Raw genomic sequence first — 230686 nt, 5'->3', positions numbered from 1 at the left:
GCCGGGCCAGCAGCTCGGGCGGCTCGACCGCGGTGAGGATGCGGGTACCCGCGTCCTGGATCGCGAACTGCTCGGCACTGAACAGCAGGAACGTGCAGTCCACGACCATGTCCGCGGCCTTGAGCGCGTCCACGGCCAGCGGGATGTTGCCCAGGCCGGAATCGCCGACCGCCCAGGTGCCGCCCGCGCTCGCCGGCGACGGCAGCCGCATGTGGTAGCCGGTCGCACCCAGCTTCTGGATCGCCCAGAGGAAGGCGTCGGCGTACTCGGTCCGTTCCGCGCCCCGGGTGAGGACGACGACCGTCTCCCCCTCGTGCACGCCCGACAGCGTCAGCTGCTGCAGGCAGATGTCGTTGAACAGGTTCTGGTCCATCGCGCACCTCCGTGTCTCGTCCGATTAATCCGAGCACGTACTATCCGAATACGCAATACCTTGCGACGAGCGGAAACGGCACCGTCACACGGGACGGATCAGCCGGGGGCGCCGTCGCAGACGGACTTCAGCGACCGCCCGAGGGCGTTGCGGTGGACCTCGTCGAGCCCACGGGCCTGCTCGACCGCGGTCTGGGCCAGGATCGACGGGCACTCCTCGTTCGCCCGGGCCGGAGCGGCCGGCTTCAGCGCGGCCACCAGCTCGTCGCCGATCCGGTCCAGCTGCGGCCGCACCCGGGCCAGCTCGGGCCGCTGCGCGGGACGGGTGTCGGGCCGGTCGGCCCACTGCCGGATCAGGTCGTTCTGCACCTGGGTGCTCGCCGCGATCTGGTCGGCGACGATCCGGGCCGCCCAGTCGGGGTCGACGCCGTCGCGGGTCGCGTCGGCCCGGGTCTCGGCGACGACGGCCGCCTCCCGTGCCGGGTCGGTGAGGGCCGTTCCGGTGCCGAACTTCGCCGCGGCCACCTGGTCCGAGATCCGGGCGCGCTGCGCGGACAGCTCCACGATCCGGATGAGCCCGTCGGCCGGGGACGCGCCGGGCGGGCCCTCGGTCAGCGGGAGGGGCTGGTCGCCGCACCCGGCCAGCAGTCCCAGGGCCAGGACGGCCCCGGCCAGTGCGGTACCGCGTCTGCCGATCACAGCGGCGAGCCTACGACCGCAGCGGTCGCGCCCCCCGCCGCCCGCGACATTGAGCCTTTTTCAACCTGCCGTTCCGGCAGCTCAGGGGCCTGGTTGTGTGGGTGCAGACGCCGAGCTAGCGAGCCGGTGACCTGTGCAGCTGTGGTCAGAGCAGTTGCGCTGCAACCTTCGCGATCTCCTGACGCAGAAGCTCGCTGGTCAGGTTGAAAAAGGCTCATTCCCGGAATCCGACCCTCCGGTGATCTTTTCGCCACGACACACCGCGGGGATGCGTTTCCGGTCTCCCGGACACGCACCCCCGCGGCAAATGCGGCGACGCCGGCCGTCGCCCGGTCCGCGGGTTTCCGCGGCGGGCCGGCCGGCCCGGTCAGAACCAGGCCTTGCGCCCTCCCACCGGACGTCCGATCGCCCCCAGGATCAGCAGGACCACACCGACGATCACCAGCAGGCCGCCGAGGTAGTAGAGAATGGGGATACCGGTGAAATAGCCCACCAGCAGCAGGATCAGACCAAGAATGATCATTTCGCGTCCCCTCCCAGGAATGTGAGGGGAAAGTACTCACGCCCGGATGGTTCCGCAGCGCGGGAATCGATTCCGATGCCCGATTCGTGACCTGCCGTGCGCCGGGCGGTACGCGGGGACCGTCACACGCCGGAACGGTTCGGCCCGGCGCCGGAGAGGGAACACGGCTCTCGCACCCGAGCGCGAGGAGGACGACATGGGCCGCACCGTGGCCGACCAGATGATCGAGCTGCTGCACCAGGCCGGCGTCGAACGGATCTACGGCCTGGTGGGCGACAGCCTCAACCCGATCGCGGACGCGATCCGCCGCGACGGCCGCATCCGGTGGGTGCACGTGCACAACGAGGAGGCCGCGGCGCTCGCGGCCGCGGCGGAGGCCCAGCTCACCGGGCGGCTCGCGGTCTGCGCCGGCAGCTGCGGCCCCGGCAACACGCATCTGATCCAGGGTCTGATGGACGCCCACCGCACCGGTGCACCGGTGCTGGCGATCGCCTCGCACATCCCGTCGGTCCAGATCGGCACCGGCTACTTCCAGGAGACCCACCCGGAACGGCTGTTCACCGAGTGCTCGGCGTACTGCGAGCTGATCTCGCGGCCCGAGCAGATGCCGCGGATGCAGCGGATCGCGATGCAGACCGCGCTCGCCGAGTCCGACGTCTCGGTGCTGGTCCTGCCGGGCGACGTCAGCGCGCTCGACGCCCCGAACGACACCGGCTCCTCGCACCTGTCCCCGCCCACCGGCGTCGTGCGACCGTCCGAGGAGCAGGTGGCCGAGCTGGCCCGGCTCGTCGACGCCGCGGACACCGTGACGCTGTTCGTCGGGGCCGGCATCGAGCGCGCCCGCGAGCAGGTGCTCGCACTCGCCGACAGGGTGAAGGCACCGATCGGCCACTCGCTGCGCGGCAAGGAGTGGATCCAGTACGACAACCCCTACGACGTGGGCATGTCCGGACTCCTCGGCTACGGCGCCTGCTACGAGGCGACGCACGAGGCCGACCTGCTGATCCTGATCGGCACCGACTTCCCCTACGACTCGTTCCTGCCCCAGCGCGGCACCGTGCAGATCGACGTCGACCCCGCACGCCTCGGGCGTCGCACCCTGCTGGAGCTGGGCGTGCACGGCGACGCCGCGTCCACCCTGGACGCGCTGCTGCCGCGGATCGCGGAGAAGACCGACCGCTCCTTCCTCGACCGGATGCTGCGCAAGCACGCGGAGGCGCTGGAGAAGGTCGTCGGCGCCTACACCCGTAAGGTCTCCGACCTGCGCCCGATCCACCCCGAGCACGTCGCGGCGGTCCTCGACGAGGAGATGGCCGAGGACGCGATCGCCACCGTTGACACCGGCATGTGCAACGTGTGGGCGGCGCGCTACCTGTCCCCCAACGGCCGGCGCCGGATCATCGGCTCCTACCGGCACGGGACGATGGCCAACGCCCTGCCGCACGCGATCGGTGCGCAGTTCGCGTACCCGGACCGCCAGGTCGTGTCCCTGTCCGGCGACGGCGGGCTGACCATGCTGCTCGGCGAGCTGCTGACCGCGGCCGAGCACGACCTGCCGCTGACCGTCGTCGCGTTCAACAACGGGTCGCTGGGCATGATCCGGCTGGAGATGATGGTCGCGGGCTACCCGTCGTTCCAGACCGACCACGGCCCGGCCGACCTGGCCGGGATCGCCCGCGCCGCCGGCCTGTACGCCGAGGCCGTCGACGACCCGTCGGACGTGCGCGCCGCGCTGCGCCGGGCGCTGGACCACCGCGGCCCGGCGCTGGTCGACGTGCGCACCGACCCGAACGCGCTGTCCATCCCGCCGCACATCACCGCCGCGCAGGTCCGCGGGTTCGCCCTCGCCGCGACCCGCACGGTGCTCGACGGCGGCGTCGGGAGGATGGTCGAGCTGGCGCGCAGCAACCTGCGGTCGATCCCGCGCCCCTGAGCGGGGCGCGTCAGCCGGCGCGGGCGGCGAGCCCGGGGGCCGAGACCGCGTGGTCCAGCGCGATCGCGGCGGCGCCCCGGAGCACGCCGTCCTCGCCGTGCGCGTCGTCGTGCACCCGCGGCGCGAGGGCGCGACGGAAGGCCATCAGCCCGTCGTCGTAGGCGACGGCGAACGCCTCGGGCGCCGCGGCCCGCAGCGCGGGGCCGAGCCCGGCCAGCACGACGACCTCCGGGTCGTGCGCGTTGACCAGCCCGGCGGTCCCACGGGCCAGCGACGCCGACGCGCTCGTCACCGCGGCCGCCGGGCCGGGCTCGCCGGCCGCGGCGCGGTCGAGCACGGCGCGGGCGTAGCTGTACGGGGCGTCCGGCTCGGGCTCGCCCAGCATCCTGGCCAGCGCACGGCCGTCGACGCCGGTGGTCCAGCAGCCCCGCGCGCCGCAGGCGCAGCGGGCCGCCGGGTCGCCGAAGGGCAGGTGTCCCAGCTCCCCCGCCGCGCCCCGGGCACCGGCCTGGGCGCGCCCGTCGAGCAGCAGCGCGCCGCCGATGCCCACCTCGACGGTCAGAAACAGCGCCGTGCCCGCACCGGCCGCGGCACCGTCGCGGACCTCGGCGATGCCCGCGAGGTTGGCGTCGTTACCGACCAGCACGGGCAGGCCCGGCCCGGCGCCGATCCGGCGCACGTCCAGCGGGCTCCAGCCCTGGCCGCCACCGGTCTCGGCGAAGTGCTCGTCGACGACCGTCGCGGCCACCCCGACCCCGACCGCCACCACCGGTCCGGGTGCCTGCGCGACCAGCTCACCGACCATCCCGTCCAGCTCCGTGGCGACGGAGTCCGGATCGCGACGCCGGTGCGGGCCCGACCGCACCGCGAACGGCACGCCGTCCAGCCCGGCGAGTCCGGCCCGCCATCCCTCGAACCGCACGTCGACGGCGACGACGCCCGGCCCGGCCGGGTTGGGTGTCAGGGTGGTGGTCGGCCGACCGCGCCCACCGCAGGGGGCGCGCTCCTCGGTGACCCAGCCAAGGTCACGCAGCCGGGCCGCGATCTCGGTGGCCGAACCGCTGGCCAGGCGCAGCCGCCGGGCGAGCTCGACACGGGTCAGGCCGGGCTCGCGCCGGACCTCGGCCAGCACCTCGGCGGTGGCACGCCAGCGGTCGGTCTCGGCCCGTCCGGGGCGTTCGCCCGGATCGGCGGCGGGCCCGGAACGTGAACCCGCCGACATCGCGGTCATCGTCGTTGACACCTCCGGCCTGCCACGATTTATCCTCGCGGCACGATGAAAAAGGCTCTCACCTCGCCCCAGTCTCCCACCACCGGGCTCGCGCTCGCCGCGATGGCCCTCGGCGGCCTGGCCATCGGCACCACCGAGTTCGCCTCGATGGGTCTCCTGCCCGCCTTCGCCGCCGACCTCGGCGCCACCGTGCCGCAGGCCGGAACCGCCATCAGTGCCTACGCGATCGGCGTCGTCGTCGGCGCGCCGGTCCTCGCCGTGCTCGGCGCACGGTGGCCGCGCAAGCACCTGCTCCTCGCCCTGGCGGGCGCGCTGGCGGTGGCCAACGTGGCGTCGGCCTTCGCCCCGACCTTCGGCACCTCCGTCGTGACCCGGTTCCTGGCCGGACTGCCGCACGGCGCCTACTTCGGCACCGCGTCGGTGCTCGCGGCCTCGCTGGTGCCGCGCGAGCGGCGCCCGCGCGCCATCGCCACCGTCATGAGCGGACTGATGATCGCCAACATCGTCGGCGTGCCCGGGGCGACCTGGCTCGGACAGGCGGCGGGCTGGCCGGCCGCCTACCTGACCGTCGGCGTCGTCGCGGTGGTCACGATGCTGGCCGTGTGGCGCCTGGTCCCCGACGTCCGCGAGGAGCGCCGGGGCTCGATCCTCGGCGAGCTCTCCGCGCTGCGCCGCGGCCAGGTGTGGATCACCATGGCGGTCATCGCGACCGGGTTCGGCGGGTCGTTCGCGGTGTACAGCTACATCACCCCGGTGCTCACCGAGGTGTCCGGCCTGGCCGCCGCGGCCGTGCCGCTCGCGCTCGCCGTGTTCGGCCTCGGCATGACGCTGGGCAACCAGGTCGGCGGCCGGCTCGCCGAGGCGGCGCCGGTGCGCACGATCGCGGCCGGCCTCGGCGCCGCCACGGTGTCGATGGCCCTGTTCGCGCTCACCGCGTCCTCGCCGGTGTTCGCGCTGCTGGCGCTGTTCTCCCTGGCCTTCACCACCACCGCGACCACCCCGGCGCTCGCGACCCGGCTGATGGACGCCGGCCGGGAGGGCCCGACGCTGGGCGCGGCGCTGCACCACGCGGCGTTCAACGTTGCGAACGCCCTCGGTGCCGCACTGGGCGGACTCGTCCTGGCCGCCGGGTGGGGCTGGACCTCGCCCGCCGCCGTCGCGACGGTGCTGCCGCTGCTGGGCCTGGTCGCCCTGTGGCAGGCGGTGCGGATGGAGCGCGCCGAGCGGCGCGCGGAGCTCGCCCTGGCCGCCTGAGCACTCCCGTGTAAACGAGAGGTGTCGATCGGATCACCTCTGGGAAGCCTGCCCCCGAGTTGATCGTTTCGTTGAACAACGATCCCGACGGGAGGAGACCCGCGATGACCACCGGTCTGCACGAGGACGTCCTGGACGGCGCTGTCCCGGACGGCGGGGGCCTGTACAGCGACGTCGAGGAGCTGCTCGACGCCTCGCCGCCGACCGCGACCGCGAGGCGCTGGTGCACCGCGACCGCCGGATCCGCGCCGGCGAGCTGGGGGACACGGTGCACAGGCTCGCCCACGTCCTCGACGAGCGGGTCGAGCGGGGATCGGTCGTCGCGCTGCTGGCGGGCAACACCCCCGAGGCCGTCGTCGCGCGGCTCGCGGTGACCCTGCTCGGTGCCGGGATCACCCAGCCGCACGAGGGTCTGTCGGCCGCCGCCACGGCCCGGATCGTCGCCGACGTCGAGGCGCCGCTGATACTCGCCGACGCCGACGCCGCCGCGTCCGCCGAGGCGGTCCTGGCGCTCGTCGACGGCGTCGAGGTCCTCTGGCTGGGTGCCCACGACGGCGGCACCGACCTGCTGGAGCTCGCCGCGGCCGCGTGGGCCGAGCCGGTCCGGGGCCGGGCCCGCCCGCACGACGTCGAGCAGATCCGCCACACCGGCGGCACCACCGGGCACCCGAAGGGCATCACCTACACCTTCGACCACCACCGGCGCGGCGCCGAGATGCGCCGCCGGGCCGGCAACTTCGGCGCGGGCGCCACCGGCGGGCGGCTGCTCGTCGCCACCCCGGTCGCCCACGTCGGCGGCTCGATGGCCGACCGCACGCTGGCCGAGGGCGGCACCGTCGTGCTGCAGGACTCCTTCGAGCCGGGTGCGTTCCTCGCCGCGATCGAGCGGGAGCGGATCACCCACACCTTCCTGCTGCCGCCGCTGATCCACCGCCTCCTCGACCACCTCGACCTGGACCGGACCGACCTGTCGTCGCTGCGGTCGCTGGTCTACGGCGGTGCCCCCGCCAACCCGCGCCGCATCGCCGAGGCGCTGCGCCGGATCGGCCCGGTGTTCACCCAGTTCTACGGCCAGACCGAGGCCGGCGGGATCAGCGTGCTCACCGCCGAGGAGCACCGGAACCCCGACCTGCTCGGTACCGTCGGGCGGCCGATAACCACCACCACGATCGCCATCACCGACGCCGACGGCCGGCCCGTCGCCCCGGGCGAACGCGGCGAGCTGTGGGTGCACACCGGCATGGAGATGGACGGCTACTGGAAGCAGCCGGAGCTGAGCGCCGCGACGGTCGTCGACGGCTGGGTCCGCACCGGTGACGTCGCCCGCCAGGACGCCGACGGCTACCTGCACCTGCTCGACCGGGTGAAGGACATGATCGTCGTCGTGGGCGGGCACGTGTACACCTCCGAGCTGGAGGACCTGCTCATGGAGCACCCGGCCGTCCGGCACGCCGCGGTCTTCGGCGTGCCCGACGACGACGGCACCGAGACCGTGCACGCCGCCGTCGTCACCGACTCCCCGTCCCCGAGCGCGGACGAGCTGACCGACCTGGTCGCCGACCGCGCCGGTGCGATGTACGTGCCGAGCACCGTGGAGTTCGTCGAGCGGATCCCGCTGACCGGGATCGGCAAGACCGACAAGAAGCGGCTGCGCGCCGAGCTCGCCGGTCAGCCGCGCTGACGGACCGCCTCGTAGAGCACCACGGCCGCGGCGATCGAGGCGTTGAGCGAGTTGACCCGCCCCCGCATCGGGATGACCACCGTGGCGTCGGCCCGGTCGAGCCACGCGTCGGTCACCCCGGTCGCCTCGGTCCCGATGACCAGCGCGCTCGGCCCCGTCAGGTCGGTGGCGGCGAGCCCGGTCGTCCCCGCCGGGGTGGTGACGAGGGTGGCGATGCCGCGCCGGTCGAGCCAGTGGAGGACCTCGGGGGTCGACGCGGATGCGACCGGCACCGCGAACACCGTCCCCTTGGACGCGCGCACCACGTTGGGGTTGGCGAAGTCGGTGCCGCCCCGCTCGGGCGTCGCGATGACCACAGCGTCCGCCCCGCACGCCTCGGCGGTGCGCAGCATCGCCCCGACGTTGCCGGGCTTCTCGACGCCCTCGGCGACCAGCACGAGCGGGTCCGGCCCGAGGTCCAGCTCGTCGAGCGGGCGGCCGGGGGCCGGTGCGACGGCGAGCCAGCCGTCCGGGGACTCGCGGTAGGCGATCCGGGCGAACACCTCCCGGCTCACCGAGAACACCCGCGCCGACGGCATCCGGGCCAGCAGCGAGTCGGACCGCACCAGGTCCGGCGCCCAGTACAGCTCGCTCGGCTCGACGCCGGCGTCGAGCGCGAGCGCCAGCTCGTCGTGCCCCTCGATCACGGTGACGCCCGCCGCGTCGCGGTGGCGACGGGTGCGCAGCCGGACCAGGTTCTTGACGCGCGGGTTGGCGGTGCTGGTCAGGTCGGGCACCGGACGAGCCTAGGACACCGCCGTCCTACTCCGGGGTAACCTCCCGGTGACCGGGCTGGACACGTGGAGGGTGGGACCGATGGGCGAGCCGACGGGGATCGCGGTCGAGGTGACGGACGGGGTCGCGCGGCTGCGCCTGGACCGCCCGAAGGCGGCGAACGCGCTGCACGAGCCGATGTGGTTCGGGCTGCGTGACGCGGTGCGCGAGCTGGACGCCGACCCCGCGGTGCGGGTCGTGGTGATCAGCGGCAACGGGCGGCACTTCTGTTCGGGCATCGACGTGTCGATGCTGGGCGGGCTGCGCGAGAAGGCCTCGGGTGACTCGGTGGGTCACGGCGCCGACGCGCTGCGCCGCACGATCCTCGACCTGCAGGACTGCCTGACCGCGATCGAGCGCTGCCGCACACCGGTGATCGCCGCGATCCACGGCGTCTGCCTCGGGGCTGGTCTGGACCTGGCCGTCGCCTGCGACCTGCGCTACGCGACCGCCGACGCGTCGTTCGTGCTGAAGGAGGTCGACATGGGCCTGGCCGCCGACGTCGGCGTCCTGCAGCGGCTGCCGCGCATCGTCGGCGAGGGCGTTACCCGCGAGCTGGCCTACACCTGCCGTCCGGTGTCCGGCACCGAGGCGAAGGAGCTGCGCCTGGTCAACGGCGTGTACGACGACGCCGAGGCGCTGGAGAACGGTGTCGCCGAGCTCGCCGCGTCGCTGGCGGCGAAGTCCCCGCTGGCGCTGCGCGGCACGAAGTACGCGATCACCTACGCCCGCGACCACTCCGTCGCCGACGGGCTCGACCAGATCGCCACCTGGAACGGCGGGCAGCTCGTGTCGGCCGACCTGACCGAGGCCGTCACCGCGTTCATGGAGAAGCGCCAGGGCGTCTACCGGGACTGATCCGCCCTACCGTCGCGGGACGACCTCACCGACGACCGCGTACATCCCGGCGGGGCCGGCGGGCGACCGCCCGGCCTCGGCCCGCCAGTCGGCGACGTCGACCATGCCCGGCTCCAGCAGCTCCAGCCGGTGCCCGGGCCGGTCGACGAGCAGCCTGCGCAGCAGGGCCCGGTCCCGGGACCGGGCCGGCTGCGCGGTGTCCTGGGTGAACCGCTCGACCGTGCGCATCCGTTCGGCGATGCGCGGGTCGTCGACATCGGTGCTGCCGTGCGAGACGACGAGCATGCTGCCGGGGCCGAACGCCGTCGCGTAGCGGTCGAACAGGGCGCCGAGCAGGTCGTCGTCGCCGACGAAGTGCAGCACCGAGACCGCGAGCACGGCGACCGGCTCGGCCGGGTCGAGCAGGCCCGCCACGCCCGGGGCGGCGAGCACGGCCTCGACGTCGGTGAGGTCGGCCGCGGTGATCGAGGCACCCTCCACACCGGTCAGGAGCTGGCGGCTCATCGCGACCGACACCGGCTCGACGTCGACGTAGGCGACGCGTGCCGTCGGGTCGGCACGGTGGGCGATCTCGTGCACCGGCTCGGCGGTGGGGATGCCGGAGCCGAGGTCGAGGAACTGGCGCACCCCCCGGTCGAGACAGGCACGCACGGCCCGGCCGAGGAAGGCCCGGTTGGCGAGCGCGAGCTCCCGCGTGTCGGGCAGCGCGACGAGCAGGCGCTCGGCGAACTCCCGGTCGGTGGCGAAGTTGTGGCCGCCGCCGAGCATGTAGTCGTAGATCCGCGCCGGGTTGGGCAGCGTCAGGTCGATCTCGTCCACCGGGACGGGTGCGGGTTCCGGGACGGTCATGGACCTCACCCTCCCGCCGGTGTCTCCCTGGCCGCAAGTCCCGACAGGACCTCGTGCAGCTCCGCCGCCGTGGCGGGGGTCGTTCCCGGGAGGCCCACCAGCGCGAGCAGCCGCGCGACGGCCGGTGCCCAGGCCGGGCCGAGCCGGGCGTCCGCGAGCAACGCGGCGTCGCCGAGGATCTCGGCCGCCGGACCGCGCCGCACCCGCCCCCGCGCGACGACGGCGACGTCGTCGGCCCAGCGGTGGGCGAGGTCGACGTCGTGGGTGGACAGCACGACCGCGGTCCCGGCGCACTGCAGGTCCTGCAGCACGACGACGAGCTCCTCCACCCCGGCCGGGTCCAGGCCCGCGGTCGGCTCGTCGAGCACCAGCACCCGGGGCCGGACGGCGAGGGCACCGGCGATCGCAACCCGCTTGCGCTGTCCGAACGACAGCCGGTGCGTCGGCCGGTCGGCGAGGTCGGCGATGCCGACGGCGGCCAGCGCGTCGTGCACCCGGGCGTCGACCTCGGCCCCGTCGAGACCGAGGTTGAGCGGCCCGAACGACACGTCCTGCGCGACGTCGGCGGAGAACAGCTGGTCGTCGGGGTCCTGCAGGACGAGCTGGGCGGACTCGCGCAGCCGAACCAACCCGCGGCGGGTGCGCCGGACCGGCTCACCGTCGAGCAGGACCTCCCCGGCCGCCGGGGCGAGCAGCCCGAGCAGCAGCCGGAACAGGGTGGTCTTGCCGCCGCCGTTGGGTCCGAGCACGGCGAGCCGGCGCCCCGGGTCGACGGCGAGGTCCGCCCCGTCGAGCACGACCGGCCCGTCCGGGTAGGCGAAGACCAGTCCGCGGGCCTCCAGGACCGCGGTCACGGGAGGACCACCAGTGCCGTCAGCGGGACGGCGACGAGCAGCGCCGCGCTCGCCGCGACGAAGGCGGGCGAGACGATGCGGGCAGGCACCCGGACACGCAGCGATCCGTCGTAGCCGCGGGAGGCGAGGCCCGCCTCGAGGCGGCGGGCACGGTCGAAGGCCCGGACGAACACCGCGCTCCCCTGCGCGGCCAGCGACCGGAAGGTGGTCCGCCGCGTCCGGAACCCCATCCGGAGGGACTGGGCCTCCCGGACCGCGGTCAGCGAGTCCAGCAGCAGGAACAGCATCCGGTAGACGAGCAGGGTGATCTCCAGGACGGCAGGTGGCACCCACCGCAGCCGCGGCAGGGTGTCCGCGAGCGGCGTCGTCGCGGCGAAGAGGATCAGGCAGGCCACCGCAGCCAGCGAGCGTCCGACGAGCGCGGCCGCCCGGGCCGGGCCGCCCGGTGCGAGTGCGAGCCACGGGTCCCCGCCCACGGTCACCAGCAGCGGCAGCGCCCCCACGACGACGAACCCGAGCGGCAGGGCGAGCAGCCGCAGCGCGGTCCGCCACGGCACCCGGGCCCCACCCAGGAGCAGCGCCAGCGCCGCGCCACCGGTCAGCACGGCACCGGGCCACGGCGGGAGGACGACCGCGAGCAGCAGGAGCCCCAGGGCGAGGAACGCCTTCTCCCCCGGGTGCCGGGACCGCCAGCGGTTGGCGTGGGCGGTCTCGTCGATCAGCAGCATCAGGTCTGCCGGGCGGCCTTCTCCCGGCTGCGCGTGCGGGCGACGCCGATGCAGTAGCCGAGCACGCCCGCGCCGGCCGCGGCCTGCATCGCGAAGATCCCGGACTCGATCTCGCCCGACGGCGGCTCCCACACCGGGCTGAACCACGGCTGGTAGCCGGTGGCCTCGATGGCCTCACCCGCCTGGCCGTCGGACCCGGCGTACTCGCCGGGCACGAACAGCACCGGCACCGCGAACAACGCGACGACGGCGACGACCAGCAGGATGTTCACGACGGTCGAGCGACTCACGCCGACGCCTCCTTCTCCGGGCCCTGCGCGGTCGCGGCCGGGGCGGCGCCACCGGTGTCGGTGGTCGTGCTCGTCGTCGTGGCCGTGCTCGTGGCCGGACGCAGCACGCCGAGGCGGCGCAGCTCGTCCGGGGTGATGCGCACGAGCAGCCGTACGACGAGCACGGTCAGCAGCCCCTCGGCCACGGCCAGCGGGATCTGCGTGATCGAGAAGATCGAGGCGAAGGTGACGAAGGCTCCGCCGAACCCGGAGGTGGGGTCGGGGAACGCGAGCGCCAGCTGCGCGCTGGTGATCGTGTAGGTGCCGAGGTCACCGAGGAAGGCCGCGGCGAACACCGCGGGCCCCAGCGACCCCCCGAACCTGCGGACCACGACGTAGGCGCCGTAGGCGATCCACGGCCCGGCGATCGCCATGGAGAACGCGTTGGCGCCGAGCGTGGTCAGCCCGCCGTGGGCGAGCAGGACGGCCTGGAAGAACAGCACCACAGTCCCGAGCAGCGCCATCACCGGTGGTCGGAACAGCGCCGCGCCCAGCCCGGTGCCGGTCGGGTGCGACGACGACCCGGTCACCGACGGTGATCTTGAGCGCGGACAGGACGAAGGTGAACGCGCCGGCCGCGGCGAGCAGCAGCTTGGTGTCCGGATCCTCGCGCACGCGCTGTACCACGGCCCGGGCGCCGTGCACGACGAACGGCGCGGCGACGACGGTCCAGGCCGCCGCGTGCAGCGGCGGGAGATAGCCCTCGGCGATGTGCACGGACGAACGCTACGGCCCCACCGTTAGCTCGTGCAAGCCTGAACATCCGGACAGGTGTGCAGTGCCTGACATTCGTCGACGCCCGGACCCGGCCGGGTCCGGGCGTCGCCGGTGCCGCGGTGTGCGGTGGTCAGACGCGCGCACCGTTGGTGTGGTGCACCTCGGCGGGGCGCTCGGCGGTGGCCTTGTGCTCGGCCGCGGCGGCGAGCCGGCCGGCCGCCTGCTCGGCCTCACGACGGCGCTGCTCCCGCTCGGCGGGCGTGGTCTCGGGCGTACCGACACCGCTGCCCGGCTGCCCGGCGACGACCCGCTCCTTCGCCAGCTTCCGGGCCTTCTTCTCCGCCTTCGCGGCAGCGTCGCGCTGGGCGACCTTCTCCAGCCGCGCGGCCTTCGCCTTCGCGGCGGCCTTCTTCTCGGCAGCCGCCGCCTTCTTCTGCGCAGCACGCGCGGCCTTCGCCTGCTTGCGGGCCTTCTTCTCGGCCTTGCGGGCGGCGCGGACGGCCTTCTCGGCGTCCTTCTCCTCCGCGCGGCGGGCCTTCTTCGTCTCGGCCTTCGCGGCCTCGACGGCCTCCCGGCCGCTCTTCTTGCCCTTCTTGCTCTTCGTGCCCTTCTCGGTCACGGACTTCTTCTCCTGCACGGCCATACCCGGGTCCTCTCCTGTCCTCGCGACCGACGGCACGACGCGGGACCGGCCGATGGGGACACCGGCCGGGCGCCGAGGTGCGGGCGAGGGTCTCGCCCACATCGTCGGATGCGCAACACCGCGACCCGGTGAACGGGCGGCGGCGTACGCGGAACACGACAGGCTACCCCCGGAGACCGGTGGGGAACCGCCCAGGTGACGGCGATGTGATGCCGACCGGACCGGCTACCCCGGTCGGACCTTCACGGACACCTGATCGTCGTAGCGGAACGGCGGTCAGCCCGCCTCGGGAACCCCGTCGTGCTGGTCCTGGTCGTCGGCGAGGTGACCGCGCAGGGTCACCAGGGCCCGGGCGAGCAGCCGCGACACGTGCATCTGCGACAGCCCCACCTGGGCGGCGATCTGGGTCTGGGTCTGGTTGCCGAAGAACCGCAGCATGAGGATGGTCCGTTCCCGCTCGGGGAGCTTGCGCAGGGCCGGGCGCAGCGACTCGCGGGCCTCGACCGCGTCCATCCCGGCGTCGATGCCCCCGACGATCTCGCCGAGCGGGTTGTCGGTGTCGCCGACGAGCTTGTCGAGCGAGTCCGACCGGTAGGAGTCCTGGGCCTGCAGCCCCTCGATGACCTCCTCCCGGCTGATGTCGAGGTGCTCGGCGAGCTCGGAGACCTTCGGGGCGCAGCCGTGCCGCGAGGCCAGCTCCTCCTGGGCGCGCGTCATGCGGCTCTGGATGTCCTTGAGCCGCCGCGGCACCCGCATCGACCAGGTGCGGTCGCGGAAGTATCGGCGGATCTCCCCGGTGATCGTGGGGACGGCGTAGGCCAGGAACGGGGTGCCCTGCTCCGGGTCGAACCGGTCCAGCGCGTTGAGCAGACCGATCGCGCCGACCTGCTCCAGGTCCTCGACGGGCTCGCCGCGGTGCCGGTAGCGCCCGGCGATGTGCCGGACCACCGGGTGGTAGCCCTGTGCCAGCTCGGAGCGCAGCCGCTCCCGTTCCGGATCCCCGGGGCCGGCGGCCGCGAAGGCACGGAGAGGCTCGACGAGGTGGGTGTACTCGTCGGGGCGGGTGTCCGCGTCCGTACTCGGCTCAGCCATGCCGTCTCCGCGGCCGGCAACGATCGACTGCCATCACCGATCGACGGTAGGCCGCGGGCCGCGGGCCCGCACGTCGAACTTCGCGTGACCTGGTCGGTTCTTTCGATCGGCGGTCACTCCGATGAGTTGCACGGCGACCTGGTGGGTACTGCTGCCCCATGCCCCCGACTTTGTGTGTCGAGCTGCCCGTCGAACCCGCGTCGGCAGGTCGCTCCCGCCGGGAGACCCGCAGGTGGCTCGCGTCGCTGTGCGGGACCGACGAGCAGTGCCCGACCGTGCAGGACCTCGTCCTCGCGGTGAACGAGGCCGTGTCCAACTGCATCGAGCACGCCTACGGGGCCGCCGGCTCGGAGGCCGCCGCGACGGTCCTGCTGCACGGCGAGGCCGAGGGATACCGGGTGCGGATGGAGGTCAGCGACCGCGGGTGCTGGCGCGACCCGCCCACCGACCCCGGCCACCGTGGACGGGGCATCGGGATGATCGAGGCGGTCGCGGAGGACGTGCGGGTGGAGCCGGGTCCGGACGGGACCACCGTCACGTTCCGGGGCCGGATCGGCCGCTGCCCGGGGCTGTGCACCCCCGCGTCCTGAGACGCCCGGGCCCACGACGGGCCCCGCAACGACAGGGTCGCCGCACCCCACGCCCGAGGGCGGGTGACGGCGACCGGTTCTCATCGGGCCCGATCCGTCGCGGACCGGGCGGTGGGGTCAGGTCAGTCCCACATGACGGTCGACGGGTCGTCGGACCGGTGGCCGCGGTGGCCCCCGCGGGCGACCGGGGTGTAGCGCCCGTCGTGCCGGGCCTGCTCGCTCTCGGGGTGGGGCCAGGTCTCGTTCGCGTGCTGCGTGCTGCTCTCACTCATGGTCACAGGGTGCCCACCGGACGTTCCGGGCAAGCGGAGCGCAGGAGTCGGCTCGGTAACACCTGCGCCCCGCCCGGGTGAAGACCCCCGACGGTCAGCCCGTCCTCGCGAGGCTCTTGATCGAGGCGAGGATGTCCTGCACGCGCTCCTTGGCGTCGCCGAACAGCATCTGGGTGTTGTCCCGGAAGAAGAGCGGGTTCTGGACGCCCGCGTAGCCGGTGGCCATCGACCGCTTGAAGACGATCACGTCCTTGGCGTCCCACACCCGCAGCACCGGCATCCCGGCGATCGGGGATCCCGGGTCCTCCGACGCGGCCGGGTTGACCGTGTCGTTGGCGCCGATCACCAGCACGACGTCGGTCTCGGCGAGGTCGTCGTTGATCTCGTCCATCTCCAGGACGATGTCGTAGGGCACCTGGGCCTCGGCGAGCAGCACGTTCATGTGGCCGGGGAGCCGTCCCGCGACCGGGTGGACACCGAAGCGCACCTTCACGCCGGCGTCGCGCAGTGACCGGGTCAGCTCCGCCACCGGGTACTGGGCCTGGGCGACCGCCATGCCGTAGCCGGGGGTGATCACGACGCTCCCGGCGTTCGCGAGCAGCTCGGCGACGCCGTCGGCGTCGATCTCGCGGTGCTCGCCCTCCACCGCGGCGGCCGCCGAGGAGGTGGCCCCGAAGCCGCCGGCGATGACCGAGATGAACGACCGGTTCATCGCCTTGCACATGATGTAGGACAGGTAGGCACCGGAGGACCCGACGAGCGCGCCGGTGATGATCAGCAGGTCGTTGCCGAGCAGGAAGCCCGCCGCCGCGGCGGCCCATCCGGAGTAGGAGTTCAGCATCGACACCACGACCGGCATGTCACCGCCGCCGATCGAGGCGACCAGGTGCAGGCCGAGCAGCAGCGCCAGCACCGTGAGCACGGCCAGGATCCACATCTGCGGCGTGATGACGAAGAACACCGTCAGCACCGCGAACGCGACGAGCGCGCCGAGGTTGAGGACGTTCTTGCCGGGCAGCATCAGCGGCGCCGACTTGATCTTCGCCGACAGCTTCAGGTAGGCGATCACCGAGCCGGTGAAGGTCACCGCACCGATGAAGACCCCGACCGCGACCTCGGCGTGGTGAATCCCCAGCAGCGGTCCCTCCAGCACCAGGTGCCCGGCCTCGACTTCCAGGAAGCCGTTCCAGCCGACCAGCACCGCGGCGAGACCGACGAAGCTGTGCATGAGCGCGATGAGCTCGGGCATGCCCGTCATCTCGACGACGCGTGCCCGCCAGAGCCCGATCGCCGCACCGATGACGACGGCCGCGAGCAGCAGCGCGACGCCGAGCCCGGACGCCTGCCCCAGCGCGACGACGGCGGTGGCGACCAGGGCGATGGTCATGCCGGTGATGCCGAACAGCACACCGGACTTGGCGGTCTCGTGCCTCGACAGCCCGGCGAGGCTGATCACGAACAGGATCGCGGCGATCAGGTACGCCGCAGTGGTCCACGTCTGCACGGCTCAGCTCCTCGTGAACATCTGCAGCATGCGGCGCGTCACCGCGAAGCCACCGACGATGTTGATGGCGGCGAGCAGCACCGCGACCGCGGCGAGCCCGATGACAAGGGCGTCGCCGCCGGTGCCGATCTGCAGGATCGCGCCGACGACGATGATCCCGGAGATCGCGTTCGTGACCGACATCAGCGGCGTGTGCAGCGCGTGGTGCACGTTGCCGATGACGTAGAAGCCGATGACGATCGCCAGCACGAACACCGTGAGGTGCCCTGCGAGCTCGGCCGGGGCCAGTGCCGTGACCGCGAACAGCGCCACCGCGCCGACGACGCCGGCGGCGAGCCCCGCGTAGGGGGACCGTGGCTTCTCCGGCTCCGTCGCCACGGGCTCGGCGGCCGGTTGGGCCGCGGGCGCCGCACTCACCTTCACCTGGGGCGGGGGCCAGAGCGTTTCCCCCGCGTGCGCGATCGTGATGCCACGGACCACCGTGTCGTCCAGGTCGAGCGCAAGCCGCCCGTCCTTCTCCGGGGTCATCAGCTTGAGCAGGTTCAGCACGTTCGTGCCGTAGAGCTGCGACGCCTGCGCGGGCAACCGGGCGGCGAGGTCGGTGTAGCCGATGATCGTCACGCCGTGGTCGGTGACGACGGCCTCGCCGGCCACCGACCCCTCCACGTTCCCGCCCTGGGAGGCCGCCATGTCGACGACCACGCTGCCCGGGCGCATCGACGCCACGTCAGAGGCGGTGATCAGCTTCGGCGCGGGCCGCCCCGGGATGAGCGCGGTGGTGATGATGATGTCGCAGTCCGCGGCCTGCTCGGAGTAGATCTCGGCCGCACGCTTGTCGTAGTCCGCCGAGGTCGCCTTGGCGTAGCCGTCGGTGGACGCCTCCTGCTCCACCTCGACGGCCAGGTACTCCCCGCCGAGCGACCGCACCTGGTCGGCGACCTCGGAGCGCGGGTCGGTCGCCCGAACCACCGCGCCCAGGCTGTTGGCGGCGGCGATGGCGGCGAGCCCGGCGACGCCCGCCCCGGCCACGAGCACCTTCGCCGGCGGGACCTTGCCCGCGGCGGTGACCTGACCGGTGAAGAACCGGCCGAACACGTGGGCCGCCTCGATCACCGCGCGGTAGCCCGCGATGTTCGCCATCGACGACAGCACGTCCATCGACTGGGCCCGCGAGATCCGGGGCACCGCGTCCATCGACAGGGCGGTGACGCCCTGGGCGGCGAGCGCGGCCGTGCGTTCCTCCTCGAAGCGCGGCGCGAGCATCGCGATCAGCACGGAGCCCTCGCGCAGCTTGCCGATCTCGTCGGGCTGCGGGGCGTTGATGCGCACCACGACGTCGGCGTCCCAGACGGGACCGTCGGCGACGTCGGCGCCCGCCTCGGCGTAGGCCTCGTCGGTGAACCCGGCCCGGGCACCGGCCCCGGACTCGACGGTGACGGCGTAGCCGAGACCGACCACCTTCGCGACGGTCTCGGGGCTCATCGCCACGCGCGTCTCGGGCTCGGACTCCGCGGCCACACCGATCCGCATCACCGGTCCCGACGGCTCAGGGCTGTCGCTCATGCACTCTCCTCGATCTTGCGCGTGCCTCGTCGCTCGCGCTGGTCGCGGGCCTTTCGGAAGGTAATGCCGGAAGCGGGCGCGTGCAGTCACGACTACGTCACAGGCCGGACCGGTACCCCGGCGAGGCACGGCTGACGTGGGCGGCAGCGTAGCGCCGGGGAGAAGCTCGCAGCCCCTCCGATGTGCTGGGCGGGGGAACGCGGACCCGGTCCCGGCGCCGCCGGCGCGCGACCACGGTGCGGGCGGCACCGGGCCGGCGCGGGCCCGCGCCGGGGCGAGCGGTCAGCGCTGACGGGCGGGCCGCACCACGATCTCGTTGACGTCGACGTCCTCGGGCTGGGCGAGGGCGAAGGACACCGAGCGGGCGATGGCATCGGGGTCGATCGCGTGGGCGCGGTAGGTGCGCATCCCGCCCGCTGCGTCCGGATCGGAGATCGAGTCCGCGAGCTCGGACGTGACCACGCCGGGGGTCAGGGTGGTCACGCGGATCGAGGGGTCGCTCTCCAGGCGGAGGCCCTCGGTGATCGCCCACGCCGCGTACTTCGTGCCCGAGTACACCGCCGCCGTCGGGACGACCTGGTGCGCGCCGATGCTCGCGGTCGTGACGAAGTGCCCGCCACCCTGCTCGGTGAACACCGGCAGAGCCGCGGCGATGCCGTGCAGCAGACCGCGCAGGTTCACGTCGACCATCCGATCCCACTCGTCGACGAGCAGGGCGTCGAGCCGGGACAGCGGCATCACGCCCGCGTTGTTCACCAGGACGTCCACCCGGCCGTGCCGTTCCCGGGCGGAGTCGACGAACGCCCGGACGTCGTCGCGGTCGGTCACGTCGACGCGCACGGCCTCCACAACGCCCCCCGCGCTGTCGGCCAGCGCGGCGAGCCGGTCCGTACGGCGCGCCCCGGCCACGACGACGTGCCCCTCGCCCGCGAGCCGGCGCACCACCGCCTCCCCGATCCCGCTGCTGGCCCCCGTCACCAAGATGATCTTCTGTGTGGTCATGGGCCCACCGTCGCCGGTGCACGCCCGCACCGGGAGGCCCCGGTCGTCCGTGGGTGTGCCGCCCCCACCCACGGCTGCGCCGGACGTCCTACCGTGTGCGGCATGGCTTCGGAGCTCGGCGCGTACCTCGCCACCCGGCGCGCCCGGATCACCCCGGCCGCGGTCGGTCTGCCCTCGGCGGGGTTACGCCGGGTCCCGGGGCTGCGCCGGGAGGAGGTCGCGACGCTCGCCGGGATGAGCGTGGACTACTACGTCCGTCTGGAGCAGGGGCGCGAGCGACGCCCGTCGGCGGAGGTCCTCGAGTCGCTGTCGACGGTCCTGCAACTCGACGCCGACGAGCGCTTGCACCTGTTCGCCCTGGCGGGGGCCACACCCAGGACGGCGACAGCCGTCGCGACGGACCGGGTGGACCCGGCACTGGCGCAGCTGATGGACGCGTGGCCGGACAACCCGGCGCTGGTCCACAACCGGGCCTTCGACGTCCTGGCGACCAACGAGATCGCCGATGCCCTGTTCGGGGGCTGGTCGTTCTCGCGGAACCTCATGGAGATCGTGTTCTGCGATCCGGCCGCCCGCAGCCTCTACGTCGACCGGGACGCCGTCGCGGCGAACACCGTCGCGGGGTTCCGACTCCACCACGGCCGCAACCCGGAGGACCCGCGGATCAGGGCGGTCCTGCACCGGCTGCTCTCGAGCGGCCCGGAGTTCGAGGCGCTGTGGGCGGCGCACGACGCGCGGGGCAAGTCGCTGGAGCGCAAGCGCCTCCGGCATCCCCGGGTGGGGCCGCTGACCCTGACCGTGCAGACCTTCGACGTCCGCTCAGCCCCCGGCCAGCAGCTCGTCGTCTACCACGGTGAGCCGGGCGCCTCCGGCGACGCCCTGCGGCTGCTCGGCTCGCTGGCCGCCACGGACCGGGCACGGGGCTGAGGCGGCTCCCCGCTCGACGTGTCCCCCGGCCCCGGCGGGCCCGCTGTTCCGCCCGTGACGGCCGACCCCGACCGTCGCAGGAGGGGACACCGACCGGCCCGTCGAGGCCGAGCCGCCCCGACCGCAGGCGGGCGCCGGGCCGGTCGGCCCGGGTCAGGTCCGGGGCGGGGCCACCGGAACGTCCCCGCCGGCCGGAGCGGAGTAGAACTGCCGGGCCCACCGCCGGTAGCGGCCGACGGGCCCGTCACCGGGGGCGAGCTTCGGGTACTCGACGTAGATCTGGTGGTTCCACACCGGGAAGTCGGGAGCGGCGTCCCGGAGGGTGATGTGGTGCGCCAGGCGGCTGAACAGCTGCGAGAGCGGGTCGGTGATCAGCCGGCCCAGGACGTCGGGCACGAACGGGACCTTCTCCAGCGCCACGGTGGCGCCCAGGCGCAGGTGGAGCCTGCCCGGCGCCGTGGGGGTCGCGTGCAGCAGGACGTACATGTCACCGAGCGGGCCGAGCCGCGCCACGGCCGCCAACGTCGAGAGGCCGACGACGGTCAGCTCGTAGGACGCGCTGGGGACCAACGCCCGCCCGCCCGCGGTCACCGGGATCGTGCAGGTGGGCTCCCCGATCACCGGATCGGCGTCGATGGTGAGCCCGCTCAGGCCGTGCAGCTGGGTGAGGTGCCCGAAGTCGAACGCGTTCTCGACGATCATCTGCGGATGGCCCGCGAGGTCGACCGTGGTGTGCCGGAAGACGCTGGGCCGCGGGCCGTGCAGGGCGGGCACCTCCCAGGTCGGCGGCTCTCCCAGCGCATGCCGCCACACGTAGACGGAGCTGTTCACCTCGCACACGTCGTACCGCGTCAGCGCGGCCTTCGGCGGCTGCAGCCCGTAGCCGGTCGCCACGCAGGTCCCGCCCGTGTCGAAGGCGAACCGGTGGAACGGGCAGACGATGTTCTCGCCCTCGACCGCGCCGCCCGCCCCCAGATGTGCTCCCAGGTGCGGGCAGTAGGGGCGCACGGCCCGCAGCACTCCCCCGCGGGTGCGGTAGAGCACCACCTCCTCCCCCATCAGCGTGCGGGTGAGGACGCCACCGGGCGGGAGCTCGTCGGAGAAAGCGAGGCAGAACCAGCCGTCGGGATAGGGCAGCGCGGTGCCGGTCCCGGTCGCGGTCAGCGCATCGGCGCGGGCGGGACCGAAGTCGTCGTGGATGTAGCGGGTGAGACCGGACATCGCAGGTCCTCCGTGGTGGTGGGGGTGCTCACGGGCGGGGCCGCCGGCCCCAGGCGGAGATCAGCAGGAACGGCAGGTCGGCATGCCCGGGGTCGTCGAGCAGGGCGAGGCAGTCGGAGATGTCGTCGTCGGAGACGAGATCGTGCTCGCGCAGCAGCGGGCCGAACTGCTCCAGCGAGACACGGACGAGGCTGGTGGCGTTGCCGGTCGACCCCACGACGCCCGGGGTGCAGAGCACACCGACCTCCACCAGCCCGGCTTCGGCGAGCATCAGCGGCAGGCCGGTGGCCCACCCGATGTCGGCGCCCATCCGGCCGGACGCGAGCCGGGAGAGCCCCTCCAGGCAGCGGTGGAAGGCGGTGCGGCTGCCGCCGGGCGGGGTGATGCGGAGTGTGGCGTCGACGCAGACCCACCCGCCCGGCGCGGTCCACCCCACCATCCTGGCCAGCGCGGCGGCCCGGTCGGGCAGGTGCTCCAGCAGGGCGCGGGCGTGCACGAGGTCGAACGAGGCGGCCGGGAAGTCGTCGTGCAGGACGTCGTGCCGCAACGGCGTCAGGTTCCCGACGTCGGTCGGGAGCAGGGTGGTGTCGAGATCGGTGACCACCACCTCGCCCGGCGCACAGCGCCGGGCCAGCCAGCGCCCCACCGACCCGGTCCCCCCGCCGAGCTCCAGGCACCGCCAGCCGGGCATCGGGTCCAGTCCGTCGAGGGCCCGTCGGGAACCTGCGTCGGCGAACTCCTCGTGGGCCCGGAGTCTGCGCAGCTCCAGCGGCTCGTCGTGGTCGAGGTGACCCGCTCCGTAGCCCGCCGTCATGCCTGGCACCCGGCCCCTGCCGAGGGCTCGCCGACCGCCGGTGCGGCGGCCCGTGCCACGACCCGCAGGGTCAGGCCGCGTGCGGTGATGGTGGCCTCCGCCGAAGGCCGGAACGGCTCCGGTGAGAGCGGCTCGACGCGCCAGCGCCGGAGGACCGCGTGCAGCGCGGTGACCATCTCGGTCAGTGCGAAGCGGTCGCCGATGCACTTGCGGGCGCCGGCGCCGAAGGGGAGGTAGGCACTGCGGTCGGGAGCCCGGTCGACCCACCGGCCGGGATCGAACCGATCGGGGTCGCGGTAGAGGTCACCGCGGCGCTGGATCAGGTACGGGCTGACGGCCACCACGGTCCCGCGCGGCAGCTCGACCCCGCCCAGCTCGGTGTCCGCGGTCAGGGTGCGGGTGAACAGCCACGCGGGCGGGAACAGCCGCAGGGTCTCGGTGAGGACCCGGCCGGTGACACCGTCGAGCGGCGGCGGCCGGACTCCGTCCGCTGCCCGTGCCTCCGCCGTGACCTGCTCCTGCACGTCGGGGTGGGTGGCCAGCAGGTGCAGCGCCCACGCGAGCGTGTTCGCGGCGGTCTCGGTGCCGCCGATGAAGAACGTGAGCACCTGGTCGGCCAGCTCGGAATCGGTGAGGGTCGCGCCGTCGTCCACCGCCCCCAGCAGCGAGGACATGAGGTCGCCGTGATCGGTGGGGTCGGCGCGGCGGTTCGCCACGATCGTCGCGACGACGTCGAGGAGCCGCGCGCGGGCCTCGTCGAACCGGCGGTTGAACGGGATGGGCAGCCGGCTCAGCAGCGGCGGCGTGAGCATCCGCCGGAACACACCCCGTACGAGCGTCGTCGTGTCGTCGATGCTCCGGTCGACCACATCCGCGGGCAGCTCACCACTGAAGATCGTCTCCATGGTCGCGCGGGCGGTGAGAGTCATCATCTCGCGGGTGACGTCGAGGTGCTGCCCGGTGTGCCACGCGCTGCTGCTCGCCTCGGCCGTCGCGGCGAACACCTCGGCGTAGCCGGGGAACCGGTCGTTCTGGAACGAGGGCTGGCACAACCGCCGCTGCCGGCGGTGGCTGCTGTGCGGGCAGGTCGACAGGCCGTTGCCGGCGACCTCGCGGATCCGCTCGATCACCGGGCCCTCCTTGTCGTAGGTGCGGTCGTCGAGCAGGACCTTGCGGGTCACGTCCGGGTCGCAGGCCATCACGACCGAGAAGGGGCCCAGACGGATCCGCGCCAGCGGCCCGAGCGCGGGCAGCGACGAGGTGAACGCGAGCGCGTCCCGCAGCAGCGGCACCGCGTGGCCCAGCACCGGCAGCGCGCCGGGTGCGAGCGGGATCGACGGGGGGGCGGGGCATGGTCACCTCGTTGTCTCGGAGGGTCCGGTCACCACGTGACGGGCAGGTCGTGGACGCCGTAGATCAGGCCGTCGTGCTTGAACCGCACCTCGGACGCCTCGACGGCGAGGCGCAGGGTGGGGATGCGGCGGTAGAGCGTGCCGTAGACGACCTGCAGCTCGACCCGCACGAGCGGCTGCCCCAGGCACTGGTGCGGGCCGAAGCCGAACGCGACGTGGTGCCGGGCGTCGCGGCGGATGTCGAGCCGCTCGGCGTCGGGGAAGGCCTCGGGGTCGCGGTTGCCGACGTCGTTGGGCAGCACGATGCCGTCGCCGGCGCGGACCGTGGTCCCGTCGGGGAGCTCGATGTCGGCCAGCGCCACCCGGCGCCGCGCGGAGTGCACGATGGGCAGGTACCGCAGGAGCTCCTCGGTCGCGCCCACCACCAGCGCGGGGTCCTCGGTGGTGCGCAACGCCGCGAGCTGCTCGGGGTGGCCGAGCAGCGCGAGCGTGCCCAGCGCGATCATGTTGGCCGTGGTCTCGTGACCGGCGACGAGGATCAGCAGGAGCATCGACGCCAGCTCGGACGAGGTCAGCTCCCCAGTGGCGACGTGCCGGGCCGCCATCCGCGACAGGATGTCCTCGGCCGGGTCGGTGAGCCGCCGCGCGATCAGGTCCTCCAGGTACCCCACCAGCCCGCGCTGCGCCGCGAGCACCTGATCCACCGTCGAGTACCGGTGGATGAGCACGTGGCTCGACCGCTGGAAGAACTCGTGGTCGGCGTAGGGCACCCCGAGCAACTCGCAGATCACCATCGTCGGCACGGGCAGTGCGAAGGCCGTGACGAGGTCGACGGGACGCGGTCCGTCGAGGATCGCGTCGATCCGCTCGTCGACGATCCGCCGGATCGTGGGCCGGAGGGCCTCGACCCGCCGTACGGCGAACGGGCTTGTCAGCATCCGGCGCAGCCGCCGGTGCTCCGGATCGTCCATGGTGATGAAGGAGCGCGCGTCGGCGTGGCGTGCCTTGATCCCTGCCGTGACGTGCGGATAGCCGTCGTGGGTGGGGTCGGCGCTGACCCGCGGGTCGCTGAGCAGCTCGCGCTGCAGCGCGTGTCCGGTGACGAACCACGGCGTGCTGCCGTCCCAGATGCGGACCCGGCCGACCGGTCCGCGCGCATGCAGTCCGAGCAGCTCCGGCGGCGGGTCGAACGGGCAGCCGGCCGCACGCGGCAGGGGGAACTCGGGGATCGGGGCGGTCATGCCGCGGTCCGTCCGGGGACGGGCGCGGTGATCTCCAGGACCGCGACGGTCCAGCGGAACCCGAGCCCGAAGCTCACCACGAGCACGCGGTCGCCGGGCACGACCGTCCCGCCGCGGAGCAGCCGGTCGAGGGCCAGCAGCAGGTCGCACGGTCCGGCATGGGCGACGTGGCGTCCGAACGTCCAGCTCGTGTCGGCCGCACGGGCGTGCAACGGTGGCCCCGACAGCAGGACGTCCAGCACCGCCGACCCGATCGCGACGACGGCGATGTGCGCGACGTCCGCCGGTCCGAGACCGGCCTCGTCCAGCACCTGCTCGACGCAGGAGCGCGTGGCCTCCTGCAGGGAGGTGACGTGCGGGGCGAGCCCCGTCTCCTCGACCGCCATGCGCCGGCCCGTCGCCCCGCCCGCCACGCCGGCCGCGGCCCTGCTCATCTCCTCCAGACGGGGCACCGCGGCGTGTGCGGTCGCCACCAGCCGGGCCCGGCCCGGCGCGCGGGTGAGCACCGCGGCCCCGCCCGCGTCACCGGCGAGGTAGCCGATCTCGTGGACGAAGTCCCAGCGTTCGGCGGGGAAGCGGGACCCCGCGGTGACCATCGCCGCCCGTGCGTCCGGACGTGCGGTGAGGTGCTCGGCCGCCGTGACCAGCGCGGCTGCACCGCCGTCACTCGCGGCGCCGATCTCCATCCCCGTCGCCACCGTGGTGCCCAGGGCACGCAGCAGGTAGGGCGAGGGGGTGTAGTGGTCGACGTCCTGGAAGCTCGCGTGCACGAGCAGGCTCAGGTCGGAGCCGACGGCGCCGGCGTGCCGCAGGGCCTTCAGCGCCGCGCGTGCCGCCATCCCGACGGCTGTGTCGCCCGTGGCCACGGCGGCGGAGCCGAACCCGTTGGCGTCGGCCGCCGAGGGGGTGTCCGGCCGGGCACCTGCCCGCGGCCGGATGGGCGGGATCCACGACCCGCTGCCCGCGATGTTCACGTCGGACCAGAGCACGAGTGCCTCCTCAGGCGGGGACGGGCCGGTGGTCGTCGGCCCCCGGACGGACCAGGCGCCCCGGTTCGCTGCTCGAGAAGGCGGTGACGCCGCGGACCCGGACCAGCACCCGGTCGTCGGCGGCCGCGGTGAGCACTCCGGACGCGGTGTCGTGGCCGAGCCGGACGACCGGGTGGCGAGCGGCGAGGTCGCAGTCGTTGCCGGCACACCCCAGATCGACCTCGGCGATACCGGCGAGGGGGCCCGGCACCGGTGGTTCGCCCTCGGCCCCGTCCCGCGGCACGAGCAGCAGGTGAGCGAGCGCGTCGATCAGGATCGAGGGCACAGTCGTCCCGCCGAGCTCGGCCGAGAACCCCGCGTGGTCGAACGAGAACAGTGCACTCGTCCCGCCCGGCCCGTGGGCGTGGGCCGAGGTCCCGGCGAACGGCCCGCTCAGCGCCAGTACGGGATGTCCGTCGTAGATCGGCATCCGGAACCCCGGGACGGGGGTGTGCGCCCGCAGGTCCGGCGCCGGGCCGAGGTGGGGGCGGACCGGGGCGAGCAGGACGTCCGCCTCGTAGCAGAGGTCGCCGAACCGGAGCACCTTCCCGGTCGAGCTGATCCGGTTCGTCGTGACCCGGACCGACACCCGGGCCCCGGCGGGATCCTCGGTCGTCACCCGCGCGGAGACCGTGACGGTGCGGGGAGGACCGTCGGGCCGTACCGTCACCGAGGCGTGGCAGGCGAGGTCACGGAAACCGGTGACTACCATGTCCGGCCGAAGCCGGGACGCGGCGGCCGCGGCGGCCTCGAGCGCGAAAGTGCCGGGGAGCACGACGGCGCCGTTGACCCGGTGGTGACGCATCCACCGCCCGTCCCGCTCGTCGAGCGTGCGGGGGTCCCACGTCTTCGTCGCGACCACCCAGGACCGGCCCTCCATCGTGATGCCGTCGAGGAGCGGCGAGGCCGGTTCCGGACCCGGTACGGCGGGGGGCGGGACGTCGGGGGGCGGCATCGGCGGGGCGTCCGGTCCGATGCCCCGGCGGGCGAGCATGGCCCGTTCCGGCCCGCGCAGGAAGAACGTCAGTCCGTTCGCCGGCGGGTGGGCCAGCGACGAGAGGAACTGCGCGCACCCCTGGGCCGGCGTGATGTAGGCGTCCATGTTGTTGCGCCGCAGCGTCTCCTCCATGGCGACGCCGCTGGCCACACCGACGTCCTTCCAGCCGCTCCAGAGGATCGCGATCTCCCGGTGCCCCGTGGGCAGGTCCCGGTCGGCGGCGGCCGTGGCGTACTCGAGGTAGGAGTTCACCGCGCAGTAGTCGACGTCGCCGGGCGCCGGCGCGACCGTGGCGAGGGTGCTGAAGGTGGCGAGGATCGTCGGTGGTCGTCCGGCGAGGGCGTGCTTCAGGTTGCGGTAGCCGGTGGCCTTCGTGGCCCGCACGGCCCGGAAGTCGGCGAGCGCCTTGGCGTGCAGCGCGCGGGGACGCAGGTCGAGCACGGCGTTCACCACGAGGTCGACGCGGCCGTGCCGGTCGTGGATCTCGTCGAGGACGGCGGTGGTGGCCTCGCCGTCGAGCACGTCGCAGACGCGGTGGTGCACGCGGTCGGGACCGCAGACCTCGGCGAGCCGCCGCAGTGTCGCCCGTACCTCCCGGGCGGCGTCGAGACGGTCGTACCGCGCCTTGAGCTCGCGCAGGCTCAGCTCGGGATGCAGGCGTCGCTGCTCGGCGATGAACTCCGCCTGGGGTGCCGGCTCGGTGGGCGGGCCGTCCGGGACCGGGGTGCGGCCGATCAGGTAGACGTGCGGCCGCTCGACGCGGACGGCGAGCGCGTGCAGCAGCTCCGGCGTGATCCCGCGTGCGCCGCCGAACGCGACGACGACTGAGCCCGGGGCCAGCGAGGTCCCGCCCGGGCCGGCGGGCACGCCGTCCGGGCAGACGTCCATCCGGGCCCAGCTCCCGTCCCCGCGGGCCGCGACCGTGTGCAGCGGACCGGCGTCGCCGCTCGCGCGGGCCAGCTGGTGCAGCGCGGTCAGCGCGTCGGGCGCCGCGGTGAGCAGCGCGGCTCCCCCGCACTGGGTGATCTCGGCCCGGACCGAGCGGACGAACCCGGTGAACAGACCGGCGAGCGGGTGCGGACGGTCGCCGGGCAGGGCGTCGAGCAGCGCGGCGCCGACGGTTCCGCCGTTGCGCAGGGCCGGGAGCAGGGCCTGGGCCGTGGTCAGGAGCAGGTCCTGCAGCGTCTCGGCGCGCAGGGCGTCGGTGGGGGCGTCACCGCGGTCGGTGAACCGCGTCAGTACCCGCACGTGGGCCGGGACGAACGGGAGCTCCGCGAGCGCGCCGGCCGCGTCCTCCGCGGCGACGGCGTCGGTCGTCCACACGGCGACGTCGACGCAGCCCTCCAGCGCGGCCACGACGTCCGTGGAGTCGGTGACGACGACGGTGCCCGGCGGGACCGGGTGCGGCGGGGTCGCCCCGGTCGGGACGGGCATGTCGACGAGGTCCACCGTGCCCCGGGTACCGATGTCGGGTTCCGGTGCGTCGGCGGGCCGTACGCCGGTGAAGCGCAGGCCCGGTGTGGCCGGGTCGCTCGCGCCGACGGTCGTCTCGCGGCCGGTGACGACACCGTGCAGCAGCGCGAACAGCGCGTCGACGGCGAGGTAGGTGCGATCGGGCGCCGGGGGCGCGGGCGGCACCGCCGCCGGGCCGGCCGTCGCGACCGTTCCCAGGATCGGCAGACCGTGGTGCTCGGCGGTCGAGCGCCGGGCCAGTGCCACGACGGCGGCGCCCTCCGCGATCGTCGCCCCGTCCGTTACGAGCGGACCGAGATGTCCGTCCCAGCCCCGGACCGGTGCCACACTCACGGCCCCCACCAGCGCCAGCTCGCAGGCCCCGTGGCGGAGCTGACGCATCGCGAGGTCGAGTGCGGCGGTGCCGGAGTCCCGGTGGTCGTAGACGGCGACGCCGAATCCCTGCAGGTCGTCGTAGTTGGTCACCCGGCCGGCCGCGATGCAGGAGACGGCACCGGTGAAGTCGTCCTCGCTGATGTCGGGAGCGGACGCGTCGACGGCGGCGGCGAGCCGCTCACGCAGCGTCGCGACCATGTCGGGGTCGGGCAGCAGGCCGAGCGCGTCGGCGCACTCGGCGGCGTGCACCCGCACGGCCATCCGGGTGGCGTGCCTGCTGGGCAGCGCCGACCCGATCAGCAGCGCGGTGTCGGGACGCAGGTCCGCGGCCGCGTCGCCCAGCTGCGCCAGCAGCGGGTCCACCGCCTGCAGCATCATCAGGTGGCTCGGGTCCATGTGCGCGGTGGTGCGCGGCGGGATCCGCACCTCGCGCGGCGACGGGACGGGGTACGGGTCGCCGAACCCCGCCGAGGGACCGGGCCCGGTACCCGCCAGCCAGGCAGCGGTCGCGTCGCGGTCGGAGCCGGGCAGGTGTGTGTTCCAGCCGACGACGACGAGGTCCTCCGGGATCGCCCTGGCGGGCCGCGGGGTCGGGACGCGGTCGGCCAGCACGACGTGCGCGTCGGCGCCACCGAGCCCGAACGACGAGACGCCGACTACACGTGGCCGGTCCGAGGGCCGCCAGTCGACCTCGGTGACGGGCACCCCGAGCCGTTCCTCCCCGTCCAGCAGCGCGTGCGGGACGATCCGGTCCGTCTGGGCCGGGATCGCCCCGTGCTCGATCGCGGTGAGCGCGTGCGCCACCGAGACGAGCCCCGCGAGCACACCGGTGTGGCCGAAGACCTGCTTGTTGGAGGTGAGCAGGCAGGTGCGCGGGCCCTGCCCGAGCCGCGCCAGCAGGGCTCGGACCTCGACCTCGTCACCGGTCGGTGTGCCGGTGCCGTGGGCCACGACCCAGTCGAGGTCGTCGGCTCCGACACCGGCGTCGGACCAGGCGCGGGAAATCGCCAGTTCCTGACCGCGTTCGGCCGGGGCATGGATGCCCTTGCCCCGGCCGTCGGCGGCCAGGCCGGTGCCGAGCACCAGCCCCAGGATCTCGTTGCCGTCCGCGACGGCCCTAGCGTGGGTCTTCAGCACGAGCGCCACCGCACCCTCGGCGAGCAGCGTCCCGTCCGCGTCCCGGTCGAACGGGCGCACCCGGCCGCTGGGGGTGATGCCCTGGGCCTTGCAGAACAGGGTCAGCAGGGTCGGCTCGGCCACCGAGGTGCCGCCGGCGAGCGCCACGTCGCAGGAGCCCTCCCGCAGTGCCTTCACGGCGGCGTCGAGCACGTAGAGGCCGCTGGCGCAGGCTGCATCGAGCGTGAGGTGGCGGGCGTCGTCGGGCACGAGCCCGCCGAGTGCCACCCGAGAGACGGACGCGGGCTGGTGCATAAGCGGGTCGGCACCGCTGCCGGAGTAGTGGGCGAGCACCGCGTGCTCGGCCATCTCACCGAGCCAGTCACCGTCCGGGTCGGCTGCCGTCGCCCCGCGGAGCATGCTCGCGTACTGCGTCCCCAGCACCGGGGCCCGGTCGCCGAGCCCGATGTGGTCGTGCGCTCCCGTGGTGACGGCGAGCCACCGGTCACCCGCTCCGCGGCGCACGCCGTCGAGTGCCTGGACGGCGCAGTGCCGCAACCAGCGCGCGGTCGGTGCCACCCCGGGGTGGTCGCGCAGTCCGTGTGGCTCGCTGAGCGAGCGCGGATCCGGGACGAAGCCGGTGAGGTAGCCGGCCCGGCGGGCGTGGAAGCGGTCGGGCACCGTGGGGTCGGAGGCGTGGAAGTGCTCGAGCGCGAAGCCGGTCGGTTCGCTCGCCTGCAGCGTGGCCTCGCGCAGCCGGTCCCACAGCTCCCGCCGGTCGTTCGCGCCGGGCAGCGCCACCCCGATCCCGATGACGGCGACGGCGTCGTCGGCGGCAGCGACGGTGTCGGCACGGGGCTCCTCGGAGGGGGCCCCGGTCACGGTCTCCGCCGGCTCGGGGTCCCCGCTCGGCGGTCCGGCGGGTGTGGGCGACGCCGTCCCGCGGACGGGAGCGGCGTGCGCGGCGAGGTTGCTGTGCAGCTGGAGCGTCTGCATCCCGGTGAGGCCGATGCCGCCGTCGGCGACGAGGGTCTGCCCGGTGACGAACCCGGCGTGCGGGTGCAGGAAGTGGCAGATCAGGTCGGCCGCGTCCGGCGTCGAGATCGTGCGCCGGAGCAGCCGCTCGTCGTCGGCGCGGTCACCGATCGTGTCCGGGTCGGCGAGTGATCTCACGATGTCGCTCGCCACCGAGCCCAGCAGGACCGTGTTCACCCGGATCTCCCGCGGGGCCAGCTCCAGCGCCAGGTAGCGGACCAGCGACTCGGCGGCCGCCTTCGTCACGCCCCCGGGCCCGTAGCCGGGCACCGGAAGGTGGGAGCCCACGGCGGACAGGCACAGCACCGCCGCGCCCGGACGGCCGTCCATCAGCTCGGCCGCCCGCCGCGCGCAGTGGTATGGCCCCATGACGTTGGTGCGCCAGGCCCGTTCCCAGTAGACGTCGTCGACGTCGAGCAGCGGGAGGAAGGCGCCGGCCGCGGCGTTGTTCACCAGGATGTCGAGGCCACCGTGCCGCTCCCGGACGAGGTCGAACATCCGGTCCACCTCGGCGGTCTTGGCCACCGAGGCGCGGATGAACTCGCAGGAGCGGCCTGCGGCACTCAGCTCCGCCTCCAGCTCCCGGGCTGCCTCGACCGAGTGGAAGTAGTTGACGATCACGTGCGCGCCCCGGCGGGCCAGGCTCCGCACGATGTCGGCACCCAGACTGCGTGCCGCGCCGGTGACCAGCGCGATCCGCCCCGTCAAGTCGTCCGCGGAGCCCTCGTGCCCGTTCACGCAGCCTCGCCGACCGCTCCGCCGGCCACGACGGCGTCCGCGATGAGCCGCAGTGAGCCGAAACCCAGCAACGAGGCGTTCGAGCGCAGGTCGGGCAGGTTGAACAGGTCCGCGACCTGACCCAGCAGTGCGACCTGCTTGAGGGACTCGACGCCGAGGTCGGCCTCCAGGCTGTCGTCCTCACCGAGGAGGTCCGGCGGGTAACCGAGGTAGCCGCCGTAGAGGTCACGCAACTGCGCCATGACGACGTCGTAGTCGCGGGCCCCGGCGGAGGGGGCTCCGCCGGAGGGGGCCGGGGCGGAGGGGGCCGGGGCGGAGGGGGCCGCGGCGGGTTCGACCGGCTCGGGGCGCGCCGCCGGTGTGGCCACCGCGGCCGGCGGGTCCGTCGCGGGAGTGGGTGCGGCGACGGTCGGCTCGGGGCGCACGACGACCGGGGCACCCGGGTGCGCGCCGTTCCGTGACGGGGTGCCGGTCGTGAGCCCGGCCAGGACAGCGGAGGCGTCGCGCTCGGCCAACGGCACGGTGCACCGCACGCCCGGAACGCTCGCCTGGATCATCTTCGCGACGACCGCGCGTTCGCCGCACTCGACGAACACCTCCGCGCCGGAGGCGTGCAGCTCGCGGATCGCGTCCAGGATGCGCACGCGGGCGGTGAGGGCACCGGCCATGAGCTCCACGGGGTCGTCGTCGGCGACGTCACGGCCCAGCCACGGCGAGCACACCCGCACCCGGCCACCGCCGTAGGGCACACGGGGCGCACCGGCGCGGAGCTCCCTGGCCGACCGGGCCAGTGCGGGCGAGTGCGTGGGGTGGGGTACGTCGAGCCGGTTCGTGGGCCAGCCCGCCGCCGCGGCCACCCGTTCGATGTCGGCGGTGAGCGCGGTCGGGCCGCTCAGCACACTCTGGTGCGGCGCGTTCTCACAGGCCAGCACCAGATCGGGGTGTCCGAAGAGGCCGGCGAGGTGCTCGGCCCGGCGGCCGTCCACCCCGACGGCGATCATCGTGCCCTGCCAGTCCTGCCGGGTGAGGGCGCGGGACCGGGCCACCGCGAGCCGGACCGTGTCCTCGACCGAGATGTACCCGGCCGCGGCGAGCGCCCACAGCTCCCCCACGCTCTGGCCGACGAGGGCCGCCGGTTCGACGCCCGTCCCGACCAGCGCACGCTGGGTGGCGATGCTGACCGCGAAGATCTCCACGTACTGCAGGTCGGGGCCCCGCCCGGGAGCCACCTCGCCGCCCTCGACGAGCCGTGGCGACACCGCGGGGAGGTCCAGGCCGCGGGCGGCGGCGTCGATCCGGGCGAGTACCTCGCGTACGCCGTCGTGCCGGGCGTGCAGATCGTGCAGGATCCCGCCGCGCGGCGCGGGCACCGTTCCGGGCATGACGAGGACAGGGTTGGTGTTCACGCGTCGTCCCTCTCGGTTGGACAGGCCGAACACCTCCGATCGTCAAGGAGGACCGCCCGGACTTTCCTTAGTTATCACAAGAAGAAGCAGCCGGTCGCCGCCCCGTCCGATGTGGTGGCAGGGGCGGCCGACGGCGCACGGAGGGGCGGGCGGGCGTCCCCGGGCACGCCCGCCCCTCCCACTGCGCGGCCGGTCGCCGGTGCGGACCAGGTGGTCGCGGGCATGGTGTCGGCCCGCGGAGGTCGGTCCCTGCGCGCCGGACGGCTCAGGCCGGGGACGACCCGGTGGCCACCGTGATGGCGGCGGCCGGGCACCGGTCCGCGGCGTCGAGGACCGCGACGGCGCCCTCCTCGTCGACCGGTTCACCGGTGGGGCGGGCCCGGACCCCCACGAACTCGAAGTGGTCCGGCGCGGTCGCCAGGCACAGGCCCGCGGAGATGCAGCCCGTGACACGTCGATCCGCCACGCCGTCGGGTCGCCGTCGCGTCCGTTCTCGCCCCTGTAGTGCTCACCCATGCGGTGCTCCCGGTGCCTCGTCAGCCCGCGGCGCGGGAAGCAGGCCAGTGCACGCCCACGCTCTCCATGCCGGCCAACACGTCCATCTCGGGGTTCGCGACGAGGACCTCCTTGAACGTGGGGCTGCCGACGACGACCTCCTTGAACGAGCGGAGGAACTCGTCGATCTCCTTCGCCTCGCGCTCGGGGTGGCCGAACTCGGCGTAGGCGGGCATGACGATCTCGTCGAAGAGCGCGGTCCAGTACTCCTCCTCCTCCGTGACGCCCATCCCGCGGTGCGCGGTGGCCATGTCGCGGCCGGTGTAGGTGTGCGGGCCGCCCCAGGCTCCCCGAGGAACTCCACGAAGCTGGTGATCTCCCCCTGCACCTCGGACTGGGTCGTGTGGTTCCAGATGTGGCCGATGGTGGGGTTGAGCATGGCCCGCTGCACGAGCGTCTTGGCCAGGAAGGTGACGACCGGCAAGCCGCCCAGGCGGTCGTAGAGCGGCCGGTCGTCGGTGGTGGGGGTCGTGGTGGTGGGGTCTGCTGCGTCGGTCATGGCGGGACCCTCCGACCTCGACTCTCGATGCGTCAACGCGAGGCGATGCATTGACAAGACCTGTCACGCCGCTGCACCCCGACCGGCGCGCCCGGTGGTCCACTGGTCGGCGTGGAGGTCGACACCAGGGTCGTTCCCGCCCGCGAGCGACTGGAGTACTGGCACGAGTGCGTGTGCGACCGCTTCGTGCCGCTCCTGGTCGTCCCGGCGGGCCAGCAGGTGCAGGGGCGGATCCGGTTCCGCGAGATCGGCGACACCAGGGTCCGACGCATCGCCGGGACCGAGCACACGTTCCGGCGCCGGGACGGCGACATCCGGCGGGGCGGCGACCCCGAGGAGCTCAACCTCCTCTTCGTCAACCGCTGCACGACGGTCGTCGAGCAGGACGGGCGGACGGCGACGCTCACGCCCGGGGACTTCCTGCTCTACGACGGTGCTCGGCCCTTCGAGTTCCGCACCCGGGGCTCCCTCCACTACACGATCCTGCTCATGCCCAAGGGCCTCCTGGGACTGCCCGACGGAGTGGACACCACCCTGCACGGTCCGGCCCGGGTCCGCCCGCGACGGTCTGGCCGGGGCGGTGCGCCACCTCGTGGACTCCCTCGTCCTGCCCGACCGGACCTGGGCCGACCCGGAGGACGCCCTGGCCCTGCAGGAGCCGCTGCTGGCCGCGGTCTCCCGCCTGGCCCCCACCGGCCCGGCCGGCGAGCCCTCCCGGGTCCCCGTCGCCCTCGTCCGTGCCCTCGTCCGGCGTCGTTTCCGGGACCCGGACCTGTCCCCCGCGACGATCGCCGCGGCGTGCGGCTCTCCGTGAGCCACTTGCACCGGGTCTTCGCCGGTGAGGAGCACACGGTCGCCGCCCTCATGCGGGAGGAGCGATTGCAGGCGGGGGTGCGGGCGCTCACCTCCCGGGGAGTCGCCGCGAGTCCGTCGCCACGATCGGGCGCCGGTGCGGACTGCCCGATCCGGCGCACTTCAGCCGGGTGTTCCACCGGCGGTTCGGCGTCTCACCACACGAGTTCAGGAACCAGTGACCACCGGGACGACCGGCCCGCACCGGCCGCCCGAGGCCGGGAGGCCACGCCGCGCAGCACCGCTCACCGGACGAGACGGAAGAAGCCGCGCACCTGCTCGACGAACGACGCCGGCTGTTCCAGCGCCGCGAAGTGGCCGCCGTGCGGGAGCTCGGCGAACCAGCGCAGGTCGGTGAACCGCCGCTCGGCCTCCCGTCGCGAGGGGCGGGTGATGTCGTGCGGGTAGACCGACAGTCCGGACGGTGCGTGCACCGGGTCGCGGAACCGGGCGAAGCTCTCCCAGTACAACCGGGCCGACGAGGTCGCCGAGGCGGTGAACCAGTAGACCGAGATCTCGTCGAGCAGCGCCTGCGTCGACACCGCACTCGCCTCATCGGTCCAGGCCAGGTACTTCTCGGCGATCCAGGCGGCCTGCCCCGCGGGCGAATCGGTCAGGGCGTAGCCGATCGTCTGCGGACGGGTCGACTGCAACGCCGAGTAACCCCGCCCGGAGCGGGCGAACTCCTGCTCCGCCTCCGCGGCGGCGCGCTCCGCCGGCGTCGGATCGTCGAACCCACCCAGCGCGACCGAGCCGAGGTTGACGTGGACGCCGGCGACCCGGTCGGGCGCCACCTCGCCCAACGCGCCGGACACCGCCGATCCCCAGTCACCGCCCTGCGCGCCGTAGCGCGGATAGCCCAGCGACACCATCAGCGTGTCCCAGGCGCGCGCCGTCCGCTCGACACCCCAGCCGGTCGTCGAGGGCTTGTCGCTCCACCCGTAGCCGGGCAGCGACGGCGCGACGACGTGGAACGCCTCGGCCGGGTCCCCGCCGTGCGCGCGCGGGTCGGTCAGCGGGCCGAGCACCTCGAGGAACTCGAGCACCGATCCCGGCCATCCGTGCGTGAGGACCAGCGGGAACGCGGTCGGCTCGGGCGAACGGACGTGCAGGAAGTGGATGCCGAGGCCGTCGATCGCCGTGCGGAACTGTGGGAAGGCGTTCACCCGCTCGGCGAACCCGAAGTCGTAGTCCTCGGCCCAGCTGCGGCACAGCTCCTGCGCCTCGGCGAGCGGCAGGCCCTGCGACCGGTCCGCCACCGGCTCGCGCTCGGGCCAGCGCGTCCGTCGCAGCCGGTCGCGTAGATCGGCGATCTCGGCTTCGGCGACGGTCACCTCGAACCGTTCGACAGCCACGTCGCCCCCTTCCTGTGACACGCTAGAGCTGCTACGAGTGTCACGATAGAAGGCGCCGGGAGATACGTCGAATGCGGAATGCGAGTTACACCCCGGCCAGGGTGGCCACGGCGGTGGACCTGGCCAACACCTGGCGGCCGTTCCGTGGCGAGGACGATCTCGAGACCCTGCCGCAGCTGCGGACCTTCCTCGTCGACCATCTGCCGGCCGTTGAGCGCGACGTGTCGCCTCCGCTCACCGACGCCGATCTCACGGAGGTCCGGGCGGTGCGCGCGACGGTGCGCGCCGTGCTCGAGACGGCCGGCGCCGACGCCGACCGCGCCGCGGAGATCGTCAACGCCGGGCTGCGCCGCCACCGCGTCGTCCCCACGATCCGCCGGGACGAGGACGGGTGGTGGGCCGACGTCGTCGCCGACGCCGACCGCCCTGCGGCCCACCTGGCCGCCGTCACCCTCGGGGCGCTCGCGGCCGTGATCACCACGCTCGGCCCCGACCACCTGGGGGTCTGCGCCGGGGCGTCGTGCCGGGCCACGTTCGTGGACCTCTCACGCAACGGCTCGAAGCAGTACTGCACACGGACCTGCGCCCACCGCGCCAGCGTCGCCGCCTACCGGAGCCGCCGACGACCGGCGGTCGGTGGTCCCGGCGGCGACTCGGGCGGAGTGGTCACCGACTGACCCGCTGCCGGGTGACCACCGAGACACGTGCTCCGTACCGGACTGGACGCGCAGGTCGACCCACTGCCGGGCGATGTCCCGGCAGAGCCCGGGCCTTGCCCGGGGAGGGCACGGTGCACTGCGCCGTCGGCAGCCACGGTGCGGGGGCCGGCGGTGTCGCACGGAACACCCGTCCGACCGCTCGCGTCCGGCATGCTCATCGGTCCCGGACTGGCGGAGAGGAGTCGGACCGAGTCCCACCCCGGGATGGGCTCGACCATGGAAGCGATCTACCACGGCGTGCCGATGCTGACCCTGCCGCAGATGCCCGAACAGATCAGCGCCGTATCGTCGACGGCGCCGCATCATCGCGCTGAGCCCCAGCCAAGGACGCGCGGCGCCCAAGAACTACGACGACGTCGCGAGACCGCGCTCTCGCATCAGGACGACGACATCGGGAGACATGCCGTGTCCGACAGAAATGCATCGAGCAGGCCCGCTCCGCGGAGCATGGCGCGAGCCTGAGCGGTGAGCGCTCCACGCCGTTCGTCCAGGGCCGCCGACAGCGCGGCCGTGTCCCCGGCGGCGCGGAGCTCGTCGAGCAGCGGGGCGATGCGAGGGATCGGGTGCCCGCCGCGACGCAGCTCCCGGATCACGTGCCCGTCCCGAACGTCGGCTAGGTGATAGGTGCGGTGTCCCGCGCGGTCGCGCGCGGGTCGCAGCAGCCCGACAGACTCCCAGCGCCGCAAGGTCGCGGGCCGTACCTGGAGCCGGTGGGCGAGCGCGCCGATCGGGATCCCCGGCCCGGGCGGGACGTCGACATCGGTCAGCCCGGACAAGGTACGTCGCACACCGTCCAGCACCCTGCGTCGTTCCGTCAGGTCCGTGTGTGAGTGGTCGATGAGCTCCAGCGCGTCGGCGGTCCGCCCATCGACGGCGGCGACCATGATCGCCCGCGCGGTGCCGTGTCCGTGCCCTGGCACCAGCGCGAGGAACGCCCGCAGCGCGCGGGCGTGCTGCTCGGTGTAGGCCCGGTATCCCGAGGATGTGCGCCGCACCGCAGGCAGGATGCCGGCGGCCTCGTAGTTGCGCACGGCCTGCGTCGACAGACCGTGCTCACGGGCGAGGTCGATCGAACGCATACTATCGCTCCGCTTGAGGGTTTTGGGCAGTCTCCCAGTGCTGATAAGTGCAAAGTCCCCACAGAAGGTTCAAGGATACCGTTCAGGGACATGACCACGACACACGATTCGAACCCGGCCGCGCTCGTGTACCGCCTACTGACCGATCGCCGCGCGATGCCCCAGGTGCTCGGATTCGGCGAGCCGGTACACGGCATCGAGGCGTTCCCGAGGGTGCGCAACGAGGTGTTCGAGCACCTCGTCGAGCACGCCGGCTTCCGGACGATCGCACTGGAGAGCGATGCCTGGGCCGGTCGCCTCGTGGACGTCTGGGTCCGCCACACCCCGGGCTGCGAGGGGTTGACCGAGGACCAGGTCATGGCTCACGGGTTCAGTCACGGATTCGGTGATTCGCCGGCGAACCGGGACTTGGTGCGCTGGGCGCGCGAGCGAAACGCCGGTCTCCCGGCCGGCGACCAGGTGCGGGTCACCGGCTTCGACGGCCCGATGGAGATGGTCGCCACCCCGAGCCCGCGGGCCACGCTGCTGCATCTGTACGACTACCTGAGCGGCCGAGACCTGGACCGTGCTCTGCCGTGCGACCGCGACACGCTGACCCGGCTCCTCGGCGCGGACGAACCGTGGGCCGAGCCGATGGCGATGCTGGACCCGGACCGCTCGGTCGGCGGCGAGCAGCGGGTGCGCGAGGTGCGACTGCTCGCCGACGACCTCACCCGGACCCTGGAGGTCGAGGCACCGGCGTTGCGCCGCGCGGGCGACCCCGGCCTCGAGGACGCCGAGCTGGCCGCGCGCACCGCGACCGGTCTGCTCGCCCACCACACCGCGATGGCCCGCCCATCCGACGACCGCGCCGGGCTCCTGTGCGCACTGCGGGACACGATGATGGCCGACAACGTCGCGGCACTCGCCCGGCGCACACCGGTGCTGCTGTTCGCCCACCACCAACACCTGCGCACCGGGACGTCGACGATGGCCTGGGGCGGAGTCACGATCGCAGGCGTCCACGTCCCACCGACGATGCTGCGCTGGCAGCCCGCCGGAGCGCATCTGGCCGCCCGGCTCGGCGACGGGTACGCCGTGATCGCGACGACCGTCGGCCACGCCGGGGAACACAGCATCGGCGAGCCCGACCCGTCGACTGCGGAGGGTGCGCTCGCCGCGTTCCCTCCGGGCAGCCGGCTCGTCGCCGGGCAGGAGCTGCGCGACCTGCGCACCGGACGCCCAGCACGAGCGACGAGCCACCCCGGCTACTTCCCGATCGACGACGACCTGCTCGACGAACTCGACGCCGTCCTGTTCCTCCGCGACGCCGACTGACCCGACCCGACCCAGCAGCTTAGCATGGGTCGATCAGGACGGCAGCGCTATCGATCACGCCTCGACGACGGTGGCGTTCGGGCCTGTGCACGGAACGGTGGGTCCGGCCCGACAACCGGGCTGATGTCCGGTGGGATGGGCACTGTGAGTGATGACATCGGACTTTGTGGGTTCAGCCAAGGATGAGACGGGTTCATGGCGTCAGCTCTCCCCGGAGCAGGCCGCCGCGGCGGCGATGGTGACCGACGCGCGGGCGCGCGGGCTGGAGCTGACCGGCCCGGACGGGCTGTTGAAGCTGTTCACCAAGAACGTGCTGGAGACCGCGCTCGGCGAAGAGATGACCGAGCACCTCGGCCATGCCAAGAACCGGGCCGACCCGGACCGGGAATCGACGAACAACCGGAACGGTCACCGGTCGAAGACGGTCATCTCCGATGCTGTCGGCGAGGTCGAGATCGAGGTCCCGAGAGACCGCGACCCGACGTTCGAACCGCGGATCGTGCGGAAACGGCAACGGCGGTTGGGGATGTCGATGAGATCGTGTTGTCGCTGTACGCGAAGGGTGTGACGACCGAGGAGATCTCGGCGCATGTCTCGGAGATCTACGGGGCGCCGGTGTCGAAGGAGACCGTCTCACGGATCACCGACTCGGTGATCACCGAGATGCAGGACTGGGTGTCGCGGCCACTCGATGCGGTATACGTCGCCGTGTTCGTGGACGCCATCATGGTCAAGGTTCGCGACGGGCAGGTCGCCAACCGACCCGTCTACGCCGCGATCGGCGTCACCGTCGACGGCCGTAAGGACGTGCCGGGCCTGTGGGCCGGCAGTAGCGGGGAGGCTGCGGAGTTCTGGCTCGGGGTGCTGACCGATCTGCGTAACCGCGGTGTCCGCGATGTGTTCTTCCTGGTCTGCGACGGATCGAAGGGCCTGCCCGAAGTCGTGGAGAACGTGTGGCCGCAGGCCATCGTTCAGACATGCATCGTGCACCTGATCAGGAATTCGTTCCGGTTGACCTCGCGGCGCGACACCGATGCGATCGAACGCGGCATTCGCGCGATCTACACCGCACCCACCGCCGACACGGCGCTGGCCGCCCTCGACGACCTCGACGAGAAATGGGGTCGAACCTACCCGGCGATGATCCGGTTGTGGCGCAACGCCTGGCCCGAATTCGTGCCGTTCCTCGACTACCACACTGAGATCCGTGCCGTGTTGTGCTCGACGAACGCGATCGAATCACTCAACGCCCGATACCGCCGAGCGGTACGAGCGCGAGGGCATTTCCCCAGCGAGGCGGCCGCGTTGACATGCCTGTATCTTGTGACCCGCGGCCTCGACCCGACCGGGAAGGGGCGTGCACGGTGGACGATTCGCTGGAAGCCGGTGATCAACGCCTTCGCGATCACTTTCAGTGACCGCTGGCCGTCCGCCGAGCACTACTGACAAACAACGCCGGAGCCACCGTTCCTGTTACAGACCCGCGCGAGTGTCGGCGCGGCGGTCGTGGTGGGCTCGTCGAGCTCGCATCCTTGTGACGCTAGCGATCCTCCCGCCTACCGCACCGAGATCGAACGGCCGCTCCTCAGCGTTACCTGACGGAACCTGCACAGAGGCCCGGTCTGCGTGGTCGCGGTACCGGGAGGCTCGCGGCCGGGGTCACCCGCTCTCTCCCGGCTGCGGGAGCACCCGACGACGCAACGCCCTGGCGAGCTCGGCACGCCCTGGAATGTCGAGCTTGCGGTAGCAGCGCGTCAGGTGGAGTTCCACCGTGCGTCGGCTCACGCCCAGCGACGCGGCGACATCGCGGTTGCTTGCGCCCGCAGCCGCAAGTCGGGCCACCTCGAGTTCGGCCGGGGTGAGCGACACGCCACCGGACCGTCGTCTCCCCCGGCCCCCCGCCGCCGTCAGCTCGGTTCGGGCGCGTCTGCTGAGCACCCGCGCCCCGCACCCCTCGGCGAGGTCGACTCCCTCGCGCAGCAGCACTCGTGCCTGCGCCTCGTCTCCGATCTCCCGGACCATTACCCCGAGATCGACGGCGCACCGCGCCGAGTCGAGCACCCGCGGCGATCGGCCCAGTTCGACCGCGGCGTCCTGCAGTGACCTCAGCCCCCCACTGACGCCCTGCACCACGCCCAGCACGCGCAGCGCGGCGCCGACGTGGCCGTGGGTCCCCCATCGGCGGGCGAGCCCGAGGTGCTCCAGGGCCACGGCCCGGGCGGCGGCGTGCTCACCGAGCTCGTGGTGCAGCAACGCGGTCCGCCCCTGCCAGCCCAGCGCGGCCGGGTTCACGATGCCGACGTTGCGCAGGCGCCGTCCGGCCTCCTGCGCCTGCGCCAGTGCCTCTCGTGGGCGTCCCCGCGCCGCCAGTACGGCCGCGCGGGCGTCGAGCAGCCAGCTCCACCGCCACGACCGGTCCGACGTCCCCTCCAGGTTCGCCGGGTGCACCAGCGCCGCGGCCTCGTTCACCTCCCCGAGCTCGATGAGCGCGAGCACAGCACAGTGCAGGATCATCAGTCGGGTCTCGCCGCTGAGCTCCCCGGTGAGCACGTCCAGCGAGGCACGGGCGTCGGCGAGTGCTTCCGGTACCCGCCCGCACCGTAGGTGCAGCATCGAGCGGACCCCGCGCAGGGACGCGTGCAACTCGGGCCGCTGCTGCCTCCGGGCGTCGGCGAGGGCGCGTTCGTGCAGGGGCGCGAGTGTGTCGTCGGCCTCGGTCCACGCCAGGACACCGAGGGCACCCATCCGGATCGGCTGGAGTGCCTCGCTCTCGTCGAGCGCCCCGTCCAGGGCGCCGCGGGCCAGCACGGCCGACTCGGCCGCGTCGGTGCGCAGGAGGAGCGTCGAATAGAACACGTGCGCGCTCCGCAACGCACTCGCGCCCGCCCCACAGCCGAGCGTGTGCGGATCGGTCCGGTCGCCCCAGTCCCGCACCGCCGCCATCTGCGCGCTGTCCTCGGCCGAGGCGTAGAGGAGCAACGCCTCCAGACCCAGCCGCAGGTCCCGGTCACCGGGCGGTTCCGGACCCGACTCCGGTACGGCGGCGGCGAGGTCGCGCAGGCCGCGCTCCAGAAGCCCGACCAGACCTTCGGCGTCGGGCCCGGTGTGGAACGCGACGAGCAGGGTGATCACCCGGGCACGCTCGCGCGCGCACCCGCTGAGCGACAGGGCCCTGGTGAGGTGGCGGTGCGCGCGGCCGGGCGCGCTGTGCCGCTCGGTGATCCCGAGGTCGAGGAGCAGGGCCGCACGCGTCCGGTCCGGCACGTTCCCGCGCAGCGCGTGCACCAGGAACGACGCAGCGAGCTCGGGAGCGCCCCGCTGCCGCGCCCGGCAGGCCGCACCGTGCATCAGCTCGACCACGCCCCGGTCGGCCGGCGGCCCCGCGTCCAGGAACTGCACGGCCACGCGTTCCGGCGGGGCGCCCTCGGACTCCAGTACCCGCCCCGCCCACGCCCGCAGCCGGCACCGGCGATCGTCGGACAGGGTCCCGAGCACGGCCGTGCGGGCCGCCGCGTGCCGGAACCGTCGCCCGTCGCGGTCGAGGATCCCTAGCGCCGACAGGCGCGCGGCGGCGCGGTCCACGGCCACGTCGTCCAGCTCTGCGACCAGGGCGACGGCTCTGGGCGCCGTGTCCTCACCGAGGACGGCGACCGCGTGGGCCAGCGCGATCTCCTCGGGTGACAGGTCGCGCAGGACCGCGGACACGCCCTCCACCGCCAGCGCGGCGCCGATCCCGTGGATGCGGTCCGCGGCGTCGGTGACCGGCGCCGGGTGGGCGAGCCGTTGCACGACCCGGGCCACGAGGGCTGGGTTCCCGCCGGTCGCGCCGACGCACGCGTCGAGCACCTCGGGATGGGCCGGGACGACGGCTGCGGCGTGCAGCCAGGAACGGACGGCGTCGCGGGAGAGCGGGGCGGGGGCGAGGTGTCCGACGCCCGGCGCGGACGCCAGCTCGTCCAGCGCCCGGGCCGTGGGCCCGGCGCCCGGTGTGCTGTGCACCGACCCGACGACGAGCAGGGGCAGTCCGTCGGCGTGATGCGCCAGGTGCGCCAGCCACCGGACGGACTCCGGGTCGGCGCGGTCCAGGTCGTCGGCGAGCAGGACGACCGGCGACTCCGCGGTCAGGCCGGCGACCGACCGGACCAGACCGAGTATCGCCGCCACGTCCGTCCCGGCGGCCCCTTCGGTGCGTGCCCGGCGGGCGGCGTCGCGCAGCAGGGCCGCCGCGTCGGTAGTGGGCCCGGCGGCGCTGCGGCGCAACAGGTCACGTGCCAAGGCGAAGGGCGACCGGCCGGGATGCCGGGTACCACCCCCGGCGCGCAGGACCAGGGCGTCGTGGGCGGCGGCGAGCCCGTCGGCGACGTCGAGCAGCCGGGTCCTGCCCGACCCGGCGGGACCCGTGACGACGACGACCCGTGTCCGCCCGGCGCAGGCGTGGGCCACCGCTTCCCGCAGTGCGTCGACCTCGGCCCGCCGCTCCAGCAGCGGCGCCCCGTCCACGGGGCCGCGGCCCGGTTCAGGCGGAGAGATCGGACCCGTCCTCCCACATCCGGCCCAGGGCCGACCGGCCGGACACCCTCAGCTTCCGGTAGACCCCGGTGAGGTGCTTCTCCACCGCTCGCACGCTGACCCCGAGCACGTCGGAGATCTCCTGGTTGGTGCGCCCCTGCGCCGCCATCAGGGCGACCCGTTGTTCGGACCGGGTCAGGGCCCAGGTCGCCCCGGAGTGCCCGCCCCGTCGTCCGGCCGGTGACAGGTCGACCAGCACCGACGGGGTGAACCCGGCGGTCTGCACGGTCGTCGGACATGACCCGTCCGGTGGCGGATGCCCGACCCGGTCGGGCAGGGCGTGCAGTGACCGGAGCGCGTGGGCGAGCTCCCGGTCGTCGTTCGCGCTCCGCAGGACCTCGACCGCTTCGGTCAGCAACGGCTCGGCCCGGTCCCGCCCACAGAGCTCACCCAGCACCCGCAGTGCCCGGCCGAGCTGGAGCGGGGCTCCCCAGGCCCGGGTGCGTACCAGCTCCTCCTCGGCCAGTGCGCGCGCCTCGGACAGCTGGCCGAGACCTCGCCGGATCTCGATCGCCCAGGGGCGCCAGGCCACGGCGGCGCCGTCCCAGCCCGCACGTTCGAAGCGCCGGCCCGCGTCGAGGCAGTACTCCAGGGCCGCGTCCGGGTCCCCGGCGTCCAGGGCGACCCGCGCTCGCAGCATCTGCAGGCACGCCCCGAACCCTTCGGGCACCTCGGCCGCAGCCCCGTACCGGGCCAGAATGTGTTCCGCCGGGGCCCGGTCCTGCAGGCCGGGCAGGACCGCGGCGAGGATCAGGCCCGGCAGCAGCGCGTCCTCGTCGGCCTCCCCGAACAGCTCGAACGACAGCCGGACCTGTTCCTCCGCCTCGGGTATCCGGCCCGAGCAGACCAGCACGGCGGCGAGCTCGGCCCGTACGACGGCCTCGGTCGCCGTGGCCCCCTCGGCCCTGGCGTGGTCCAGGGCGACCCCCAGCCAGGCCGTCAGCTCCTCGGGCGCGTCCGCCATGCACAGGCTCCCCACCACGAGCCCGATCGTGCTGTGCACGTGCTGCGCCGACGGCTCGCGGGCCAGGATCGTCCGGCCGACCGCGGCCACCGCGGCCGCCGTCCGGCGGCCGCTCAACGCGGCAGCGTGGGTCAGGACGCAGGCCAGCTCCCGTTCCCCGGGAGTGTCCAGGGGAAGCCCCCCCGGCTGCCGCTCGAGCTCGTCGAGCCGGGCGACCGCAGCGGTCACGCCGGCCGGGCGGTGCCGGTCGGCGTACAGCACACGGGCCCGCAGCCGCAGCGCCAGCTCCCGGGTGGCAGGGTCGGGATCGGTGACGCCGTCCAGCTCCTCGGCCACGCCACGCAGCATCGCGAGCACCGAGGAGGCGGCGCCCTCGAGCGTGAGCGGCATCGCCCGGCACAGCGCGTCCGCCCGCGCCGTGAGCGGAGCCAGCAGCGGGACCGCCGCGACGACGCGGCGCAGGGCCAGGCCGGCGTCGACGGACCGTTCCAGGGAGGCCAGCTCCACCAGCACCTGGGCGCGGTCGGCCTCCGGTGCGTCGGCCAGCAGTGCGTGGCGGAGGTAGCGGATCGCGGTCCACGGTTCCCCGCGGCGGGTGGCCAGCACGGCCGCCTCACGCAACGCGCCGATCGCCCACCGGGGGTAGGAGCTGGTGACCGTCAGCAGGTGCGACGCGACCCGGTCGGGTCGGATGCCGTCGTTGTGCAGCAACGTGGCGGCACGCAGGTGGGTCTGCCGCCGTTCCTCGGCCGAGCCGGTCGTGGCCAGCGCATCGGCGACCACCCGGTGGCGCAACCGCGGGCGCCGGCCCGGGCGGATCAACCCGGCCTCACCGGCCACCCGCCGGGCGGCGTCGGCGTCGGCGTGGTCCAGCTCGGCCAGGCGGGCGAGCAGGACGTCGTCGGCCACGTCCCCGATCACGGCCAGCGCGGCGAGGTACCGCCGGGTCGGCTCGGGCAGCAGCCGGACCGCGGCCGCCATCCGGTCCCGCAGTCGCGCGGGCGTACAGGCGCGGACCTGGTGTCCGCTCACCCGGCGTCCGTCGGACGGCGCCGCCCGGAGCTCCTCCACGACCGCGTCGAGGAACAGCGGGTTGCCCTCGGAGACCTCGCCGAGGGCGGTGACGACCGCGTCGTCGGCCCTCGTCCCGAGCCGGGCCCGGGCCACGCCCGCGATCCCCTCGGGGGTCAGCGGGCGCAGCGGGCGGACGACGTCGGCGCGGGCGAGGAGCTCGCCGACCGCGGTGTCGCCGACCGGGACGTCGCCGTCGGGGACGGCGAGCACGACGGTCGCCCGGAGACCGGCCGAGCGCCGGCCCAGGTGGGCGAGCCACCGCAACGAGGCCGGGTCGGCCCGGGTCACGTCGTCGACGAGCAGCAGGCCGGGCCGGGCCGAGGTGAGGTCCCGCAGCACCTCCAGCAGAGCCTCGGACACGGCGTCCGAGGATCCGGCCGGCCCGGAACCGGGGTGCTCCGGCGCGGGGAACAGGTCCGGTGCGTCGCCGCCCAGGAGCTGGCGTACGACCCCGAACCCGTACCTGCGTTCGGCGGCGGCCCCGCGGGCCCGTCGGACCAGCACGTCGCGCTCCGCCGCCCGCCGCGCACATTCCGCGAGCAGGGCGGTGCGCCCGGCACCCAGCGGCCCGGTGACGACGACCAGCCCCCCGGTCCCGCCGAACGACCGGTCGACGATCCCCTCGACGGCGGCGATGTCATCGTCCCGCTCGTGCAGGACGGCCGGACCGGGGACCGGGCTCATCGGAGCGGCGTCAGCGTGCATGCGACCTCCGACTCGTCGGGTGTGGCTGTAACGATCGTGCCCCATTCGACGAGATCCCGACTCGGGAAAACACCGGAAGTCACCGCACGTCACCGGAAGTTTCCCGACCGGACCAGTCTGGATCACGATCGTGCGACCGATCGGATACTGGTGATGTCCGGGTTCGGTCCCCCGGAGACTCGCGTCGGCGCATGCGGCACGGCCGTGGGTGAGCACACGTCATCGCCCGGACCACGGGTGGACGCCGGCGGGGAACAGAGGGGTTCCGCCGCGCAGAGTCGGGAGGGGGGGCCGTGGAACCAGTTCCCGGGCTGTCGGTCAGGGTGTTCGACACGGGGTGGATGGAGATCTCCCGCCCGGACAGTGCGGACCGCCTGCTCTGCGACGAGATGGGCACGGCGATGTGGATCGTGCTCTGTCAGGAGTCGTGGCAGCTCGGTGACGCCGTCGCGTCGCTGGCCCGGACCTGGGACGCCGACCCCTGGTCGATCCGGGACCAGATGTGCGACTGGATCGCCGACCTCACCGACGCCGGCGTGCTCCAGCACTGACCCCCGGCGCGGCGGCGCCCGACGCGATGGGGCCCGGCGCAATGGGGTCCGAGGCGATGGAGCCCGCGGGACGCCGCCGCACCCGGTCCCCGGCCACGCGTCGGTCCGTCCGGGCTCCGCGGTGGCCCGGCCCGGCGACCGGGCGCGTGCCGCGCGGACCCTCGGGCACCGCACCACACCGTAGTGACCGCTGTCACACACCGAACCGCCCCCGTACCGAACTCCGTACCCCCCGCAGCCACAGTGTTAAGCGCTTACGCGCCGGCTTCGTTGACGCCCGTCGCTCCCCCTTCCTAACGTCGAAAACGTCTTCACATCAGGCTCCTGCCACGCGAACCTCCGGGGAGTAATACATGCGAGTCAGCACATCCGAGGGAATGACCGGGGAGCGCCTCTCCAGCGATTCCACGAGCGCCTGCATGGTCTCCTTGGACCGCAGCCTGCGCATCGTGGCGGCGAACCAGGAGATGTTTCGTAGATTTCACCGGACGGACACCGCGAGTATCTGCGGATCGTCATTCTGCACGCTCGTCCACCCGAGCATCCGGACCAGGCTCGGCAACCAGCTCGAGCGCCTGCTCGACGGTCAGCAGCCCCGCGTGTACGAACGCTCGGTCGCCCTGCTCGGTCCGGACTCGACGGTGTGGGGCGACCTGATGGCGACCGCAACCGCTCGGGACGCAGGCCGGGTCGAGGGCGTGATGGCCGTGCTTCGCCCCGTCGAGGGCGACGCCGGACCGATGGCCGGCAGAGGCGCACCGCGCAAGATCCTGTCCGACATGGACGCCCGCATCCTGGAGGGTGTCGCCTCCGGGGCCTCGACCGTCCAGCTGGCCTCGACTCTGTTCCTCAGCCGCGGCGGAGTGGAATACCACGTGACGGCGCTGCTCCGGAAGATGAAGGTGAAGAATCGCCCAGCCCTGATCTCGAAGGCTTACTCGATGGGCTTCTTCGAACTCGGCTCCTGGCCGCCTCAGGTGGTTCCCGACCACGTCAAGTGAGCCCGCTGTCCGGTTCGGCCGTGCAGGGATCGGCTTGCCGGCGCGACCGGACGGATTCGCACGACGGATCGCGTGGCGCCGAGTGCCGGCGACCGACCCGAGACGATGGGAACGATATGACTGCGACCAGCGACATCGACGCGGCGACGCAGGACCTGCGATCGCGGGTGGCCGAGCTGCACGCGACACGGCGGGAGGCCCGGCTGGGGCCGTCGCGTCAGGCGACGGAGCAGCAGCACGCCCGCGGCAAGCTCACCGTGCACGAACGACTCGACCTCCTCCTCGACCCGGGGTCGTTCCGCGAGATCGAGCAGTTCCGCCGCCACCGCGCCACCGGGTTCGGTCTGGAGGACCGGCGCCCGCACACCGACGGTGTGGTCACCGGCTGGGGTCGGATCGACGGGCGGACCGTCTTCGTCTACGCCCACGACTTCCGGATCTTCGGTGGTTCCCTCGGTGAGGCGCACGCCACGAAGATCCACAAGGTGATGGACCTCGCCGAGTCGGCCGGTGCGCCGTTGATCAGCCTCAGCGACGGGGCCGGGGCCCGGATCCAGGAGGGGGTCACCGCCCTGGCCGGTTACGGGGGAATCTTCCGCCGGAACGTGCGCGCCTCCGGCGTCGTCCCGCAGATCAGCGTGATGCTGGGCCCGTGCGCCGGGGGCGCCACCTACTCCCCCGCGCTGACCGACTACGTGTTCATGGTCCGCGACATCTCGCAGATGTACATCACCGGACCTGACGTGGTCTCCGCCGTCACCGGCGAGTCGATCACCCACGAGGAGCTCGGTGGCGCGCACGTGCACGCCACCGAGACCGGAGCGGCCGCCTTCGCCTACGACGACGAGGAGACCTGCTTCGCCGACGTGCGGCACCTGGTGTCGTTGCTGCCCTCCAACAACCGGGAGCTCCCGCCGGTGGTGGCCACCGACGACCCCCGGGACCGGATGACCGGCGCGCTGCTCGACATCGTCCCCGCCGACACCTCCCGCGCCTACGACATGCACGACGTGATCGCCGAGGTCGTCGACGACGGCGACCTGTTCGAGGTACACGCGACATGGGCCACCAACATCATCTGCGGGCTGGCCCGGCTGGACGGGCACACGGTCGGGATCGTCGCCAACCAGCCGTCGTCGATGGCGGGCGTGCTCGACATCCATGCCTCCGAGAAGGCGGCCCGGTTCGTGTCGACCTGCGACGCGTTCAGCATTCCGCTGGTCACCCTGGTCGACGTCCCGGGCTTCCTGCCCGGCGGCGACCAGGAGCACGGCGGGATCATCCGGCACGGAGCGAAGCTGCTCTACGCCTACTGCGCCGCCACGGTCCCCCGGGTGCAGGTCATCCTGCGCAAGGCCTACGGCGGCGCCTACATCGTGATGGACTCGCGCTCGATCGGCGCCGACATCTCGCTGGCGTGGCCGACGAACGAGATCGCCGTGATGGGGGCTGAGGCGGCGGCGAACGTGGTCTTCCGCCGTGAGATCGCCGCCGCACCGGACCCCGAGGAAGCCCGGTCCCAGCGGATCAAGCAGTACCGCCAGGAGCTGATGCACCCCTACTACGCCGCCGAGGCGGGTCTGGTCGACGACGTCATCGACCCCGCGGAGACCCGGGCGGCGCTGGTCGAGGCCCTCGCCGTGCTGCGCGCCAAGCGGACCGAGCTGCCCCAGCGCAAGCACGGGAACCCGCCGACGTGAGCGCCTCGGCCGACACCCGCGATCCGGGGTCGCGGATCCAGATCAGCGGCGGGTACCCGGACGAGACCGAGATCGCCGCGGTCACCCTCGCCGTGCTCGCGTCGGCCGGCGCGGCGCGGCCACGGCGGGACCCGCCGCGCCGGGTCGTCACCTGGCCCGGCCACGGAGGGTTCGCATCCCCGGCGAGCTGGGCCGGGGCGGCCTGATCCGGCTCAGCCCGCGCCGGGCAGCGCCGCCCGCCCGCTCACCCCGAGCTTGCGGTAGACGCTGGTCAAGCGCTTCTCGACGGCCCGCCGGCTGATACCGAGGTCGTCGGCGATCGCCTGGTTGGTCGCGCCCCCGACGGCCAGGCGGACCACCCGGCGTTCGGCCTCGGTCAGCGGATCAGGGCCCTCCGGCCCGGTGGGCCCGGCCGCCGCCTCCGTGGCGGGCTCGGCCGGTGGGGTCCCGCCCGCGGCCGGGGCCGGGGCCGGGTCGACCGTCGCGGCGGCGTCCGCCCCCAGCTCGGCGGTGCGCTGCCGGCCCCGACGCACCAGCTCGTCCCCGGCCGGATCGCCGGCCCGGGCGAGCCGCCCGCCGAGCGCGATCTCGGACCGGCCCAGCTCGCGCAGGTCGCCCGAACCGGCGAGGACGTCGACGGCAGCACGCAGCTGGGCGGTGCCGTCGGCGCCCTCGGCCAGGGAGCCTCGGATCCGCAGGGCGCGCCCCAGCGCGGCCGGTGCGCCCCACGCCTCGGCCAGGGTGAGCTGTTCGTCGGCGTAGGCGACCGCGGCGTCGTACTCGCCGCGCCGCCCGTACAGCCGCGCCGCCCAGCCCCGCCACGGGAACAGCGCCGGGTTGCGCCATCCCAGGTGGTCGAGGTGGCGGCCGCCGTCGAGGAAGCACTCCAGCGCGAGATCCGGCTCCTCGTGTGCGCAGGCCCTGGCCGCGCGCATCATCTGGTGCGTCACGTGGGCGAGCAGACCGACGCCGGGTGGCCGATCAGTGACGGCGCGTCCCGGCACCAGGACCCGCGAGTCGAGCGCGGCGGCCAGGAGCGCGGCGTGGAACGCCGTGGGGGGTCCGGCGGCCCGCAGGACGCCGGGCAACGCTGCCGCCGCCACCCGTCCCTGCGCGAGCTGCACCAGAGCGAGCTCGTCGGCCGATGCGACGGCCGGGTCCCGGTCCCCCTGACCGGCCAGCCACGCCTCGACGGGGGCCGGACGGTCGGCGGCGACCAGCGCCAGGACGAGCAGACCGCGTGGTCCGTCCCCGGGCGGCACGCCGGGCGGGGGTGGCAGCTGCCGGGCGGGTGTGATCCGCAACAGACGCTCGCCCAGGTGCGCGATGTCGCGAGCCGGAACGTGCCCGGTCAGCATCGCCGCGTGGAGCAGCACCCCGACCAGCTCCCGCCCCGCCGAGGTGCTCAGCATCGCGTCCGGAGCGCGGAGCACCTCGCGCAGCAGGTGGCACGACTCGGCCAGCCCCTCCGGGCGTTCCTCCGCCATCCGCCGGGCACGGGCCCGGATCCGCAGGGCGACGGTCCCGTCGGCGTCCCCCGTGTCCGCGCGGCGGATCGCCTCCTGCACCGAGTCCGGGGCATCGCGGCACATGGCCGGGTCGATCAGGGTGAGCGCCGCGGCGCGGTCCCGGGCCGAGTCGAGGAGCGGGAGGGCCTGCGCGACGTGCCGCACGGCGGTGCCCGGCTCGACGAAGCGCTCCACCGAGGCGAGCTCGACCAGCAGCACTCCCCGCTCGCGGCTGGTCGCCCCGCTGTCGAGCAACGCACGGCGCAGGCAACGGATGGCGGTGTCCACGGCGTCGGGGTCCGGTACGCCGGAGTGCCGAGCGTCGGGAACCGGCGTCGCGGCGGCCTGCTGCGCTGCCGCCCGCAGGACCTCGATGGCCCAGGTGGCCAGCGGTGCGGTCACGGCCAGCAGGTGGCCCGCGACCTCCAGGGCGGGATGGCCGAACTCGTGCAGGTACCGGGCGGCCCGGTGGTGCAGGTCCTCCCGTTCCGCCGGCTCGGTCGCGACCTCCTCCACCAGCGGGTGCACGACCCGGACGACCCCCTGTCCTGTCAGGAGACCCTGCTCGACGAGCGACGCCGGGACGGTGCGCAGGTCCGCCCGGTCCAGCTCGCCGAGCCGGCGCAGGACCTCCGGGTCCGGCCCCGCACCCAGCACCGCAACCGCGCGCAGGTAGCGCCGCGCCGACGGGTCCTGCCCGCGCACGCACCGGGCGAGCCGCTCCCGCAGTGCCACCGGCCGCGCCGCACGCACCGCCCCGGCCTGCGCGGCGTCCGGCCGGACACCGGCGGCCACGAGCTCGCCGAGCACGGTGTCGAGGATCAGCGGGTTGCCCGCGCAGGTCTCGTGACAGGCCAGGACGAACTCGGGGGCGGCCGCGGGCCAGAACCGCTCCGCGATCACGGCGTCGACCGCCTCGGGCGGGAGCCTGCGGGCCCGCAGCACGGCGGCGCTGCGGGCGAACGCGCGGACCGGCGGCCGCTGCGAGCAGGGGTCGCCGTCGAGTGCCGTGGCCACCAGGACGACCGGCAACCCGGTCACACGGACCGCGAGGTGATTCAGCCAGCGCTGCGACGGGCCGTCGGCCCACTGCAGGTCGTCCACGCACACGGCGACCGGGCCGCCGGCGGCCACCGCCTCCAGCAGGTCCTGCAGCTCCTGGATCCACCGGTGCGCCACCGTCGGGTCGTCGGCATCCGCGGGCACGTACGCCAACGCCTGCGGAACGTCGCGGCCTGCGAGCCAGCGCTCCCGGTCGCCGCGCGCGGCGGTGGCCAGCAACGGGTCGAAGAGCTGACGGGCGACGCCGTGGTCGAAGTCCTGCTCGACGACGTCGGCGGTGGCCCGCAGGACCCGCAGCCCGGCGGCGACGGCGATGTCGGCCGCGGCGTCCAGCAGGGCGGTGCGGCCGGTGCCGAGACCGCCGCCGAGCAGGATCGCACCGCCCCGGCCGTCCGCGGCGCGCAGGACGGCGTCGCGCAGCACACGCAGCTCCGGCTCACGGTCCCGCAACATGCGACAACTCCCGTCCCAGCGCCGCGACCGCGGCCCCCGCGACCGCGATCGGCCCCGGCGCGCCCCATCGGACGGCCAGCCGGTGCTCGTCCCGCGCGATCCGCAGCGCGGCCGCGTGCTCGTCGCAGGCCGCGAGAGCCGCCGCGGCCGCCGAGCGCCACGGCACGAGAGCAGGGTTGACCCGGCCCCGGTCCAGCAACAACCGCCCGCACCTCATGAACAGTTCGAATCCGGCCCGGGCCCCACCCCGGGCGGCGTGCACCCGCCCGAGGGCGTAGGCCAGGAGCGCGATGCCGGGCCGGTCGCCCCCGACCCCGTGCCTCGCCGACGCCACGACGGTCGCCTCGGCGAGGTCGCCCTCGGCGAGGTGCAGCAGGATCTGCACGGCCGCGACCAGCGGGTCGCCGCCGCCCGGCCGGGCCCGTCCCGCCGACGCGGCCCGGGCAGCACGCAGGTCGCGCCGGGCGCCGTCGAGGTCACCGGCGCGCAGGGCGACCAGCGCCGTCATGGCCAGGATCGCGGGCGGCACGCTCCGGTCGCCGGCGAGGTCGAGCAGCACCGGTTCCAGCGCGCGCAGCGCCTCGTGGGGGCAGCCCGCCACCTCCAACGTCATGGCGGCCATGACCCGGGGCATCACCGGTGTCCACCCGGCGTCCGGAGCCGCCAGTGCCTCGCGGGCGAGTCGGGTCGCCGCGGCCCGGTCCCGGCCCCGTACCGCCTCGGACCAGGCCAGGGACCCGCTCGCGGCGGCGGTGGACGCGGCGGGCGGGGGGTCCGTCCCCGGCCCGGCGGGCTCCGGTGCGCACGACGGTGCCGCCAGCAGGTCGTCGTAGCCCAGCTCGTCGGTCAGCCGGGACAGCGAGAGCAGGTCCCGGTGCGCGGTCGTGTCGCCCGCGCACCGACGCACGGTGATCGCGAGTGCGCGGCGCGCGGCACCGACGTCGCCGTCGGCCAGCAGCAGGTCGGCTGCCTGCGCCCCGTGCGGGCCGTCCGTGGGATCCGCCTCCTGCACGACCAGGGCGAGCATCCGGCGGGCCGCCACCGGCTCGGTCCACGACCTGGCCGTGGCCAGCTCGACCATCAGCGGCCCGGACAGCCCCGGCGGGACCGGTTCGAGCAGGGCACGTTCGGCGCACGCGGCGGCCGCGGCGTGGTTCCCGCGACCCCGGTGGCCGCAGGCGACCCGGTACAGCAGCTCCGCGCCCCAGGGCTCGCCGAGCGTCGGGGCCGCCAGCAGCGCGCGGGCCACACCGTCGTCCGGCAGCCCGGCGCGGACGGCGAGCGCCGCGGCCCGGGCGAACAGGCCCCGGCGCCGGTCGGGGTCGATCCCGGCCAGGACCACGTCGGTGACCACCTCGTCGCAGAGCAGCAGGCAGCCCGGCCCGCGGACCAGGCCGGTGGCGGCCAGCCTGGTCCGCACATCGGCCCCGGTGGACGGGCCGGGCCCACCGATCCGGTCGACCACCGGCCAGAGATCCGGGCCGCAGACGGCCGCCGCGCGCAGGGCCGTGACCAGGTCGGCCGGGATCCCGTCCAGTACCGCCCTGACCTGCTCGGCGCGCGCGAGTGCCGCGCACCGGCGCAGCTCGGGTACGGCCGGGGAGGTCGGGGTCACGGACCGGTCGAGCCGAGCCAGCGTCGCGGCGAGGACGGCCGGGTTCCCCCCGGTCGCACGCCGGGCCACGACAGAGAACGCGCGGTCCGGCGCGGCGCCGTAGGCCGCGGTGACGGCGGCGCGGACGGCCGCGAGCGGCAGCGGCCCGGTCCGGAGCGTGACGTTGGCGCGGATGGCCGGGGCCCCCGCCCACTCCGCTGCCTCGTGTGTCCCGTTCGCCGCCACCAGCACCCCGACGGGTGCCCCGTGCCGGTGTCGCAGCAGCATCTGCAGCCAGCGCTGCGACTCAGTGTCCGCCCAGTGCAGGTCGTCCACCACCAGCAGGACCGGTCGCCGGTGCGCGGCGTCGAGCACGAGTCGACACCACCGGTGCAGGAGCGCGGTGTCCGCCGGTGCGCCCGGGGCGCGCCGCAGCTCCGCCGACCCGTCGAGCGGCCGGAGCAGCCCGTGCACGACCCCCAGTGGGTACTCGCTCTCCGCGACCACCGCCCGGGCGGTCAGGACGCGCACACCCCTCGCGCGCGCCCCTGCCGCCGCCGTGTGCAGCAGGCGGGAGCGCCCGGTGCCGGGCTCGCCGGTGACGGTGACGACCGTCGAGGTCCCCGCCGCGAGCGAGTCCAGGGCACGACCGAGGGCCGCGGTCCCGCCGCCACGCACGCGGATCGTGGGTTCGCTCATCCCCGACGGACCCGGGCGCCGCTCACGATCTCGGCCAGACCGGCCCGGTCGGCGACCCCGAGCTTGCGGAACGCGCTGGTCAGATGCACCTCGACGGTCCGCAGTGTGATGAACAGGGCCTCCGCGATCTCCCGGTTGCGGGCACCGTCGACGGCCAGGGCCACCACCCGACGTTCCGCGCCGGTCAACGGGTCCAGCGGCGAGCCGGTGGGTCTGCGCATCCGGCCGCCCGCCCGGACGAGCAGCTCCCGCGCCGCGGTCGCCGCCCGCAGCGCGCCGCAGCGCGCCGCGAGGGTCGCTGCGTGACGCAGGTGCTCGCGCGCGGCCTCGGGGTACCCGAGCTCGAGCACGGCACGGCCGAGCCGGAGGTAGGCCAGGATGAGCTCCATCCGCGCCGGGGAGTTCTCCAGCACCGCGACCGCCTCGTCGAGCAGCTCCGGTCCCCCCGGCCCCGGAGTGATCACCCCGCGTGCGATCAGGGCCAGCCCGCGGCTGCGGGCGGTGCCCCACCGGGCGGCGCTCTGCTCACCCAGCTCGACCATCCCGCGCGCCGCCGCGGCCCGGCCGGTGTCGGCGAGCAGCACTGCGGCGTGGGCCCACCAGGGCGCCAGCATCGGGTTGGCGATGCCCGCGGCGTCCAGGCTCTGCCCGCAGCGGCGGTAGAGGGCGAGTGCCACCTCGACGTCGCCCGTGTCGGCACTCGCTCCGGCCCGCGTCATCAGGTAGAGGTGGTACTCCCAGGCGAAGTCCTCCAGCCGGGGCCGGCTCAACCCGTCCAGCAGGGCCAGCGCTTCCTCCGGGCTGCCCTGCAGGTGGCGCACACTCGCCAACGCGATCGTGGGCACCACGGTGTTGCCGCGCCACGCCTCCTGCTCGGCCACGTCGAGGGCGGCCTGGGCGTCGTCCTCGGCCCCGGCGAGGTCGCCGACGAGTAACTGGTTGGCCGAGCGGGTCCCGATCGCGAGGCTGTAGGTCCAGGCCGAGGCCTGCCGGCGGCTCTGGGTGACGAGCCGGTCCAGCACCGCCGTGGACTCCTCGACCTCGTCGGCCAGGCGGAGCACCAACGACGACGCCAGTACGGCCCACCCGCCCAGGGTGGCCTCGTCGACGAGCAGGACCCGCCGGGCCATCTCCACCGCGGCGTCGGCCCCGTCGCCCTCCATCGCCTTGGCGACGGTCATCATGGCGAGCTTCTGCCGCTCGGCCGGGGTCCGTCCGGCGGGGACCGACATCCGACGCAGCCGGGCGATCGTCTCGGCCACGGTGCTCTTCTCGTCCAGTCCCGCCACCAGCAGCGCCGCCTCGACGTGGGTGCGCAGCTCGGTCGCCTCCGGGCCGGAATCGGTGTCCGCCGCAGTGTCCAGGGCGTCCAGGACGTCCTGGAGGATCCGGGCCCCCTCCGGTGCCTGCTGCACCGCGAGCGAGGTCATCGCCAGCTGCACGGCCACCCTGGCCCGGGTCGGCAGGTCCGGCGCGAGGTCGAGGGCCTCGCGCAGCTGCCGGACCGCCTCGTCCGGCGCGGTCTGCCCGAGTGCTGCGGCCAGCCGCATCCGCACCCCGACGTCGTGCGGCCGGGCCTGGAGCACCGGGGCCAGGTACCGCGCGACGGCGGGCTGTGCGCCCCGGTGCCCGGCCGCGGTCGCGGCCTCGAGCAGCACGTCGGCCATCCAGGGCTCGGAGATCTCGGGCAGTGCCAGCAGGACGGCGGCGACCGACTCGGCCGGGCGTCCGGCGTCGCTGAGCACGCGCGCGCCGCGCCGCCGCAGCTCGGTCAGCCGGTCCTCGGGCAGCCGGCGGAGCACCGCCGAGCGCAGCAGGTCGTGCCGGAAGTCCGTGCGGCCCGGAGCGAACACGTCGGTCCGGACCAGGATGTCGACCGCGTCCTTCACGGAGCCGGCCGGTACGCCGGACAGCGAGGCGAGCACATCGGTGGCCTCGGCGCCGACGACGGCGACCGCCGAGGCCACGGCCGCGACGTCCGGCGCGACGACGTGCCGCTCGACCAGGCGGTCGAGCACCTCGCGCCCCAGCTCGTGCACACGTCCGGTCGCCTGCTCCCGGGTCACCGGGCCGAGCTCGGCGACCAGGCGTTCCACCAGCAACGGACTGCCGCCGGAGGCCTCGGCCAGCGCGTCGAGTAGGTCGGCGTGCAACGGCTCCGCGTCCAGCGGGCCACGGGCGACGGCGAGACGGGCGATGTCCGCGCGGCCCAGCGGGCGCACCTGTTTGACGTCCACGCCAATCTGTCCGCCGATACCGGCCAGCCGGGCCGGGAGCGTTCCCGTCTCGTCGGTGCGGGTGGCGAGCACGACCGCCAGCGGCAGACCGGCGCAGCGGCGCAGGAGGAAGGCCAGGAAGGCCAGGGACCCGTCGTCACACCACTGCAGGTCGTCGACGACCACGAGCAACGGGGCCTGCGTCGTGAGGTTGACCGTGAGCCAGTACAACCCGTGCAGCACCGGGTAGACGTTGTCCGGATCGGCGCCGGCGAAGTCCTCGGCCAGCGCGGACATGCTCCACCGCGCGCCGCCCTCGAGCAGCTCGGGGCTCCCCGCCCCGGAGCCGAGGCCGAGCGGACCGAACAGGTCCCGGACCACGGCGAAGGACACGTCGGCGGTCTGTTCGCGGCCGCGGGCCCGCAGCAGGCGCACGTCCGCACCGGGCGGCCGCGTGTCGCACAGCTGGTCGAGCAGCGCGGACTTGCCGATTCCGGCCCGGCCGACCAGCAGCCGCACGGCGGGCTCCCCGGCCGCAGCGGCGACGAGTGCCTCGGCCAGCCAGGCCGATTCGACGTCACGGCCGACGAGGCGCCTGCGACCGGGGCTGTGGTCGGACATCGATGGACAAACCTCCGGGATCGACCGGTCCGGTCGGCACACGCGCCCGGACCGGAAGATCATCAGTCTAGGCCAGTTCCGCGACATGCCGGGCGGAACGGACGAGTGGGGCCGGGAGAGGCCGCACACCCCGGTCGCCCGGCGACGGCGCGACCTGCCCCGTGCACCGCGCCCGCGGGGAACCACGGGTCCCCCCAGTTCTGAGGTGCTACGACCGGTTCGACAGGGCGCCCGCACCCTCGCATCGTGGCGGCGACCACCCGCGGCGCCCGCCGTCCCCGGCGGCCCGATCCATCCTGCAGGGAGTGCCCCATGACCCGCGCCAGGTCCGATGAACCGATCATCGAGGCGATCGGGATCGGCCGCATGTTCGGCTCGACCCCGGCGTTGGCCGGAGTGGACCTGACCGTCGGCCGGGGGACGGTGATGGGTCTGCTCGGACACAACGGCGCCGGGAAGACGACCCTGGTCAACATCCTGACCGCGATGGTGCCCCCCACGTCCGGAACCGCCAGGGTGGCCGGCTTCGACGTCAGCCGGGAACCCGGTGAGGTCCGCAAACGGATCGGGCTGACCGGGCAGTACGCCTCGGTCGACGAGAAGCTGTCCGCGATCGACAACCTGGTCCTGCTGGCCCGCCTGCTGGGGGCGTCGAAGACCCGCGCCCGCGCCCGCGCCGACGAGCTGATCGAGGCGTTCGGGCTGACCCACGCGGCGTCCCGGAAGGCGCGCACCTACTCCGGCGGGATGCGCCGCCGGCTCGACCTGGCCGCCTGCCTGGTCGGCAACCCCGAGGTGATCGTCCTCGACGAGCCGACGACCGGCCTGGACCCCAGCAGCCGCCGGGCGATGTGGGACATCGTCACCGGCCTGGTCGACGAGGGCACCTCGGTACTGCTGACGACCCAGTACCTCGACGAGGCCGACACCCTCGCCGACCGGATCACCGTCCTGTCCTCGGGCCGGGTGGTCGCCTCCGGCACCAGCGCCGAGCTCAAGAGCCAGGTCGGGCAGCGCACGGTCACCGTCACCCTCGCTCCCGGATCGGCCACCGGCACCGCACGGTCGGCGCTGGTCTCGGCCGGGACGGCCCCGGCCGTGCGCGACGACGGGACGATCGTCGTGCCGATCAGCGCGTCCCGCGAGACCGCCACGGTGATCCGGGCGCTCGACGAGGTCGGCATCGACGTCGCCGAGCTCGCGTTCGGCGAACCGACGCTCGACGACGTCTACCTCGCACTCGCCCACGGAACCCCGGAGTTCGCGGCATGAGCACCCCGGCCCTGCGTCCCGCGCCGACCGCCGAGCGCTGGCACGGCGCCCCCTTCGTCCGTCAGGTCACCATCCTCACCCGCCGGCAGCTGTACGCGATGGTGCACGACCCCGGGCTGGTCGTGTTCGGGCTGATCCAGCCGTGCGTCCTGCTCTTCCTGTTCACCCAGATCTTCAGCAACATCATCCAGACCTCTGTGCTGCCCGCCGGGACGTCCTACCTGGACTTCCTGATGCCGGCGGTGCTGGTGAACCATGTCGTGCAGTCCTCCACCCAGTCCGGGGTGGGCCTGGTGGAGGACCTGGACAACGGCATCGTGTCGCGGTTGCGCTCGCTGCCGATCCGACCGGTGTCGATGCTCCTGGCCCGCAGCCTCGCCGACCTGGTCCGCAACGTGGTCCAGATCGTGCTCCTGCTGCTCATCGCGTTGGCGCTGATGGGCTACGCCCCGCAGGGCGGGCTCAGCGGGATCCTGGTCTCCTGCGCGTTGACGCTGTTCCTCTGCTGGTCCCTGAGCTGGATCTTCCTGGCCATCGCGGCCAGCACCCGCAGCGCCGAGACGATGAACAGCATCAGTGTCCTGGCGGTGCTGCCGCTGATGTTCCTCTCCAGCGGGTTCGTGCCGTTGCAGGCGCTCTCGCCGTGGCTCGCGGCGATCGCCGGGGTCAACCCCCTCACCTACGTCATCGAGGCCAGCCGCAGCCTGGCCATCGGTTCCGACCCCGGAAACCTGGTCACGATCGCGCTGTTCACCTGCCTGGTGCTCGCCGCGGTGGGCATCGCCGGTGCCGTGCGCGGCTTCCGCGAGCCCGTCCTCACCTGACCCGACCTGACCCGACCTGACCGGGTCTGGGGATTCCCCGCGTCCGGACGTGGGACAACGGTCCGGGCATCCAGCGAAAGGTGATCTCGATGCAGCCGACCCGGCAGCCGATCGTGTTCGTCAGCCATCCGGAGAGCGGGCTGTTCAACCCGATGCTGGTGCTGGCCGAGGAGCTCTCCCGCCGCGGCGTGGCCGACCTGTACTTCGCCGCCGACTCCTACCGGCGCGCCGATGTCGAGGCCGCCGGGAGCCGCACCCCGATCACGTTCGTCCCGCTCGGCGACAGCGTTCCCGAGTGGACGGCCGCCACCTGGGACGACGAGACCTACCGGGCCGTGACACAGCGGTCCCGCTTCCGGGCGCACCGGGCGCTGATCGAGCACACCTTCCACCCCGAGGCCTCGATCGAGAAGTACCGGCTGCTCGAGGCCGCCGTGGAGCGGATCGGTCCGGCGCTGATGGTCATCGAGAGCATGTGCGCCTACGGCGTCGAGCTCGCCATCACCAAGAAGATCCGGTACGCGCTCAGCAACCCGTTCATGCCGAGCAACCTGCTCACCTCGCACGTGCCGCTCATGCGCTCCTACACCCCGCGGCGGTTCCCCGTCCCGCACTCCGGCCTGCCCTACGACATGACCCTCGCGCAGCGGATCACCAACGAGACGTTCAAGTGGCGCACGGTCGGCATGTCGCTGCAGAAGACGATGCGTGAGCTCCTGCGACGCGACCGGAAGGTCACCGCGGAACTCGGCATCGCGCCCGAGGCCAAGGGCTTCCTGTCCCGGGTCGACCACGCCGCGCTGATCCTGAGCTACACGGTCGCCGAGCTGGAGTACCCGATGTCCTACCCGGACACGATGCGACTGGTCGGCACCATGGTCCCGCCGTTGCCGCAGGCTCCCGACGACGGCGGGCTCGGTGCCTGGCTGGACTCCTGCGACTCGGTGGTCTATATGGGCTTCGGCACGGTGACCCGGCTGACCCGCGAGCACGTCGAATCCCTGCTCGAGGTGTGCCGGCGGCTCGGCGAGCAGGGGCACCACGTGCTCTGGAAGCTGCCCCCCGACCAGCAGACGATGCTGCCCCCGGCCGAGATGCGGCCCGACACCGTGCGCATCGAGAGCTGGGTGCCCTCGCAGCTCGACGTCCTGGCGCACGAGAAGGTGCGGGTCTTCCTGACCCACGCCGGCGGCAACGGGTTCCACGAGGGCCTCTACTTCGGCGTCCCGCTCGTGGTCCGCCCGCTCTGGATCGACTGCGACGACCAGGCCGTCCGCGGCAGCGACTTCGGGGTGAGCCTGACCCTGGACCGGCCGGAGACCGTCGACGTCGCCGACGTCATGGACAAGCTCGACCGGGTCCTGCGCGACCCGGCCTTCCGCGACCGCGCAGCGCACTACCAGCGGCTGCTGCGGCAGGCCGGCGGGCGGCGCACCGCGGCCGACGAACTGCTCGGACTGCTCACGCCCACCGCAACCCCCACCCAGCCGGCATGACCCCATCACCACCGAGACCGGGAGATCACCATGTCACCCCAGCTCAGCCGACTCCCCGCCGACGCCAGCGTCGATGAGGCGTCGGAGATCCTGGACCGCGACGGCGGTCTGATCGCCGAGAACCTGATCGACCGCGACACCCTCAAGGCGCTGTGGGCGGATCTGCGACCGGCACTGGCCGGGAACGAGTACGGCACCAACTCCTTCGCCGGGCAGAAGACCAAGCGACTCTCGTCGCTGTTCGCCCGGTCCAGGCAGATGGAGAAGCTCGCGCTGAACCCGCTGTTCCTGGGTGTCGCGCGGGCCCAGATCCAGCGTGCGTCGGCCGAGCAGTTCGGGTCCCAGCGCGTCGAGATCACGCCGAACATCCAGGTCAGCATCACCCAGGCGATCCAGATCTGGCCCGGGGAGAGCCAGCAGGTCGCGCACCGCGACGACGTCGCGCACCTGCTGCCCTGCCCCGGCCCGACCAACCGGGTCCAGATCATGCTCGCGATGAGCGAGTTCAGTGCCGAGAACGGTGGCACGGTCGTCTACCCGGGCAGCCACCGCTGGGAGGCCGACCGGTCCCCGACGCCCGAGGAGGCGGTGGCCACCGAGATGTCGCCGGGCTCCTGCCTGATCTGGGTGGGCGGCCTCTACCACCGGGGTGGACCGAACCGCTCCCCCGGCCCGCGCACCGGCCTGACGATGTCCTACGTCCGGGGGAACCTCCGCCAGGAGGAGAACCAGTACCTGGCCGTGCCGCGCGAGATCCTCCGGGAGTACCCGGAGGAGCTGCAGCGCCTGCTCGGCTACGACATCTGCCCGCCGAACCTGGGCTGGGTCGACAACGAGGACCCGCACCGGGTGCTGCGGGAGGACGCGACCGTGTCCTGACCACCCACCGGTCACACGACAACGGCCGCCCGCGGAGTCCGCGGGCGGCCGTTCTCGTGGTTGGAAGGTGTCCTCACCAGGTGACGGGCAGGTGGTTGAACCCTCCGGACAGCGACACCGAGTCGGCGTCGAGGTCCAGCAGGGGGGTGGTGGGTCGCAGCCCGGGCAGGCGCCCGAACAGCGTCACGAACGCCGACTGCAGCTCGACCCGGGCCAGCGGGGCGCCGACGCAGTGCCAGATCCCGTGCCCGAACGTCATGTGCGGGTTCGGGTGGCGCTCGACGTCGAACTCCTCGGGACGGTCGAACTCACGCGGGTCGAAGTTGGTCAGGGTGAAGTCGAGGAGCACCAGATCCCCCTCGCGGATGGTCACGCCACCGATCTCGATGTCGGCGTTGGCGTAGCGCGGCAGGCTCGAGTCGCCCGCCGAGGCGGTCCGCAGCACCTCCTCCACCGCGTGCTTGAGCACGGTGGGGTCCGCCTGCGCCGCGGCGCGCTGCTCCGGGTACTCGGCGAGCAGCACCACGCCGACGTCGATGTGGCTGACCACACTGTCCAGGCCGGCGAACAGGAGTCCGGCGCACCGGGTGGCGATCACCTGGTCGGACAACCCGGCCTCGATCAACCGGCTGATCACGTCGTCGCCCGGGTCGGACCGCTTCCCGGCGACGAGGTCGTTGAGGAAGGCCGACATCGCCAGCCCGGCATCTCGGGCGCTCTGCGGGTCCGTCAGCACCGCCATCGCGCCGAGGAGCTCGAACATCCGGCCGCGCTTGTCCGGGGCGACCCCGATCAGCCCGTAGAGCACGTTGAGCGCGAACGGCATCGAGAAGTCACGGTGCAGGTCCGCGGGAGGGCCGGCCGCCTCCATGGCGTCGACCAGCTCGTTCGCCGAGGCGTCCACCATCGGTCGCAGCGCGTTGATGCGTCGCAACGAGAACATCGGGCTCAGCGTGGAGCGCATGTCGGTGTGCTCGCGCATCCCGGTCTCGCCGTCACCCTCGATGATCAGCATGTCCATGAACGGGTTGTCCATGTAGCGCGGCGCCGACGCGGGGTCCTTGTGCGAACGTCCGACCCGCTTGTCCATCAGCAGTTGTTTCAGCTCGGCGTACCGGGTGACCAGCCACGCCTCGTCGCCGGCCGGGGTGCGCACCCGGTGCACCGGAGCCTGCTCCTGCAGCCGCGCCATCTCCGGGCTCGGGCGCAGGCGCTGCTTCGGCCCGGTGGCGACCGTCGGGATGTCGTTCGTGGTCATGACGGATCCTTCCTGTTCGGGATCGGGGCCGTGCTGTTCACCGGGTGGCCGCCTGCAGGCTGGTGAGCCACTCCTCCATCGCCTCGGCGGTCACACCGGAGTGCTCCTTGGCCATCGTCAGGTGGTCGGCGTCGATCGTGAGCACCGCGTCGGTGTCCAGCGGAGGCGCCTCCTGCGGGCCCTTCCCACCGGGCAGCGGGATCGACGCGCGGACCAGCAGGGTGGGGGCGGTCGTCTCGCCCACCGGGCGCAGCGCGGCCGCGCGGTTGTACCAGTGCACCATCGCGGTGAGCCGGGTGCTGGTGAGCGCGACCGCCGGTGAGTCGATGTCGGCGAGGTAGTAGCGGCCGACGCCCTCGTAGTCGGCGCCCTCCCCCTCGGCGTAGCGCAGGCTCATCGTGTCGAGCATGATCACCGCCTCCGGCTGCACCCCCCACCGCTCCTCCATCAACCCGGCCGCCTCGTAGGCCAGCGAACCGCCGGTGGAGTGCCCGACCAGCACGAACGGTGCTCCGTCCGCGGCCCGGAGCACGCTCTCGGCGACCGACTCGATCGCCGCCTCGCCGGTGGCCGGCAGCGTCTCACCGGGCTCGAACCCGACCAGCGGCAGCGCGAGCACCCGGCGGCGGCCACGGAAGTGCGCCGCCAGCCGCGCGTACTGGTGCACGCCGCCGGTCGCTCCCGGCGCGCTGACGAAGATCAGCTTCGGTGTGGTCGGCCCGTCGGCGAGCACCACCGGGGAGGCGGGCCGCTCCAGCTCCGAGGTCCGGCTGAACGTCGGACGCAGTGCGGCGACCGCGTCCAGCATCTGCATCGCCTCGACGCTCTTGTCCCGGCGCACCGCCGCGAGGAACAACCCGACCAGGGTCTCCTCCGAGTCGGTGTCCACCGCGACGGCGGCCGGCTGCCCGCCCTCGGTCGGTGCGTCCGCCGCGACCAGGTGCCCGGCGAGCTCCTCGTGCAACCAGGACGCGAGCCGGTCGGGGGTCTCGTTGTCGAAGACCACCGAGGCGGGCAGCGTCAGGTCGAGTTCGCCCGCCAGGTGGTTGCGCAGCTCGACCGCGACCAGCGAGTCGAACCCCAGGGAGAGAAACTCCTGGCGCGGGTCAATCGCCGTCGTGTCGGTGTGCCCGAGCACGGAAGCCGCACGGCTGATGACCAGCTCGCGCAGCAGCTCCTCCCGGGCGTCGGCGTCGAGGCCGCGGAGCCGGTCCAATGTGGTCTCGGTGGTCCGGCGCGTCGCCGCTCCCGAGCCGCGCAGCACCGACGGCACGGCGCCGGCCACGGCCGGCCCCCTGACGTCCGGCCGTACCGGCACCACGACCGGCTCGGCCGTGGTCAGCGCCGCGTCGAACAGGGCGAGTCCGCGCTCGACCGGCAGCGGCGGCATCCCGGATCCGCTCATCCGCGCACGGTCGGCGTCGGTGAGCCCGCCGACCATGCCGGCCTCGCTGTCCCAGGGGCCCCAGACCAGCGACGTCCCCACCCGTCCCAGTCCGCGGCGGTGCTCGGCGAGCGCGTCCAGGAACGTGTTCGCGGCGGAGTAGTTGCCCTGTCCGAGGCCACCGATCAGCCCGGAGATCGAGGAGAACAGGACGAACGCGGACAGGTCGGCCTCGGCCGTGAGCTCGTGCAGGTGCCAGGCGCCGTCGACCTTGGGCCGCAGGACCGCGTCCATCCGGTCGGGGTTCAGCGAGTCGAGCATGCCGTCGTCGAGGACACCGGCGGCGTGCACGACGGCGGTGAGCGGGTGCTCGTCGGGGATGGTGGACAGCAGCGCGGCCACCTCGTCGCGCTCGGCGACGTCGGCCGCCAGCACCGTGACGTCGGCGCCGTGCGCGGTCAGCTCGGCGCGCAGCTCCAGGGCCCCCGGGGCGTCCGGGCCGCGGCGCCCGGTCAGCAGCAGGTGCCGCACGCCGTGCTCGGAGACCAGGTGCCGGGCCAGCTCGGCGCCGAGACCACCGGTGCCCCCGGTGATCAGCACCGTGCCGTCGGGGTCGCGGGCCGGCGGCACGGTCAGCACCAGCTTGCCGACGTGGCGGGCGGCACTCATGTGCGTGAACGCGGCCCGGGCGCTGCGCACGTCCCAGGTGCGCACCGGCAACGGGGCCAGTACCCCGGATTCGAACAGTTCCAGCAGCGTCTGCCACATCGCCGCGATCCGGTCCGGGCCGGCTTCCATCAGGTCGAACGCCCGGTAGGCGACACCGGGCAGGGCGTCCGGGTCGCGGACGTCGGTCTTGCCCATCTCGACGAACCGGCCACCGTCGCCGAGCAGCCCGAGCGAGGCGTCGACGAACTCACCGGACAGCGCGTTGAGCACGACGTCGATGCCGGCGCCGGCCCAGGCCGACGCGAAGTCGGTCGTGCGCGAGGAGGCGATGTGGTCGTCGGCGACACCGAGGTCGCGGAGCACGTCCTGCTTGGCGTCGCTGGCGGTGGCGTAGACCTCGGCCCCGAGGTGGTGGGCGATCTGGATCGCGGCCATGCCCACCCCGCCGGCGCCGGCGTGCACCAGGACCTTCTCCCCCGCACGCAGGCCGGCCAGGTCGACCAGCGCGTACCAGGCGGTGAGGAACACCAGGGGCACCGACGCCGCCTGCGCCCAGGACCAGGGCTCCGGCACCCGCACCAGCAGACGCTCGTCCGTGACGCCGATCGGCCCGAACCCGCCGAAGACCAGGCCGGTCACGCGGTCGCCGGTGCGCAGACCGGTCACCTCCGGACCGGTCCCGGTGACCTCGCCCGCGGCCTCCCCGCCGAGCAGCCCGGCCTCCCCGGGATACATGCCCAGCGTGGTGAGGGCGTCGCGGAAGTTCATCCCGGCCGCCCGGACGCCGATCCGCACCTGGCGGCCGGTCAGCGGCTCGGTGACCTCCGGGCACTCCACGAGCTCGAGCCCGCTGATGCTGCCGGGCCGGGCGGGGTGCAGCCGCCAGACGGGTCCGGGCGGCACCAGGTCCGGCCCGGCGCTGAGGGGGGCCAGACGGGCCACCCGCACCGCGGCGTCGCGCACCGCGACCTGCTGCTCGTCGGCACCGAGCAGGGCGGGGAGCACCGACGCCGAGGCGAACGCGTCGTCCAGGTCGGCCAGCAGCAGCTTCGCGCCCAGGATCTCCACCTGGGCGGCGCGCACCAGGCCCCACACCGCCGCGGCGGCCGGGTCGCGCAGCGGCTCGGCGTCGACGGAGACGGCGCCGCAGGTGACGAACACCAGCCGGGTCGCCGCGAGCGCCGGGGTGGACTGCCACTCCTGCAGCAGCGCGAGCACCCGATGGGTCAGCGTGTGCGCGGTGGCCGGGACGTCGGCGTCGTCCTCCCCGGCGCCTGCGGTGCCCAGCGGGACCAGGAAGACGTCCGGCAGCGAGCCGTCCTCGCCGACCGCGCCGCCCAGGGTGTCGGCGTAGGCCGTCACGGCCTCCCCCGCCCGGTGCAGGGCGTAGCCGAGGTCGAGCTCGTCGCCACCGACGACGGCCCAGCGGGTCCCGGTGGCGGGCTCGGCCGCGGTACCCGGCACCCAGCGGATGCCGGACAGCTGACCGGCGGTCCCGGCGCCCGCGCCGGATGCGGCCCGCACGACCAGCGACGCCACCGACAGCACCGGGTCGCCCTCGGCGTCGGTGACGGCGATCTCGACGCCGTCGCCCGTGCCGGGACGCAGGCGGGCACGCAGCACCGAGGCCCCGCTGCGGTGCAGCGACACCCCGTTCCAGGCGAACGGGAGTGCGCCGCCGTCGCCCCGGCCGATGAACACGTTGGCGTGCAGGACGGCGTCGAGCAGTGCGGGGTGCAGCCCGTACCCGTTCGCCGTCGCGGCCGACTCCGGCGCGACGACCTCGGCGAACACCTCGTCCCCGCGGGTGTAGACCGACCGAAGACCCCGGAAGGCGGGCCCGTACTGCAGGCCGGTCTCGGCGTAGCGTTCGTAGAACCCCTCGAGCGAGACCTCGGTCGCGCCCGCCGGCGGCCACACGCCGCCGTCGAAGCCGAGGTCGACCGGGTCGCCGGCCAGGGAACCGACCGCGTGCACCATCCACTCGCCGCCGTCCGGGCGGGCGTGCACGGTGATCTCGCAGCGGTCGTGCCCGTCCGGTTCCCCGACACGGACCTGCACCGTCACCGCGTCACGGTCGGGCAGGACGACCGGCGCGACCAGCGTCAGGTCCTCGATCCGGTGCCGGCCGACCGCGTCGCCGGCCCGGTTCACCAGCTCGACGGTGGCCGCACCGGGCATGATGACGTGCCCGCCGACGACGTGGTCGGCCAGCCAGGGGTGCGAGCGCACCGACAGGTGCCCGGTCAGCACCGTCTCGCCGGTACCGGCGACCGGGACGGGCGGGCCGAGCAGCGGGTGTCCCGTCGTCGCCGGCCGTGGCCAGTAGCGCTCGTGGCGGAACGGGTAGGTCGGCAGATCCACCCACCGGGCCCCGGTGCCGGCGAACAGCGCCGGCCAGTCGACGGCGACGCCGACGGAGTGCATCCCGGCCAGCGCGGCGACCGCGGACTCCTCCTCGCTGCGGTCACGGCGCAGCAGCGGGACCACCGTGGCCGACGCCGGGAGCGACTGGGCGGCCGCCGCGGCGAGCACACCTCCGGGCCCGACCTCGACGAACGTGGTCACGCCCGCGGCGGACATCGCGCGGACGCCGTCGGCGAACCGGACGGTCTCCCGGACGTGGCGCACCCAGTAGTCGGCGCCGAGGTCGGTGGCCGGCTCGCCGGTGACGTCGGAGATCACCGGGATGGTGGGCTCGCCGAACACGATCGGGGACAGGGCGGCCCGGAAGTCCTCGAGCATCGGGTCCATCAGCGGGGAGTGGAACGCGTGGCTGACCGAGAGCCGCGTGCTGCGCCGCCCGCCCAGGCCGGCCAGCACCGCGTCGACGGCGTCCTCGGCGCCGGAGAGCACGACCGCGCCGGGGGTGTTCAGCGCGGCCACCGACACGACGCCCTCGAGCAGCGGCGTCACCTCGTCCTCGGTGGCGCGGACCGACACCATCACCCCGCCGGCCGGCAGGGCCTGCATCAACCGTCCGCGGGCGGCGACGAGCCGGGCCGCGTCGGGGAGCGAGAGGACCCCGGCGACGTGCGCGGCCGCGATCTCGCCGACCGAGTGCCCGGCGAGCATCCCCGGCCGCACGCCCCACGACTCGACCAGCCGGTAGAGCGCGACCTCGACGGCGAACAACGCGGGCTGGGCCCATCCGGTCTGCTGCAGCACCGACTCGTCGTCGCCCCACACGACCTCGCGCAACGGGCGGCCCAGGAGCGGGTCGAGCTCGGCGCAGACCGCGTCGAAGGCCTCGGCGAACACCGGGAAGCGGGCGGCGAGCTCCCGGCCCATCCCCAGCTGCTGCGAGCCCTGGCCGGAGAACAGGACGCCGACGCTGCCCGTTGCGTGCGCGGCGCTGCCACGTGCGAGCTCACGTACGTCGTCGGCGGTCGGCGCGAGCACCGCCCGGTGGTCGAACAGCGTCCGGCCGGTGGCGAGCGCGAAACCGACGTCGGTCGCCGAGGGGCCGCCGGGGGCGGCGAGCGCGCCGATCCGCACGATCTGGGCGTCCAGCTCGTCCGGGGTCCGGGCGGAGACGACCCACGGGACCAGGCCCGGGACGGGGGTGCCGGTGTCCGCCTCGGGGTCGGGGCCGGTCTGCGGTGCCTGTTCGACGATGACGTGGGCGTTGGTGCCACTGATCCCGAACGAGGACACCGCGGCCCGGCGCTCCCGGCCGGTCTCCGGCCAGGGCTGCGACTCGGTGGCCAGCTCGACGGCGCCCTGTGTCCAGTCCACGTGGGAGGACGGCCGGTCGACGTGCAGTGTCGCGGGCACGGTCCCGTGTCGGATCGCCTGCACCATCTTGATCAGCCCGGCGACGCCGGCCGCGGCCTGGGTGTGACCCAGGTTCGACTTCACCGAGCCCAGCAGCGCGGGTCGCTCGCGCTCGGCGCCGTAGGTGGCCAGTACCGCCTGGGCCTCGATCGGGTCGCCGAGGCGGGTTCCGGTGCCGTGGGCCTCGACGACGTCGACGTCGGCCGGGCCGAGACCGCCCGCGGCCAGGGCGTCCCGGATGACCCGCTGCTGGGAGGGGCCGTTCGGCGCGGTCAGGCCGTTCGAGGCGCCGTCCTGGTTCACCGCGCTGCCGCGGACCACGGCCAGTACCGGGTGCCCGAGCCGCTCGGCGTCGGCGAGCCGCTCCACCAGCAGCACCCCCACGCCCTCGGACCACGCGGTGCCGTCGGCGGCGTCGGCGAAGGTCTTGCAGCGCCCGTCCGGGGCGAGGCCGCCCTGGCGGCTGAATGAGCTGAAGTTCGCCGAGGTCGACATCACGGTCACGCCCCCGGCCAGTGCCAGCGAGCACTCTCCGTCGCGCAGCGAGCGCGCCGCGAGGTGCAGCGCCACCAGCGACGACGAGCAGGCGGTGTCCACGGTCAGTGCCGGGCCCTGCAGACCGAGCGCGAAGGACAACCGGCCGGACATCACGCTGGCGGCCAGGCCGGTCGAGGCGTGCCCCTCCATGTCGACGTCCGCGGCCAGTGCCAGGTGGATGTAGTCCTGCCCGGAGGTCCCGACGAACACCCCGGTGCGGCTGCCGCGCAGGCCACGCGGGTCGACCCCGGCCCGCTCGAGCGCCTCCCAGGAGACCTCCAGCAGCAGGCGCTGCTGGGGGTCCATCGCGACGGCCTCGCGCGGGGAGATGTCGAAGAACCCGGGATCGAAGTCGCCCGCGCCCTCCAGGAACCCGCCCTGGTCGGTGGCGCTGCGGCCGTCGCGGAGCGCGTCCATGTCCCAGCCGCGGTCGGCGGGGAAACCGGAGATGGCGTCACCCCCGGTGGAGACGAGCTCCCACAGGTCCTCGGGGGATCCGATCCCGCCGGGGAACCGGCACGCCATGCCCACGATGGCGACCGGCTCCTGCCGGCCGGCCTCGACCTCGGCCAGTCGTCGCCGCGCCTCGTGCAGATCGGCGGTGACCCACTTCAGGTAGTCGACGAGCTTCTCTTCGTCCGTCATCGCAGTGCACCTCTCCATCTCCGGTGTGGGGCGCGCCGCGGCCCGGTCGCCCATGTCGTGGCCGGTGCTCCGGTCGAGGCCGTCCTCGCATCCTGGCCACGACTGAAGCGCACGGACCGCCCGGAAATGCCTAGTCTTGGGGGTCGCGTGCCGCGCGGACCAGGAAGGACGGGTCCGGCGACCAGGTCACCTCGGCCGCCGCCGAGCACCCGTAGCCGGGGGAGTCGACGAGGTCACTCGCCGACTCCCCCGGGATCGCGCGCGCTGCGCGGAGCCGACGCGTCAGGTCGTCCCGAGCTGGCTGTCCAGCAGAGCGAACATGTCGTCGTCGGAGGCAGTGTCGAAGTCGAACTCCGCCGTGCCGGAGTCGGCCGGGGCCGCCTCGTCCGTGGTCGGGCGGATGCCCGCCCACCGCGAGCGCAACGCCTCCAGGCGGGCTCCGACACGCTCGTGCGCCGCCTCGTCGACCTCGACGGCACCGAACCGGCGCTCCAGCTCCGCCAGCTCGTCGAGCAGCGCGTCGGCCCCGTCCGCCCCGGCGGGTGTGACGAGCGTGCCGAGATGCCCCGCCAGCGCACCCGGTGTCGGGTGGTCGAACACCAGCGTTGCGGGCAGGGCCAGCCCGGTCGCGGCGCCGAGGCGGTTGCGGAACTCGACCGCGGTCAGCGAGTCGAACCCGAGCTCGCCGAACTCGTCGTCCGGGCCGATCCCGGACAGGTCCGTGTGCCCGAGCGTGCCCGCCACGTGCGTGGCGACGACGTCGAGCAGGACCTGCCTGCGGCCGTCCTCGTCCAGGCCGGCGAGCCGCCCCGCGAGGTCGGCGACGTCCGGTGCGCTCGCGGCGGCGCCGCGGGCAGGCGCCCTGACGAGACCGCGCAACAGGGACGGCACCTCAGCACGCTCGCGGAGCACCGCGAGGTCCAGGCGGACCGGCGTGAGCAGCGCGTCGTCCGCATCGAGGGCGGCGTCGAACAGGGCCAGTCCCTCTGCGGTGGACAGCGGCGGCATCCCGGCCCGCGCCATCCGGGCACGGTTGGCGTCGTCGAGCGCGGCCGCCATGCCGCCGTCGCCGTCCCAGGCGCCCCAGGCCAGCGACTGCCCGGCCAGGCCGCTCGCCCGGCGGTACCCGGCGAGCGCGTCCAGGAACGCGTTGCCGGCCGCGTAGTTCGCCTGTCCGGCCGACCCGGCGGTGCCGGCCACCGAGGAGAACAGGACGAAGCCCTGCAGGTCGGTCCCGCGGGTGGCCTCGTGCAGCGCCCACGCGGCGTCGACCTTGGGCCGCAGCACCCGCTCAACCCGCTGCGGGGTCAGGGCATCGACCACGCCGTCGTCGAGCACACCGGCGGTGTGCACCACGGCGACCAGCGGGTGCTCCGGGTCGACTCCGTCGACGAGGGCGGTGGCGGCCGCTGGGTCGGCGAGGTCGCAGGCCACGACACCCACCCGGGCGCCGTGCGCGGTGAGCTCCTCGACCAGTGCGTCGACGCCGTCGGCGGCCGGGCCGCGGCGGCTGGCGAGCAGCAGGTGCCGGGCACCCCGGTCGGTGACCAGGTGCCGGGCGACGGCCCGGCCCAGACCGCCGGTGCCACCGGTGACCAGGACGGTGCCGTCCGGGTCCCACCCGGTGGCGGCGTCGTCGCGGGCGGTGTCCGGGACCCGCGCGAGGCGCAGGGCGTACACCGTGCCGGAGCGGACGGCCAGGTCCGGTTCGGTGTCGAACGGCAGGCCGTCCGGTACCCCGGTGTCGGTGGCCGGGTCGAGGTCGAGCAGTCCGAACCGGACGGGGTGCTCGGCGCGGGCCGACCGCACCAGGCCACGGGCCGCCGCGGCGGCCGGGTCGGTGACGTCGCCGTCGGTGTCCCCGATCCCGGTGGCGACCGCTCCGCGGGTGAGCAGCACCAGCCGGGACCTGGCCAGACGCTCGTCGGCCAGCCAGGTCTGCACCGCGGCCAGCACCGTGGCGCTGAGCTCGTGCGCCGACGTGGGCACGTCCCCGGTGCCGTGCACGGGCAGCAGCACCGTCTCCGGCGCGGCGCTCCCGGCGTCCAGGCCGGCGCCGAGCTCGTCGAGCCCCGCCTCCAGCACGGTCACCGACCCGGTATGGGCGGGGGCGTCGGGCAGCGGCGCCCAGGTCGGGCGGAACAGCGCGTCCCGCGGCACGGCGCCGGTGTGCGCCTGCGCCGGGACGGCACGGACCTGCAGCGAGCCGACCGACACCACCGGTGCCCCGGCGGGATCGGTCGCGTCGATGGTGAGCCCGCCCCCGGCGTCACGGCCCAGGCAGACCCGCAACGCGGACGCCCCGGAGGCGTACAGCGCGGCGCCCTGCCAGGAGAACGGCAGGCCGGCGGCGTCGTCGTCACCGGTGTCGAGCATCGCGGCGTGCAGTGCGGCGTCGAGCAGGGCCGGGTGCAGCCCGAACCGGTCGGCGCCGGTGCCCTCGGGCAGGGCCACCTCGGCGAAGGTCGTCGTACCGTCGCTCCAGGCCGCGCGCAGCCCCCGGAAGGCGGGCCCGTAGCCGAAGCCGGCCTCGGCGAACCGGTCGTAGCACCCGTCGAGCCCGAGCGGGACGGCGCCGGCCGGCGGCCAGACGTCCGGGCTCCACCCGGCGGACGCGCCACCGGCCAGGACGCCGGTGGCGTGCCGGGTCCAGGTGCGGTCGCCCTCCCCGCGGGAGTGCACGTCGACGGTCCGGCGTCCGTCGCCGTCCGGCTCACCGACCACGACCTGCAGCTGCACCGCCCGGTCGTGGGGGATCTCGACGGGCGCGGCCAGGGTCAGGTCGTGCACGAGGTCGCAGCCGACCTCGTCCCCGGCCCGCACCACCATCTCGAGCAGCGCGGTGCCGGGCAGCAGCACCCGGCCGCCGACGGTATGGTCGGCCAGCCACGGCTGGGTGGCCGGTGAGAGCCGCCCGGTGAGCACGACGCCGTCGGCGTCGGCGCGGTCCATGACGGCGCCGAGCAACGGGTGCCCGGGGCGGGCCAGGCCGAGCGAGGTGGCGTCGCCGGAGCGTGCCGCGGACGCGGTCGGCCAGAACCGGGTGTGCCGGAACGCGTACGTCGGGAGTTCGACCCGGCGCGCGCCGGGCAGCTGCGCCGCCCAGTCGACGGTCCGCCCGCGGACGTGCACCGTGGCCACGGCCCGCAGCAGGGTCGCCGGTTCGGCCTCCCCGGCGCGCAGGGTGGGCACCGAGATCTGCTCACCGGTCAGGGCTTGCGCGGTGAGCGCGGTCAGGGTCGTGTCCGGGCCGATCTCGACGAGGGTGGTGACACCGTCCTCGTCCAGGGCGGTGACGGCGTCGGCGAACCGGACGGTCGCCGACACGTGCTCCACCCAGTACGACGGGTCGGTCATCTCCGCACCGGTCCGCCCGGCCACCGTGGACACGACCGGGATCTCCGGGGCGGCGAACTCCAGGCCCACCACCACCGCCCGGAACTCCTCCATCATCGGCGCCATCAGCGGCGAGTGGAACGCGTGCGAGGTCCGCAGCCGCTTCGTGCGCCGGTCGGCGAAGCGCGCTACCACCGCGTCGACCTCGGACTCGGCACCCGAGACCACCACCGACGACGGCCCGTTCACCGCAGCGATCGATACTCCCCCCGTCAGCAGCGGCGTGACCTCCTCCTCGGTGGCCGCGACCGCCACCATCACGCCACCGGCCGGCAGCGCACCCATCAACCGGGCACGCGCCGACACCAGGGTCGCCGCATCGGCCAGCGAGAACACCCCCGCCACGTGCGCGGCCGCGATCTCCCCGATCGAGTGCCCGACCAGGTGATCCGGGACCACACCCCACGACTCGACGAGCCGGAACAACGCCACCTCCAGCGCGAACAACGCCGGCTGGGCGATCGCGGTGTCGCGCAGGGCCTCGGCGTCGTCGGCCCACATCACCTCGCGCACGGCGGGGTCCAGCTGGGCGCAGGCCGCGTCGAACGCCTCGGCGAACACCGGGAACCGCGCGTGCAGCTCCCGGCCCATGCCGAGCCGCTGCGAGCCCTGGCCGGCGAACAGGAACGCCGTCCCGCCCGCGGCGGTGCGCCCGTCGACGACCCGCTCGTCCCGGTCCCCGCGCGCCAGCGCTTCCAACGCCGCGAGCGCCTCGTCGCGGCTCGTGGCCAGTACGACCGCCCGGTGCTCGAACGCACTGCGTGTGGTGGCCAGGGAGAACCCGACGTCGGCCCGCGGGCCGTCCGGTGCCGCGGTCCGCAGCGCGGCGGCCTGGGCCTGCAGGGCCTCCCGAGTACGTCCGGACAGGACCCACGGGACCAGGTCGCCCGGGTCGTCCTGGGCGGCTCCGGCCGGTGCGACCGGCGCGGCCGACGGCTCGGGGGCCTCGATCACCAGGTGGGCGTTGGTGCCGCTGATCCCGAACGACGACACACCCGCACGACGCGCACGCCCGTCGATGTCCCACGGCAGCGGCTCGGTGAGCAGCTCCACCTCACCCGCGTCCCAATCCACGTGCGACGACGGCGTCGACGCGTGCAACGTCGCCGGCAACACCCCGTGCCGCATCGCCTCCACCATCTTGATCACACCGGCCACCCCGGCCGCAGCCTGGGTGTGGCCGATGTTCGACTTCACCGAGCCCAGGTAGAGCGGGGTCTCCCGGTCCTGCCCGTAGGCGGCCAGCAGGGCCTGGGCCTCGATCGGGTCGCCCAGGGTGGTGCCGGTGCCGTGCGCCTCGACGACGTCGACGTCCGAGCTGCGCAGGCCGGCCGAGGCCAGCGCAGCCATGATCACCCGCTGCTGCGACGGGCCGTTCGGCGCGGTCAACCCGTTCGAGGCGCCGTCCTGGTTCACCGCACTGCCACGCAGCACCGCCAACACCTCGTGCCCGTTGCGCCGCGCGTCCGACAGGCGTTCCAGGACGACCATGCCGACACCCTCGGACCAGCCGACACCGTCGGCGTCGTCGGAGAACGCCCGGCACCGCCCGTCCGGGGACAGCCCGCGCTGGCGGGAGAAGTCGACGAACGTGCTGGGTGTGGACATCACCGTGACACCACCGGCCAGGGCCAGCGAGCACTCACCGGAACGCAACGCCTGCGCCGCCCAGTGCATCGCCACCAGCGACGACGAGCACGCGGTGTCGATCGTGACGGCCGGCCCCTCCAGGCCCAGGTTGTAGGCCACTCGGCCGGACGCGACGCTGGGCGCGCTGCCGTTGCCGCGGAACGCCTCGTGCTCCCCGCCGGGCAGCAGCGTGGAGTAGTCGTTGTACATCACGCCGGCGAACACGCCGGTCGCGCTGCCGCGCAACGACACCGGGTCGATCCCGGCCCGCTCGAACGCCTCCCACGAGCACTCCAGCAGCAGCCGCTGCTGGGCGTCGGTGCCCAACGCCTCGCGCGGGCTCATCCCGAAGAACTCGGCGTCGAACCCGCCGGCGCCGTGCAGGAACCCGCCGCCCACCGCGTGGGTGTGCTCCGGGCGATCGGGGTCCGGGTCGTAGAGCCCCTCCAGGTCCCAGCCGCGGTCGGTCGGGAACCCGGAGATCGCGTCGCCGCCGTCGGTGACCAGACGCCACAGGTCCTCCGGCGAGGACACCCCGCCCGGGTAGCGGCACGCCATCCCGACGATGACGACCGGGTCGTCGCGGTCCACCGCGGTCGGGGACCCGACCGGCGTCGCCGCGACGTGCCCGACCAGCTCGCCGAGCAGATGCGTGGCGAGCGCGCCGGCCGACGGGTGGTCGAACACCAGTGTGGACGGCAGCCGCAACCCGGTGACGGTCGTCAGCCGGTTGCGCAGCTCGACCGCGGTCAGCGAGTCGAACCCGAGGTCGGTGAACGCCCGCGCGGGGTCCACCGACGCCGCGGAGGCGTGTCCCAGCACCGCGGCGACCTCGTCCCGGACCAGGCCCAGCACGTGGTCGTGCCGGTCGGCCTCGCCCAGCGCCGCGAGCCGGTCACCGAGCGTGCCGGACGCGCCGGAGGAGCCGGCCGCGGCCGAGCGGCGGGCCGACGGCGCGCGCACCAGACCCCGGAGCATCGCGGGGATCTCCGGTCGTCCGCGCAGTGCGTCGAGGTCGAAGGGCACCGGCAGCAGCACCGGTGCTGTCTCTACCGGGGCGGCCTCTCCCAGAGCGGCGTCGAGCAGCTCGAGGCCGCGCGCGACGGGCATCGGGGGCAGGCCGCTGCGGGACATCCGGGCGCGGTCGGCGTCGGTGAGGGTGCCGGTCATGCCGCCCACCGGCTCCCACGGGCCCCAGGCCAGTGACAACGCAGGCCTGCCGGCCGCCCGGCGGACGGTGGCCAGCGCGTCCAGGAACGCGTTGGCGGCCGCGTAGTTGGCCTGCCCGGCGGCGCCGAGCGTCCCGGCGACCGAGGAGAACAGCACGAACCCCTCGATGTCGGCGGCGAGCTCGTGCAGGTTCCACGCCGCGTCGACCTTCGGGCGCAGCACGGTGCGCAGGCGCTGCGGGGTCAGCGAGGCGAGGACTCCGTCGTCGAGCACGCCCGCGGTGTGCACGACCGCGGTCAGCGGGTGCTCGGCGGGAATCGCGTCGAGCACGCGCGTCAGTGCCGCGCGGTCGGCCGCGTCGGCGGCGACCACGGTGACCCGGGCGCCGAGCTCCTCCAGCTCGGCGGTCAGATCGGCAGCGCCGGGCGCGTCCGGGCCGCGGCGGCTGAGCAGCAGCAGGTGCCTCACGTCGTGCCGGGCGGCCAGGTGCCGGGCGGTGAGCGCACCGAGCCCGCCGGTGCCACCGGTGATCAGGACCGTCCCGTCGCGGCGCCATCCGGTCCCCCCGGCGGTGCCGCCGGTGGCGTCGGTGCCATCGGTGGCGGTGCCGTCGGTGCCGTCGGTGCCGTCGGTGCCGTCGGTGGCGGTGACGTCGTGGCGCTGCAGGCGCGGGTCGAGGACGCGGCCGGCGCGGATCGCCCGCTGCGGCTCGTCCCCGGCCAGCGCGACCGGGATCGCTGCCGCCGACGCCGGGTCGGCGTCGAAGTCGAGGTCGAGGTCGAGCAGCCCGATACGGCCCGGGTACTCGGCCTGCGCGGCCCGGACCAGGCCGGACACGGCGGCCGCGGCCGGGTCGACGACACCGTCGCCGTCCTGCGCGGCGACCGCACCACGGGTGAGGACGACCAGCCGGGAGCCGGCGCTGCGCTCGTCGGCGGTCCAGCGGGTCAGCAGGTCCAGGACCCGCGAGGTCGCGTCGTGGGTGCGGGCGGCGAGGTCGCCGTCGCCCGTGGCGACCGGGACGAGCAGCACGTCGGGTGCCGCGTCGAGGGCCTCGGCGAGGTCGGCGTGGCGGGTGCCGCCCGGCACGTCGAGGACGGCGGTGTCCTCGGCGAGCACACCGATCGTTGTCTCCCCGGTGTCGGGGGTGTCGGTGGCAGGGATCCAGACCGGCCGGTACAGGTCACGCTCGGCGCGACCGGGGGCTCCCTCGGGGAGCGGACGCAGGGTGAGTGCGCCGACGGTGGCGACCGGGTCCCCGGCGCCGTCGGCGACCAGCACCGACAGGGTGTCCGGGGCGTCGGTGCGCAGGCGGACGCGCAGCGCGGTCGCGCCGGTCGCGTGCAGCGTGACATCGCCCCAGCCGAACGGCACCGACGCCGTCCCGCCCACGGTGCCCGCCGCGTGCAGGGCGGCGTCGAGCAGCGCGGGGTGCAGGCCGAACCCGTCGGCGGGCCCGGCGCCCTCGCCCAGCACGATCTCGGCGAACACGTCGCCGCCGCGGCGCCACGCCGCGCGCAGCCCGCGGAACGCAGGCCCGTAGGCGAGTCCGGTCTCGGCGAGGCGGTCGTAGCGGTCGGTGACGTCGAAGGGCTCCGCGCCCTGCGGCGGCCAGACGGTCAGGGTCTCCGGGGCGGCGGTCCCGCCGGTGCCCAGGAGGCCGGTCGCGTGCACCGTCCACGGGGCGGTCTCGCCCGCCCGGGAGTGGATCGAGACGGCGCGGTCGCCCGCGTCGTCCGGGGCGTCGAGCCAGACCTGCACGGTGACGCCGCCCTGCGGGATCTCCAGCGGCGCGGCGAGGGTGAGCTCGCGCACGACGTCGCAGCCGGCCTCGTCCCCGGCCCGCACCGCCATCTCCAGCAGGGCGGTGCCGGGCAGCAGTACCCGGCCGCCGACGACGTGGTCGGCCAGCCACGGCTGCGTCACGGTCGACAGCCGGCCGGTGAGCAGGACGCCGTCGGTGTCGGCGCGGGCGACGACCGCGCCGAGCAGCGGGTGCCCCGGCCCGGACAGGCCGAGGGATCCGGCGTCGCCGCGGTTCGCGGGTGCCGGTGCCGGCCAGTAGGTGTCGTGCTGGAAGGGGTAGGTGGGCAGGTCGACGGTCCGGCCGCCGTCGAGGGCGGTCTCCCAGCGGATGTCGGCGCCGGCGGTCCCGAGCCGGGCGAGCGCGGCGAACAGGGCGGTGACCTCGTCCCGGTCGCCGTCGGGTCCGGAGGTCCGCAGCGTGGGCACGGTGCGGGCGTCGGTCAGCTGCCCGGCCATCCCGGACAGGGTGGCGTCGGGCCCGATCTCGACGAGGGTGCCGTCCTCGTCCAGGGCGGCGACGGCGTCGGCGAAGCGCACCGTGGCGCGGACGTGCTCCACCCAGTAGGCGGGATCGGTGACGTCGTCGCCGGTGCGCCCGGCAACGGTGGAGATGATCGGGATCTGCGGCGCGGCGAACTCCAGGCCCGCCACCACCGCCCGGAACTCCTCCATCATCGGCGCCATCAACGGCGAGTGGAACGCATGCGAGGTCGCCAACCGCTTGGTCCGCCGGTCCGCGAACCGGCCCACCAGCGCGTCCACCTCGGACTCCGCACCCGAGACCACCACCGACGACGGCCCGTTCACCGCAGCGATCGATACTCCCCCCGTCAGCAGCGGCGTGACCTCCTCCTCGGTGGCCGCGACCGCCACCATCACGCCACCGGCCGGCAGCGCACCCATCAACCGGGCACGCGCCGACACCAGGGTCGCCGCATCGGCCAGCGAGAACACCCCCGCCACGTGCGCGGCCGCGATCTCCCCGATCGAGTGCCCGACCAGGTGATCCGGGACCACACCCCACGACTCGACCAGCCGGAACAACGCCACCTCCAGCGCGAACAACGCCAGCTGCGCCACACCGGTGTCGTTCAACGCACCGGCATCGTCACCCCACATCACCTCCCCCACCGCGGGATCCAGGTGCGCACACACCTCGTCGAAGGCTCGCGCGAACACCGGGAACCGCGCGTGCAGCTCACGCCCCATCCCGAGCCGCTGCGAGCCCTGACCGGCGAACAGGAACGCCGTCCCGCCGGCGGCCACGGTGCCCTCGACGACGGCCGGGTGCTGCTCGCCCGCGGCGAACGCGGCGAGTGCACGGCGGGCCGCCGCGGTGTCCTCGGCGAGGACGACGGCGCGGTGGCCGAACCGGGCGCGCCCGGTGGCCAGCGACCATCCGACGTCGAGGGCGTCGACGTCGGTCCGGTGTTCGAGCGACCCGGCGAGCCGCGCGGCCTGCGCGGCCAGCGCGGGGCCGGTACGGGCGGACAGCACCCAGGGCAGCGGCCCCGCCGTGTCCGGGCGCGCGACGGCCTCGGCCGGTTCCGGCGCCTCCAGGACGACGTGGGCGTTCGTGCCACTGATCCCGAACGAGGACACCCCGGCCCGGCGGGGACGGTCCGCGTTCCAGACACGGTTCGCGGTGAGCAGCTCCACGGCCCCGGCGCTCCAGTCCACGTGCGACGACGGCGTCGACGCGTGCAACGTCGCCGGCAACACCCCGTGCCGCATCGCCTCCACCATCTTGATCACACCGGCCACCCCGGCCGCAGCCTGGGTGTGGCCGATGTTCGACTTCACCGAGCCCAGGTAGAGCGGGGTCTCCCGGTCCTGCCCGTAGGCGGCCAGCAGGGCCTGGGCCTCGATCGGGTCGCCCAGGGTGGTGCCGGTGCCGTGCGCCTCGACGACGTCGACGTCCGAGCTGCGCAGGCCGGCCGAGGCCAGCGCAGCCATGATCACCCGCTGCTGCGACGGGCCGTTCGGCGCGGTCAACCCGTTCGAGGCGCCGTCCTGGTTCACCGCACTGCCACGCAGCACCGCCAACACCTCGTGCCCGTTGCGCCGCGCGTCCGACAGGCGTTCCAGGACGACCATGCCGACACCCTCGGACCAGCCGACACCGTCGGCGTCGTCGGAGAACGCCCGGCACCGCCCGTCCGGGGACAGCCCGCGCTGGCGGGAGAACTCGACGAACGTGGCCGGCGTGGCCATCACCGTGACGCCGCCGGCCAGGGCCAGCGAGCACTCACCGGAACGCAACGCCTGCGCGGCCAGGTGCATCCCGACCAGCGACGACGAGCACGCGGTGTCCACCGTGACGGCGGGGCCCTCCAGGCCGAAGGTGTAGGAGACCCGGCCGGACGCGATGCTGCCGGCACTGCCGTGGCCCTGGTACCCCTCGTGCTCCGGGGCGTGGAGCAGGTCGCCGTAGTCGTGGTACATGACGCCGGCGAACACGCCGGTCGCGCTGCCGCGCAACGACACCGGGTCGATCCCGGCCCGCTCGAACGCCTCCCACGAGCACTCCAGCAGGAGCCGCTGCTGGGCGTCGGTGGTCAGCGCCTCGCGGGGGCTCATCCCGAAGAACTCGGCGTCGAACCGGCCCGCCCCGTGCAGGAACCCGCCGTGGCGGGTGGTGGAGGTGCCGGGGTGGTCGGGGTCGGGGTCGTAGAGGTTCGCGAGGTCCCAGCCGCGGTCGGTCGGGAACTCCGAGATCGCGTCCCCGCCGTCGGTGACCAGGCGCCACAGGTCCTCGGGCGAGGACACCCCGCCCGGGTAGCGGCAGGCCATCCCGACGACGACGACCGGGTCGTCGCCGTCCGCCGGTCCGGTCGCCGTGGCCGTCACCGGCTCCGGCGCCGTGTCGGCACCGAACAGCTCGTCGTGCACGTGCACGGCGAGCGCGGCGGCGGTCGGGTGGTCGAACACCAGCGTCGCGGGGAGCCCGAGGCCGGTGGACGCGGCGAGCCGGTTGCGCAGCTCGACCGCGGTCAGCGAGTCGAACCCGAGGTCGAGGAACGCGCGATCCGGATCGATCCGGGACCCCTCGGCGTGCCCCAGGACGTGGGCGATCTCGTCCCGGACCAGTCCGCCGATCCGGGCCCGGCGCTCGGCGACGGGCCGTGCGGCCAGCTGCTCGCGCAGCCCGGACGGGATGACCGCGGTGGCCGCGGCACGGCGCACCGCGCCGACGATGCCGCGCAGCGCGGCCGGCACGTCGCCGCCCCGTGCCCGCAGGGCGGCGGGGTCCAGCGGGACCGGCGCGACAACCGGTTCCCCGGTGGCGACGGCGGAGTCGAACAGCGCCAGCGCGCGGCCCGGCTCGACCGGCGGCATCCCGGCCCGCGCCATGCGCTCGCGGGCGGCGTCGTCGAGGTCGCCCACCATCCCGCCGGCGCCGCTCCACGGCCCCCACGTCAGCGACGTCGCGGGCAGTCCCGCGGCGTGCCGGTGGACGGCGAGGCCGTCCAGGAACGCGTTCGCGGCGGCGTAGTTGGCCTGCCCCGCCGAGCCGAGCGTCCCGGCCAGCGAGGAGAACAGCACGAACGCCTCGACGTCCCCGGCCAGCTCGTGCAGGTTCTGGGCGGCGTCCACCTTGGGCCGCAGCACGGCCGCGAGCCGGTCGGGGGTGAGGCCTTCCAGCACGCCGTCGTCGACGACGCCCGCCGCGTGCACGACGGCGTCGACCGGACGCCGGGCCAACAGCGCGGCCAGTGCGTCGCGGTCGGCGGCGTCGCAGGCCACGACCTCGACCTGGGCCCCGGCCGCTGTGAGCTCGGCGGTCAGCTCCGCGGCCCCGGGCGCGGACGGGCCACGCCGCCCGGCCAGCAGCAGCGACCCGACACCGTGCGCGGTGACCAGGTGCCGGGCGACCTGCGCGCCGAGGCCGCCGGTGCCGCCGGTGACCAGGACCGTCATGTCCGGGCGCCACGGCACGGCGGGACGTTCCGCCGACGCGGGGTCGGCCGGCGGCTCCAGGCGGGTCAGGCGCAGGACCCGCAGCTCCGTGTCGTGCACGGCGAGCTGGGGTTCGTCGGTGCGGCCGAGTGCCGCGGCGAACGCCGCCGCGTCCAGGGCGTCGGCCCCGGTGTCGAGCGCGGTGTCGAGCGCGGTGAACCGCCCGGGGTGCTCGGTCGCGGCCGAGCGGACGAGACCGGCGACGGCGGCGGCCGCCGGGTCGGCGCCGTCGGTGGCGCCGCGGGTGAGTACGACGGTCCGGCGGGTCCCGGACGCCTCGGTCTGCAGCCTGGCCAGGACGGCCGTGGTACGGGCGTGCGCGGCGCCGTCGGGCGTCGCGGCGGTCCCGCCGGACCTGGCGTCGAGCAGCAGGACCTCGGCGGTGTCGGCGCCCCGGACGCCGGAGCGTTCGAGCAGCGCGGCCAGGTCGGGCCCGACCGGACCGCCGTCCACGGTCTCGGCGTGGACGGTCAGCCCGGACGGCACAGTCGCCGGGACCCGCTCCCAGCCCGGCCGGAACAACGCGTCACGGTCCGGTGCCGCGGTACGCGACGCGGTCAGTGCACGCAGCTCGAGCTGGTGGACCGCGGCCAGCGGTGCTCCCGCGGCGTCGGCGAGGTCGATCGAGACGGCCCCGGGCCCGACGCGGCGCAACCGTGCCCTGGCCGACGTGGCGCCGTCGGCGTACCGGGTGACACCGCGCCAGGCGAACGGGACGGCGCCGCGCTCGTCGTCAGGCTGGATCTCGGCGATCGGGTGCAGCACCGCGTCCAGCAGCGCCGGGTGCAGGCCGAACGGCTCCGGGTCGGTCCCGTCGGGCAGCGCGGCCTCGACGAACAGCTCGTCGCCGCGCCGCCACGCCGCGCGCAGGCCGCGGAACACCGGGCCGTAGTCGAAGCCGTCGTCGGCGAAGCGCTGGTAGCACCCGTCGACGTCGACCGGGACCGCCCCGGCCGGCGGCCACTGCTGCGCGAACGGGGAGAGCGGCGGGGTGTGCTTGCCGAGCAGCCCGGAGGCGTGCTCGGTCCAGGTCGGTGACGTCCAGGTGTGCGCCGCGTCCGGGCGGGAGTGCACCACGACGGTGCGCGGGCCGTCCGGAGTGGCGGCGCCGACGGTGACCCGCAGCGCGATGCCGCCCTGTTCGGGCAGCGCCAGCGGCGCGGTGAGCATCAGCTCCTCGACCCGGTCGTACCCGGTCTCCTCCCCGGCCCGCGCGGCCAGGTCGAGCAGTGCGCTGCCAGGCAGCAGCACGGTGCCGGAGACGGCGTGGTCGACGAGCCACGGGTGGGTGGTCCGGGAGATGCGTCCGGTGAGCAGCACGCCGTCGGTGGTCTCGATGACGCCGTCGAGCAGCCCGTGTCCGGCGGGGCGCAGCCCGACGGTGCCGGCGTCGGCGGCCCGCGGGACGGGCTCGGGCCAGAAGTACTCGTGCTGGAACGCGTAGGTGGGCAGGTCGACACGGCGACCGCCGGTCAGCACCGCGGCCCAGTCGACGTCGGCGCCCGCGCTCCAGCAGCGGGCCACCGCGGCCCGGACTGTGCCGGTCTCGTCGCGCTCGGGGTGCAGTGCCGGGACGGCCGTGGCCCCGGCCGGCGCGACGCCGGCGGCGAGTGCGGTCAGCGTCGCGTCCGGTCCGATCTCGACCGTGACGGTGTCGCCGAGGCCCGTGAGGGCGTCGGCGAACCGGACCGTGGCCGCCACGTGGTCCACCCAGTAGCCCGGCTCGGCCATCTCCGCGCCGGTGCGCCCGGCGACCGTGGAGACCACCGGGATCCGCGGCGCGGCGAAGCTCAGTCCCTCCACCACGGTGCGGAACTCGTCGAGCATCGGTGCCATCGACGGCGAGTGGAACGCGTGCGAGGTCGCCAGCCGCTTCGTGCGCCGGTCGGCGAACCGCGCCACCACGGCGTCGACCTCGGACTCCACACCCGACACCACGACCGACGACGGGCCGTTCACCGCCGCGATCGACACCCCGGCGGTCAGCAGCGGCGTCACCTCGTCCTCGGTGGCCGCGACCGCCACCATCGCACCACCGGCCGGCAGCGCACCCATCAGCCGGGCACGCGCCGAGACCAGTGTCCCGGCGTCGGGCAGGGACAGCACCCCGGCCACGTGCGCCGCGGCGATCTCCCCGATCGAGTGCCCGACCACCCGCTCCGGGGTCAGGCCCCAGGACTCCAGCAGCCGGGACAACGCCACCTCCAGCGCGAACAACGCCGGCTGGGCGATCGCGGTGTCGCGCAGGGCCTCGGCGTCGTCGGCCCACATCACCTCCCGCACGGCCGGGGCGAGGTGGGCGCAGGCCGCGTCGAAGGCGTCGGCGAAGACCCGGAACCGGTCGTACAGCTCACGACCCATGCCGAGGCGTTGGGCGCCCTGGCCGGCGAACAGGAACGTGACGCCGGTGCCGGTCCCGGCCCGCCCGGTGACGACGCGCTCGTCGGCGGTCCCGTCGGCGAGCGCACGCAACGCCTGCTCGGCGTCGGAGTGGTCGTGTGCCAGGACCACGGCACGGTGGGCGAACGTCGCCCGTGTGGTGGCCAGCGAGAACCCGATGTCGACGGGCCGCTCACGCAGGGCGGCGTCGGCCAGGCGTGCGGCCTGGGCGCACAGCGCGTCCGGGGTGTGTCCGGACAGCGGCCACGGCACGACGCCGCTCTCCTGGTCCGCGGCCTCGGCCACCGGGGCCGGGTCGGGTGCCTCGAGGATCAGGTGGGCGTTGGTCCCGCTGATCCCGAACGACGACACACCCGCACGACGCGCACGCCCGTCGATGTCCCACGGCAGCGGCTCGGTGAGCAGCTCCACCTCACCCGCGTCCCAATCCACGTGCGACGACGGCGTCGACGCGTGCAACGTCGCCGGCAACACCCCGTGCCGCATCGCCTCCACCATCTTGATCACACCGGCCACCCCGGCCGCAGCCTGGGTGTGGCCGATGTTCGACTTCACCGAGCCCAGGTAGAGCGGGGTCTCCCGGTCCTGCCCGTAGGCGGCCAGCAGGGCCTGGGCCTCGATCGGGTCGCCCAGGGTGGTGCCGGTGCCGTGCGCCTCGACGACGTCGACGTCCGAGCTGCGCAGGCCGGCCGAGGCCAGCGCAGCCATGATCACCCGCTGCTGCGACGGGCCGTTCGGCGCGGTCAACCCGTTCGAGGCGCCGTCCTGGTTCACCGCACTGCCACGCAGCACCGCCAACACCTCGTGCCCGTTGCGCCGCGCGTCCGACAGGCGTTCCAGGACGACCATGCCGACACCCTCGGACCAGCCGACACCGTCGGCGTCGTCGGAGAACGCCCGGCACCGCCCGTCCGGGGACAGCCCGCGCTGGCGGGAGAAGTCGACGAACGTGCTGGGTGTGGACATCACCGTGACACCACCGGCCAGGGCCAGCGAGCACTCACCGGAACGCAACGCCTGCGCCGCCCAGTGCATCGCCACCAGCGACGACGAGCACGCGGTGTCGATCGTGACGGCCGGCCCCTCCAGGCCCAGGTTGTAGGCCACTCGGCCGGACGCGACGCTGGGCGCGCTGCCGTTGCCGCGGAACGCCTCGTGCTCCCCGCCGGGCAGCAGCGTGGAGTAGTCGTTGTACATCACGCCGGCGAACACGCCGGTCGCGCTGCCGCGCAACGACACCGGGTCGATCCCGGCCCGCTCGAACGCCTCCCACGAGCACTCCAGCAGCAGCCGCTGCTGGGCGTCGGTGCCCAACGCCTCGCGCGGGCTCATCCCGAAGAACTCGGCGTCGAACCCGCCGGCGCCGTGCAGGAACCCGCCGCCCACCGCGTGGGTGTGCTCCGGGCGATCGGGGTCCGGGTCGTAGAGCCCCTCCAGGTCCCAGCCGCGGTCGGTCGGGAACCCGGAGATCGCGTCGCCGCCGTCGGTGACCAGACGCCACAGGTCCTCCGGCGAGGACACCCCGCCCGGGTAGCGGCACGCCATGCCCACGATCACCACCGGGTCCTCGGCGGTGGCGGGGAGCATCGGGACCGGGACCGGGGCCTCGGTCCCGCCGCCGAACAGCTCGTCACGCAGGTGCCCGGCCAGGGCCCGCGGCGTCGGGTGGTCAAACACCAGCGTCGCCGAGAGCCGCAGGCCGGTGACCCCGGAGAGCCGGTTGCGCAGCTCGACCGCGCTGAGCGAGTCGATGCCGAGCTCGGTGAACGGCCGGGTCGCCGGCACCTCCCCCGCCTCGGTGTGCCCGAGTACCCGGGCGACCTCCTCGCGGACCAGGTCGAACAACGCCTCGTCGCGTTCCGGTGCGCCGAGCGTGCCCAGCCTGCGGGCGAGTCCGTCGGCGACCTCGCCGCGGGCGGCGGCGCGGCGGCGCGGGAGCCGGACCAGTGCCCGCAGCACGTGCGGCACGTCGCCGCCCGCGCGCAGTGCGACCAGGTCCAGACGCACCGGCGCGACGGCCGGGCGCGGCTGGTCCAGCGCGGCGTCGAGCAGCGCCAGCCCGGCGTCGACGTCGATCTCGGGCATGCCGGACCGGGCGACGCGGGCGGCGTCGGCGTCGGACAGCGCGGCGGTCATCCCGACCGTGCGCGTCCACGGACCCCAGGCCAGCGACAACGCGGGCAGGCCCGCGGCGCGCCGGTGCGCGGCGAGGGCGTCGAGCGCGGCGTTGCCCGCGGCGTAGTTGCCCTGCCCGGGGCTGCCGACGACGGCCGCCACGGAGGAGAACAGCACGAACGCGTCGAGGTCGCCGGTCAGCTCGTGCAGGTGCCACGCCGCGTCCAGCTTCGGTCGCAGCACGGTGTCCAGCCGGTCCGGGGTCAGGGATCCGATCACCCCGTCGTCGACGACGCCCGCGGTGTGCACCACGGCGCGCACCGGGTGCTCGCGCGGCACGGCGTCCAGCACGCGGGCCAGGGCGTCCCGGTCGCCGACGTCCACGGCGACCGCGGTGGCCTCGGCGCCCAGCGTCCCCAGCTCGGCGACCAGCTCGGCCGCGCCGGGCGCGTCCGGTCCGCGCCGGCTGAGCAGCAGCAGCCGGGTCACGCCGCGCTCGGCGGCCAGGTGTCGGGCGGTGAGCGCGCCGAGGCCGCCGGTGCCCCCGGTGATCAGCACCGTGCCGTCCGGGCGCCAGCCGGGTGCGCCCGGGTCCGCCGTGCCGGGCAGGGCCCGGACCAGACGCGGGACGAGGACGCTCCCGCCGCGCACGGCGAGGTCCGGCTCGCCGCCGTGCAGGCCGGCCAGTGCCGCGGCCGCCGCGGTGGCCGGGGCGTCGGCGTCGCGCTCCAGGTCGAGCAGGCCGAACCGGCCGGGGTTCTCGGCCTGTGCGGAGCGGACCAGGCCGCGCACCGCGGCGCCGGCCGGGTCCACGTCGTCCCCGTCGGCGACGGCGGCGCCGCCGCAGGTGACGACGACCAGACGTGCCCCGTCGCCGCGCTCGTCAGCGAGCCAGCGCTGCAGGGCGGTGAGCACGGTCGCGGTGGCCTCGCGGACCGCGGAGGGCAGGTCCGCCCCGGAGGGCACGACCGGGAACAGCACCGTGCCGGACGGCCCGGCCGGGTCGTGGAGCAGCGTGTCGAGGTCGGGGTGCACGGCGACGTGGGCGCCGTCGAACCCGGCCGGCAGCGGCCCGGCGACGGCGACGGCCGTGGGCTCCGGGGTCGCCGCGGTGGGCGCCTGCGGGTGCCAGTCGATGGCGAAGAGCGGGTCCCGGCCCGCACCGGCGGCCCCGGCCGGGGACCCGGCGCCGGTCCGCCGCGAGACCAGGGAGCCGACGGTGGCGACCGCGCCGCCCGCGGTGTCGGCGATGGCGATCGACACCGAGTCGTCGCTCTGGCGGGTCAGCCGGACGCGCACGGTGGTGGCCCCGGCGGCGTGCAGCGTCACGCCCTCGTAGGTGAACGGGAGCCCGCCCTCGCTCAGCGGCCCCAGGTCGGCGTAGACGGCGGCGTGCTGGGCGGCGTCGAGCACGGCCGGGTGCAGCCCGAACCGGGCCGTGTCCGGGTCGTCGCCGGGCAGGGTGACCTCGGCGTAGACCTCGCCGTCGCGCAGCCACGCCGCGCGCAGCCCGCGGAACGTGGGCCCGTAGCGGAAGCCCAGGTCGGTGAGGCGCTCGTAGCAGCCGTCCAGGTCGACCGGCTCGGCCCCGGGCGGCGGCCAGGCCTCGGCGTCGAACGGCGCGGTCTCCCCGGCGTCCGGGTCGCCGCCGGTCAGGGTGCCCGCGGCGTGCCGGGTCCACGGCAGCTCGACCGCGCCCGCGGCGCGCGAGGACACCGTGAACGGGCGCCGGACGGGGCCTGCCGAGGTCCCCTCCGCCGCCCCGACGTGCACCTGGATCTGCACCGCGCCGGTCGGGGGCACCATCAGCGGGGCGGCCAGGGTCAGCTCCTCGACGCGCTCGCAGCCCACCTCGTCGCCGGCCCGCACCGCGAGCTCGACGAACGCGGTGCCCGGCAGCAGTGCCCGCCCGGCGACCTCGTGGTCGGCCAGCCACGGCTGGGTGGCGAGCGAGAGCCGTCCGGCGAGCACGACGCCGGCGGCGTCGGCGAGTGTGACCGCGGAGCGGAGCAGCGGGTGCTCGACGGCGTCCAGGCCGGCCGCGCCCGCGTCGGCCGCACGGGCGGGTGCGGGCCAGTAGCGGCGCCGCTGGAACGGGTAGGTCGGGAGGTCGACCCGACGCCCGCCGGGCAGCAGCGCGGTCCAGTCCACGTCCGCGCCGGTGGTCCAGACCCGGGCCAGCGCAGTGATCGCGGAGCGGTCCTCGTCGTGGTCGCGGTGCAGCAGCGGGACCACGGTCGCGGTCGGCAGCACCTGGCCCACGAGTGCGGACAGGGTCCCGTCCGCGCCCAGCTCCAGGGTGGTGCCGACGTCGCGGCGACCGAGCTCGGCGACGGCGTCGGCGAACCGGACGGTCGCGGACACGTGCTCCACCCAGTAGCCGGGGTCGGTGACGTCGTCACCGGTGCGCCCGGCGACGGTGGAGATGATCGGGATCCGCGGCGCGGCGAACGTCAGCCCCGCCACGACGGCGCGGAACTCCTCGATCATCGGTGCCATCAACGGGGAGTGGAAGGCGTGCGAGGTCGCGAGCCGCTTGGTCCGGCGGTCGGCGAACCGGCCCACCACGGCGTCGACCTCGGACTCCGCACCCGAGACGACCACCGACGACGGCCCGTTCACCGCGGCCAGCGACACCCCGGGCGTCAGGTGCGGGGTGACCTCGTCCTCGGTCGCCTCGACCGCGACCATCACCCCGCCGGCGGGCAGCGCGCTCATCAGCCGGGCCCGCGCCGACACCAGCTGCGCCGCGTCCGCCACCGACAGCACACCGGCGACGTGCGCCGCCGCGATCTCCCCGATCGAGTGCCCGACCAGGTAGTCCGGTGCCACCCCCCACGACTCCAGCAGGCGGAACGACGCGACCTGCACCGCGAACAGCGCCGGCTGCGCGGTTCCCGTGTCGTTCAGGGCACCGGCGTCGGTCCCCCACATCACCTCGCGCACCGAGGGGTCCAGGTGCGCACACACCTCGTCGAAGGCCTGCGCGAACACCGGGAAGCGCTCGTGGAGCGTCCGGCCCATCCCGAGTCGCTGCGACCCCTGTCCCGCGAACACCGTCGCGAGCAGCCCCTCGTCGGTGACGCCGCGCGCGACCTCGGCGTGGCCGGTCGGGCCGGGCAGCAGCACCGCACGGTGCTCGAACGCGGCGCGGCCGGTGGCTAGCGACCAGCCGACGTCCACGGCCGACCCGGCCGACCCGGCCGGGTCGCACAGGGCCCGCACCCGGTCGGACAGGGCGTCGTCGTCCCGGGCACCGACCGGCCACGGCACCGGCCACGCCGGTTCGGCGTCGCGGGCCGGGGTCTGCGCCCCGGACGGTGCCTCGGCCGGGGCCTGTTCCAGGATCACGTGCGCGTTGGTGCCGCTGATCCCGAACGACGACACCGCCGCGCGCCGCACCCGGCCGGTCTCCGGCCACGGCTGCGCGGTCACCGGCAGCTCCACGCCGCCGCCGTCCCAGTCCACGTTGGACGACGGCGCTTCCACGTGCAGCGTGGCCGGGACGGTGCCGTGCCGCATCGCCAGCACCATCTTGATCACACCGGCGACGCCGGCGGCGGCCTGGGTGTGTCCGATGTTCGACTTCAGCGACCCGAGCCACAGCGGCTGCCGGCGGTTCCGGCCGTAGGTGGCGATCAGCGCCTGGGCCTCGATCGGGTCGCCCAGCGTGGTGCCGGTGCCGTGTCCCTCGACCACGTCCACGTCCGTCGGTTCGAGGTCGGCGTTGCGCAGCGCGGCCCGGATCACCCGTTGCTGGGAGGGGCCGTTCGGCGCGGTGAGCCCGTTCGAGGCGCCGTCCTGGTTGATCGCCGAACCGCGCAGCACGGCCAGGACCGGGTGCCCGAGCCGGCGCGCGTCGGACACGCGCGCGAGCACCAGCACACCGGCGCCCTCACCCCAGCCGGTGCCGTCGGCGGCGTCGGCGAAGGGCTTGCAGCGCCCGTTCGCGGCCAGGCCGTTCTGGGCGGTGAACGCGGTGAACGCCAGCGGGGTCGCCATGATCGCCGCACCACCGGTCAGGGCCAGCGAGCACTCCCGCGCCCGCAGCGCCTGCATCGCCTGGTGCATCGCGACCAGCGAGGACGAGCACCCCGTGTCCACCGTGACGGCCGGGCCCTCGATGCCGAGGGTGTAGGACAGCCGCCCGGAGATCACGCTCGCCGCGTGCCCGGTGGTGGCGTAGACCTCCGCATCGTCGGCGGACCCGGCGAGCACCTCGCCGTAGTCCTGCCCGGTGGTGCCGATGAACACCCCGGCGTCGCTGCCCCGCAGCCTCGACGGGTCGATCCCGGCCCGTTCGAGGGCCTCCCACGTGACCTCCAGCAGCAGCCGCTGCTGCGGGTCCATCGCGACGGCCTCCCGCGGGGAGATCCCGAAGAACCCGGCGTCGAAACCGGAGACGTCGTCCAGGAAGCCGCCCTCGGTGGCCAGGCTGCGCCCCTCGCCGCCGTCGCCTCCCGCACTGCCGGCGGCGAGGGTCTCGAGGTCCCAGCCACGGTCGGTGGGGAACCCGGACACGGCGTCGCCGCCCCGGTCGAGCAGCTCCCAGAGATCCTCCGGGGACGCGACCCCGCCGGGGAAGCGACAGCCGATCCCGAGCACGGCGATCGGCTCCGCGGCGGCGGCCGTCAGGGCCTCGTTCTGCCGGCGCAGCCGCTCGTTCTCCTTGAGCGACGACCGCAGCGCCTCGACGTACTGGTTGCTGTCGGTGGTCATCGGTTCTCCAGGTTCGGTTCGTGGCCCACGGGTCAGTCGCCCACGGGTCAGTTCGAGGCCTCGGACACCAGGCGCAGGAGGCTTTCGCCGTCCATGTCGTCCAGTGAGGTGCCGTGCTCGTCCGACTGCTCGTGCGGGTCGTCCTCCGGGGCTCCCGCCAGGCGCAGCAGCTCGTCGAGCAGCCCGGCCCGGCGCAGCCGGTCCAGCGGGATCGACGCGAGCAGCTCGCGGGTGGGAGCGTCCGGGTCGGGCGGGCCGTCCGGGGCGGCGTCGCCGCCGAACGCGAGCGTGCCCAGATGTCGGGCCAGGTCGCGCGGGTTCGGGAAGTCGAAGACCAGCGAGGCGGGCAGGCGCAGCCCGGTCGCGCCGCGGAGCCGGTTGCGCAGCTCCACCGCGGTCACCGAGTCGAACCCGACGTCGCGGAACGCCCGCCCGGCCGGGACCGCCGCCGGATCGTCGTGGCCCAGGGTGGCGGAGGCCTCGGTGCGCACCGCCTCCAGCATCGCCCGGTCGCGCTCGGCGGGCGGGAGTCCCGCGAGCCGGCCGAGCAGTGGCGCCACGCCGTCGGCTGCGGCGTCCGGGACGGTGTCCACCACCTCCTGTGCCTCGGCCAGCTCCGCGAGCAGCGGGCTCGGCCGGACCGAGGTGAACCCGTCGGCGAACCGCGTCCAGTCCATCGCGGTGATCGCGGCCACCGCCGGGGCGTGGGCCAGCGTCGTGTCGAGCGCCTGCAGGGCGAGGTCGGGATCCATCGCCGTGACCCCCTGGCGTTCCAGGCGGGCGTGCGCGACGGGGTCGGTCGCCATCCCCGCCTGTGCCCACGCGCCCCACGCCACCGACGTCGCGACCCGGCCCTGTGCCTGCCGCCGCTCGGCCAGCGCGTCGAGCCAGGCATTCGCCGCCGCGTAGCCGGGCTGGCCGCCGCTGCCCCAGGCCGACGCGCCGGAGGAGAACAGGACGAACGCGTCCAGCTCCCGGTCCCCGACGAGCTCGTCCAGGTGCTGGGCGGCGGGCGCCTTCGGGTGCAGCAGCGCGCGCAGCTGCTCGCCGGTCAGGTCCGCGACCGGGGCGTCGCCGTCGGAGACCCCGGCGGCGTGGAACACCGAGCGCAGCCCGCCTGGCGTGTCGATCCCGTCCAGGACCTGGGCGAGCGCCGCCCGGTCGGCCGCGTCGCAGGCCACGACGGTGACCGTGGCCCCGCGCTCACGCAGGTCGGCGACGAGCTCCGCCGCGCCCGGCGCGTCCGGCCCGCGCCGGCTGGTCAGCACCAGGTGCCGGGCACCCCGGTCGACCAGCCAGCGGGCCACGAGCGCGCCCACCCCGCCCGTGCCGCCGGTGACCAGCGCGGCCCCGGACGTCGTCCACGGGCGGTCCGCGGCCGGGGTGGCGTGCAGCAGACGGCGCGCGGAGATCCCGGCGGAGCGGACCGCGACCTGGTCCTCCCCCGCCGGAGCGGCCAGGAACGCAGCCAGCGCCTCGGCGCTGCGCCGGTCGGGCTCAGCGGGCAGGTCGATCAGCCCGCCCCAGCGTGCGGGGTTCTCCAGGGCCACGACCCGGCCGAGGCCCCACACCGAGCCGGCGCCCGGGTCCACGACCGTGGTGTCGCCGGGCCCGGTGCGCACGGCGCCGCGGGTGACGCACCACAGCGGCGCCGCCGCCCCGATGTCACCGAGCGCCTGGACCAGGCCCAACGTCGCCGCCAGCGCCGTCGGGACCTCGCCGTCGTCGGACGGGGTGCCCGCGGCCAGCAGGAACACGACCAGGTCGGCGCCCACCGCGGCGTCGGCGAGTGCCGCGGCCGCGCGGGCTCGGTCGGCCGCGACGATCGGGTCCAGCTCGACCGTCGTCGTCCCCGGGCCGAACGCCTCGCGTACCGGTTCCAGGTCCGGCATCCCGGGCGGGCGGACGAGGAGGACCCGCCCGGCCGGGCGCCCGGCGCTCTGCGGGCGGATCCGGGTCCAGCCGATCCGGTAGCGCCAGCCGTCGGCGGTGTCGCGCCGGGCGGCCCGGTCCCACCAGGCCGACAGGGCCGGCAGCACCGCGTCCAGCGAGGACCGGGTGCCGTTCGACCCGACGCCCAGCTCGGCGGCCAGCGACTCCCCGTCACCGGAGGCGACGAGCTCCCAGAACCGCCCGCCCACGCCGTCGGTCGGTGCCGGTGCGGCCGGTGCGATCTCCTCGGGCCAGTACCGGCGGCGGCGGAACGCGTAGGTCGGCAGGTCCACCGGCCGGGCGTCGCGCCCGGCGAAGACCGCGGCGAAGTCGACCGCCACACCGTGGGTGTGTGCCTCGGCGACCGCGGTCAGGACCCGGTCCGGGCCGCCGTCGTCGCGGCGCAGGGTTCCCAGTGCGACGGCGGTGTCGGCTCCGTGCGCCTCCACCGTCTCCTCGATCGCCGTGCCCAGCACCGGGTGCGGGGAGATCTCCAGCAGGACCCGCCTGCCGTCGTCGAGCAGCGCCCGGGTCGCCGCCTCCATCCGCACCGGTTCGCGCAGGTTGGTGTACCAGTAGCCGGCGTCCAGCCCGGCCGTGTCGACCACGGCACCGTCGACCGTGGAGTAGAACGGGATCGGCGACGACACCGGGCGCACCCCGGCCAGCACGGCGGCCAGCTCGTCGCGCACGGCTTCCACGTGGGTGCCGTGCGAGGCGTAGTCGACGTCCACCCGCCGCGACCGGACCCCCTCGGCCGCGCAGTGCGCGGCCAGCTCGTCCAGGGCGGCGGCGTCCCCCGAGACGACCGTCGAGGACGGCCCGTTCACCGCGGCGACGGTGATCGCGTCCGACCAGGGTGCGATCAGCTCGGCAACCCGGTCCGGCCCGGCCGCGACCGAGGTCATGCCACCGGCGCCGGAGATCGTCAGCAACGCGCGGCTGCGCAGCGCGACGATCATCGCCGCGTCGTCCAGGGTGAGCGCGCCGGCGACGTGGGCGGCGGCGATCTCGCCCTGCGAGTGCCCGACGACCGCGGCCGGCTCGACCCCGTAGGCCCGCCACAGCGCCGCCAGGGCGACCATCGTCGCGAACAGCGCGGGCTGCACGACGTCGACCCGGGCGGACAGCGCCGGGTCGGCGTCACCGGCCAGTACCTCGGTGAGCGACCAGTCCACGTGCGGGGACAGCGCCCGCTCGCAGTCGGCGATCGTGGCCCGGAACACCGGCGAGGATGCCAGCAGCTCGCGCCCCATCCCCTGCCACTGGGAGCCCTGGCCGGGGAAGACGAACACCGGACGGCGGTCGCCCTCCGCCGCAGTGCCCCGCTGTACCCCGGGGGCGGTCTCCCCGGCGGCCACCGACTCCAGCCCGGCGAGCAGGGTGTCGAGGTCCTGGCCGAGCACGACCGCGCGGTGCTCGAAACCGGCCCGAAGCCGGGCCAGCGACCAGCCGACGTCGTCCGGGCGCCGCGCCGGATCCCCGGTGGGCTCGGCGCGGCCGGGGCCGTCGGGCCGGTGCCCGTCGAAGGACGCGCGCAGCCGCGCGGCCTGGGCGCACAACGCCTCCGCCGAACGCGCGGACAGCGGCCAGATCGTGGGCGTGTCGTGTACCGGGGCGTCGCCGCCCGGCGCCACGACGGTGGCCTCCGGTCCGGCGGCGACCGGCTCCGGCGGCGCCTGCTCCAGCACCGCGTGGGCGTTGGTGCCGCTGATCCCGAACGCGGACACCGCGGCGCGGCGGGGGCGCTCGGCCTGCGGCCACGGGGACGGCTCGTCGAGCAGCCGTACCGCGCCCGCCGACCAGTCGACCCGTGACGACGGGGTCCCCGCGTGCAGCGTCCGCGGCAGCTCGTCGTGCCCGAACGCCAGCACGGTCTTGATCACCCCGGCGATACCGGCGGCAGCCTGGGTGTGGCCGATGTTGGACTTCAGCGACCCGAGCAGCAGCGGCCGGTCGGGGTCGCGGTCGCGGCCGTAGGTCCCCAGGATCGCCTGCGCCTCGATCGGGTCGCCGAGCGCGGTCCCGGTGCCGTGGGCCTCGACGGCGTCCACGCCGTCCGGGGTGATCCCGGCATCGGCCAGCGCGGCGCGGATCACCCGTTGCTGGGACGGGCCGTTCGGCGCGGTCAGTCCGTTCGACGCGCCGTCGGAGTTGATCGCCGAGCCGCGCACCAGCGCCAGTACCCGGTGGCCGTGGCGCCGGGCGTCGGACAGGCGCTCGAGCAGCACCACGCCGACCCCCTCGGCCAGGCTCATCCCGTCCGCGCCGTCGGCGAACGCCTTGCACCGGCCGTCGGTGGCGAGCGCCCGCTGGCGGCTGAACCCGACGAACGGTTCCGGGGTGGGCATCACGGTGGCGCCGGCGGCCAGTGCCAGCGAGCTCTCCCCGCTGCGCAGCGACCGGCACGCCAGGTGCAGGGCCACCAGCGACGACGAGCACGCCGTGTCCACCGTGACCGAGGGGCCCTCCAGCCCGAACAGGTAGGAGATCCGCCCGGACAGCACGCTGGCCGCGGTGCCGGTCATCATGTGCGTCTCACCCGCGTCGCCGACGGCGTGCGGGTAGGGCTGCGCGCCGGCACCGACGAACGCCCCGGTGGCGGAGCCACGCAGCGCCGCCGGGTCGATCCCGGCCCGTTCGAAGACCTCCCACGTCGTCTCCAGCAGCAGCCGCTGCTGCGGGTCCATCGACAGCGCCTCCCGCGGGGAGATGCCGAAGAACCCCGCGTCGAACTCGGTGGCGTCGTGCAGGAAGCCGCCGACCGTGGAGTACGTCCGCCCGGGCGCGTCCGGGTCGGGATCACGCAGCGCGTCGGCGTCCCAGCCCCGGTCGTCGGGGAAGTCGGAGATCACGTCGAGCCCGTCGGCGACCAGGCACCACAGGTCCTCCGGGGACGCGACCCCACCCGGCAGCCGGCAGCTCATCGCGACGACCGCGATCGGGTCGTCGGACGCGGCGGCACCGGGCGCGGGAGCGGCGGGGGCGGTGCTCTCCCCGCCGAGGAGCTCCGTGCGCAGGTGGCGGGCCAGCGCGATCGGGGTCGGGTGGTCGAACACCATCGTCGCGGGCGGGTTCGCGCCGGTCGCCGCGGCCACCCGATTGCGCAGGTCGACCGCGGTCACCGAGTCGAAGCCGATGTCGCGGAACGCCCGCAGCTCGGGCACCTCGGCACCGGATCCGTGCCCGAGCACGGCGGCGACCTCGGCGCGGACCATCTCCAGCAGGAGCCGCTCCTGCTCGGCCGCCGGCAGCGGCCGCAACCGGCCGAGCAGTCGTCCGTCCCCGTGCTCGGACACCGCGGGTGCGCCGGCGTCCGCGGCGGTGTTCCGCAGCCGGACCTCCGGGATCTCGTCGAACAGGGTCGTCGGTCGCCCGGAGGTGAACACGTCGTGGTAGCGGGGCCAGTTCACCGCCATGAGGCCGATGACGTGCTCGTCGTGGTCGAGCACCCGGCGCAGACCCGCCATGGCGGTGTCGGGGTCGATCAGCTCCAGGCCCGTGCGCCGGACCCGGTGCGGGTCGGTGGCCTCCTCCGTCGAACCCACCGCGTCGGGCCACTTGCCCCAGTGCACCGCGGTGGCCGGCAGGCCGCGGGCGCGGCGGTGCTCGGCCAACGCGGACAGGTAGGCGTTGCCGGCGGCGTAGGCGGCGTGCCGCCCGCTGCCCCACATCCCGGCGGTGGAGGTGTAGAGCACGAACGTGTCCAGCGACCCGCCGTCGAGGAGCTCGTCCAGGTGGCGGGCACCGTCGACCTTGCCGCGCAGCACGTTCGCGACCTCGGCCGCGTCGGTGGCGTCGACGCTCTCCAGCTCCATCACCGCGACGGCGTGCACGACGTGCCGGACGACGTGACCCGCCTCGGCCAGCCCGGCCAGCAACGCGGCCACGGCGTCCCGGTCGCCGACGTCGCAGGCCTCCACGCGCACCGCGGTCCCGAGCCGGGCCAGCTCCTCGACCAGCTCGGCGGTTCCGGGGGCGTCCGGTCCGCGGCGGCCGACGAGCACCAGGTCCTCGGCGCCCTGGCGGGACAGCCACCGGGCCAGGTCCGGGGCGAGGGCGCCGCCGGCCCCGGTGACCAGGGTCGTCCCGTGGGGTGCCCACTCCCGCTCCGGGCCCCCGGTGGACGCCGCACCGGGCACGGTCCGCACGATCCGGCGGGTGTACAGCCCCGCCGGCCGGACGGCGAGCTGGTCCTCGCCCGGCGCACCGGACAGCGCGACGGCCAGGCGCGGCCCGGTGTGCGCGTCGAGGGCGCCCGGCGGCAGGTCCACCGTGCCGCCGATCCGGTCCGGGTGCTCCAGCGCCGCGGTCCAGGCCAGGCCGTGGACCAGCGCCTGGATCGGGTGGGTGAGACGGTCGGACGGACCGGTCCGCGCGGCGTCGCGGGTGAGGAACCACAGCGGCGCATGCACCCCGAGGTCGCCCAACGCCTGGACCAGGGCGAGCGTGCGGGACAGGCCCACGGTGGAGCCGGGGTGGTCCGGGTCCGCCCGCTCGTCGGCGGCCAGCAGCGAGACGACCCCGGCGGCCGAGGCGACGCCGGTGGCTGCGGCGAGCAGCTCGGCGGCGGCGGCACGGCCGTCGCACGCCCCGTCCAGGACGACCGGGTGCACGGCGGCACCGGCCGCGGTGAGGGCGGCGACGACGTCGTCCCCGGTGTCGGTGTCGTCGTCGGTGGTGACCACCAGCCAGTCCCCGGACAGGGTGGGTGTGCCGGCCGCGGGCACCGGTCGCCACTCGACCCGGTAGCTCCACGAGTCGAGGGTCGCCCGCTCCCGGTTCGTCCGCCGCCAGTCCGACAGCGCAGGGAGCACGGCCGCCAGGGAGTCGGCGTCGGCGTGCAGGCTCGAGGTCAGCGCCGCGACGTCGCCGTCCTCCACGGCCGCCCAGAACGCCTGCTCCTGCGGGTCCACGCCGGCCGGGTCGGCCGCCGCGCTCTCGGGTGTGGCCGGACCGGCCCAGAAGCGCCTGCGCCGGAACGGGTAGGTGGGCAGCGCGACCCGGCGCCCACCGGGGAACAACGACGCCCAGTCCACGTCGATCCCGCGGACGTGGGCCTCGGCGAACGAGGTGAGCAGCTGGGCGGGGCCGCCCCGGCCCCGGCGCAGTGTGCCGGTGACGAGCACGTCGGTCCCGCGCTCGCGCGCGGAGTCGGCCACCGCGCCGGACAGCACCGGGTGCGGTCCGACCTCGATGAACGCCCGGTGGCCCTGCTCGAGGAGCGTCTCGACCGCCGGCCCGAACCCGACGGTGCGGCGCAGGTTGCGGTACCAGTAGCCGGCGTCGAGCTCACCGCCGTCGAGCCACTCGCCGGTGACGGTGGACAGCATCGGCACGGCGGCCGGGCCGGGCGTGAGCCCGGCGAGGTCGTCGAGCAGACGCTGCTCGATCGCCTCCACGTGCGCCGAGTGCGACGCGTAGTCGACGGCGATCATGCGCGCCCGGACACCGTCGGCGACGAGCTCGGCGTGCAGGCCCTGCACCGTCTCCGCCGATCCGGACACCACGACCGCGCGCGGCCCGTTCTCCGCGGCGACCGACAGCGTGCTCCGGGAGCCGATCCGGGTGACGACCTCGTCGCGGCTCAGCGGGACCGAGAGCATCCCCCCGGCTCCGGCCAGGTGCTCGCCGATCGCCCTGGCCCGCAGGGCGACGACCCGCGCGCCGTCGTCCAGGCTCAGTGCCCCGGCCACCACGGCGGCGGCGATCTCGCCCTGCGAGTGGCCGAGCACGGCGTCCGGGTGCACACCGTGGTGCCGCCACACCGCGGCCAGCGCGACCATGACGGCGAAGCTCAGCGGCTGGACGACGTCGACGGCGTCCAGCCCGGGTGCGCCGGGCACCTGGCGGACGACGTCGTGCGGGGAGAACCCGACGTGGGGCCGCAGGGCGGCCGCCGCGGCGTCGAACGCCTCGGCGAACACGGGAGAGGTGTCGAGCAGCTCGGCTCCCATGCCCGCCCACTGGGCACCCTGACCGGGGAACACGAAGACCGTGCCGCCGTCGAGGTCGGCCCGTCCGGTCACCACCGCCGCGGACGGCTCGCCCGCGGCGACCGCGCGCGCCCCGGCGAGCAGCTCCTCCCGGTCGGAACCGATGACGACCGCACGGTCCTCGAGCGAGGCACGCGTGCGGGCCAGGGAGTAGGCCACGTCGTAGGGGTCGGAGTCGGTGAGCCGCGCCGCCAGCCCGGCGGCCTGCGCGCCGAGCGACTCGGGGCCGCGGGCGGAGAACGACCACGCGCACGTGGTCAGCGCGTCCGGCCGGTCGGAGGTGTCCTCCTGATCGGCGGCGGGAGGCTCCTCGATGATCGCGTGCGCGTTCGTGCCGGAGACCCCGAACGACGACACACCGGCCCGGCGGGGACGCTCCCCGGGCTCCCACGCGACCGGTTCGGTGAGCAGCCGCACCGCGCCCGCCGACCAGTCCACGCGTGACGACGGGGTCTCGGCGTGCAGCGTCGCGGGCAGCATGCCGCGCTGCAGCGCCATCACCATCTTGATCACTCCGCCGACGCCGGCGGCGGCCTGCGTGTGCCCGATGTTGGACTTGAGCGAGCCGAGCCACAACGGCTGCTCCCGGTCGCGCCCGTACGTGGCGAGCAGGGCCTGCGCCTCGATCGGGTCACCGAGCGAGGTGCCGGTGCCGTGGGCCTCCACGACGTCGACGTCGCCCGGGCGCAGCCCCGCGGCGGACAGTGCGGCACCGATCAACGCGCGCTGCGACGGCCCGTTCGGGGCGGTGAGCCCGTTCGAGGCGCCGTCCTGGTTGACCGCCGAGCCGCGCACGACCGCGAGCACCTCGTGCCCGTGCCGGCGGGCGTCGGAGAGGCGCTCCAGCACGAGGACGCCGGCCCCCTCGGCCCACCCGGTGCCGTCGGCCCCCTCACCGAACGCCCGGCAGCGCCCGTCCGGTGACAGCCCGCCCTGGCGGCTGAACTCCACGAACAGCGACGGGTCCGACATCACGGTCACGCCGCCGACCAGCGCCAGCGACGACTCGCCCGCACGCAGCGACCGCGCCGCGAGGTGCAGCGCGACCAGCGACGACGAGCACGCGGTGTCCACGGTCAGGGCCGGGCCGCGGAGCCCGAGGGTGTAGGAGATCCGGCCCGACGCCACGCTGGCCGCGGTGCCGGTGAGGGTGTGCCCGCCGAGGTCGACCTCCGGGTCGGCCGGGCCCTGGGAGTGCCCCCAGTGGTAGGAGCCGACGAACACCCCGGTCGCGCTGTCCCGCAGCGACGTCGGGGCGATCCCCGCCCGCTCCAGCGCCTCCCAGGACACCTCCAGCAGCAGCCGCTGCTGCGGGTCCATCGCCAGGGCCTCCCGCGGGGAGATGCCGAAGAACTCCGCGTCGAAGTCGCCGACGCCGTCGAGGAAGCCGCCGTCGGCGGTGGCACTGCTGCCCGCTCCGCCGCCGGCGAGCGCCTGCCGGTCCCAACCCCGGTCGGTCGGGAACCCGGTGATCGCGTCGGCGCCGGAGGCGACCAGGTCCCAGAGCTGCTCCGGGCTGCGGACCCCGCCCGGGTAGCGGCACGCCATGCCCACGACGGCCATCGGCTCGTTCTCGCGGGTCTCTATCTCGTCGAGGCGACGACGGGTGCGCCGCAGGTCGGTGGTGACCTTGCGCAGGTAGTCGACCACCTTGTCCTGGGGGGCCGTCGCGGCCCCGTCGTGCTGCTGGGTGCCGGCGTTCTGCTCTGCATCGGTCATGGTCCGTCCTCACGTACGGGGCGAAGAAGTGCTGTGCGCGGTCGGTTCGTCGAGCCGCGGTTCAGGCCACGCCGATCTCGGCATCGATGATGTCCATCAGCCGGTCCAGCGAGGCGTCGGCGATCTCGCTGTCGAGCGGGTCGTCCGGGGACCCGGGCTCCGGTCCGGGGCCGGGAGCGGGGTCGGGTACGGCGTCGGGGGCCGGACCGTCGTCGCGGGCGTCCAGCTCGTCGGCCAGGTGGCCGGCCAGCAGGTCCGGGGTCGGGTGGTCGAACACCAGGCCGGGTTGGAGGGCCAGCCCGGTGCGGGCCGCCATCCGGTTCACCAGCTCGGCGCCGGTCAACGACTCGAAGCCCTGCTCCTTGAACCGGGCCCGGCCGAGGACCTCGTCCGGACCGGACAGCCCCAGCACGTCGGCGGCCTCGGCCCGGACCAGCATGCGGAGCCCGCGCCTGCGGTGCGGCCCGGTGAGGGCCACCACGTCGACGCCGGTGGCGCCGGCGCCGGAGGCGCCCGGCAGCGCCGCGGCCCGGCGCACCGGGCGGGCGGGCCGGTCCGGCGCGTCGGGCACGGCGGACGGGACCGGGACCGTCCGGCCGCGGCCCAGCTCGATCGCGCCCACCGTCAGCACCGGGGCACCGGCCACGTCGACGGCCTCGAGCCTCAGCGTCGACCCGTCGGTGCGGGTGATCCGCACCCGCACCGCGCTCGCACCCTCGGCGTGCAGCGCCACGTCCCGCCACCGGGCCGGGACCTCCGAGCCGTCCCCCCGGCGACCGACGGCGCCCAGCGCGGCGGTGAGCAGAGCAGGGTGCAGCCCGAAACCGGCCCGGTCGACGTCCGGCGGCAGCGTCACCTCGACCCAGGTGTCGTCGTCGAGCTCCCAGCCCGCACCGACGAGCCCGGCCAGGTCCGGGCCGAACCCGGCCCCGTCGAGACGCTCGCCCAGCGCAGCCGGGGTCAGCGGCACGGCCCCGTCGGGCAGGTCGGAACCGTCCCCGCCCGCGGCGGGGGCCCCCCGGGACACCGTCGCCCGGGCACGCAGCTCCCAGCCGGACCCTTCGGCACCGGGCTGCCCCGTGCCGGCGGTCCGGCTGTGCACCGTGACCACGCGCCGGCCGGCGTTCGCCGCTCCGAGCCAGGTCTGCAGCTCGACCGTGCCGTGCTCGTCGACCGGCAACGGGTCGCCCGCGCGCAGGTCGTCGATCCGGTCGCACCCCACCTCGTCGGCGGCGCGCAGCACGAGCTCGACCAGCGCGGGGACCGGCAGCGTGGCGCCGCCGCCGCCCGGCCGGTGGTCCGCGATCCACGGGTGGGCCCGCGCCGGGACCCGGCCGCTGAACAGCAGCCCGCCCGCGCCCGCGAGGTCGTCGCGGGCGCCGAGCAGGGGATGCCCGGTGGCGCCGGTCCGGCCGCCGTCGCCGGGGGCCGGCCAGTAGGTCCGATGCTCGAACGGGTAGCCGGGCAGCTCGACCCGGCGACCGTCCCCGACCGCCGCCGTGAGGTCGACGGGGGTCCCGGCGACGTGCAGCCGGCCCAGCGCGGTCAGCACCGAGGTGACCTCGTCGCCGCCGCCGCGCAGCGTGGGCACCGTCGTGACCCGCTCGCCGAGCGCGGTGCGCACGGCAGCCGACGCGGTCGCGTCCGGCCCGATCTCCAGGAACGTCTCGACCCCGTCGGCGTGCAGCACCCGCGCCGCGGCCACCGGATCGGCCACCGGGCCCGGACGGGGGACCCAGCGGTCGGGGTCGGCCAGCTCGTCCGCCGTGGCGGCGCGTCCGGCCGCGCCGCACACGACCGGGATCCGGGGCGGTGCGAACCGCAGTCCCGCGAACGTGGCGCGGAACCGGTCCAGCTCCGGATCCGGCCCGGCCGCCCGGTCGGCCGGTCGCTCGCCGAGCAGGGCCCGGGCCTCCAGCAGGGCGGTCGCGTCGGCGAGCGACAGGACCCCGGCCACGTGTGCCGCGGCGACCTCCCCCACCGCCGATCCGGCCACCCGGCGGGGTGTGACGCCCCAGGACTCCCACAGCCGGTACAGCGCCACCTGCAACGCGAACGTCGCGGTCTCGTCGCCGCCGTCGGAGTGACGGTGCGCGTGGACGCCGTCGAGGGCGGTGGCGACGACCGGGAACCGCTCGGCCAGCTCCCGGCCGGCCCCGGCCGGTGCGGCCCGGCCACCGAACAGCAGCGCCGTCTCCCCGTCGCCCACGCGTCCGCGCGCGACCTCCACCGTCCCCTGCGGACCGGCCAGCAGCATCGCGCGGTGGTCGAACGTGGCGCGCCCGACCGCCAGCGTGTGGCCGACGTCGCGCCGGGATCGCCCGGCCGCCGCGCCCCGCAACTGTTCGACGGCGGTCTGCAGCGCGGTCGCCGTGCGCGCCGACACCGCCCACGGCACGAGCCGGTCGTCGTCGGGGGCCTGCGCCCCGTCCACCGGCCCGGGCCCGGCGGCCTGCTCCAGCACGACGTGGGCGTTCGTCCCGGAGACCCCGAACGACGAGACCCCCGCCCGGCGCGGCCGCCCGGTGTCCGGCCAGTCGGTGGTGCGGGCGAGCGGCTCGAGCAGCTCCCCGGACCAGTCGGCCCGGGTGGTGGGTGTCCCCAGCCGGCGCAGGCCCGGCAGCACCCCGGTACGGATCGCCAGCACCGTCGCGATCACCGAGATCACCCCGGCCGCGGCCTGCAGGTGGCCCACGTGCGACTTCACCGAGCCGAGCAGCAGCGGACGCTCGCGTCCCGCTCCGTAGGCCGCCCGCAGCGCGGTGACCTCCACCGGGTCGCCGACCCGGGTGCCGGTTCCGTGGGCCTCCACCACGTCCACGTCCGCGGGCCGCAGCCCCGCGTCGTCGAGTGCGCGGGCCACGACCCGTTCCTGGGCGGCCCCGCTGGGCACGGTCAGCCCGTCCGATGCGCCGTCCTGGTTGACCGCGGTACCCCGGACCACTGCCAGGACCGGGTGGCCGTGGCGGCGGGCGTCGGCCAGCCGCTCCAGGACCAGGAGCCCGACGCCCTCGCCCCATACCGTGCCGTCGGCGTCGTCGGAGAAGGGGACCGGGCGCCCGGACGGCGAGAGGCCGCCCTGGCGTCCGTAGCCGAGGAACCCGGACTCGGTCGACATCACGCTGGCACCGCCGGCCAGCGCCAGCGAGCACTCGCCGGAGCGCAGCGACCGCACCGCGTAGTGCAGCGCGACCAGCGACGACGAGGACGCGGTGTCCAGCGTGACCGCGGGTCCGCCGCAACCCAGCACGTAGGCCAGCCGGCCGGAGGCGACGGCGCCCGACATCCCGGTCATGGCGTGGCCGACGAGGTCGTCGCGCGAGCCGTGGGCGGCGACCGCGTAGTCCTGACCGTGCAGACCGACGAACACGCCGGCGTCGGTCCCGCGCAGCGTGCGCGGGTCGATCGCCGCCCGCTCCAGGGCCTCCCACGACACCTCCAGCAGCTGACGCTGCTGCGGGTCCATGGCCACCGCCTCGCGCGGGGAGATCCCGAAGAACCCGGCGTCGAAACCCGCGGCGTCGTCGAGGAAGCCGCCGCGCCCGTTCGCCACGGGCTGGTCACCGGACAGCGCGGAGAGGTCCCACCCCCGGTCGGTGGGGAACGCGGAGAACGCCTCGCCCCGGGACAGGGTCAGCTCGCGGAGGTCCTGCGGGCTGCGCACACCACCGGGTGCGCGGCAGGCCATGCCCACGATCGCCACCTGGTCGTCGACGGGCGTCGCCGGGGTCTGCGTCATATCCCATCACCTTCGAGACGTCGGTCGGGGCGCGACGGACATTAGGTGCGGGTCCACTGGTCAATTCCCCAGAAGCCGAGGGGACCGCCGGTGCGGGCGGGGGCAACGACTGGTGATTCACCGGTGCGCCGCGTGCGACAACTGACCCGATATCGCGTCCCGCGTGCTGCCCGCCTCCGGGCACGTGCACGTGCCCGACTGTGAGAGGTGTGAGCGGAATGGAACCGAACCCGAGCGAGCAGGGCCACCGCGCGGTCCCGGCCGGAGGGACACCGTGAGCCCGGCACCTCCCGCACTCCGGACCGCCGACCGGACGCTGCCCCGGAGGTTGGCCCGTTCGGCGCTGTGGGACGCCGCCGGTGCCGCGCGGGCACGGGAGTGGATCGCCGAGCGCAACGCCGCGCACCGGCACGACGTCCGACGGATCCCCTTCGACGAGCTCCGGAGCTGGGCGTTCGACCCGGCCACCGGCAACCTGCGACACGACACGGGGCGCTTCTTCAGCGTCGAGGGCCTGCAGGTGCACACCGACCACGGCCCGGTCCGGTCCTGGTCCCAGCCGATCATCAACCAGCCCGAGATCGGGATCCTCGGCATCCTGATGGCCGAGATCGACGGCGTGCTGCACTGCCTGCTGCAGGCCAAGACCGAGCCCGGCAATGTCAACGGTGTCCAGCTCAGCCCGACGGTGCAGGCGACGCGGAGCAACTACACCGGCGTCCACGCCGGCAACGCGGTGCCCTACCTCGAGTACTTCCGCAACCCGGGAGCCGGGCGCGTGCTCTCCGACGTGCTGCAGTCCGAACAGGGCTCCTGGTTCTACCGCAAGCGCAACCGGAACATGGTCGTCGAGGTCGAGGAGCCGTTCGAGGCACACGAGGACTTCCGCTGGATCCCGCTCGGCCAGGTGCACGAGCTGTGCGCCGTGGACAACATCGTCAACATGGACACCCGCACCGTCCTGGCCGGGATGCCCACCGGGTTCGAGGGGATGGCCGGCACCGGGTCCGGTGGGCTCGCCGACGCGCTGGCCCGGTCCTGCGTCGCGTCCAGCGGCGGGCTGCACACCGACGCCGAGGTGCTGAGCTGGATCACCGACCGGCAGTCCGGGCACGAGATCCGCACCGAGCTGATCCCGCTGCACGACGTGGCGCACTGGCGGCGCACCCCCGACCGCATCCGGCACGATCCGGAGAGCTTCTTCAGCGTCATCGCCGTCGCCGTCACCGCGACCAGCCGTGAGGTGGGCAGCTGGACCCAGCCCCTGCTGGAACCGCACGGCGTCGGGCGGGTCGCGCTGCTGGTGGCCCGCTTCGGCGGAGTCCTGCACGCGCTGATGCACGCCCGGGTCGAGCCCGGGTACCTGGAGGCGGTCGAGCTGGCCCCGACCGTCCAGTTCGCCCCCGAGACCTACCGGGGTCTGGGGCTCGCCGCACCCGCGTTCCTCGACGTCGTGGAGGAGGCGGGACCCGGCGAGCGCGTCCTGTTCGACGCGGAGCTGTCCGAGGAGGGTGGGCGCTTCCACCATGCCCGCAACCGCTACCAGATCATCGAGGTGGATCCCGTGCTCGACGACCGCACGACCCCCGACCACCGCTGGCTCACCGTCGCCCAGCTCAACGGCCTGCTCCTGCACAACAACTACGTCAACGTCCAGGCGCGCAGCCTGATCGCCTGCCTGCGGGGCCTCGCGTGACGCGGCCGCTGAGGCTCGGTGCGTTGGGCTGCTCGGAGATCGCCGACCGCAAGGCGCTGCCCGCGGCGACCTCGCTCGGCGAGATCGAGCTGGTCGCCGTGGCCAGCCGGACCCGGCAGCGCGCGGCCGAGTTCGCCGAGCGGCACGGCGGACGGCCCACCGGCTACCAGGAGTTGATCGACGCCCCGGACGTGGACGCCGTGTACGTCTCGACCCCCGCCGCGCTGCACCACCGGTGGACAGCCGCGGCGCTGCGGGCGGGCAAACACGTGCTCTGCGAGAAGCCGCTGACCGACAACCTCCCCGACACCGAGGAGCTGGCCGAGCTCGCCGAAGCACGCGACCTGGTGCTGCGCGAGAACTTCGCGTTCCTGCACCATCCCCAGCACACCGTGGTGGCGGACTTGCTGCGGGCCGGCCAGCTCGGGTCGTTGCGGACCTTCGCCGCGACGTTCGGCATCCCGGAGCTGCCCGCCGACGACATCCGGCACTCCCCCGAGCTGGGCGGCGGGGCACTGCTCGACGTCGGTGTGTACCCGGTACGGGCGGCCCAGCAACTGCTCGAGGGCCCGCTCACGGTCGTCGCGGCGACGAGCCAGGTCGACGACCGGTTCGGCGTCGACGTGTCCGGCCACGTCCTGCTGCACTCCGCCGACGGGGTCGTCGCCGATTTCGACTTCGGGTTCCGGCACCGCTACCGCAACCGGTACCGGCTCTGGACCTCCACCGCGTCGCTGGAGATCGACCGCTTCTTCACCCCGCCCCCGGACCACCGGTCGCTGCTGCGGATCGAGGAGCAGCACACCACCGACACGGTCGTGGTCGAACCGTGTGACCAGTTCCGGGAGTCGCTGCGGTCGTTCGCCCACGCCGCGACCGCGGGGCCGGACCACCGTGACGAGCAGGCCTGGACCGCCGCGGCCCGGGAGACCGCCCGTCTGCTGCAGGAGATCCGCCGGGTCGCGGTCCGACTCCCGGATCCGACGCGCTCCACCGTCGGCTGACGGCACGGGGGCGGGTGACCGTGGTCGCCCGCCCCCGTGCCGTTCCTGCCGTGCCGTTCCTGCTGTCTCGTTCTTGCCGTACGGTGCCGTCCGGGCCGCGCTAACGGGCGGCCAGCGCCTCCAGGTCCGCGACGACCTCGGCCGGGCTGGGCATGGCGGCGCACCGCTGGGCGAGGTCGCGGGCCGCGTCGGCGTAGGACGGCTGCCCGATCAGCTTCTCCAGGGCGCCGCCCAGCGTCGCGGCATCCGCGTCGAGGTTGTGCACGTGCAGGCCGGCCCCGGTCGCGCTCAGTCGCTCGGCGACCATCGGCTGGTCGAACCCGCAGGGCACCGACAGCTGCGGCACCCCCGCGGTCAGCGCGGTCATCACGGAACCGGCACCGGCGTAGTGCACCACCGCGTCGCAGCCCGGCAGCACCAGGCTCAGCGGGACCTCGTGGAACGGACGCACGCCGTCGGGGAGCGGGCCGGCGTCGCGGGCGTCCTCCGGCCGGGCCAGCAGCAGCACCTCGGCACCGAGGTCGGCGGCGGCCCGGACGGCTTGGGGCAGCCGGTTCACGACCGGTCCGAACGTCCTGGTCACCGACCGGCCCCAGATCACGCAGACCCGCGGCCGTCGCCCGTCCGGCTCGGGCAGGTCGAGCGGGGCAGCCCCGGGGCCGTTGTAGGGGACGTAACGGATGCCGGCGTCGCGCCCGGCCACGGCGGTCCGCAGCGGGGGCGGGCAGGGGTCGAGTACGTGGTCGGCGAGGTCGTGGCTGAGCGTCCCGGCGCCGTACCGGGTGAAGGCGTCGGAGAGGTCCTGCGGCAGACCCGCCTGCTCGCCACCCACCGGGGCGAACGCGTCGGCGGTGCCGGCAGGCCCCCACAGGTGCAGCACCGACGGCGCGCCCGTCACCGCGGAGACCAGCGGACCCTCCAGGCTCAGCTGGTCGTGCACGACCAGGTCCGGGGCCCAGGACCGGCCGAACGCGACGGCGGCGTCGGTACCGGCCCGCGACGACGCCACCATGGCGGGCATGTTCTCCGCGTGCCACGCCGCGATGTCGAACCCGGCCGGATCCATCGCCTCCCCGGTGTCGGGGTGGGGCGGCGGCTGCGGGTAGGGCCACGTCCCCTGCAGTAGGCTCATCACGTTGAGCAGCCGGGCGCCACGCAGCAGGTCGAGGCCGTCCAGCGCGGGCACCGGGATCAGTCCCGCCGCGGTCACGTCGGCCTGGTCGGAGGGACGGCAGAGCACGCGGACGTCGTGTCCGGCGGCCCGCATCGCCCAGGCCAGCGGGACCATCGGGAAGTAGTGGCCGGTCCACGAGGAGATGGCGAAGAGCACACGCACGGGAGATCCTTCGTCGGTCGGGAGTGGTCGGTCGGTGTGCAGCGGGCGGGGCCGGAGGGCGGGGCTCAGGCCGCTCCGGACACACTCGTCCGCAGCGGTTCCCACCAGTCGCGGCGGGTGCGGTACCAGTCGACGGTGGCGGCGAGGCCGTCGTCGAAACCGACCTGGGGCCGGTAGCCGAGCTCGTCGGAGATGCGGGTGATGTCGACGCAGTAGCGACGGTCGTGGCCCAGGCGGTCGGTCACCCGCCGGACGGCGGAGGAGTCCCTGCCGGTGGCCGCCAGCAGCCGGTCGGTCAGGTCGCGGTTGCTCAGCTCGGTGCCGCCGCCGATGTTGTACACCTCGCCGTCCCGGCCCCCGTTCGCGACCAGCGCGATCCCGCGGCAGTGGTCGTCGACGTGCAGCCAGTCGCGGACGTGGAGCCCGTCGCCGTAGAGCGGCACGGTCCGGCCCTCGATCAGGTTCGTGACGAACAGCGGGATGACCTTCTCCGGGAACTGGTAGGGCCCGTAGTTGTTCGAGCAGCGCGTCGTGGACACGGACAGGCCGTGCGTGCGGTGGAACGCACGCGCGAGCAGGTCCGACGACGCCTTCGACGCCGCGTACGGCGAGTTCGGCAGCAGCGGGTGGTCCTCGGCGGCGGCACCTTCGCCCACCGACCCGTACACCTCGTCGGTGGACACGTGCACGACACGCTCGACCCGCGCGGCCACCGCCGCCTGCAGCAGGACCTGGGTCCCGACCACGTTGGTGGTGACGAAGTCCGCGGAGCCCGCGATGGAGCGGTCCACATGCGACTCGGCGGCGAAGTGCACGACCAGGTCGGTGCCCGCCGTCTCGCGCGCGACCAGCTCCGGGTCGCAGACGTCGCCGATGACCAGCCGGAGCCGGTCGTCGTCGGACACCGGTGCCAGGTTCGCCCGGTTCCCGGCGTAGGTCAGCTTGTCCAGCACCACCAGCTCGTCCGGCTCGAGGCCGGGCAACGCACCGGTCAGCGCCATGCGGACGAAGTTCGAGCCGATGAACCCGGCGCCGCCGCTGACCAGGACCCGCCTCACGACCGCACCGCCTCGACGGTCTCCAGGACGTACCGCCCGTAGCCGGACCGCTCCAGCCGCTCGCCGAGGACGCGACACTGTTCGACGTCGATGAACCCCATCCGCAGGGCGATCTCCTCCAGGCAGGCGATGTGGGTGCCCTGCCGTTCCTCCAGCGTGCGCACGAACTGACCGGCGTCGAGCAGCGACGGGTAGGTGCCGGTGTCCAGCCAGGCGAACCCCCGCCCCAGGTTGATCATCCGGGCCCGTCCCCGCTCGAGGTAGACCCGGTTGACGTCGGTGATCTCCAGCTCCCCCCGCGCCGACGGCCGGACCGAACCGGCGATCTCGACGACGTCGTTGTCGTAGAGGTAGAGCCCGGTGACCGCCTGGTTCGAGCGCGGCGACGCCGGCTTCTCCTCGATCGAGACCAGCACGCCGTCGGCGTCGATCTCGCCGATCCCGTACCGGTGCGGGTCGGCGACCGGGTACCCGAACAGCACGGCGCCCTTCACCTCGTCGACCGTGCGCTGCAGCAGCGGTGCGAAGCCCGGGCCGTGGAAGATGTTGTCGCCCAGGATCAGCGCGACCGGGTCGTCGCCGATGTGGTCGGCACCGATCAGGAACGCCTCGGCCAGGCCGTTCGGCTCCGGCTGCTCGCCGTAGGTCAGCGAGAGTCCGAGGTGCGAGCCGTCGCCGAGCAGGGCCTGGAAGGCCGGGACGTCACGTGGGGTGGTGATGATCAGGATGTCCCGGATGCCGGCCAGCATCAGCACCGACAGGGGGTAGTAGATCATCGGCTTGTTGTAGACCGGCATCAGCTGCTTGGACACGGCCAGCGTCAGTGGGTGGAGCCGGCTGCCGGATCCGCCGGCCAGGACGATGCCTTTCACTGCGTGCTCCTCGGGGTCGGGAGAGATCGGACGAGGTCTACCAACGCCGGACTGGGAAGAACCCCGGAAGCAGCCGACCCGTGCCGCCGGCGCGACGATGTCTAGGGCAATCCCCTGACCTGCCCCGGAAGCCCCCGGCCGTGCGGATCCCCGCCCTAGCGTTGGGCCCGTCACACGACGAGCGAGCGGAGCGGAGCGGCACGATGGAGATCACCGAGACGGCGGTGCCGGGCGCGTTCCGGATCACCCCGACCCAGATCCCCGACCGGCGGGGCCTGTTCTACGAGGCGTGGCGGATCTCGGACGTCGAGGCCGCGCTCGGCAGGCCGTTCCGGGTCGCGCAGACCAACTTCTCCGTGTCCCACCGCAACACGTTGCGCGGCATCCACGGCACCACCCTGCCGCCCGGCCAGGCGAAGCTGGTGACCTGCGTCCGGGGCGCCGCGCTGGACGTGGTGGTGGACCTGCGGGTGGGCTCGCCGACGTTCGGGGCCGTGGACACCACCCTGCAGGAGGCCGGTTCCGGTGTCGGGGTCTACCTCGGGGACGGCCTGGGGCACGCATTCCTGGCACTCACCGACGACACGTGCATGAACTATCTGTGCGACACCGAGTACGTGCCCGGAACAATGATCGACATTCAGGCGCTCGACCCCGATCTGGCGATTCCCTGGAATCTCACCGAGGACCCGATCCGCTCGGACAAGGACGCGGCCGCGCCGACGCTGTCCGAGGCCGTCGAGCTGGGCCTGCTCACTGCCTACCGCGAGCCGGCCGGCACCTGACCCGGCCCGGACCGCGTTGTTCAGGGAATTCACCAGATCCGGTCGTCCTACAGTTTCGGTGACTGTGCGCCATCCCACCGAACTGCTGCGAAGGAGCAGGAAATGACGATCTCCCCACAGGTCGACGTGGTCGACGTGGCCGACGGACGGGTCACCGGCACCGACCGCTATCTGGATCTGATGAAGAAGGTTCTGACCAACGTCATCTATCCGGACGGGGCCTACGCCCACATCCGGCAGATCGACGATCCCGACTCCACCGAGATGCCCATTCCGGTCGAAGGTCTCGGTGAGCGGCTGCTCGAGTTCGACGCCGACGCCCGCGACGGGGGTCGGGACTGGCCGACGGTGGCCCACACGATGGTCGGGCGGCGGCGGCTGGACAACGTCCACGAGTGCCTCGAGCGGATCCTCGCCGACGACGTCCCCGGCGACGTCATCGAGACCGGCGTCTGGCGCGGCGGGGTGTGCATCTTCATGCGGGCCTTCCTCGTCGCCCACGGTTGTACCGACCGCACCGTGTGGGTGGCCGACTCGTTCGCCGGCCTGCCCCCCGCCGGGGATCGCGACCCCGACCCGGTCGCGGCGATGGGTCACGACGTCGCGACGGTCAACGAACGGATGTTGGCCGTCGACCTGGCGCAGGTGCAGGAGAACTTCGACCGTTACGGGCTGCTCGACGACCAGGTCCGGTTCCTGCCGGGGTGGTTCTCCGACACCCTGCCGACCGCGCCGATCGAGCGGCTGTCGCTGCTGCGCCTCGACGGCGACTGGTACGACTCGACGATGGACGCCCTGGTGAACCTCTACCCGCGGCTGTCCTCCGGCGGGTTCGTCATCATCGACGACTACTGCGTACCGGGCTGTGCCGACGCCGTCACCGACTACCGCGCGCAGCACGGGATCGACGCGGAGATCATCGACATCGACCGGATGGGCGTGTACTGGCGCAAGCCCTGACCGACGACACTCCGACGGGAACGGGCCGCGTCCACCAGGACGCGGCCCGTTCCGTGTCCCCCGGTCCGAGCCGGCGGCTCAGGGGGGCCGAGGCACCCCATGATCACCACCAGTGCAGGGATCGGTGCCGTTTCCGGCACCGATCGGCTCAGACGTGGCGATCATGGCCGGGCGGCCGGGCCGCGGCGCCGCCGGGTGGCGGGGGCGGGCCGGAGCGCGGCTCAGAACGTGTTGTGAAACCGGTGATCGTCCGGCGCGGCGGCGTTGGTGGTCCCACCGGAGTCACCCGGCTCATGACTCGTCGTCGACCAACAGGCAGTGGGCGGTAAGTGTGCTGGTCAGCGGTTGATGTCGGCGCGGTCGGCCGGCGAGCAGCTCCCCGAACCCCGCAGCGAGATCGAGAAGGAAGCCGCCCGCCGGATGTCAGAAGACCTCGGGACCTGACTCACGAGGTTTCACGACACGCTCTCAGGCGCCCGCCGAGCGGCCGAGCTCGTTGTCGATGAAGGAGAACAGGTCCGTGGTGCTGGCCCCGCTCAGCCGGTCACCCACACCGTCGGCGGGCGCGGTCTCCCAGCGGGCCAGCATCCGGCGCAGGCGCGCGGTGACGTCGGCGCGCTCGTCGGCGTCCGGGGCGGCGGCGCCCATGGCCGCCTCGAAGTTCGCGAGCCGGTCGAGCACCGATCCCCCGCCGTCGGGCGACCCGGGGCCGGTCGGCAGCAACTCCGCCAGGTGCTCGGCGACCGCGACCGGCGTCGGTTGGTCGAACACCAGGGTCGTCGGCAGGCGCAGCCCGGTGGCCGCGCCGACCCGGTTGCGCAGCTCGACGGCGGTCAGCGAGTCGACCCCGAGCAGGCGGAACTCCCGGTCGGCGTCGACGGCGTCCGGCGAGGCGTGCCCGAGCACGGCGGCCGCCGCGGTCCGGACCAGGTCGGTCAGCGCGGCGCGGCGGTCGGTCTCGGGGAGGTCGGCCAGTCGCGCGGCGAGGTCGGGGGCCGAGGCCGCCGACCCGGCGGCGGCGCTGCGCCGCCCGCCCCGGACCAGGTTGCGCAGGACCGGGGGCACCGGCCCGGACGGCGCGCCACCGCCCGAGGGCGGTGTGCCGAGCGGCAGGATCAACGCCTCGTCGGAGCCGAGCGCGGCGTCGAACAGGGCGAGTCCCCGCTCGACCGGCAGCGGTGGCATCCCGGCCGCGCCCAACCGGCGGGTCTGACGCTCGCCGAGCGTCGCCGTCATGCCGGCACCCTGTTCCCAGGGACCCCAGGCCAGCGACACCGCGGGCAGGCCGGTGGCGCGCCGGTGCGCGGCGAGCGCGTCCAGGCCGGCGTTCGCCGCCGCGTAGTTGGACTGCCCGGGGCTGCCGATCACCCCGGCGGTGGAGGAGTAGAGGACGAACGCCGCCAGGTCGAGGTGCTCGGTGGCCCGGTGCAGCTCCCAGGCGGCGTCGACCTTCGGGGCCAGGACGGTGTCCAGGCGCTTCGGGGTCATCGCCTCCAGGACGCCGTCGTCGAGGACGCCCGCGGCGTGCACGACGGCGGTCAGCGGGTGGTCGGGGTCGACGCCCGCGACGAGGTCCGCTGCGGCACCGGGTTCGGCGAGGTCGCAGGCCACCACCCGGGCGTCGGTGCCGTGGGCGGCGAGCTCGGCCGCCAGCTCGAGTGCGCCGGGGGTGTCCGGGCCGCGGCGGCCGGCCAGCAGCAGGCGGGACGCACCCCGCACGGACAGGTGGCGGGCGAGCTCGGCGCCGAGCCCGCCCAGACCACCGGTGATCAGCACGGTGCCCTGGGGGTCCTGCTCGCGCGGGACGCGCAGCACCACCGCGCCGGCGTGCCCGGCGCGGGTGACGAACCGGAACGCCTCCGGCGCCCGGCGCACGTCCCACGCGACGCGGGGCAGCGGGTCGAGTGTGCCGTCGGCGAGCAGTCCGAGCACGGTCTCGAGCATCGTGTGGATCCGGTCCGGGTCGACGGTGTCGAGGGCGGACGCGGCGTCGGTGGTGCCGGGCTGCCCGACGGGGTCGTCGGTCGGGCCGAGGTCCAGGACCTGCCCGCCCGGCACCGGCAGTCCGCGGGAGGCGTCGGCGAACCCGTCGGTCGGCGCGTGGAGGACGACGTCGATCCCGGCACCGGCGAGGCTCTCGGCGAACGTGGTGTCACGCGGGGAGGCAATGTGGTCGTCGGCGACACCGAGCCCGCGCAGGATGTCCTGCGTGCCGGGGCCCGCGGTGGCGTACACCTCGGCCCCGAGGTGGTGGGCCAGCTCGATGGCGGCCATCCCGACCGCACCGGCACCGTTGTGCACCAGCACCTTCTGGCCCGCCTGCACCCCGGCCAGGTCGACGAGTGCGTAGTAGGCGGTGAGGAACGCCGAGGGCACCGCGGCCGCCTCCTCGAACGACCACCGGTCCGGGATCCGGGCGAGGAGCCGCTCGTCGACGACGCCGACCGGGCCGAACCCGCCGGACAGCATCCCGGCGACCCGGTCACCCGGGCGCAGGTCGGTGACCAGCAGTCCGACGTCGGTGACGACACCGGCCGCCTCGGACCCGAGCCGCCGCGCGTCGCCACGGTGCGCCCCCAGCGCGGTGCGGACGTCCCGGGGGCCGAGGCCGGCCGCGTGCACCCGGACGCGGACGTCGCGTCCGGTCAGCGGCTCGGTCACCTCCGAGCAGGGCACCAGTGCGAGGCCGTCGGCGTTGCCGCCGCCGGTGGCGTCGAGCCGCCACGGGGTGCCGGCCGGCGGTACCAGTGCGGTGCTCGTGGTGAGCGGCGCGATCCGGGCCGGTCGGGGCACGCCGGCGCGGACGGCGACCTGCGGCTCCTCCGGGTCCAGTGCGGCGACGATCTCGGGCAGGCGCGCGGCGGACTCCGGAGCGGAGTCCAGGTCGACGAGCAGCACCCGGTCCGGGTGTTCGGCCTGTGCCGAGCGCGCGAGCCCCCAGACGGCCGCGGCGGCGGGGTCGGTGACGTCGTCGCCGGGGTCGGTCGCGACCGCGCCCCGGGTGACCAGGACGACCCGTCCGGCGCCGTCCCCGGAGACGAGGTCCTGCAACCGCCGGAGCGCGGCGGCGACCAGCGCGCGGGTGTCGCCCGATCCGGCGGGGCCCCCGGCGAGGGGCACGAGGACCGGACCCGTGTCCGCGGTCTCCGCGGCGTCGGCCGGCCCGGCGTCGGCCGAGTCGTCGCGGTGTGCGACGTGGTGGCCCGCGCCGGTCAGTGCCGGGACCAGGTCGAGCGGGTCCGGGCCGAGCACCGTCACCCGCGTCGGGGCGCGGCCGGGGACGGCCGCGCCGGTGACCCAGTCGAGGCGGAACAGCCCGGACAGGTCGTTTCGGCGCGCCGTCGCCGTCGCGGGGTCGGCGTGGCGCAGGGCCAGTGACTCCACCGAGATCACCGGACCGCCGTCGGGGTCGGCGGCGTCCAGGGTGACCTCGTCGCCGTCGCGGCGCCCGATCCGCACACGCAGCGCGGACGCGCCGGAGGCCGCCAGTGTCACCCCGGACCAGGAGGACGGCAGCAGCGCGGTGTCCTCGTCGTCGTGGGCGGAGCGGATGGCGTGCAGCGCGGCGTCGAACAGCGCGGGGTGCAGCCCGAACGCGCCGGCGTCGTCGACCTCGTCCGGGAGCGCGACGTCGGCGAACACGTCCTCGCCGCGGCGCCAGGCCGCGCGCAGCCCACGGAACACCGGGCCGTACTGCACGCCGGTGTCCGTGGCGTAGAGGTGGTCGATGTCGACCGCGGTGGCGCCCTCGGGCGGCCAGGTCCCGGACAGGTCCGGGTGCGCGGCGCCGCCCGCGGGCGCGCCGCCGGCGAGCGTTCCGGTGGCGTGCCGCACCCACTCGTCGGTGCCCCCGGCCCGGGAGTGGATCCCGATGTCGCGACGCCCGTCGTCGGCGGGGGCGCCGACGCGCAGCTGCAGGTGGGTCGCGGCCGCGCCGTGCAGGACGAGGGGCGCGGCCAGGGTGAGCTCCTCGACGCGCTCGCAGCCGACCTCGTCGGCGGCCCGGATCGCGAGCTCCAGGAAGCCGGTGCCGGGCAAGGCCACGGCCCCGCCGACGACGTGGTCGGCCAGCCACGGGTGGGTCGCGGTGGACAGGGCCGCGGTGAGCACGACGTCGCCGGTGCCGGCGACCGGCACGGTGGCCCCGAGCAGCGGGTGTCCGGCCGGGGTCAGCCCGAGACCGGCCGCGTCGGTCGCCGCGCTGCCGCCACGGGCCCAGAACCGCTCGTGCTCGAACGCGTAGGTGGGCAGGTCGACGGGGGTGGCGCCAGTGAAGAACCGTGCCCAGTCGACGGTGGCGCCTGCGGTGTCCAGGCGGGCGAGCGCGGTGACGACCGAGGTCTCCTCGCCCTGGTCGGGGTGCAGTGCCGGGACGGCGATGTCGGCTCCCGCCCCGGCGGCCAGCGCGGAGAGCGTGGTGTCCGGGCCGATCTCGAGCAGGGTGTGCACGCCCTCCTCGGTGAGGGTGGTGAGGGCGTCGGCGAAGCGCACCGTGGCGCGGACGTGCTCCACCCAGTAGGCGGGATCGGTGACGTCGTCGCCGGTGCGCCCGGCAACGGTGGAGATGATCGGGATCTGCGGCGCGGCGAACTCCAGGCCCGCCACCACCGCCCGGAACTCCTCCATCATCGGCGCCATCAACGGCGAGTGGAACGCATGCGAGGTCGCCAACCGCTTGGTCCGCCGGTCCGCGAACCGGCCCACCAGCGCGTCCACCTCGGACTCCGCACCCGAGACCACCACCGACGACGGCCCGTTCACCGCAGCGATCGATACTCCCCCCGTCAGCAGCGGCGTGACCTCCTCCTCGGTGGCCGCGACCGCCACCATCACGCCACCGGCCGGCAGCGCACCCATCAACCGGGCACGCGCCGACACCAGGGTCGCCGCATCGGCCAGCGAGAACACCCCCGCCACGTGCGCGGCCGCGATCTCCCCGATCGAGTGCCCGACCAGGTGATCCGGGACCACACCCCACGACTCGACCAGCCGGAACAACGCCACCTCCAGCGCGAACAACGCCAGCTGCGCCACACCGGTGTCGTTCAACGCACCGGCATCGTCACCCCACATCACCTCCCCCACCGCGGGATCCAGGTGCGCACACACCTCGTCGAAGGCTCGCGCGAACACCGGGAACCGCGCGTGCAGCTCACGCCCCATCCCGAGCCGCTGCGAGCCCTGACCGGCGAACAGGACGCCGAGCTGGGCGTCGCGGCGGGCGGTGCCCTGCGCCGCGGCCGGTGCGCCGTCGAGCCAGCCGGACAGGGCCCCGGCCAGCGCGGACGTGTCGTCGCCGACGACGGCGAGCCGGTGCGGGAACCGGGTGCGTGAGGTGGCGAGCGAGTACCCGACGTCCGACGCCGCGGCCGCTGCGCCGTCCAGGGCGCGGTGCAGGCGCCCGGCCTGGGCCCGCAGCCCCGACGCGGTCGGTGCGGACAGCAGCCACGGCACGGTGCGCGCCGGGCCGTCGGCCGGGTCGACCGCCGGGTCGCCGGCCGGGTCGAGGGCCGGTGCCTGTTCCAGGACGACGTGGCTGTTCGTGCCGCTCACACCGAACGAGGAGACCGCCGCGCGGCGCGCCCGTCCGGTCTCGGGCCACGGTTCGGCGTCGGTGAGCAGGCGGACGGCGCCGGAGTTCCAGTCCACGTGGGAGGAGGGCGTGTCCGCGTGCAGGGTCGCCGGCACGGTCCCCCGCCGCATCGCCTGCACCATCTTGATCACGCCGGCGACGCCCGCGGCGGCCTGGGTGTGGCCGATGTTGGACTTCACCGAGCCCAGCCGCAGCGGCTGCGCGGGGTCCCGGTCGCCGTAGGTGGCCAGCAACGCGCGGGCCTCGATCGGGTCGCCGAGCGGCGTCCCGGTGCCGTGCGCCTCCACCACATCGACGTCGGCCGCCCTCAGCCCGGCGGCGGCCAGTGCCGCGCGGATCACCCGCTGCTGGGCACGGCCGCTGGGGGCGGTGAACCCGTTCGACGCTCCGTCGGAGTTGACGGCGCTGCCGCGGACCACCGCCAGCACCGGGTGCCCGCGCCGGCGGGCCTCGGACAACCGCTCCAGCACCAGCACTCCGACGCCCTCGGCCCAGCCGGTGCCGTCGGCGTCGTCGGAGAACGCCTTGCAGCGCCCGTCCGCGGCGAGGCCGCCCTGACGGCTGAACTCCAGCAGCGAGCCGGGCGTGGACATCACGTTCACGCCGCCGGCCAGCGCCAGCGAGCACTCCCCCGCCCGCAGCGCGTGCGCGGCCAGGTGCAGCGCCACCAGCGACGACGAGCACGCCGTGTCCACGGTGACGGCCGGGCCCTCCAGCCCGAAGGTGTAGGACAGCCGTCCGGAGGTGGCGCTGGCGGCGATACCGGTGCCGACGTCGCCGTCCGCGTCGGCCAGGGAGCGGACCACCAGGTAGGCGTAGTCCTGGCCGTTCGTGCCGGTGTAGACGCCGGTCGGGGTGCCGCGCAGCGACGTCGGGTCGATCCCGGCCCGTTCGATCGCCTCCCACGACACCTCCAGCAGCAGCCGCTGCTGCGGGTCCATCGTGCGGGCCTCGCGGGGCGAGATGCCGAAGAAGCCCGGGTCGAAGTCGGCGACGCCGTCCAGGAAGCCGCCCTGTTGGCTGACGCTGGTGCCGCGCTCGTCGACGCCGCCGTCCTGCAGTGCCGACAGGTCCCAGCCGCGGTCGGTGGGGAACCCGGTGACCGCGTCCCGCCCGGACTCGACGAGGTCGGCGAGGTCCTCCGGGGAGTTCACCCCGCCCGGGTAGCGGCAGCCCATGCCGATCACCGCGATCGGTTCGGAGGCGGCCCCGGCGAGGCGCCGGTTCTCCCGGCGCAGACGCTCGCCCTCCTTCATTGAGGCGCGCAGGGCATCGGCCAGCTTGTCCTGGGACGTGGTCATCGTGCGCTCCGGTCCTCGTCGTGCTCGTTGTCCAGGGCAGCGCGGACGAGGTCGTCGATCGCCATGCCATCGATCGCCATGTCGTCGATCGCGCCGTCGTCGCCGTCCGGGCCGTGAGCGGCGGCGTGCCCGTTGCCGCCCGCGTGCCCGTTGCCGTTGCCGTTGGCGGCCGCGTGGCCGTTGCCGTTGCCGGCCGTGTGGCCGTCGGCGGCTGCGTGCCCGTTGCCGCCCGCGTGGCCGTGGGTGGGGCTGCCGGCGAGTGCGAGCACCGGGTCCAGCAACCCGGACTCACGCAACAGCTCCAGCGGCACGCTCGCCAGCAGTGCCCGGATCCCGGCCTCCTCGGCCTCCTGCGCGTCCGGCCCCGGGTCCGATCCGCTGTCGGGTCCGCTGCCGGACCCGCTTCCGAGCTCGGTGCCGATGTGGTCGGCGAGCTCACCGGGCGTCGCGTGGTCGAAGACCAGCGTCGCCGACAGGCTCAGCCCGGTCGCCGCGCCGAGCTGGTTGCGCAGCTCCACCGAGGCGAGGGAGTCGAAGCCCAGATCGCGGAACGCGCGGTCCGGCCCGATCTCGTCGGCACCGCCGTAGCCGAGGATGTCGGCGGTACGGCCGCACACGAGCTCCAGCAGCGTCCGCCGGCGCCGCGCCGGGGACAGTCCGGCCAGCTTCTCCCGCAGCGACGGGCCACTGTCGGTGCCCGCGGGCTCCGGTGTCGTGGCCGCCAGATCGGCGTAGCCGGGCAGCTCGCGCAGCAGCGGGCTCGGGCGGGCCGCGGTGAACGTTCGCACGAACCGCGCCAGGTCGACGTCGGACACGACCGCGGTGGCCTGATGTCCCCCGGCCAGCCGGCGCAGCGTCGCCACCGCGCGGTCCGGGTCCATCGGTGTGACGCCGGTGCGCCGCGACACCTCCTCGGCGTCGGCACCGGCCGCCATCCCGGCACCGCCCCAGGCCCCCCAGGAGATCGACGTCGCGGCCCGGCCGGTGGCGCGGCGACGCTCGGCCAGCGCGTCCAGCACGGCGTTGGCCGCGGCGTAGTTTGCCTGCCCGGCGTTGCCGACCGCGGCCGAGGCCGAGGCGAACAGGACGAACGCGTCCAGGTCGCCGGTCAGCTCGTCGAGCAGCAGCGCCGAGGTGACCTTCGACCGGAACACCGCGGCGAACCGTTCGGGGGTGAGGCCGTCGAGGACGCCGTCGTCGAGCACGCCCGCGGTGTGCACGACGGCGGTGAGCGGCCGCTCGTCACCGACACCGTCGAGCAGCGCGGTGAGCTGCGTGCGGTCGGCGACGTCGCACGCCGCGACCGTGACCTGTGCGCCGAGCCCGGTGAGCTCCGCGACCAGATCGTCCGCACCCGGTGCGTCCGGCCCGCGGCGCCCGGCGAGCAGCAGGTGCGGGGCCCGTCCGTCGTCGCTGCGGGTCGTGGCCAGGTGCCGCGCGACCTGCGCACCGAGTGCACCGGTGCCGCCGGTGATCAGCACGGTGCCGGTCGGCTCCCAGGCCGTGTCGTCGTCGCTGTCCCCGGCCGCGACGAGCCGGCGGCCGAACGCCGCCGACGCCCGGATCGCGACCTGGTCCTCGTGCTCGTGGCCGGCCAGGATCGCGGCCAGCCGCGCGGCGACGGCGTCGTCGATGTCACCCGCTGCCTCCGGGAGGTCGACCAGACCACCCCAGCGGTCCGGGTGCTCGAGCGCGGCCACCCGGCCCAGGCCCCACACCCCGGCCTGCTCCGGTCGCGCCGGTGCCTCGGTCGCGGCGACCGAGACGGCCCCGCGGGTGACCGCCCACAGTGGTGCGGGCAGCCCGGCGTCGCCGAGCGCCTGCACCAGCGTGGCGGTGGCCGTGGTGCCGGCCGGTACCACGGCGTCCGGCTCCGGGTCGGCCAGTGCCAGCAGGCTCAGCACGCCGGACACGGCGCCGACGTGCGGGCTCAGCTGCGCGGCCAGCTCGGCGCGCGGCGTACCGGCCCCGACCTCGAGCGGGACGACGCCGGTGCCGAGCGCGTCCAGCGTGGCGCGCACCCAGGCGTCGCCGGCCAGACCGGCGGGCAGCACGGCCAGCCAGGTCCCGGACGGCCGGGCCCGGGGCAGGTCGGTCAGCGGGGTCCAGGTGATGCGCTGGCGCCAGCCGTCGGTGACCGAACGTTCGCGGTGCCGGCGGCGCCATTCCCCCAGTGCGGGCAGCACCGCGGACAGCTCGCCGTGCTCGACGCCCAGCGTGCCGGCCAGCCCGGCGAGATCGCCGCGTTCGACGACGTCCCAGAAGGCCGAGTCGTCGCCGGCCGCGCCGGCCGGTGCCGCCGTGGCCGGGGCGACGGGCTCCGGCCAGAAGCGGGCGTGCTGGAAGGCGTAGGTCGGGAGCGCGACCCGTCGCGCCCCGGTACCGGCGAAGAACGCGGGCCAGTCCACGCCCGCCCCGCCCGCGGCCAGCGTCGCCAGCCCGGTGATCAGGGTGGTCTCCTCGTCGCGGTCGCGCCGCAGCAGCCCGGCGACGGTCGCGGTGTCGCCATCGGGGAGCGATTCCCGGGCCAGGGCGGCCAGCGTGCTGTCCGGGCCGAGCTCGCCGAACACGGTCACGCCGCGCCCGGCCAGGGTGGTCACCGCGTCGGCGAAGCGCACCGCGTGGCGGGCGTGGCGCACCCAGTACTCCGGGTCACCCAGCTCCCCGTCCTCGGCGATCCGGCCGGTCAGCGTGGACACCACCGGGATCGACGGCGCGTGGAAGGTCAGCGAGGCGCAGACCGCGCGGAAGTCCTCGGTGATCGGGTCCATCAGCGGCGAGTGGAACGCGTGGCTGACCGACAGTCGCCGGGTACGCCTGCCCTGCTCGCGCAGCGGCGCGACCACGGCCTCGACCTGGTCCGCGTCCCCGGACACGACGATCGAGGTGGGCCCGTTCACCGCGGCGATCGCCACCCCCGCGGTGAGCAGCGGCGTGACCTCCTCCTCGGTGGCCGAGACCGCGACCATCGCGCCGCCGGTCGGCAGCGCCTGCATCAGCCGGCCGCGCGCCGCGACCAGGGCGCACGCGTCGTCGAGCGACAGCACGCCCGCGACGTGCGCGGCGGCGATCTCACCGACCGAGTGCCCGGCCACGAACGCCGGCGTCACGCCCCACGACTCGAGCAGCCGGTAGAGCGCCACCTCGAGTGCGAACAACGCTGGCTGAGCATTGCCGGTGCGGTCGAGCGCGTCGGCGTCGGTGCCGTGGACGACCGCACGCACGTCCACGTCCGTGTGGCCGGCGAGCCGGTCGCAGACCTCGTCGAACGCGGCCGCGAACGCCGGGAGGCGCTCGTGGAGCTGCCGGCCCATCCCGAGGCGCTGCGAGCCCTGCCCGGCGAACAGGAACGCGGTCCTGCCCCGCCGCACGGCCCGGTCGTCGACGACGCCCGGTCCGCGACGGCCCTCGGCGAGTGCGGCCAGCCCGTCGAGCAGCTCGTCGTGGGTCGCGGCGACGACCGCGCCGCGGTGCTCGAAGGCGGCCCGGGTGGTGGCCGCGGAGAACGCGATGTCGGCGACGCCGTCGCCGGTGCGGGCGACGTGCTCGCGCAGCCGCTGTGCCTGTGCGCGCAGTGCCGCCGCGCTGCGGCCGGACACCGGTACCGGCACGACCGTCCGGGAGGTCCGCGGTGCCGCCGGTGCCTCGACGGCCGGTGCCTGCTCCAGGATCGCGTGGGCGTTGGTGCCGCTGGCGCCGAAGGAGGACACCGCGGCCCGGCGCGGTCGGCCGGTCTCCGGCCACGGCCGCGCCCGGGTCAGCAGCGACACCGAGCCGGCCGACCAGTCGACGTGCGAGGACGGCCGGTCCACGTGCAGGGTCGCCGGGAGGGTTCCGTGCTGCATCGCCAGCACCATCTTGATCACGCCGGCGACACCGGAGGCGGACTGGGTGTGGCCGATGTTGGACTTCACCGACCCGAGCAGCAGCGGCTCGGTCCGGTCCTGCCCGTAGGTCGCGAGCAGGGCCTGGGCCTCGATCGGGTCACCGAGCGTGGTGCCGGTGCCGTGTGCCTCCACGGCGTCGACCTCGGCCGGGGAGAGCCCCGCCACGGCGAGCCCGCGGCGGATGACGCGCTGCTGGGCGCCGCCGTTCGGCGCGGTGAGCCCGTTCGACGCCCCGTCCTGGTTGGTGGCCGAGCCGCGCAGCACCGCGAGTACCTCGTGGCCGCGCAGGCGGGCCTGCGACAGGCGCTCGACGACGAGCAGGCCGACACCCTCGGACCAGCCGGTGCCGTCGGCGGAGTCGGAGAACGCCTTGCACCGCCCGTCCGGGGACAGCGCGCCCATCTCGCCGAACTCGACGAGCCCGACGGGGGTGGACATCACCGTGACACCGCCGGCGAGGGCGATCGAGCACTCCCCCGCCCGCACCGCCTGCGCGGCCAGGTGCAGCGCCACCAGCGACGACGAGCAGGCCGTGTCCACGGTGACGGCCGGGCCCTGCAGCCCGAAGGTGTAGGACAGCCGGCCGGAGATCAGGCTGGCCGACTGTGCGGTGGCCGAGTGCCCCTCCTGGCCCGACGGCGGCCGGTAGTCACCGGTGCCGCCGCCGACGAACACGCCGGTGTCGCTGCCGCGCAGCGTGGACGGGTCGATCCCGGCCCGTTCGAACGCCTCCTGTGCGGCTTCGAGGACGATCCGCTGCTGCGGGTCCATCACCATCGCCTCGCGTGGTGAGATGCCGAAGAAGCCGGGGTCGAAGTCGGCGACGTCGTGCAGGAACCCGCCTGCGCGGGACACGCCCCGCCCGGCGGCGAGCCGGTCGAGGTCCCAGCCGCGGTCGACGGGCAGCCCGCCGACGGCGTCGGTCTCCTCGGTCAGCAGCCGCCACAGGTCCTCCGGGGAACGGACCCCGCCGGGGTAGCGGCAGCTCATCCCGACGATCACGACCGGATCGTCGGCGTCGGCCACGGTCACCGAGGTGTCGGCGACCGCGCTGCGCTGCCCGGTCAGCTCGCTGCGCAGCTGCTCCGCCAGCGCGTCCGGGGTCGGGTGGTCGAACACCAGGGTCGCCGGCAGCGTCAGCCCGGTCGCCGCGGTGAGCCGGTTGCGCAGGTCGACCGCGGTGAGCGAGTCGAACCCGAGGTCGGTGAACGGCAGGTCCGGTTCGACGGCCGCCGGGCCGTCGTGGCCCAGTACGTGGGCCGCCTCGGCCCGGACCAGGTCGAGCACCACCTCGGCGCCCTGCTCGGCGGTCAGGCCGGCCAGGCGGGCGGACAGCTCGGCGTCGCCCGCGGGGGCGGTGCTGGTGTCGGTGATCGCGCGCCGGGCCTCGGGCAGCTCGTCGAGTAGGGCCGCGATCCGCCCGGGGGCGAACGACGGCGCGAACGTCGCCCAGTCGACGTCGGCCACGGTGACCGACGTGCCCGCGGCCACCGCCGCGCCGAGCGCGGACAGTGCCCGGTCCGGGTCGAGGGTGGGCAGGCCGTTGAGCCGCAGGTGCGCGGCCATCGAGTTCTCGACCAGGCCGCTCCAGGCCGCGAAGGCCAGGGCCGTGCCGGACGCGCCGCGTGCGGCGCGGCGCTCGGCGATGGCGGTGTAGGCGGCGCCGGTCTCGGCGTCGGCGTCCTGCCCGCGCACGCCCCAGGTCGCGGCGATCGTGGTGCACAGGACGAACGCGTCCACGTCGGGCAGTGCCGCGTCCAGGGCGAGCGCCCCGTCGACGGCGCTGCGGCCAGCGGGTTCGGCGTGCACGACGGCCGTCGGGGTGTCGCCGTCGAAGGCGGGGGCGCGGTCGGCGGAGTAGTCGGCGGCGCGGGTGGCGACGACGGTCACTCCGATCTCCTCGTGCAACGTCACGGCCGCGGGGGTGTCCGGGCCGGCCGGGTCGAGCAGCAGCACGCGTTCCGCGCCGCGGGCGGCGACCCGGCGGGCGATCCGCCCGCCCAGACCGTCGGCGGGGCCGGTGACCAGCACCGTCCCGGTCGGCGTCCAGGGCCGGGTCGTGCCGTCCGCGCGGACCAGCCGGCGGGCCAGGACACGCCCGCCGCGGACCGCGATCTCGTCGCCGTGGTGGCCGGTCAGGGCCTCGGCGAGCGCCGCGGCATCCGTGGCGTCGAGGTCGGGGGTGAGGTCGAGGTCGATCATCCCGCCCCAGCGCTCGGGCGCGGTGCGGGCGGTGGTCCGGGCGGCACCCCAGCGGGCGGCCGCGTCCAGGTCGGTGGGCGCCTCGGTGTGGTCGACCGCGACGGCTCCGCGGGTGGCGCACCACAGCGGTGCGTCCACCCCGGCCCGGTCCAGGGCCGCGAGCAGCTCCGCCGGGGCGGTGTCGAGCAGCGAGAGCACGACGTCGACGTCGGTCTCCGCTCCGGTCAGGTCGCCGTCCGGGCCGACCTCGACCCGGATCGCGTCCAGGTGCTCCAGGTGATCATGGGAGCCGGTGCCGGACGGGACGAGCAGCAGCACCCGCGGTGCCTGCTCCGGCGTCGCCCGGTCGGTGATCTCGCGGTCGGTGATCTGCCGCCAGGTCGTGGCGTAGAGGAGCCCGTCGGCGGCGGTGCGCTCGCGACGGTCCCGGCGCCACGCCGAGAGCGCCGGCACCATCGCGGAGAGGGTGTCGTCGCCGACGTGCAGCGTGCCGGCCAGCGACTCCAGGTCCCCGCGTTCCACGGCGTCCCAGAACGCGGCGTCCACCGGGTCCGTGCCGGCGGCGTCTGCGGGTGCGGGCTCGGGCCAGAAGCGGGACCGCTGGAACGCGTAGGTCGGCAGGTCGACGCGGCGGGCGCCGGTGCCGTCGAACCAGCGCGCCCAGTCCACCGGCACCCCGGTGACGTGCAGCCGGGCCACCGCGGTGGTCAGGGTGGCGACCTCGTCGCGGTCACGGCGCAGTGCCGGCACGCAGACCACGTCCGGGTCGTCGATCATCGGCGCGGCCATCGCGGACAGCGGGCCGTCCGGGCCGATCTCCAGGTAGCCCGTGGCGCCGGCCGCGACGAGCCCGGCGACGGCGTCGGCGAAGCGCACCGGCTCCCGGACGTGGCGGACCCAGTAGTCGGGCCCGGCCATGTCCGCGCCGGTCGTGCCGGCCAGGGCGGTGATCACCGGCCGGGTGGGCTCCGCGAGTTCCAGACCCTGCACGACCCGGCGGAAGTCGTCGAGCATCGGGTCCATCAGCGGCGAGTGGAAGGCATGGCTCACCCGCAGGCGCGTGGTCCGGCGGTCGGCGAACCGCGCGACCACGGCCTCGACCTCGGCCTCGGTGCCGGAGACCACGACCGAGGTCGGGCCGTTCACCGCGGCGATCGCGACACCGCCGGTCAGGTGCGGGGTCACCTCGTCCTCGGAGGCACCCAGCGCCACCATCGCGCCGCCGGTGGGCAGCGCCTGCATCAGCCGGCCGCGCGCGGCGACCAGCGTGCACGCGTCGGCCAGCGAGAACACCCCGGCCACGTGCGCGGCCGCGATCTCGCCGACCGAGTGCCCGGCCAGCACGTCCGGGACGACGCCCCAGGACTCGAGCAGCCGGTGCAGCGCCACCTCGATCGCGAACAGCGCGGGCTGGGCGTAGCCGGTGTGGGTCAGCTCGCCGGGCTCCTCCCCCCAGACGACGTCGCGCAGCGGGCGGTCCAGCTCGGTGTCCAGGTGCGCGCAGACGGCGTCGAACGCGTCGGCGAACACCGGGAAGCGGGCGTACAGCTCCCGCCCCATGCCCGGGCGCTGCGAGCCCTGCCCGGTGAACAGCGCGGCCAGCCGGCCGCCCGTGGTGGCGGTGCCGCGGGCCACCTCGGTGGTGGTGTCGCCGTCGGTCAGCAGGACGGCCCGGTGCCGGAACGCGGTGCGGCCGGTCGCGAGCGACCATCCGACGTCCACCGGGGAGCCGGGGTGCCCGTCCAGGCGGGCGAGCTGGTCGTCGAGCGCGGCCCGGCCGGCGCCGGAGACGACCCACGGCACGTGCCCGACCGGTTCCGCGGCGGGGGCCTCGGCCTCGGCTTCGGCCGGGGCCTGCTCGACGATGACGTGCGCGTTGGTACCGCTGACACCGAACGCCGAGACGCCGGCCCGGCGGGGGCGGTCGCGCTCCGGCCACGGCGTCGCCTCGACGAGCAGCGAGACCGCGCCCGCGGCCCAGTCCACGTGCGACGACGGGGTCTCGGCGTGCAGGGTGCGCGGCAGCGTGGCGTGCCGCATCGCCATCACCATCTTGATCACGCCGCCGACACCGGCGGCTGCCTGGCTGTGCCCGATGTTGGACTTGAGCGCGCCGAGGCGCAGCGGCTCGGTGCGGTCGGCGCCGTAGGTGGCCATCAGGGCACCGGCCTCGATCGGGTCGCCCAGCGTGGTGCCCGTGCCGTGTGCCTCGACGGCGTCGACGTCGGCCGGGCCGAGCCCGGCGTCGGCCAGCGCGGTGCGGATCACCCGCTGCTGGGCGGGCCCGCTCGGCGCGGTCAGCCCGTTCGACGCGCCGTCCTGGTTGATCGCTCCGCCGCGGACGACCGCCCACACCGGGTGGCCGTGGCGGCGGGCGTCGGACAGGCGTTCCAGGACCAGCACGCCGGCGCCCTCGGACCAGGCGGTCCCGTCGGCGCCGTCACCGAAGGCCTTGCACCGCCCGTCCGGGGCGAGCCCGGACTGGGTGGAGAACTCGCGGAACGAGTCCGGCCCGGCCATCACCGAGACCCCGCCCGCGAACACCAGCGAGCACTCGCCGGAGCGCAGTGCCGCCGCGCCCCACTGCAGCGCGACCAGCGACGCCGAGCAGGCGGTGTCGACGGTGACCGCGGGCCCCTCGAGCCCGAGGACGTAGGACAGCCGCCCGGACAGGACGCTCGCGGTGTTGCCGGTGGCGACGTGCCCGGCGACGTCGGCGCGGGCGCGGCGCAGCATCTGCGGGTAGTCCTGCCCGTTGGTGCCGACGAACACGCCGGCGTCGGCGCCGCGCAGGCTGCGCGGGTCGATCCCGGCCCGCTCGCACGCCTCCCACGCGGTCTCCAGCAGCAGTCGCTGCTGCGGGTCCATCGCGAGCGCCTCACGCGGGGAGATGCCGAAGAAGCCGGCGTCGAAGTCGGCGACGTCGTGCAAGAACCCGCCGTGGCCGGTGTCCGAGCCGCCCGCGGCCAGGGACTCCAGGTCCCAGCCGCGGTCGGCCGGGAAGCCGGTGATGGCGTCACGACCAGCGTCGACGAGGTCCCACAGCTCCTCCGGCGAGGTGACCCCGCCGGGGTAGCGGCAGCCGATGCCGACGATCACGACCGGGTCGTCCGGGTCGTGGCCCGTCCCGGCAGAGGCGGCCCGGTGGGCCGGGACCGCCGCCGCGGGCTCGCCGAGACGCAGCTCGGAGAGCAGGTGCGCGGCGAGCGCACCGGGGGTCGGGTGGTCGAACACGACGGTCGTGGGCAGGGTCAGGCCGGTCGCGGCGCCGAGGGCGTTGCGCAGCTCGACCGTGGTCAGCGAGTCCATGCCCAGGTCGGTGAACGCCCGGTCCGCGGTGATCGCGGACGGGTCACCGTGGCCGAGTACACCGGCCACCGTGGCGGTGACCAGCTCGGCGACCACACCGGCCCGTTCCGCGTCCGGCCGCGCGGCGAGCGTGCGCACCAGGTCCGGTGCCGCCGGACCGGCCTCGACCGCGGTGGGCGCCAGCGCCCGCACCTGCGGCAGGTCGGCGACCAGGGGGGCCGGGCGGGACGCCGAGAGCACCGGGGCGAACCGGCTCCAGTCGACATCGGCGACGACGACAGTGGTGTCGCCGTGGGCCAGCGCGGTCCACAGCGCGCCCAGCGCCCGCTCGGGTGCCATCGGGTGCAGGCCCCCGCGGGCGACGCGACGCGCGACACCGTCCCCGTCGGCGACCATGCCGGTCTCGTCCCACGGGCCCCACGCCACCGAGGTGGCCGGGCGCCCTGCGGCACGCCGCACCACGGCGGCGGCGTCGAGCACGGCGTTCGCGGCGGCGTAGTTGCCCTGCCCTGCGGCGCCGATGGTGCCGGCGACCGAGGAGAACAGGACGAACGCGGCCAGGTCGTGGTCCGCGGTGAGCTCGTCGAGCACCGCGACGGCGCCCGCCTTGGCCCGCAGCACGGTCCCGAGCCGCTCGGGGGTGAGCCCGTCCAGGACGCCGTCGTCGACGACGCCCGCGGTGTGGAACACCGCGCGCAGCGGCGCGTCCGCCGGTGCCCCGGCCAGGACCTGGGCCATCGCGTCGCGGTCGGCGACGTCGGCCGCGACGAGGGTGACCCCGGCGCCGAGCGCGGTGAGCTCGGCACGCAGCGGGTCCGCGCCGGGCGCGTCCGGTCCGCGCCGGCTGACCAGCAGCAGGTGCGCGACACCGGCCCCGGCCAGCTGCCGGGCCAGCCGGGCACCGATCCCGCCGGTGCCGCCGGTGACCAGCACGGTGGAACCGGCCAGGTCGGCGAGGTCGACGCCGTCGGCAGCGCGTGTCGTGTCCGGCGCGGTGCTCAGCCGCCGGCCCAGTACCCCGGACGTACGGACGGCGATCTGGTCCTCCCCGGAGCCCGGGGTGGCCGCCAGCGCTCCGGCCAGGCGGCGCAGCACCGACGGGTCGGACGCCGACGCGTCGCCGGGCAGGTCGGCCAGGCCGCCCCAGCGGTCGGGGTGTTCCAGCGCCGCGACCCGGCCCAGGCCCCACACGGCCGCCTGCTCGGGCGAGCGCAGCGGGTCCGAGCGTCCGGTGGACACCGCGCCGCGGGTCAGCGCCCACAGCGGCGCGGTGATCCCGGCATCGCCGAGTGCCTGCAGCAGCGTGGTGGTGGCGACCAGCCCGGCCGGGACCGGCCCGGCCGCGGTGGTCACCTCGCCGGGGGTCGTCGCCAGCAGCGAGACCACGCCGGTCACCGGCGCGGCCGCCTCGGCCAGCCGCGCGGTCAGCCCAGCGGCCAGGTCGGAGCGTTCGGCGGTGGTGGTCTCGAACCGCACGGTCCGCTGCCCCAGCACGCCGGCCAGCGCGTCGGCGAGCGGCGCGGTGTCGGGGGTGCCGACCAGCAGCCAGGTCCCGTCGACGACGGCGTCGCGGGAGGACTGCAGCGGCGCCCAGGTGACGCGGTGGCGCCATCCGTCGACGGCGTTGCGTTCGGTCCGGCGACGTCGCCACGACGACAGCGCCGGGACCACCGTGCCGAGCGTCGTACCGTCGAGTTCGAGTTCGGTGGCGAGTGTGTCCAGGTCGGCGTGCTCGATCGCGGCCCAGAACTCGGCGTCCACCGGGTCGGTCGTGCCGGTGGGCGTGGCGCCGGCAGCGGTCGGCTCCGGCCAGAACCGGCGACGCCGGAAGGCGTAGGTCGGGAGGTCGACCCGGCGGGCGCCGGTGCCGGCGAAGAACGCGCCGAGCTCGGTCTGCGCGCCGTGCACGACCAGCCCGGCCAGGGCCGCGGTCAGCGCGGCCGCCTCCGGGCGGTCCCGGCGCAGGCTCGGCACCAGCGCGACGTCCGCGCCGAGGCCGTCGGCGTCGAGGGTGTCCCGGGCCATCGCGGTGAGCACCGCGTCCGGGCCCAGTTCCAGCACGGCGCCGGCTCCGGCCGCGACCAGGCCGCGGACGACGTCGGCGAACCGGACGGCGCCGCGGACGTGGTCGGCCCAGTACTGCGCCGTGGTGACCGCCTCCGCGTCGACCGGCTCCCCGGTCAGGTCGGAGACCAGCGGGATCCGCGGGGCGTGGAACCGGAGCCGGGAGGCGATCGCGGTGAACTCCGCGAGCATCGGGTCCATCAGCGGCGAGTGGAACGCGTGGCTGACGGTCAGCTCGCGGGTGCGGCGACCGCCCGCGGCCAGCTGTGCGGCGACCGCACGCGTCCCGTCGGCGTCCCCGGAGACCACGACCGCGCGCGGCCCGTTCACCGCGGCGATCGCGACGCCGTCGGTGAGCAGCGGGGTCACCTCGTCCTCGGAGGCCTCGACGGCGATCATCGTGCCGGACGGGGGAAGCGCCTCCATCAGGCGACCGCGGGCAGCGACCAGAGTGCACGCGTCGTCCAGGGACAGCACGCCCGCGACGTGCGCGGCGGCCAGCTCACCGATCGAGTGCCCGGCGACCTGGTCCGGGTGCACGCCCCAGGACTCGACCAGGCGGAACAGCGCGACCTCGATCGCGAACAGCGCGGGCTGGGTGTACCCGGTGCGGTCGAGCAGGGCGGCGTCGGGACTGCCGTCCTCGGCGAACATCACCTCGCGCAGTGGACGGTCCAGCTCGGTGTCGAATCGGGCGAGGATCTCGTCGAGCGCGTCGGCGAACGCCGGGAACGCGCGGTAGAGCTCACGTCCGGCGCCGGGCCGCTGGCTGCCCTGCCCGGTGAACACCACGGCGAGGCCGCCGCGTGCCGGGCCGGCGCCCGCGGTGTCGTTGCGGATCAGGGCCGGGTCGGGCCGGTCGTCGGCGATCGCGGACAACGCGCGGTCGAGTGCGTCCGGGTCGCTGTCGGGGCCCCCGGTCACGACCGCGGCGCGGTGGGAGAACAGCCCGCGGGAGGTGGCCAGCGAGTAGGCCAGATCGGTGGGGTGCACCCCTTCGGCGAGACGCTCCCGCAGCGCCGCAGCCTGCGCCTTCAGCGCCTCCCGCGAGCGGCCGGAGACGATCACCGGCACGCAGACCTGCGCCGGCTCGGTCACGTCCTCGGCCTCGTCGGGGGCCTGCTCGAGCACGGTGTGGGCGTTCGTGCCGCTCAGCCCGAACGAGGACACCGCGGCCCGGCGCGGACGCCCGGTCCGTGGCCAGGAGAACTCGTCCCGGGCCAGCGTGATCTCGCCGGCGCTCCAGTCCACGTGGGTGGACGGCCGGTCGACGTGCAGCGTGCGCGGCACGACGCCGTGCCGCATCGCCAGCACCGTCTTGATCACGCCGGCGATGCCGGACGCCATCTGGGTGTGGCCGATGTTGGACTTCACCGAGCCCAACAGCAGCGGGTGCTCCCGGTCCTGGCCGTAGGTGGCCAGCAGCGCCTGTGCTTCGATCGGGTCGCCGAGGGCGGTGCCGGTGCCGTGGCCCTCGACGACGTCGATCTCGGCCGGGGTCAGCCCGGCGTCGGCCAGCGCGGCACCGATCACCCGCTGCTGCGCGGGCCCGTTCGGGGCGGTCAGGCCGTTCGACGCGCCGTCGGAGTTGATCGCCGAGCCGCGGATCACGGCCAGCACCGGGTGGCCCAGCCGCCGGGCCTCGGACAGCCGCTCGACCAGCACGAGCCCGACGCCCTCGGCGAGGGTCATCCCGTCGGCGGAGTCGGAGTAGGCCTTGCAACGGCCGTCGACCGCCATCGCCCGCTGCCGGCTGAAGCCGATGAACGCGTCCGGGGTGGACATCACCGACACACCGCCGGCCAGCGCGAGGGAGCTCTCACCACTGCGCACCGAGCGGCACGCCAGGTGCAGCGCCACCAGCGACGACGAGCACGCAGTGTCCAGCGTGATCGCCGGCCCCTCCAGCCCGAGCAGGTAGGCCACCCGCCCGGACAGGATCGACGACAGCGCGCCGGTGACCATGTGGCCCTCGGACCCGCCCTCGCCGGCGCCCGCCGAGTAGTCCTGGTAGCTGGCACCGACGAAGGTGCCAGTGGTGCTGCCGCGCAGGGTCGCCGGGTCCACCCCGGCGCGCTCGAACGCCTCCCAGGCCGTCTCGAGCAGCAGCCGCTGCTGCGGGTCCATCGACAGCGCCTCGCGGGGCGAGATGCCGAAGAAGTCGGCGTCGAAGTCGGCGACGTCGTGCAGGAAGCCGCCCTGGGTGGAGTAGGTCGTCCCGGGGTGGTCGGGGTCCGGGTCGAAGATCGCCTCGGCGTCCCATCCGCGGTCCGCGGGGAACCCGGAGACCGCGTCCACACCTCCGGTGACCAGGTCCCACAGCTGCTCGGGCGAGCCGACCCCGCCCGGGTAGCGGCAGCTCATCGCGACGATCGCGACCGGCTCGTCGTCCACGGCGGCGGCCGGCACCGGGCCGGTCGGGGGCGTGGCCGTGTCGCCGGTGACCATCGAGCGCAGGAACGCCGCGAGCGCGACCGGGTTCGGGTGGTCGAACACCGTCGTGGTGGGCAGCGTCAGTCCGGTCGCGGCGGCCAGCCGGTTGCGCAGCTCGACCGCGGTCAGCGAGTCGAACCCGACGTCGCGGAACGCGGTCCGCTCGCCGAGCTCGGACGGTCCGGACAGGCCGAGCGCGGTGGCGGCCTCGGCGCGCACGATGTCGACCAGGACGCGGTCGGTGTCGGCCGGGCTGAGCCCGGCCAGCCGGGTCGCCAGTGCTCCGCCCGCGGCGGCCGCGGCGGGCTCCGGTGCGGCGGCGGGGCGGCGCATCTCGGGCAGCTCGGAGAACAGGGTGCTCTCCCGGACCGCGGTGAAGACCGGGTGGTAGCGCTCCCAGTCGATGTCGGCGACGGCGAGCACGGTGTCCCGCTCGTCGAGCGCGCGGGCCAGTCCGGCCAGCGCCGTGGCCGGGTCCATGAACACCAGGCCGCTGCGCAGGATCTGGTCGGCGTCGACCCGGCCGAGGTCGCGGTCGTCGGCCCAGATCCCCCAGGAGATCGCGGTCGCGGGCACCCCGCGGGCACGGCGCTGCTCGGCGAGCGCGGCCAGGTAGGCGTTGCCGGCCACGTAGGCGGCGTGCGCCCCGCTGCCCCACATCCCGGCGGTCGAGGAGAACAGCACGAACGCGTCGAGCTGGTCGTCGTCGAGCAGCTCGTCGAGGTGCCGGGCACCGTCGACCTTGGCCCGCAGCACGTCGGCGACCTGCTCCGGGCCGGTCTCGTCGATCGTGGCCAGAGTGATCGAGACCGCGGTGTGCAGCACCGTGCGCACGGTGCGGCCCTCGGCGCGCAGGCCCTCCAGCAGTCCCGCGACCGAGTCGCGGTCGCCGAGGTCGCAGGCGACCATCTCGGCCTCGGTGCCCAGCTCGGCCAGCTCGGCGAGCAGCTGCGCGGCGCCCGGGGCGTCCGGGCCGCGGCGGCTGGTCAGCACCAGGTGCTCGGCGCCGCGGCGGGCCAGCCAGCGGGCGATGTGCGGGGCCAGGGTGCCGGTGCCGCCGGTGAGCAGGGTGGTGCCGCGCGGGGTCCAGCCGGGGCCGCCGGCCGCGTCGCCGGGGGCGGCCCGCACGACGCGGCGGGCGAACACACCGGAGTCGCGGAGCGCGAGCTGGTCCTCGCCGGTGTACCCGGCCAGTACGCCGGCCAGGCGGGCTGCGGCCCGCTCGTCGAGCTCGGCGGGGAGGTCGACGGTGCCGCCGACCCGCTCCGGGTGCTCCAGCGCCGCGGTCCACACGACGCCCTGCACGAGCGCCTGCAGCGGAGCGGTGACCGGGTCGGCGCGTCCGGTGCTCGCCGCACCCGTGGTCACGCACCACAGCGGCGCGGTGACGCCCGCGTCCCCGAGAGCCTGGATCAGCGCCACGGTGAGCGCGACGCCGCGGGTCAGCGACGGCTGCTCGTCCGCCGTCCCCTCGGCCAGCGGCCGCTCGTCGGCGGCGAGCAGGGAGAGCACCCCGGCGACCGGGCCGCTGCCCAGACGGGCGGCGATCTCGGCCCGGTCGGTGCCGGTGGGGTCGAGCTCCACGTACCGGACCTCGGCACCGTGCTCGCGCAGCGTCCGCACCACGGCGCCGTCGGCCCCGGTGCTCCCGGTGTCCCCGGTGCCGACGAGCAGCCAGGTGCCCTCCAGCGTCCCCGGCGCGGTGTTCGGCAGCGGCTTCCACACCGTGCGGTAACGCCAGGCGTCGAGGGTGTCGCGCTCGCGGTGCCGGCGACGCCAGTCGGCGAGTGTGGGCAGCACCGCGGCCAGCGAGACACCGTCGGTCCCGGCGTCGAGGTCCAGGTCGGAGCTCAGGGTGTCGAGGTCCTGGGCGTCGACGGCGTCCCAGAACGCGACCTCGGCCGCGTCGGACTCACGCAGCGTCGCCACCGGCTCGGCGATCGCCCACAGGTGCTCGCGGCGGAACGGGTAGGTGGGCAGTGCGACGCGGCGCCCACCCTCGACGGCGGGGGCCCAGTCGACGTCGACGCCACGCACCCAGGCCTGGGCCAGTGCGGTCAGGACGCGGTCCGGGCCGCCCTCGTCGCGGCGCAGGGTGCCCGACACCAGTGCCGGGCCGCCCAGGTCCGCGCCGAGCTCCTCGACGGTCTCGGAGATGCCGATCGTCAGCACCGGGTGCGGGCTGATCTCCAGGAACCTCCGGTGGCCCTGCTCGAGCAGGGCGCGCACGGCCGGGGCGAACCGCACCTCGCGGCGCAGGTTCTCGTACCAGTAGCCGGCGTCCATCGTCGTGGTGTCGAGCCAGTCACCGGTCACCGTGGACAGGAACGGCACGCTCGAGGCCACCGGGGTGATCGGGGCGAGGGCGGCGCGCACCGGCTCCTCGACGGCCTCGACGTAGGCCGAGTGCGATGCGTAGTCCACCGCGATCCGGCGGGCCCGCACCTCGCGCGCCTGCAGCTGCTCGCCGAGCGCGGTCACCGCGTCCGGCTCGCCGCAGACCACGACCGAGCGCGGCCCGTTGACCGCGGCCACCGACAGCTCGCCCGGGTGCTCCGCCAGCAGGGCCCTGACCTCGTCGGCGGGCAGCGCGACCGACATCATCGCGCCGGCCCCGGACAGGTGCTCGGCGATCGCGCGGCTGCGCAGCGCAACCACCCGGGCACCGTCGTCGAGCGACAGCGCACCGGACACGACCGCGGCGGCGATCTCGCCCTGCGAGTGCCCCAGCACCGCGTCCGGGGTGACGCCGTGGGCGGCCCACACCGCCGCCAGCGACACCATCACCGCGAACGACGCGGGCTGCACCACGTCGACGCGCTCCAGCGTCGGTGTCCCCTCGGCGCCGGTCAGCACGTCCCGCAGCACCCAGTCGACGTGCGGGGACAGCGCGGCCGCGCACTCGTCGAGGCGGGCGGCGAACACCGGCGACGCGGCCGCCAGCTCGGCGCCCATCCCCGCCCACTGCGCGCCCTGCCCGGGGAACACGAACACGGTCCGGCCGTCGACGTCGGCGGTGCCGGTGACGATCCCGGCGGCGGGCTCCCCCGCGGCCAGTGCACGGGCCCGCTCGGCGGGCTCGTCCGTGCCGGTGCCCACGACGACGGCCCGGTCGACCATCTGCGCGCGGGTGGTGGCCAGCGAGAACGCCACATCGGCCGGGGCTGGGGCGTCGGCGGCGCCCAGCAGGGAGGCGATCGCAGCGGCGCGATCGCGCAGCGGCTCCGCGCCGCGGGCGGAGATCAGGAACGGCAGGGCTGCGGGTGTCGCCGGCGCCGGCGCATCCGGCTCCAGGGCGTCGGCGGACGCGTCCTGGGCGTCCACCGTGACCTGCTCGGCGCGGGCGGGGACCCGGTCGCCCTCCTCCAGGATCACGTGCGCGTTGGTGCCGCTGATCCCGAACGACGACACCCCGGCCCGGCGGCTGCCCTCGGGCCACTCGGTGGGCTCGTCGACGAGCGCGACCCCGCCCGGCGACCAGTCGATCTGTGCCGACGGCTCGCCGGCGTGCAGCGTCGGCGGCAGCAGGCCGTACCGCATGGCCAGCACCATCTTGATGACGCCGGCGACACCGGCGGCGGACTGGGTGTGCCCGATGTTGGACTTGACCGACCCGAGCAGCAGCGGGCGCTGCGGGTCGCGGTCGAGGCCGTAGGTGGCCATCAGGGCCTGGGCCTCGATCGGGTCGCCGAGCGGTGTCCCGGTGCCGTGCGCCTCCAGCGCGGTCACCTCGCCCGGCTCCACCCCAGCGTTGGCCAGCGCCTGCCGGATGACCCGCTGCTGGGACGGCCCGTTCGGCGCGGTCAGCCCGTTCGAGGCGCCGTCCTGGTTCACCGCCGACCCCCGCACCACGGCGAGCACCTCGTGCCCGTTGGCGCGCGCGTCGGACAGCTTCTCCACGAGCAGCACCGCGACGCCCTCGCCCAGGCTCATCCCGTCCGCGCCGGAGCCGAAGGCCTTGCACCGCCCGTCGGCGGCCAGTGCGCGCTGGCGGCTGAACGCCACGAACGGCGCCGGGGTGGCCATCACGGTCGCGCCGCCGACCAGGGCGAGCGTGCTCTCCCCGCTGCGCAGCGACTGGCAGGCCAGGTGCAGTGCCACCATCGACGACGAGCACGCCGTGTCGACGGTGACCGCGGGGCCCTCCAGCCCGAACAGGTAGGACAGCCGCCCGGACAGCACGCTGGGGATGGTCCCGGTGACCATGTGCCCCTCGGAGGCGCCGTTGCCGGCCGCGGCGCCGGCGCCGTAGTCCTGGAAGCTGGATCCGACGAACGTGCCGGTGCGGGAGCCGCGCAGGGTCGCCGGGTCGATCCCGGCCCGCTCGAACGCCTCCCAGCCGGTCTGCAGCAGCAGCCGCTGCTGCGGGTCCATCGACAGCGCCTCGCGTGGGGAGATGCCGAAGAAGGCGGGGTCGAACTCGGCGGCGTCGTGCAGGAACCCGCCGCGGGTGGTGTAGGTGCGCCCGGGCCGGTCCGGGTCCGGGTCGTGCAGGCCGTCGGCGTCCCAGCCGCGGTCGGTCGGGAACTCGCCGGTGGCGTCGACGCCACCGGAGATCAGGTCCCAGAACTGCTCGGGTGTGGCGACGCCGCCGGGGAACCGCAGGCCCATCCCGATGATCGCGATCGGCTCGTCGTCGACCGCGGTCGTGGCCGCGACCGGGCCACCCGCGTCGGTGAGCCCGAGCAGCTGCTCGCGCAGGTGCTCGGCCAGTGCGGACGGGCTCGAGTGGTCGAAGGCCAGGGTGGCCGGCAGCGCCAGCCCGGTCAGCCCGACCAGGCGCTTGCGCAGCTCCACCGCGGTCAGCGAGTCGAGTCCCGCGTCCCGGAACGAGCGGGTCGCCGCCACGGCGTCGGCGGTGCCGTGTCCGAGCACCGCGGCGGCCTCGGCGCGGACCAGGTCGAGCAGCAGGCGCTGCTGGGCGGCCCCGTCGAGGTCGCGCAGGCGACGGGCGAGCTCCCCGCCCGCGGCGTCGTCGGGCGCCCGGTCCAGGGCGGCGACGTCGTCGATCGGGTCGAACAGTGCCGAGGCGCGGGCGGCTGTGAACACCGGGGCGTAGCGCTGCCAGTCGACGTCGGCGACGGTGACGCAGGTGTCGTCCTGGACCAGGGCGCGGCGCAGCTCGGTGACGGCCGGGGCGGGCGGCAGAGCGCGCAGCCCGGCGCGGGCCAGGTCGGCGGCGACCGCGTCGTCGGTGGCCATGCCGGCGTCGGCCCACGGGCCCCACGCGACCGACGTCGCGACCAGACCGCGGGCACGACGTTCCTCCGCGAGCGCGTCCAGGGCGGCGTTGCCGGCGGCGTAGGCGGCCTGGCCGCGGCTGCCCCAGACCCCCGCGATCGAGGAGAACAGCACGAACAGGTCCAGCTCGCGGTCGCCGAGCAGGTTGTCGAGCACGCGCGCGCCGGTGACCTTGGCCGCGTAGACCCGATCGAACTCGGCCGGGCCGGTGTCCTCCAGCGTGGACGCCTGACCGATGCCGGCGACGTGCACGACACCGGTCAGGGGGTGTTCGGCCGGGACCGCGGCGAGCAGGTCCGCGACGGCGTCGGCGTCGGTGACGTCGCAGGCCGCGACGTGCACGCTCGCGCCGAGTCCTTCCAGCTCGGCCGCCAGGTCCGCGGCGCCGGGAGCGTCCGGTCCGCGACGCCCGGTGAGCACCAGGTGCCGGGCGCCGGAACGGGCCAGCAGCCGGGCGACCTCGCCGCCCAGCGCTCCGGTGCCACCGGTGACGAGCACGCTGCCGGACACGGTGAACGCGGTCTCCGGCGGCAGCGCGTCGACCGGGTGCCGGTACAGCCGGCGTCCCCAGGCGGTGCCGGCCCGCAGCGCGACCTGGTCCTCACCCGCCGGGCCGGTGAGCACGGCGGCCAGCCGGTCGAGTGCGTTCGGGTGGGGCTCGGCGGGCAGGTCGACGAGCCCGCCCCAGAGCCGGGGGTGCTCCAGCGCGGCGACCCGGCCCAGACCCCAGACGGCGGCCTGGTCGGTGTGCGGCGCGGGATCGGCGGGATCGGCGGGCCCGGTGCGCACGGCGCCCGCTGTCAGCGTCCAGAGCGGTGTCGCGGACTCGATCGCGGCCAGTGCCTGCACCAGCGCGCCGGTCAGGGCGAGCCCCAGCGGGACCTGCGGGCGGTGTGCCGCGGGGCGCTCGGCGAGCGGGAGCAGGGAGACGATCCCGGTCAGCTCGGCGGGGCGGGCCGACAGCCGGGCCGCCGTCTCGGCGGAGTCGGTGCAGGCGGCGTCGAGGACGAGGTCGGCGACCTCGGCCCCGGCGGCGCGCAGCGCGTCGGCGACCTCGGTCGCGCGGGCCTGTCCCGCCGGGTCGTCGGCGCGGACCAGCAGCCACGTCCCGTCCAGGCGGGCGCCGGCGGTGACGCGGCGGGAGGTCCATCCGGTCCGGTAGCGCCACCGGTCCAGGCGCGCCTTCTCGTGGCGGCCCTGGCGCCACGACGACAGGGCGGGCAGCAACGCGGACAACGCGGCGTGCCGGTCGTCGGTGAGTCCGAGCAGGGCCGCGACCTCGGTGTCGTCCTGGCGTTCGACGGCTCCCCACAGCGCCTGGTCGGCGCTGCCGTCGCCGTCGGTGGCGGCGCCCGCGGCGGGGACGTCCGGCCAGAAGTGCTCGTGCTGGAACGCGTAGGTGGGCAGGTCCACCCGGCGGGCGGGTCCGGCGGCGCCGCCCGGGGTGGCGGGCAGGTCCACCCCGTGCACCCACAGGTGCCCCAGCGCCGCGACGACAGTGCGCGTCTCCGGCTGGTCCGGGCGCAGTACCGGGGCGGCCGCGATCCGGTCCGGTGCCGCGGACTCGACCAGCGCGCACAGCACGCCGTCCGGACCGAGCTCCAGGGCGGTAGTGACGCCGTCGTCGGCGAGGGCGGCCGCGGCGTCGGCGAAGCGCACGGTCGCGCGGACGTGCTCGACCCAGTAGCCGGGGTCGGTGAGGTCGGCGCCCCGGGCGACGGTCGAGACGACCGGGATCCGCGGTGCGGCGAAGCTCAGTCCCTCCACGACGGTGCGGAACTCGTCGAGCATCGGCGCCATCAGCGGCGAGTGGAACGCGTGCGAGGTCCGCAGCCGCTTCGTGCGGCGGTCGGCGAACCGGGCCACCACGGCCTCGACCTCAGCCTCGGCCCCCGACACCACGACCGACGACGGCCCGTTCACCGCCGCGATCGCGACCCCGTCGATCAGGTGCGGGACGACCTCGTCCTCCGACGCCGCGACCGCGACCATCGCGCCACCGGCGGGGAGGGCCTGCATCAGCCGCGCCCGCGCCGACACCAGCGCGCAGGCGTCCGGCAGGGACAGGATCCCGGCCACGTGGGCGGCCGCGATCTCCCCGATCGAGTGCCCGGCCAGGCGGTCCGGGACGATCCCCCACGACTCGACCAGCCGGTAGAGGGCGACCTCCAGCGCGAACAGGCCGGGCTGGGCGTGACCGGTGCGGGTCAGGGCGTCGGCGTCGTCGCCGAGCGCGGCGTCGAGCACCTCGGCGGGCAGGTGCGCGGCCACCGCGTCGAACGCCGCCGCGTAGGCCTGGAACCGCGCGTACAGCTCGCGGCCCATCCCGGGGCGTTGGGAGCCCTGGCCGGCGAACAGGAACGCGGTGCGTCCGCCGGTGGGGGTGCCCTCGACCAGACCCGTCGCCGCGGCGCCGGTGGCGAGCGCGTCCAGCGCCCGGCGCAGCCCGTCGTGGTCCTCGGCGGCCACGGCGGCGCGGTGCTCGAAGGCGGTGCGGGTGCCCAGTAGCGACGCCGCGACGTCACCGAGGTCGGTGTCGGGGTGCGCGTCGAGGTGGCGGGACAGCCGCGCCGCCTGGTCGCGCAGGGCCGCCGGGGTGCGCCCGGAGACCACGATCGGCAGCGGGGCGGCCGGCAGCGCGGTGTCCGGCAGCGCGGTGCCCGGCAGCGCGGTGCCCGGCGCGGGGAGCTGCGCGGGCTCGGGAGCCTCCAGGATCAGGTGGGCGTTGGTCCCGCTGATCCCGAACGACGACACACCCGCACGACGCGCACGCCCGTCGATGTCCCACGGCAGCGGCTCGGTGAGCAGCTCCACCTCACCCGCGTCCCAATCCACGTGCGACGACGGCGTCGACGCGTGCAACGTCGCCGGCAACACCCCGTGCCGCATCGCCTCCACCATCTTGATCACACCGGCCACCCCGGCCGCAGCCTGGGTGTGGCCGATGTTCGACTTCACCGAGCCCAGGTAGAGCGGGGTCTCCCGGTCCTGCCCGTAGGCGGCCAGCAGGGCCTGGGCCTCGATCGGGTCGCCCAGGGTGGTGCCGGTGCCGTGCGCCTCGACGACGTCGACGTCGGCGGTGCCGAGGCCCGCACCGGCCAGCGCGGCCCGGATGACGCGCTGCTGCGAGGGCCCGTTCGGCGCGGTCAGACCGTTGGAGGCGCCGTCGGAGTTGACCGCGGAGCCGCGCAGCACGGCTAGGATCTGGTGGCCGTTGCGCAGTGCGTCGGACCGGCGCTCCAGCACCAGCATGCCGACGCCCTCGGACCAGCCGACACCGTCGGCGTCGTCGGAGAACGCCCGGCACCGCCCGTCCGGGGACAGGCCGCGCTGGCGGGAGAACTCCAGGATCGCGGCCGGGGTGGACATCACGGTGACGCCGCCGGCCAGGGCCAGCGAGCACTCACCGGAGCGCAGCGCCTGCGCGGCCCAGTGCATCGCCACCAGCGACGACGAGCACGCGGTGTCGATCGTGACGGCCGGGCCCTCGAGCCCGAGCGCGTAGGCGACCCGGCCGGACGCGACACTGGGCGCGGTGCCGCTGCCCTGCAGCCCCTCGAAGTCGCCGCGGGCCAGGATCGATCCGTAGTCGTTGTACATCAGCCCGGCGAACACGCCGGTCGCGCTGCCGCGCAGGGTCCGCGGGTCGATCCCGGCCCGCTCGAACGCCTCCCACGACGACTCCAGCAGCAGCCGCTGCTGGGCGTCGGTGGCCAGCGCCTCGCGGGGGCTCATCCCGAAGAACCCGGGGTCGAACTCGGGCGCGGAGTGCAGGAAACCGCCGCCACTGGCGTAGGTGGTGCCGCGACGGTCCGGGTCCGGGTCATGCAGCGTCTCCAGGTCCCAGCCGCGGTCGGTCGGGAACCCGGAGATCGCGTCGCCGCCGTCGGTGACCAGGCGCCACAGGTCCTCCGGCGAGGACACGCCTCCCGGGTAGCGGCACGCCATGCCGACGATCACGACGGGGTCGTCGCCGGTGGCGAGCACCGGCGTCACCGGCCGGGCGGGGCCGTCCCCGCCGACGGTGGCGGAGATCAGGTGCCCGGCCAGCGCGGACGTGGTCGGGTAGTCGAAGACCAGCGTCGTGGGCAGCCGCAACCCGGTCGTCGAGGCGATCCGGTTGCGCAGCTCGACCGCGGTGAGCGAGTCGAAGCCGAGGTCGGTGAACGCCCGGTCCGGGTCGATCTCGGCGCCGGAACCGTGCCCCAGCACGGCGGCGACCTCGTCGCGGACCAGGGCGAGCACGGCGGCGTCGCGGTCGGCGGCGTCCAGGCCCCGCCAGAGACCGGCCACGCCGGACCCGGGGCCTGCGGTGTCCGCGGCGGCGGTGCGGCGGGCGGGCCCACGCACCAGACCGCGCAGGAACGCCGGGACCTCGCCGCGGGCGCGCAGCACCGCCAGGTCGAGCCGCACGGGGACGACCGTGGCGCGGTCGGCCGCCAGCGCGGCGTCGAAGAGCTCGCGACCCTGCTCCGGCTCCAGCGCGGGGGTTCCGGCGCGGGCCAGGCGTGCCAGGTCGGCGTCGGTGAGCTCGCCGGTCATGCCGCCCGTGGCCGACCACGGGCCCCAGGCCAGCGACGTCGCCGGCAGACCCGCGGCGCGACGGCGCGCGGCGAGCGAGTCCAGGGCCGCGTTCGCCGCGGCGTAGTTCCCCTGCCCGGCCGCACCGGCGGTGCCGGCGACCGAGGAGAACAGCACGAACGCCGTGAGGTCCCCGGCCAGCTCGTGCAGGTTCTGGGCGGCGTCGACCTTGGGCGCCAGCACGGTCTCGAACGCGGCCGGGGTGAGGGAGGTGATGGTCGCGTCGTCGAGGACCCCGGCGGAGTGCACGACGGCGGTGACCGGGTGCTCTGCCAGCAGCGCGGCCAGCTGGTCGCGGTCGGCGGCGTCGCAGGCCACGACGGCGACCTCGGCCCCGGCCTCGGTCAGCTCGGCGGCCAGCTCGGCGGCACCGGGGGCCTCCGGCCCGCGGCGTCCGGCCAGCACCAGCGACCGGACACCGTGTCCGGCGACCAGGTGGCGGGCGATGACCGCACCGAGTCCCCCGGTCCCGCCGGTGATCAGCACGGTGGAGTCGGCGTCGAACGGGGCGGGCGTGCCGGCGGCCCCGGGCGGGAGCAGGCGGGTCAGGCGGGGCGCGACCGCGTCCTCGCCGCGCAGCGCGAGCTCCGGCTCGTCGGCGGTGCCCAGCGCGGCGACGACGGTGGCGGGCGACGGCGTGTCCGCGGCGGAGCCGTCGGGGCCGAGGTCGAGTACGGCGACCCGGCCCGGTTGTTCGGCCTGGGCGGTCCGGGCGAGGCCGACGACGGAGGCGTGCACCGGGTCGAGGTCGGCACCGCGGGTCAGCAGCACCAGCCGGGACCCGGCGAACCGCTCGTCGGCGAGCCAGCGCTGCAGCAGGTCCAGCGCCCACGCGGTGACGGCCCGCACGGCACCGGGCACGTCGCCCTCGACCGCCGGGACCGGGGCGGCGACGACCTCGGGGACCCCGGCGTCGGCGAGCTCGGCCAGCGAGTCGTACAGCGGAGCCGGGGCGAAGGTGGAGCCGAGCAGCCCGGCCGGGTCGAGCAGGGCGAACGAGGCGGGTGCCTCGCCGAGCCGGACCGGGGTCGGCTCGACCGCGAACAGCGGCGTCCGGCCGGCGGTGTCGCCGGCGACGCCGCCGGCCGGCAGGGGGCGCAGTGCCAGCGACGCGACGGTGGCGACCGGGTCGCCGGCCGGGTCGCTCACGACCAGCGAGACCGTGTCGGTCCCGGCACCGGTGATCCGTACCCGGACCGCGGACGCGCCGCCGGCGTGCAGCCGGGCGCCCTCCCAGGAGAACGGCAGCGACGTACCGGTGTCCTCGCCGCTCCCGGCGATGGCGAGTGCGTGCAGGGCGGCGTCGAGCAGGGCCGGGTGCACCCCGAAGCCCTCGGTACCTGCCGACTGCGGCAGGGCGACCTCGGCGAACACCTCGTCGTCGCGGCGCCACGCCGCACGCAGCCCCTGGAAGGTGGTCCCGTACTCCAGGCCGGCGGCGGCCAGGCTGTCGTAGGCGCCGGTCACGTCGAGGGCCTCGGCGCCGGCGGGCGGCCACTCGGGGCCGGTGGTCGCGGGCGCGGTGTCCGCGGCGGGGCCGCCGCGGCCGAGCACACCGGTGGCGTGCCGGGTCCACGGCTCGTCGTCGGCGTCGTCGGGGCGGGAGTAGACGGTGACCACGCGCCGCCCGGAGGCGTCCGGGCTGCCCAGCCACACCTGCACGCCGACGCCACCGCTCTCGGGCAGCACGAGCGGCGCGGCCAGGGTGAGCTCCTCGACGTGGTCGGCGCCGACCTCGTCGCCGGCCCGGATGGCCAGCTCCAGGAACGCGGTGCCGGGCAGCAGCACGCGGCCGTGCACGGCGTGGTCGGCCAGCCACGGCTGGGCGGCGATCGAGAGCCTGCCGGTGAGCAGGACCCCGTCGGAGTCGGCGAGCGCGACGGCGGCGGCCAGCAGCGGGTGGTGCGCGGCACCGAGCCCGGCGGCGCGCACGTCCCCGCCGGCCGCGGCCGGCCCCTTCGGCCAGAACCGGCGACGCCGGAACGCGTAGGTGGGCAGGTCGACGCGGTGTGCGCCGGTGCCGTCGACCAGCGTGTTCCGGTCGACGGCGACCCCGCGCACGTGCAGCCCGGCCATCGCCTCGGTCAGCGTGGCGGCCTCGTCCCGGTCGGCACGCAGCACCGGCAGCGTCGCTGCGTCCTCGGCTCCGGCCGCGTCCAGGCAGCTGCGGGCGGCGCCGCACAGGGTGGCGTCCGGTCCCAGCTCCAGCAGGTCGGTGACGCCGAGCGTGCGGGCCGTGGCGACGGCGTCGGCGAAGCGGACGGTGCCGCGGGCGTGGGCGGCCCAGTACTCGGCCGAGCCGAGCTCCTCGGCGGTCGCCGGCCGCCCAGTCAGGGTGGACACGATCGGCAGCGTCGGGGCGCACGCGTCGAGCCCGGCGACGACTGCACGGAACTCGGCGAGCATCGGCTCCATCAGCGGCGAGTGGAACGCGTGGCTCACCCGCAGCCGCCGGGTCCGGCGGTCGGCGAAGTGCTCGACCACGTCGTGGACCTCGGCCTCCGTCCCGGAGACGACCACCGACGACGGCCCGTTCACCGCCGCCAGCGACACCCCGTCGGTCAGGTGCGGAGCGACCTCCTCCTCGGACGCGGCGATCGCGACCATCGCGCCACCGGCCGGCAGCGAGCGCATCAGGCGTCCGCGGGCGGTGACCAGCGCGCACGCGTCGGGCAGCGAGAACACCCCGGCCACGTGTGCGGCCGCGATCTCGCCGATCGAGTGCCCGATCAGCTGGGTGGGCCGGACCCCGTAGGAGGAGACGAGCCGGTGGAGCGCCACCTCCAGCGCGAACAGCGCGGGCTGCGCCACCCCGGTGTCGTTCAGCGCGTCGGCGTCGGTGCCCCACACGATCTCGCGCACCGACGGGTCCAGGTGCTCGCACACCGCGTCGAACGCCTCGGCGAACACCGGGAAGCGCCGGTACAGCTCCCGGCCCATCCCGAGCCGCTGCGAGCCCTGGCCGGCGAACAGGAACGCCGTCGACGGACGCCGGCGGCTGGTGCCGCGGACCGCCCCGGGCGCGATGGTGCCCTCCGCGAGTGCCCGCAGCCCGGCGCGGGTCTGCTCGGCGTCGTCGGCGGGGAGCACGGCCCGGTGCTCCAGCGACGCCCGGCCGGTGGCCAGCGAGAACGCGACGTCGCGCAGGTCCGGGGCGTCCGCGGCGTCGAGCCGGTCGAGCAGGCGCTCCGCCTGCGCGGACAGCGCCTCGGCGGTACGTCCGGAGAGCAGCAGCGGGGCCGGACCGGCCCCGTCGGCGTCGTGGGCCGGCACGACGACGGGGGCATCCGGGGTGTCCGGGGCCTGCTCCAGGATCGTGTGCGCGTTCGTGCCGCTGATCCCGAACGACGAGACGGCGGCGCGCCGCGGCGCACCGGTCGCGGGCCAGGGCATCGACTCGGTGAGCAGCCGGACCTGTCCGGAGTCCCAGTCCACCTTCGTCGACGGGGTGTCGACGTGCAGCGTCGCCGGCAGGACGCCGTTCCGGATCGCCTCCACCATCTTGATCACGCCGGCGACACCGGCCGCGGCCTGGGTGTGGCTGATGTTGGACTTCACCGAGCCCAGCCAGAGCGGCCGCTCGCGGCGCTGCCCGTAGGTGGCCAGCAGTGCCTGGGCCTCCACCGGGTCGCCGAGTGTGGTGCCGGTCCCGTGCGCCTCGACCACGTCGACCTGGTCGGCGGACAGCCCGGAGCGGGTCAGCGCCTCGGAGATCACCCGCTGCTGCGAGGGCCCGTTGGGGGCGGTCAGCCCGTTCGACGCGCCGTCCTGGTTGACCGCCGACCCGCGGACGACGGCGAGCACCTCGTGTCCGTTGCGCTGGGCGTCGGACAGCCGTTCGAGGACCAGTACGCCGACGCCCTCGGCCCAGCCGGTGCCGGCCGCGGAGTCGGCGAAGGAGCGGCAGCGCCCGTCGGTGGCCAGCCCGCCCTGCCGGGCGAACTCCAGGAACGTCGCCGGGGTGGACATCACGGTGATGCCACCGGCCAGCGCCATCGAGCACTCGCCGGCGCGCAGGGCGTGGGCGGCCAGGTGCAGCGACACCAGCGACGAGGAGCAGGCGGTGTCGACCGTGACCGCCGGTCCGACGGTGCCGAAGGAGTAGGCCAGGCGCCCGGACACCACCGAGCTGCTGCTCCCGGTGAGCACGAAGCCCTCGACGCCGTCGTCGGGCCCGACCCGGTAGTCCTGGGCCATCGCGCCGATGAACATGCCGGTCCGGCTGCCCCGCACCGACGCCGGGTCCACCCCGGCCCGCTCGAACGCCTCCCACGCGACCTCCAGCAGGATCCGCTGCTGCGGGTCCATCGCCAGGGCCTCGCGCGGGGAGATGCCGAAGAAGTCCGCGTCGAACTCGGCGGCGTCGTGCAGGAACCCGCCCGAGGTCGCGGCGGCGGCCAGCTCGCCGTCGAGGTCCCAGCCCCGGTCGGTGGGCAGGCCGGAGATCCCGTCGGAGCCGGTGGCCACCATCTGCCACAGGTCGTCCGGGCCGGCCACCCCACCGGGGTAGCGGCAGCTCATGCCGACGATCGCGATCGGCTCGCGGGACGCCTCCTCCAGCTCCTGCACACGCTGACGCGTGCGCTGCAGGTCCGCGCTGGCGCGCTTGAGGTAGTCCCGGAGCTTCTGCTCGTTGTCCATGTGCTCCCACACCCGTTCACAGGGCCGCGATCGGCCCGAATGCATTACTGGCGGAATGTGCGTCGGAAACCGGGGCCGCGACAGCCCGCGGGATCACCAACTGCCGGCGGAGAGGACCTCTGCGTAGTCCCGTTCGCGCCCGGCCCGGCGCAGGTCGGATTCGACCATCATCTGCATCAGTTCCGGGAAGTCGATGCTCGGTTCCCAGCCCAGGTTCTCCCGGGCCCGGGTCGAGTCCGCACAGAGCAGCTCGACCTCGGCCGGGCGTACCAGGGCCGGGTCGACCACGACGTGGTCCTCCCAGTTCAGGCCGACGCACTCGAACGCGATCCGGACCGCGTCGCGCACCGAGTGCACCCGGCCGGTCCCGACCACGTGGTCAACCGGCTCGTCCTGGGCCAGCATCAGCCGCATGGCCCGGACGTAGTCACCGGCGAAGCCCCAGTCGCGGACCGCGTCGAGGTTGCCCAGCCGCAGTTCCTTCTGGAGGCCGAGCTTGATCTGGGCCACCGCGAGCGAGATCTTCCGGGTGACGAACTCGGGCCCGCGCCGGGGCGACTCGTGGTTGAACAGGATCCCGGAGACCCCGAACATGCCGTAGGACTCACGGTAGTTGCGGGTCATCAGGTGGCCGTAGGCCTTTGACACACCGTAGGGGCTGCGCGGGTGCAGCACCGTCTGCTCGTTCTGCGGGCTCTCGGTGACCTTGCCGAACATCTCCGACGACGACGCCTGGTAGAAGCGGATCTGCCCGTCGGCAGCCTGCCGGGACGTGGTGAGCCCGCTGACCATGCGGATCGCCTCGAGCATCCGCAGCACGCCCACGGCGTTGACCTCGGTCACGAGCTCGGCCTGCTGCCACGACATCGCCACGAACGAGATCGCGCCGAGGTTGTAGACCTCGTCCGGCTGCACCCGGTCGACCGCCGAGACCAGGCTCCCCTGGTCCATGAGGTCGCCGTCGACGAAGGAGAGCTCCGAGGCCAGCTTCTGCACCCGCATCTTGTGCGGATTGGCCTGGCCCCGGGTCAACCCCCACACCTGGTACCCGAGCGAGAGCAGGTGCTCCGCCAGATAGGACCCGTCCTGCCCGGTGATTCCGGTGATCAGTGCACGCTTGGCCATGTCTTTCCTTTCCTGGACCCGAGTACGAAGCGGCACGAGGAATATGCTCGACCGATAACAGAACGGACGCTCGCAGCCCCCCGGGGGGAGGGTCAAGAAATACCGGGAGAACTACGGCTACCACCAGTGGAAATGCCGGACCTGGGTACGCGCCCCTTTTTTCCGGCGCACCCGGTGGAAAACTAGCGCAGCCAACAGTGGGGAAATCCCGGGAATCGCCGGACCCGGATCAGCCCCGGGGCGGTCGGGCACTGCCCCCGTGCGCGAGGGCCAGCTGCTCGTCCAGCCGGTCGCAGACCGCCCGTGCCTGGTCGACCAGGAAGAAGTGGTGGCCGGGCATGACCTCGAGCTCGAAGCCGCCGTCGGTGTGCCGACGCCAGGCGTCGGCCTCCTCCTGCGTGGTGCGGGGGTCGTCCCGGCCGGTCAGGGCGAGCACCGGGCATCCGACGACGGCGCCGTCGTCGGCGCGGTAGGTCTCGACCGCCCGGTAGTCGTTGCGGAGCGCGGGAAGGACCAGGGCCAGGAAGTCGTCGTCGAGGGCACTCATGTCCGGCCCGTCGAGGGCCCGCACCTCGGCCAGCAGGCCTGCGTCGTCGAGCTCGTGCACCCGTTCCGGGCGCCGGGTGCTCGGGGCCCGACGGCCGGACACCACGAGCGAGCGGGGGGCGGAGCCCGGCGCGTCCCGCTCGAGCCTGCGCGCGGCCTCGAACCCGACCAGCGCACCCATGCTGTGGCCGAAGAACACCGTCGGCCGGGCCGGGAGCGCGGCGAGCTCGATGGCGAGCCGGTCGGCCAGCTCCGCCACCGACGTCAGACACGGCTCGCGGTGACGGTCCTGGCGGCCCGGGTACTGGACGGCCAGCACCTCAGCGGCGGGGGCGAACCGCGCCGACACCGGGTGGAAGAAGGTCGCCGAGCCCCCCGCGTGCGGGAAGCACACGAGGCGGGCCTCGTCCCTCCCGGGCGAGTGGAACCGGCGCAGCCAGTCGGTCGTCGTGCCCGGTGCCGTCACTGTCCCCACCACTCCTTCGGACTCCTGCGCGTGTGCATGCCCCCATCCGACCGCGCCCCGGCCCGGAAGAACCCCAGTTTCCGGTCGGTGGCGCCCGGACGAGCGTGCTCCGCCGGATCAGGACGGGCACGCTCGGTGGGTACGCGAGCCGGCGCGGGCGCACGCCCGCCTCAGTTCGACGGCGCGGAAGGTGAAGCGCTCCTCCAGGTAGAGGTGCATCTCGCGCGCGTCGTGGTCGCCGCAGACCGACTCGACCCCGACACGGTCCCGATGATCGTCGAGTTGGTCGACGATCACCGAAGTCGGCGGTCGAGCTCGGCCGAGGCGAGGAAACAGTGCACCGGACTCGCCGGTCGTCGCCACCCGAACCGGATCGGCGATCGACGCCCACAACGTCCGCCGCTCATTCCGCAGGGTCGCCCGTCGCCGGCCTGAACGCGGCCGAGTGGACCCCCCCCCCCCCGGGGAAATGCGGCACAGCTTCGTCTCGCTGCTCTCGGACTCCGGAAGCCACTGGAGCACATCTCACGACTGGTCCGGCACAGCGGTACGGCCATCACCGAAGCCGTATACCGGCAGCAGCTCCGGCCAGTCCTAGCCCGGATCTTTCGTCGGGCAGTCCCGGCTTGATCGACAGGGACTGTTTCAAGATCGGTGCCGGTGCTCGTCGGTGTGGTGGCGCTGATTCTGCCTGGCGGGTGTGACAGTTCAGCCGAGGTCGCTCGGGTGGGCGCCGGTTTCCACTGGTCCGGTCGGGGTCCTGGGTCGTCGTGACGGCGGGGTCGGGCTCAGCCGGGGACGGCGAGTGCGCGCAGCCGGGCGAGGCCTTCGCAGAGCAGCCTGGCCCAGGGTGCGTGGGCGGGCAGGTGCAGGACGGTTCGGCGGGCGTGCCGGGCTCGCTGTGCGGGCTGGGAGAACAGCCGCAGCCGGAGTCGTTTCGGTTCCCAGCGCCGCGCCGGGTGGTCGGTGTAGGCGAGCATCTGCGCCCAGGCGGTGATCTCGCAGGCGAGCGCGACAACGGCCTGCCAGATCCGGTTCTGGTCGAGCTCGTGCAAGGGCAGGTTGGTCAGCCCGGTGTCCTTCGCCGCCCGGATGCGGTCCTCGGCGCGGGCCCGGCGGCGGTGTCGTAGCTCGAGGTCGGCGAGTTGGCGGCCCGCTCCACCGGGGTGTGTGTTGGTGGCGAATGCAGTGTAGCGCAACCCGTCCGGGTCGGTGATCTGCGGTTCCCCCGAGATCGTGGAGGGTTCTTATGCCGCGTCTCGGGTGAGGGCGGCGTTCTCGTAGTTGATCGGTGAGAGCCCGGCGGCGGCACTGTGTCGCCGCCGGTGGTTGTAGAAGCCGTAACACCAGTCGATGACCGCCGCCCGCGCCCTACTGATGGTGTCGAAGTCGTTGCGGGACAGCACTTCCCACTCCAGGCTGGAGAAGAACGCCTCCGCCGCGGCATTGTCGAAACACGACCCGACCCGGCCCATCGACTGACGGATGTCGAGCCGCCGACACAGAGCGGTGAACGCGCCCGCGGTGTAGGTCGACCCGCGGTCGGTGTGGAAGATCACCCCGGCGATTCGGTCCGCCCCGCCGCGGGCCGCCACCGCCATCCGGATCGCCGCACACGCCAGCTCGGCGTTCGGGTGCAGCCCCGTGGCCGCGCCGAGCAGCCGCCGCGAGTACAGGTCGATCACCGTGGCCAGATACAACTTCCCGGCCGCGGTGGGGATCTCGGTCATGTCCCCGACCCATCTGCGGTTCGGCTCGGCCGCAGTGAAACCCCGACGAAGCAGGTCCGGGAACTTCGGCGCCGTGCGGTCCTGGCGGGTCAGCCCGTTGTGCCGCTTGATCCGGCGGGCGACCAGGCCCTGGCGGCGCATCGAGTCCGCCACGGTCTTCTCCGACACCCGCCATCCGGCCTCACACAGGTCGGCGTGCAGACGGGGTGAGCCGTGTAGCCGCTGGGCGTCGTCGAACGCCACGGCCACGGCGGCGTCCCACGCACAGCGGCGCTTCTCGGTCGCGGTGGCACCACCGTCGGAACGCGCGGCGCGGTCGAGCCACTTGTACAGCCAGGAGATCGACACCCCCAACAGGGCGCAGGCCAGCGTGTGCGGCACCCGGTGGAAGGTCCTCTGGTCGGCGATGAAACGGGCCACGCTCACTTCGTCGCCTCCTTGACCCACAGGACCACGGATCGCTTGAGGACATCACGCTCCATCCGCAGCTCGGCGTTCTCCGCGCGCAGCCGCTTGAGCTCCTCGACGCCGCCGCGAGACAGGCCCTCGGTGTCCTCGCGGGCCTCTCGTGCACGGGCCACCCAGTTGCCCAGCGTGCCCTCGTTGACCCCCAGGTCACGGGCGACCTGGGCGATCGGCTTGCCCGTCTCCTCCACGACCCGGACCGCTCCGTCACGGAACTCCCGGTCGTAGCGCTTCCGTACCTCTGGCATCGCTACCCCTTATAGCTGATGCCTCCCCGATCATGGGGGAACCGCAATCCGTAGCTGCGCGCCGGGGTGCGGGCGCTCGCGGCGGACGATCACCCGCATCCCTTTCGGCCAGGAGGTCAAGTTCATCAGGCCGGTCGCCTCGATGACCCAGGCTCCGGGACGGGGCTCGCGGTCGGCATCGAGCGCGGTCTGCCAGTCCGTGGCCGGGAGCGCGGCGAGCTGGTCGACCAGAGCCTGGGACAGCCCGAAGCCGACTGAATAGGACAGACGCTGCCCGGCCAGCCAGTCGAGGAGCTCATGCGAGGCACCTGCGCCGTCGACCCGGATCAGAACTTTGCGGCCGGGACGGTTGCCCGGGCGGTGGTCGGGGAGCTGGCGCAGCGCCGCCCGGATGACGGTGACGTGGTCGGTGGCGGTGTTCGACCCGGCGTTCCCGGGGCGTAGCAGCGCCGCGAGAGGCTCACCGGTCCCGGCCGCGCCGTGGTCGCAGAACGCCCACAACGGATGGTGCCCGAAGCCCTTCTTGAACGTCGGTGCGGCGCCCTGCTTGTCCGAGTGGGCGGTGATCAGGGTGGCATCCACGTCGATGACCAGCGGGTTCGCCGCGTCCGTCTGGTGGTCGGGAGCGGCGGAACCGGCCAGCGCCCACACCTTCGCCCGAGCCGTGGCGCGGGCGGCATCGATCGCCGCCAACACCGCGGTCGAGTCGGCGGCGAGGCGATCTACCGTGCGGGAGACCGTCGGGTCTGAGGCCACCGGACCGAACAGAGCGGGCTCCGCACGCAACAGCGCGATGTCGGACAGGCAGTCCCCGCCGGCGGCCAGCGTCAACGCGAGATCGAGCAGGACCTTCGCCGGGTCGTGCACCGCCAACCGCGGCCGCCACGGTTCCAACGCCTGCGACAGAGCGTGGTCGAGCCCGACCTTGCCGATGGTCTCGGTCAGCAGCCTCGTCCCGGCATGCGACACCACCGCTGTCGCGGCCGTGTCGATGTCCGGGCACGAGTAGAACCCGATAGCCTTCTTCACCTGGAGGGTGCTCCTGATTCGCGCGGATACGGGACCTCAGCAATCCCCATCCTTGCTGGTCAGTGGCACCCTCCAGCCTTCTGACACGCCCCGCTCGGCGAACCGCGATGAAAGCCCCGGGCTAGATGTGATGTCCAGGGCCTGTCTCGTGATCGGTGTTTCGGCGTCGTTGCTCAGTAGGTCTCGGCTCCCGGCCAGCGGTCACCGAACGTGATGGCGAACGCGTTGATCACGGGCTTCCAACGCATCGTCCACCTCGTGCGGCCCGTCCCGGTCGGGTCCAGGCTGCGAGTCACAAGATACAAGCATTTCATCGCAGCCTGCTCAGTGGGGAAATGACCACGCGCCCGCACCGCGCGCCGGTAGCGGGCGTTAAGCGATTCGATCGCATTCGTAGAGCAGATCACCCTTCGAATCTCGACGTCGTAGTCCAAGAACGGCACGAACTCTTCCCACGCGTTGCGCCATAGCCGGATCATCGCCGCGTACTTACGGCCCCATTTCTCGTCGAGCTCATCCATAGCGATAAGTGCTGCATTCGGGTTGGGCGCGGCATAGATTGGTTTGATGTCGCGCTTCACCGCGTCCCAGTCCTGTCGACCCACCAGCCGGAAAGTGTTTCGGATCAGGTGCACGACGCAGGTTTGGACAATGGTTTGCGGCCACACGTTGGCCACGACCTCCGGGAGTCCTTTGAGGCCGTCGCAGACCAGGAACAGCACGTCACGCACGCCGCGGTTCTTCAGGTCGACCAGCACGCTCATCCAGAACTTCGCGCCCTCACTGCCGACGCCCATCCACAGCCCCAGCACGTCCTTGCAGCCGTCCACGGTGACGCCGATGGCTGCGTAGACCGGCCGGTTGGCGACCTGCCCGTCCCGGACCTTGACGTGGACAGCGTCGATGAACACCGCGGCGTACACCGAATCCAACGGCCGACCAACCCAGTCATTCATCTCGGCGACGACCTTGTCGGTGATCCGCGAGACCGTCTCCTTCGATACTGACGCCCCATAGATGTCAGCGAAATGTGCGGAAACCTCCCCGGTCGTCATCCCTTTCGCATACAGCGACAGTACGACCTCGTCGACATCTGTGAGGCGCCGCTGACGCTTCTTCACGATCTGCGGCTCGAAAGTGCTGGCCCTGTCTCTCGGAACGTCGATCTCCACGTCACCCGCGGCATCCGAGAGAACCGTCTTCGAGCGGGACCCGTTCCGCACGTTGGTGGATTCCCGGCCGGGGTCGGCCCGGTTCTTGTCGTGCCCGAGGTGCTCGGTCATCTCCTCGTTCAGCGCCGTTTCCAGAACATTCTTGGTAAAGAGCTTCAACAGGCCGTCCGGGCCGGTCAACGCCAGCCCGCGCGCCTTCGCCTCGGCCACCATCGCCGCCGCAGCGGCCCGCTCCGCCGACGCCTGCCGAGCAGGCTTCGGGTCACCCTCGCTTGGATCCACAAGGTCCGATGTCATCACTGTCCGTGCCCATCTCGCCGGACCTTGTCTCGTCCCGGGTTTGATGGAGACCATCAAGCCTGGAGGATGATCGACCGATGGCCGCCCCGAGGAAGTACCCCGACGAGCTGCGGGAGCGAGCGATCCGGCTCGTGTTGGACGCCAAGGCCGACCCGGCGTCCGCGGGCGGGAACATCTTCAAGCGCATCGGCGAGCAGCTGGGGATCAACCCGGAGACGCTGCGGGGCTGGGTCAAGCAGGTCGAGATCGACAACGGCACCAGGCCGGGCACGACCACCGACGACGCGACCCGGCTCGCAGAGCTCGAACGTGAGGTTCGGGAGTTGCGCCGGGCGAACGCCATTCTCAAGTCGGCTTTCTTCGCGGCGGAGCTCGACCGCCCCAGCAGGTAGTCCTCGACTATATCGAGGAGAACAAGACACAGTTCGGGGTCGAGCCGATCTGCGCGGTGTTGAAGGACGCCGGTGTTCCGATCGCCCCGTCCACTTTCCATGCGTCGAAGAAGCGACCGCCCTCGGCGCGGGCACTCACCGACGCCGAGACTTTGAAAGAGATCGAACGGGTGCATCGCGACAACTTCAGCGTCTACGGCAGCCGGAAGGTGTGGGCGGCGTTATGTCGGGAAGGCGGAGTAGGCGGCCGCCGGGTCGCTCGCTGCACCGTGGAACGACTGATGCGCCGCAACGGGCTCCGTGGAGTGTCCCGGCTGCGTGTGCCGCGCACCACGGTCCGAGCCAAGGGCGCGGACAGGCGCCCGGACCTGGTCGAACGGGACTTCACCGCACCCGCCCAGGACCGCCTGTGGGTCGCTGACATCACCTACATCCGCACGTTCTCTGGATGGGTGTACGCGGCTTTCGTGATGGACGTGTTCTCCCGACGGATCGTGGGCTGGCAGCTCTCTCGTAACCTGTACACCGATCTCGCGCTGGACGCGCTCAACATGGGGATCTGGACCCGGCAACGGGCGGGCGCGGACCTCTCCGAGTTGATACACCATTCGGATCGCGGAGTCCAATATGTCGCCGTGCGGTACGGCGAGCGACTCGCCGAAGTCGACGCTGTGGCTTCAGTCGGGTCGGTCGGCGATTCCTACGATAATGCGATGGCGGAGGCGTTCAACTCGCTGTTCAAGGCTGAACTCGTCCGCAACCGGGGCCCGTGGCGAGGCACCGACGACCTCGAGCTGGCCGTCGCCGAGTACATCGACTGGTACAACCACCGCCGCCTACACGGCGAGCTCGGCCTGATCCCGCCCGTTGAGCACGAGGCCCTGCACGCCGTCACAGAACCCGCCCGGCAACCCGCCGGAGCGTGAGAACCGAGCCTCTATCGAACCCGGGACTTGACAACCGATGTCGAGGTTTACGGCCGGCTCAAGCAGGGCGTGGCGTTCAACCACCAAGGCCAGCGGGTCGCCCGCCCGCACGTCGCGACCTGGGCCGACACCGCGGTGGTGCTGGCCGCTGACCTCGGTTCGGGCCGGGATGACCCCCGCGCCACCAGCGCCGAGCTGTTCTACCGGGCGCTGGCCGCGCTCCCCGCGCAGGCGCGGGCGGGGCGAGTCCGCGTGCGTGCGGACGCGGGCTACTTCGCCGGGCAGCTCGCCCGCGCAGCCCTGTTCGTCGGCGTGGAGTTCGCCATCGGCGCCCGACGCATCGCGCCGCTGTGGCGCATCCTCGACGGCGTCGCGGCCGACGGGTGGACCGACGCGATCGACATGACCGGCGCGCAGGTCGCGGTGGCCGACTATTGCCCGAACTGGTGGCCCGCAGCGACCCAGCTGCTGATCCGTCGGGTCCGGCTCGACCTGGACCACGGCCAGGTCTCCGGTGACCCGCGAGCGCGGCGCCGACGCACCCTGCACCCCGCCCAGCGGGCGCTCCCGCTCGACGACCTCGCTACGGTGGCCAAGGTCGACGGGGTGTTCGCCTACTCGTTCATCGTGACCAACCTCGACGTCTCCACACCTGCCGCAGCCGCGCAGGCCGAGTACTGGTACCGCCACCGCACGAAGGTGGAGAACCTGTTCCGCGACACCAAGCACGGCGCCGCGCTGCGCCACCTCCCCTCCGGACACCTCGCGGTGAACCGAGCCTGGATGTGGGGCGCACTCCTGGCCGCCACCACCAGCGGGTGGCTGCACCACCTCACCGCCCGCACCCGCGACGGGCGCCTGGTCGGGCACGGCGTCCGCGGCGGCCAGGCCATGATCGCCACCCTGCGCCGGCGGCTGATCACCATCCCCGCCCGCCTCGTGCGCCACGCCCGCGGCCTCACCCTGCGCCTACCACCCGGCGAGCACCTACTCGCCGAGGTCCTCGCCCGCGTCCGCGCCCTGCCCGCTCCGTCCTGACCCGGCCGCACCGGCCCCGACCAGCACAGGAACCCGCCACCCGAGGCGACACTCGGGCCGCCCGCTTGCCCACCACCCAACTCCCGACCCAAGCAACATCAACTTTGGCCGACCAAGATCAGCTCATGACCTACTCGCGGATTCGGGTCAGAGCAGTTGCGCTGCAACCTTCGCGATCTCCTGACGCAGAAGCTCGCTGGTCAGGTTGAAAAAGGCTCACTGTCGCGTAGAGCGCGTCGAGGTCCCCGAGCCGACCCACGTCGCATCGCACCCCGGTCACCTCAGGTCCGAACTCTGCCTCGACCCTGTCGAGTTCGTCTTGTCGACGGCCTGCGACGAAGACCCGTGCGCCCTCGGCACGGTAGGCGCGCGCGATCTCCCGACCGATACCCGCGTTCCCGCCGGTCACGACTGCGACCTTGTTGTCCAGGACCTTCACCACGATACCCCTGTCACCGTTGTGGACTGTCCGGTCCAGGGAATCTCATATGGACCATCCGGTCCAGAACTCGAGCATCGTGCCCCAGGTCACCCGAGAGAGCGCTCAGGGTGCGGGCAGGAGCCCGTCGAGCAGGGTCTCGGCCAACGCCGACAAGGTGGCCGGGTCCTGACCGACCCGGCCGAGAACGATCAGTCCGAGCTGGCCCGCCAGCACTGCACGGGCGGTGCGGTCCGGGTCGAGATGGGGTGCGACATCGCCCTCGCCCTGCGATCGCCGTACGGCCTCGAGCAACACGGAAGTAGTCGAGGCGTAGCTGCGCCGAGCCTCGGCCGCCACCTCCGAGACGCTCACAGAAAGCTCCATCGCGGTGTTGGCGAGCAGGCAACCCCGACGGGCCTGCTCCCCGCTGGGATCGCGTACAGGTCCGGTGACGAAACCACGGATCACCTCGATCGCGCGGTCGGCCTGCTCCAACCACGTTCGCAGCATCCGGTCGTTGGCCCGGTCGTACTCGCGCAGCACGCGCAGGAACAGGCTCTGTTTATCTCCGAATGCCCCGTACAGACTTCCCTTGCCGAGCCCACTGAGCCTTTCCCAGTAGTGGGGAGCGGCTGGCGGCGACACGCCGGGGGCGTGGAGGTGCTCAACGAGGGTGCGGGACCCCAGTAGAAGAGATCGGTCCGCTCAAAGATCGACTCACCACCGAGGTCCCGCGTGCCCGATCCTGTCACCTACACCGCCGTGCTCCCGATCGGGGAGCCCACCGCGTCCATGTTGTCGCGGCTGTTGGCCGAGGAACGCCTCCGGCGCGGGACCCGGCGCGGGCGTCGGGCGCTGGACTGTGACCGCCACGCGGTGCTGGTGCTGCGCTGGTTCCTCGACGCGACCCGGGTCGCCCAGCTCGCCGCCGACAACCAGCTGAGCCTGTCGAGTACCTACCGCTACCTGCACGAAGGCATCGACGTTCTGGCCGCCGCCGCGCCTGGACTGCCCGGCGCGCTGCTCGCGGCCCGCACCGCCGGGCACACCCACGTTCACCTCGACGGCACCGTGATCCACACTGACCGCTCCCGCACTCCCGGACCGACCCCGGGAGTGGATCTGTGGTGGTCGGGTAAGCACCACGTCCACGGCGGGAACGTTCAGGTCCTCACCGCGCCTGACGGGTGGCCGTTGTGGACCTCCCCGGTGCGCCCGGGCCGCGAGCACGACACCACCTGCGCCCGCGGCCACCCCGGCCTGCTCGACGCGATCGAGGACTGGACCGACGACACCCACGTCGTGCTCGCCGACCTCGGCTACGACGGTGAGAACACCCGCCTGACCTGCCCGTTCAAGACCCCCACCGGCGGCGGACTGTCGGTGGACAAACGCACCGTCAACACGCTGCACTCCGCCGTCAGGGCTGTGGCCGAACGCGGGAACTCCCTGCTCAAGACCACCTTCAAGGCGCTACGTCGGGTCAGCTTCTGCCCCTGGCGGATCGGCGCGATCACCGCCGCCGCGCTCGTCCTGCTCCACGTCGAGCACGACCGAACCACATGATCAACCAGCACCTACTGGGAAGGGCCTGTCTCGTGATCGGTGTTTCGGCGTCGTTGCTCAGTAGGTCTCGGCTCCCGGCCAGCGGTCACCGAACGTGATGGCGAACGCGTTGATCACGGGCTTCCAACGCATCGTCCACCTCGTGCGGCCCGTCCCGGTCGGGTCCAGGCTGCGAGTCACAAGATACAAGCATTTCATCGTAGCCTGCTCAGTGGGGAAATGACCACGCGCCCGCACCGCGCGCCGGTAGCGGGCGTTAAGCGATTCGATCGCATTCGTAGAGCAGATCACCCTTCGAATCTCGACGTCGTAGTCCAAGAACGGCACGAACTCTTCCCACGCGTTGCGCCATAGCCGGATCATCGCCGCGTACTTACGGCCCCATTTCTCGTCGAGCTCATCCATAGCGATAAGTGCTGCATTCGGGTTGGGCGCGGCATAGATTGGTTTGATGTCGCGCTTCACCGCGTCCCAGTCCTGTCGACCCACCAGCCGGAAAGTGTTTCGGATCAGGTGCACGACGCAGGTTTGGACAATGGTTTGCGGCCACACGTTGGCCACGACCTCCGGGAGTCCTTTGAGGCCGTCGCAGACCAGGAACAGCACGTCACGCACGCCGCGGTTCTTCAGGTCGACCAGCACGCTCATCCAGAACTTCGCGCCCTCACTGCCGACGCCCATCCACAGCCCCAGCACGTCCTTGCAGCCGTCCACGGTGACGCCGATGGCTGCGTAGACCGGCCGGTTGGCGACCTGCCCGTCCCGGACCTTGACGTGGACAGCGTCGATGAACACCGCGGCGTACACCGAATCCAACGGCCGACCAACCCAGTCATTCATCTCGGCGACGACCTTGTCGGTGATCCGCGAGACCGTCTCCTTCGATACTGACGCCCCATAGATGTCAGCGAAATGTGCGGAAACCTCCCCGGTCGTCATCCCTTTCACATACAGCGACAGTACGACCTCGTCGACATCTGTGAGGCGCCGCTGACGCTTCTTCACGATCTGCGGCTCGAAAGTGCTGGCCCTGTCTCTCGGAACGTCGATCTCCACGTCACCCGCGGCATCCGAGAGAACCGTCTTCGAGCGGGACCCGTTCCGCACGTTGGTGGATTCCCGGCCGGGGTCGGCCCGGTTCTTGTCGTGCCCGAGGTGCTCGGTCATCTCCTCGTTCAGCGCCGTTTCCAGAACATTCTTGGTAAAGAGCTTCAACAGGCCGTCCGGGCCGGTCAACGCCAGCCCGCGCGCCTTCGCCTCGGCCACCATCGCCGCCGCAGCGGCCCGCTCCGCCGACGCCTGCCGAGCAGGCTTCGGGTCACCCTCGCTTGGATCCACAAGGTCCGATGTCATCACTGTCCGTGCCCATCTCGCCGGACCTCAGCCCGGCGTGTCGGGCCGAAAACACCGATCTTGAAACAGTCCCCCTGACCAGGTTGGCAAAGGCTCAGTGACTCGCCCTGGGTTCGGTGGAGGCTCTTGACCTTGGAAACGAGGATGGAGCCATGCCGAGAGAGCAGTCGCTGGGTAGGCCGACCACGCGTCGGTACTCCGAGGAGAAGGCCGCCGCGGTGCGGATGGTCCGGACCCTGCGCGCGGAGTTGGGCCACGATCACGGGACCGTGAAGCGGGTGGCCGAGCAGCTCGGCTACGGGATCGAGTCGGTGCGCTTGTGGGTCAACCGGGCCGACATCGACGACGGCCACGCTCCCGGTGTCAGTACCGACGAGGCCGCCCGGGTGCGTGAGCTGGAGCAGGAGGTCCGCGAGCTGCGCCGGGCCAACGAGATCCTCAAGCGGGCCGGTTGAGTCCAAGGCGAGTTTCTTCGGGGCGGAGCTCGGCCGCCAGCATCGCAGGTAGTCGTGTTCATCGACGCCCACCGCCACGACGTGGTCGAGGGCAAGCCACTCGGGGTCGAGCCCATCTGCCGGGTCCTGCAGGTGGCCCCGAGCACCTACTACGCCGCCAAGACACGTCCGCTCTCGGCGCGGGCGTGCCGGGACGCGGAGCTCACGCCCCAGCTGGTCACGTTGTGGGAGAACAACTACCGCGTCTACCGAGCCCGCAAGCTCTGGAAGGCAGCCCACCGCGCCGGCCTGGGTGTGGGGCGGGACCAGGTCGCCCGGCTCATGCGTGTGGCCGGGATCGAGGGCGTGCGACGGAGGAAGAAGACTCGCATCACCCGGCCCGATCCGGCCGCCGCCCGGCACCCCGACCTGGTACAACGTCGCTTCCAGGCAGAGGCGCCGAACCGGCTGTGGGGCACCGACCTGACCTACGTCCCGACCTGGGCCGGAGTCGCCTTCGTCTGCTTCATCGTCGACGCGTTTCTCCCGCACGATCGTCGGGTGGCGCGTCGCGCCCCACATGCGTACCAGCATGGTGCTCGACGCCATCGAGATGGCCCGCTGGTCACGCGGCACCCGCCTGGACGGGCTGCGGTGTCACCCCGACGCAGGAGCGCAATTCACATCGGTGCGATACGGCGAGCGGCTCGCCGAGATCGGCGCGGTTCCCTCCATCGGCTCGGTCGGCGACTGGTTCGACAACGCTCTGGCCGAGACCGTGAACGGCTACTACAAGGCCGAGCTGATCCGCGGACCTGCCCGCCAGCAGCCGTGGAAGACCGTCGAGGACGTCGAGCTCGCCACGCTGGGCTGGGTGCACTGGCACAACACCACGCGTCTGCACGGCTACCTCGACGACCGGCCGCCGGCCGAGTACGAGCAGGCGTTCTACGCTGCCCAACGGGACGACCACGAGACGGTCGAAATCCCATGAGCACCGGTCATGGTCAGTCTTCCCGTTCCCATCTTTGGGGTGCCCTGCCGGGGGCACTCACCTACACAATGAGTCGGTTGCTCCTGGCACGGGTGTGCTCGTCGTCGGCGGACGTCGCCTCCAGACGTGGGCACGTCACTCGGCGGGACCGCTCACCGGCCCTGCTGGTCGCGGAGAAGTGCGGCGACCTCATCCCGCGTGTGGTCGTCGGGTTCGTAGCTGGTTCCCTGCTGGTTCAGGCACCGCCAGCCGTCGCTCCCGTCAACCCAGGTTGCGGTGAACCGGGTGTGCTCGGAGAGGTCCTCCCCGTCGTTGGTCACGGAGTGGGTGACGTAGTCGCCGTCGAGCTGGGCGATCGGGCCGTTCACGCGGGCCGCGGCTCGGTGGACGATGTAGGTCGCTCCTGGTTCGAGGCTCCGGACGAGCGTCAGGTAGCCGTCACGGTCGTAGCGGCGGCCGAAGACGCTGACGTAGAGGAACGCCGGGTGCAGGTACTGCTCGAGCTGGTCGACCAGCCTCGACGAGTTCCACCGGGTCCACTGCTGGAAGCGCAGTCGTCGTGCGGTCGCTACCTCGTCGTCCCACGTCCACTGTCAACGGCGGGTTGGGAGTGACCCCGTAGCGACGGATTGGAACTGACCCCCGGCGTGGTGTGGTGATGGTCAGTCGTTGCTGGCGCGGTTGTGTTTGGCCAGGAGCTCGCGTCGGGCGCGGGTGCGGTAGGAGTCCCCGGACAGGGTCAGGACTTCGGCGTGGTGGACGAGGCGGTCGATCATGGCTGCGGCGACGACGTCGTCGGAGAAGGTCTCGCCCCAGCGGCCGAAGGGCAGATTGCTGGTGACCATGACGCTGCCTTGTTCATAGCGGGAAGCGATGAGCTGGAAGAACAGGTTCGCTGCGTCCTGGTCGAACGGGATGTAGCCGACCTCGTCGATGATGATCAGTTTGTAGCGGCGGATCTTCTTCAGCTCGGCCTCGAGCCGGCCGCTCTGGTGCGCGGCGGCGAGTCTGGTGATCCAGTTGCTGGCGGTGTCGAACAGGACCGAGTAGCCGGCGTGGGCGGCTTTGACGCCGAGCCCGATCGCGAGGTGGGTCTTCCCGATCCCGGGCGGGCCGAGCAGGATCACGTTCTCGCACTTGGCGACGAACGTGCTCGTGGCCAGGTGGGCCAGGATGTCGCGGCGCAGCGAGGGCAGATGGTCGAGGTTGAAGTCCTCCAAGGTCTTGACCTGGGGGAAGTGCGCGGTGCGGATCCGCATGACCGTGCCCTTGGACTCGCGGTCGGCGACCTGGCGCTGCAGCAGCGCGCCCAGATACTCCTCGTGCGACCAGTTCTCCTCACGGGCCTGGGCGGCAAGCTGTTCCCAGCTGGCCGCGATGGTCGGGGTCTTCAGGACCCGGGTCAGGTAGGCGATCATCGCCGGCAGTCCGTCGGGGACCGCGGCCAGCACCGGACCGGCCGGCCCCGAGCTCCCAGCGGGGTCGGTGGTGATCTTCGGTGGTGTGGTTGTCATGAGCTGCTCGCTTCCTCGGCAGTGGAGACGAAGTCGACACCGAACAGGGCGTCGTAGTCGGGCAGTGCGCGCAGGGTCACCGGGTGGCCGTCGAGGTGACGGCGTGCTGCGGCCTGTCGGGTGTTGCGGTCGTGGGCCAGGGCGCGGCGCATCGCCGCGGCGGTGTGCTGGTGCGCCGGGTCGGTGATCACCGCGTGGCGGGCCCAGCTGCGGTCGTGACGGGCGACGACCTGGCCGGCGCAGTAGACGACGACCTCGCGCGGTGAGGCGGCGACATCGACGAACCGGCCGATCATCTGCGGATCCACGGAGTAGTCGTTGGCATCGACGCGGACGTAGTAGTCCCGTGCCAGCCGGATCCGCTGGGCCAGCCCGATCGGCGGGTCCAGCGGCGGCAGCGGAGTCATCGCCGCGTAGTCGTGGGCGAGCACGTCCACCGGGCGGCCGCCGATCGCTCGGACGGTGCGGGTGTTGGCCCGGGCCAGCCAGTCGTCGATCTGGTGGTTGAAGTCGGCTGGGGAGGCGAAGCGACGTCCGGGCAGGAACGAGGTCTCGAAGTAGCCGTTGTTGCGTTCGACCAGCCCCTTGAACTCCGGATCCCGCGGTGGGGCAAGCCGGATCCGGGTGGCCAGAGTGCCGGCGAACGCAGCGGCCGGTGCCGAGACCCGCCCGGTCCCGCCGATCGCAGACTCCCGGTCCCAGACCAGCGTGCGGGTCACCCGCCCGACGTCGCTGATCAGCTGCCACATCCCGGACAGGATGTCCCCGGCCTGGCGCGAGGGGATCATCGTCGCGGACAAGAACCGCGAGTAGCCCAGCGTCATCACCAGCACCGGTAGGACCCGTTCCTGGCCTGGGCCGACGGGGATCGTGGTCTCGGGGAACCACAGGTCGCACTGGGTGATCTCGCCCGGTGCGTAGGCGACCCGGTCGACCGGGTCGATCCCGACATACTCGGGGCGGATCTGGCGGATCCGGTCCTTGAGCACGGTCAGCGAGTGCTCCCACCCGATCCGCTCTGCGATCACCGTGGCCGGCATGCGTGGGAACTGCGCCAGCAATGCCCGCACCTGCGGCTCGACCGCATCCGCCAGCGATCCCCGCGGGCCCCGTTCCCGCTTCGGCGGGCCCGGCGCCCGCAACGCGGAGCGCACCGTGTTGCGGGCCACCCCCAGCCGGCGGGCGATCTCCTTGATCGGGACACCCTCGGCCCGATGCAGACGACGGATCTCGGCCCAGTCCTCCACCGACAACACCCCCTCAGCGTCGTGCAGAGGGGGTCAATCCCAAGCCGACGCTAGGGGGTCAGTCTGAGCCCGTCGTCGACATCCACGCGGGCAGCGGTCGGTCGGGACCTCGGGACATCAGGATCTCCGGCTCGGGAAGGGGTCGCGGGATCGGTGCGCTGCCGGACCTACCGCAGGGACACAGCCATCGTGCGAGCGACCGGAGCCATCGCCCGTGCACCTGTCGAGAAAGGAATCCGTCCGGGTCGTGCGCGGCGACGGAGCGTGGATCCGAGGAGCCACGGAGGTCTGGGACCGCCCGACACACGACCGTGCCCCGCCGGACGACGACGGGGCACGGTCTCGCGGACGAGCGGCAGGTCAGCGCAGGCGCACGCTCGCGTCCGGCTCGACGGCACGGAAGGTGAAGCTCTCCTCCAGGTAGAGGTGCACCTCGCGCGCGTCGTGGTCGGAGTAGCCGATCGCCAGGTCCTGGCCGACGTCGAGCAGGAAGTCCCCGCCGCGCTGGCTGACGACGACGGCACCGTCGAGACCGTGTGCGCGCAGGATCTGCCCGCCGAGGATCCGGCTCAGGTGCTCGAACAGCGGGTAGCCGCCGTGCTCGGCGGTCTCCACGATGCGGGTGTAGCCCTCGGGCGCGATCGCCATCGCGTAGGGGCCCTCGATACCGTTGCGGCGCAGCTGGTCCACCGCACGGGCGACGGCCCCCGGGTAGGTCTCGGGGTCGTCGCCCAGGGCCACCGTGTCGTACGGCGAGACGCCCGCGATGCCCTCGAAGCCGGCCTCGGGCCAGCCGTGGAAGATCGCGCGGTTCTCGATCGCGGCGGCCGCGCGGGCGGCGCGGGCGAGGTCGTCGAACTCCGGGTCCTTCGCGCCGCGCTGCAGGTCGTCGATCTCGTCGCGGGAGACCGTGAACGGGACCCGGAACTCGGCGAACGGCTGCACCCGGCGCAGGCGCGCGGTGACGCCGTCACCGGCCACACCGGGCGGCGGCCCGTCGAGCCGCTGCGAGCGGCCGAGGTCGACCGAGGACGTCTGCCAGCCCGCGGTCCCGGTCCAGTCCGCCAGACGACGCCCGGCCAGCAGCGGCGTGAGGCGCTCGCGGGCCTCGTCGTCGACGGCCTTCCAGGCCGTCGTGGGGATCGGCGCCTTCTCCCGCATGAGGTGGTCGTGCACGGCCATGTCTACTTTCCCTTCAGGCTGCCGATGCCGAGCCCGTCGCGGGTCGGGTCGGACGGGTCGATCTCGGCCTGGATCGCCTCGACGTAGTTCTCGGGGTCCTTGTCGGAGTTGTCGAGGCCCGCGGTGGTGGGGTGGGCGTCGAGGAACTCCGCGAACTGCTGGCCGAGGGCATCACGCAGGCCGGTGGTGGCGTTCAGGCGGAAGTTGGCGAGGCCCTCGTTCTCCTCCTCGCCCATGTGCTCGTCGTTCGCACGGCGGGCAGCCCAGACACCCTCCCACCACTGGCCGCTGCCGACCGGGCAGCGCTCGGCCTGCGCCACGCCGTCACGGATCTCGTTGTGGTCCCCGATGGCGTCGAGCGTCTCGTCCTCCGGGTCCTCTCCGTGGGCGAGCAGCTGCGGGTAGAAGATCTTCTCCTCGGCCAGGGCGTGCACGTCGAGGCGCGCGGCGAGCGGCTCCCAGAGGCGGGCGAGCTCACGGGGGTCGGCGTCGCGCGCCTGGAGCTCGTCCAGGGCTGCGAACTGTCGGCGGAACCAGGCGTGGTCGTCGAGGATCAAGGTGGTGATGTCCGGCACCCGCGCCAGGCTACGACGGTCCGGGGCCGCCGGCTCGCCGGAGATCCATCGGTCGCCGGTGGTGCCGGAGGAGCAGGGCGAGGTCGTCGGCGGCCGACCGTTCCTCCGGGTGCCGGCAGGCCGCGGCGGACAACGCCCGGCGCAGCCGGGGCGGCAGCTCCCCGGGGACCCGCGGAGGCCGGTGCAGCCGGGCGACGGCGGACTCCACCGTGGTCCCCGGGTACTCCCGCTCCCCGCTGAGCGCTTCGAGCAGGACCAGGCCCAGGGCGTACACGTCCGCGGCGGGGCCGACCGTCTCACCGGCGACCTGCTCGGGCGCGAGGTAGGCCGCGGTGCCCAGGACGGCGTCGGTCCGGGTCAGCGCCGAGCAGCCCAGCACGCGGGCGACGCCGAAGTCGGTGAGACGTGCCCGGCCGGTCCCGGCGCAGAGCAGGATGTTGGCGGGCTTGACGTCGCGGTGCACCACCCCACGGGCGTGCAGGTGCGCGAGGCCGGACGCGATGTCGGCACCGATCCCGGCGACCTGCTCGACCGGCAGCGGACCATGGGCCAGCCGAGCCGCGAGCGTCCCGCCGACGACGAGCTCGGACACCATGAACGGGCGGCCGCGGTCGACGCCCCCGCCCAGCAGCGGCACCAGGCTCCGGTGGTCCAGGTGCGCCATGGTCCGCAGCTCACGGCACAGGCGGTCGAGGCTGCCGTCCTCGCAGCGGTCGAGGAACAGCTTGACCGCGACCGCCCGGTCCTCGTGCGGGTCCCACGCCCGGTAGACGGTCGCGGTCGACCCGATGCCGACATGGGTCGCGAGGATGTAGCGGCCGGCGATCACGTCGGTCTCCGGGACCGCAGAGCGCATCACTGCCATGACAGACGGTGCCGCCACCACCCGGGCCCGTGTCCAGGCCGGAGCCCGTCCATCACTCTCCCGGGTAGTCCTAAACGCCCCGATGAGGCTGTTCCAGGACCGGATGCCTTGTGGGACACCGGCCGGACGGCGAGGTGCCCGCCCCCGGCCGGTGTCGACCGCGGCACGCGACCGGGGCGACCGTCGACGGCGGGCCGTGCCGTGCGCCGGTGCCGACCGACCGCCGTCGTGCCACCGGCCGACGACGGCGTGCGGGTCGTCGCACATCCCCGACGCGGCCGCGCGGAGGAGCGCCCGGCCTGCGACGCTCGAACCGACCGCGTCCACCGTTCGAGGTAGCCAGCAGCGTCATGGCAGTCGAGACGCCGGCCGGCCCCTCCGCGGCGACGGCCCTGCTCGACGCGGGGACGGCGCCCGGATCGGCGTTGGTCCTGCGCGCGCTGCTGGAGGCCGCGCGGCTGCGCTACGTCGGGCGCCCGACCACGCTGCGCTCCCGCGGGGCCCAGGTGCGGCTGGTGCCGACGGCCGTCGCGTCGTCGGGGCTCGGTGCCCGGGCGCTGACGACCGGGCGGTTCGCCACGGTGACCGTCGCCGCACGCGACGTCGTCCGGCCAGGTCTCACGCTGCGCGGGCTCACCGTGACCGCCGCGGACGTGCGGCTGCGTCCCGGCCTCGCGCCGGAGCTGGTGACCGGCCCGGTGGAGATCGAGGCCGAGCTCGACCCGGCCTGGGTCGCCGGGCGGCTGCGGGAGCACCTCCCGCAGGTCGAGGTGGGTGTCGACGACGACGGCGTCGCCCGGGCCCGGCTGCGTCGCCGTCCCGGGCTCGGGGCCGCCGACCTCGCGGTGTCGGTGGACGGGCACACCCTGTCCTGGAAGGTCACCGGCCTGACCGTCGCCGGGCGGTGGATGGGACCACCCCGCTCGGCGGACACCCGTCGCTCGGTGCGGGCGATGGTCGACCGCAGCCCGCTGGCGGCGATCCGCTCGGGCCGGGCCGACCTCCCCGGGCTGCCCGGCGCGCTGCGGCTGAACGGGCTGGACCTCACCCCCGGAAGGATCCTGGTGCGCGGCACGCTCGACGAGTGGCGCCGCAGCGTCCCGGTCGCGCGGATCGACGACGTGCTGCGCGGCGCGCTGTCCCTGCTCGACCTGAGCCGCTGACCCGGGACGACCGCCCATGGCCGCCCAGCTGGCCCGTGCCCGAGCGGCCCGGCCGTCGATCAGTACCTGAGCGTCGTCGTCCGACAGCGGGACAGCGCTGAGGTACTGATCGACGCGCAGGGTGGGCGGTCAGCTCCGGCGGAGCCGCCGGGTGATGGCGCCCAAGCGGGAGATCGGGCGGCGCGACGGGAGCAGGCCGGCGACGGCGTCGTCGAGCAGGGACCCGATCGTCTCGGCCGCGCAGGTGCGGTTGGTGCCGATCCCCCCGGACGGGCCCCGCTTGATCCAGCCGACGACGTAGTGGCCGGGACGGCCCTCGACGCGGCCGGCGTCGTGCGGGACGACGCCACGGTCGTCGTCGAAGGGCAGGCCGGCGACCGGGCGGCCGCGGTGCCCCACGGCACGCACGACCAGACCGGCCGGGATGTCGGTCCCGTCCGCGGTGTGCACCCCCTGGGCCCGGACGGTGCCGTCGATCCGCTCGGGCGCCGAGTGGAACCGGAACACCACCCGTGGGCGCTCGGCCGGCACCGACCAGTCGATCTTCTCCCGGCGGGCACCGCGCAGCAGCGCGTGCGACGGGGACGCGGCGGGGCCGTCGAGGGACTCGGCGATGCGCGGGTCGTGCTCGTCGACCACGACCTCGACGCCGCTGCGCCCGAGCAGCTCGCGCAGCTCCGGTGCGGTCGCGGCGACGGCGTCGGGGCCGCGGCGGGCGAGCAGCACGACCTCGGTGATCGCACCGGTGCGCAGCGCGGCGAGCGCGGCCGGGTCGATCGGCGTGCCCTCCAGATCGGCGGCCGACGCGGTGAGGACCCGGGCGACGTCGATCGCGACGTTGCCGGTGCCGACCACGACGACGCGCTCCACCGAGGTGTCGACGGCGTCGCGCGGCACGTCGGGGTGGCCGTTGTACCAGCCCACGACGGTGTCGGCGGCGATGCTGCCGGGCAACACCTCCCCCGGCAGGCCCAGGTCGCGCGGCGCGGGCGCACCGACGGCCCAGACCACGGCGTCGTGCCGGGCGGCCAGCTCGTCGGCCGAGACGTCCCGGCCGACCTCGGTGCCCAGCCGCATCCGCACCCGCGGGTGGGAGTGGAACCGGGCGAAGGACTCCCCGATCCCCTTCGTCGACGGGTGGTCGGGCGCGACCCCGAACCGCACCAGCCCGCCCGCGACGTCGAGCCGGTCGTAGAGCGTGACCGTCGACGAGGTGTGCAGCAGCAGATCCTGTGCGGCGTACATCCCGGCGGGCCCGGTCCCGACGACGGCGACGTCGAGCGGGGCCATGTCCGCGGGCAGGGACCGCGTGAACTGCAGCGGGTACCACTCGTGGAACAGCGGGGAGTCGCCCTCCAGCTTCCCGGCGACCGGCTTGCCCTCGAAGTAGTCCGCGTTGACCTCGGCGTACCCGGCGAGCGATGCGCTCAGCCGCTCCACCGGGAAGATCGCGTCCACCGGGCAGGCGTCGGCGCAGGCCCCGCAGTCGATGCACGCCCGCGGGTCGATGTAGAGCATGTCGGTCGTGGCGAAGTCGGCCTCGTCCGGCGTGGGGTGGATGCAGTTGACCGGGCAGGCGGCGACGCACGACGCGTCGGTGCAGCAGGTCTGGGTGATCGCGAAGGGCACGGCCGGCTCCGGATCAGATCAGGTTGGCGCGACGGTAGAGGGCCAGCGCAGGCTTGGTGAGCAGGCCGCAGGAGGACAGGAACTCCATGAGCCCGGCGCAGGAGGACCGCAGCAGCGCCTTGTGGTGCTCGTTGTTCCGCGCCTCGCGCAGCGCGCGCTTCCGGTCGAGGCCCGCGTTCTCGTACAGATCCTCGTTCCACATGGCAGTGACGATCTCGTAGGCGGCCAGGGCCACGAACAGGGCCTGGACCTGGCGGCGCAGCGGGCCCGCCCCGCGGAGACGGTCACGCGTCTCCTCGCGGGCGAACTTCATGTGCCGCGACTCCTCGACCACGTGGATGTTGTTGATCGTCCGGACGAACGGGACGACGCGCTCGTCGCGCATCCAGTCCCGCTGCATCACGTCGAGGACCTCCTCCGCGACGAGGATGGAGGCGTAGGCGGCCTCACCGGAGTAGACGGCCGCGCAGAGCCGGCCCATCGCGACGACGCGCTTCTTCGGGATGTAGGCCGGGGCGCCGAGCTTGGCCGAACCGCGGGCGAACATGATCGAGTGGCGGCACTCGTCGGCGATCTCGGTCAGTGCCCACTGGAACGCCGGGTCGGTCGGGTCCTTCGCGTAGAAGTCCCGCAGGATCAGCTGCTGCAGGATCATCTCGAACCAGATGCCGGTCGAGGCGACCGACGCCGACTCCTGGCGGGTCAGCTCCTTGCGCTGCTCCTCGGTCAGCTCCGCCCAGTAGGGGGTGCCGTAGAGGCTGCTCCACTCCGGGCTCATGCCGTGGTAGTCGCGGTCCAGCGGCGTGTCCCAGTCGACCTGGGTGGCCGGGTCGAACGAGAGCTCCTCGGAGGACCGCAGGAGGCGCTCAGCGGTGTCGTGCCGATCCTCTGCGTGCCGGTCGTTCCCGACCTCGAGCCCGTGCTCCGGAACGGTGGCGGTCATGTCGACTCCTCGCAGACAACGACGTCAATGCTGTAACCACCGGTAACGTTACCACCGGTTACACGTGACGCAAGCCCCCCGGAGCGCACGGCGGCCCGATCACCGGCCGACGACACCGGTGCGGGTGACGTACCGCCCACCCGGGAGGTTATCGTTGCGATGCGCAACTAACTGGGAGGTCGCGACGTGACACCGGAACGGGACGGACCTGCGGTCGTCGGCACCGTGCGGGGGCGGTCCGGCACCCCCGTGCCGGACGCGACCGTCACCGTCACCGACCTCGACGGCCGCCAGCACGGGCGGACCGCCAGCGGCGACGACGGCACCTACGCCGTGCCCCTGGGCACCGGCGGGACGTACCTGGTGGTGACCCGCACCGACGGCGCCGGGCCCGACGCCGGGCTGGTCGCCGTCGGCGCGTCCCCCGCCCGGCACGACGTGACAGTCGCCGGCGGGGGCACGGTGCGGGGCACCCTGACCGACGCGACGGGCCACCCGGTCGGTGCCGCCGCCGTCACACTGATCGACACCGCGGGTGAGGTCGTCGCACACACGCCGACCGACCCGGCCGGCCGGTTCCTGGTCGAGACCCCCGGCACCGGCCCGCACACCCTCACCGCGACCGCACCCGGGCACGGGCCGCTGGCCCGCACCGTCGACGCCGACCCGGCCGCGCCGCCGGTGGAGCTGCGGTTCCCCGCCCTGGCCGGGATCGCCGGTGTCGCCCGCAGCGGCGACGGCCGCCCGGTGCCCGGGGCTCGGATCGTGATCGGCGACAGCGACGGCCGCACCGTCGCCGAGACCACCACCGGCCGGGACGGCAGCTACGAGCTGCACGGGCTCCCGCCGGGACGGCACGAGCTGACCGCGAGCGGCTGGGCGCCGGTCGTCGTCGCGGTGCAGGTGGCGCGGGGGGCGACCACACCGGTCGAGGTGCGCTTCGGCGCCCCGGACCCGACCGACGACGACCGGATCGGCGCCCCGACGCGGACGGAGCACGGACATGGCTGAGCTCCACGGACGGCTGAGCACCCCCGACGGCTGGCCGGTGACCGGCGCGACGGTCACCGTCATGGACGCCACCGGCGTGCAGCGGGGCCGGGCGGCCAGCCGGGCCGACGGCGGGTTCGCGGTGGCGGAGCTGGCGCCGGGCCCGCACACGGTCGTCGTCGCCGCGGCGGGGTACGAGCCCTCCGCGCGGGCGGTCTCCCTCGCCGGGGACGGCGTCGACCTGGGCCGCGTCGAGCTCGCCAGGGCCGGCGGCGCGGTGCTGCCCACCCCGGGGCTGTGGCGGATCGACCCGCAGCACTCCAGCATCCGGGCCACCGCGCTGCACCTGGGCATGAGCCGCATCCACGGCAGGCTGCGCCGGTTCTCCGGCGATCTGCGGGTGGCCGACCCGTTCGAGGCCAGCTCGGTCAGTGTGTCGATCGACGCGGGATCGGTGGACTCCGACGACCCCGACCGCGACTCCCACCTGCGGACCGCGGACTTCCTCGACGTCGAGACCCACCCGGCCATCGGCTACGAGGGCGACGGCCTGACCCGGGTCGACGCCACCCGCTGGACGGTGCACGGGATGCTCTCGCTCAAGGGCGTCAAGGCACCGGTCGACCTGCACATGACCTACGGCGGCACCGGCCCCGACCTGTGGGGCGGCACCCGGGCGGCGTTCACCGCCACCACCGAGATCTCCCGCGACGAGTTCGCGATCGACTGGAACCAGTCGGTGCTGGCCGGCGTGCTCGCCGTCGGGCGGACGCTGCGGATCGACCTCGACGTGCAGGCCGTCCTGCAGGACGCTCCGCACGCGTGATCGCCCCGCCCGGGAGATCCCGGACGGGGCGATCCCGGCCCGCCTGCCCGTGCGAGCCGGTTGCACCCCGGGCGGCCCTGTGCGCGACCGTCCGGGGCGGACCGGTCAGCTCAGGCCGTCGAGCGCCCCGAACACGGGCGCGGTCAGGTCGACCGGGGTCAGCAGGTCCTTCGGCAGCGGTGCCGCCGGGACGTCCTTGAGCAGGTACACGGGGGTGTTCCCACCCGGCCGGTCACCGGCGGACGGGTTCAGCTCGGCCGAGTCGCTCGGGGTCGCCTCGCCGTCGTAGTGCCAGACGGTGCCGTCGTAGTGGGCGTCTCCGTGGCCGTGGCGCTGGTGGCCCTCGTCGGCGTGCGCGAGCCCGCCGGCCAGGGTGGCCAGCGCTCCGGCGCCGGCGACGGCGGCCAGTGCGCGGGCGGTGGTGCGTGCGGTCATGGTGTGAACCTCTCTGGTGGGGGGAGCGTCCGGCGTGCTCAGCAGAGCGAGTCGACCGGCTTGGGGTTGGTCAGGCCGAACAGCGGCCGAAGCCGCAGCCCGACCCAGGTGCCGCCGAGTGCGACGACGGCCCAGATCCAGCCGTGCAGGCTGAACGAGGCGATGCCGGAGAAGTAGGCACCGATGTTGCAGCCGCCCGCGAGGCGCGCGCCGTAGCCCATCGCGATGCCGCCGAGGACGGCGCCGAGGCCGAGCTTCCAGGGGATGCGCTTGTGCAGCACGAACGCGCCGCCCACCGCGGAGGCCACCAGCGCGCCGATCATGATGCCGACGTCGAGGTTGGAGATGCGGTCGGCGAGCACCGGCGCGGCCAGCGACCGGGCGTTCGCCGGGACCTGCCAGTAGGCCAGCCCCGCCATGTCGAACCCGACCACCTGCAGGACCTTCGAGCCCCACAGCGCGAACGCCGAGGTCACACCCCACGGGGCGGCGGAGACGAACAGGACGGCCGCGTTGAGCACTGCGAGCACGAGCGCGCCGACCCACATCGGCCACGAGCCGCGCAGCACGCGTGCCGCACCGCGGGCCGACGGCGGCCGCTCGACCGGGGGCGGGGTGCGGCGCCGGGCGACGACCCAGGTCACCACGGTGATCCCTGCCGTGACCAGCAGCGTCACCGCGACCGCACCCGGGTAGCCGAGCAGCTGGGCCAGGTTGATGCTCGGACCCTGCGGGACGGTCTGCGTCCAGAAGGTGTGGGTGAACACCGCGAACATCGACCCGACGATGAACCCGAACAGCGTCAGCACGATCGCGGACTGCCCGCTGCCGACGGCGAACAGCGTCCCCGACGCGCACGACCCGCCGACCTGCATGCCGACACCGAACAGGAAGGCGCCGACGACGAGCCCGATGCCGATCGGGTTGGTGAAGCCCCGCGGGTCCCCGGCGAGCGCGAACCCGGACGAGAGGATCACCGCGAACAGCACCGACGCCGTCGCCAGCATGAGCATGTGCGCGCGGATCGCGGCGCCCTGCCCGACGGCGACGAGCTGACGCCAGCCGGAGGTGAAGCCGAACCGGGAGTGGAACAGCGTGAAGCCCAGGGCCAGGCCGAGCGCGGCGGTGCCGACCATCGTCGCCGGGGCGACGGCGCCCACCCCGACGAGGAACAGCACCGCCAGGACCAGGCCGACCGCGACCACCGGCCACTGCGGCGGGGCGGCCTCGCGGTCCTGCGGGCCGTAGGCGGTGCGCCCGGAGGCGGGCAGCTCGCGCAGGGCGCGGACCAGGGAGCCCGGCGACCGGCCGGACGGATCCTTCGTGATCGACACGGGACTCTCCTCGTGGGTGGCGGTCAGGGGGTCGGGCCGGCGGGGGTGCCGGGACCGGTGTCGAGTGCGGAGCCGATCCGGACGACCGCGCCGCCCGGGAACCACGCCGCCTCGTTGGGCGACCCGTGGTGGCCGCCGTCGGTGTCGGCGGTCATGGGCACGTCGACCGGTGCGGCGGCGTACAGCGACGGCACCGGGTCGGCGTAGGTCTCGCCGGACGTGGCGGCCCAGGCGCGCAGCCCGGACAGCGACGGCGCCGAGCCCGGGGCGACGGCGGCCAGCAGCCGCACGTAGCGCTGCGGGGCCGGCTCCTGCGGACCGAAGTCCAGCGGGAGCAGGGTGCCCGGGCTCTGGCCGAGCACGCCGCCGGTCAGCAGCCAGGGTGCAAGGTAGGTCCCGCCGAGCGCGGTGGGCGTGGTGAGCGCCGCGCGGGCGGTGTCGCGCACCGTGGTGGCGGCGAGCTGCCAGCCCGAGACGACCAGCAGCGCGTCCTGGGGACCCGCGGCCGGGCGGACGGGCAGCCCGGCGGCCGCGGCCTCGGCCCGCACGACGTCGGCGGCGGCCCGCGAGCGCGGCGACGCGTCGCCGGCGATCGCGAGGCCCGGCGCCCCCTGGCCCCCGAGCGCACGCACGATGCCACGCAGGGCACCGGCGTCGGCGGGGTCGAGCGCCTCGGACGGGCAGTTCCCGACGGTGGCGTCGCCACCGGCGACGATCCGCCCGACCGTGGCCGACAGGCACTCCGGGGCGTCGGGCCCGGTCGCGCCCGCCGGGGCGGTGCGCTCGGTGCCGACGTCGACCGGCACCGAGCGGGTCAGGCCACCCGCGGTGAGGGTGATCGACGAGGTTCCCGCGGGCAGGTCGACGAGGGCCCAGCCGCCACGGACCTCCGTACGGGCGGTGAACGGGACGGCCCGGTCCCCCACCCGCACCGCGTACCCGGCGGGGGCGCCCGGGTCACCACCGTGCCCGGCGGGCATCCGTGCGTCCGGGCCGGTCACCTCGACCCCGCCGCCGGTGAGCTGCACCAGGTTGGGTCCGGGGCGCATCGGGGACACCGCCAGGGTCAGCGGGCCCGCACCGAGGTCGACCGAGCGCAGCAGCGCCTGGCCGGGGGTGGCCCCCGGGGCCGGGGAGGGCAGTGCGGCCGGCAGCGTCGCCGCACCGACCGCCGCGAGGGCGGCCAGCACGACCGGGGTGCGGAGACGGTCGCGCAGCTCGGCGGCCCGCACCCCGTCGGAGCGGGTCCCGGCCGTTGCACGGCGGGTCACCCACGCCTGCACGGCGAGCAGGGCCGCGACCGCGGCCGGGGCCAGCACGGTGACCAGCACCGCCCGGCCGTAGCCGGTGCCGTGCAGGTCGGTGAGCGAGAACGGTCCGGTGAGGGCGACCCGGACCGCGGCGAGCACCACTGCGACCGTCCCCGCCGCGATGCCGACGATCCGCACCCGGGCGACCCGCGGCGCCGGGTCGGTCGCGGTGGCCAGGTGCAGCGCGGCACCGGCGGCCAGGGCCCCCACGACGGCGTACCCGGCGTCGAGGGCGAACCACGGCGCCGACGGGGTCCCGGCCAGCTGGATCGCCAGCAGCCCGGTCACCACCAGCGCGGGGGCGACGGCGAGCACCGGCCGCGGGCCGGCGAGCAGCGCGGGCACCGCCACCGTCGCCAGCAGGAGCAGCAGGGTCCAGCCGGAGATCCCGGCGCCGGACCGGGTCACCGCGGCAACCGCGGCGGAGACGGCGACGAGCGCCGCGACTCCCGCGACGACCCGCTCGGCGCGTCCGGGGGCGTCGGCGAGGACACGCACCAGGCCGGACCCGGCCACCACGGCGAGCGCGGTGAGCAGGACCAGGCGCAGGGCCGTGTCCACGAACGGCACACCGTCGGAGGGTCCTGCGGCGAGGACCGCCGGGGCGGCCCCCGCCACTGCACGGAGCAGGGCGGGGGCGTCCCCGGCCGGGCCGGCGGGCAGGAGCCCGCCGGCCGGCACGAGTGTCGAGAACGACGTCGAGAACGACACGGACGTCATCAGTCCTTGATGTCCTCGTCCGCGGCGACGAACAGCATCGAGTGCGGCTTGGCATTGCCGAACGCACCGTGCGGCCAGTTCTCGCGGTTGAAGTTGACGCAGGTCTCACCGGTGTCCTCGTCCTTGAACGACTCGTCCAGGGACAGCGAGCCGTCCGGGGCGATGTCGGTCATGCAGAGGCGGTGGTCGCCGTCCAGCCCGGTGCGGGCCACGAAGTAGTTCGCGGTCGCGAGGCGCTTGGGCTGGTCGGTGTGGTGGTAGTAGCCGTCGTCACCGAGCTCCAGGTTGTCCAGCGCGCCCCAGTGCGGGCCGGCGCCGGTCTGGTCGGAGTTGATGCCGACGGTGCCCTTGATGGTCGGGCAGTCGGCCTCGGCGCCACCGGCGGTGGTCTCCTCGATCGTGTCGATCGAGCAGCTCGGGTTCGGTCCCGAGGCCAGCAGCTTCTCGATGTCGAGCGCGATGACGCCGCCCGCGGTGCCCTTGTCGTCCGGGCCCAGCGTGCCGGCCTTGCGGCCGATCATGGCGTGGTAGAGCGTCTTGTCGTCGGCGCTGGTCTGGATCCAGCCACCGTTCGCGCTCGGGCCACCGTTCTCGCCCCCGACGCCCAGGTGCGGCGCGGCGGTCCCCAGGTCGAAGACCTCCTTCCACTCCGGGTTGTCGGCGGTGATGTCGGGCGTGTAGAAGATCGCGCCGCCCTGCATCGTCTGGGCGAAGGCGCCCTTGTGCTCCGGCCGGTTGGTGACCGTGGTCTCCATGACGGCGCGGTTCTCGTTGCGCAGCGGGTCGACACCGTTGCTCCGCGGGCCGGTCGGCAGGTACTGCACCGACTTGACCTTCGGCTTGTTCAGGTCGGAGATGTCCCAGGTGCGCACCGTGGGCCGCCGCAGGTACGGCGACGGGTTCTTCACCGGGTCGAGGATGATCGTCCGCGGCTCGGCGTAGTCACTGGTGATCATGGTGTTCAGGTCCTCGCGGACCTGGATCCCGTGCGGGTTCGCGCAGGTGGGGTTGCCCAGGGCCGGCATGTTGAGGCACTGGGTCGGGTCCTCGGGCGTCTCCGTCGCGGCCGGGGCCTCGACGAGGTTGCGGCCCTCCTGGTCGAACCGGATGACCGAGCCCGGGGCGCCCGCGAAGCCGTTACCGGTGCGGACCTCGCCGTTGGTGTAGCGGCACGGACCCGGGGCGACGGGGCCGCCCATGTAGGTGCCGTACGCGGTGCCGTCCTTGAGGACCCAGTAGGCGTCCGGGACCGACCCGCACAGCGTCTGCGACGGCAGCGAGATGCCCGAGAGCTTGATCTCCGGCAGCGCGGCGACGTCGAAGACGTAGGTCGCCGCGGTGAACAGGCCGCCCGCGTAGATCTTGTCGCCCTTGCGCCACGAGTACTGCATGTGGTGCGGCTCGTTCTCCACGAGCGGGCCGACGGTCGCGGTGTTGACGACCTTGCCGTAGTCCGGGGTGCCCTTGGTGACGTCGACGACGGCCAGGAAGTCCGGGCCCGGCAGGGCGTCGCGGACCTTGTCGACCGGGTCGAGCAGCGACCCGGGCAGGTTGCGCACGTCCGCCACGGCGGTGTCGGCGATGTTCTCGTCGCCGGCCCAGACGAGGGCGTACTCCTTCTTGGGCCCGTCGGCGGACTGCTGACGGGCCTCGGGCGTGAGGTTGTTCTCGACCCAGTAGTTCTTGCCGTCGGCGCCGGTGACCTCGGACTTGACCTTGTCGATCGTGCCCTGGGCCGATGCGGGGATCGCGACGACCCCGGCGACGACAGCGGCGCTCGCGAGGGCGATCAGCCCCCGCCGCGCCCAGCGGGACTGCGGGAGCAGGCTCATTCGCCGGCCCCGCCGCTCAGGAACGTCGGGGTGATCTGCTTCGGCGCCTTCGACACGACGTCGACCAGCCCGGCGACGGGGACGCCCGCGGGGGCGAAGTCGCGCAGCTGCTGGATCGGCTGGTCGGAGTCGAACGCCTCGTAGGACGACTCGACCGGGGGTGCCGTCGGCGCCGGGTCGGGCTGGTCGTCGTCGGGGGCGCTGAGGATCGGACCGAGGTCGGGGACCAGGTCCGGGGTGGCCGCCTGGGCCGCGCCGGAGAGGCCGATCAGGGCGGTGCCGGCGAGCGCGGCGCCACCGGCGATCAGCCGGACCCGGGACGCGGACCGTGCGCGGTGCTGAGGCACGACGTGTCTCCTTCTTTCGTGACGGGGAGCGGTTCGGGGCCGATGTGGACGTCCGTCGAGCGGCGGACCGCAGCACCGTCCGGTGTGGACGGCGTCGCGGGGCGCGGGCAGGCGCGGACGTGCGGTGGGCGTCGGACTCCGACCTCCCGGGCCGCCGGGAGGCGGGGCGGGAGGGTCCGCGCGGGGGCGCGGTGGTCGACCGGGGAAGCGGGGTGCTGGGGCGGTCCCGTGGCTACCGCGGCCGCGGTCCCCGTGGCGGGGACGGCGAGCGGCGGAGCGCGGGCGCGCCCGGGAGCCGGGCGCGGTCAGGCGCCGGAACAGAGCGCGCTCGCCTGGCGGCGCAGGTCGACGTGACGCCGAACCGCGAACCGGGAGACGAGGTGCATGCGGACCAGTAAACAGACCCGTTCGGAGTAACCCCCCACTGGACCGGTTCACATCGTGAGATCGGGCCCGCAGTGCCCTCGAAACGGGCGCGGGGGGTGACCTGGACTACGCCGGACGGACCGGGACGACCCACTCCAGATCATCGGAACGCGGCAGAACGAATCACCCGATCGTGTCAACGACGTCGGGAACCGGGTCGCTCCACGCCGCTGACCTGCGGCGACGTCGCCGCTGATGATCTTTACGGGAAGAAGTCCGGACACCTGGCCGTCCGGTGGGGACCGTGGCGAGCCGGATCCGGCGTCCTGCCGCGGTTCGAGCGGTGGTCGCGACGGGTGAGGGGTCCGGTGCCGGATACGGCACCGGACCCCTCACCGGCGCCGATCACCCCAGGCCGAGCACCCGCACGGCGTTGTCCTTGAGGATCATCGGCCGGACCTCGGGCTTCATCTCGAGGGTCTCGAAGTCCGCGAGCCACCGGTCCGGGGTGATGACCGGGTAGTCCGAGCCGAACAGCACCTTGCGGCGCAGCATCGTGTTCGCCGCGCGCACCAGCTGCGGCGGGAAGTACTTCGGCGACCATCCCGACAGGTCGATGTACACGTTGGACTTGTGGGTGGCGATCGAGATCGCCTCGTCCTGCCAGGGCACCGACGGGTGGGCGAGCACCACGGTGAGGTCGGGGTGGTCGGCGGCGACGTCGTCGAGCAGCATCGGGTTCGAGTAGCGCAGCTTGATCCCGCGCCCGCCCGGCAGCCCGGCGCCGATCCCGGTCTGCCCGGTGTGGAACAGCGCGGGCACGCCGAGCTCGGCGATGGCGTCGTAGAGCGGGTAGAAGCACATGTCGTTCGGCTCGAACGCCTGCAGGCTGGGGTGGAACTTGAAGCCGCGGACCCCGTGCTCGGTGACCAGGCGGCGGGCGCGGGCGACGGCGGCCTTGCCGGTGTGCGGGTCCACCGAGCCGAACGGGATCAGGACGTCGGCGTGCGCGGCGGCCGCGTCGGCGATCTCCTCGCTGGACAGCGGCGGGTGCCCGGTGCCCGACGGCGCGTCGACGGTGAACACGACCGCGGCGATCCGGCGCGCGCGGTAGTGCTCGGCGATCGCGTCGATCGTCGGGGTGCGGTCCTGGTCGGCCTTGAAGTACGCGGCCGACGCGTCGAGCAGCTCCTGGTCGAGGGCCAGACAGCCGTGGCCGTCCTGCTCGACGTGGACGTGCACGTCGATCGCGACGACGCCGGCGGGGTCGATGGGCATGTGGGGAACCTCCGTCAGGGGAGCTCTGTACGGGACTTGACCTCGAGCAGCGCGGCGAGGACGGCGTCGCGGCGGGCGGCGAGCGCGGGGCCGTCGAGGTCGCCCAGCTCGGCGTGGACGCCGTCGACCAGGGTCGTGGCCAGCTCGGGGGTGAGCGTGACCTGTCCGAGGTCGCGCCACCACCGCTCGGTGGGCGGACCGAGGTGCTCCAGGATGTGTGCGAGCCCGCCGGGGCCGCCGGACAGGTGCTGGTTGGCGAACGGGCCGAGCACCGCCCAGCGCAGGCCGGGGCCGTGGGAGATGGCGGCGTCGACGTCGGCGACGGTGGCGACACCCCGCTCGACCAGCGAGTACGCCTCCTGCCACAGCGCGGCCTGCAGCCGGTTGGCCAGGTGGCCCGGCACCTCGGCCCGCAACCGGACCGGTCGCTTGCCCAGCGCGGTGTAGAAGGCCGTCGCGGTGTCCACGGCGGCCTCCGCGGTCCGTTCGCCCGGGACGACCTCGACCAGCGGGATGACCTGGGTCGGGTGGAACGGGTGCCCGACGAGCACCCGCTCGGGGTGCCGGGCCGCGCCGCGGGCGATCGTCGTCGGCAGCAGGCCCGAGGAGCTGGAGGCGAGCACGACACCGGGTGCGGCGGCCTCGTCGAGCTCACCGAACAGGGTGTGCTTGAGGTCCTCGCGCTCGGGGCCGTTCTCCTGCACGAACCCGGCCGGCCCGGCGGCGGCACCGGCGCTGTCGGCGAACGTCAGGTTGCCGACCGGGAGCGGGCCGTCGTGGCCGGGGAACGGGCCGAGCGCGGCGAGGTCGACGCGCAGCCGGTCCTCGGCACCCGGGGCGGGATCTCGAAGGCACGCACGTGCAGGCCGCGGGACAGGAACAGCGCCGTCCAGCCGACGCCGATCACGCCCGTCCCCACGACGGCGACGGTGCCGATCCCGGCCGCCCCGCCGGTGCCCTCGCCGGTGCCGTCGCCGGTCCCGGCGGGGGTCCCGGGCGCGCTCACGCCGGTGTCCCGGAGGCGAGGCGGACGAACGCGTCGAGCGCGGTGGGGTCGGCGAGCACGTCGCGGGAGGCGACGTCGTCGACGACCGCGCCGAGCAGGATCCGTTTCACGGGGACCTCCAGCTTCTTGCCGGTGCGGTTGCGCGGCACGACCGGCACCGCCTCGACCCTGTCCGGGACGTGGCGCGGGGTGAGCTCGCTGCGCAGCGCGGTGCGGATGCGGGCGACCAGGGCGTCGTCGAGGGGGTGTCGGCGGCGGGCTGCACGAACAGCAGCAGCTCGCCATTGCCGCCGGCGGGGTCCTCCAGGTGCACGACGAGCGAGTCCTCGACCTCGGGCAGCTCTTCCACGACGCGGTAGAACTCGGCCGTCCCCAACCGGACGCCGCCCCGGTTGAGGGTGGCGTCGGAGCGGCCGGCGACGACCGCGGAGCCGTCGGCGGAGAAGCGGACCCAGTCGCCGTGCCGCCACACCCCGGGCCAGGTGGCGAAGTAGGTGTCGCGGTAGCGGCTGCCGTCGTGGTCGCCCCAGAAGCCGACCGGCATCGACGGCATGGGGGCCCGGATGACCAGCTCGCCGAGCTCGCCGACGACCGGGCGGCCCGCGTCGTCGAACGCGGCGGCGTCGACCCCGAGGCAGGGCCCGGAGATCTCGCCGGAGCGCACCGGCTGGAACGGGCTCCCCTGCACGATGCCGGAGCAGACGTCGGTCCCGCCGCTGCCCACGTTGAGCAGCACGTCCGGCCCGAACTGCTCGGTCACCCAGCGGTAGCCCTCCGGCGGCAGCGGGCTCCCCGCGGCGCCGATCTGGCGGACCGCGGACAGGTCGTGCTCGACGGCCGGGCGCAGCCCCGCGGCGCGCGAGGCCATGAGGAACCCGGGGCTCGCGCCCAGCAGCGTCGCGCCGGTCTCGGCAGCCAGGCGCCACTGCCAGCCGAGGTCGGGGTGGGCGGGGTTGCCGTCGATCAGCACGATCGACGCCTGCCGCAGCAGCCCGGAGACCAGCGCGTTCCACATCATCCAGGCGGTCGTGGAGTACCAGAGGATCCGGTCGCCGGGTCCGAGGTCCCAGCTCAGGGCGTGGTTCTTGAGGTGCTCCAGCAGGATGCCGCCGTGGCCGTGCACGATCGCCTTGGGCAGCCCGGTGGTGCCGGAGGAGAACAGCACGCACAGCGGGTGGTCGAACGGGACCGGGTCCGCGCCCGGCTCCGGGTCGGTGGCCAGCAGTGCGTCCCAGGTCATGGCTTCGGGCACGGTGTGCGGCCCGTAGGGCACGGCGACGACGTGGCGCACCCCGGGCAGCCCGGCGCGCAGGGCGGCGACCTCGTCGCGGCGGTCGACGTCGCGTCCGGCCCAGCCGTAGCCGCCGACGGTGAGCAGCACGACCGGGTCGACCTGGCCGAACCGGTCGAGGACGCTGCGCGCGCCGAACTCGGGTGCGCAGCCGGTCCAGACCGCGCCGAGCGAGGCCGTCGCGAGGAACGCGACGACCGTCTCGGACAGGTTCGGCAGGTAGGCGGCGACCCGGTCGCCGCGGCCGACACCGAGTCTGCGCAGCCCGGCGCGGGCGCGGGCGACCTGCTCGCGCAGCTGCGCCCAGGTCAGCTCGACCCGGTCGCGGGTCTGGGAGTACGCGACGACGGCGGTGTGGTCGTCGGGCCCGTCCAGGGCGTGCGCGGCGTAGTTCAGGGTCGCTCCGGGGAACCACTCGGCACCCGGCATCTCCCGGCGCCCGAGCACCGCCCGGGGTGGGGTGTCGAACCGCACCCCGAGGTGGGCCGCGACCGCCGACCAGAACGCCTCGGGCTCGGCCACCGACCAGCGGTGCAGCGCGGCGTAGTCGGGCAGGGCCAGGCCGTGCTCGCGCTCGACCGCGGTGACGAACCGGCCGATCTGCGTGGTCTCCCGGACGTCGTCGGCGACGGGGCGCAGCAGCTCGCTCACCGACGCACCTTGCCGCCGCGGCCGTCGAGGAAGGCCCGCATCCGCTCCTGGGCCTCCGCACTGGACGAGGCCACCGCGGCGACCAGCGACTCCATCATGAAGCCGTGGTCCGGGGAGGCCTCGGCGATCCGCGGCAGCGCCCGGAGCACCGCGACGTTGGTGATCGCGGAGTTCCCGGCCACGGTGCGGGCCAGTTCGCAGGCACGGGCCAGCCCCTCCCCCGGCCCGGCGCGGTAGTGCGACAGGCCCAGCGTGTGCCCCTCGTCGGCGTCGAGGACACGGCCGGTCAGCATCATGTCGGTCATCCGGTGCACGCCGATGAGCCGCGGCACCCGCACCGACCCGCCGCCGCCGACGAACAGGCCGTGCTGGCCCTCGGGCAGTGCGTAGAACGTGGAGTCCTCGGCGACCCGCAGGTGGGTGGCCGAGGCCAGCTCCAGCCCGCCGCCGACGACGGCGCCCTTGAGCACCGAGACCACCGGCAGCCGTCCCTCGGCGAGCCGGGCGAACGCGCGGTGCCACATCCGGGAGTGCTCCATCGCCGCGACGACGTCGCGGTCGCCGAGCTCGGACAGGTCCAGCCCGGCGCAGAAGTGGTCGCCCTCGGCGTCGAGGACCACGGCGCGCACCCCCTCGGGCGGGCGGGCGAAGAAGTCCTCGATGCCGAGCACGGTCGCGTCGTCGAGGGCGTTGCGCTTGCGCGGCCGGGACAGGCGCAGCACGACGACCTCGTCGTGCCGCTCCACCGTCAGCGACTCCGGGAGTCCCATCACGACGTGACCTCTTCCCCGGCGGCCGCGGCCGCACGCAGGTCGACGCGCCGGACCTTGCCGGACGCGTTGCGGGGCAGCTCCTCGACGAACCGCACGTACTTCGGGACCTTGTACCGGGCCAGCCGCCCGGCGAGCAGTGCGCGCACGGCGTCTGCGTCGAGGTCAGCGCCTGGGCGCAGCTGCACCCAGGCCGCGCCGACCTCGCCCCAGCGCTGGTCGGGGACCCCGACGACGGCGCAGTCGGCGATGTCGGGGTGGGTGACGGCGACGGCCTCGACCTCGGCCGGGTACACGTTCTCCCCGCCGGAGATGATCATGTCCTTGACCCGGTCGACGGCGAACGCCCAGCCGTCGTCGCCGGCCCGGAGCACGTCACCGGTGCGGAACCACTCCCCCCGCCGCGACGCCGCGGTCCCGTCCGGACGGTTCCAGTAGCCCGGGCCTGACGTGCGGCCCGCGGACCAGCAGCTCGCCGGGCTCCTCGTCGAGGGGGACGAGCTCGCCGTCGCGCTCGACGGCGACGTCGGTGAAGAAGTGCGGCACCCCGACCGAGGTCGGTGGGTGCGCGGCCGTTCCGTCGCGGGTCGCCATGTGCACCCCGGGCGAGGCCTCGGTCATCCCGTAGCCCTGCTGCAGCGCGACGCCGCGGTCCAGCCAGGCCCGCGCGACCCGCTCCTGCACCGGGGAGCCGCCGTAGACCACCGTGCGCAGCGACGACAGGTCGGTCCGCTCCCATGCCGGGGACTCGCACAGCATCTGCAGCATCGTCGGGACGGCGGCGAAGCTGGTGATCCGGGCGTCGGCGATCCGGTCGAGGACAGCCACCGGGTCGAATCGGGCGACGAGCTCGACGCTGCCGCCCTTGAACAGCGTGGGCAGCGTGACCTGGGAGAGCCCGACGCAGTGGAACAGCGGCGAGATGCACAGCGTGCGCTCGTCGGAGCAGACGTCGACGTGGGCGAGCTGGTTGACCGTGTTCCAGGTCAGGTTGCCGTGGGTCAGCACCGCCGCCTTCGGACGGCCGGTGGTGCCGGAGGTGTAGAGCAGCACGGCCGGGTCGTCGAGACCGGCACCGGCGTCGTCGCGGGCGGGCCCGCGGGCCAGGTCCTCGACGCCGCGGACGACCGGGATCCGTGGGGCGGTCGCGGCGACGAGGTCGTCGGCGTCGGGGCCGTGCACGAGCAGCGTCGCGCCGCAGTCGTCGAGCATGTAGCCGATCTCGGCGGGGGCCAGGCGGAAGTTCAGCGGGACCGCGACCGCGCCGAGCCGCCAGGCGGCGAAGCAGGTCTCCAGGGTGGCGACGGCGTTCACCCCGATCCAGGCGACCCGGTCCCCCCGGCCGACCCCCCGCTCCGCCAGGCCGCCCGCGATCCGGGCGGCGCGCTCGGCCAGCTCGGCGTGGTCGACCGACCGGTGCCCGTCGGACAGGGCCGGGGCGTACGGGCTGATCCGCGCGCGGCGGGCGGGCCAGGTGCCCAGCCCGAGGCCGGGACCGGTGATCGGGCTCATGGGGCTCCCTCGTTCCTTGATATCAAGAAGGTTGATAGCAAGGTGCTTGCCATGGGGTCAAGCGTCGCCGTCCGGCGGGATCCCGTCGCGACCGGCCAGTGCGGCGAGGCACCGTTCGAGGGCGTCGGCGAACACCTCGGCCTGGTCGGGCTCCAGCGCGTCGAGCATCCGGCGCTCGACGACCCCGGCCGCGGTGTGGCAGCGGGCCAACGTCGCGTCGCCGTGCGGGGTGAGCCAGACCTGCAGGATCCGGCGGTTGTCCGGGTCCGGGCGGCGCTCGACGATCCCGTCGCGCTCCATCGCGGCGACGAGCTGCTGCATCGCCTGCGGGGTCACGAAGTGCCGTCGCGCGAGCTGCGCCGAGGACAGCCCGCCGCGGCGCTCCAGAACGCTGAGCGCGGTGTACTGGGCCAGCGTCACGCCCAGCGGGCGCAGCGCCTCCTCCATCCGGGCCCGCTCGGCCATCTGCAGGCGCTTGACCAGGTAGGTCAGCCGCTGCCCCCGCGTCCCCGTCGGTACCGACGCCGCATCCGTCACGTGTGCGATCCTAACGATCGTGGCGCGAATCACAAGTTACTTGCTATAAAGCTGCTTTCCATCTCTCGGAAGGCACGGAGCTGCGATGACGCACCCCCGGTTCTCCCCGACCCAGCGCCGGCGCGCGGTCCTGTCGAGCTACCTCGGCAGCCTGATCGAGTACTACGACTTCCTGCTGTACGCGACTGCCTCGGCCGTCGTGTTCAACGCGGTCTTCTTCTCCGACCTCGACCCGCTGGTCGGCACCGTCGCCGCCTTCGGCACGCTGGCCACCGGCTACCTGGCCCGCCCACTCGGCGGGATCGTGTTCGGCCACTTCGGGGACCGGGTCGGGCGCAAGAAGATGCTGGTCATCAGCATGGTGCTGATGGGGGTGGCGAGCACCCTGATCGGCCTGCTCCCGACCTACGCGCAGGTCGGCGCGCTGGCACCGGTGCTGCTGATCGTGCTGCGGGTCGTGCAGGGCGTCGCGGTCGGCGGGGAGTGGGGCGGCGCGGTCCTGATGTCGGCCGAGCACGCGTCGTCGCGGCGGGGGCTGTGGGCGAGCTTCACCAACGCGGGCGCGCCGAGCGGCATGGTGCTGTCGACGCTGGTGCTGGCGCTGTCGGCGTCGCTGACCGGGGACGCGTTCCTCACCTGGGGCTGGCGGATCCCGTTCCTGCTGAGCGTGGTGCTGCTGGGCATCGGGCTGTTCGTGCGGCTGTCGGTCACCGAGACCCCGGTGTTCGCCGCGTCCGCCGCCGCCCGGCCGACGGCGCCGCGCCGGGCGCCGCTGCTGGAGGTGCTGTCCCGCCCGCGCAACCTGCTGCTCGCCGTCGGCGTGGGGTTCGGGGCCTTCGTCGCGCAGGGGACGCTGACCACCTTCCTCATCTCCTACGCCGTGCGCGCCGGGTTCGAGCGTCAGACCGTGCTCAACGCGATCACCCTGTCCTCGGTGGTCGCGATCGTCGGCATCATCGGGTTCTCCGCACTGTCGGACCGGGTCGGACGCCGACCGGTCGTCCTGGGTGTGGCGGTCGCGACCGGGCTGTGGTGCGTCGCGATCTTCCCCATGATCGACACCGGCTCGGCGGTGCTGCTCACCCTGGCCGTGGTGGTCGGACAGGGCGTGACGCACGCGGCCTGGTTCGGGCCGTCCGCGGCCCTGTACTCGGAGATGTTCTCCACCGGCTCGCGCTACACCGGGGTCTCGCTGGGCTACCAGATCTCCGGGATGGGCGCGGGGCTGTCGCCGGTGCTGTTCGCGTCGCTGCAGGCCGCCGGTTTCGGCACCGGGGTGCTGTCGGCGGTGATCGGGCTGCTCGCGCTGGTCTCGGTCGGGTCGGTGCTCGCGCTGCGCGAGACCGCCCGCGACGGTCTGACGGGCCCGGACGTCCCCGCACCCGCGGGGACCACCGAGGGCGCCGCTACCCGCTGACCGCCGGCCCGCGCCGGTGTCCGCCCGCGGTCACGGTCCGGGTGTTCAGCGACGCGGCGGCCCGGCCGCCTCAGACCCGGGCGTCCTGCGGGTCCGACGCCGGGGCCGGCAGCCGGGACGCGACCACCGCGACGACCACCGTCACCAGGGATACGACCGCCGCGACCAGGAACGCCGCGTGCACCCCGGCCGCGTCGACACCGGACCCGGCCCCGGCCCCGGCCCCGGCCCCGGCCAGCGTCATCACGGTGATGAACAGCGCCGTCCCCGCCGCGCCCGCGACCTGCTGGAGCGTGGTGAGTATGGCGCTGCCGTGCGAGTACAGCTCGCCCGGCAGCGAACCCAGCGCGTCGGTCATCAGTGGCGTGAACATCAGCGCCAGCGCCGCGGACAGGCCCACGTGCAGCACCACGACCAGCCAGAGCGGCGTCGTCGCGGCGAGGGTGGTGAACCCCCACATCACGACCGCGAGCAGCACCGCGCCCGGCAGCACCAGCGGACGGGCGCCGAACCGGTCGTAGGCGCGGCCGACGAACGGGCCCAGCAGCCCCATCACCAGCCCGCCCGGCAGCACCACCAGGCCCGCGACGAACGCGCTGTCACCCAGCACGTCCTGGATGTAGAGCGGCAGCAGGATGATCGCGCCGAACAGCGACATGAACCCGGTCGCGACGAGGACCAGCGACAACGTGTACCGGCGGACCGTGAACGGGCGCAGGTCCAGCAGCGGGGCCGTGCCGGTGCCGCGCTGCAGGCGGACCTGGCGGTGCACGAACACCGCGAGCGCCACCGCTCCGAGCACCAGCGGCACCCACGGCGGCACCGCGGTGTGCGCGCCCCCGGCGGCGGACTCGCCGATCGCGGACAGCCCGTAGACGATCCCGGCGAACGCGACGGCCGAGATCAGGACCGAGGCGACGTCGAGCGTGGCCCGCGTCGTCTCCGCCTCGACCCGCAGCCGCTGCGCACCCGCGACCAGTGCGACCAGGGCGATCGGCAGCACGATCCAGAACATCCAGCGCCAGCCCAGCGCGGAGAGGATCACCCCGGACAGCGTCGGGCCGACCGCGGGCGCCACCGCGATGACGATCGAGATCGTGCCCATCGTCTGCCCGCGGCGGCTCGCCGGGACCAGGCGCAGGATCGTCGTCATGAGCAGCGGGACCATCACCGCGGTGCCGGTGGCCTGCACGACCCGCCCGGCCAGCAGGAACCCGAACGCGGGCGCGACCGCGCACAGCAGGGTCCCGACGCTGAACAGACCCATGGAGGCGAGGTAGACCGACCGCGGCGGGAACCGCCCGAGCAGGTACCCCGTGATCGGGATGACCACCGCCATCGTCAGCAGGAATCCGCTGGTCAGCCACTGCGCGGTCGCCGGGGTGACGCGCAGGTCGGCGATAAGGGCGGGCAGCGCCACGCTCATGATCGTCTCGTTCAGGATCATCACGAACGCCGAGCCGACGAGCAGCCCGATGATCAGCAGGGCTCCGGCGGGCAGCCGCTCGGTGTCGCGGTCGGGGGCCGGCTCGGTGGTCACAACGTGCTCCTCGTGGACGTGACGGACGCACCACCCACGGCACCGACGGCACGGCGCCGGCACCCGTCGCGGCCGGGCGACGGGGTGGCGGTGTGGGAGTGGACCACGGCCGGGGGGCGATGGCGAACCGTTTCCCCCGGCGCCGGGGGGACAATGGCGCCATGTCCACCTACGACGTCGTCGTGGTCGGGGCGGGTCCCGCCGGCTGCGCCGCGGCGCTCAACGTGTTGCGGCTGCGGTCGTCGGCGTCGGTGCTCCTGCTCGACGCGGCGTCCTTCCCCCGCGACAAGACCTGCGGAGACGGCATAGCGGCCGAGGTGTTCGACCTGCTCGACGAGCTGGGCTCCACCGGGGTCCGCACGCTCGGCGTCGCGGCACCGCGACTGCGCCTGCGCACCCCGGCGGGCCGGGTCGTGCACCGCACCGCGCGCCGGCCGAACCGGGTGGTCCCGCGCCGGGAGCTGGACGCGGCGCTGGTCGACGCGGCCGTCGCCGCCGGGGCGCAGCTGCGCCGCCACCGGGTCCGCACCGTCGTCCCCCGCGGGGACCGGGTGCTGGTCGACGACGTCGCCGCCCGGGTCGTGATCGGCGCCGACGGGGCGAACTCGGTGGTCCGCCACGCACTCGGCGCGCCGGCCGTGCCGCCGTGGTCGACGGCGGTGGCGATCCGCGGGTACGCCCCGGTGGCCGCCGAGCCGGGGACGCTGTCGATCGAGTACGCCGGCGGCGCCGTCCCGGCCTACGCCTGGTCGTTCCCGATCGCGGGCGGCGGCGCCAACGTCGGCTACGGCGTGTTCGACGAGCGCGGCGCCGGGAACCGGGCGTCGCTGCTGGAGCGGCTGGCCGCTCTGCTGCCCGGCCAGGAACCCGACCCGGCCACGCTGCGCGCGCACCACCTCCCGCTGTCGACCGCGCCCCGGTTCCAGCCCGACGGACGGGTGCTGCTGGCCGGTGACGCCGCGGCGAAGGTGAACCCGCTGACCGGCGAGGGGATCTTCGACGCCGTCGCCTCCGGGATCCTCGCCGGGCGCAGCGCGCTGCGCGGTGACGACGCGGGCGCCGCCCACCGCGCCGCCATGGAGCAGACCTTCGCCCGGCACCACCGCCACGTCGGTGCGCTCGCCCGGCTGGCGGCCCGCCCCGCGTTCCTCGACGCCGCGATCAGCGCCGCCGCACGGCACCAGCGGGTGTTCGACTGCGCGGTGGAGCTGGGGCTGGCGCGGGGCACGGTGTCCCCCGCCGCGCTCGCGGTCGTCGCCGCGCACCTGCCGGCTGCCGCGCTCGGCGCCGTGGTCCGGCGCCGGGCAGCCGCCCGCTCGGGCGTGTGAGCCGGTCCCGTCCCAGGAGCCGCCACGGCCGGGCTCCGGTAGACAGGACGGCATGGAACAGGTTGTGCTGCTGGACGACGACGGCAACCCGGTCGGCGTCGCGGACAAGGCCACCGTGCACGGTGCGAGCACCCCGCGGCACCTGGCGTTCTCCTGCTACGGCGTCGACGACGCCGGCCGGCTGCTGGTAACCCGGCGCGCCCGCACCAAGACCGCCTTCCCCCTGGTCTGGACCAACACCTGCTGCGGCCATCCCGCACCCGGTGAGGAGATGGCCGACGCGGTGCACCGCAGGCTGGCCGACGAGCTGGGCGTCCGTGCGACCGAGCTGCGGATGGTGCTGCCGGACTTCAGCTACCGCGCGTCGCAGGACGGGATCGAGGAGAACGAGCTCTGCCCGGTGTTCGTCGCCCGGATCACCGGTGAGCCCGAGCCGCGCCCCGACGAGGTCGAGGACCTGGCCTGGTGGAGCTGGTCGCGCTTCCGCGCCGCCGCCGACGACCCGGACTCCGGGCTGTCGCCGTGGGCCCGGCTGCAGGCTCCGCTGCTCGACGCGCTGGCCGACCCGCTGCTGGTCGGCGCCCGGGGCTGAGCTCGGGACTGGTGGAATGGGCAGGTGGTCCCCGAGCCGTCCTCCGCGCTGTCCCACGAACTGTCCGACGCGCTGGCCGCCGCCCTCGACGACGCACTCGACCGCGTCCCCGCCGCCCGGCTCGCGCCGGTGGTCGAGCGGCTGATCCGCGACTACCGCAGCGGCACGGTGCCCACCGCGCCGATCCTGCGCACCGACGACGACGCGGCCGCCTACGCCGCGTACCGGATGCCCGCCACGCACGCGGCGGTCCTCGACGTGCTGGAGCGGGCGGCCGCGCGGGTGCCCGAGCCGGTGTCGCTGCTCGACCTCGGCGGCGGGACCGGCGCCGCGGTGTGGGCGGCGGCACAGGTGTGGCCGTCGCTGGAGTGGGCCACGGTGCTGGAGGCCGCCACGCCGGCCCGGGCGCTGGGCCGCAGGCTCGCCTCCGGTGCGCCGTCGCCGCTGCTGCGGGCGGCCCGGTGGGAGGCCGCGGTGCTCGGCACCGCCCCGGTGCTGCCGGAGACCGACCTGCTGACCGCCTGCTACCTGCTCGGTGAGCTGCCGGTACCGGTGCGCGACGCCGTCGTCGACGCCGCCGCCCGGGACGCGCGGGTCGTCGTGCTCGTCGAACCGGGGACGCCGGCCGGGCACGCGCGCATCCTCGACGCCCGCACCCGCCTGCTCGCCGCGGGCCTCACCGTCGCCGCGCCCTGCCCGCACGACGGGGCCTGCCCGGTGACCGGCGACGACTGGTGCCACTTCGCCGTCCGCGTCGGACGCAGCTCGCGGCACCGGGTGCTGAAGGCCGGCTCGCTGGGGCACGAGGACGAGAAGTTCTCCTACGTCGTCGGCGTGCGTGACGGCGACGACGGGAGCGTCGGCCGGGCCCCGGGCCGCGTGGTCCGGCACCCGCAGACCCGCAAGGGACTGGTGACGCTGCGTGTCTGCGAGGCGGGCGGGACGCTGCGGGACACCCCCGTCCCGCGCAGTCGTCGGGAGCTGTTCCGGCACGCCCGTGACACCGTGTGGGGCGACGCCTGGCCACCCGAGTGAGCCTCGCAGGTTGCTCGCAAGTGGTGGAGGCGAACATCACAGACGGAACGCGCCGAGGAACGTTGTGAATCCGTAACACGGACCGGCATCGTGGGCGACTGACCGGGCGAGACGGCCATCAGGTGGGCCGCGAGCAGCAGCATTCTCACAGATCGAGCACGACCATGAACGACTTCGTCGCCGGCGCTCCCGCCGACCGCCTGCCCACCCTCGTCCGCACACGTACCGGGTACCGCGTGTACGACCCGGCCCTGATCGCCGGCACCGACTACGTCGTCGACGACGCGGGCGACCTCGTCTACACCCGGCTCCCGGCCGGCGCGCTGACCGGCACCGCCGTCGTCGCGGCCGTCGTGGTGGCCCTCACCGTGGGCGAGAACAGCTGGTCCCGGTCGGCGCTCGCGTTCCTCGTCTGCCTGCCCCTCGCGCTCGGGCTGGTGATCGGGGTGCTGTCGATCATCCACGCGGTCACCGACCCGGTCCGGGCCTACCGCGCCCGCACCGGGCACACCCGCTTCGCCCGCGACATCACCGAGTCCGACACCGCCTCCTGGCAGCTCTGCGCGCGTGCCGAGCGGCTCGCGGCGACGCCGTCCTGGCAGGCGGGCCGGATCGACCCGTCCCGCAGCCTCGGTGTCCTGCTGTGGACCGCCGTCGCCGGTGGGGAGGCCTGGGCCGCCGATGCCCTGACCCAGCTGGCCGAGCCGGCGACGGGCCCGGACCTCACCTCGGTCTGAGCAATCCCCCGGGGCCATCAGACCGCGTAGCGGGCGACCGGGAGCAAGGCGTCGGCGTCGCGGCGGTCGGCGTCGGTCGCGACGCAGGCCCGCAGTGACCGGTGCAGCGCGTCGGAGTCGAGACCGGTGCCGATCAGGACCAGGGTGGTGCGCCGGGGCTCGTCGACGTCCCACCGGGTCCGGTGGAACCGCACGTACCGGCCGACGGTGTGGAGGTCCCAGCGTTCCCGGGCCGGGGCGGCCGCGAAGCGCACCGAGCCCTTGATCCGGTAAAGCCCGGACGGCCTGGCGTCGAGCAGGTCCTGCAGGCGGGCGGCGTCGAGCGGTTCGTCACTGAGGAACGTCAGGCTCTGGTATCCGGCGTGCAGGTGCTGGGCGTGCGGTTCGTCGACGCGCTCGCCGAGCATCAGCTGCCGTCCCGGCACGATCTCGATGTCGAACAGCAGCGCCGGGTCCACCGCGCCGTCGCGGACCGGGACGATCGGTGCCCGCGGGTTGGCCTCGCGGCACAGCCTGCGGACCCGCCAGAGCGGCCCCGGTCCCACCCTGTCGATCTTGTTCAGGACGACGAGGTCGGCCATCGCGACGTGCTTGTCGAGCTGGGGGTGACGGCGCCGCGAGGTCTCGAACTCCGCGGCGTCGACGACCACGACGAGCCCGCCGAAGCTCAGGTGCTGGCCCAGCGCGTCGAGCACGAGCTGGACCAGCGTGCCGGGCTCGGCGATGCCGCTGGCCTCGATGACGACGACGTCGATCTCGTCGCGGCGGCGGGTCAGCGTCTCCAGCACCGAGGAGACGCCGCCCTCACCGACCTCGCAGCACAGGCAGCCGTTGCCGAGCCCGACGACGTCGCCGGCCTGACCGGCCACGCGCATCGCGTCGATGCCGACCGACCCGAAGTCGTTGACGACCACGCCGATCCGCGCGTCCCCGCCCGCGGCGAGGAGGTGGTTCAGCAGTGTCGTCTTGCCGGCTCCGAGGAATCCGGCCAGCACCACGACCGGGATCTTCCGGGGCATCCGTCATGCCTACCACGTGCGTGTCGACGCACCGTGACGTGGTCGTGACCCGTCACGGACCTGGCCGGGGCCCCCGATCGGACCACTACAGTGCGGCCATGCCCGACACAGCCGCCGGACGCCCGCCACGCGGAGTGATCGCCGTCGCCGGAGAAGCACTCGTCGACATCGTCCCCGCGCCGACGCAGGCGGGCCGCACACCCGCCGAGCAGTACTGGCAGTTCGCGCCCGGCGGCAGCCCGGCGAACGTCGCGGTCGGACTGTCCCGCCTCGACGTGCCGGCCCGGATGCTGGCCCGCCTCGCCGACGACCTGCTGGGGCGCAAGCTGCGCGCCCACCTCTCCGACAACGGGGTCGACCTGTCGCACTCGGTCGAGGCGGCCGAGCCGTCGTCGCTGGCGATCGTGGAGCTGGCAGCCGACGGGCAGGCGTCCTACGACTTCCGGATCGCGGGCACCGCGGACTGGCAGTGGACCGACGACGAGCTCGCCGGTGCCCTCGACGACGGCCCGACCGGCCCGGTCGTCGCCGTCCACTCGGGATCGCTGGCGCTGACGACCGCGCCCGGCCACGACGCGCTGCGCGAGCTGCTCGCCTCCGCCGTGGACACCGCGACGGTCAGCTACGACCCGAACTTCCGGCCGATGCTGATGGGCTCACCGGAGGAGGTCCTGCCCGGCGTGCACGAGCTGCTGGGCGTGGCCGACGTGGTGAAGGTCAGCGAGGAGGACCTGGCCTGGCTGCACCCGGGCCGCAAGCCCGGCGACGTCGTCGGCGAGTGGCTCGAGCTGGGCCCGGCGGTCGTCGTGGTCACCCTCGGGGCGGACGGGGTGCTGGCCGGGACGTCGTCGGGACTGCACCTGGTGCAGCCCGGCCGCACTGTCGAGGTCGTCGACACGGTGGGGGCCGGGGACAGCTTCTCCGCCGCGCTGCTCGCCGGGCTGCACCGACGCGGGCTGCTCGGCGCGACCGCCCGCGACGACCTCTACCGCATCGACCGGCCGACGCTGGAGGCCGTGCTGACCGAGGCCGTCGCGGCGTCGGCGATCACCTGTTCGCGGCACGGCGCGAACCCGCCCACCCGGGCGGAGCTCGACGCCGCCATCTGACACCACGGTCCGACCCCACGGTCCGACCCCACGGTCCGACCCCACGGTCTGCGGTTCCCCCATGATCGGGGAGGCATCAGCTATAAGGGGTAGCGATGCCAGAGGTACGGAAGCGCTACGACCGGGAGTTCCGTGACGGAGCGGTCCGGGTCGTGGAGGAGACGGGCAAGCCGATCGCCCAGGTCGCCCGTGACCTGGGGGTCAACGAGGGCACGCTGGGCAACTGGGTGGCCCGTGCACGAGAGGCCCGCGAGGACACCGAGGGCCTGTCTCGCGGCGGCGTCGAGGAGCTCAAGCGGCTGCGCGCGGAGAACGCCGAGCTGCGGATGGAGCGTGATGTCCTCAAGCGATCCGTGGTCCTGTGGGTCAAGGAGGCGACGAAGTGAGCGTGGCCCGTTTCATCGCCGACCAGAGGACCTTCCACCGGGTGCCGCACACGCTGGCCTGCGCCCTGTTGGGGGTGTCGATCTCCTGGCTGTACAAGTGGCTCGACCGCGCCGCGCGTTCCGACGGTGGTGCCACCGCGACCGAGAAGCGCCGCTGCGCGTTGGACGCCGCCGTGGCCGTGGCGTTCGACGACGCCCAGCGGCTACACGGCTCACCCCGTCTGCACGCCGACCTGTGTGAGGCCGGATGGCGGGTGTCGGAGAAGACCGTGGCGGACTCGATGCGCCGCCAGGGCCTGGTCGCCCGCCGGATCAAGCGGCACAACGGGCTGACCCGCCAGGACCGCACGGCGCCGAAGTTCCCGGACCTGCTTCGTCGGGGTTTCACTGCGGCCGAGCCGAACCGCAGATGGGTCGGGGACATGACCGAGATCCCCACCGCGGCCGGGAAGTTGTATCTGGCCACGGTGATCGACCTGTACTCGCGGCGGCTGCTCGGCGCGGCCACGGGGCTGCACCCGAACCCCGAGCTGGCGTGTGCGGCGATCCGGATGGCGGTGGCGGCCCGCGGCGGGGCGGACCGAATCGCCGGGGTGATCTTCCACACCGACCGCGGGTCGACCTACACCGCGGGCGCGTTCACCGCTCTGTGTCGGCGGCTCGACATCCGTCAGTCGATGGGCCGGGTCGGGTCGTGTTTCGACAATGCCGCGGCGGAGGCGTTCTTCTCCAGCCTGGAGTGGGAAGTGCTGTCCCGCAACGACTTCGACACCATCAGTAGGGCGCGGGCGGCGGTCATCGACTGGTGTTACGGCTTCTACAACCACCGGCGGCGACACAGTGCCGCCGCCGGGCTCTCACCGATCAACTACGAGAACGCCGCCCTCACCCGAGACGCGGCATAAGAACCCTCCACGATCTCGGGGGAACCGCAGTCCGACCCCACGGTCCGACCCCACGGTCCGACCCCACGGTCCGACCCCACGGTCCGACCCCACGGTCCGACCCCACGGTCCGACCCCACGGTCCGACCCCACGGTCCGGCCCCACGGTCCGGCCCCACGGTCCGGCCCCACGGTCCGGCCCCGCGGTCCGGCCCCGCGGTCCGGCCTCAGCGCTGCTCGCGGGCGAGCATCGCGGTCTGCGCCTGCTGTTCGGGCCCGGACAGCTCGCGCGGCTTCCGGCCCGGGAAGTCGCGGGGCTGCCCGGTCGCGGCCGAGCCGGGCGGCAGGCTCAGCGTGGCCGCGCTGCTCTGCGGCAGCGCCCACTGCCGGGCCCAGTCCATGTGCATGGCGGTCGGGCCGCCGGCGTCGCCGAAGTAGTCGAGCTGCATGGTCATGTTCATCGCGCGGGGCGGGAACTGGTCGGTGTCGGTGTTGGAGTACCACTCCTTCCCGTTCACGTACCCGGTGATCTTCTCCGGGGTCCACTCCAGCGCGTAGGCCGACCACTGCGTCGAGTCGTGCTTCACCGACCCGTAGTCCTGGTCGTTGTCGGGTCCGTAGTGCAGGAAGAAGCTGGTCTTCTGGCGGGAGTCGTCCATGATCTCCATCCAGTCGATCTCGCCGCCGACCGGGAAGTCCTCGGCGACCGGCCAGAGCAGCAGCAGCGCGTTGATCCCGCCCTGTCCCTCGTCCGACTTCACGCAGGCCTCCCACCGGCCGTAGCGCTGGCCGGGGTGCCAGCTGACGGCGCCGGTGTTGCCGTCGGCGTCGGCGGAGATGCTCATCGCCCCGTCGGCGACGGTGACCGCCTCCGGGGTGCGGGTGCCCTTCTTGTTGTGGCCGGGCTCGGGACCGTAGGGGTGCCAGTCCGGCGGGACCGTGGTGCCGTCGAAGTCGGACTCGCGGGTGGGGGCGCCCCAGCCGAGCTTCTGTGCCGCGGTCTCGGTGCAGTGCGACGACGCCGGGGGTGCGGCAGGGTCGGCCGGGGTCGCCTTCGCCGTCCCGCCGGCCGGGTCGTCCGGGGGCGCGGTTCCGGCGACCTGGTCGTTCGGGGTCGCGGGGCCGGCAGCCGGATCGGCCGGAGTCGCGCTTCCGGCAGCCGGGCCGGCCGGGGTGGCTGGGGTCGCGGCGCCGGCGGCCGGGGATGCGTCGTTGTCGTCCGCCGGGGGTGCCGGGTCCTCGGCGACCGTCCGGCTCACGACGCCCGCCGGACCGGCGGGTGCTTCCGACGCCGTCGACGCGCCGGCCGTCGTGACCGCCGAGAGCGCGAGCGTCGCGGCCAGCATCGCCACCGTCGTCCTGGTCCTGGTCCGCACCGTGGATCACTCCTGTCACTCGGTCACCTGCGGTCCCATCTCACGTGCGGTGGGTGAGGAGCACCAGTCGAACCACCCGTCCAGGGAGCGCGCGGACGGGTGGGATGCGGTCGCCCGTGGACGGACGGTGATCCTCCTGCGGGCACCGGTGACGTCGGGTGACCGGCCGGTGTGCGGCGGCGGGTGTGGCACCCGTCGCCGCGCGGGGCGCCCCGCGGACGGAGGTGTCGCACCCGGCGGGACTCCCGCACCCGCCACGACGGGTGCGGCGACCGCACCAGGGGTGCGACGCGCCCCGGGGCCGATGCCCCCAAGGCACCACGAGGTGGGGGACCGGGGACGGACCGTGCGTCCGCCTGCCACAGTGGCGGCGTGGCTCGCCCCGACCTCGCCGTCGCGCTGGACCTCGCCCCGCACCCGGAGGGCGGCTGGTACCGGCGGACCTGGACCTCGCCGGTCGTCGTCGGGACGCCGTACGGTCCGCGTCCCTCGGCGACGGCGATCCTCTACCTGTTCGACGCCCCCGGCCGCTGGCACCGCGTCCGGTCCACCGAGCTGTGGTGCCGGCACTCGGGCCCGGAGGCCGACCTGGTCCTCGGTGGCGACGGGCCGGACCCCGTCCCCGCGGCCCGGTTGCGGCTCGGGCCGGGAAGCCCGCAGCAGGAGGTCCCGGCCGGGGTGTGGCAGCGGGCGGAGCCGGTCGGGCCGGGCCCGGTCCTGGTCAGCTGCGTCGTCTCCCCCGGCTTCGACGTCGCCGACTTCGAGCTGCGCTGAGGGGACGGGCTCAGCGGCGCAGCAGGCCGGCCCGGTCGCGGGTGTTGCGGATCCGCTCCGGGTCCACCCCGCAGGCGACGGCGCGGGCGCAGCCGTGGTCGAGCCAGTCGAGCTGCCCGGGGGCGTGCGCGTCGGTGTCGATCGTGAACTCGCACCCCGCCTCGACGGCCAGGCGCAGCAGCCGCTTCGGCGGGTCCAGGCGTTCCGGCCGGGAGTTGATCTCGACCGCGACCCCGTTCGCTGCGCAGGCGGCGAACAAAGCGGGCGCGTCGAACTCCGACTCCGGGCGCTTCCGGCGGCCGGTGACCATCCGCCCGGTGCAGTGCCCGAGCACGTCGACGTGCGGGTTCGCGACGGCGGTGAGCATCCGCTCGGTCATCTCGTCGCGGGGCATCCGCAGCTTCGAGTGCACGCTGGCCACCACCACGTCGAGCGAGGCGAGCAGGTCCTCGGACTGGTCGAGGGCGCCGTCGTCGAGGATGTCCACCTCGATGCCGGTGAGCACCCGGAAGTCCGACCCGGACGCGGCGATCCGCTCGTCGAGCTCCGCGATCTGCTCGACCTGGCGGCGCAGCCGGTCCGCCGACAGCCCGTTGGCGACGGTCAGGCGCGGCGAGTGGTCGGTGATCACGAGGTAGTCGTGGCCCAGCCCGATCGCGGTCTCGGCCATCTCGGCGAGCGGGGAGCCGCCGTCGGAGGCGTCGGTGTGGCTGTGGCAGTCCCCGCGCAGGGACCCGCGCAGCCGCCGGGCCGCCTCCGCCAGGGGGATCCCGGTGGCGTCGGCGCGGGCGACGGAGTCCTCCAGCCGTCGCAGGTAGACCGGCTCCTCCCCGGCGACCGACTCCCCCACGCAGCGCGCGGTCACCTCGCCGACGCCCTTGAGGTCGGTCAGGCCGCCCGCGGCGTGTAGCCGGGCCAGCTCCTCGGCGCTGCGGCCGCGCAGGGCGGCGGCCGCGGTGCGGAACGCACGGACCCGGTAGGTCGACTCCTGCGCGCGTTCGAGCAGGAACGCGATCCGGCGCAGGTCGGCGACGGCGTCTCTCACCCCGCGCAGGCTAGCGGCCCATCCACCGGCGGGCGCGCCGCGTCCACGCCGTCTCCCACACCGTGGGCAGCCTGCGCTCGAGGTCGAGCATGGTCGCGGTGTCCCGGCCGTGCAGCACACCGAAGGTGAACCCGTTGCCGTGCTCCGCTCCGGCGCGGGCCCCGAGGGTCCGCAGGGTCTCGCGGGAGACGACGGCGTCCTGGTGCTCGCCGAGCACGTCGGAGACCTTCTTGAGCCGCTTCGCGAACGCCCGCGCATCCTTCCCGACGCTGGGCCGGGCGACCTCGGTGGCGTAGCGGAGCTGCTTGCCGGTCTTGCGGGCGTCGTGCAGCGACTCGGGTGCGACGTGGCCGGCGTCGAGGTCGGCCAGCGCCCGCTCCATCCGCCGCTCCAGCTTGCGGGCCGTGCGCCCCACCATCGCCGGGACGACCGTCGCGGCGGGTCTCCGGGCCCGGCGCGACAACGGCGGGTCGGCGAGCAGCCGGCGCAGGGCGCCCTGCAGCGCGGCGTAGCGCTCGCCGTCGACGACCTCCAGCACGGCGGCCCCGGTCTCGGCGCGGGTGCGGGCGAAGTGCCGGGTGACCGCGGCCTGCACCGGTCCGAGCAGCAGCTCGGGCTCCAGCGCGGCCAGCCGGGCGGTCAGGTGCTCCTCCTGCACCTCGGCGTCGCGCTCCCCGGCCAGGGCCCGGCCGAGCCAGCGCAGCTCGCCGACGAGGTGCCCGACCCGCGGCCCCTCCAGGAGCCCGCCGAAGGTGCGCAGCGCGCTGCGGAGCCGGCGGGCGGCGATGCGCATCTGGTGAACGGCGTCGGGCCGGTCGGCGCGCAGGTCGGCCTCGCGGGCGCCCAGGGTGTCGACCTGGTCGCCGAGGTAGCGCAGGAGCAGTGCCCCCGCGCTGCCCTTCCGGCCGGTGCGGCGCGGCGGGTCGGCGGGCGCGGCGGCGGCGAGCAGCGCGGCGAGCCGGGCGTGCGCGCCGCGCGGTGCACGCACGAGTCCGGTGTCACGCAGCGCCTCGTCCAGCTGCCGGAGCCCGGCGGTGTCGGCCGCCCCCGGCTCCACGACGGCCTCGGTCCAGCTCTCGACGGTCGCGACCGCCCCGAGCAGCGCGACGTCGACCTGCTCGCGGGCCAGCGTGGCGAGGTCCGTCCCGGTCGCGTCGCGCAGCCGGTCGACCTGGCGGGTCACGTGCACCCGACCGACCGGGACGAGCGGCTCGTCGCCGCGGACCCCGCGGACCAGGGCGTCGACACCGTCCGGGACGGCGCGCTCACCGGTGACGCCCTCGACCTCGCTCGCGGGCAGCGGCACGCGCAGCGGCTCGTCGGCGTCGGGCAGGCGCAGCACCCAGGTCGTGGACGGCGGCACCGCCGACGCGCGGTCCGGCACGGTGTGTTCGACGACGAGCTCGATGCCCGCGGCGACCAGCCGCAGGTCCGCGGTGTCGACCCGCTCCACCTCTCGGACCTCGGCCTCGACCACCGGCACGACCTCGGCGACCCCGGCGACGCCGGTCAGGCGCGGCGCACCGGTGTGCGACGGACCGCGGTAGGTCAGCGCGAGGGCGGAAGGGACGAGGGCCGGGTCGGTGGTGCTCATCCGAGAGTGTTCCCGCTCTCCCGGCGACCACGCGCGGCCATCCGGGCGACACGCGCGGTTCAGACCGCCTTGCCCGGGTTCAGGATGCCGTCCGGGTCGAGCGCGACCTTCACCGAGCGCTGCAGGGCCAGCACCCCGGGGCCCAGCTCGCGTTCCATGCCGTCGCGCTTGAGCAGGCCGACGCCGTGCTCCCCGGTGACCGTCCCACCCAGTTCGACGGCCGCGTCGATGATCTCGTCGAACGCGGCGCGGGTGCGGTCCCGGGCGTCCGGGTCGTCGTGCGGGGTGAGCATCAGCGGGTGCAGGTTCCCGTCGCCGGCGTGCGCGACGGTCGCGATCCGGACCCCGCGGCGACGGCCGATGTCCTCGATCCGGGCGAGCATCTCCGCCATCCGGGGGCGGGGGACGCAGACGTCCTCGGTCAGCATGCCCATCCCGAGCTGCTCCAGCGCCGGGTAGGCCATCCGGCGGGCGGCGAACAGCGCCTCGGACTCGGTCGCGTCGGTCGCGGCCATCGCCTCGGTCGCGCCGTGCTGTTCGAAGGCCGCGAGGATCGCGTCGGCCTCGGCGGTCGCGGCGGGCTCGGGCAGGTCGGTCTGGGCGAGCAGCAGCGCGGCGGCCCCCTCGGGCAGCCCGGCGTTGCGCCAGGCGTTGACCGCGGCCAGGCACTCCCGGTCGACCAGCTCGAACACCGCGGGCTGCAGCCCCTGCTCGGTGACGGCGGCGACCGCGGCCCCGCAGTCGGCGAGGGAGTCGAAGAACCCGACGACGGTGCGCGGCGCGGCCGGGCGGGCCGGGCGCAGCTTCACGGTGATCTCGGTGATGATCCCGAGCGTCCCCTCCGAGCCGACCATCAGCCCGGCGAGGTCGTAGCCGACGACTCCCTTCGCGGTGCGCCGCCCGACCCGCACGACCTCACCGGTGGCGGTGACGACCTCCAGGGCGAGCACGTAGTCGCAGGTGACGCCGTACTTGACGCAGCACAGCCCGCCCGCGTTGGTCGCGACGTTGCCGCCGATCGTCGACCAGGGCGCCGACGCCGGGTCCGGCGGGTACCAGAGGCCCCGCTCCGCGCAGGCGGCGCGCAGGTCGTCGTTGACCACCCCCGGTTCGACGACGGCGAGCCGCTCCCCCGCCGAGATCTCCCGGATCGCGGTCATCAGTTCCAGGCTGACCAGCACGCAGCCGTCGACGGCGTTCGCCCCGCCGGACAGCCCGGTGCCCGCACCCCGCGCGACGACCGGCACCCGGTGCGCGGCGCAGGCCCGCACGGTCGCGGCGACGTCGGCGGTGGTCCGCGCCCGCACCACGCACAGCGGTGTGCCGTACTCGGCCCACTCGGCCTCGTCGCGCACGTAGGGACGCACGACGTCGGGGTCGGTCAGGACCCGGTCGGCGTCGAGCGCGGCCGCCAGCTCGGCGAGCACCGCGCGCCCCGCGGCGTCCGGGCCGGAGGCGTCCAGCTCCACGGGCGCGGTGGACCCGCCGAAGGGCCGCCCCTCCGGTACGACGACGGGGGCGGCGGCGGTGACGCGGTCGGGCATGACCCGACGGTAGGTCGCCGACGCCCACGCGGCCAGGGCCCGCCACTACCCACCCTCCCCGGGGCCTGCCGGGGCTCGTCGACGGGGCGTGGCGGGCGGGGGCGGTGCGTGCGGGGTTCAGCGACCCAGGCGCCCCGCGAGCTCCCCCGCCAGCTCCAGCCCGGACAGCCAGGCCGTCTGCACCCGGGACCGGCCCCAGCCGTCCCCGGCCAGAGCGACGCCGTCGTCGCCGAGGTGGAAGGTCTGCTCGCGCTGCGCGGCGGGGGCGGCGAAGCGCCAGCGGTGCACGTGCGTCCACTCCGGCGCGGCGGTGACGCCCAGCAGCTCACGGACCGCGGCGGTCATCGCGGGCACCGCGGCGGCGGGATCGGCGTCGTGGGCGCGCACGAGGTCACCGGTGGAGTGCGCGACGAGCACGGGCGCGTCGTCGCCGCGGCGGTCGCCGTCGTCGGCGACGAGGGACAGGACGGGGTGGTCGTTGACGAACGCCGCGGGCAGCCGCGGCCAGTCCCGGCCGGCGAACCCGGCGGTCAGGGCGAGCACCGGGTTCCACGCCCGCCCGGCGACGGCGGCGCCCGCGGGGGTGTCCGGGTCGAGCAGCCGGGCGGCCTGCGGGTCGGGCATCGCCAGGACGACGGCGTCGGCGCGCTCGCCGTCGACGGTCGGGCCGTCCGGGCCGGGGCGGACCCGCTCGACGGTCCGGCCGGTACGGACGTCCAGGCCGCGGGCGGTGTCGGTGACCAGCGACCGCAGCCCGGCCGGTGCCGCGAACCGCAGCGGGCCGGAGCTGTCCGGGCCCCGGATGGCGCCGTCGAACACCGCGAGGGTGTCGGTCCACCCGCGGACCAGGCCGTCGTCGCGCCAACGTCGGACACGGGCGTCGAACCGGTCGTCGGAGACGGTGAAGTAGGCGGCACCGATGTCGGCGGGACGGTCCCCGTGGCGGTGCACCGCCAGCCGTCCTCCGACCTCGCGGGACCGCTCGTACACCGTCACGTCGACACCGCGGGCCGCCAGCTCCGCGGCGCAGGTCACCCCGGCGATGCCGGCCCCGATCACGATCACGCCCATCCCCGGGACCCTAGGCGGGGGTCGCCAGTGAAGCATGTTCACGGTTAGGGTGCCCTAAGAGCGAAGGGACGCGATGGAACACGTGACCGACGAGGCCAGACTCCGCGAGATCATCGGCGAGGTGCCCGCGTTCATCCGGGACAAGGCGCGTGAGCGCATCGACCCGGTGACTGCGGAGTTCCTGGCGGCGTCGCCGTTCTTCCTGCTGGCGACGACCGGGCCCGACGGCGTCGACGTCTCACCCCGGGGCGACCCGGCGGGCTGCCTGCTGGTGCTCGACGAGCACACGGTCGCCTTCGCCGACCGCAAGGGGAACCGCAGGCTCGACTCGATGCGCAACATCCTGCACGACCCGCGGGTCGGGATGATCGTCGTCGTGCCGGGGTCGAACGACACCGTGCGGATCAACGGACGGGCCCGGATCGTGTACCGGCCGGACTTCGCCGAGCGGCTCACCGTGAAGGGCTCGACGCCCGAGGTGGCGATCGTCGTCGAGGTCGACGAGCTGTTCCTGCACTGCGCGAAGGCGTTCCTGCGCTCGTCGCTGTGGGACACCGCGACCTGGCCGGACCGGGGCGCGGTGCCCAGCGCCGGGAAGCTGGTGAAGGGCCAGTACCGGATGCCCGGCCCGGCGCGGGTGATCGACGCGGCCATGCGCCGCGACAGCCGGGTCAACCAGTACTGACCCGGTCGGCCCCGGCCGCGGCGTCGAGCAGCGCGGCGACGCGGTCGTGCCGGTCGCGCCACCAGGCGGCGCGGTCGGCGTCGGCCGCGACCCCGGCCCGGTGCACCGGCTCGGGCGCGACCCGCGGCACGGGCAGGAACCCCCGCTCGGGGACGTACGGCTCGGCGACGACGTCGGCGGCCAGCAGCGAGACCGTCCCGAGCCCGCAGGCGTGGTGCAGCTCCGGCAGCGCCCCGGCCAGCGCGAGCCCGGCGGCGAGACCGACGCTCGACTCCACCGCCGAGGACACCACGACCGGCAGCCCGACCTCCTCGGCGATCCGCAGGGCCCGGCGCACCCCGCCCAGCGGCGACACCTTCAGCACGACGACGTCGGCCGCTCCGGCCCGCACCACCCGCATCGGGTCCTCGGCGCGGCGGATCGACTCGTCCGCGGCGATCGGCACGTCCACCGCCCGGCGGACGGCGGCGAGGTCGTCGACCTCCCAGCAGGGCTGCTCGACGTACTCCAGACCCCCGGCGGCCCGGTCGAGCTCGCCGATCGCGGCGACGGCCGTCGCGACGTCCCAGGCGGCGTTGGCGTCCACCCGGACCAGCCCGGCGGGGCCGAGCGCGTCGCGGACGGCGGCGACGCGCTCGACGTCCTCGGACAGCGGAGCACCCGGGTCGGCGACCTTGACCTTCGCGGTGGTGCAGCCGGAGGCGCGCACGATCCGCTGGGCCCGCTCGGGCCCGACGGCGGGCACGGTGCAGTTGACCGGCACCCGGTCGCGCACCGGTTCCGGCCAGCCCGTCCCGGCCGCCTCGCGGGCCGCGGCCAGCCACGCGACGGCCTCGCGGTCGTCGTACTCGGGGAAGGGGCAGAACTCGCCCCAGCCGGCCGGGCCGGACAGCAGCAGGCCCTCGCGCACGGTGATCCCGCGGAACCGGGTGGTCATCGGCAGGGAGTAGACGTCCATTCCCGCTCACTTCCTACCGTCAGTAACTTACTGAGGGTAAAGTCTCCGACGTGACCGCGCAGACCGTACCCGGCCCCCGCCGCCGCGTGCCCAGGGCGGAGCGCGAGCGCCAGATCGTCGACGCGGCCGTCGCCGTCTTCGGCGAGCGGGGCTACGCCGAGGTCTCGATGGAGCAGGTCGCTGAGCGGGTGGGTGTCACCAAGCCGGTGCTCTACACCCACTTCGGGTCCAAGGAGGGCCTGCTGCTGGCCGCGATCGCGCGGGCCCGGTCCGAGCTGCTCGACGTCGTCGCGCAGGCGGCGGGGGCCGCGGACTCGCCGGAGGCGATGCTGCGGGGCGGGACGCTGGCCTTCTTCCACTACCTGGACCGCCGGGCTCCGGCCTGGCAGCTGTTCTGCTCCGAGGCCGGGGTCACCGACACCGCGCTGGAGGAGATCCGCGCCCAGCAGACCGACTTCATCGCCGCCCTGCTCGCCGCGCAGGTCCCCGGCACCGAGCCGACCCGGCTGACCGGCTGGGCGCAGGTGATCGTCGGGGCCTGCGAGCGGCTCGCCGTCTGGCGCGGCCAGGACGAGGCGATCACCGCGGACCAGGCCACCGAGTTCCTGATGGACCTGGTCTGGACCGGCCTGGCGGGCCTCGGCGACCGGACCTGAGCGCGCGTCCGGGACAATTCCCGGCCATGAGCACGACCGCACCACGCCTGCTGCAGGTGGCCCGCACCGAGCGGGTCACCCCCGGCATGGTCCGGGTGACCCTGACCGGCGAGGAGCTGGCCGGGTTCCCCGGGCACGGCCCGGACCGCCGGATCAAGATGTTCTTCCCGGTCGAGGGCCAGGAACGACCCGCCGTGCCGCGCGCCTCGACCGGCGGCCCGGTCTGGCCCGCCGGGGAGGCCCGCCCGGCGATCCGCACCTACACGGTGCGCCGCTTCGCCCCCGACGCCGGCGGCCACGGTGAACTCGACGTCGACTTCGTCGTCCACGCCGGGCACGGGCCGGCCGCCGCCTGGGCCGTGTCGGCCGCCCCCGGGGACTGGGTCGGGGTGTCCGAGCCCGGCGGGCGCTGGGAGCCGGACCCGGCCGCCGCGCACCACCTCGTGATCGGCGACGAGTCCGCCCTGCCCGCCATCGCGACCGTGTGCGAGACCCTCGCCGAGGCGGCCCCCGGGGTGCCGGTCCGGGTCGTCGCCGAGGTCGCCGACGCCGGCGAGGAGCAGACCCTGCCCGGCGACGTCGCCGTCACCTGGGTGCACCGCGGCGCCGCCCCGGCGGGTGAGCCGCTGGTCGCGGCAGTGCGGGCCGCCGAGCTGCCCGACGGCCGCGGCCAGGCGTGGCTGTCCGGGGAGTCCGCCGCGGTCAAGGAGCTGCGCGCGCACCTGCTCGACGAACGGGGGTTCGACCGGCGCGCCGTCTACGCCACGGGGTACTGGCGCGCGGTGAACCGACAGCGAACGCACAGCCGTCGCACAGGTCCGTGCGGTGTGCTCCTAGCATGACCGAGGTGATGGACCGGGACGCCGACCCGCTGCGCCGCGCCGACGGCGGCCCGATCCGGGTGCTCGTCGTGGACGACGAGCCCACGTTGTCGGACCTGCTCTCGATGGCCCTGCGCTACGAGGGCTGGGAGGTCCGCGCCGCCGCCGACGGGATGTCCGCGGTGCGTCACGCCCGCGACTTCCGTCCGGACGCGATCGTGCTCGACGTGATGCTGCCCGACGTCGACGGCTTCGAGGTGCTGCGCCGGGTCCGCGCCGACACCCCCGAGGTGCCGGTGCTGTTCCTGACCGCGCGCGACGCCGTCGAGGACCGGGTCGCCGGCCTCACCGCGGGTGGCGACGACTACGTCACCAAGCCGTTCTCGCTGGAGGAGCTGGTCGCACGGCTGCGCGGGCTGCTGCGCCGCGCGGGGATGGCCGCCGCCCAGCGCTCCTCGGAGCTGGTGGTGGGCGACCTGGTGCTCGACGAGGACGCGCACGAGGTGTCCCGCGCCGGCGAGCCGGTGGAGCTGACCGCGACGGAGTTCGAGCTGCTGCGGTACCTCATGCGCAACCCCCGCCGGGTGCTGTCGAAGGCCCAGATCCTCGACCGGGTGTGGAACTACGACTTCGGCGGCCAGTCCAACGTGGTCGAGCTCTACGTCTCCTACCTGCGCAAGAAGATCGACGCCGGTCGCCGGCCGATGATCCACACGGTGCGCGGCGCGGGCTACGTACTGCGGCCCGCCGCGGACTGACCCGATGGTCGTCACTCGCGTCTCCGGTCAGGTCCGCTCGCTGCGGGCCCGGCTCGTCGGCACGGTGCTGCTGCTGTTCACGGTGGCGTGCGTGGCGATCGGCGTCGCGACGACCCTCTCGCTCGACCGCTACCTGTCCACCCGGCAGGACCGCGAGCTGTCGTTCTCCCTGGAGGGCTTCGTCGCCCAGCAGACCGGGCGCGCCCCCGGCCGGCTCACCCACGACGACGGCACCCCCACGCCGGGCGGCCAGGGCGGGGGCCCGCCCGGGGGGATGTTCCTCGGCCCGGGCCCCGGCACGAACGCGATCGGGGCGGTGCTGGACGACGGCCGCGTCGTGAGCGCCCGCCTGGCCCAGCGGGGCGGGACCACCACCGCCGTCCCCGAGGCCGACCTGGCCGCGCTGCGCTCGATGCCCGCCGACACCACCGCCCGCGACGTGACGCTGTCGCTGGGCGACTACCGGGTGATCGGCTGGACCGAGGGGACGACGACCTACCTGATCGCACAGCCGGACAACGCCGGTGCCACCGTGAGCAGGCTCGTCGTCATCGAGCTCGTCGTGCTCGGCGGGGCCGTGGTGCTCACGGGCGGTGCGGCGGCCGTGCTGGTGCGGCGCGCGCTGCGTCCGCTCGAACGCGTCGCCGGCGTCGCCGCACAGGTCGGGAACCTGCCGCTGGACCGGGGCGAGGTGCACCTCGCCGCACGCGTCCCCGAGCCCGACCCGCGCACCGAGGTCGGGCAGGTCGGCACCGCGCTCAACCACATGCTCGACAACGTCGAGGGCGCACTCGCCGCCCGCCAGGAGTCCGAGACGCGGCTGCGTCGTTTCGTCGCCGACGCCAGCCACGAGCTGCGCACCCCGCTGACGGCGATCCGCGGCTACGCCGAGCTGTCGCGCCGCGAGCGCGAGCCGGTCCCGGAGCGGACCACCCACGCGCTGGCCCGGATCAGCTCGCAGGCCGAACGCATGTCCACGCTGGTCGAGGACCTGCTGCTGCTCGCCCGGCTCGACGCGGGCCGGCCGCTGGAGCGCGCCGAGGTGGACCTCACGCGGCTGGTCCTCGACGCCGTCGGGGACGCCCACGTGGCGGGCCGAGACCACCGCTGGTTCCCGCAGCTGCCCGACGAGCCGGTCACCGTCACCGGCGACGCCCACCGGCTCGCCCAGGTGGTCACCAACCTGTTCGCGAACGCCCGCACCCACACCCCGCCCGGCACGACGGTCACCGTCACCCTCGGCCACCCCGTCCCCGGCCGGGTCCGGCTCCAGGTCGCCGACGACGGCCCCGGCATCGCCCCGGACGTCCTGCCCCGGGTGTTCGAGCGGTTCGCCCGCGGCGCGGAGGGGCGCACCCGTGCCGGGAACGACACCCCCAGCACCGGGCTGGGCCTGGCGATCGTGGCGGCGGTCGTCGCCGCCCACGACGGGACGGTCGGGGTCGACAGCTCCCCCGGCCGGACGGTGTTCACCGTCGAGCTACCGGTCCGCTGACGGTTCGGCTGCCTCGGAGTCGCCTCGCGGGTCGGCCGGGGCGAGGTCGATGGACAGCCGGCGGATGAAGTCGTCCATCGCCTGCTGCATCGTCTGGCGGAAGGCACCGAGCAGGGACTGGGTGGCGACCGGCTGCAGGGCCTCGACCGCCGTGCGCAGGTCCGCGACGCCGTGCCGGGGCAGCCCGGCCGCGACGTGCGCCGCCCAGACCTGCTCGCGGAACAGCTCGACGAAGATCTCGGCGATCTCCCGGGTCCGGGACAGCAGCTCCTCGCCGACCTGCTCCACCGCCTCCGGTGCCAGCCCGAGCGCGACGGCGTGCGCCCCGGACCGGACCATCGCCGGGTTGAGCACGCGCAGCCGACCCGGGCCGGTGCGCTCGATCAGCCCGGACGCGGCCAGCCGCTCGACGAACTCCGGGGACGTCCGGGCGCCGGCCCACTCGGCCAGGTCCTCATCGGCGAGCTCGACCGCCTCCTCCGGCTGCCACGGCGCGAGCATGCCGCGGTAGAGGCGCAGCGCCTCCTCCGCGCTGCTGGAGGGGGTCTGGTTGATCAGCACGCCGATCGCGGCGAGGGAGAACCCGCGCCGCTGCAGCCCGGCGATCAACTCCAGCCGGGCCAGGTGGACCGGGCCGTACCAGGCGGTGCGCCCGCGCATCTCCCCCGGCTGCAGCAGGCCGCGGGACAGGTGGGCGCGCACGTTGCGGACGGTCATACCGGCACGTGCGGCGAGCGTGTCGATCGGGAACTCGTCCCCGGCCGTCGGGGTTCCGGACATCGGGGCAGATCCTACTCGCGACGGCCGGGCGCGCACGGTGACGACGAGCGGACCGCAACCACCCCGCGACCCACCGCGACGACGGTCGCGGGCACTCGCCGACGATCAACGATGTCATCGGTCGGCCGATCCGCACCGCGACATCGGTCCGACACCGGCCAGCACCCGATTCCCGCTGGTCACAGGAGCACCATGGCGAACGTTGACACGAACACGTGTCGAGATAGTAGTCTTCTCGGGTGTCGTCGTCATCAAGGTCGACGCGCCCGACTCCGGTCGCATGCCCGCGGCCGGTGCACGCCGGGCCGGCCGACGGGTCCCCCTCCCTGCCGGCCGGTCCGGTCAGCTCGGTGCGGTCCGTCGACCCGGTGCGGTCCGTCGACTCACTGCGGCCCGTCGACGGTGCGGCCGAGATGGTCGCGCTGCAGCACCGCCATCCGGTAGGCGTCGTGGTAGCGGCCGCTGGCGAAGTACTCCTCGCGCAGCTCCCCCTCGACGACGAAACCGGTGCGCTCGTAGGCACGCACGGCGCGGGTGTTCTCGATGTCGACGACCAGGTACACCTTGTGCAGGTTCAGCACGCCGAAGGCGTAGTCGAGGGCCCCGGCGGTGGCGCGGGCGGCGAGCCCCCGGCCCTGGAAGGCGGGGGCGACGATGATCTGGAACTCGGCGTTGCGGTGGATGTAGTCGATCTCCACCAGCTCGACCAGACCGGCCCGCTCACCCGCGCAGTCGATGATGAACCGCCGCTCGCGGTTGTCGTGCACGTGCCGGGCGAAGATCTCCTGCAGCTCGACGAGCGACTCGAAGGGCTCCTCGAACCAGTACGACATGATCCCGGAGTCGTTCGACAGCCCGTGGACGAACGGCAGGTCCTCCCGCTCCAGGGCGCGCAGCCGCATCTCGGGGGTGGTCGTGCTCATCGGGGCCTCCGCGGTCGACGGACACCGTGCCCGTCGACCCGGAAACCTACGAGGCCGGTGCGCTCAGCGCCCGACCCGGGCCCGCTGCGGCGTGCACGACGGACAGTCGCGCCACGGCAGGCTGCGCGAGTCGGCGGGGCGGGCCGCACCGCAGCGGCAGACGCCGGCGATGCCGCCGAACCCGGGCATCGACTTGGTCGGACGTCCCGCACGGACCAGCGTGCGGCCGGAAGCGGACGTGTGCGTGGGCAGGTACAGGCGCATCGAGATCCCCGACGGTGTGTGGTGGAGTTCGGCGACCTGTGGGCCACCGAAGGACACATCGTCTTCACCCTACGAAACATGACGGACATACTCAGTGACCTCTGACACAGATCCCCCCACCGGACCCGACGGCCCGGCGGGTCGCCCTGCCAGACTGCGCCGCATGGCTGGCTCTCCGCTGCTCCAGAACCTCTCCGGCACCGCCCGCACCGCCTACGAGCTGGGCAGCGGCACCGCCCGCGCCGCCGTGGCCCTGACCCGCTCGGGAGTCGTCCGCCCGCTCGGCCCCGGGAAGCTGTACGGGATGGGCCGGGCACTGGTGCGCTACGGCAACAGCATCACCGCGGCGTTCGCCGTCGGGGCGGCCCGCCACCCGTACCGGCTCGCCGTCGTCGACGACGACGGGGTCACCACCTACGCCGAGCTGGAGGAACGCACCGACCGCCTCGCGCTGGCCCTGCTCGACTCGGGCGCCGGACCGGGCGCCCCGGTCGGGGTACTGTGCCGCAACGCCCGCGCACCGATCGAGGCGATGGTGGCGGCGGGCAAGGTCGGCGCCGACGTCGTGCTGGTCAATACCGGGCTCGCGGCCGAGCAGCTGCGCGGGGTGCAGGAGCAGCAGAAGCTCCACACGCTCGTCGCCGACCCGGACTTCCTCGACGTCGTCCCGCCCGGACCGCGCGTCGTGCTCACCTCGACCCCGGACGGGCCGCGTCCCGCCGGCGACCGGGTGCTCGACGATCTCGACGCGATGGTGGAGCGGGGCGGGCCGGGCGAGCTGCCGTTCAAGCCGGAGCCGTCCAAGCAGATCGTGCTGACCTCCGGCACCACCGGGACACCCAAGGGCGCCAAGCGGCCGCACCCGTCGACCCTCGCCCCGGCGGCGTCGATCCTCTCGGCGATCCCGCTGCGCGCGGGTGAGCCGACGCACATCGCCGCTCCGCTGTTCCACACCTGGGGCAACGCCGGGCTGCTGCTCGCCTCGCTGCACGGCGCGACCGTCGTGCTGCGCCGCAAGTTCACCCCGGAGGGGTTCCTCGCCGCCGTGCGCGAGCGCCGGTGCACCACGGTGTTCGCGGTGCCGGTGATGCTCCAGCGCGTCCTGGAGTCCGGCGCCGAGGGCTGGGGCGCCGACCGGGACGACCCGGCGGGCCCGCGGATCGTGGCCGTCTCCGGGTCGGCGCTGCCCGGCGGGCAGGCCAACCGGTTCATGGACCGCTTCGGCGACTGCCTCTACAACCTCTACGGATCCACCGAGGTCTCCTGGGTCTCGATCGCCGGACCGGAGGACCTGCGCGACGCCCCCGGCACCGCGGGCCGCGCCCCGGCCGGGACCACCCTGGTCATCCTCGACGAGGACGACCAGCCCGCCCCGGCAGGCGTCGACGGCCGGGTGTTCGTGGGCAACGACCTGCCGTTCGAGGGCTACACCGGCGGCGAGGAGGGCCTGGAGGAGCACGACGGGCTGCTGGGGACCGGCGACGTCGGGCACCTCGACGAGCACGGACGGCTGTTCCTCACCGGCCGGGCAGACGACATGATCGTCTCGGGCGGGGAGAACCTGCACCCCGGCCCGGTGGAGGAGCTCATCTCCGGGATGGACGGGGTGCGCGAGGCCTGCGTCCTCGGGGTGGACGACGACGAGTACGGCCAGCGGTTCGCCGCCTGGGTGGCGCTGGAGCCGGGTGCCGAGGTCACCGCGGACGCGATCCGCAGCCGGGTGAAGTCCGACCTGGAGAAGTTCGCCGCACCGCGGGACGTGCACTTCCTCGACGAGCTGCCGCGCAACCAGACCGGGAAGGTGCTGCGCGCCGAGCTGCCCGGCCGGGACTGACCCTTCCGGGTGGTCCGGGTTGAAGTCAGGCAAACCTTCCCTAAGATGGCCCGATGACGGTCACCGTGACACGTGGCGCACCCGGCGGTCCCGCCGGGGCGCCCGTCTCGGGCTGTTCCGGGCTGAGCGAGGCGCTCGGCGAGCCGATGACCGGCACCGCGCCGCACGTGCGTCGCCTCGTCGCGGTCGAGCACATCGGCGCCTGGCCGCGGAAGGTCGCCGACCACCCGGACCCGGCCGTGGCCGCGCTGTTCGACCGGCTCCGCGCCGACGACGTCATCCTGCTGCTGATCCGCCGCTCCGGCCGCGAGGGCCGCTGCGACGCCGACGGCGCCCGCACCGTCTACGTCGCCGACCTCGCCCCGGGCGGCTCACGGGCGTGGTCGCGCACCGTGCGCAGCACCGACGACCTCGCCGGCATCGACCTCGACCCGGGCGCGGGCACCCCGGTGCTCGACCCGGTGATGCTGGTGTGCGCGCACGGCAGGCGTGACGTCTGCTGCGCCGTCCGCGGCCGCGCGCTCGCCGGGGACCTGGCCGCCGAGGGCGCCGACGTGTGGGAGTGCACCCATCTCGGCGGGCACCGGTTCGCGCCGACCGCGCTGGTGCTGCCCACCGGCTACGCCTACGGCCGCCTCGACACCGACGGCGCGCTGGCCGCGCTGAAGGCCGCGGCCGGCGGCGGCGTGGACCCGTGGTGCTGTCGCGGTCACACCGGGATGGACCCGGTCGGCCAGCTCGCCGAGCTCGCCGTGCGCGAGCACACCGGGATCGGGGACGCCACGGCGCTGCTGGTCGACGCCGCCGATCCGAGCGTGGGTGGTGACGGCGGGCGCCCGGACGGGCACCTGGTCACCGTGCGCTCCCGCGACGGCCGGAGCTGGACGGTGCCGGTCACGACCGACACGACCCTGCCGCCGCGGCCGCCGTCCTGCGGGGCGGCCCTGGAGGCGGCGACACCGCTGGTCGCGGGCACCCCCGCCGAGCACTAGCCGAACACGCGCTCCAGGGCGCGGGCCAGGCCGTCCTGCTCGACGGTGTCGGTGGACTCGTCGGCGTCGGCGTGCACGTCCGGCGGGGCCTGCCCCATCGCGATCCCGCGGCCTGCCCAGCGCAGCATCGCGCGGTCGTTGTCGCCGTCGCCGACGGCGAGGACCTCGGAACGGTCGACACCGAGCCGGGCCGCGACCCGCGCGAGCCCGGACGCCTTGGACACCCCGGCCGGCACCAGCGTCACCCACGGCAGCTCGTGGTCGAGCGTCGGCTCGGTGCCGGGCACCCGGAGCCGGGAGGCGCGGGCCGCGGTCTCCGCCGGGTCGTGCCCCGGCCAGTACATGACCAGCTTGGGTGTCGGCTCGTCGAGCAGACCGCCGCGGCCGACCTCGGTGACGGTGCCGGCGAGCACGCCGTCGGGGAACGGGGCGCTGACCCGCTGCCCGACGCCGACGTGCTCGCAGGCGAACACCGCCCCCGGGAACAGCTCGGTCATCGTGTCGAGGGCGGCGGTCACGGCCTCGGGGCCGAGCCGCTCCATCGTCAGCACCCGGCGGGTCGCGGTCTCCATCTCGACCGCGCCGTTGGAGGTCAGGGTGACGCCGTCGCGCAGCCCGATCGCGTCCAGCGCACCGGCCACGCCGACGACGGTCCGGCCGGTGCACAGCATCACCTCGGCCCGGGTCCCGGCGAGCGCGATCGCCTCGAGGACCGCAGGGCTCGGGGGCCTGCGCCCGTGGACGATGGTGCCGTCGATGTCGAGCGCGACCAGCCGGATCACGTCCCCGACCCTACGTCGAGCCGGAACCGGGCGACGCCGTCGCGGGTCCCGGTGGGGCGCATCCCGATCCGCTCCAGCACCCGCTCCGACGCACGGTTGCCGGGCTCGACGCCCGCGACCAGCGGCGACGCCCCGGCCGAGCGGGCCAGGGCGAGCAACAGGCCGGCGGCCTCGACGGCGTAGCCGCGGCCGCGGCGCGACGGCACCACGCCGTAGCCGAGCTCGACGGCGGCCGGGCCGTCGTCGGGGGCGGGGAACAGCCCCGCACCGCCGACGACCGTTCCACCGTCGCGTTCGACGAGCAGCCGGTGGCCGAGCTCGCCCCAGCCCGGCCCGCCCGGGTCGCGGGCGAGCAGCCGGGCGACGATCCGGTCGCCCTCGGCGGGAAAGTCCGGCGCCCAGTCGGCGCGCCGGGCGCCGGCCACGACGGCCGCCGCCACCGCCGGGGTCCATCCGGGGAGCAACAGTCGTGGTCCGTGCAGGACGGGGACGGGCACGGGTCGATTCTCCCCCGTGCCCGCCCCCGGGGTGTGGTCAGCTCCCGGAGCCGCCGGTGGTCGGCGCCGCGGACCCGGACTCCTGGGCGACCGCGGCGCACGCCTGCTGCGCCGTCGCCCAGGCCGTGCTGTCGACGCCGGGAGGTGCCTCGCCGACACCCGAGCCACCGGCCCCGCCCTGACCGCCCGCGGCGGGCGCGCCGCTCGGCGGTGCCCCCAGGGTCCCGCCCTCACCGGCGGCCTGCCCGCCGCCCTGTCCCCCGGCACCGCCCTGCCCACCAGGGCCGCCGTCGGGCGGCGCGGGGACACCGTTCTGCTCCAGACAGGCCATCAGCGCATCCGAGCCGGTCCCGGCCGCGCCGCCGGCCGCCGCGGTACCGGTGGATCCGCCGGCGTCCGCGCCTGACTGCCCGTCGGCCGCCGCGGACGTCCCGCAGGCCGCGGCGCCGAGCAGCACCACGGCGACGGCGGTGCCGGCGGCGAGACGACGGCCGCGCCGCAGCAACGGTCCGCGGCGCGCCTGCCCGGGGTCCACGGTGGACGCCGGGGTGGTATCGGTCGACATGTCTCCGGTACTCCTGTTCTGGCCGGGACGGACGGGCGGTCTGCCCGGGCGCGGCTCCGGCCGGTACCCAGGCTCGCGGGGGCTGCTGTGTCGCGGCTGTGTGCGGCGTCGGAGCGGGCTCTGAACGTTCCCTCCGCCTCGTCACAGCTGGTTCACAGGTCGATCACCGGGTCCGCACAGCGCTCGGGAGCAGCGTCGCGAGGGTGACGAGCACCCTGTCCCGGCCCCGGCCGGCTCCCGCACCCGACCCGTCCCCTCCCACCCGCCGGGTCCTTCGGCACCTGCCGCTCGCCGCGCTGCTGGGAGGAGCGGCCGCGCTGTATCTGTGGGGCCTGTCGGAGTCGGGGTGGGCGAACGCGTACTACGCCGCCGCCGCGCAGGCCGGTGGCCAGAGCTGGTCGGCCTGGTTCTTCGGCGCCTCCGACGCGGCCGGCGGCATCACGGTGGACAAGGCCCCCGGCGCGCTGTGGCCGATCGGGCTGTCGGTGCGGCTGTTCGGGCTGTCCAGCTGGAGTGTGCTGGTGCCGCAGGCACTGATGGGTGTCGGTGCGGTCGCACTGCTGCACGCGGCGGTGCGCCGGGCCGCCGGCCCCGGGGCGGGACTGCTCGCCGGGGCGACGCTCGCGCTGACCCCGGTCGCGGTGCTGATGTTCCGCTTCGACAACCCCGACGCGATGCTGGTGCTGGTCCTGACCGGCGCCGCGTACGCGATGACCCGGGCCGTCGAGCGGGGTGTCACCGGTTGGCTGGTGCTGGCCGGGGCCCTGGTCGGGTACGGCTTCCTCACCAAGATGCTGCAGGCCTTCCTGGTTCGCGCTGATGTGGCTGGTCGCCGCGCCGGTGGCCTGGTGGCCGCGTCTGCGCGGCCTGATCGTCGCCGGTGCGGCACTGGTGGTGTCGGCCGGCTGGTGGGTGCTCACCGTGGAGCTGTGGCCGGCGGCGGACCGGCCCTACATCGGCGGCTCGCAGTCGAACAGCGTCCTGGAGCTGGTGTTCGGCTACAACGGCGTCGGTCGGCTGACCGGCGACGAGGTCGGTTCGGTCGGCGGCGGCGCGGGCGGCCGGACCGGCGGGTGGGGTTCCACCGGGCTGCTGCGGCTGTTCGGCTCGGAGATGGCCCGCGAGGCGTCCTGGCTGCTGCCCGCGGCGCTGCTGCTGCTCGGGGTGCTGCTCCTGCGGACCCGACGGGCCCCCCGCACCGACCCGGCACGGGCGGCGGTCCTCCTCTGGGGCGGCTGGCTGCTCGTGACGGGCCTGACGTTCAGCCTGATGGCCGGGATCATCCACAGCTACTACACCGTGGCGCTGGCCCCGGCGGTCGCCGCACTGGTCGGGATCGGCGGGGCGACGCTCTGGCGGGACCGCTCCTCGGTGGGGGCACGGTGCTCGCTCGCGGCGGCCATCGCGCTGACGGCGGTCTGGTCGTTCGCGCTGCTGCCGTCGGACTGGCTCGGGTGGTTGCGCTGGACCGTGCTCGTCGTCGGTCTGCTCGCCGCGGCCGCGCTGACCGGGGTGCACCGGATGCCGCGCGCGCTGGCCGCGGTGGTGCTCGCCGCGGCCGTGGCCGCCGGCGGCGCCGGGACCGCGGCCTGGTCGGTGGCGACGGCGGCGACCCCGCACTCCGGGGCGATCCCGAGCTCGGGTCCGCAGGGCTACGGCTCGGGCCCCGGCGGGGGCGGCGGTCCGGGTGGGATGCGCGGGGGTCAGGGCGGCCCCGGTGGCCCTGGTGGGCAGGGCGGTCCCGGCGGCCCCGGCGGACAGGGCGGCTCCGGCGGACAGGGCACGGCGCCCCCGGCCACCGACGGTGGCGGCACGACCGGCGGCACGGATCCGTCCGGAGCCCCCGCGGGCGGCACCGACCGGAACGGCTCGGGTCCGGCCGTCGCGGGTCCGAGCGGCACCGGTCAGAACAGCACCGGTCAGAGCAGCGGGAACGGCCGCGGACCCGGCGGCGGTGGGCCCGGCGGCGGTGGGCCCGGCGGCGGTGGGGGCCCGGGCGGGATCCTCAGCGCGCCGACCCCGTCGGCGCAGCTCACGGCACTCGTCGCGCAGGACGCCGGCTCCTACACCTGGGCCGCGGCCGCGATCAGCTCGATGCAGGCCGCGGGCTACCAGCTCGCCGCGGACGCACCCGTGCTCGCCGTCGGCGGCTTCAACGGCACCGACCCGTACCCGACGCTGGAGCAGTTCCAGCAGATGGTCGCCGAGCAGCGGATCCACTGGTTCGTGGGCTCGTCGGGCAGCGGGATGATCAGCACCGACTCCGGCGGCAGCGACGCCGCCCTGCGCATCGCCGAGTGGGTCGAGGCTACGTTCCCGGCGCAGACCGTGGACGGCGTCACCCTCTACGACCTGAGCGCGTCGTGACCGGCACCACGGACGACGGCCTCACAGCCGGCGCACAGGTCGATCACACCGTCACGACATCGCGGTCGACGACCGTCGTCCCCATGACCACAGTCGCCACCGGCCCCGTGCCCGGCACCCGCCCGGAATCCGGCCGACACCCGCGGACGGTGCTCGACATCGTCGTCCCCGTCTACAACGAGGAGGGTGACCTCGAGTCCTCGGTCCGCCGGCTGCACGCGTTCCTCACCGGCAGCTTCCCGTACTCGTTCCGGATCACCGTCGCCGACAACGCCAGCACCGACGCCACTCCGGCGATCGCGGCGCGGCTGGCCGGCGAGATCGCCGAGGTCCGCACCGTGCGTCTGGAGCAGAAGGGCCGCGGCCGCGCACTGCGGCACGTGTGGTCCGCCTCGGACGCCGACGTGCTGGCCTACTGCGACGTCGACCTGTCCACCGACCTGGGTGCCCTGCTCCCGCTGGTGGCCCCGCTGGTGTCCGGGCACTCGGACCTGGCGATCGGCACCCGGCTGGCGCGGGCGTCGCGGGTGGTACGCGGCCCGAAGCGGGAGTTCATCTCGCGCAGCTACAACCTGATCCTGCGCGGGGCGCTGTCGGCCCGCTTCTCCGACGCCCAGTGCGGCTTCAAGGCGATCCGCTCCGACGTCGCGCGGCGGCTGCTGCCGCTGGTGGAGGACACCGGCTGGTTCTTCGACACCGAGCTGCTGGTGCTGGCCGAGCGGGCCGGGCTGCGCATCCACGAGGTGCCGGTCGACTGGGTCGACGACCCGAACTCCAGCGTGGACATCGTCGCGACCGCGACCGCGGACCTGAAGGGCGTGTGGCGGGTCGGGCGGGCGCTGGCGACGGGAACGCTGCCGCTGGCCGACATCCGGGCCCAGCTCGGCCGGGCGCCACTGGAACCGACCCCGGTGCCGGGTGTGCCGCGGTCGATGCCGTTCCAGCTGGCGCGCTTCGCGGCGATCGGGGTCGCGTCGACCGCGGCGAACCTGCTGCTGTTCCTCGCCCTGCGCGGAGTCCTCGGCATGATCGCGGCGAACGTGGTGGCCATGCTGATCTGCGCGGTGGCCAACACCGCGCTCAACCGGCGTTTCACCTTCGGCGTCCGGGGCCGCGACCGCGCGGTCACCCACCAGTTCCAGGGCCTCATCGTGTTCGGGCTGGGGCTGGCCCTGACCACCGGCGCGCTCGCCCTGCTCGGGGCGCTGGTGCCGGGTGCGCACCTGGCCGTCGAGGTCGTGGTGATCGTGGTGGCGAACCTCGTCGCCACGGTGCTGCGCTTCGTCCTGTTCCGCGCGTGGGTGTTCCGGCCGGCTGCCGCCACCCCCGCGACCGTTCCGCTCGAGAAGGCGACCGCCCTGTGACCAGCACCCTCGACCGGACACCGACCCGGTCCGATCCTGCCCCCACCGCGGCCGGCCGGTCGCGGTGGGGGCGGCCCGCCGCGGTGGCCGCCCTGCTCGTCGGGACGGGTGTGCTCTACCTGTGGAACCTGGGTGCCTCGGGCTGGGCGAACTCGTTCTACGCGGCCGCGGTCCAGGCGGGTGCGCAGGACTGGACGGCGTTCTTCTTCGGCTCGCTCGACCCGCAGAACGGCATCACCGTCGACAAGCCGCCGGCGTCGCTGTGGCCGATGGAGATCGCCGCGCGGATCTTCGGCTTCAGCTCCTGGAGCATGCTGGTGCCGCAGGCGCTGATGGGCGTCGCCGCGGTGGGGCTGCTCTACGCCGCGGTGCGCCGGGTGTCCGGGCACGGCGCGGGGCTGTTCGCGGGCGCGCTGCTCGCGCTGACCCCCGTCGCGGCACTGATGTTCCGTTTCAACAACCCCGACGCGCTGCTGACCCTGCTGATGGTCGCCGCGGCCTACCTCGTCGTGCGCGGCTGCGCCGACGGGCGGACGCGCTGGATCGTCGGTGCCGGGCTGGTGCTCGGGTTCGCGTTCCTGGCCAAGTCGCTGCAGGCGTTCCTGGTACTCCCGGGGATGACACTGGCCTGGTCGTGGGCCGCGCCGGTCCGTCCGTGGCGACGGGTGTGGCAGCTGTTGGCCGGGGGCGCCGGGATCGTCGTCGGGGCCGGGTGGTGGCTGCTCGCGGTCGCGCTGTGGCCGGTCGGCGCGCGTCCCTACATCGGCGGCTCGGGGGACAACACCCCCCTGGGACTGGCGTTCGGCTACAACGGCCTCGGCCGGATCACCGGCGGGGAGCGCATGGGCGGCGGCATGCCCGGAGGCGGCATGCCCGGAGGCGCCGCGACGGGTGACTCCGCGGACGGCGCGACCGGCGGGATGCCCGGCACGACCGGCGGCGGCATGCCCGACGCCATGGGCGGGGGCATGCCCGGCGGCATGGCCGGCGGACCCGGCGGCGGGGGCATGGGCGGCGGCTTCGGCGGGCAGACCGGACTGCTGCGGATGTTCGAGTCCTCGTTCGGCACGCAGGTGTCCTGGCTGCTGCCGGCCGCGCTGGTCCTGCTGGTCGCGGCGCTGGTCCTGCGCGGACGGGTGGCCCGCACCGACGGTGTGCGCGCGTCGCTGCTGCTGTGGGGCGGATGGACGCTGGTGACGATGCTGGTGCTCTCCTACATGGAGGGCATCGTGCACCCGTACTACTCGGTGGCACTGGCGCCGGGGATCGCGGCGCTGGTCGCGATCGGCGGCCGGGAGGTGCTGGCCCACCGCGACCGCTGGTGGGCGCGCGGAGTCCTCGCCGCGACGACGGTCGGCACCGCGGTGTGGGCGTTCGTTCTGCTCGGCTGGTCCCCGGAGTTCCTTCCGTGGCTGCGCTGGGTGGTGCTGGTGCTCGGTGTCGTGGCCGGGGCGGCGCTGCTGCTGCCCGCAGGACGGCGGTGGTGGACGGCCGTGGTCCTCGGCGCGGCGCTGCTCAGCGGGATCGCGGCCCCGGCGGCGGCCGTGCAGACGGCCGCGACGACCCACCAGGGGTCGATCCCGACCGCGGGGCCGACCGTCTCCGGTTCCGACGGCGGACCGGGCGGCGGGCCGGGTGACGGCGACGGCCGTGGCATGCGCGACCGGGGTGGCGACGCCTCCGGAACCCGAGCCGGTACCGGTGGCGACGGCGCCACGCCGGGCGTCGGCACCACTCCGGGCGGCAGCACCACCCCGGGCGACGGCACCACCGCGGGCAGCAGTGCCATCCCGGGCGGTGGCGGCACCGCGGACGGCAGCGCCGATCCCTCCGACGGCACCACCGCGGGCGACGGCACGACCCGGCCCGGCGCGGGTGGTCCCGGCGGCGGACCGGACGAGGGGCGGTCGAGCGAGCAGGTGGCGGCCCTGCTGCGGGATGCGGGCCCGGCCCGCTGGGCCGCGGCGACCGTCGGTTCGCAGAGCGCGGCCTCTCTGATGCTCGCCGCCGGACCCGACACCGCGGTGTTCGCGATCGGCGGCTGGTCCGGCAGCGACGAGGCACCGACCCTGGAGCAGTTCCAGCAGTACGTGCAGCAGGGCGACGTCCGGTACTTCGTCGACGGACGCGGCGGCGGACCGGGCGGTGACCGGGGCGTCGGCTCACAGATCAGCACCTGGGTGGCCGAGCACTACACGGCCGTCACGGTCGACGGCACCACGGTCTACGACCTGTCCGCGCCGGCGCGCTGACCGTCCTCGCCCGCCGAGTGGCACACCACGTACCCGGATCCGGTCGCCGGCCGCACGTGGTGTGCCACTCGGCGGGTACCCCCGTTTCGGCCACGGTGCGGTCTCCGACGGCGCGCTCGGCTGCTCCCGGCGGGCGCAGTTGGGCAGAGTGGGGCCATGACCGCCACCGGCCCCCGCACCGGCGACCCCGGATCCGGGATCCCGACCGCCGCGCTGCCGCTTCCGCTGCGCCCACCCGCGAACCGGGTCGACCCCCGCGCCGTCTGGTGGTGGCGGCTCTCGGCGGCGCTCGTCCCGCTCGTGCTGCTCGTCGGCCAGGTCGTCGCGTGGTTCCTGCTGCCCGCGGTCCCGTGGCACGGGGTGCTGATCGCGACCGTCGTGCTGACGGTGGGGTGGCTGCTCGTCGGGACGCTCGTCGTGCCGGGTCTGCGCTACCGGCTGCACCGCTGGGAGGTGACCGAGGACGCCGTATACACCCGGTCCGGCTGGCTGGTGCGGGAGTGGCGGATCGCGCCGATCCCGCGGGTGCAGACCGTCGACACCGAGCACGGCCCGCTGCAGCAGGCGCTGGGCCTGGCGACGGTGACCGTCACGACCGCGTCGGCCCGCGGCCCGGTCCGGATCGCCGGGCTCGACGCCGACGCCGCCGCCGAGCTCGCCCGCCGGCTCACCGAGACGACGGGGCGGCACAGCGGGGACGCGACGTGAGCGAGCCCGCACCCGTCGCACCCGCGGGCGACACCGGCACGACCCCCGGCGAGGTCGGCTGGCGACGGCTGCTGCTCGTGGGCCCGGCCACCGCGCTGCTGCGGCTGGCCCCCGCGCTGGTCGTGCTGGTCCTGTTCGGCGCGGGCAGCGGCAACTCCACCCAGGTCTGGATCGCGGGGGCGGCGGTCGTCGTCGCGGTCGCGGCGGGCGTCGTGCGCTGGCGCACCACCCGCTACCGGATCACCAACGAGCGCGTCGAGCTGCACAGCGGGCTGCTGAACCGGCAGCGCCGCTCGGTGCCGCGGGACCGGATCCGCACCGTCGACCTGACCGCACCGCTGCTGCACCGGCTCGTCGGGCTGTCGGTGGTGAAGGTCGGGTCCGGGCAGAGCGGGTCGGACGCGGGCCTCGACCTCGACGCCGTCGCCACCGACGAGGCCGAACGGCTGCGTCGCGAGCTGCTCGCCCGCCCCGCTCCGGCACACGGACCGGCCGCGGCCACCGACGGGACCGGGGCCGCCCGGATCGGGGCCATCGGGACCGGGGCCGACGGGACCGGGGCCGCGGCCGCGGCCGGGGCCGGGGCCGGGGCCGGGGCCGGGGCCGACGAGGCTGGGGCCGACCGAGGCGGAGCGTCCGTCGGCACGGCGGGTCCCGTCGAACCGGAGGGCGAGGAGCTCGACCGGATCGACTGGTCCTCGCTGCGCTACGCCCCGCTGACGGTCAGCTCGCTGGCCGCGATCGGCGCGCTGGCCGGCGCGGCCTGGAACCTGCTGAACGAGACCGGTCTCGACCCCCGCTCGCTGCCCGGTGCCGACACCGTCGCCGGGGAACTGTCGACCGCGCCGGTCTGGGCGACGGTGCTCGTCGCGGTCGGTGCGCTGCTGCTGGTCATGGTCGTCGGCAGCATCGTGCTGTTCGTCGAACGCTGGTGGGACTACCGGCTCAGCCGCGAGCCCGACGGCACGCTGCGGGTGCGCCGCGGCCTGCTGACCAAGCGCTCGCTGTCGGTGTCCGAGCAGCGGCTGCGCGGGGTGACGGTGTCCGAACCGCTGCTGGTGCGGGCCCTGGGTGGCGGCGCCCAGGCCGGGGCGCTGGCCGTCGGCCTGGCCGGCGACGACGCCGACTCCGGCAGCGGCGCGCTCGGCCCGCCGGTGCGCCGCGCACACGCCCACGCCGTCGCCGCGACTGCCGCCCGCGCGACCGGCCCCGTCACCGACGGCCCGCTGCGGGCGCACCCGGCGCGGGCCCGGACCCGGCGGCTGGTCCGCGCGGTCGGTCCGGCGCTCGGGGTCGCCGCGGCGCTCGGGGTGCTCGCCTGGTCCGACGCCGCGGTGTGGCCGGTCGTGGTGGGTGTCTCGCTGGTCCTGGTCGCCGTACCGCTCGCGCTGGACCGCTACCGCGCCCTGGGCCACCGGCTCGACGAGCACTACCTCGTCGCCCGGCACGGGTCACTGCTGCGCACCACGACCGCGCTGCGCCGCGACGGCGTCATCGGCTGGCGGATACGGCAGAGCCTGTTCCAGCGCCACGCCGGGGTGCTGACGCTGGAGGCGACCACCGCCGCGGGCGGCGGCTCGGTGCTGGTGCTGGACCTGGACCCCGCCGACGCCGTCGCGCTCATGGCCGCGGTCACCCCGGACCCGGTAGCGCCGTTCCGGGTCCCGCCGCGGGTCAGCGACGCCGGCGGGTCCCGAACAGGCTGCGGGTGATCTCCCGGGTCACCGTGTTCGTGAGCTGACGACCGGTCGGCGACTGCAGGAAGTCCCCGATCTTGGAGAAGATCCCGCCGCCCGACGAGTCCTGCGGCGGGGGCGGCGGGGCCTGGCCCGGCTCCGGAGCGGGGGCGGGCGCCCCGACCGGCGTCGCCTCGCCACCCGGTCCGGCCGCGATGCTCGCGGTGAGCTTCTCGTAGGCCGACTCGCGGTCCACCATCTGTCCGTACTTCGCCTGCAACGGCGAGGCGGCGGCGTCGGCGCGGACGTCGTCGACGGGCAGGGCGGCCATCAACGAGCGCGGGGCCCGCAGCCGGGTCCAGGCGACCGGTGTGGGCGCGCCGCGCTCGGACAGCACCGTGACGATCGCCTCACCGGTGCCCAGCGAGGTCAGCGCCGACTCCAGGTCGTAGACCTCGGACTTCGGATAGGTCCGCACCGTGCGCGACAACGCCTTCTGGTCGTCCGGGGTGAAGGCCCGCAGCGCGTGCTGGATCCGCGCGCCGAGCTGGGACAGCACCTCGTTCGGCACGTCGGTGGGCAGCTGGGTGCAGAAGAACACCCCGACGCCCTTGGACCGGATGAGCTTGACGGTCTGCTCGATGCGGTCGAGGAACGCCTTCGAGGCGTCGGTGAACAGCAGATGCGCCTCGTCGAAGAAGAAGACCAGCTCGGGCCGGTCCAGGTCACCCGCCTCGGGCAGCTCCTCGTACAGCTCGGCGAGCAGCCACATCAGGAACGTGGAGAACAGCACCGGGTTCGCGGCGCGTTCGGCCAGCTCCAGCAGCGTGACGACACCCTTCCCGTCGACCTGACGCATCAGGTCCGCGGGATCGAACTCGGGCTCGCCGAAGAACTCCTCGCCGCCCTGGGCCTCCAGGTTGACCAGTGCGCGCAGGATGACCCCTGCCGTCGCCGGGGAGACCCCGCCGATGCCCTTGAGGTCGGCCTTGCCCTCGTCGGAGGTGAGGTGCGTGATGACCGCGCGCAGGTCCTTGGTGTCGAGCAGCGGCAGCCCGCGCTGGTCGGCCCAGTGGAAGATCAGGCCGAGGGTGGACTCCTGGGTGGCGTTGAGGCCGAGCACCTTCGCCAGCAGGATCGGGCCGAACTGGGTCAGCGTCGCCCGCACCGGGACGGCGACGCCGCCGTCGCCCAGGGACAGGAACTGCACCGGGTACGCGGTCGGGACCCAGTCGTCGCCGGCGTCGGTCGCGCGGGCGGTGACCTTGTCGTTCGGCTCACCCGGCCGGGCCATGCCGGACAGGTCGCCCTTGACGTCGGCGAGCAGGACCGGGACCCCGGCATCGGAGAGCTGCCCGGCCAGCGCCTGCAGCGTCTTCGTCTTGCCGGTGCCGGTCGCCCCGGCCACCAGGCCGTGCCGGTTCAGCGTCGCGAGCGGGATCCGGACCCTTGCCTGCGGGTCGCACACGCCGTCGACGAGGACGGTGCCGAGCTCCAGCGCGGCCCCGTCGGTGGCGTATCCGGCGGCGATGGTGCGAGCGGGTGTGTCGTCAGCCACGGCGCGAGCCTAGGGCACTCCCCCAACGGTGGCGGGCGAGGCTCGCGCCCGTCGCACCGATGTCACCTAGGCTGTGGCGATGACCGATCGGCTGGTGTGGATCGACTGCGAGATGACCGGGCTGGATCTGGGCTCCGACGCCCTGATCGAGATCGCGGCGCTGGTCACCGACGGCGACCTCAACATCCTCGGCGAGGGCGTCGACGTGGTGATCGCCTGTGACGACGCGAAGCTCGACGCGATGCCCGACGTCGTCCGAGACATGCACGCCCGGTCCGGGCTGACCGCCGAGGTCCGGCGCGCGACGGTCACGGTCGAGCAGGCCGAGAAGATGGTGCTCGACTACGTCCGCACCCACGTCCCGGACGCCCGCTCCGCGCCGCTGGCCGGCAACTCGATCGCCACCGACCGCGGGTTCATCGCCCGGGACATGACCGAGCTGGACTCATACCTGCACTACCGGATGATCGACGTCAGCTCGGTGAAGGAGCTGGCGCGGCGCTGGTTCCCACGGGTGTTCTACGCGAAGCCGGAGAAGGGCCTCGCGCACCGCGCGCTCGCCGACATCCGCGAGTCGATCCGCGAGCTGGCCTACTACCGGCAGGCGCTGTTCGTGGCACCGCCCGGTCCGACGACCGAGCAGGCGCAGGCCGCGGCGGCCGCGGTCGCGCGCGTCGCGGCACCCCCGCAGACCGGTACGACCCCCGGCTGAGGGCTCCCGCGGACCCCGGTCTATAGTTTCTCCAGCGCTTCCGGGAGTCCGGGAGATCGCGATGGTGGGTGTAGCTCAGTTGGTAGAGCACCTGGTTGTGGTCCAGGGGGCCGCGGGTTCAAGTCCCGTCACTCACCCGGTCGCCGATTCTGCAGCAGCAGAGCCGTGCGACGGACAAGTACACATGCGCCGTTAGCTCAATTGGCAGAGCAGCTGGCTCTTAACCAGCGGGTTCGGGGTTCGAGTCCCTGACGGCGCACACATGTTCGCAGGCCACAGGCTTGCTATAATCCTCACCGCAAGATCGGGAGCGCCTTTACCGCTCCGAAACTCTTGCTGGACCTTCCCGGTGAGGAGCGCATGGCACGTCCACCGCTCCCTCTCGGTATGCCCGGGTCCATCTCCGTCAGCGAACAGACGCCCGGCCGCTGGGTCGCCCGGTGTAAGTTCCGGGACCAGGACGGCGTCACCCGGCCGATACGCAAGCATGGCCCGACGAAGACCGGCGCACGCAACGCCCTCAACGAGGCGATCAGCGACCGGCAGCGCGCCGGCCGACAACGCGCCGGCGAGCTCACCCCCGGCTCGACGTTCGCCGACGCCGCCGTGCTCTTCCTCGCCCGGGTGGCGAGCCGTCGGGCGGACTCGACGCACGCCCTGTACGAGTTCCACCTGCGAAACACGATCCTGCCCGCGATCGGGGCCCTACGGCTCCGGGAGTGCACGGTCGGACGGATCGACGCGTTCCTGGCGGCCCTGGAGTCTCGCTACGCGGCGAACACCCGTCGGAAGCTCCGGAGCATCGTCAGCGGTGTACTGCAGCATGCCGTCCTCGCGGAGGCGATCCCCCACAACCCGGTCCGGGACCTCGATCGAATCGAGCAGTCGAACGGCGCTCGCAAGACGAAGCCACGCGGCCTGACGATCGTCGAGCGCCAGCGATTCTTGAAATGGCTCGACGGCTCGTCCGATGACGAGGACGAGCGTCGCAAACAACTCGTCGCGCAGCGGGCCGATCTTCCCGACCTGGTGCGGTACATGCTGGGCACTGGCTTACGAATCGGCGAGGCGCTCGCATCCCGGCCTTGCGACGTGAACCTCGCCGGCATCGACCTTGACGTGGCTGGTGGTCGACGCACGATTCCGGTCGTCGCGATGGCGGGCAACATGACCTGGGTGAAAGGGAAGGGGCTCGTCCGACACGAGGGGAAGAGCGCATCGGCGCTGCGCCTCATCCCGCTTCCGAACTTCACCGCAACGATGCTGCGACGACGACTGTCGGCAGAACTGGCTCCCGAGGATCCCCTCTTCCCCGCCGCAGGCCGGGACGGCCGCCTCACATTTCGATATCCAGCCAACGTCCGGCGCTCACTTCGATCGGTCCGGGACGAGGTCGAGCTGGGGTGGATGACCCCGCACACCTGGCGGCGGACGTACGCCACGATTCTCGATGACGAGATCTCGTTCACGGATCGAATGAAGGCCGATCTCCTCGGTCAGGCGAAGTTTCTGAAAGACGAGTATGTAAGTCGAGGCGAGCTACATCCTGAGGCGGCGGTGGTACTGGACAACGCATTGAACCCACCGACTGAAGCGAAATAGCATCCGATGACGTTAATCTTGTCGTGCCTCACCCACAAGTTCGCCGTCCAAGCAAGCGATCGACAGCTAACTTATCTCGATGGCAAAGTTGCGGAAGACGCATCCAACAAGGCGACTTTGTACTGCAACCAGGCAGTCTTCGCCTTCACTGGCCTCGGCTCTGTCAGCAGGACTGAGAAGACTCGTGACTTCCTTCGGACGACACTCGCCCACCACGGGCAGCCAGACTTGCAGCAGATGCTCAACTATCTGTGCGCAGAAGCAACGGCAAAAGTCCAGCAGCTTCGATTAGACACCCCCAGAAAGACATGGCCGCACCACAAACGGATATCGTTCGTCGGGATTGGCTTCATTGGCGGCGAGCATCCCACAGACGTGGCCGGGATGCCTCCCACACACGATAACCTGTTTCCGTTCTTTTCCATCGCCAGTAATGCCCAAAGCGGCGTCAGCGAAGAATGGAGACGAGGCATCGGATCGTTTTAGATTTTCCCACAAGTACCTAGAAGCGAAGGCCCCGTTCGGGTTACACGTCGCAGGCCAACGGCTGACGCCACGGGAGCAACGCGACCTTCGCAGACAACTCGGCAGGTGCGCCAGGCAGCATTCACATCCGTATGGCATTGCTCGCCATCTGACTCGCGCGGTGAGAGCCGTTGCTAGGCGCAATCGATATGTTGGATCGAACGTCATGTGCACCATCGCGTACAGGAGTCGCGCTGAAGCCACCGCCTTCGAGATCCGCGGTCCGACCTGGCCAGTAACCGAGGACGGTTTTACTGAGGAGGCTTTCTTCCGGCAGCCCCCTGATCTCGAACCGATGTGGATCTATTGTCCAGAGACGTTCAACGATCAGGTCCATTACATGCCGAACCTCGCCTGCAACGGCACTGAATTCTCCGGAGGCATTCTTGGCCCAACCGATTTGGTCAACGAAGCCGAGAGTCAGCTATCGAGCGGGAAGAAGTGGGACTCCAGTTAGCACTAGTCGGCGACATGACTGGACGACCGAGAACCAATAACGCGCCACCGCGGAGTGCCGAGCTCCAGTTCGGAGGATAGGTCCTGTGCTGGTTCGGCCTCGTCGACGAACACCACGGCATCGTGACCACGCCTCAGCTCATCGCAGATTGTCGCCCAGCAGGTCCAGGCTTACTCGGGTCGCGCAACGGCGTACCGAGTTCGGGGAACCACCGAAACGCCTGCGGGTGGCGTTCCCACTCGCACCCAGAGCACTCCGTCCCGTCGTGCGCGGTCGGACAGTCCTCGTCCACGACATCACCCCAACATGTTGGCTATTGCCAACTCTAGGCAGAAAGGTGGACTCTCACACCCGTCCGGTCGGGCGGGGTAGGCCGCCCATCACGTCGTCGGGCACCGAGTCCGGTCGGGCCAGGACCTCTGCCCGCGTCGGGTCGACGTGTTGGTGCCACTGGCCGGACGGGTGTTCGATGACCAGCGGCCCGAGGTTGCACGGTCCGACGCAGGACATTCCGGTGACCTGGGTCGACGACCCGCGCGTGGCGTCGGCCAGGGCCCGGTGTGTAGCTCCGGCACCGTGTGCAGTGCAGCGCGGCCCACGGCAGACGAGCAGGTGCCGGTTCGGGATGTCCAGGTCCGACCACGCCGGGCTGCGGAATCCGGCCGGGGACGCGGTGACCGGACGGCCGCCGGACGCGACGAGATCGGCGACGGCGTCGGCGACGCCGGGCAGGTCCGTCAGCCCGTCGGCCTGGCGGATCTCCAGGGTGGAGTCCCGCGTCTCCCGCCAGTTCGCGACGGCCTTCGCGATCCACGTCGTGAGGTAGCGGTCCGCGGGTACCGCGAGCGCGAGGACCAGTATGGAGGCG

Annotated in this window: 138 protein-coding genes, 2 tRNA genes, 10 pseudogenes and 2 other annotated features (2 of these 152 only partly in view); of the genes and pseudogenes, 59 read left to right on the top strand and 91 right to left on the bottom strand. The window is 74.4% G+C overall.

What is annotated here, in order from left to right; genetic code table 11:
- From XF36_RS05310 to XF36_RS32175, 3 genes are all read right to left on the bottom strand, one after another.
- Positions 1–373, bottom strand: partial view of a leucyl aminopeptidase gene (locus XF36_RS05310; RefSeq protein WP_060711126.1) — the 5' end (the start) only. 674 nt of this gene lie to the left of the window's left edge; only the first 373 of its 1047 coding nucleotides appear in the window; it begins with the start codon at positions 371–373; its stop codon lies off the left edge, out of view.
- Positions 374–471: 98 nt separating this feature from the next.
- On the bottom strand, positions 472–1071 hold the full coding sequence (gene aroQ, locus XF36_RS05305; protein ID WP_060711125.1) for a gamma subclass chorismate mutase AroQ: 600 nt from the start codon (positions 1069–1071) through the stop codon (positions 472–474).
- Between the two features lie 367 nt (positions 1072–1438).
- Positions 1439–1594 carry a hypothetical protein gene (locus tag XF36_RS32175; RefSeq protein WP_168169459.1) on the bottom strand — a complete coding sequence of 52 codons (156 nt, stop codon included), beginning with the start codon at positions 1592–1594 and terminating at the stop codon, positions 1439–1441.
- 196 nt (positions 1595–1790) lie between these two features.
- Here XF36_RS32175 and XF36_RS05300 point away from each other — a divergent pair, with 196 nt between their 5' ends.
- Entirely contained in the window at positions 1791–3527 is a 1737-nt protein-coding gene (locus XF36_RS05300) for a pyruvate dehydrogenase (protein WP_060711124.1), read from the top strand.
- A gap of 10 nt (positions 3528–3537) precedes the next feature.
- On the opposite strand, the gene XF36_RS05295 is transcribed toward XF36_RS05300, so the two are convergent.
- A complete protein-coding gene (locus tag XF36_RS05295; RefSeq protein ID WP_202968479.1) occupies positions 3538–4758 on the bottom strand; it encodes an ROK family transcriptional regulator in 1221 nt (406 codons plus the stop codon).
- Positions 4759–4803: 45 nt separating this feature from the next.
- Here XF36_RS05295 and XF36_RS05290 point away from each other — a divergent pair, with 45 nt between their 5' ends.
- Both XF36_RS05290 and XF36_RS05285 read left to right on the top strand, forming a co-directional pair.
- Positions 4804–6012, top strand: coding sequence for an MFS transporter (locus tag XF36_RS05290; RefSeq protein ID WP_060711123.1), 1209 nt, complete (start codon positions 4804–4806; stop codon positions 6010–6012).
- A gap of 223 nt (positions 6013–6235) precedes the next feature.
- A complete protein-coding gene (locus XF36_RS05285; RefSeq protein ID WP_202968478.1) occupies positions 6236–7693 on the top strand; it encodes an AMP-binding protein in 1458 nt (485 codons plus the stop codon).
- Here the strand turns inward: XF36_RS05285 and XF36_RS05280 are convergent.
- Positions 7681–8469, bottom strand: a complete 789-nt coding sequence (locus XF36_RS05280; RefSeq protein ID WP_060711122.1) for a TrmH family RNA methyltransferase — start codon at positions 8467–8469, stop codon at positions 7681–7683. The genes XF36_RS05285 and XF36_RS05280 overlap by 13 nt on opposite strands.
- Positions 8470–8548: 79 nt before the next feature.
- Between XF36_RS05280 and XF36_RS05275 the strand changes: the two genes are divergently transcribed.
- On the top strand, positions 8549–9364 hold the full coding sequence (locus XF36_RS05275) for a crotonase/enoyl-CoA hydratase family protein (RefSeq protein WP_020626272.1): 816 nt from the start codon (positions 8549–8551) through the stop codon (positions 9362–9364).
- Between the two features lie 6 nt (positions 9365–9370).
- On the opposite strand, the gene XF36_RS05270 is transcribed toward XF36_RS05275, so the two are convergent.
- From XF36_RS05270 to XF36_RS05240, 8 genes and pseudogenes are all read right to left on the bottom strand, one after another.
- Entirely contained in the window at positions 9371–10213 is an 843-nt protein-coding gene (locus XF36_RS05270; protein WP_064485377.1) for an SAM-dependent methyltransferase, read from the bottom strand.
- A gap of 5 nt (positions 10214–10218) precedes the next feature.
- Complete coding sequence (locus tag XF36_RS05265; RefSeq protein ID WP_060711121.1) at positions 10219–11067, bottom strand: energy-coupling factor ABC transporter ATP-binding protein; 849 nt, start codon at positions 11065–11067, stop codon at positions 10219–10221.
- A complete protein-coding gene (gene cbiQ, locus XF36_RS05260; protein ID WP_060711120.1) occupies positions 11064–11795 on the bottom strand; it encodes a cobalt ECF transporter T component CbiQ in 732 nt (243 codons plus the stop codon). The genes XF36_RS05265 and cbiQ overlap by 4 nt, the downstream gene beginning before the upstream one ends.
- Positions 11795–12085 carry an energy-coupling factor ABC transporter substrate-binding protein gene (locus tag XF36_RS05255; RefSeq protein WP_020626268.1) on the bottom strand — a complete coding sequence of 97 codons (291 nt, stop codon included), beginning with the start codon at positions 12083–12085 and terminating at the stop codon, positions 11795–11797. Before XF36_RS05255 ends, cbiQ begins: the two co-directional genes overlap by 1 nt.
- Positions 12082–12654: an energy-coupling factor ABC transporter permease gene (locus tag XF36_RS05250; protein ID WP_255357092.1), complete on the bottom strand. Its 573-nt coding sequence runs from the start codon at positions 12652–12654 to the stop codon at positions 12082–12084. Before XF36_RS05250 ends, XF36_RS05255 begins: the two co-directional genes overlap by 4 nt.
- Before the next feature lie 67 nt (positions 12655–12721).
- Positions 12722–12841 (bottom strand): annotated as a pseudogene (locus XF36_RS34780) (energy-coupling factor ABC transporter permease); the annotation flags it as partial.
- Positions 12842–12971: 130 nt separating this feature from the next.
- Positions 12972–13484, bottom strand: a complete 513-nt coding sequence (locus tag XF36_RS05245) for a hypothetical protein (RefSeq protein WP_060711119.1) — start codon at positions 13482–13484, stop codon at positions 12972–12974.
- Positions 13485–13760: 276 nt separating this feature from the next.
- Positions 13761–14576, bottom strand: coding sequence for a SigB/SigF/SigG family RNA polymerase sigma factor (locus tag XF36_RS05240; RefSeq protein WP_060711118.1), 816 nt, complete (start codon positions 14574–14576; stop codon positions 13761–13763).
- Between the two features lie 158 nt (positions 14577–14734).
- On the opposite strand from XF36_RS05240, the gene XF36_RS05235 reads away from it, so the two are divergent.
- On the top strand, positions 14735–15166 hold the full coding sequence (locus XF36_RS05235; RefSeq protein ID WP_082375179.1) for an ATP-binding protein: 432 nt from the start codon (positions 14735–14737) through the stop codon (positions 15164–15166).
- Positions 15167–15288: 122 nt separating this feature from the next.
- On the opposite strand, the gene XF36_RS32170 is transcribed toward XF36_RS05235, so the two are convergent.
- The 4 genes from XF36_RS32170 to XF36_RS05220 form a co-directional block, all read right to left on the bottom strand.
- The gene (locus tag XF36_RS32170; protein WP_168169458.1) at positions 15289–15438 is read right to left on the bottom strand and encodes a hypothetical protein; all 150 of its coding nucleotides are present in this window, start codon (positions 15436–15438) and stop codon (positions 15289–15291) included.
- 94 nt (positions 15439–15532) lie between these two features.
- Positions 15533–16942: a Re/Si-specific NAD(P)(+) transhydrogenase subunit beta gene (pntB, locus tag XF36_RS05230; protein WP_060711116.1), complete on the bottom strand. Its 1410-nt coding sequence runs from the start codon at positions 16940–16942 to the stop codon at positions 15533–15535.
- Positions 16943–16945: 3 nt separating this feature from the next.
- Positions 16946–18472 (bottom strand): Re/Si-specific NAD(P)(+) transhydrogenase subunit alpha, encoded by a 1527-nt coding sequence (locus XF36_RS05225; RefSeq protein WP_082375752.1) that lies wholly within the window; start codon positions 18470–18472, stop codon positions 16946–16948.
- A gap of 315 nt (positions 18473–18787) precedes the next feature.
- A complete protein-coding gene (locus XF36_RS05220) occupies positions 18788–19507 on the bottom strand; it encodes an SDR family oxidoreductase (protein WP_060714435.1) in 720 nt (239 codons plus the stop codon).
- A gap of 102 nt (positions 19508–19609) precedes the next feature.
- On the opposite strand from XF36_RS05220, the gene XF36_RS05215 reads away from it, so the two are divergent.
- Positions 19610–20434, top strand: coding sequence for a helix-turn-helix domain-containing protein (locus XF36_RS05215; RefSeq protein WP_145981265.1), 825 nt, complete (start codon positions 19610–19612; stop codon positions 20432–20434).
- A gap of 153 nt (positions 20435–20587) precedes the next feature.
- Here the strand turns inward: XF36_RS05215 and XF36_RS05210 are convergent, their stop codons facing one another.
- From XF36_RS05210 to XF36_RS30090, 9 genes are all read right to left on the bottom strand, one after another.
- A complete protein-coding gene (locus XF36_RS05210) occupies positions 20588–21655 on the bottom strand; it encodes a Rieske 2Fe-2S domain-containing protein (protein ID WP_060711113.1) in 1068 nt (355 codons plus the stop codon).
- A 28-nt stretch (positions 21656–21683) separates the two neighbouring features.
- On the bottom strand, positions 21684–22469 hold the full coding sequence (locus tag XF36_RS05205) for a class I SAM-dependent methyltransferase (protein WP_060711112.1): 786 nt from the start codon (positions 22467–22469) through the stop codon (positions 21684–21686).
- Positions 22466–23776: a cytochrome P450 gene (locus XF36_RS05200; RefSeq protein ID WP_202968477.1), complete on the bottom strand. Its 1311-nt coding sequence runs from the start codon at positions 23774–23776 to the stop codon at positions 22466–22468. The genes XF36_RS05205 and XF36_RS05200 overlap by 4 nt, the downstream gene beginning before the upstream one ends.
- 74 nt (positions 23777–23850) lie before the next feature.
- The gene (locus tag XF36_RS05195) at positions 23851–25062 is read right to left on the bottom strand and encodes a cytochrome P450 (RefSeq protein ID WP_060711110.1); all 1212 of its coding nucleotides are present in this window, start codon (positions 25060–25062) and stop codon (positions 23851–23853) included.
- Positions 25059–26051 carry a 3-oxoacyl-[acyl-carrier-protein] synthase III C-terminal domain-containing protein gene (locus tag XF36_RS05190; protein ID WP_060711109.1) on the bottom strand — a complete coding sequence of 331 codons (993 nt, stop codon included), beginning with the start codon at positions 26049–26051 and terminating at the stop codon, positions 25059–25061. The genes XF36_RS05195 and XF36_RS05190 overlap by 4 nt, the downstream gene beginning before the upstream one ends.
- Positions 26052–26061: 10 nt before the next feature.
- Positions 26062–31824 carry an SDR family oxidoreductase gene (locus XF36_RS05185; protein ID WP_060711108.1) on the bottom strand — a complete coding sequence of 1921 codons (5763 nt, stop codon included), beginning with the start codon at positions 31822–31824 and terminating at the stop codon, positions 26062–26064.
- On the bottom strand, positions 31821–33230 hold the full coding sequence (locus XF36_RS05180) for an acyltransferase domain-containing protein (RefSeq protein ID WP_060711107.1): 1410 nt from the start codon (positions 33228–33230) through the stop codon (positions 31821–31823). The genes XF36_RS05185 and XF36_RS05180 overlap by 4 nt, the downstream gene beginning before the upstream one ends.
- Positions 33231–33495: 265 nt before the next feature.
- The gene (locus XF36_RS05175; RefSeq protein ID WP_060711106.1) at positions 33496–33696 is read right to left on the bottom strand and encodes a ferredoxin; all 201 of its coding nucleotides are present in this window, start codon (positions 33694–33696) and stop codon (positions 33496–33498) included.
- Positions 33697–33766: 70 nt separating this feature from the next.
- The gene (locus XF36_RS30090) at positions 33767–34036 is read right to left on the bottom strand and encodes a hypothetical protein (RefSeq protein ID WP_060711105.1); all 270 of its coding nucleotides are present in this window, start codon (positions 34034–34036) and stop codon (positions 33767–33769) included.
- 359 nt (positions 34037–34395) lie between these two features.
- On the opposite strand from XF36_RS30090, the pseudogene XF36_RS35450 reads away from it, so the two are divergent.
- The 3 genes and pseudogenes from XF36_RS35450 to XF36_RS35445 all read left to right on the top strand — a co-directional run.
- Positions 34396–34740, top strand: a pseudogene (locus XF36_RS35450) (AraC family transcriptional regulator); the annotation flags it as partial.
- A 136-nt stretch (positions 34741–34876) separates the two neighbouring features.
- Positions 34877–35098, top strand: a complete 222-nt coding sequence (locus XF36_RS31330; protein WP_145981264.1) for a hypothetical protein — start codon at positions 34877–34879, stop codon at positions 35096–35098.
- 64 nt (positions 35099–35162) lie between these two features.
- A complete protein-coding gene (locus XF36_RS35445; protein WP_145981582.1) occupies positions 35163–35318 on the top strand; it encodes an AraC family transcriptional regulator in 156 nt (51 codons plus the stop codon).
- A 63-nt stretch (positions 35319–35381) separates the two neighbouring features.
- Here XF36_RS35445 and XF36_RS05155 read toward each other — a convergent pair whose 3' ends face one another.
- Positions 35382–36491 carry an epoxide hydrolase family protein gene (locus XF36_RS05155; RefSeq protein ID WP_060711102.1) on the bottom strand — a complete coding sequence of 370 codons (1110 nt, stop codon included), beginning with the start codon at positions 36489–36491 and terminating at the stop codon, positions 35382–35384.
- A 71-nt stretch (positions 36492–36562) separates the two neighbouring features.
- Between XF36_RS05155 and XF36_RS05150 the strand changes: the two genes are divergently transcribed.
- Complete coding sequence (locus XF36_RS05150) at positions 36563–37168, top strand: CGNR zinc finger domain-containing protein (RefSeq protein WP_060711101.1); 606 nt, start codon at positions 36563–36565, stop codon at positions 37166–37168.
- 419 nt (positions 37169–37587) lie between these two features.
- Here XF36_RS05150 and XF36_RS05145 read toward each other — a convergent pair whose 3' ends face one another.
- Positions 37588–38289 carry a MerR family transcriptional regulator gene (locus XF36_RS05145; protein WP_060711100.1) on the bottom strand — a complete coding sequence of 234 codons (702 nt, stop codon included), beginning with the start codon at positions 38287–38289 and terminating at the stop codon, positions 37588–37590.
- A gap of 90 nt (positions 38290–38379) precedes the next feature.
- Between XF36_RS05145 and XF36_RS05140 the strand changes: the two genes are divergently transcribed.
- Positions 38380–39606 carry an erythromycin esterase family protein gene (locus XF36_RS05140; RefSeq protein WP_060711099.1) on the top strand — a complete coding sequence of 409 codons (1227 nt, stop codon included), beginning with the start codon at positions 38380–38382 and terminating at the stop codon, positions 39604–39606.
- 235 nt (positions 39607–39841) lie between these two features.
- Positions 39842–41052 (top strand): annotated as a pseudogene (locus XF36_RS05135) (IS256 family transposase).
- A 213-nt stretch (positions 41053–41265) separates the two neighbouring features.
- Here XF36_RS05135 and XF36_RS05130 read toward each other — a convergent pair.
- Together XF36_RS05130 and XF36_RS05125 are read right to left on the bottom strand one after the other, a co-directional pair.
- Positions 41266–44106 (bottom strand): AAA family ATPase, encoded by a 2841-nt coding sequence (locus tag XF36_RS05130; protein ID WP_060711098.1) that lies wholly within the window; start codon positions 44104–44106, stop codon positions 41266–41268.
- 16 nt (positions 44107–44122) lie between these two features.
- Positions 44123–46918, bottom strand: a complete 2796-nt coding sequence (locus XF36_RS05125; protein ID WP_060711097.1) for a helix-turn-helix transcriptional regulator — start codon at positions 46916–46918, stop codon at positions 44123–44125.
- A gap of 293 nt (positions 46919–47211) precedes the next feature.
- On the opposite strand from XF36_RS05125, the gene XF36_RS05120 reads away from it, so the two are divergent.
- From XF36_RS05120 to XF36_RS05105, 4 genes are all read left to right on the top strand, one after another.
- Entirely contained in the window at positions 47212–47469 is a 258-nt protein-coding gene (locus XF36_RS05120; RefSeq protein WP_145981262.1) for a PqqD family protein, read from the top strand.
- A 419-nt stretch (positions 47470–47888) separates the two neighbouring features.
- Positions 47889–48470 carry a LuxR family transcriptional regulator gene (locus XF36_RS05115; protein ID WP_064485558.1) on the top strand — a complete coding sequence of 194 codons (582 nt, stop codon included), beginning with the start codon at positions 47889–47891 and terminating at the stop codon, positions 48468–48470.
- Positions 48471–48586: 116 nt separating this feature from the next.
- Complete coding sequence (locus XF36_RS05110; RefSeq protein ID WP_060711094.1) at positions 48587–50170, top strand: acyl-CoA carboxylase subunit beta; 1584 nt, start codon at positions 48587–48589, stop codon at positions 50168–50170.
- Positions 50167–50376 carry an acyl-CoA carboxylase epsilon subunit gene (locus XF36_RS05105; RefSeq protein WP_060711093.1) on the top strand — a complete coding sequence of 70 codons (210 nt, stop codon included), beginning with the start codon at positions 50167–50169 and terminating at the stop codon, positions 50374–50376. The genes XF36_RS05110 and XF36_RS05105 overlap by 4 nt, the downstream gene beginning before the upstream one ends.
- Positions 50377–50382: 6 nt before the next feature.
- Here the strand turns inward: XF36_RS05105 and XF36_RS05100 are convergent, their stop codons facing one another.
- The 3 genes from XF36_RS05100 to XF36_RS05090 are packed head-to-tail and all read right to left on the bottom strand — an operon-like array spanning position 50383 to position 58323.
- The gene (locus XF36_RS05100) at positions 50383–53193 is read right to left on the bottom strand and encodes an AAA family ATPase (protein WP_060711092.1); all 2811 of its coding nucleotides are present in this window, start codon (positions 53191–53193) and stop codon (positions 50383–50385) included.
- The gene (locus tag XF36_RS05095) at positions 53177–55486 is read right to left on the bottom strand and encodes an ATP-binding protein (protein WP_082375174.1); all 2310 of its coding nucleotides are present in this window, start codon (positions 55484–55486) and stop codon (positions 53177–53179) included. The genes XF36_RS05100 and XF36_RS05095 overlap by 17 nt, the downstream gene beginning before the upstream one ends.
- The gene (locus tag XF36_RS05090; RefSeq protein ID WP_060711090.1) at positions 55483–58323 is read right to left on the bottom strand and encodes a helix-turn-helix transcriptional regulator; all 2841 of its coding nucleotides are present in this window, start codon (positions 58321–58323) and stop codon (positions 55483–55485) included. The genes XF36_RS05095 and XF36_RS05090 overlap by 4 nt, the downstream gene beginning before the upstream one ends.
- 312 nt (positions 58324–58635) lie before the next feature.
- On the opposite strand from XF36_RS05090, the gene XF36_RS05085 reads away from it, so the two are divergent.
- The 4 genes from XF36_RS05085 to XF36_RS05070 all read left to right on the top strand — a co-directional run bounded on the left by XF36_RS05085 (position 58636) and on the right by XF36_RS05070 (position 62794).
- Positions 58636–59595: an ATP-binding cassette domain-containing protein gene (locus tag XF36_RS05085; RefSeq protein WP_060711089.1), complete on the top strand. Its 960-nt coding sequence runs from the start codon at positions 58636–58638 to the stop codon at positions 59593–59595.
- A complete protein-coding gene (locus tag XF36_RS05080; RefSeq protein ID WP_082375172.1) occupies positions 59592–60419 on the top strand; it encodes an ABC transporter permease in 828 nt (275 codons plus the stop codon). Before XF36_RS05085 ends, XF36_RS05080 begins: the two co-directional genes overlap by 4 nt.
- 89 nt (positions 60420–60508) lie before the next feature.
- Positions 60509–61915 carry a glycosyltransferase gene (locus XF36_RS05075; RefSeq protein ID WP_060714433.1) on the top strand — a complete coding sequence of 469 codons (1407 nt, stop codon included), beginning with the start codon at positions 60509–60511 and terminating at the stop codon, positions 61913–61915.
- 30 nt (positions 61916–61945) lie between these two features.
- A complete protein-coding gene (locus tag XF36_RS05070; protein ID WP_060711088.1) occupies positions 61946–62794 on the top strand; it encodes a phytanoyl-CoA dioxygenase family protein in 849 nt (282 codons plus the stop codon).
- Between the two features lie 73 nt (positions 62795–62867).
- Here XF36_RS05070 and XF36_RS05065 read toward each other — a convergent pair whose 3' ends face one another.
- The 5 genes from XF36_RS05065 to XF36_RS05045 all read right to left on the bottom strand — a co-directional run bounded on the left by XF36_RS05065 (position 62868) and on the right by XF36_RS05045 (position 105645).
- On the bottom strand, positions 62868–64052 hold the full coding sequence (locus XF36_RS05065) for a cytochrome P450 (RefSeq protein ID WP_060711087.1): 1185 nt from the start codon (positions 64050–64052) through the stop codon (positions 62868–62870).
- A 37-nt stretch (positions 64053–64089) separates the two neighbouring features.
- Positions 64090–71118, bottom strand: coding sequence for a type I polyketide synthase (locus XF36_RS05060; RefSeq protein ID WP_060711086.1), 7029 nt, complete (start codon positions 71116–71118; stop codon positions 64090–64092).
- A gap of 228 nt (positions 71119–71346) precedes the next feature.
- On the bottom strand, positions 71347–92259 hold the full coding sequence (locus XF36_RS05055; RefSeq protein ID WP_060711085.1) for a type I polyketide synthase: 20913 nt from the start codon (positions 92257–92259) through the stop codon (positions 71347–71349).
- A gap of 47 nt (positions 92260–92306) precedes the next feature.
- Complete coding sequence (locus XF36_RS34775; RefSeq protein ID WP_414706229.1) at positions 92307–101837, bottom strand: type I polyketide synthase; 9531 nt, start codon at positions 101835–101837, stop codon at positions 92307–92309.
- A 130-nt stretch (positions 101838–101967) separates the two neighbouring features.
- Positions 101968–105645: a type I polyketide synthase gene (locus tag XF36_RS05045; protein ID WP_060711083.1), complete on the bottom strand. Its 3678-nt coding sequence runs from the start codon at positions 105643–105645 to the stop codon at positions 101968–101970.
- Between the two features lie 274 nt (positions 105646–105919).
- On the opposite strand from XF36_RS05045, the gene XF36_RS05040 reads away from it, so the two are divergent.
- Together XF36_RS05040 and XF36_RS05035 are read left to right on the top strand one after the other, a co-directional pair.
- Positions 105920–107341: an NDP-hexose 2,3-dehydratase family protein gene (locus XF36_RS05040; protein ID WP_060711082.1), complete on the top strand. Its 1422-nt coding sequence runs from the start codon at positions 105920–105922 to the stop codon at positions 107339–107341.
- On the top strand, positions 107338–108345 hold the full coding sequence (locus tag XF36_RS05035) for a Gfo/Idh/MocA family protein (RefSeq protein WP_060711081.1): 1008 nt from the start codon (positions 107338–107340) through the stop codon (positions 108343–108345). Before XF36_RS05040 ends, XF36_RS05035 begins: the two co-directional genes overlap by 4 nt.
- Before the next feature lie 100 nt (positions 108346–108445).
- On the opposite strand, the gene XF36_RS05030 is transcribed toward XF36_RS05035, so the two are convergent.
- From XF36_RS05030 to rfbA, 3 genes are all read right to left on the bottom strand, one after another.
- Entirely contained in the window at positions 108446–109681 is a 1236-nt protein-coding gene (locus tag XF36_RS05030; protein WP_060711080.1) for a nucleotide disphospho-sugar-binding domain-containing protein, read from the bottom strand.
- 65 nt (positions 109682–109746) lie between these two features.
- Positions 109747–110682, bottom strand: a complete 936-nt coding sequence (gene rfbB / locus XF36_RS05025) for a dTDP-glucose 4,6-dehydratase (RefSeq protein ID WP_060714432.1) — start codon at positions 110680–110682, stop codon at positions 109747–109749.
- A gap of 53 nt (positions 110683–110735) precedes the next feature.
- The gene (gene rfbA, locus XF36_RS05020; protein WP_060711079.1) at positions 110736–111611 is read right to left on the bottom strand and encodes a glucose-1-phosphate thymidylyltransferase RfbA; all 876 of its coding nucleotides are present in this window, start codon (positions 111609–111611) and stop codon (positions 110736–110738) included.
- Between the two features lie 203 nt (positions 111612–111814).
- Here rfbA and XF36_RS05015 point away from each other — a divergent pair, with 203 nt between their 5' ends.
- The 3 genes and pseudogenes from XF36_RS05015 to XF36_RS32900 all read left to right on the top strand — a co-directional run.
- Positions 111815–112396 (top strand): dTDP-4-dehydrorhamnose 3,5-epimerase family protein, encoded by a 582-nt coding sequence (locus XF36_RS05015; protein ID WP_060711078.1) that lies wholly within the window; start codon positions 111815–111817, stop codon positions 112394–112396.
- A 102-nt stretch (positions 112397–112498) separates the two neighbouring features.
- Complete coding sequence (locus XF36_RS05010) at positions 112499–113356, top strand: TylF/MycF family methyltransferase (protein ID WP_082375170.1); 858 nt, start codon at positions 112499–112501, stop codon at positions 113354–113356.
- A 327-nt stretch (positions 113357–113683) separates the two neighbouring features.
- Positions 113684–113800 (top strand): annotated as a pseudogene (locus XF36_RS32900) (IS5/IS1182 family transposase); the annotation flags it as partial.
- 24 nt (positions 113801–113824) lie between these two features.
- On the opposite strand, the pseudogene XF36_RS05005 reads toward XF36_RS32900, so the two are convergent.
- From XF36_RS05005 to XF36_RS04960, 10 genes and pseudogenes are all read right to left on the bottom strand, one after another.
- Positions 113825–120229: pseudogene (locus tag XF36_RS05005) on the bottom strand (type I polyketide synthase); the annotation flags it as partial.
- A 17-nt stretch (positions 120230–120246) separates the two neighbouring features.
- Entirely contained in the window at positions 120247–148608 is a 28362-nt protein-coding gene (locus XF36_RS05000) for a type I polyketide synthase (protein ID WP_060711076.1), read from the bottom strand.
- Between the two features lie 93 nt (positions 148609–148701).
- A complete protein-coding gene (locus XF36_RS04995) occupies positions 148702–149733 on the bottom strand; it encodes a GDP-mannose 4,6-dehydratase (protein ID WP_060711075.1) in 1032 nt (343 codons plus the stop codon).
- A gap of 229 nt (positions 149734–149962) precedes the next feature.
- On the bottom strand, positions 149963–150754 hold the full coding sequence (locus XF36_RS04990) for a thioesterase II family protein (RefSeq protein WP_238589131.1): 792 nt from the start codon (positions 150752–150754) through the stop codon (positions 149963–149965).
- A gap of 108 nt (positions 150755–150862) precedes the next feature.
- A complete protein-coding gene (locus XF36_RS04985; protein WP_145981261.1) occupies positions 150863–151138 on the bottom strand; it encodes a hypothetical protein in 276 nt (91 codons plus the stop codon).
- 395 nt (positions 151139–151533) lie between these two features.
- A pseudogene (locus tag XF36_RS04980) lies at positions 151534–151965 on the bottom strand (transposase); the annotation flags it as partial.
- Positions 151966–151992: 27 nt separating this feature from the next.
- Positions 151993–152901 (bottom strand): IS3 family transposase, encoded by a 909-nt coding sequence (locus XF36_RS04975; RefSeq protein ID WP_060711072.1) that lies wholly within the window; start codon positions 152899–152901, stop codon positions 151993–151995.
- Positions 152898–153188, bottom strand: coding sequence for a transposase (locus tag XF36_RS04970; protein ID WP_060710840.1), 291 nt, complete (start codon positions 153186–153188; stop codon positions 152898–152900). The genes XF36_RS04975 and XF36_RS04970 overlap by 4 nt, the downstream gene beginning before the upstream one ends.
- A gap of 48 nt (positions 153189–153236) precedes the next feature.
- Positions 153237–154217 (bottom strand): annotated as a pseudogene (locus XF36_RS04965) (IS1380 family transposase); the annotation flags it as partial.
- 173 nt (positions 154218–154390) lie between these two features.
- Complete coding sequence (locus XF36_RS04960) at positions 154391–155602, bottom strand: IS256 family transposase (protein WP_238589343.1); 1212 nt, start codon at positions 155600–155602, stop codon at positions 154391–154393.
- A gap of 164 nt (positions 155603–155766) precedes the next feature.
- Between XF36_RS04960 and XF36_RS04950 the strand changes: the two are divergent.
- Positions 155767–157007, top strand: a pseudogene (locus XF36_RS04950) (IS3 family transposase).
- Positions 156042–156170, top strand: a sequence feature (AL1L pseudoknot). Its footprint overlaps the pseudogene before it by 129 nt.
- A 27-nt stretch (positions 157008–157034) precedes the next feature.
- Positions 157035–158045, top strand: coding sequence for a transposase (locus tag XF36_RS04945; RefSeq protein ID WP_145981260.1), 1011 nt, complete (start codon positions 157035–157037; stop codon positions 158043–158045).
- Between the two features lie 130 nt (positions 158046–158175).
- Here XF36_RS04945 and XF36_RS30045 read toward each other — a convergent pair whose 3' ends face one another.
- Positions 158176–158487 (bottom strand): SDR family NAD(P)-dependent oxidoreductase, encoded by a 312-nt coding sequence (locus tag XF36_RS30045; protein ID WP_238589130.1) that lies wholly within the window; start codon positions 158485–158487, stop codon positions 158176–158178.
- Positions 158488–158589: 102 nt separating this feature from the next.
- Positions 158590–159111: a TetR/AcrR family transcriptional regulator gene (locus tag XF36_RS04940; RefSeq protein WP_202968476.1), complete on the bottom strand. Its 522-nt coding sequence runs from the start codon at positions 159109–159111 to the stop codon at positions 158590–158592.
- Positions 159112–159258: 147 nt separating this feature from the next.
- On the opposite strand from XF36_RS04940, the gene XF36_RS04935 reads away from it, so the two are divergent.
- Positions 159259–160032, top strand: a complete 774-nt coding sequence (locus XF36_RS04935) for an HARBI1 family protein (RefSeq protein ID WP_060714430.1) — start codon at positions 159259–159261, stop codon at positions 160030–160032.
- A 57-nt stretch (positions 160033–160089) separates the two neighbouring features.
- Here XF36_RS04935 and XF36_RS04930 read toward each other — a convergent pair whose 3' ends face one another.
- Positions 160090–161301 carry an IS256 family transposase gene (locus XF36_RS04930; protein ID WP_422662584.1) on the bottom strand — a complete coding sequence of 404 codons (1212 nt, stop codon included), beginning with the start codon at positions 161299–161301 and terminating at the stop codon, positions 160090–160092.
- A 236-nt stretch (positions 161302–161537) separates the two neighbouring features.
- Between XF36_RS04930 and XF36_RS04920 the strand changes: the two are divergent.
- A pseudogene (locus XF36_RS04920) lies at positions 161538–162813 on the top strand (IS3 family transposase).
- Positions 161847–161981 (top strand) — a sequence feature (AL1L pseudoknot). It overlaps the preceding pseudogene by 135 nt.
- Positions 162814–162965: 152 nt before the next feature.
- Here the strand turns inward: XF36_RS04920 and XF36_RS30040 are convergent.
- The 6 genes from XF36_RS30040 to XF36_RS04890 all read right to left on the bottom strand — a co-directional run bounded on the left by XF36_RS30040 (position 162966) and on the right by XF36_RS04890 (position 168187).
- Positions 162966–163304, bottom strand: coding sequence for a nuclear transport factor 2 family protein (locus tag XF36_RS30040; protein WP_238589283.1), 339 nt, complete (start codon positions 163302–163304; stop codon positions 162966–162968).
- Between the two features lie 171 nt (positions 163305–163475).
- Complete coding sequence (istB, locus tag XF36_RS04910; protein ID WP_060713594.1) at positions 163476–164327, bottom strand: IS21-like element helper ATPase IstB; 852 nt, start codon at positions 164325–164327, stop codon at positions 163476–163478.
- Positions 164324–165583, bottom strand: a complete 1260-nt coding sequence (istA, locus tag XF36_RS04905) for an IS21 family transposase (RefSeq protein ID WP_145981219.1) — start codon at positions 165581–165583, stop codon at positions 164324–164326. The genes istB and istA overlap by 4 nt, the downstream gene beginning before the upstream one ends.
- Before the next feature lie 351 nt (positions 165584–165934).
- Positions 165935–166756 (bottom strand): family 1 encapsulin nanocompartment shell protein, encoded by an 822-nt coding sequence (locus XF36_RS04900; protein ID WP_060711063.1) that lies wholly within the window; start codon positions 166754–166756, stop codon positions 165935–165937.
- 2 nt (positions 166757–166758) lie between these two features.
- A complete protein-coding gene (locus XF36_RS04895; protein ID WP_060711062.1) occupies positions 166759–167331 on the bottom strand; it encodes a hemerythrin domain-containing protein in 573 nt (190 codons plus the stop codon).
- A 10-nt stretch (positions 167332–167341) separates the two neighbouring features.
- Complete coding sequence (locus XF36_RS04890; RefSeq protein WP_060711061.1) at positions 167342–168187, bottom strand: serine/threonine-protein kinase; 846 nt, start codon at positions 168185–168187, stop codon at positions 167342–167344.
- Positions 168188–168546: 359 nt separating this feature from the next.
- Here XF36_RS04890 and XF36_RS04885 point away from each other — a divergent pair, with 359 nt between their 5' ends.
- Positions 168547–169359 carry an LmeA family phospholipid-binding protein gene (locus XF36_RS04885; RefSeq protein WP_060711060.1) on the top strand — a complete coding sequence of 271 codons (813 nt, stop codon included), beginning with the start codon at positions 168547–168549 and terminating at the stop codon, positions 169357–169359.
- A gap of 129 nt (positions 169360–169488) precedes the next feature.
- Here the strand turns inward: XF36_RS04885 and XF36_RS04880 are convergent, their stop codons facing one another.
- On the bottom strand, positions 169489–170988 hold the full coding sequence (locus tag XF36_RS04880) for an FAD-dependent oxidoreductase (RefSeq protein ID WP_060711059.1): 1500 nt from the start codon (positions 170986–170988) through the stop codon (positions 169489–169491).
- A 13-nt stretch (positions 170989–171001) separates the two neighbouring features.
- A complete protein-coding gene (locus XF36_RS04875; RefSeq protein WP_060711058.1) occupies positions 171002–171931 on the bottom strand; it encodes an AurF N-oxygenase family protein in 930 nt (309 codons plus the stop codon).
- Positions 171932–172117: 186 nt separating this feature from the next.
- Between XF36_RS04875 and XF36_RS04870 the strand changes: the two genes are divergently transcribed.
- Both XF36_RS04870 and XF36_RS04865 read left to right on the top strand, forming a co-directional pair.
- The gene (locus XF36_RS04870; RefSeq protein WP_060711057.1) at positions 172118–172942 is read left to right on the top strand and encodes an MSCRAMM family protein; all 825 of its coding nucleotides are present in this window, start codon (positions 172118–172120) and stop codon (positions 172940–172942) included.
- A complete protein-coding gene (locus tag XF36_RS04865; RefSeq protein WP_060711056.1) occupies positions 172935–173747 on the top strand; it encodes a YceI family protein in 813 nt (270 codons plus the stop codon). The genes XF36_RS04870 and XF36_RS04865 overlap by 8 nt, the downstream gene beginning before the upstream one ends.
- A 105-nt stretch (positions 173748–173852) precedes the next feature.
- On the opposite strand, the gene XF36_RS04860 is transcribed toward XF36_RS04865, so the two are convergent.
- The 13 genes from XF36_RS04860 to XF36_RS04810 form a co-directional block, all read right to left on the bottom strand.
- On the bottom strand, positions 173853–174182 hold the full coding sequence (locus XF36_RS04860; protein WP_020627541.1) for a hypothetical protein: 330 nt from the start codon (positions 174180–174182) through the stop codon (positions 173853–173855).
- 38 nt (positions 174183–174220) lie between these two features.
- The gene (locus XF36_RS04855) at positions 174221–175516 is read right to left on the bottom strand and encodes a YeeE/YedE family protein (protein WP_082375749.1); all 1296 of its coding nucleotides are present in this window, start codon (positions 175514–175516) and stop codon (positions 174221–174223) included.
- 23 nt (positions 175517–175539) lie between these two features.
- Positions 175540–177546: a hypothetical protein gene (locus XF36_RS04850; protein WP_060711055.1), complete on the bottom strand. Its 2007-nt coding sequence runs from the start codon at positions 177544–177546 to the stop codon at positions 175540–175542.
- Positions 177546–179378 (bottom strand): hypothetical protein, encoded by a 1833-nt coding sequence (locus XF36_RS04845; RefSeq protein WP_060711054.1) that lies wholly within the window; start codon positions 179376–179378, stop codon positions 177546–177548. The genes XF36_RS04850 and XF36_RS04845 overlap by 1 nt, the downstream gene beginning before the upstream one ends.
- On the bottom strand, positions 179375–179725 hold the full coding sequence (locus XF36_RS04840) for a hypothetical protein (RefSeq protein ID WP_060711053.1): 351 nt from the start codon (positions 179723–179725) through the stop codon (positions 179375–179377). Before XF36_RS04840 ends, XF36_RS04845 begins: the two co-directional genes overlap by 4 nt.
- 771 nt (positions 179726–180496) lie before the next feature.
- Positions 180497–181369, bottom strand: a complete 873-nt coding sequence (gene couO / locus XF36_RS04835) for a 4-hydroxyphenyl-beta-ketoacyl-CoA hydrolase (protein WP_060711052.1) — start codon at positions 181367–181369, stop codon at positions 180497–180499.
- A 14-nt stretch (positions 181370–181383) separates the two neighbouring features.
- Positions 181384–182073 carry a 3-hydroxyacyl-CoA dehydrogenase NAD-binding domain-containing protein gene (locus tag XF36_RS34770; RefSeq protein ID WP_255357091.1) on the bottom strand — a complete coding sequence of 230 codons (690 nt, stop codon included), beginning with the start codon at positions 182071–182073 and terminating at the stop codon, positions 181384–181386.
- A gap of 44 nt (positions 182074–182117) precedes the next feature.
- The gene (locus XF36_RS34765; RefSeq protein ID WP_255357090.1) at positions 182118–182375 is read right to left on the bottom strand and encodes a 3-hydroxyacyl-CoA dehydrogenase NAD-binding domain-containing protein; all 258 of its coding nucleotides are present in this window, start codon (positions 182373–182375) and stop codon (positions 182118–182120) included.
- Between the two features lie 106 nt (positions 182376–182481).
- Positions 182482–184317 (bottom strand): acetoacetate--CoA ligase, encoded by a 1836-nt coding sequence (locus tag XF36_RS04825; protein ID WP_238589129.1) that lies wholly within the window; start codon positions 184315–184317, stop codon positions 182482–182484.
- Positions 184314–185087, bottom strand: a complete 774-nt coding sequence (locus XF36_RS04820) for a crotonase/enoyl-CoA hydratase family protein (RefSeq protein WP_060711051.1) — start codon at positions 185085–185087, stop codon at positions 184314–184316. The genes XF36_RS04825 and XF36_RS04820 overlap by 4 nt, the downstream gene beginning before the upstream one ends.
- Entirely contained in the window at positions 185087–185461 is a 375-nt protein-coding gene (locus XF36_RS35100; protein WP_349675536.1) for a class I adenylate-forming enzyme family protein, read from the bottom strand. Before XF36_RS35100 ends, XF36_RS04820 begins: the two co-directional genes overlap by 1 nt.
- Position 185462: 1 nt before the next feature.
- A complete protein-coding gene (locus XF36_RS04815; RefSeq protein WP_349675535.1) occupies positions 185463–186599 on the bottom strand; it encodes an AMP-binding protein in 1137 nt (378 codons plus the stop codon).
- Positions 186600–186656: 57 nt separating this feature from the next.
- Entirely contained in the window at positions 186657–187136 is a 480-nt protein-coding gene (locus XF36_RS04810; protein ID WP_226366750.1) for a MarR family winged helix-turn-helix transcriptional regulator, read from the bottom strand.
- 85 nt (positions 187137–187221) lie between these two features.
- On the opposite strand from XF36_RS04810, the gene XF36_RS04805 reads away from it, so the two are divergent.
- Positions 187222–188553 (top strand): MFS transporter, encoded by a 1332-nt coding sequence (locus XF36_RS04805; RefSeq protein ID WP_060711050.1) that lies wholly within the window; start codon positions 187222–187224, stop codon positions 188551–188553.
- Positions 188554–188623: 70 nt separating this feature from the next.
- Here the strand turns inward: XF36_RS04805 and XF36_RS04800 are convergent, their stop codons facing one another.
- Positions 188624–190093 (bottom strand): DHA2 family efflux MFS transporter permease subunit, encoded by a 1470-nt coding sequence (locus tag XF36_RS04800; protein WP_060711049.1) that lies wholly within the window; start codon positions 190091–190093, stop codon positions 188624–188626.
- A 161-nt stretch (positions 190094–190254) separates the two neighbouring features.
- Here XF36_RS04800 and XF36_RS04795 point away from each other — a divergent pair, with 161 nt between their 5' ends.
- From XF36_RS04795 to XF36_RS04780, 4 genes are all read left to right on the top strand, one after another.
- The gene (locus XF36_RS04795) at positions 190255–191421 is read left to right on the top strand and encodes a geranylgeranyl reductase family protein (RefSeq protein ID WP_064485374.1); all 1167 of its coding nucleotides are present in this window, start codon (positions 190255–190257) and stop codon (positions 191419–191421) included.
- A gap of 52 nt (positions 191422–191473) precedes the next feature.
- Complete coding sequence (gene idi / locus XF36_RS04790) at positions 191474–192013, top strand: isopentenyl-diphosphate Delta-isomerase (RefSeq protein ID WP_060711048.1); 540 nt, start codon at positions 191474–191476, stop codon at positions 192011–192013.
- 24 nt (positions 192014–192037) lie between these two features.
- Entirely contained in the window at positions 192038–193048 is a 1011-nt protein-coding gene (locus XF36_RS04785) for a small ribosomal subunit Rsm22 family protein (RefSeq protein WP_238589125.1), read from the top strand.
- Positions 193049–193212: 164 nt separating this feature from the next.
- Positions 193213–193785, top strand: a complete 573-nt coding sequence (locus XF36_RS04780; RefSeq protein WP_060711047.1) for a hypothetical protein — start codon at positions 193213–193215, stop codon at positions 193783–193785.
- A 17-nt stretch (positions 193786–193802) separates the two neighbouring features.
- Here the strand turns inward: XF36_RS04780 and XF36_RS04775 are convergent, their stop codons facing one another.
- Entirely contained in the window at positions 193803–194804 is a 1002-nt protein-coding gene (locus XF36_RS04775; RefSeq protein WP_060711046.1) for a CobW family GTP-binding protein, read from the bottom strand.
- A 98-nt stretch (positions 194805–194902) separates the two neighbouring features.
- On the opposite strand from XF36_RS04775, the gene XF36_RS04770 reads away from it, so the two are divergent.
- The 3 genes from XF36_RS04770 to XF36_RS04760 all read left to right on the top strand — a co-directional run bounded on the left by XF36_RS04770 (position 194903) and on the right by XF36_RS04760 (position 197204).
- Positions 194903–195913, top strand: coding sequence for a carbohydrate kinase family protein (locus tag XF36_RS04770; protein WP_064485373.1), 1011 nt, complete (start codon positions 194903–194905; stop codon positions 195911–195913).
- Positions 195914–196008: 95 nt separating this feature from the next.
- Positions 196009–196299 carry a transposase gene (locus tag XF36_RS04765; RefSeq protein WP_060710840.1) on the top strand — a complete coding sequence of 97 codons (291 nt, stop codon included), beginning with the start codon at positions 196009–196011 and terminating at the stop codon, positions 196297–196299.
- A complete protein-coding gene (locus XF36_RS04760; RefSeq protein ID WP_060711044.1) occupies positions 196296–197204 on the top strand; it encodes an IS3 family transposase in 909 nt (302 codons plus the stop codon). The genes XF36_RS04765 and XF36_RS04760 overlap by 4 nt, the downstream gene beginning before the upstream one ends.
- 206 nt (positions 197205–197410) lie before the next feature.
- Here XF36_RS04760 and XF36_RS04755 read toward each other — a convergent pair whose 3' ends face one another.
- Positions 197411–198559, bottom strand: a complete 1149-nt coding sequence (locus XF36_RS04755; RefSeq protein ID WP_145981259.1) for a glycoside hydrolase family 16 protein — start codon at positions 198557–198559, stop codon at positions 197411–197413.
- Between the two features lie 372 nt (positions 198560–198931).
- Here XF36_RS04755 and XF36_RS04750 point away from each other — a divergent pair, with 372 nt between their 5' ends.
- A complete protein-coding gene (locus XF36_RS04750; protein ID WP_060711042.1) occupies positions 198932–199333 on the top strand; it encodes a cupin domain-containing protein in 402 nt (133 codons plus the stop codon).
- A gap of 10 nt (positions 199334–199343) precedes the next feature.
- On the opposite strand, the gene XF36_RS04745 is transcribed toward XF36_RS04750, so the two are convergent.
- The 4 genes from XF36_RS04745 to XF36_RS04730 form a co-directional block, all read right to left on the bottom strand.
- A complete protein-coding gene (locus XF36_RS04745) occupies positions 199344–200378 on the bottom strand; it encodes a PHP domain-containing protein (RefSeq protein WP_060711041.1) in 1035 nt (344 codons plus the stop codon).
- Between the two features lie 10 nt (positions 200379–200388).
- Positions 200389–201972: a CHAD domain-containing protein gene (locus tag XF36_RS04740; protein ID WP_060711040.1), complete on the bottom strand. Its 1584-nt coding sequence runs from the start codon at positions 201970–201972 to the stop codon at positions 200389–200391.
- Between the two features lie 59 nt (positions 201973–202031).
- Positions 202032–203516 carry an FAD-binding oxidoreductase gene (locus tag XF36_RS04735; RefSeq protein ID WP_238589123.1) on the bottom strand — a complete coding sequence of 495 codons (1485 nt, stop codon included), beginning with the start codon at positions 203514–203516 and terminating at the stop codon, positions 202032–202034.
- 117 nt (positions 203517–203633) lie between these two features.
- Complete coding sequence (locus tag XF36_RS04730; RefSeq protein ID WP_082375164.1) at positions 203634–204587, bottom strand: NAD(P)/FAD-dependent oxidoreductase; 954 nt, start codon at positions 204585–204587, stop codon at positions 203634–203636.
- Positions 204588–204660: 73 nt separating this feature from the next.
- Here XF36_RS04730 and XF36_RS04725 point away from each other — a divergent pair, with 73 nt between their 5' ends.
- Positions 204661–205272 carry an MSMEG_1061 family FMN-dependent PPOX-type flavoprotein gene (locus XF36_RS04725; RefSeq protein WP_020627377.1) on the top strand — a complete coding sequence of 204 codons (612 nt, stop codon included), beginning with the start codon at positions 204661–204663 and terminating at the stop codon, positions 205270–205272.
- Here the strand turns inward: XF36_RS04725 and XF36_RS04720 are convergent.
- Positions 205259–206230, bottom strand: a complete 972-nt coding sequence (locus XF36_RS04720) for an o-succinylbenzoate synthase (RefSeq protein ID WP_060711039.1) — start codon at positions 206228–206230, stop codon at positions 205259–205261. The genes XF36_RS04725 and XF36_RS04720 overlap by 14 nt on opposite strands.
- Positions 206231–206280: 50 nt before the next feature.
- Here XF36_RS04720 and XF36_RS04715 point away from each other — a divergent pair, with 50 nt between their 5' ends.
- Genes XF36_RS04715 through XF36_RS04700 form a run of 4 tightly spaced genes read left to right on the top strand, consistent with a single transcriptional unit; the run spans position 206281 to position 209960 of the window.
- Positions 206281–206886, top strand: a complete 606-nt coding sequence (locus XF36_RS04715) for a TetR/AcrR family transcriptional regulator (RefSeq protein WP_238589122.1) — start codon at positions 206281–206283, stop codon at positions 206884–206886.
- A 26-nt stretch (positions 206887–206912) separates the two neighbouring features.
- The gene (locus tag XF36_RS04710) at positions 206913–207728 is read left to right on the top strand and encodes a siderophore-interacting protein (RefSeq protein ID WP_060711038.1); all 816 of its coding nucleotides are present in this window, start codon (positions 206913–206915) and stop codon (positions 207726–207728) included.
- Positions 207725–208465, top strand: coding sequence for a response regulator transcription factor (locus XF36_RS04705; protein ID WP_060711037.1), 741 nt, complete (start codon positions 207725–207727; stop codon positions 208463–208465). The genes XF36_RS04710 and XF36_RS04705 overlap by 4 nt, the downstream gene beginning before the upstream one ends.
- A 4-nt stretch (positions 208466–208469) precedes the next feature.
- Positions 208470–209960 carry a sensor histidine kinase gene (locus XF36_RS04700; protein WP_060711036.1) on the top strand — a complete coding sequence of 497 codons (1491 nt, stop codon included), beginning with the start codon at positions 208470–208472 and terminating at the stop codon, positions 209958–209960.
- Here XF36_RS04700 and XF36_RS04695 read toward each other — a convergent pair.
- From XF36_RS04695 to XF36_RS04685, 3 genes are all read right to left on the bottom strand, one after another.
- Positions 209946–210740 (bottom strand): MerR family transcriptional regulator, encoded by a 795-nt coding sequence (locus tag XF36_RS04695; protein ID WP_060711035.1) that lies wholly within the window; start codon positions 210738–210740, stop codon positions 209946–209948. The two genes, XF36_RS04700 and XF36_RS04695, sit on opposite strands and share 15 nt — an antisense overlap.
- A gap of 383 nt (positions 210741–211123) precedes the next feature.
- Positions 211124–211663: a spermidine N1-acetyltransferase gene (speG, locus tag XF36_RS04690; RefSeq protein ID WP_020626815.1), complete on the bottom strand. Its 540-nt coding sequence runs from the start codon at positions 211661–211663 to the stop codon at positions 211124–211126.
- A 63-nt stretch (positions 211664–211726) separates the two neighbouring features.
- Positions 211727–211927, bottom strand: coding sequence for a hypothetical protein (locus tag XF36_RS04685; protein ID WP_143510313.1), 201 nt, complete (start codon positions 211925–211927; stop codon positions 211727–211729).
- 163 nt (positions 211928–212090) lie between these two features.
- Here XF36_RS04685 and XF36_RS04680 point away from each other — a divergent pair, with 163 nt between their 5' ends.
- Positions 212091–213761: an AMP-binding protein gene (locus XF36_RS04680; RefSeq protein ID WP_060711033.1), complete on the top strand. Its 1671-nt coding sequence runs from the start codon at positions 212091–212093 to the stop codon at positions 213759–213761.
- A 53-nt stretch (positions 213762–213814) separates the two neighbouring features.
- Positions 213815–214753, top strand: coding sequence for a sucrase ferredoxin (locus tag XF36_RS04675; RefSeq protein WP_060711032.1), 939 nt, complete (start codon positions 213815–213817; stop codon positions 214751–214753).
- Here XF36_RS04675 and XF36_RS04670 read toward each other — a convergent pair.
- The 3 genes from XF36_RS04670 to XF36_RS04660 are packed head-to-tail and all read right to left on the bottom strand — an operon-like array spanning position 214750 to position 216597.
- The gene (locus tag XF36_RS04670; RefSeq protein ID WP_064485372.1) at positions 214750–215535 is read right to left on the bottom strand and encodes an HAD family hydrolase; all 786 of its coding nucleotides are present in this window, start codon (positions 215533–215535) and stop codon (positions 214750–214752) included. The two genes, XF36_RS04675 and XF36_RS04670, sit on opposite strands and share 4 nt — an antisense overlap.
- The gene (locus tag XF36_RS04665; protein ID WP_060711031.1) at positions 215532–216032 is read right to left on the bottom strand and encodes a GNAT family N-acetyltransferase; all 501 of its coding nucleotides are present in this window, start codon (positions 216030–216032) and stop codon (positions 215532–215534) included. The genes XF36_RS04670 and XF36_RS04665 overlap by 4 nt, the downstream gene beginning before the upstream one ends.
- Before the next feature lie 37 nt (positions 216033–216069).
- A complete protein-coding gene (locus tag XF36_RS04660; protein WP_060711030.1) occupies positions 216070–216597 on the bottom strand; it encodes a hypothetical protein in 528 nt (175 codons plus the stop codon).
- A gap of 203 nt (positions 216598–216800) precedes the next feature.
- Here XF36_RS04660 and XF36_RS04650 point away from each other — a divergent pair.
- The 5 genes and pseudogenes from XF36_RS04650 to XF36_RS04630 all read left to right on the top strand — a co-directional run bounded on the left by XF36_RS04650 (position 216801) and on the right by XF36_RS04630 (position 225000).
- Positions 216801–218964 (top strand): annotated as a pseudogene (locus tag XF36_RS04650) (ArnT family glycosyltransferase).
- 83 nt (positions 218965–219047) lie between these two features.
- Complete coding sequence (locus XF36_RS04645; protein WP_060714422.1) at positions 219048–220328, top strand: bifunctional glycosyltransferase family 2/GtrA family protein; 1281 nt, start codon at positions 219048–219050, stop codon at positions 220326–220328.
- A complete protein-coding gene (locus tag XF36_RS04640; RefSeq protein ID WP_060711027.1) occupies positions 220325–222580 on the top strand; it encodes a glycosyltransferase family 39 protein in 2256 nt (751 codons plus the stop codon). Before XF36_RS04645 ends, XF36_RS04640 begins: the two co-directional genes overlap by 4 nt.
- 156 nt (positions 222581–222736) lie before the next feature.
- Positions 222737–223288 carry a PH domain-containing protein gene (locus XF36_RS04635; protein WP_060711026.1) on the top strand — a complete coding sequence of 184 codons (552 nt, stop codon included), beginning with the start codon at positions 222737–222739 and terminating at the stop codon, positions 223286–223288.
- Positions 223285–225000, top strand: a complete 1716-nt coding sequence (locus XF36_RS04630; RefSeq protein ID WP_060711025.1) for a PH domain-containing protein — start codon at positions 223285–223287, stop codon at positions 224998–225000. The genes XF36_RS04635 and XF36_RS04630 overlap by 4 nt, the downstream gene beginning before the upstream one ends.
- Here the strand turns inward: XF36_RS04630 and XF36_RS04625 are convergent.
- Complete coding sequence (locus tag XF36_RS04625) at positions 224963–226522, bottom strand: helicase HerA-like domain-containing protein (RefSeq protein ID WP_060711024.1); 1560 nt, start codon at positions 226520–226522, stop codon at positions 224963–224965. The genes XF36_RS04630 and XF36_RS04625 overlap by 38 nt on opposite strands.
- A gap of 79 nt (positions 226523–226601) precedes the next feature.
- Here XF36_RS04625 and orn point away from each other — a divergent pair, with 79 nt between their 5' ends.
- From orn to XF36_RS04600, 6 genes are all read left to right on the top strand, one after another.
- Entirely contained in the window at positions 226602–227234 is a 633-nt protein-coding gene (orn, locus tag XF36_RS04620) for an oligoribonuclease (protein WP_060714421.1), read from the top strand.
- 64 nt (positions 227235–227298) lie between these two features.
- A tRNA-His gene (locus tag XF36_RS04615) sits at positions 227299–227371 on the top strand.
- 49 nt (positions 227372–227420) lie between these two features.
- A tRNA-Lys gene (locus XF36_RS04610) sits at positions 227421–227493 on the top strand.
- 128 nt (positions 227494–227621) lie between these two features.
- Positions 227622–228836, top strand: a complete 1215-nt coding sequence (locus XF36_RS04605) for a tyrosine-type recombinase/integrase (protein WP_060711023.1) — start codon at positions 227622–227624, stop codon at positions 228834–228836.
- Between the two features lie 6 nt (positions 228837–228842).
- The gene (locus tag XF36_RS31300) at positions 228843–229322 is read left to right on the top strand and encodes a hypothetical protein (protein WP_145981258.1); all 480 of its coding nucleotides are present in this window, start codon (positions 228843–228845) and stop codon (positions 229320–229322) included.
- Positions 229323–229527: 205 nt separating this feature from the next.
- Complete coding sequence (locus tag XF36_RS04600) at positions 229528–229818, top strand: hypothetical protein (protein ID WP_060711022.1); 291 nt, start codon at positions 229528–229530, stop codon at positions 229816–229818.
- 345 nt (positions 229819–230163) lie between these two features.
- Here XF36_RS04600 and XF36_RS31295 read toward each other — a convergent pair whose 3' ends face one another.
- A protein-coding gene (locus XF36_RS31295; RefSeq protein ID WP_060711021.1) for a (2Fe-2S) ferredoxin domain-containing protein crosses the window boundary here: on the bottom strand, positions 230164–230686 show its 3' portion. It continues 203 nt past the right edge of the window; 523 of the gene's 726 nt are visible here — the last part of the coding sequence; its start codon lies off the right edge, out of view; it ends in the stop codon at positions 230164–230166.

Source organism: Pseudonocardia sp. HH130629-09, from assembly GCF_001294645.1.
Lineage (GTDB): Bacteria > Actinomycetota > Actinomycetes > Mycobacteriales > Pseudonocardiaceae > Pseudonocardia.
This window is presented reverse-complemented; position numbering and strand designations above follow the sequence as displayed.

Bases quoted from the DNA above. Each gene is read 5' to 3' on its own strand.
- XF36_RS32175 (WP_168169459.1), bottom strand. From the start codon at position 1,594: ATGATCATTCTTGGTCTGATCCTGCTGCTGGTGGGCTATTTCACCGGT.
- XF36_RS05300 (WP_060711124.1), top strand. From the start codon at position 1,791: ATGGGCCGCACCGTGGCCGACCAGATGATCGAGCTGCTGCACCAGGCC.
- XF36_RS05295 (WP_202968479.1), bottom strand. From the start codon at position 4,758: ATGACCGCGATGTCGGCGGGTTCACGTTCCGGGCCCGCCGCCGATCCG.
- XF36_RS05290 (WP_060711123.1), top strand. From the start codon at position 4,804: ATGAAAAAGGCTCTCACCTCGCCCCAGTCTCCCACCACCGGGCTCGCG.
- XF36_RS05275 (WP_020626272.1), top strand. From the start codon at position 8,549: ATGGGCGAGCCGACGGGGATCGCGGTCGAGGTGACGGACGGGGTCGCG.
- XF36_RS05270 (WP_064485377.1), bottom strand. From the start codon at position 10,213: ATGACCGTCCCGGAACCCGCACCCGTCCCGGTGGACGAGATCGACCTG.
- cbiQ (WP_060711120.1), bottom strand. From the start codon at position 11,795: ATGCTGCTGATCGACGAGACCGCCCACGCCAACCGCTGGCGGTCCCGG.
- XF36_RS05245 (WP_060711119.1), bottom strand. From the start codon at position 13,484: ATGGCCGTGCAGGAGAAGAAGTCCGTGACCGAGAAGGGCACGAAGAGC.
- XF36_RS05240 (WP_060711118.1), bottom strand. From the start codon at position 14,576: ATGGCTGAGCCGAGTACGGACGCGGACACCCGCCCCGACGAGTACACC.
- XF36_RS05235 (WP_082375179.1), top strand. From the start codon at position 14,735: ATGCCCCCGACTTTGTGTGTCGAGCTGCCCGTCGAACCCGCGTCGGCA.
- XF36_RS32170 (WP_168169458.1), bottom strand. From the start codon at position 15,438: ATGAGTGAGAGCAGCACGCAGCACGCGAACGAGACCTGGCCCCACCCC.
- XF36_RS05225 (WP_082375752.1), bottom strand. From the start codon at position 18,472: ATGCGGATCGGTGTGGCCGCGGAGTCCGAGCCCGAGACGCGCGTGGCG.
- XF36_RS05220 (WP_060714435.1), bottom strand. From the start codon at position 19,507: ATGACCACACAGAAGATCATCTTGGTGACGGGGGCCAGCAGCGGGATC.
- XF36_RS05215 (WP_145981265.1), top strand. From the start codon at position 19,610: ATGGCTTCGGAGCTCGGCGCGTACCTCGCCACCCGGCGCGCCCGGATC.
- XF36_RS05210 (WP_060711113.1), bottom strand. From the start codon at position 21,655: ATGTCCGGTCTCACCCGCTACATCCACGACGACTTCGGTCCCGCCCGC.
- XF36_RS05205 (WP_060711112.1), bottom strand. From the start codon at position 22,469: ATGACGGCGGGCTACGGAGCGGGTCACCTCGACCACGACGAGCCGCTG.
- XF36_RS05195 (WP_060711110.1), bottom strand. From the start codon at position 25,062: ATGACCGCCCCGATCCCCGAGTTCCCCCTGCCGCGTGCGGCCGGCTGC.
- XF36_RS30090 (WP_060711105.1), bottom strand. From the start codon at position 34,036: ATGGCCACCGCGCACCGCGGGATGGGCGTCACGGAGGAGGAGGAGTAC.
- XF36_RS05150 (WP_060711101.1), top strand. From the start codon at position 36,563: ATGCGGAATGCGAGTTACACCCCGGCCAGGGTGGCCACGGCGGTGGAC.
- XF36_RS05145 (WP_060711100.1), bottom strand. From the start codon at position 38,289: ATGCGTTCGATCGACCTCGCCCGTGAGCACGGTCTGTCGACGCAGGCC.
- XF36_RS05140 (WP_060711099.1), top strand. From the start codon at position 38,380: ATGACCACGACACACGATTCGAACCCGGCCGCGCTCGTGTACCGCCTA.
- XF36_RS05125 (WP_060711097.1), bottom strand. From the start codon at position 46,918: ATGCACGCTGACGCCGCTCCGATGAGCCCGGTCCCCGGTCCGGCCGTC.
- XF36_RS05115 (WP_064485558.1), top strand. From the start codon at position 47,889: ATGGTCTCCTTGGACCGCAGCCTGCGCATCGTGGCGGCGAACCAGGAG.
- XF36_RS05110 (WP_060711094.1), top strand. From the start codon at position 48,587: ATGACTGCGACCAGCGACATCGACGCGGCGACGCAGGACCTGCGATCG.
- XF36_RS05100 (WP_060711092.1), bottom strand. From the start codon at position 53,193: ATGTTGCGGGACCGTGAGCCGGAGCTGCGTGTGCTGCGCGACGCCGTC.
- XF36_RS05095 (WP_082375174.1), bottom strand. From the start codon at position 55,486: ATGAGCGAACCCACGATCCGCGTGCGTGGCGGCGGGACCGCGGCCCTC.
- XF36_RS05090 (WP_060711090.1), bottom strand. From the start codon at position 58,323: ATGTCCGACCACAGCCCCGGTCGCAGGCGCCTCGTCGGCCGTGACGTC.
- XF36_RS05085 (WP_060711089.1), top strand. From the start codon at position 58,636: ATGACCCGCGCCAGGTCCGATGAACCGATCATCGAGGCGATCGGGATC.
- XF36_RS05080 (WP_082375172.1), top strand. From the start codon at position 59,592: ATGAGCACCCCGGCCCTGCGTCCCGCGCCGACCGCCGAGCGCTGGCAC.
- XF36_RS05075 (WP_060714433.1), top strand. From the start codon at position 60,509: ATGCAGCCGACCCGGCAGCCGATCGTGTTCGTCAGCCATCCGGAGAGC.
- XF36_RS05070 (WP_060711088.1), top strand. From the start codon at position 61,946: ATGTCACCCCAGCTCAGCCGACTCCCCGCCGACGCCAGCGTCGATGAG.
- XF36_RS05065 (WP_060711087.1), bottom strand. From the start codon at position 64,052: ATGACCACGAACGACATCCCGACGGTCGCCACCGGGCCGAAGCAGCGC.
- XF36_RS05060 (WP_060711086.1), bottom strand. From the start codon at position 71,118: ATGGGCGACCGGGCCGCGGCGCGCCCCACACCGGAGATGGAGAGGTGC.
- XF36_RS05055 (WP_060711085.1), bottom strand. From the start codon at position 92,259: ATGACCACCGACAGCAACCAGTACGTCGAGGCGCTGCGGTCGTCGCTC.
- XF36_RS05045 (WP_060711083.1), bottom strand. From the start codon at position 105,645: ATGACGCAGACCCCGGCGACGCCCGTCGACGACCAGGTGGCGATCGTG.
- rfbB (WP_060714432.1), bottom strand. From the start codon at position 110,682: ATGGCGCTGACCGGTGCGTTGCCCGGCCTCGAGCCGGACGAGCTGGTG.
- XF36_RS05015 (WP_060711078.1), top strand. From the start codon at position 111,815: ATGGAGATCACCGAGACGGCGGTGCCGGGCGCGTTCCGGATCACCCCG.
- XF36_RS05010 (WP_082375170.1), top strand. From the start codon at position 112,499: ATGACGATCTCCCCACAGGTCGACGTGGTCGACGTGGCCGACGGACGG.
- XF36_RS05000 (WP_060711076.1), bottom strand. From the start codon at position 148,608: ATGGACAACGAGCAGAAGCTCCGGGACTACCTCAAGCGCGCCAGCGCG.
- XF36_RS04995 (WP_060711075.1), bottom strand. From the start codon at position 149,733: ATGGCCAAGCGTGCACTGATCACCGGAATCACCGGGCAGGACGGGTCC.
- XF36_RS04970 (WP_060710840.1), bottom strand. From the start codon at position 153,188: ATGCCAGAGGTACGGAAGCGCTACGACCGGGAGTTCCGTGACGGAGCG.
- XF36_RS04960 (WP_238589343.1), bottom strand. From the start codon at position 155,602: ATGGTGGCCGAGGCGAAGGCGCGCGGGCTGGCGTTGACCGGCCCGGAC.
- XF36_RS04935 (WP_060714430.1), top strand. From the start codon at position 159,259: ATGTTGTCGCGGCTGTTGGCCGAGGAACGCCTCCGGCGCGGGACCCGG.
- XF36_RS04930 (WP_422662584.1), bottom strand. From the start codon at position 161,301: ATGGTGGCCGAGGCGAAGGCGCGCGGGCTGGCGTTGACCGGCCCGGAC.
- istB (WP_060713594.1), bottom strand. From the start codon at position 164,327: ATGACAACCACACCACCGAAGATCACCACCGACCCCGCTGGGAGCTCG.
- XF36_RS04900 (WP_060711063.1), bottom strand. From the start codon at position 166,756: ATGGCCGTGCACGACCACCTCATGCGGGAGAAGGCGCCGATCCCCACG.
- XF36_RS04890 (WP_060711061.1), bottom strand. From the start codon at position 168,187: ATGCGCTCTGCGGTCCCGGAGACCGACGTGATCGCCGGCCGCTACATC.
- XF36_RS04885 (WP_060711060.1), top strand. From the start codon at position 168,547: ATGGCAGTCGAGACGCCGGCCGGCCCCTCCGCGGCGACGGCCCTGCTC.
- XF36_RS04875 (WP_060711058.1), bottom strand. From the start codon at position 171,931: ATGACCGCCACCGTTCCGGAGCACGGGCTCGAGGTCGGGAACGACCGG.
- XF36_RS04865 (WP_060711056.1), top strand. From the start codon at position 172,935: ATGGCTGAGCTCCACGGACGGCTGAGCACCCCCGACGGCTGGCCGGTG.
- XF36_RS04860 (WP_020627541.1), bottom strand. From the start codon at position 174,182: ATGACCGCACGCACCACCGCCCGCGCACTGGCCGCCGTCGCCGGCGCC.
- XF36_RS04850 (WP_060711055.1), bottom strand. From the start codon at position 177,546: ATGACGTCCGTGTCGTTCTCGACGTCGTTCTCGACACTCGTGCCGGCC.
- XF36_RS04845 (WP_060711054.1), bottom strand. From the start codon at position 179,378: ATGAGCCTGCTCCCGCAGTCCCGCTGGGCGCGGCGGGGGCTGATCGCC.
- couO (WP_060711052.1), bottom strand. From the start codon at position 181,369: ATGCCCATCGACCCCGCCGGCGTCGTCGCGATCGACGTGCACGTCCAC.
- XF36_RS04820 (WP_060711051.1), bottom strand. From the start codon at position 185,087: ATGGGACTCCCGGAGTCGCTGACGGTGGAGCGGCACGACGAGGTCGTC.
- XF36_RS04815 (WP_349675535.1), bottom strand. From the start codon at position 186,599: ATGAGCCCGATCACCGGTCCCGGCCTCGGGCTGGGCACCTGGCCCGCC.
- XF36_RS04805 (WP_060711050.1), top strand. From the start codon at position 187,222: ATGACGCACCCCCGGTTCTCCCCGACCCAGCGCCGGCGCGCGGTCCTG.
- XF36_RS04795 (WP_064485374.1), top strand. From the start codon at position 190,255: ATGTCCACCTACGACGTCGTCGTGGTCGGGGCGGGTCCCGCCGGCTGC.
- idi (WP_060711048.1), top strand. From the start codon at position 191,474: ATGGAACAGGTTGTGCTGCTGGACGACGACGGCAACCCGGTCGGCGTC.
- XF36_RS04780 (WP_060711047.1), top strand. From the start codon at position 193,213: ATGAACGACTTCGTCGCCGGCGCTCCCGCCGACCGCCTGCCCACCCTC.
- XF36_RS04775 (WP_060711046.1), bottom strand. From the start codon at position 194,804: ATGCCCCGGAAGATCCCGGTCGTGGTGCTGGCCGGATTCCTCGGAGCC.
- XF36_RS04770 (WP_064485373.1), top strand. From the start codon at position 194,903: ATGCCCGACACAGCCGCCGGACGCCCGCCACGCGGAGTGATCGCCGTC.
- XF36_RS04765 (WP_060710840.1), top strand. From the start codon at position 196,009: ATGCCAGAGGTACGGAAGCGCTACGACCGGGAGTTCCGTGACGGAGCG.
- XF36_RS04740 (WP_060711040.1), bottom strand. From the start codon at position 201,972: ATGAGCACCACCGACCCGGCCCTCGTCCCTTCCGCCCTCGCGCTGACC.
- XF36_RS04735 (WP_238589123.1), bottom strand. From the start codon at position 203,516: ATGCCCGACCGCGTCACCGCCGCCGCCCCCGTCGTCGTACCGGAGGGG.
- XF36_RS04730 (WP_082375164.1), bottom strand. From the start codon at position 204,587: ATGGGCGTGATCGTGATCGGGGCCGGCATCGCCGGGGTGACCTGCGCC.
- XF36_RS04725 (WP_020627377.1), top strand. From the start codon at position 204,661: ATGGAACACGTGACCGACGAGGCCAGACTCCGCGAGATCATCGGCGAG.
- XF36_RS04720 (WP_060711039.1), bottom strand. From the start codon at position 206,230: ATGGACGTCTACTCCCTGCCGATGACCACCCGGTTCCGCGGGATCACC.
- XF36_RS04710 (WP_060711038.1), top strand. From the start codon at position 206,913: ATGAGCACGACCGCACCACGCCTGCTGCAGGTGGCCCGCACCGAGCGG.
- XF36_RS04705 (WP_060711037.1), top strand. From the start codon at position 207,725: ATGACCGAGGTGATGGACCGGGACGCCGACCCGCTGCGCCGCGCCGAC.
- XF36_RS04700 (WP_060711036.1), top strand. From the start codon at position 208,470: ATGGTCGTCACTCGCGTCTCCGGTCAGGTCCGCTCGCTGCGGGCCCGG.
- XF36_RS04695 (WP_060711035.1), bottom strand. From the start codon at position 210,740: ATGTCCGGAACCCCGACGGCCGGGGACGAGTTCCCGATCGACACGCTC.
- speG (WP_020626815.1), bottom strand. From the start codon at position 211,663: ATGAGCACGACCACCCCCGAGATGCGGCTGCGCGCCCTGGAGCGGGAG.
- XF36_RS04685 (WP_143510313.1), bottom strand. From the start codon at position 211,927: ATGCGCCTGTACCTGCCCACGCACACGTCCGCTTCCGGCCGCACGCTG.
- XF36_RS04680 (WP_060711033.1), top strand. From the start codon at position 212,091: ATGGCTGGCTCTCCGCTGCTCCAGAACCTCTCCGGCACCGCCCGCACC.
- XF36_RS04675 (WP_060711032.1), top strand. From the start codon at position 213,815: ATGACGGTCACCGTGACACGTGGCGCACCCGGCGGTCCCGCCGGGGCG.
- XF36_RS04660 (WP_060711030.1), bottom strand. From the start codon at position 216,597: ATGTCGACCGATACCACCCCGGCGTCCACCGTGGACCCCGGGCAGGCG.
- XF36_RS04645 (WP_060714422.1), top strand. From the start codon at position 219,048: ATGACCACAGTCGCCACCGGCCCCGTGCCCGGCACCCGCCCGGAATCC.
- XF36_RS04635 (WP_060711026.1), top strand. From the start codon at position 222,737: ATGACCGCCACCGGCCCCCGCACCGGCGACCCCGGATCCGGGATCCCG.
- orn (WP_060714421.1), top strand. From the start codon at position 226,602: ATGACCGATCGGCTGGTGTGGATCGACTGCGAGATGACCGGGCTGGAT.
- XF36_RS04605 (WP_060711023.1), top strand. From the start codon at position 227,622: ATGCCCGGGTCCATCTCCGTCAGCGAACAGACGCCCGGCCGCTGGGTC.
- XF36_RS31300 (WP_145981258.1), top strand. From the start codon at position 228,843: ATGACGTTAATCTTGTCGTGCCTCACCCACAAGTTCGCCGTCCAAGCA.
- XF36_RS04600 (WP_060711022.1), top strand. From the start codon at position 229,528: ATGTGCACCATCGCGTACAGGAGTCGCGCTGAAGCCACCGCCTTCGAG.